General features: G+C 36.6%; 210 protein-coding genes, 2 pseudogenes and 2 riboswitches (1 of these 214 cut by a window edge). Of the genes and pseudogenes, 63 read left to right on the forward strand and 149 right to left on the reverse strand.

The features are described from left to right. Positions 1-340: 340 nt before the first annotated feature. Positions 341-1207 (reverse strand): nucleotidyltransferase-like protein, encoded by an 867-nt coding sequence (locus tag JR050_RS01895; RefSeq protein WP_204201826.1) that lies wholly within the window; start codon positions 1205-1207, stop codon positions 341-343. Positions 1208-1344: 137 nt separating this feature from the next. Here JR050_RS01895 and JR050_RS01900 point away from each other — a divergent pair, with 137 nt between their 5' ends. Then, positions 1345-1692 carry a YgzB family protein gene (locus JR050_RS01900; protein ID WP_204201827.1) on the forward strand — a complete coding sequence of 116 codons (348 nt, stop codon included), beginning with the start codon at positions 1345-1347 and terminating at the stop codon, positions 1690-1692. Between the two features lie 35 nt (positions 1693-1727). Here JR050_RS01900 and perR read toward each other — a convergent pair whose 3' ends face one another. The 7 genes from perR to JR050_RS01935 form a co-directional block, all read right to left on the reverse strand. Continuing rightward, on the reverse strand, positions 1728-2156 hold the full coding sequence (gene perR / locus JR050_RS01905) for a peroxide-responsive transcriptional repressor PerR (protein ID WP_283244042.1): 429 nt from the start codon (positions 2154-2156) through the stop codon (positions 1728-1730). A gap of 132 nt (positions 2157-2288) precedes the next feature. Further along, positions 2289-2837, reverse strand: a complete 549-nt coding sequence (locus JR050_RS01910) for a cob(I)yrinic acid a,c-diamide adenosyltransferase (protein ID WP_204201829.1) — start codon at positions 2835-2837, stop codon at positions 2289-2291. Between the two features lies 1 nt (position 2838). Then, the gene (locus JR050_RS01915; protein WP_204201830.1) at positions 2839-3786 is read right to left on the reverse strand and encodes a D-2-hydroxyacid dehydrogenase; all 948 of its coding nucleotides are present in this window, start codon (positions 3784-3786) and stop codon (positions 2839-2841) included. A 332-nt stretch (positions 3787-4118) separates the two neighbouring features. Further along, complete coding sequence (gene bcp / locus JR050_RS01920; RefSeq protein ID WP_204201831.1) at positions 4119-4574, reverse strand: thioredoxin-dependent thiol peroxidase; 456 nt, start codon at positions 4572-4574, stop codon at positions 4119-4121. Positions 4575-4635: 61 nt separating this feature from the next. Further along, on the reverse strand, positions 4636-5082 hold the full coding sequence (locus tag JR050_RS20650; protein WP_204201832.1) for a two pore domain potassium channel family protein: 447 nt from the start codon (positions 5080-5082) through the stop codon (positions 4636-4638). 51 nt (positions 5083-5133) lie between these two features. Then, positions 5134-5901 (reverse strand): ABC transporter permease, encoded by a 768-nt coding sequence (locus tag JR050_RS01930; RefSeq protein ID WP_204201833.1) that lies wholly within the window; start codon positions 5899-5901, stop codon positions 5134-5136. Then, positions 5898-6824 (reverse strand): ABC transporter ATP-binding protein, encoded by a 927-nt coding sequence (locus tag JR050_RS01935; protein ID WP_204201834.1) that lies wholly within the window; start codon positions 6822-6824, stop codon positions 5898-5900. The genes JR050_RS01930 and JR050_RS01935 overlap by 4 nt, the downstream gene beginning before the upstream one ends. A 153-nt stretch (positions 6825-6977) precedes the next feature. Here JR050_RS01935 and JR050_RS01940 point away from each other — a divergent pair, with 153 nt between their 5' ends. From JR050_RS01940 to JR050_RS01950, 3 genes are all read left to right on the forward strand, one after another. Next, positions 6978-8264 carry a glutamate-1-semialdehyde 2,1-aminomutase gene (locus JR050_RS01940; RefSeq protein WP_204201835.1) on the forward strand — a complete coding sequence of 429 codons (1287 nt, stop codon included), beginning with the start codon at positions 6978-6980 and terminating at the stop codon, positions 8262-8264. A gap of 306 nt (positions 8265-8570) precedes the next feature. Next, positions 8571-13040, forward strand: coding sequence for a glutamate synthase-related protein (locus JR050_RS01945; RefSeq protein WP_204201836.1), 4470 nt, complete (start codon positions 8571-8573; stop codon positions 13038-13040). Positions 13041-13499: 459 nt separating this feature from the next. Further along, positions 13500-14585 (forward strand): FUSC family protein, encoded by a 1086-nt coding sequence (locus JR050_RS01950; RefSeq protein ID WP_204201837.1) that lies wholly within the window; start codon positions 13500-13502, stop codon positions 14583-14585. 37 nt (positions 14586-14622) lie between these two features. Here JR050_RS01950 and JR050_RS01955 read toward each other — a convergent pair whose 3' ends face one another. The 3 genes from JR050_RS01955 to JR050_RS01965 form a co-directional block, all read right to left on the reverse strand. Then, a complete protein-coding gene (locus tag JR050_RS01955) occupies positions 14623-15447 on the reverse strand; it encodes an undecaprenyl-diphosphate phosphatase (protein WP_204201838.1) in 825 nt (274 codons plus the stop codon). A gap of 79 nt (positions 15448-15526) precedes the next feature. Continuing rightward, positions 15527-15700: a twin-arginine translocase TatA/TatE family subunit gene (locus JR050_RS01960; protein WP_204201839.1), complete on the reverse strand. Its 174-nt coding sequence runs from the start codon at positions 15698-15700 to the stop codon at positions 15527-15529. An 84-nt stretch (positions 15701-15784) separates the two neighbouring features. Continuing rightward, positions 15785-16585, reverse strand: a complete 801-nt coding sequence (locus JR050_RS01965; RefSeq protein WP_204201840.1) for a hypothetical protein — start codon at positions 16583-16585, stop codon at positions 15785-15787. Between the two features lie 176 nt (positions 16586-16761). On the opposite strand from JR050_RS01965, the gene JR050_RS20450 reads away from it, so the two are divergent. Beyond that, positions 16762-16887 (forward strand): hypothetical protein, encoded by a 126-nt coding sequence (locus JR050_RS20450; protein ID WP_283244039.1) that lies wholly within the window; start codon positions 16762-16764, stop codon positions 16885-16887. 177 nt (positions 16888-17064) lie between these two features. On the opposite strand, the gene nikC is transcribed toward JR050_RS20450, so the two are convergent. The 9 genes from nikC to JR050_RS02010 form a co-directional block, all read right to left on the reverse strand. Beyond that, complete coding sequence (gene nikC / locus JR050_RS01970) at positions 17065-17961, reverse strand: nickel transporter permease (protein ID WP_204201841.1); 897 nt, start codon at positions 17959-17961, stop codon at positions 17065-17067. Between the two features lie 14 nt (positions 17962-17975). After that, positions 17976-18980: an ABC transporter permease gene (locus JR050_RS01975; protein WP_204201842.1), complete on the reverse strand. Its 1005-nt coding sequence runs from the start codon at positions 18978-18980 to the stop codon at positions 17976-17978. Positions 18981-19072: 92 nt separating this feature from the next. Beyond that, positions 19073-20716, reverse strand: a complete 1644-nt coding sequence (locus JR050_RS01980; RefSeq protein WP_204201843.1) for an ABC transporter substrate-binding protein — start codon at positions 20714-20716, stop codon at positions 19073-19075. A gap of 78 nt (positions 20717-20794) precedes the next feature. Next, entirely contained in the window at positions 20795-21763 is a 969-nt protein-coding gene (locus JR050_RS01985) for an ABC transporter ATP-binding protein (protein ID WP_204201844.1), read from the reverse strand. Further along, on the reverse strand, positions 21735-22754 hold the full coding sequence (locus JR050_RS01990) for an ABC transporter ATP-binding protein (RefSeq protein WP_204201845.1): 1020 nt from the start codon (positions 22752-22754) through the stop codon (positions 21735-21737). The genes JR050_RS01985 and JR050_RS01990 overlap by 29 nt, the downstream gene beginning before the upstream one ends. A gap of 257 nt (positions 22755-23011) precedes the next feature. Then, entirely contained in the window at positions 23012-24760 is a 1749-nt protein-coding gene (locus JR050_RS01995) for an ABC transporter ATP-binding protein (RefSeq protein WP_204201846.1), read from the reverse strand. A gap of 339 nt (positions 24761-25099) precedes the next feature. Further along, the gene (gene ntdP, locus JR050_RS02000; RefSeq protein ID WP_204201847.1) at positions 25100-25630 is read right to left on the reverse strand and encodes a nucleoside tri-diphosphate phosphatase; all 531 of its coding nucleotides are present in this window, start codon (positions 25628-25630) and stop codon (positions 25100-25102) included. Positions 25631-25920: 290 nt separating this feature from the next. Further along, entirely contained in the window at positions 25921-26187 is a 267-nt protein-coding gene (locus tag JR050_RS02005) for a YgaB family protein (RefSeq protein ID WP_204201848.1), read from the reverse strand. Positions 26188-26435: 248 nt separating this feature from the next. Next, the gene (locus JR050_RS02010) at positions 26436-26615 is read right to left on the reverse strand and encodes a gamma-type small acid-soluble spore protein (RefSeq protein WP_204201849.1); all 180 of its coding nucleotides are present in this window, start codon (positions 26613-26615) and stop codon (positions 26436-26438) included. 164 nt (positions 26616-26779) lie between these two features. Between JR050_RS02010 and JR050_RS02015 the strand changes: the two genes are divergently transcribed. Continuing rightward, positions 26780-29905: a DEAD/DEAH box helicase gene (locus JR050_RS02015; RefSeq protein ID WP_204201850.1), complete on the forward strand. Its 3126-nt coding sequence runs from the start codon at positions 26780-26782 to the stop codon at positions 29903-29905. A 297-nt stretch (positions 29906-30202) separates the two neighbouring features. Here JR050_RS02015 and fabL read toward each other — a convergent pair whose 3' ends face one another. Further along, positions 30203-30952, reverse strand: coding sequence for an enoyl-[acyl-carrier-protein] reductase FabL (gene fabL / locus JR050_RS02020; RefSeq protein WP_204201851.1), 750 nt, complete (start codon positions 30950-30952; stop codon positions 30203-30205). 127 nt (positions 30953-31079) lie between these two features. On the opposite strand from fabL, the gene JR050_RS02025 reads away from it, so the two are divergent. Next, positions 31080-31304, forward strand: a complete 225-nt coding sequence (locus tag JR050_RS02025) for a hypothetical protein (RefSeq protein ID WP_204201852.1) — start codon at positions 31080-31082, stop codon at positions 31302-31304. Between the two features lie 18 nt (positions 31305-31322). Here the strand turns inward: JR050_RS02025 and mutY are convergent, their stop codons facing one another. Together mutY and JR050_RS02035 are read right to left on the reverse strand one after the other, a co-directional pair. Next, positions 31323-32429 carry an A/G-specific adenine glycosylase gene (gene mutY / locus JR050_RS02030; RefSeq protein ID WP_346726691.1) on the reverse strand — a complete coding sequence of 369 codons (1107 nt, stop codon included), beginning with the start codon at positions 32427-32429 and terminating at the stop codon, positions 31323-31325. A 46-nt stretch (positions 32430-32475) separates the two neighbouring features. Next, positions 32476-32769: a hypothetical protein gene (locus JR050_RS02035; protein ID WP_204201853.1), complete on the reverse strand. Its 294-nt coding sequence runs from the start codon at positions 32767-32769 to the stop codon at positions 32476-32478. A 103-nt stretch (positions 32770-32872) separates the two neighbouring features. Between JR050_RS02035 and JR050_RS02040 the strand changes: the two genes are divergently transcribed. Continuing rightward, positions 32873-33856 (forward strand): metal-dependent hydrolase, encoded by a 984-nt coding sequence (locus tag JR050_RS02040; protein ID WP_204201854.1) that lies wholly within the window; start codon positions 32873-32875, stop codon positions 33854-33856. 31 nt (positions 33857-33887) lie between these two features. Here the strand turns inward: JR050_RS02040 and JR050_RS02045 are convergent, their stop codons facing one another. Beyond that, positions 33888-34157: a YfhJ family protein gene (locus tag JR050_RS02045; protein WP_204201855.1), complete on the reverse strand. Its 270-nt coding sequence runs from the start codon at positions 34155-34157 to the stop codon at positions 33888-33890. A gap of 114 nt (positions 34158-34271) precedes the next feature. On the opposite strand from JR050_RS02045, the gene JR050_RS02050 reads away from it, so the two are divergent. Then, entirely contained in the window at positions 34272-34430 is a 159-nt protein-coding gene (locus JR050_RS02050; protein WP_204201856.1) for a small, acid-soluble spore protein K, read from the forward strand. 31 nt (positions 34431-34461) lie between these two features. Here the strand turns inward: JR050_RS02050 and JR050_RS02055 are convergent, their stop codons facing one another. After that, positions 34462-34776, reverse strand: coding sequence for a YfhH family protein (locus tag JR050_RS02055; protein ID WP_204201857.1), 315 nt, complete (start codon positions 34774-34776; stop codon positions 34462-34464). Positions 34777-34857: 81 nt separating this feature from the next. Between JR050_RS02055 and JR050_RS02060 the strand changes: the two genes are divergently transcribed. Further along, positions 34858-35535, forward strand: a complete 678-nt coding sequence (locus JR050_RS02060; protein WP_346726692.1) for an SDR family NAD(P)-dependent oxidoreductase — start codon at positions 34858-34860, stop codon at positions 35533-35535. On the opposite strand, the gene recX is transcribed toward JR050_RS02060, so the two are convergent. Next, positions 35515-36348 carry a recombination regulator RecX gene (gene recX / locus JR050_RS02065; RefSeq protein ID WP_204201859.1) on the reverse strand — a complete coding sequence of 278 codons (834 nt, stop codon included), beginning with the start codon at positions 36346-36348 and terminating at the stop codon, positions 35515-35517. The genes JR050_RS02060 and recX overlap by 21 nt on opposite strands. A 110-nt stretch (positions 36349-36458) precedes the next feature. Between recX and JR050_RS02070 the strand changes: the two genes are divergently transcribed. From JR050_RS02070 to JR050_RS02090, 5 genes are all read left to right on the forward strand, one after another. After that, complete coding sequence (locus tag JR050_RS02070; protein WP_204201860.1) at positions 36459-37364, forward strand: TIGR01777 family oxidoreductase; 906 nt, start codon at positions 36459-36461, stop codon at positions 37362-37364. Between the two features lie 158 nt (positions 37365-37522). After that, positions 37523-38647: an amidohydrolase gene (locus JR050_RS02075; protein ID WP_204201861.1), complete on the forward strand. Its 1125-nt coding sequence runs from the start codon at positions 37523-37525 to the stop codon at positions 38645-38647. Positions 38648-38893: 246 nt separating this feature from the next. Next, a complete protein-coding gene (locus JR050_RS02080) occupies positions 38894-39451 on the forward strand; it encodes a GNAT family N-acetyltransferase (protein ID WP_204201862.1) in 558 nt (185 codons plus the stop codon). A gap of 199 nt (positions 39452-39650) precedes the next feature. Continuing rightward, on the forward strand, positions 39651-39770 hold the full coding sequence (locus JR050_RS02085; protein ID WP_149221120.1) for a YfhE family protein: 120 nt from the start codon (positions 39651-39653) through the stop codon (positions 39768-39770). A gap of 87 nt (positions 39771-39857) precedes the next feature. Then, on the forward strand, positions 39858-40043 hold the full coding sequence (locus JR050_RS02090) for a YfhD family protein (protein ID WP_204201863.1): 186 nt from the start codon (positions 39858-39860) through the stop codon (positions 40041-40043). A gap of 680 nt (positions 40044-40723) precedes the next feature. Here the strand turns inward: JR050_RS02090 and JR050_RS02095 are convergent. After that, complete coding sequence (locus JR050_RS02095; protein WP_346726693.1) at positions 40724-41113, reverse strand: YbaN family protein; 390 nt, start codon at positions 41111-41113, stop codon at positions 40724-40726. 113 nt (positions 41114-41226) lie between these two features. Between JR050_RS02095 and JR050_RS02100 the strand changes: the two genes are divergently transcribed. Continuing rightward, complete coding sequence (locus JR050_RS02100; protein WP_204201864.1) at positions 41227-41577, forward strand: ASCH domain-containing protein; 351 nt, start codon at positions 41227-41229, stop codon at positions 41575-41577. A gap of 11 nt (positions 41578-41588) precedes the next feature. Beyond that, positions 41589-42026 (forward strand): hypothetical protein, encoded by a 438-nt coding sequence (locus JR050_RS02105; RefSeq protein ID WP_204201865.1) that lies wholly within the window; start codon positions 41589-41591, stop codon positions 42024-42026. A 277-nt stretch (positions 42027-42303) separates the two neighbouring features. Here the strand turns inward: JR050_RS02105 and JR050_RS02110 are convergent, their stop codons facing one another. The 5 genes and pseudogenes from JR050_RS02110 to JR050_RS02130 form a co-directional block, all read right to left on the reverse strand. Further along, on the reverse strand, positions 42304-43500 hold the full coding sequence (locus JR050_RS02110; RefSeq protein ID WP_204201866.1) for a sensor domain-containing diguanylate cyclase: 1197 nt from the start codon (positions 43498-43500) through the stop codon (positions 42304-42306). A 357-nt stretch (positions 43501-43857) separates the two neighbouring features. Continuing rightward, positions 43858-43941, reverse strand: a riboswitch (cyclic di-GMP riboswitch). 256 nt (positions 43942-44197) lie between these two features. Next, positions 44198-44353, reverse strand: a pseudogene (locus JR050_RS20750) (Na-translocating system protein MpsC family protein); the annotation flags it as partial. 77 nt (positions 44354-44430) lie between these two features. Then, positions 44431-45123 (reverse strand): Na-translocating system protein MpsC family protein, encoded by a 693-nt coding sequence (locus tag JR050_RS02120; protein ID WP_204201867.1) that lies wholly within the window; start codon positions 45121-45123, stop codon positions 44431-44433. A 181-nt stretch (positions 45124-45304) separates the two neighbouring features. Then, a complete protein-coding gene (locus JR050_RS02125) occupies positions 45305-46000 on the reverse strand; it encodes a Na-translocating system protein MpsC family protein (protein WP_204201868.1) in 696 nt (231 codons plus the stop codon). Positions 46001-46224: 224 nt separating this feature from the next. Then, a complete protein-coding gene (locus tag JR050_RS02130) occupies positions 46225-47346 on the reverse strand; it encodes an ATP-binding protein (protein WP_204201869.1) in 1122 nt (373 codons plus the stop codon). Between the two features lie 399 nt (positions 47347-47745). Here JR050_RS02130 and JR050_RS02135 point away from each other — a divergent pair, with 399 nt between their 5' ends. Both JR050_RS02135 and JR050_RS02140 read left to right on the forward strand, forming a co-directional pair. Further along, entirely contained in the window at positions 47746-48360 is a 615-nt protein-coding gene (locus tag JR050_RS02135; RefSeq protein WP_204201870.1) for a PH domain-containing protein, read from the forward strand. Positions 48361-48538: 178 nt separating this feature from the next. Then, positions 48539-49030, forward strand: a complete 492-nt coding sequence (locus JR050_RS02140) for a hypothetical protein (RefSeq protein ID WP_204201871.1) — start codon at positions 48539-48541, stop codon at positions 49028-49030. Between the two features lie 93 nt (positions 49031-49123). Here JR050_RS02140 and rlmD (JR050_RS02145) read toward each other — a convergent pair whose 3' ends face one another. The 4 genes from rlmD (JR050_RS02145) to JR050_RS02160 form a co-directional block, all read right to left on the reverse strand. Beyond that, on the reverse strand, positions 49124-50509 hold the full coding sequence (gene rlmD / locus JR050_RS02145) for a 23S rRNA (uracil(1939)-C(5))-methyltransferase RlmD (RefSeq protein ID WP_204201872.1): 1386 nt from the start codon (positions 50507-50509) through the stop codon (positions 49124-49126). Between the two features lie 116 nt (positions 50510-50625). Further along, a complete protein-coding gene (gene pdaA / locus JR050_RS02150) occupies positions 50626-51453 on the reverse strand; it encodes a delta-lactam-biosynthetic de-N-acetylase (RefSeq protein WP_204201873.1) in 828 nt (275 codons plus the stop codon). 147 nt (positions 51454-51600) lie between these two features. Continuing rightward, a complete protein-coding gene (locus JR050_RS02155) occupies positions 51601-53133 on the reverse strand; it encodes a fumarate hydratase (RefSeq protein WP_204201874.1) in 1533 nt (510 codons plus the stop codon). 183 nt (positions 53134-53316) lie between these two features. Beyond that, on the reverse strand, positions 53317-53535 hold the full coding sequence (locus JR050_RS02160; protein WP_204201875.1) for an SE1561 family protein: 219 nt from the start codon (positions 53533-53535) through the stop codon (positions 53317-53319). Between the two features lie 173 nt (positions 53536-53708). On the opposite strand from JR050_RS02160, the gene yfkAB reads away from it, so the two are divergent. Continuing rightward, the gene (yfkAB, locus tag JR050_RS02165) at positions 53709-54827 is read left to right on the forward strand and encodes a radical SAM/CxCxxxxC motif protein YfkAB (protein ID WP_204201876.1); all 1119 of its coding nucleotides are present in this window, start codon (positions 53709-53711) and stop codon (positions 54825-54827) included. 36 nt (positions 54828-54863) lie between these two features. On the opposite strand, the gene JR050_RS02170 is transcribed toward yfkAB, so the two are convergent. From JR050_RS02170 to JR050_RS02180, 3 genes are all read right to left on the reverse strand, one after another. Beyond that, positions 54864-55682, reverse strand: a complete 819-nt coding sequence (locus JR050_RS02170; protein ID WP_204201877.1) for a YfkD famly protein — start codon at positions 55680-55682, stop codon at positions 54864-54866. 87 nt (positions 55683-55769) lie between these two features. Next, positions 55770-56372, reverse strand: coding sequence for a YczE/YyaS/YitT family protein (locus JR050_RS02175; RefSeq protein WP_204201878.1), 603 nt, complete (start codon positions 56370-56372; stop codon positions 55770-55772). Between the two features lie 227 nt (positions 56373-56599). Further along, positions 56600-56980: an OsmC family protein gene (locus JR050_RS02180; protein ID WP_204201879.1), complete on the reverse strand. Its 381-nt coding sequence runs from the start codon at positions 56978-56980 to the stop codon at positions 56600-56602. A 143-nt stretch (positions 56981-57123) separates the two neighbouring features. On the opposite strand from JR050_RS02180, the gene JR050_RS02185 reads away from it, so the two are divergent. Together JR050_RS02185 and JR050_RS02190 are read left to right on the forward strand one after the other, a co-directional pair. Next, on the forward strand, positions 57124-58293 hold the full coding sequence (locus JR050_RS02185; RefSeq protein WP_204201880.1) for an MFS transporter: 1170 nt from the start codon (positions 57124-57126) through the stop codon (positions 58291-58293). Positions 58294-58466: 173 nt separating this feature from the next. Then, positions 58467-58613: a BH0509 family protein gene (locus JR050_RS02190; RefSeq protein WP_204201881.1), complete on the forward strand. Its 147-nt coding sequence runs from the start codon at positions 58467-58469 to the stop codon at positions 58611-58613. A 396-nt stretch (positions 58614-59009) separates the two neighbouring features. Here JR050_RS02190 and JR050_RS02195 read toward each other — a convergent pair whose 3' ends face one another. Next, complete coding sequence (locus JR050_RS02195; RefSeq protein ID WP_204201882.1) at positions 59010-59837, reverse strand: YihY/virulence factor BrkB family protein; 828 nt, start codon at positions 59835-59837, stop codon at positions 59010-59012. A gap of 226 nt (positions 59838-60063) precedes the next feature. Here JR050_RS02195 and JR050_RS02200 point away from each other — a divergent pair, with 226 nt between their 5' ends. Continuing rightward, positions 60064-60285, forward strand: a complete 222-nt coding sequence (locus JR050_RS02200; RefSeq protein WP_204201883.1) for a DUF1128 domain-containing protein — start codon at positions 60064-60066, stop codon at positions 60283-60285. Positions 60286-60292: 7 nt separating this feature from the next. Here the strand turns inward: JR050_RS02200 and JR050_RS02205 are convergent, their stop codons facing one another. Together JR050_RS02205 and JR050_RS02210 are read right to left on the reverse strand one after the other, a co-directional pair. Continuing rightward, positions 60293-61294 (reverse strand): HD-GYP domain-containing protein, encoded by a 1002-nt coding sequence (locus JR050_RS02205; protein WP_204201884.1) that lies wholly within the window; start codon positions 61292-61294, stop codon positions 60293-60295. A gap of 410 nt (positions 61295-61704) precedes the next feature. Continuing rightward, positions 61705-62304 (reverse strand): DUF2087 domain-containing protein, encoded by a 600-nt coding sequence (locus JR050_RS02210; RefSeq protein WP_204201885.1) that lies wholly within the window; start codon positions 62302-62304, stop codon positions 61705-61707. A gap of 128 nt (positions 62305-62432) precedes the next feature. Between JR050_RS02210 and JR050_RS02215 the strand changes: the two genes are divergently transcribed. Next, positions 62433-62573 (forward strand): hypothetical protein, encoded by a 141-nt coding sequence (locus tag JR050_RS02215; RefSeq protein ID WP_204201886.1) that lies wholly within the window; start codon positions 62433-62435, stop codon positions 62571-62573. 102 nt (positions 62574-62675) lie between these two features. Here the strand turns inward: JR050_RS02215 and JR050_RS02220 are convergent, their stop codons facing one another. The 4 genes from JR050_RS02220 to JR050_RS02235 form a co-directional block, all read right to left on the reverse strand. Next, positions 62676-63047 (reverse strand): DnaJ family domain-containing protein, encoded by a 372-nt coding sequence (locus tag JR050_RS02220; RefSeq protein WP_204201887.1) that lies wholly within the window; start codon positions 63045-63047, stop codon positions 62676-62678. Between the two features lie 144 nt (positions 63048-63191). Then, positions 63192-63926 carry a UMP kinase gene (gene pyrH / locus JR050_RS02225; RefSeq protein ID WP_204201888.1) on the reverse strand — a complete coding sequence of 245 codons (735 nt, stop codon included), beginning with the start codon at positions 63924-63926 and terminating at the stop codon, positions 63192-63194. A gap of 193 nt (positions 63927-64119) precedes the next feature. Next, entirely contained in the window at positions 64120-64461 is a 342-nt protein-coding gene (locus tag JR050_RS02230) for a redoxin domain-containing protein (protein WP_204201889.1), read from the reverse strand. Between the two features lie 3 nt (positions 64462-64464). After that, positions 64465-64632, reverse strand: a complete 168-nt coding sequence (locus JR050_RS02235; protein WP_204201890.1) for a hypothetical protein — start codon at positions 64630-64632, stop codon at positions 64465-64467. 156 nt (positions 64633-64788) lie between these two features. Between JR050_RS02235 and JR050_RS02240 the strand changes: the two genes are divergently transcribed. Then, positions 64789-65616 carry an aldo/keto reductase gene (locus JR050_RS02240; RefSeq protein WP_204201891.1) on the forward strand — a complete coding sequence of 276 codons (828 nt, stop codon included), beginning with the start codon at positions 64789-64791 and terminating at the stop codon, positions 65614-65616. 324 nt (positions 65617-65940) lie between these two features. Here JR050_RS02240 and JR050_RS02245 read toward each other — a convergent pair whose 3' ends face one another. The 6 genes from JR050_RS02245 to JR050_RS02270 form a co-directional block, all read right to left on the reverse strand. Continuing rightward, entirely contained in the window at positions 65941-67275 is a 1335-nt protein-coding gene (locus JR050_RS02245) for a polysaccharide biosynthesis protein (RefSeq protein ID WP_204201892.1), read from the reverse strand. A 206-nt stretch (positions 67276-67481) separates the two neighbouring features. Further along, positions 67482-68303, reverse strand: a complete 822-nt coding sequence (locus tag JR050_RS02250; protein WP_204201893.1) for a nucleotidyltransferase domain-containing protein — start codon at positions 68301-68303, stop codon at positions 67482-67484. A gap of 20 nt (positions 68304-68323) precedes the next feature. Continuing rightward, positions 68324-68605, reverse strand: coding sequence for a YkvA family protein (locus JR050_RS02255; RefSeq protein ID WP_204201894.1), 282 nt, complete (start codon positions 68603-68605; stop codon positions 68324-68326). Positions 68606-68615: 10 nt separating this feature from the next. Beyond that, on the reverse strand, positions 68616-69014 hold the full coding sequence (locus JR050_RS02260; RefSeq protein ID WP_239454041.1) for a sporulation protein: 399 nt from the start codon (positions 69012-69014) through the stop codon (positions 68616-68618). A 292-nt stretch (positions 69015-69306) separates the two neighbouring features. Further along, on the reverse strand, positions 69307-70101 hold the full coding sequence (locus tag JR050_RS02265) for a TIGR00266 family protein (RefSeq protein WP_204201895.1): 795 nt from the start codon (positions 70099-70101) through the stop codon (positions 69307-69309). Positions 70102-70363: 262 nt separating this feature from the next. Next, positions 70364-70876 carry a DUF3231 family protein gene (locus JR050_RS02270; protein ID WP_204201896.1) on the reverse strand — a complete coding sequence of 171 codons (513 nt, stop codon included), beginning with the start codon at positions 70874-70876 and terminating at the stop codon, positions 70364-70366. A gap of 182 nt (positions 70877-71058) precedes the next feature. Between JR050_RS02270 and JR050_RS02275 the strand changes: the two genes are divergently transcribed. After that, positions 71059-71295: a helix-turn-helix domain-containing protein gene (locus JR050_RS02275; protein WP_204201897.1), complete on the forward strand. Its 237-nt coding sequence runs from the start codon at positions 71059-71061 to the stop codon at positions 71293-71295. Positions 71296-71496: 201 nt separating this feature from the next. On the opposite strand, the gene JR050_RS20455 is transcribed toward JR050_RS02275, so the two are convergent. The 7 genes from JR050_RS20455 to JR050_RS02300 form a co-directional block, all read right to left on the reverse strand. Then, positions 71497-71628 carry a hypothetical protein gene (locus JR050_RS20455; RefSeq protein WP_283244040.1) on the reverse strand — a complete coding sequence of 44 codons (132 nt, stop codon included), beginning with the start codon at positions 71626-71628 and terminating at the stop codon, positions 71497-71499. 116 nt (positions 71629-71744) lie between these two features. Next, positions 71745-73886: a PAS domain S-box protein gene (locus JR050_RS02280; RefSeq protein WP_204201898.1), complete on the reverse strand. Its 2142-nt coding sequence runs from the start codon at positions 73884-73886 to the stop codon at positions 71745-71747. Between the two features lie 393 nt (positions 73887-74279). Then, positions 74280-74939, reverse strand: a complete 660-nt coding sequence (pgmB, locus tag JR050_RS20170) for a beta-phosphoglucomutase (RefSeq protein WP_239454050.1) — start codon at positions 74937-74939, stop codon at positions 74280-74282. Next, positions 74940-77231 (reverse strand): glycoside hydrolase family 65 protein, encoded by a 2292-nt coding sequence (locus JR050_RS02285; protein ID WP_239454056.1) that lies wholly within the window; start codon positions 77229-77231, stop codon positions 74940-74942. Between the two features lie 71 nt (positions 77232-77302). Further along, positions 77303-78136 carry a carbohydrate ABC transporter permease gene (locus tag JR050_RS02290; protein WP_204201899.1) on the reverse strand — a complete coding sequence of 278 codons (834 nt, stop codon included), beginning with the start codon at positions 78134-78136 and terminating at the stop codon, positions 77303-77305. Between the two features lie 16 nt (positions 78137-78152). After that, on the reverse strand, positions 78153-79370 hold the full coding sequence (locus JR050_RS02295; protein WP_204201900.1) for a carbohydrate ABC transporter permease: 1218 nt from the start codon (positions 79368-79370) through the stop codon (positions 78153-78155). Positions 79371-79859: 489 nt separating this feature from the next. Continuing rightward, on the reverse strand, positions 79860-81125 hold the full coding sequence (locus JR050_RS02300; RefSeq protein ID WP_204201901.1) for an extracellular solute-binding protein: 1266 nt from the start codon (positions 81123-81125) through the stop codon (positions 79860-79862). 115 nt (positions 81126-81240) lie between these two features. Here JR050_RS02300 and JR050_RS02305 point away from each other — a divergent pair, with 115 nt between their 5' ends. Beyond that, positions 81241-82014, forward strand: coding sequence for an AraC family transcriptional regulator (locus tag JR050_RS02305; RefSeq protein ID WP_204201902.1), 774 nt, complete (start codon positions 81241-81243; stop codon positions 82012-82014). A gap of 501 nt (positions 82015-82515) precedes the next feature. On the opposite strand, the gene JR050_RS02310 is transcribed toward JR050_RS02305, so the two are convergent. Genes JR050_RS02310 through JR050_RS02320 form a run of 3 tightly spaced genes read right to left on the reverse strand, consistent with a single transcriptional unit; the run spans position 82516 to position 85824 of the window. Next, a complete protein-coding gene (locus JR050_RS02310; RefSeq protein WP_204201903.1) occupies positions 82516-84147 on the reverse strand; it encodes a collagenase in 1632 nt (543 codons plus the stop codon). A 13-nt stretch (positions 84148-84160) separates the two neighbouring features. Then, complete coding sequence (locus JR050_RS02315) at positions 84161-84619, reverse strand: SRPBCC family protein (protein ID WP_204201904.1); 459 nt, start codon at positions 84617-84619, stop codon at positions 84161-84163. Further along, positions 84619-85824 carry an alanyl-tRNA editing protein gene (locus JR050_RS02320; RefSeq protein WP_204201905.1) on the reverse strand — a complete coding sequence of 402 codons (1206 nt, stop codon included), beginning with the start codon at positions 85822-85824 and terminating at the stop codon, positions 84619-84621. The genes JR050_RS02315 and JR050_RS02320 overlap by 1 nt, the downstream gene beginning before the upstream one ends. Positions 85825-86005: 181 nt before the next feature. Between JR050_RS02320 and JR050_RS02325 the strand changes: the two genes are divergently transcribed. Further along, the gene (locus JR050_RS02325; RefSeq protein WP_204201906.1) at positions 86006-86533 is read left to right on the forward strand and encodes a hypothetical protein; all 528 of its coding nucleotides are present in this window, start codon (positions 86006-86008) and stop codon (positions 86531-86533) included. A gap of 238 nt (positions 86534-86771) precedes the next feature. Here JR050_RS02325 and JR050_RS02330 read toward each other — a convergent pair whose 3' ends face one another. Next, positions 86772-88004: an EAL and HDOD domain-containing protein gene (locus JR050_RS02330; RefSeq protein WP_204201907.1), complete on the reverse strand. Its 1233-nt coding sequence runs from the start codon at positions 88002-88004 to the stop codon at positions 86772-86774. A gap of 178 nt (positions 88005-88182) precedes the next feature. Between JR050_RS02330 and JR050_RS02335 the strand changes: the two genes are divergently transcribed. Further along, positions 88183-89136, forward strand: coding sequence for a magnesium transporter CorA family protein (locus JR050_RS02335; RefSeq protein WP_204201908.1), 954 nt, complete (start codon positions 88183-88185; stop codon positions 89134-89136). Positions 89137-89173: 37 nt separating this feature from the next. Here JR050_RS02335 and JR050_RS02340 read toward each other — a convergent pair whose 3' ends face one another. From JR050_RS02340 to JR050_RS02355, 4 genes are all read right to left on the reverse strand, one after another. Beyond that, positions 89174-90103 (reverse strand): manganese-dependent inorganic pyrophosphatase, encoded by a 930-nt coding sequence (locus tag JR050_RS02340; RefSeq protein ID WP_204201909.1) that lies wholly within the window; start codon positions 90101-90103, stop codon positions 89174-89176. 151 nt (positions 90104-90254) lie between these two features. Continuing rightward, a complete protein-coding gene (locus JR050_RS02345; RefSeq protein ID WP_204201910.1) occupies positions 90255-90419 on the reverse strand; it encodes a YvrJ family protein in 165 nt (54 codons plus the stop codon). A 159-nt stretch (positions 90420-90578) separates the two neighbouring features. After that, positions 90579-90776, reverse strand: coding sequence for a hypothetical protein (locus JR050_RS02350; protein ID WP_204201911.1), 198 nt, complete (start codon positions 90774-90776; stop codon positions 90579-90581). 73 nt (positions 90777-90849) lie between these two features. Then, positions 90850-91308, reverse strand: a complete 459-nt coding sequence (locus JR050_RS02355; RefSeq protein WP_204201912.1) for a GNAT family N-acetyltransferase — start codon at positions 91306-91308, stop codon at positions 90850-90852. 303 nt (positions 91309-91611) lie between these two features. On the opposite strand from JR050_RS02355, the gene JR050_RS02360 reads away from it, so the two are divergent. Continuing rightward, entirely contained in the window at positions 91612-92334 is a 723-nt protein-coding gene (locus JR050_RS02360; RefSeq protein ID WP_204201913.1) for a tryptophan-rich sensory protein, read from the forward strand. Here JR050_RS02360 and JR050_RS02365 read toward each other — a convergent pair. From JR050_RS02365 to JR050_RS02395, 7 genes are all read right to left on the reverse strand, one after another. Then, positions 92331-93254, reverse strand: a complete 924-nt coding sequence (locus JR050_RS02365; protein WP_204201914.1) for a phosphotransferase — start codon at positions 93252-93254, stop codon at positions 92331-92333. The two genes, JR050_RS02360 and JR050_RS02365, sit on opposite strands and share 4 nt — an antisense overlap. Next, the gene (locus JR050_RS02370) at positions 93226-94143 is read right to left on the reverse strand and encodes an EamA family transporter (RefSeq protein WP_204201915.1); all 918 of its coding nucleotides are present in this window, start codon (positions 94141-94143) and stop codon (positions 93226-93228) included. Before JR050_RS02370 ends, JR050_RS02365 begins: the two co-directional genes overlap by 29 nt. A gap of 106 nt (positions 94144-94249) precedes the next feature. Then, positions 94250-95968 (reverse strand): WG repeat-containing protein, encoded by a 1719-nt coding sequence (locus JR050_RS02375; protein ID WP_204201916.1) that lies wholly within the window; start codon positions 95966-95968, stop codon positions 94250-94252. Between the two features lie 359 nt (positions 95969-96327). Beyond that, positions 96328-97008 (reverse strand): SurA N-terminal domain-containing protein, encoded by a 681-nt coding sequence (locus JR050_RS02380; RefSeq protein ID WP_204201917.1) that lies wholly within the window; start codon positions 97006-97008, stop codon positions 96328-96330. Between the two features lie 70 nt (positions 97009-97078). Then, on the reverse strand, positions 97079-97465 hold the full coding sequence (locus JR050_RS02385; RefSeq protein ID WP_204201918.1) for a VOC family protein: 387 nt from the start codon (positions 97463-97465) through the stop codon (positions 97079-97081). After that, positions 97462-98499, reverse strand: coding sequence for an S-adenosylmethionine:tRNA ribosyltransferase-isomerase (locus JR050_RS02390; RefSeq protein WP_204201919.1), 1038 nt, complete (start codon positions 98497-98499; stop codon positions 97462-97464). Before JR050_RS02390 ends, JR050_RS02385 begins: the two co-directional genes overlap by 4 nt. Further along, a complete protein-coding gene (locus tag JR050_RS02395) occupies positions 98499-99224 on the reverse strand; it encodes an SDR family NAD(P)-dependent oxidoreductase (RefSeq protein WP_204201920.1) in 726 nt (241 codons plus the stop codon). The genes JR050_RS02390 and JR050_RS02395 overlap by 1 nt, the downstream gene beginning before the upstream one ends. Positions 99225-99502: 278 nt before the next feature. Between JR050_RS02395 and JR050_RS02400 the strand changes: the two genes are divergently transcribed. Together JR050_RS02400 and clpP are read left to right on the forward strand one after the other, a co-directional pair. Continuing rightward, entirely contained in the window at positions 99503-100213 is a 711-nt protein-coding gene (locus tag JR050_RS02400; protein WP_204201921.1) for a sigma-70 family RNA polymerase sigma factor, read from the forward strand. Further along, positions 100194-100817: an ATP-dependent Clp endopeptidase proteolytic subunit ClpP gene (gene clpP, locus JR050_RS02405; RefSeq protein ID WP_283244041.1), complete on the forward strand. Its 624-nt coding sequence runs from the start codon at positions 100194-100196 to the stop codon at positions 100815-100817. The genes JR050_RS02400 and clpP overlap by 20 nt, the downstream gene beginning before the upstream one ends. Before the next feature lie 32 nt (positions 100818-100849). Here the strand turns inward: clpP and JR050_RS02410 are convergent, their stop codons facing one another. The 3 genes from JR050_RS02410 to JR050_RS02420 form a co-directional block, all read right to left on the reverse strand. Then, positions 100850-101410, reverse strand: a complete 561-nt coding sequence (locus JR050_RS02410; protein WP_204201923.1) for an AAA family ATPase — start codon at positions 101408-101410, stop codon at positions 100850-100852. Between the two features lie 20 nt (positions 101411-101430). After that, positions 101431-101844: a hypothetical protein gene (locus JR050_RS02415; protein WP_204201924.1), complete on the reverse strand. Its 414-nt coding sequence runs from the start codon at positions 101842-101844 to the stop codon at positions 101431-101433. A gap of 66 nt (positions 101845-101910) precedes the next feature. Beyond that, positions 101911-102789: a LysR family transcriptional regulator gene (locus JR050_RS02420; protein ID WP_204201925.1), complete on the reverse strand. Its 879-nt coding sequence runs from the start codon at positions 102787-102789 to the stop codon at positions 101911-101913. Between the two features lie 107 nt (positions 102790-102896). Here JR050_RS02420 and JR050_RS02425 point away from each other — a divergent pair, with 107 nt between their 5' ends. Beyond that, positions 102897-103997, forward strand: a complete 1101-nt coding sequence (locus JR050_RS02425) for a citrate synthase/methylcitrate synthase (protein WP_204202034.1) — start codon at positions 102897-102899, stop codon at positions 103995-103997. A gap of 388 nt (positions 103998-104385) precedes the next feature. On the opposite strand, the gene JR050_RS02430 is transcribed toward JR050_RS02425, so the two are convergent. Continuing rightward, the gene (locus JR050_RS02430) at positions 104386-104706 is read right to left on the reverse strand and encodes a DMT family transporter (RefSeq protein WP_204201926.1); all 321 of its coding nucleotides are present in this window, start codon (positions 104704-104706) and stop codon (positions 104386-104388) included. Positions 104707-104769: 63 nt separating this feature from the next. On the opposite strand from JR050_RS02430, the gene JR050_RS02435 reads away from it, so the two are divergent. From JR050_RS02435 to JR050_RS02450, 4 genes are all read left to right on the forward strand, one after another. Then, positions 104770-105417, forward strand: coding sequence for a phosphatase PAP2 family protein (locus JR050_RS02435; RefSeq protein WP_204201927.1), 648 nt, complete (start codon positions 104770-104772; stop codon positions 105415-105417). 242 nt (positions 105418-105659) lie between these two features. Further along, positions 105660-106730 carry an AimR family lysis-lysogeny pheromone receptor gene (locus JR050_RS02440; protein ID WP_204201928.1) on the forward strand — a complete coding sequence of 357 codons (1071 nt, stop codon included), beginning with the start codon at positions 105660-105662 and terminating at the stop codon, positions 106728-106730. Positions 106731-106792: 62 nt separating this feature from the next. Beyond that, positions 106793-106996 carry a hypothetical protein gene (locus JR050_RS02445; protein ID WP_204201929.1) on the forward strand — a complete coding sequence of 68 codons (204 nt, stop codon included), beginning with the start codon at positions 106793-106795 and terminating at the stop codon, positions 106994-106996. 173 nt (positions 106997-107169) lie between these two features. Beyond that, complete coding sequence (locus JR050_RS02450; RefSeq protein ID WP_204201930.1) at positions 107170-107703, forward strand: methyltransferase; 534 nt, start codon at positions 107170-107172, stop codon at positions 107701-107703. Positions 107704-107728: 25 nt separating this feature from the next. Here the strand turns inward: JR050_RS02450 and JR050_RS02455 are convergent, their stop codons facing one another. The 9 genes from JR050_RS02455 to JR050_RS02495 all read right to left on the reverse strand — a co-directional run bounded on the left by JR050_RS02455 (position 107729) and on the right by JR050_RS02495 (position 120503). Next, positions 107729-108523, reverse strand: coding sequence for a GNAT family N-acetyltransferase (locus JR050_RS02455; RefSeq protein WP_204201931.1), 795 nt, complete (start codon positions 108521-108523; stop codon positions 107729-107731). Between the two features lie 80 nt (positions 108524-108603). Continuing rightward, a complete protein-coding gene (locus tag JR050_RS02460; protein ID WP_204201932.1) occupies positions 108604-109332 on the reverse strand; it encodes a ZIP family metal transporter in 729 nt (242 codons plus the stop codon). A 298-nt stretch (positions 109333-109630) separates the two neighbouring features. Beyond that, on the reverse strand, positions 109631-110428 hold the full coding sequence (locus JR050_RS02465) for a GNAT family N-acetyltransferase (RefSeq protein WP_204201933.1): 798 nt from the start codon (positions 110426-110428) through the stop codon (positions 109631-109633). Positions 110429-110664: 236 nt separating this feature from the next. Further along, the gene (locus JR050_RS02470) at positions 110665-111771 is read right to left on the reverse strand and encodes a D-TA family PLP-dependent enzyme (protein WP_204201934.1); all 1107 of its coding nucleotides are present in this window, start codon (positions 111769-111771) and stop codon (positions 110665-110667) included. A gap of 69 nt (positions 111772-111840) precedes the next feature. Beyond that, positions 111841-113322: an alanine/glycine:cation symporter family protein gene (locus tag JR050_RS02475; protein ID WP_204201935.1), complete on the reverse strand. Its 1482-nt coding sequence runs from the start codon at positions 113320-113322 to the stop codon at positions 111841-111843. 177 nt (positions 113323-113499) lie between these two features. Continuing rightward, entirely contained in the window at positions 113500-115335 is a 1836-nt protein-coding gene (locus JR050_RS02480) for an ABC transporter ATP-binding protein (RefSeq protein ID WP_204201936.1), read from the reverse strand. Next, a complete protein-coding gene (locus JR050_RS02485; RefSeq protein ID WP_204201937.1) occupies positions 115316-117061 on the reverse strand; it encodes an ABC transporter ATP-binding protein in 1746 nt (581 codons plus the stop codon). The genes JR050_RS02480 and JR050_RS02485 overlap by 20 nt, the downstream gene beginning before the upstream one ends. A gap of 175 nt (positions 117062-117236) precedes the next feature. Next, on the reverse strand, positions 117237-119072 hold the full coding sequence (locus JR050_RS02490; RefSeq protein ID WP_204201938.1) for a M6 family metalloprotease domain-containing protein: 1836 nt from the start codon (positions 119070-119072) through the stop codon (positions 117237-117239). 279 nt (positions 119073-119351) lie between these two features. Further along, positions 119352-120503 carry an MFS transporter gene (locus tag JR050_RS02495; RefSeq protein WP_204202035.1) on the reverse strand — a complete coding sequence of 384 codons (1152 nt, stop codon included), beginning with the start codon at positions 120501-120503 and terminating at the stop codon, positions 119352-119354. Between the two features lie 254 nt (positions 120504-120757). Between JR050_RS02495 and JR050_RS02500 the strand changes: the two genes are divergently transcribed. After that, entirely contained in the window at positions 120758-120991 is a 234-nt protein-coding gene (locus JR050_RS02500) for a hypothetical protein (RefSeq protein WP_204201939.1), read from the forward strand. A 53-nt stretch (positions 120992-121044) separates the two neighbouring features. On the opposite strand, the gene qoxD is transcribed toward JR050_RS02500, so the two are convergent. The 7 genes from qoxD to JR050_RS02535 form a co-directional block, all read right to left on the reverse strand. Further along, positions 121045-121347: a cytochrome aa3 quinol oxidase subunit IV gene (gene qoxD, locus JR050_RS02505; RefSeq protein ID WP_204201940.1), complete on the reverse strand. Its 303-nt coding sequence runs from the start codon at positions 121345-121347 to the stop codon at positions 121045-121047. Continuing rightward, positions 121348-121953, reverse strand: a complete 606-nt coding sequence (gene qoxC, locus JR050_RS02510; protein WP_204201941.1) for a cytochrome aa3 quinol oxidase subunit III — start codon at positions 121951-121953, stop codon at positions 121348-121350. Further along, entirely contained in the window at positions 121943-123919 is a 1977-nt protein-coding gene (qoxB, locus tag JR050_RS02515) for a cytochrome aa3 quinol oxidase subunit I (protein ID WP_204201942.1), read from the reverse strand. The genes qoxC and qoxB overlap by 11 nt, the downstream gene beginning before the upstream one ends. Then, positions 123909-124901, reverse strand: a complete 993-nt coding sequence (gene qoxA, locus JR050_RS02520; RefSeq protein WP_204201943.1) for a cytochrome aa3 quinol oxidase subunit II — start codon at positions 124899-124901, stop codon at positions 123909-123911. The genes qoxB and qoxA overlap by 11 nt, the downstream gene beginning before the upstream one ends. Positions 124902-125365: 464 nt before the next feature. Next, the gene (locus JR050_RS02525; RefSeq protein WP_204201944.1) at positions 125366-125794 is read right to left on the reverse strand and encodes a hypothetical protein; all 429 of its coding nucleotides are present in this window, start codon (positions 125792-125794) and stop codon (positions 125366-125368) included. A gap of 42 nt (positions 125795-125836) precedes the next feature. Next, a complete protein-coding gene (locus tag JR050_RS02530; protein WP_204201945.1) occupies positions 125837-126145 on the reverse strand; it encodes an MGMT family protein in 309 nt (102 codons plus the stop codon). 126 nt (positions 126146-126271) lie between these two features. Continuing rightward, on the reverse strand, positions 126272-126502 hold the full coding sequence (locus tag JR050_RS02535; RefSeq protein ID WP_204201946.1) for an excisionase family DNA-binding protein: 231 nt from the start codon (positions 126500-126502) through the stop codon (positions 126272-126274). Positions 126503-126990: 488 nt separating this feature from the next. On the opposite strand from JR050_RS02535, the gene JR050_RS02540 reads away from it, so the two are divergent. The 3 genes from JR050_RS02540 (at position 126991) to JR050_RS02550 (ending at position 130756) form a co-directional block, all read left to right on the forward strand. Continuing rightward, positions 126991-128259: an ammonium transporter gene (locus tag JR050_RS02540; RefSeq protein ID WP_204201947.1), complete on the forward strand. Its 1269-nt coding sequence runs from the start codon at positions 126991-126993 to the stop codon at positions 128257-128259. Between the two features lie 113 nt (positions 128260-128372). Continuing rightward, on the forward strand, positions 128373-128846 hold the full coding sequence (locus tag JR050_RS02545) for a hypothetical protein (RefSeq protein ID WP_204201948.1): 474 nt from the start codon (positions 128373-128375) through the stop codon (positions 128844-128846). Between the two features lie 260 nt (positions 128847-129106). Beyond that, complete coding sequence (locus JR050_RS02550) at positions 129107-130756, forward strand: M20/M25/M40 family metallo-hydrolase (protein ID WP_204201949.1); 1650 nt, start codon at positions 129107-129109, stop codon at positions 130754-130756. Between the two features lie 462 nt (positions 130757-131218). On the opposite strand, the gene JR050_RS02555 is transcribed toward JR050_RS02550, so the two are convergent. Beyond that, the gene (locus tag JR050_RS02555; protein WP_204201950.1) at positions 131219-132202 is read right to left on the reverse strand and encodes a Gfo/Idh/MocA family protein; all 984 of its coding nucleotides are present in this window, start codon (positions 132200-132202) and stop codon (positions 131219-131221) included. 138 nt (positions 132203-132340) lie between these two features. On the opposite strand from JR050_RS02555, the gene JR050_RS02560 reads away from it, so the two are divergent. Further along, complete coding sequence (locus JR050_RS02560; RefSeq protein WP_204201951.1) at positions 132341-132829, forward strand: hypothetical protein; 489 nt, start codon at positions 132341-132343, stop codon at positions 132827-132829. A gap of 41 nt (positions 132830-132870) precedes the next feature. Here the strand turns inward: JR050_RS02560 and JR050_RS02565 are convergent, their stop codons facing one another. Next, entirely contained in the window at positions 132871-135300 is a 2430-nt protein-coding gene (locus tag JR050_RS02565; protein WP_204201952.1) for a S8 family serine peptidase, read from the reverse strand. Between the two features lie 419 nt (positions 135301-135719). Here JR050_RS02565 and JR050_RS02570 point away from each other — a divergent pair, with 419 nt between their 5' ends. Further along, on the forward strand, positions 135720-138113 hold the full coding sequence (locus tag JR050_RS02570) for an immune inhibitor A domain-containing protein (protein WP_204201953.1): 2394 nt from the start codon (positions 135720-135722) through the stop codon (positions 138111-138113). 51 nt (positions 138114-138164) lie between these two features. Here JR050_RS02570 and JR050_RS02575 read toward each other — a convergent pair whose 3' ends face one another. From JR050_RS02575 to JR050_RS02590, 4 genes are all read right to left on the reverse strand, one after another. Next, positions 138165-138770 carry a response regulator transcription factor gene (locus JR050_RS02575; protein ID WP_204201954.1) on the reverse strand — a complete coding sequence of 202 codons (606 nt, stop codon included), beginning with the start codon at positions 138768-138770 and terminating at the stop codon, positions 138165-138167. After that, a complete protein-coding gene (locus tag JR050_RS02580) occupies positions 138767-139900 on the reverse strand; it encodes a sensor histidine kinase (RefSeq protein WP_346726694.1) in 1134 nt (377 codons plus the stop codon). The genes JR050_RS02575 and JR050_RS02580 overlap by 4 nt, the downstream gene beginning before the upstream one ends. Positions 139901-139920: 20 nt before the next feature. Next, the gene (gene desA / locus JR050_RS02585; RefSeq protein ID WP_204201955.1) at positions 139921-140988 is read right to left on the reverse strand and encodes a Delta(5) desaturase DesA; all 1068 of its coding nucleotides are present in this window, start codon (positions 140986-140988) and stop codon (positions 139921-139923) included. Positions 140989-141304: 316 nt separating this feature from the next. Further along, positions 141305-142111, reverse strand: a complete 807-nt coding sequence (locus JR050_RS02590; RefSeq protein ID WP_204201956.1) for a DODA-type extradiol aromatic ring-opening family dioxygenase — start codon at positions 142109-142111, stop codon at positions 141305-141307. Between the two features lie 131 nt (positions 142112-142242). Between JR050_RS02590 and JR050_RS02595 the strand changes: the two genes are divergently transcribed. After that, a complete protein-coding gene (locus JR050_RS02595; protein WP_204201957.1) occupies positions 142243-143421 on the forward strand; it encodes a trans-sulfuration enzyme family protein in 1179 nt (392 codons plus the stop codon). A 301-nt stretch (positions 143422-143722) separates the two neighbouring features. Here the strand turns inward: JR050_RS02595 and JR050_RS02600 are convergent, their stop codons facing one another. From JR050_RS02600 to JR050_RS02625, 6 genes are all read right to left on the reverse strand, one after another. Next, positions 143723-145003, reverse strand: a complete 1281-nt coding sequence (locus JR050_RS02600; protein WP_204201958.1) for an MFS transporter — start codon at positions 145001-145003, stop codon at positions 143723-143725. Positions 145004-145062: 59 nt separating this feature from the next. Continuing rightward, the gene (locus JR050_RS02605; RefSeq protein WP_204201959.1) at positions 145063-145293 is read right to left on the reverse strand and encodes a hypothetical protein; all 231 of its coding nucleotides are present in this window, start codon (positions 145291-145293) and stop codon (positions 145063-145065) included. Between the two features lie 30 nt (positions 145294-145323). Next, positions 145324-145689, reverse strand: a complete 366-nt coding sequence (locus tag JR050_RS02610; RefSeq protein WP_204201960.1) for an SHOCT-like domain-containing protein — start codon at positions 145687-145689, stop codon at positions 145324-145326. A 112-nt stretch (positions 145690-145801) separates the two neighbouring features. Further along, entirely contained in the window at positions 145802-146173 is a 372-nt protein-coding gene (locus tag JR050_RS02615) for a DUF2089 domain-containing protein (protein ID WP_204201961.1), read from the reverse strand. A gap of 163 nt (positions 146174-146336) precedes the next feature. Beyond that, positions 146337-147875: an MDR family MFS transporter gene (locus JR050_RS02620; RefSeq protein ID WP_204201962.1), complete on the reverse strand. Its 1539-nt coding sequence runs from the start codon at positions 147873-147875 to the stop codon at positions 146337-146339. 146 nt (positions 147876-148021) lie between these two features. After that, positions 148022-149560 (reverse strand): DHA2 family efflux MFS transporter permease subunit, encoded by a 1539-nt coding sequence (locus JR050_RS02625; protein WP_204201963.1) that lies wholly within the window; start codon positions 149558-149560, stop codon positions 148022-148024. Positions 149561-149754: 194 nt separating this feature from the next. Between JR050_RS02625 and JR050_RS02630 the strand changes: the two genes are divergently transcribed. After that, complete coding sequence (locus JR050_RS02630) at positions 149755-150645, forward strand: TetR/AcrR family transcriptional regulator (protein ID WP_204201964.1); 891 nt, start codon at positions 149755-149757, stop codon at positions 150643-150645. A gap of 68 nt (positions 150646-150713) precedes the next feature. Here JR050_RS02630 and JR050_RS02635 read toward each other — a convergent pair whose 3' ends face one another. The 8 genes from JR050_RS02635 to JR050_RS02670 all read right to left on the reverse strand — a co-directional run bounded on the left by JR050_RS02635 (position 150714) and on the right by JR050_RS02670 (position 162212). Then, entirely contained in the window at positions 150714-152294 is a 1581-nt protein-coding gene (locus JR050_RS02635; RefSeq protein WP_204201965.1) for an ATP-binding protein, read from the reverse strand. Between the two features lie 254 nt (positions 152295-152548). Then, positions 152549-153163 (reverse strand): methyltransferase, encoded by a 615-nt coding sequence (locus tag JR050_RS02640; RefSeq protein ID WP_239454057.1) that lies wholly within the window; start codon positions 153161-153163, stop codon positions 152549-152551. A gap of 412 nt (positions 153164-153575) precedes the next feature. Beyond that, positions 153576-154040, reverse strand: a complete 465-nt coding sequence (locus JR050_RS02645; protein ID WP_204201966.1) for a flavodoxin domain-containing protein — start codon at positions 154038-154040, stop codon at positions 153576-153578. Beyond that, positions 154021-155064, reverse strand: a complete 1044-nt coding sequence (locus JR050_RS02650) for a ribonucleotide-diphosphate reductase subunit beta (RefSeq protein ID WP_204201967.1) — start codon at positions 155062-155064, stop codon at positions 154021-154023. The genes JR050_RS02645 and JR050_RS02650 overlap by 20 nt, the downstream gene beginning before the upstream one ends. Positions 155065-155077: 13 nt before the next feature. Continuing rightward, positions 155078-157345 carry a ribonucleoside-diphosphate reductase subunit alpha gene (locus JR050_RS02655; RefSeq protein WP_204201968.1) on the reverse strand — a complete coding sequence of 756 codons (2268 nt, stop codon included), beginning with the start codon at positions 157343-157345 and terminating at the stop codon, positions 155078-155080. Then, positions 157342-157830: an acyl-CoA thioesterase gene (locus JR050_RS02660; RefSeq protein ID WP_204201969.1), complete on the reverse strand. Its 489-nt coding sequence runs from the start codon at positions 157828-157830 to the stop codon at positions 157342-157344. Before JR050_RS02660 ends, JR050_RS02655 begins: the two co-directional genes overlap by 4 nt. A gap of 172 nt (positions 157831-158002) precedes the next feature. Continuing rightward, positions 158003-158177, reverse strand: a riboswitch (cobalamin riboswitch). A gap of 503 nt (positions 158178-158680) precedes the next feature. Continuing rightward, positions 158681-161311, reverse strand: a complete 2631-nt coding sequence (locus JR050_RS02665) for a putative bifunctional diguanylate cyclase/phosphodiesterase (RefSeq protein WP_204201970.1) — start codon at positions 161309-161311, stop codon at positions 158681-158683. A 316-nt stretch (positions 161312-161627) separates the two neighbouring features. Then, positions 161628-162212: a vWA domain-containing protein gene (locus JR050_RS02670; protein WP_204201971.1), complete on the reverse strand. Its 585-nt coding sequence runs from the start codon at positions 162210-162212 to the stop codon at positions 161628-161630. Between the two features lie 97 nt (positions 162213-162309). On the opposite strand from JR050_RS02670, the gene JR050_RS02675 reads away from it, so the two are divergent. Continuing rightward, positions 162310-162795: a hypothetical protein gene (locus JR050_RS02675; RefSeq protein ID WP_204201972.1), complete on the forward strand. Its 486-nt coding sequence runs from the start codon at positions 162310-162312 to the stop codon at positions 162793-162795. Positions 162796-162877: 82 nt separating this feature from the next. Further along, positions 162878-163264, forward strand: coding sequence for an SET domain-containing protein (locus JR050_RS02680; RefSeq protein WP_204201973.1), 387 nt, complete (start codon positions 162878-162880; stop codon positions 163262-163264). A gap of 50 nt (positions 163265-163314) precedes the next feature. On the opposite strand, the gene JR050_RS02685 is transcribed toward JR050_RS02680, so the two are convergent. Further along, the gene (locus JR050_RS02685) at positions 163315-164070 is read right to left on the reverse strand and encodes a GNAT family N-acetyltransferase (protein WP_204201974.1); all 756 of its coding nucleotides are present in this window, start codon (positions 164068-164070) and stop codon (positions 163315-163317) included. Positions 164071-164219: 149 nt separating this feature from the next. Here JR050_RS02685 and JR050_RS02690 point away from each other — a divergent pair, with 149 nt between their 5' ends. Both JR050_RS02690 and JR050_RS02695 read left to right on the forward strand, forming a co-directional pair. Next, complete coding sequence (locus JR050_RS02690) at positions 164220-166019, forward strand: HD domain-containing phosphohydrolase (protein ID WP_204201975.1); 1800 nt, start codon at positions 164220-164222, stop codon at positions 166017-166019. Between the two features lie 224 nt (positions 166020-166243). Next, positions 166244-166513, forward strand: coding sequence for a hypothetical protein (locus JR050_RS02695; protein ID WP_204201976.1), 270 nt, complete (start codon positions 166244-166246; stop codon positions 166511-166513). On the opposite strand, the gene JR050_RS02700 is transcribed toward JR050_RS02695, so the two are convergent. From JR050_RS02700 to JR050_RS02735, 8 genes are all read right to left on the reverse strand, one after another. Next, entirely contained in the window at positions 166500-168161 is a 1662-nt protein-coding gene (locus JR050_RS02700; RefSeq protein ID WP_239454058.1) for a ribonuclease J, read from the reverse strand. The two genes, JR050_RS02695 and JR050_RS02700, sit on opposite strands and share 14 nt — an antisense overlap. Before the next feature lie 106 nt (positions 168162-168267). Beyond that, positions 168268-169704: a DEAD/DEAH box helicase gene (locus tag JR050_RS02705; RefSeq protein WP_204201977.1), complete on the reverse strand. Its 1437-nt coding sequence runs from the start codon at positions 169702-169704 to the stop codon at positions 168268-168270. A gap of 176 nt (positions 169705-169880) precedes the next feature. Continuing rightward, complete coding sequence (locus JR050_RS02710) at positions 169881-170432, reverse strand: VanZ family protein (protein ID WP_204201978.1); 552 nt, start codon at positions 170430-170432, stop codon at positions 169881-169883. A 287-nt stretch (positions 170433-170719) separates the two neighbouring features. Further along, complete coding sequence (locus JR050_RS02715; protein ID WP_204201979.1) at positions 170720-171754, reverse strand: Gfo/Idh/MocA family protein; 1035 nt, start codon at positions 171752-171754, stop codon at positions 170720-170722. A gap of 11 nt (positions 171755-171765) precedes the next feature. After that, positions 171766-172740 (reverse strand): ABC transporter permease, encoded by a 975-nt coding sequence (locus JR050_RS02720; RefSeq protein ID WP_346726695.1) that lies wholly within the window; start codon positions 172738-172740, stop codon positions 171766-171768. A 3-nt stretch (positions 172741-172743) separates the two neighbouring features. Continuing rightward, positions 172744-174246 carry a sugar ABC transporter ATP-binding protein gene (locus JR050_RS02725; protein ID WP_204201980.1) on the reverse strand — a complete coding sequence of 501 codons (1503 nt, stop codon included), beginning with the start codon at positions 174244-174246 and terminating at the stop codon, positions 172744-172746. A gap of 79 nt (positions 174247-174325) precedes the next feature. Next, positions 174326-175285, reverse strand: coding sequence for a substrate-binding domain-containing protein (locus tag JR050_RS02730; protein WP_239454060.1), 960 nt, complete (start codon positions 175283-175285; stop codon positions 174326-174328). Positions 175286-175408: 123 nt separating this feature from the next. Further along, entirely contained in the window at positions 175409-176398 is a 990-nt protein-coding gene (locus tag JR050_RS02735; RefSeq protein ID WP_204201981.1) for a LacI family DNA-binding transcriptional regulator, read from the reverse strand. 212 nt (positions 176399-176610) lie between these two features. On the opposite strand from JR050_RS02735, the gene JR050_RS02740 reads away from it, so the two are divergent. The 3 genes from JR050_RS02740 (at position 176611) to JR050_RS02750 (ending at position 181720) form a co-directional block, all read left to right on the forward strand. Further along, positions 176611-177579, forward strand: a complete 969-nt coding sequence (locus tag JR050_RS02740) for a sugar phosphate isomerase/epimerase family protein (RefSeq protein ID WP_204201982.1) — start codon at positions 176611-176613, stop codon at positions 177577-177579. Positions 177580-177917: 338 nt separating this feature from the next. Then, positions 177918-179891, forward strand: coding sequence for a lipoteichoic acid synthase (gene ltaS, locus JR050_RS02745; protein ID WP_204201983.1), 1974 nt, complete (start codon positions 177918-177920; stop codon positions 179889-179891). A gap of 338 nt (positions 179892-180229) precedes the next feature. Next, positions 180230-181720 (forward strand): peptide MFS transporter, encoded by a 1491-nt coding sequence (locus tag JR050_RS02750; protein WP_204201984.1) that lies wholly within the window; start codon positions 180230-180232, stop codon positions 181718-181720. Between the two features lie 39 nt (positions 181721-181759). Here the strand turns inward: JR050_RS02750 and JR050_RS02755 are convergent, their stop codons facing one another. From JR050_RS02755 to JR050_RS02770, 4 genes and pseudogenes are all read right to left on the reverse strand, one after another. Further along, a complete protein-coding gene (locus tag JR050_RS02755) occupies positions 181760-182431 on the reverse strand; it encodes a DUF1266 domain-containing protein (protein ID WP_204201985.1) in 672 nt (223 codons plus the stop codon). 25 nt (positions 182432-182456) lie between these two features. Then, entirely contained in the window at positions 182457-184268 is a 1812-nt protein-coding gene (locus JR050_RS02760; protein WP_204201986.1) for a J domain-containing protein, read from the reverse strand. Then, positions 184268-185968, reverse strand: coding sequence for a molecular chaperone HscC (locus JR050_RS02765; RefSeq protein ID WP_204201987.1), 1701 nt, complete (start codon positions 185966-185968; stop codon positions 184268-184270). The genes JR050_RS02760 and JR050_RS02765 overlap by 1 nt, the downstream gene beginning before the upstream one ends. A gap of 137 nt (positions 185969-186105) precedes the next feature. Then, positions 186106-186564, reverse strand: a pseudogene (locus JR050_RS02770) (staygreen family protein). 133 nt (positions 186565-186697) lie between these two features. Here JR050_RS02770 and JR050_RS02775 point away from each other — a divergent pair. The 3 genes from JR050_RS02775 (at position 186698) to JR050_RS02785 (ending at position 187876) form a co-directional block, all read left to right on the forward strand. Further along, positions 186698-187024, forward strand: a complete 327-nt coding sequence (locus tag JR050_RS02775) for a hypothetical protein (RefSeq protein WP_204201988.1) — start codon at positions 186698-186700, stop codon at positions 187022-187024. A 1-nt stretch (position 187025) separates the two neighbouring features. Beyond that, complete coding sequence (locus JR050_RS02780) at positions 187026-187229, forward strand: hypothetical protein (protein WP_204201989.1); 204 nt, start codon at positions 187026-187028, stop codon at positions 187227-187229. A gap of 74 nt (positions 187230-187303) precedes the next feature. After that, positions 187304-187876: a GNAT family N-acetyltransferase gene (locus tag JR050_RS02785; protein ID WP_204201990.1), complete on the forward strand. Its 573-nt coding sequence runs from the start codon at positions 187304-187306 to the stop codon at positions 187874-187876. Here the strand turns inward: JR050_RS02785 and JR050_RS02790 are convergent. The 14 genes from JR050_RS02790 to JR050_RS02860 form a co-directional block, all read right to left on the reverse strand. Beyond that, complete coding sequence (locus JR050_RS02790) at positions 187873-188322, reverse strand: universal stress protein (protein ID WP_204201991.1); 450 nt, start codon at positions 188320-188322, stop codon at positions 187873-187875. The two genes, JR050_RS02785 and JR050_RS02790, sit on opposite strands and share 4 nt — an antisense overlap. Positions 188323-188460: 138 nt before the next feature. Beyond that, complete coding sequence (locus tag JR050_RS02795) at positions 188461-189516, reverse strand: PQQ-dependent sugar dehydrogenase (RefSeq protein ID WP_346726697.1); 1056 nt, start codon at positions 189514-189516, stop codon at positions 188461-188463. 106 nt (positions 189517-189622) lie between these two features. Next, complete coding sequence (locus JR050_RS02800; protein ID WP_204201993.1) at positions 189623-189925, reverse strand: hypothetical protein; 303 nt, start codon at positions 189923-189925, stop codon at positions 189623-189625. A 66-nt stretch (positions 189926-189991) separates the two neighbouring features. After that, complete coding sequence (locus JR050_RS02805; RefSeq protein WP_204201994.1) at positions 189992-191620, reverse strand: ATP-binding protein; 1629 nt, start codon at positions 191618-191620, stop codon at positions 189992-189994. Between the two features lie 157 nt (positions 191621-191777). Then, entirely contained in the window at positions 191778-193268 is a 1491-nt protein-coding gene (locus tag JR050_RS02810) for a protein adenylyltransferase SelO (protein ID WP_204201995.1), read from the reverse strand. Between the two features lie 187 nt (positions 193269-193455). Next, positions 193456-194667, reverse strand: coding sequence for a NupC/NupG family nucleoside CNT transporter (locus JR050_RS02815; RefSeq protein ID WP_204201996.1), 1212 nt, complete (start codon positions 194665-194667; stop codon positions 193456-193458). A gap of 628 nt (positions 194668-195295) precedes the next feature. After that, positions 195296-197494 carry a DEAD/DEAH box helicase gene (locus tag JR050_RS02820; RefSeq protein ID WP_346726696.1) on the reverse strand — a complete coding sequence of 733 codons (2199 nt, stop codon included), beginning with the start codon at positions 197492-197494 and terminating at the stop codon, positions 195296-195298. A 247-nt stretch (positions 197495-197741) separates the two neighbouring features. Beyond that, the gene (rlmD, locus tag JR050_RS02830; RefSeq protein ID WP_204201999.1) at positions 197742-199133 is read right to left on the reverse strand and encodes a 23S rRNA (uracil(1939)-C(5))-methyltransferase RlmD; all 1392 of its coding nucleotides are present in this window, start codon (positions 199131-199133) and stop codon (positions 197742-197744) included. A 347-nt stretch (positions 199134-199480) separates the two neighbouring features. After that, on the reverse strand, positions 199481-199702 hold the full coding sequence (locus JR050_RS02835; protein WP_204202000.1) for a hypothetical protein: 222 nt from the start codon (positions 199700-199702) through the stop codon (positions 199481-199483). A 64-nt stretch (positions 199703-199766) separates the two neighbouring features. After that, positions 199767-201563, reverse strand: coding sequence for an ABC transporter ATP-binding protein (locus tag JR050_RS02840; RefSeq protein ID WP_204202001.1), 1797 nt, complete (start codon positions 201561-201563; stop codon positions 199767-199769). Continuing rightward, positions 201560-203299, reverse strand: a complete 1740-nt coding sequence (locus JR050_RS02845; protein WP_204202002.1) for an ABC transporter ATP-binding protein — start codon at positions 203297-203299, stop codon at positions 201560-201562. Before JR050_RS02845 ends, JR050_RS02840 begins: the two co-directional genes overlap by 4 nt. Positions 203300-203608: 309 nt before the next feature. Then, entirely contained in the window at positions 203609-203851 is a 243-nt protein-coding gene (locus tag JR050_RS02850) for a hypothetical protein (RefSeq protein ID WP_204202003.1), read from the reverse strand. 48 nt (positions 203852-203899) lie between these two features. Further along, entirely contained in the window at positions 203900-204532 is a 633-nt protein-coding gene (locus JR050_RS02855) for an HNH endonuclease family protein (protein WP_204202004.1), read from the reverse strand. A gap of 573 nt (positions 204533-205105) precedes the next feature. Next, positions 205106-205453, reverse strand: coding sequence for a hypothetical protein (locus tag JR050_RS02860; RefSeq protein WP_204202005.1), 348 nt, complete (start codon positions 205451-205453; stop codon positions 205106-205108). Between the two features lie 244 nt (positions 205454-205697). On the opposite strand from JR050_RS02860, the gene JR050_RS02865 reads away from it, so the two are divergent. Beyond that, positions 205698-207446, forward strand: coding sequence for an ABC transporter ATP-binding protein (locus JR050_RS02865; protein ID WP_204202006.1), 1749 nt, complete (start codon positions 205698-205700; stop codon positions 207444-207446). Positions 207447-207538: 92 nt separating this feature from the next. On the opposite strand, the gene JR050_RS02870 is transcribed toward JR050_RS02865, so the two are convergent. After that, positions 207539-209239, reverse strand: coding sequence for a TRAP transporter substrate-binding protein (locus JR050_RS02870; protein WP_204202007.1), 1701 nt, complete (start codon positions 209237-209239; stop codon positions 207539-207541). A 249-nt stretch (positions 209240-209488) separates the two neighbouring features. On the opposite strand from JR050_RS02870, the gene JR050_RS02875 reads away from it, so the two are divergent. After that, positions 209489-210838 (forward strand): S8 family peptidase, encoded by a 1350-nt coding sequence (locus JR050_RS02875; RefSeq protein ID WP_239454062.1) that lies wholly within the window; start codon positions 209489-209491, stop codon positions 210836-210838. Between the two features lie 149 nt (positions 210839-210987). Next, positions 210988-212178 carry a CynX/NimT family MFS transporter gene (locus JR050_RS02880; protein ID WP_204202041.1) on the forward strand — a complete coding sequence of 397 codons (1191 nt, stop codon included), beginning with the start codon at positions 210988-210990 and terminating at the stop codon, positions 212176-212178. Positions 212179-212268: 90 nt separating this feature from the next. Here the strand turns inward: JR050_RS02880 and JR050_RS02885 are convergent, their stop codons facing one another. After that, on the reverse strand, positions 212269-213306 hold the full coding sequence (locus tag JR050_RS02885; RefSeq protein WP_204202009.1) for an NAD(P)/FAD-dependent oxidoreductase: 1038 nt from the start codon (positions 213304-213306) through the stop codon (positions 212269-212271). 297 nt (positions 213307-213603) lie between these two features. Between JR050_RS02885 and JR050_RS02890 the strand changes: the two genes are divergently transcribed. From JR050_RS02890 to JR050_RS02905, 4 genes are read left to right on the forward strand one after another with little or no spacing between them, the layout of a single operon-like run. Continuing rightward, positions 213604-214659 (forward strand): iron-siderophore ABC transporter substrate-binding protein, encoded by a 1056-nt coding sequence (locus JR050_RS02890; RefSeq protein WP_204202010.1) that lies wholly within the window; start codon positions 213604-213606, stop codon positions 214657-214659. A gap of 1 nt (position 214660) precedes the next feature. Continuing rightward, positions 214661-215695: a FecCD family ABC transporter permease gene (locus tag JR050_RS02895; RefSeq protein WP_204202011.1), complete on the forward strand. Its 1035-nt coding sequence runs from the start codon at positions 214661-214663 to the stop codon at positions 215693-215695. Further along, entirely contained in the window at positions 215692-216723 is a 1032-nt protein-coding gene (locus JR050_RS02900; protein ID WP_204202012.1) for a FecCD family ABC transporter permease, read from the forward strand. The genes JR050_RS02895 and JR050_RS02900 overlap by 4 nt, the downstream gene beginning before the upstream one ends. Beyond that, complete coding sequence (locus tag JR050_RS02905; RefSeq protein WP_204202013.1) at positions 216723-217538, forward strand: ABC transporter ATP-binding protein; 816 nt, start codon at positions 216723-216725, stop codon at positions 217536-217538. Before JR050_RS02900 ends, JR050_RS02905 begins: the two co-directional genes overlap by 1 nt. A 189-nt stretch (positions 217539-217727) precedes the next feature. Here JR050_RS02905 and JR050_RS02910 read toward each other — a convergent pair whose 3' ends face one another. After that, positions 217728-218354, reverse strand: coding sequence for an NUDIX hydrolase (locus JR050_RS02910; protein WP_204202014.1), 627 nt, complete (start codon positions 218352-218354; stop codon positions 217728-217730). Between the two features lie 191 nt (positions 218355-218545). Here JR050_RS02910 and JR050_RS02915 point away from each other — a divergent pair, with 191 nt between their 5' ends. Further along, positions 218546-219448, forward strand: coding sequence for a DMT family transporter (locus tag JR050_RS02915; RefSeq protein ID WP_204202015.1), 903 nt, complete (start codon positions 218546-218548; stop codon positions 219446-219448). Between the two features lie 428 nt (positions 219449-219876). On the opposite strand, the gene JR050_RS02920 is transcribed toward JR050_RS02915, so the two are convergent. From JR050_RS02920 to JR050_RS02940, 5 genes are all read right to left on the reverse strand, one after another. Further along, positions 219877-221079 (reverse strand): AimR family lysis-lysogeny pheromone receptor, encoded by a 1203-nt coding sequence (locus JR050_RS02920; protein ID WP_204202016.1) that lies wholly within the window; start codon positions 221077-221079, stop codon positions 219877-219879. Positions 221080-221298: 219 nt separating this feature from the next. Further along, a complete protein-coding gene (locus tag JR050_RS02925) occupies positions 221299-222966 on the reverse strand; it encodes a M4 family metallopeptidase (protein WP_204202017.1) in 1668 nt (555 codons plus the stop codon). Positions 222967-223175: 209 nt separating this feature from the next. Then, positions 223176-224444 carry a mechanosensitive ion channel family protein gene (locus tag JR050_RS02930; RefSeq protein ID WP_204202018.1) on the reverse strand — a complete coding sequence of 423 codons (1269 nt, stop codon included), beginning with the start codon at positions 224442-224444 and terminating at the stop codon, positions 223176-223178. Positions 224445-224618: 174 nt separating this feature from the next. Continuing rightward, complete coding sequence (locus JR050_RS02935) at positions 224619-225563, reverse strand: DnaD domain protein (RefSeq protein ID WP_239454063.1); 945 nt, start codon at positions 225561-225563, stop codon at positions 224619-224621. 701 nt (positions 225564-226264) lie between these two features. Continuing rightward, a protein-coding gene (locus tag JR050_RS02940; RefSeq protein ID WP_204202019.1) for an NACHT domain-containing protein crosses the window boundary here: on the reverse strand, positions 226265-230686 show its 3' portion. It continues 111 nt past the right edge of the window; 4422 of the gene's 4533 nt are visible here — the last part of the coding sequence; its start codon lies off the right edge, out of view; it ends in the stop codon at positions 226265-226267.

The raw sequence follows: 230686 nt of genomic DNA on the forward strand, positions 1-230686 counted from the left end.
GCATGTATTAGGCACGCCGCCAGCGTTCGTCCTGAGCCAGGATCAAACTCTCCAATAAAGTGTTTGATTGCTCATTTACTTGCTGGCTATCTATTCAAATAGATAGTTTTAAAAATTTTTGCGTTGGTTAGAAACCAACACGCTTGACGTTTTGTTTAGTTTTCAAAGAACTCTTCATCGCTCAGAGGCGACTTTATTAATATAACATCTGAGGCTATTCAAGTCAACATCTTTTTCAACTTTTGTTTCAGTTGGCTTAGATGTTCTCAGCAGCGACGAAGAATAATATATCACGGATTGCAATAATGAGTCAACCCACTTTCACAAATAAGTTTAGTACTTAATGAACCGTATACTTTCTATGGTAGATCCCCTGTCCTTTTGTTTCTTCTAATGATGTGTGGATTAGTTTCTTTTCAATTAGATATTCTAAAAAAGCCTCAAAATCAATTCCATAATCCTCAAGTTCTGGGTGTGTCGTTAATTCTTGTATAGACCAAATTTCTTTTTCCTCCATTGTTTCTTTTAAGTGTATGGATCCAATTTTTATATTCTTATTAACTAAGAACTCACTTGCTAAGAATAATAATTCAAGTTTCTTATTTAATGATTCTTCACTTTCAACTAATTCATGATATAGAGTGAATACCTCTGGCTCAATTCTACGAACTTGGTTCCATACTGTAATCTCTGGGTGAAGTCCGTTATCAATAATTGATAGTCTTGCTAAATGATGTAACGCATGAACAATATGGTTATATGCATCTAAGTAATTTCCTAGTTCAAATAACTCCTTACCGTCTACATATCTTCTAATTAGTTTAGCAAACTCTAGACCAATCTTCTTTTTTCTGTGATTTAATGGAAAATCAGTTAACGTTTGTTTTAAATTCGTTAAGTATTCATTTCGTTCAAACATGATTTTACCGTTAATGATCCAATCAAAGATCCTTCTATTACTTCCTATCTCTAACCATTCATTCAGTTGTTTTGTATCAACAGTTTTCAAGGCTGCTTTTTTTCCTGATTGCAATTGATAATGCTTTAAACTGTGTGAGGATTCGTGTTCTTTGACAACAACAAATAAGATGACATCAAAATTATCGGTCGCTGGACTTTCGGGTTTGCGCTTCTCTAAAAGAATGATACCTAATGTGTTAGGGTGACTTGCTCTCTCTTGGTATATAGGGCGCAATATATGTTCCATTTTCCTCTCCTCCAATAAATGCTTGTGAGTTATTTTTCGACGTTAGAGAAGAAAAACCTTCTAAGTGATGATTATTATTTGTTTAAAATAGAGGCTCTGCCTGTATTATGATATAGTATTATCCAGGAGGGACAACCATGGCAAAAAAATATTCAAGTAAAATTAATAAAATCCGCACATTTGCATTGAGCCTTATTTTTATTGGCTTTGCAGTTATGTATATCGGGATCTTCTTTCGAACTAACGTCTGGTTAATCAGTATCTTTATGGTATTAGGTTTACTTTGTATTGTAGCTAGTACTGCTGTTTATTTTTGGATTGGGATGTTGTCGACAAGGACAGTCCAAGTTGTATGCCCAACATGTAATAAATCGACTAAGATACTTGGTCGAGTAGATATGTGCATGCATTGCAACGAACCTTTAACACTCGACCCCAACTTAGAAGGGAAAGAGTTTGACGAAAGTTATAATAAGAAAAAATAAAAAAGCTGACTCCTATAGTCAGCTTTTTCTATTAATTAATGACTTTGTTTTTTGTTGCATTCTGGACAAGTTCCGTAAAGTTCCATACGGTGATGTGATACTTTAAAACCAGTAACGTGTGAAGCTAATGCTTCAACCTCATCTAAGCCAGGATATAGGAAGTCAACGATTTTCCCACAATCTTCACAGATAACGTGGTAGTGGTCAGTTGTTACAAAATCAAATCTGCTTGATGCATCTCCATATGTTAGTTCTTTTACTAATCCCGCTTCACGGAAAACTCTTAAATTGTTATAAACTGTTGCAACACTCATGTTCGGGAACTTACCTTCGAGTGATTTGTATATATCATCAGCAGTCGGGTGCGTCATTGATTGGATTAAAAATTCTAAAATCGCATGACGTTGCGGAGTTATACGTACTCCAGATTCTTTTAACATTTCAAGAGCATCTTTCAATTGCATAGACACAGTCATGCACCTCACTTTTAACAAACATTATCACTTTATAATTGTTATAATTAGTGTACATGGAAAAACCGCTTTTTGTCAATCTTCTACCATTACTATATGCTTTATTGGACGAATTTAATACTTCTAAGCGTCTTGATGAAGTGTAGGTTCTGACATATTTAATTTATGATTTACATATCTTCCCGCAACAAATAAGAAATCTGATAAGCGATTTAAGTAAGATAGAACTAAAGGATTTACACTGTCCACTACAACCGCTTTTCGTTCTGCTCTTCTTACTACAGTTCTAGCTAGATGTAATGTGGCACCAGCTTTTGATCCACCAGGTAAAATAAAGTTTGTTAACTGCGGTAACGTTTGATCCCACTCGTCAATTAAATTTTCTAGCCAGTGAATATCCTCTTCTTCTAGTTTCCACTTCACTTCTTTTCCTATTGGAGTTGCAAGCTCTGCTCCTACATGGAATAACGTCGTCTGAATTTTATGAAATGCCGTTTCAATATCCTGTGCACCTGACACATCTTCCTTTATATAACTTAGCGCAAGTCCTAGGAGTGAGTTTGCCTCATCACATGTTCCGTACGCTTCGACTCTTGTGTCATTTTTTGATACACGATCTCCGTATACAAGAGATGTCGTACCTTTGTCTCCTGATTTCGTATATATCTTCATCTTAATACCCCCTATCAACATTCACTTGATTTATTAGTGTTTTTCCGCCCGACTTAAAGGTTCGTAAATTTTCTTCAAAAATTGCAAACGCTCGTGGTAAATAACGAGAGGTTATGCTAGAGATATGGGGAGTTACGGTCACATTATCCATTCCCCAAAAAGGATGATCTTTGGCAAGTGGTTCATTCTCAAATACATCTAAAATTGCATGACCAATTAACTTTTCGTTCAGCACTTCAAGCAGGACAGATTCTTGTATCACATCTCCTCTTCCGATATTGATAAAGATTGATGTTTCCTGCATTAATTGGAAGTGTCTTTTCGTTAGCAAATATTTTGTATCTTGTGTACTCGGTAAAATTGATACAACAAAATCAGCATGAGCTAAAAACTCTTCAAGTCTGTCCATTGTTCCTACTTCATCTACAAACTCTACTTCCTTGCCACTCGTATTTATTCCATATGTATTCATTCCAAACGCCTTACATAACTTCGCAATTTGTCCACCAATCGCCCCAACACCAATTATACAAACATTCTTCTGATAAAGCTCATTCATTGAAAGTCGCTTCCACTCATGACTTTTTTCTTGTTCAGTTACTTGCTGTAAATGTTTACTCACTTGGAGCATCATGCCCATTGTGTACTCTGCCATTGGAATTTTGTGAATACCCCTAACATTTGTCACCAGTATGTTTCGCTTCTTTATTTCTTGAAAAGGAAGTTTATCGACACCAGCTGACATCACCATGATCCATTTTAGCTTTTCGGCTATTTTGATCATCTCTGGTGTAATGTCGTCTCCATATGTCACAACAACATCCGCTTCCTTCAGCTCCCCTGTAGGCTCTACTGCGTTTGAGAAGAAGTGAAATGCCTCATTCTTAAATAAACTCATTAGATCATTTTGTTTCTTTTCATTCACACTTAAGGTTGTAACAATGTTCATTATACTCCCCCTTTCTTCTATATAAATCATCTTATAGAAATGAAGTTTTGAAAAGTCATAAATAGTACCTTTTCTAAAACATTGTTGCTATTCATCATATTCCGGGCATCTCTAATAAATCATTACAGGTGAAACTACCAACCACGACTTTGTCGAATAGATGATACCTTCATAGCTACATGTTCCAAGACTTGCTCCAAAAACAACCTAAATAAAAAAGGCGAGAGAAATCCTCTCGCACTCTACCGCTCTATTTTTTGATGATTGAGGGGGGTTCCCTATACTCTACATTATTCGCCTTCCCCTGTATTGGTATAGACATTGACCTATTTTTATAAGTTTTCTTTTATGAATTTCAATGCGTCTTCCACGTGGCCTTTTACCCTCACTTTAAGCCATTCCTTTGCAATGTGTCCTTCTTTATCAATAACAAAGGTAGAACGCTCGATTCCCATATATTCTTTACCGAAGTTTTTCTTTAGCTTCCAAACTCCGTAAGCTTCTGAGACTTGATGATCTTCATCTACTAACAGCTCGAATGGCAGGTCATATTTTTCAATAAATTTAATATGCTTATCCATCGGATCTGGACTGACTCCTAAAATGACAGTATCCAGCTCTTGAAACGATTGATGATTTTCTTTAAAATCACACGCTTCTGTCGTACAGCCTGGAGTCATATCTTTCGGGTAAAAATATAACACTACATTATATTTCCCTTTAAAGTCACTTAGTCTAATTGTTTTGCCACTCGTACCTTTTAGTTCAAAATCAGGCGCTATTGTCATCACTTATCCTCCCAATTCTTTTCTTATATTTTAGGATAAGGAAGTCCCGTCCATTGTGCAACTATGTTGATTGGTCGTAGTCTACATTTGGTTTATAATCAGCTCGGCGGTCGTAATCAATCATCGTTCTTACAACAAACGCTGCCGGAATAATATATCCAAGAAGTGCTTCAATAATAGCAAACAATCTCCCAATTCCAATTGGCGTAATATCACCATACCCAACCGATAGTAGCGTGAGCCCACTAAAGTATAGAGAAGTACCGAATATTTCTAGAAACCCATTCAACTCTGGCAAATCACCATTTATCATAATAACATTTCCTGACAATTCAAAAATTGTATATACAAGCGCAAAGCCAACTAAAACATTCACATATATCAATAACAAAAATAAAAGCTTATCTAACGATACATAGTTATTTCGATGTTCATTACGTTTAAAAAGCTGACTAAAGCTTTTATACAAAACAAATATGACCACAAGTAGTAATAATAGTTTGACCACAGAAACCACCTCATCCTAACATATGAAAAAGAAGGACGAGTCATGCAAGGTTTATACGTGGATATCCCGCTTCTTGAAAACGGTAAACGAGATCATAAGAAACACAGAAACATGCAATAGAATAATAAGGATTGAAAATGGTAAAGTCATACTATCGAACGCCTGGTTTCCATAGTAGTATTGCTGTAAATTTGTATTTGCAAAAAGAATATACTTTGCCAGTTCGATATCGTAATGCTCTAATAACGCAATCAATAAAGTAGATATATAGTACAAAAAGATTGTAATGGTAATTGAAAAAATTCCACTTTTCGTAAGAACTGAGAGCATGAATGCTATTAAACTCACAATACAAATCTCAATAAAAATGAATATATAATACCCAATCACTTCTTCAATTGTTGAAAATGAAGTTGTGATTCCATCAAGGAAAAATACTGCACTTGATATAAAAGAAAATAGGAACTGACAGGTTGCAAACAATCCAGTAAGGAAAATAATCGTTAGTAATTTAGATAATAAGATTTTCGAACGACTAAACGGACGTAATAGTAAAAACTTGATTGTTCCCTTTGTATATTCATTTGATAAAATATCTCCTGCATACACAATGCTAACTAATTGTACGAAGATGAGTAAACGCGAGCTTATGTTCATATATTCCCAAAACGTCATCTTGCCAGATATGCCGAAAACCTGTTTCACAAAAATGGCAAGCAGTATGTTAATTACAAGCATCGTTCCTAAAAATGCCCACACTCCAGGTCGTTTGAAAATTTTCATGAATTCATTGGATAACAAGTAGTAAAATGATTTCATTTCGATCTTCCTTTCAGCGTTTTCAGAAATCGATCTTCTAATGTATTCTCTGTTCTCTTGATTCCTACTACATCTATTTCATGTTTAATCAAACGTTTGTTTAGTTCTGAAACTCCCATTTCTGTTAGGTCAACTTGAAATCCTTCCTCATTTAAAACTAAATTGGGAAGCGCAAAACCTTCAATGATAGAAGTAACAGTTTTTATGTTCAATATTTTAAAAGTGTACGAACCGACATTAGACTCACTGTCACCTTCTTCTCGAAGATTGCTTTTTTCTATAATACTTCCATCTTGAATTACTACAATGCTGTCACAAATCAATTCAATTTCTGCTAACTGATGACTAGATATAATAACAGCTACTCCTTGTTCCTTTGCTAATTTTACAAGTAATTGCCTAAGTTCCATCATCCCTTCTGGATCTAATCCATTTGTTGGTTCATCTAGAAGTAAAATTGACGGATGATGAAGCATAGCCTGTGCTAGTCCTAATCGTTGCTTCATTCCAAGTGAGTATGTGCGAACTTTTGACTGCAAGTAATCTTCCATTCTTAAAAGCTTTGTTACTTCTTCAATTCGTTCATAGTTAATACTCTCAGACATTTGCAAGAAATGAACTAAGTTATCATAGCCTGATAAATAATCGTACAACTCCGGGTTTTCAATGATAGCTCCAATATGACGGATTGCTTTTTCAAATGATAGTTGAATGTCCTTACCTTCTACTTTAATTGTTCCAGCAGATGGCTTAAGTAACCCAACTAACATTTTCAATATCGTTGTTTTTCCTGAACCGTTGGGACCTAATAGCCCAAGAATTTCTCCTCTTTTTAAGTCAAACGAAACATTATGTATAATTGGTGTTTTCCCGATACTTTTTGAAACTTCCTGTACGTTGAGTACGATAGATTCCGTATACATGGCCATCCTCCCTTTTATTACATTTTTACATTAACTAGACGATTGTTCTACATCATTCGTTACATTTTCCACTAGTTTGTATCAGTTTGTTTTATAAATTGTGCATGATAAGATATTCATGTATGAAAGTGGTTGACTTAGGAGGTAAAGGAAATGAATCATACAAAATCAGAGCAATTACATAAAGAGGCAATAGAGCATATCGTTGGGGGCGTGAATAGTCCATCTCGTTCATACAAAGCGGTTGGCGGCGGTGCACCTGTCGTTATGGAACGTGCAAACGGCGCTTATTTTTGGGACGTTGACGGAAATAAATATATCGATTACTTAGCAGCATACGGTCCAATTATTACAGGTCATGCTCACCCCCATATTACAAATGCGATTAAGGAAGCTGCAGAGAACGGCGTTTTATATGGTACTCCTACTCCGCATGAAGTAAAGTTTGCAAAAATGTTGAAGGAAGCAATGCCCTATCTGGAGAAAGTTCGTTTTGTAAACTCTGGTACAGAGGCAGTAATGACAACAATTCGTGTAGCAAGAGCTTATACCGGGCGAGATAAGATCATTAAGTTTGCTGGCTGCTATCATGGTCATTCCGATCTTGTATTAGTAGCTGCTGGTTCTGGTCCTTCTACATTAGGCACTCCTGATTCTGCTGGTGTACCAAAAAGTATCGCTCAAGAAGTAATTACTGTTCCTTTTAATGATATCGAGCCATTTAAGGAAGCATTAGAAAAATGGGGCGACCAAATTGCTGCAGTATTAGTTGAACCGATTGTTGGTAACTTCGGAATTGTAGAGCCAAAGGAAGGGTTCCTTGAGCAAGTGAATGAATATGCTCATGCTGCTGGAGCACTTGTCATTTATGATGAAGTTATTACGGCGTTTCGCTTTATGTATGGAGGTGCCCAGGATTTACTAGATGTGCAGCCTGATTTAACTGCTCTCGGAAAAATTATCGGTGGTGGTTTACCGATTGGTGCATACGGCGGAAAAAAAGAAATTATGGAGCAGGTTGCACCGTTAGGACCGGCATACCAAGCAGGAACAATGGCAGGAAACCCAGCTTCTATTCTTTCTGGAATTGCCTGTTTAGAAGTGTTGAAGCAGGAAGGAGTTTATGAGCATTTAGATGAGCTTGGTGCAATACTTGAAGAAGGAATTTTAAAACATGCCAAAACTCACAATGTTCCAATTACGATTAACCGTCTAAAAGGTGCATTAACCATTTACTTCACAACCGAAAAGATTGAAAACTACGCTCAAGCAGAGGATACTGATGGTGAAATGTTCGCGAGATTTTTCAAACTAATGCTAGAGCAAGGAATCAATTTAGCCCCTTCTAAATATGAGGCCTGGTTCTTGACGACTGCCCATACAAAAGAAGATATCGAAGTTACACTACAAGCAGTTGAAAATGCGTTCAAACAATTATAACTGAATATTTATGCATCATTATACATTTTGACTAGTCTCACTTTTGGGACTAGTTTTTTTACACCCTTTTGAAAACGTTTACATTACTACCCTTTTCATCTTCCCCCCTCCTTTTCAGTAGTAATACATACACTAGTTTCATCCACAAAAATGAATAATAATTGAATTTTTCTAATAAGTTTGTTAATATGGATATATTCAGAATTTTTCGATTATCCCCTAGCATTTCCCTTATATATGTAAATCTCTTTCCTATAGATTTGCTTTCCACTAAACCAAGGAGGTGACGGCCGTCTGGCCAGCAAAATGAAAACAAAATGGAATCCTAGCTCCTTTAAGAATTATCACCTACATGAACATGATGCATGTGGAATTGTGTCTGTTATTGAGAAACAGAAAGTTCCTACAAAAGAAAATATTGAGTTATGTATTTCTGCATTAGTCAAAATGAATCACCGTGCCGGTTTCACAAATGGAGAAGGTGATGGCGTCGGTATTCATATTGATATACCAAAAGAGCTTTGGAAAGATAAGCTTTCTAAAAACGGTATAGATGCCGCAGTTGTGCATGACGAGCAATTTATTGTTGGTCATTTTTTTATGGATAAAAAAACTGACCAGCTTAAGGCAAAGGAAACAATACAGAAGTTGTTCAAAGATGCGAACCTATCATTATTGTTCCAAGCAGACAATGTTACAAACTCATATGCTCTAGGTCCAATTGCTTCAGCTCAAGAACCGTCTTTTTGGCAAGTGGCACTACTTCCAAATGAAAAAGTTGATAACTTAGAAAGACTATTATTTGAATTAACAATTAAAATTGAGGAAAACAATTTTCTTCATGTATCATCGTTAAGCAATCACCATGCTGTTTATAAAGTCATGGGTGCTGGTGATATTTTGCCAAAGTATTATCAAGACTTATCTAGTCCTCTTGTAGCATCCACTATGACGCTTGGACATAATCGTTATTCCACTAATACGTTATCAAACTTTTTCCGTGTTCAGCCTTTTAGTGTGCTTGGACATAATGGAGAAATTAATACGATAGCAAAGTTCCGTGATGAAGCAGAAATGATTGGAGTCCCTTTAACGAAGGATGGCAGTGACTCTCAAGATATTAATAGAATGATTGAAACGTTGCTTGCAAGACATGGGTTCACTCTATTTGAAGCACTAGATATTATCTTCCCTCCTATCATTAATGAGATCAAAGCGTATCCAGAGCATTTACAAGATTTATATACGTATGTTAGGGAGTCTTGGGGGCACTTTTCACAAGGACCTGCTGGAATTATTTCACGTTATAAAGATGAAGCTGTATTTAGCTTAGATTCGCTAGGGTTACGTCCATTATGGCAGCTTGAAACAACAGATTCTTACTTGTTCAGCTCTGAGCCTGGTATCGTGCCATCTTCTGAGTATACAAACGATCCAAAGCCATTAGCTCCTGGAGAAAAGGTCGGATTAAAATATATTGATGATGTGATCAAGCTGTACTCTTATGAGTCTTATCAAGAGGAAGTATATACACGAATTCGAGAAAAACTTGATTTCAAGAATTATAGAACTCGTTTAGAAACGCCTAATCTTGAAAAAAATATATCTGTGTCTACTATTTCAACAGTTCACAACACTCAATACTCCGCATTCGGCTGGGATCGCGAACATATTCAACTTATCGAACAAATGGCAGACAAAGGTGCAGAGCCAATTCGTTCACTTGGACACGATGCACCACTTGCAGCCATTGACACAGGTAGACGTAACTTAGCTGATTTCATTAAAGAGAGTGTCGCAGTTGTGACAAACCCAGCGATTGACCGTGACCGTGAAACAGAACACTTTTCTACAAGAACGATGTTAGGTAAGCGTCCTTCTCTCTTCAGTAAAGAAAGGCAGCAGTTGTTTGTGGAGCTGTCATCTCCTATTTTAGTAGAAGGTAATCACGGTTTTGCACTTAGTGAAAAGGTGCTACAACCTTCTTATGATCAAGTTGTTCATACTTTTCATAAAGAAGGCTTAACCTATTATCTTGATGTTACGTTTAAAAAAGATGAAACGGTGAAGGATGCTCTAACTAGACTTTCTATCGAGGCTCTTGAAGCTGTTCAGAGTGGAAAGACACTATTAGTGTTGGAGGATAGCAGCTCTCATCAGCATGAGAAGCTATGGCTCGACCCTCTTCTCGTTGTGTCTACAATTGATCAACATTTAATCGACAATCAAGTAAGACGAGATACCTCTATCTTGTTACGATCAGGGGCTATCCGTTCCTTGCATGATCTAATTTTATCGTTCGGATTAGGTGCAGATGCAATTAGCCCATATCTACTTTTTGCAACAGTTAGTGCAGAAGAGTTAGCACCAATACAGAATTTATTTGAATCATTAAATAAGGGACTTGAAAAGGTGATTTCTACTCTAGGTATTCATGAATTGCGTGGTTATGGTAGACTGTTCTCTTCTATCGGCTTAAACGAAGAAGTTGCAACAGCCTTAAGAATAGTGAACTTCCTGGGATCAGAATCCCTGAGCTTTAATTTTGACTATTTAAAACAGGATGCACTTGAGCGTTTAGAGGATTTTGCTAATGATAGTATACGACCTGGCAAGACGTTTCACATTTTCCCACGTGTGTGGAAAGCCATTGGAGATGTTGCAAAGACAGGATCTTATGATGAATATCGTAAGAAAATGAATGAACAAGAGGATGCGACTCCAATAACAATTAGGCATTTAACAAATTTTAAACAATCAGCTAAAACAATCAATCCAGATAAAGTTGATTTATCAGTCGGGGCTCATAGCCTCCCCTTCGTTATAAGTTCAATGTCATTTGGATCGCAAAACGAGATTGCATTCCGCGCTTATGCTGAAGCTGCTGAACGTTTGAACATGATCAGTTTGAATGGTGAAGGTGGAGAAATTAAGGATATGCTCGGGAAGTATCCGAATACACGTGGTCAACAAGTCGCCTCTGGTAGATTTGGTGTAAATGCAGAGCTTCTAAATTCTTCAAATTTATTAGAAATTAAAATTGGGCAAGGAGCGAAGCCTGGTGAAGGTGGTCACTTACCTGGATCGAAGGTGACGAAGAAAATCGCCGAAGCAAGAAACGCAACAATCGGGTCAGACTTAATTTCACCATCTAACAACCATGACATATACTCGATTGAAGATTTAGCACAAATGATTACTGAGCTAAAAACAGCAAACGATCAAGCAAAGGTTTCGGTTAAAGTTCCAGTTGTACCTAATATCGGGACAATTGCAGTCGGTATTGCAAAAGCTGGTGCAGATATTATTACGATAAGTGGTTTTGACGGTGGTACAGGTGCAGCTCGTATTCATGCCTTGCAGCATGTTGGTCTACCTGTCGAGATTGGGGTTAAAGCCGCTCATAATGCGTTACTTGAAGCAGGTATTCGAAATAACGTTGAAATTTGGGCAGACGGTGGGATTAAAAGTGCATCCGATGTTGTGAAGATTATGCTGTTAGGTGCAAACCGTATTGGCTTCGGAACACTTTCGATGATCGCGATTGGCTGTACGACTTGTCGTGGTTGTCACTTGGATACGTGTCATGTTGGAATCGCGACACAAATCGAATCTGAATCACAAGCAAAGGAACACGGTTTACGTCGTTTCGTTCCGAGACAATTAGATTTAGCAGTTCAAGGGTTAACAAATCTGTTTACAGCATTCGGAGCTGAGTTAAAAGAAATTTCCGCTTCCCTTGGATTCACTAATTTACAGGATATCGTCGGTCGATCTGATTTATTAGAACAGACTAAAGGACAAAATCAACTAAACTTAAATGAGCTATTAAAGGTACTTGAGGTTGATCAATTTACTCAGAAGGAAGTTACATTAAGTGCAAGAGAGTCACACCTTGCAGTCGCAGTTGGCGCAGAGTATCTAGACCATAATGTTAGTGAGTTAACACAATCACGGGAGTTCTCCTCTGTAACGTCCGAGCAGCGTGTGCTTGGTAGTCGTGTATCTTGTCACAGAGTTCGAGGACGTTTAGACGGGTCATATAAAAAGTTACCTAAAATCTCTCTCCATTATAAGGACGGCTCCATCCCCGGTAATGGACTCGGTGCTTATAATAGCGAAGGAATTGATATTCGTGTAGAAGGTGGATCTCAAGATGGCATTGGGAAGACATCATTCGGAGGAAATATCTATATCGTTAAAGCAAAAGGGAAAGACGGTAAATACTACAATGGTTCAGTGGGTAAAGGCTTCGGATATGGCGCTCAAAAGGGGCAATTATTCGTACAAGGAAGTGCGGATGCTCGTGCGGGAATCAGGCTATCTGGAGCAGATATGATAATTGGTGGCCGAGTTACAACTCCAGTGCGTGAGAAGGAATACGGGAATGTGGGAGTTCAGGCTAACATTAAAGGGTTTGCCTTTGAGTATATGACAAATGGTCGTGGACTTGTCCTCGGTGACCCAGGTCCTTGGATTTGCGCTGGGATGACAGGCGGTGCTGTTTACTTACGCCATGATCCAACTGTTGGCTTAACGAAAGAGAAGCTAACAAGTCGCTTAGCAAAAGGAGCAAAAGTAACAATTACCTCTTTATCTAAAAAAGGATTGGAAGATGTAGTTGATCTATTGACTTCTTATGTTCAAGTGCTTAAGGACCACGAGCAATGGGAAGAAGTGAGCTATATTGAAGGACTTCTGCAACATCCTGAGGAGCACTTCTTACAAGTAGTACCAGTGAAAGAACAGGCTGATCCTGCTGTTTCGACAGAGTGATTTTTTAAAGTGAATCTAGTCTTTGGGCTAGGTTCTCTTTTTTATTTAGTCACGCTCATAGGTAAGTTCTCATAGTGGATTTGGATTTTAGTTCGTTGATATATTAAAGAATACGTTGAAACCTATCTTCATTGGCCGGATTGGTTTGCTCTTCGCCGAATATTATATTAAACTCGTCGAAATATTTTTATTTTTCGCCGAATAACATTACGTTTTCGTCGAAATTGGATCTCCTGCGCCGAAAAGATTGGACAATCGTTGAATAATATCCTCCATCTAGCCTAGAACTTATTAATTTTTCAAGATTTCTCCATCTTAGTATTCTTAATACGCCCTTTTTCAGGTTTTGAATGCAATTGAGTCTTGCACTTTTTTCGATTGTTGTTAAGATATGGTTTATGAATAAGTCATTATTGATATGATGATAGTAGGGATTTGTAGGAAGGATGTAAAGACAACATGAAAATTGGTGCACGTATTTTAAAGACGGGAATAGCAATTGCTCTCTCTTTATATATTGCCACTTTATTAGAACTACCCTCCCCTGCCTTTGCAGGGATTGCAGCAGCCTTTGCTGTGCAACCATCAATTTATCGTTCTTACCAGACGTTAATTGAACAAATTCAAGCAAACATGATTGGGGCGGTTTTTGCCTTAGCGTTTGTGTTTTTATTTTCAAGTAATCCGCTAATCATTGGGTTTACGGTTATGCTTGTTATCGGAATTACTATTAAATTAAAATTCGAGAGCGCGATTCCCCTTGCTCTTGTTACGGTAATCGCGATTATGGAGACACCTAGTGATGAGTCGATTGAGTTTTCTCTTATTAGATTTGGATCGATCGTACTTGGAGTTTTATCTGCCTTTCTTGTAAACTTAATCTTCCTTCCACCAAAGTATGAAACGAAGCTTTATTATAAGATTGTGGATACGACGGAAGAAATCATTAAATGGATTCGTATAAACACGAGAAATGCAGCAGGACACATTGAATTAAAAGAAGAAATTGAAAAAATGAAAGACAATTTAACGAAGCTTGAGGATCTTTTCTCTTTTTACAAAGAAGAACATAATCGCTTCAGCAAAAAGAGTCAGCAGTTTGGAAAAACACGAAAGACTGTACTGTTTAGGCAAATGATTCTAACTACAAATCAGGCACATGATACATTAAGACGACTTCATCGTGTGGATAATGAAATTGGTTTAATGCCAGAAGACTTTCAAAATCTACTGCGTATGGAGCTAGATACCCTTTCTTCTGCACATGAACAACTTCTATTGCAATTTGTAGGAAAAATTAAGTCTCATATTCCCATTATGGAAGAGAAAGAGCATATGCAACAGTCGGTGCTTTTACATGAGTACTTGAAACTATACGAGATTCAAGACGAGCAATTGCAAATACATGTTGCTGAACTATTTCCTCTTGTGTCAATGGTACTCGAATATTACAGTCAGTTGGCTCATTTAGAAAAGCTGTTAGATAGCTTTCAAACTTATCATTCCGATAATGAAGTTAAAGTGGAAGAAAAAAGTGAAATATAGAGAAGGCCACAGTTCAAATGAACTGTGGCCTTATTTTTTAAACAATAAATACGAAGAATAAAATAGCCGCTAACACGATACGATAGATTGCGAAGGGTGTTAGTTTAATTTTTTCAATCAAATCTAGGAAGAACCTAATAGAAATTAACGATACAACGAATGCACTGACGAAACCAACTGCAAGGAATGGAATGGTTTCTAGTGAGAAGTGCTCCCAGTTATTGAGAAGTGATATTAAGCTTGCCCCTGCCATGATAGGTACTGCCATGATAAACGTGAAATCAGCAGCTGCACGGTGGCTTAGTCCTAATAATACGCCTCCAGACATCGTAGAACCAGAACGAGAAAACCCTGGCCATAATGCGATACATTGGAATAGACCAATGATAATGGCTTGCTTGTACGTAATTTGGTCAACTGTTTCAGCTTTATATTTTTTTGGTCCAAACTTATCAGCCGCAATCATTAACAATGCTCCTACGAATAAACCAAGGATAACTGTATTTGCCGTAAACAGATGTTCATCAATAAAATCATCAAACAACAATCCTAGTACCATCGCAGGCAATAAACCTACAATTACTTTCATTAAGCTAAGTTTTTCCTTATGTACGTTTCCCTCTGTTTTAGTAAACGGAATGAGGCTTAATAATCGTTTCCAAAATACGATTACAACAGCTAATATTGAACCTAGCTGAATGACAACTTTAAATGTATTGGCTACTTCCTTACCAACTAACTCTTTAGATTGAAGCCATAAATCATCCACAATAATCATATGTCCCGTTGATGATACAGGCGCGAACTCCGTTAATCCTTCAACGAGCCCTAATACAAATGCTACAAATAAAGTCCACAACATGTTTCATAACCTCTTACTTTCTTAAGTTTAAAAATAAAAGGGTGCATCATAACACTACACCCTTGCTACTTATATACAATTATTTGTTAGACTTTTTTACGTCTTCCTCGTCTTCAAGGATTCCTTTAGTTGCCTTTTTGAATTCCCTCAGCGTGTTACCCGCTGCTTTTCCTAGTTCCGGAAGCTTTTTCGGTCCGAATAGTAAAAGTGCCACGAATACGATTAACGCGATTTCACCAAATCCTAAGTTCATTTTATTCACCCTATACATTTTGGAATATGGTTCTTCATACTACTCTCCATTATAACAAGCTAGTCAAAAAATTCCACTCTAAATTTACCTTTTCCTGATGAGATGGTCAAAATCGTGAATCGCTACTCCATTATATGATGAGTTGTCACGATAATAGTCTTGTAGCTCGGAGATTGATTTCTCTAGTTCTTCATTATTTGTATCATAAAAAGTTGTATATCCAATATCACTCGGTAGTAAGTCAATGGCAATTCCAATTCGTCCTCCAACCTGTTTCGCATAAGTCATCTCGGTATTCGAAATATCAGTGATGCTATTTTCACCTTCAACCGTATTTCGATAGGACATGAGATTCACTCCATCGAAAGCGTCGATAAATAGCTCATACAGTGGCTTTTTGAAGGATTTCGGTTGTGCCTTTATTACTTCCTCGCTGTCTAGCCAAAAAGGAAGATCACAATTGATTGTAAGACCATTCTGTTTTGAGAGATTTATGTATGTTAAGGAGTTATTGTACCAATTCTCAAGCACCTTCGTTTTATTTACTTCCCACTGTTCTAGTAAATAGGGTTCAATGTCTAGATGCACTGCGTCAAACTTTTCTTCTTGCCTTACTTTTTCGTTATAGTCAATGACACTTTGAACAAAGTTTACACCTTCTTGTTCATGCTCCTCTAGCCCCCAAACTCTTTCGCCACCTAAAGCCTCTACTTTTATTTTTTCAGTGTGTGCTAGAGTAATGAACTGTTTGTACATGTTTTGATCTAGATCTTTTGTGTAGAATATGTATACTGTATCCATTTGATTTTCTTTCAGTTGGTTTACGATCGCCTCTTGCCGATTCTCTAAGACACGTACATCCCATATCCATGTGCTTCTCGCCATATTTCCCCCTAGTAAGTTGCATCCTGTAGTTAGAAACAAAGCAAAGATGATTAGAAATTGTTTTTTCATTGTATTTTTTCCTTTTTCACCTAGTATTTGTTGTTGTTTCGCTTAGTATTCGGCATATTTTCAGAATATTACGCTACTATGGAATAAACTGGATATGAAGGTAAACAATGAGCGAACAATATTTACAAATTAGAGGTTCTCCTCAGGCTTTTGATGAATTGCTAATGAAGTACATCCCTCATGCGACATTAGAGGTTTTACACAATTGCGGACATTGGACAGTCGTGGAATAGCCGGAAGAAGTGAGCGCAGCAATTCGAAATTTTGTCTAGAATAATAGAAAGACTTGGCTAGCATCATCTCCTTGGACGGAGGTGATAGCTTAGTCTTTTTTATGCGTTCGGAACTTTGGATATAATTCTGATTCGCTAAGAAAAGACCTATTCGTGTAGAATGGGTCTTTGTTTCTTCTATTCTTTCATTTTTGGGTCGAGCGCATCCCTTAAGCCATCTCCCATTAGGTTAAAGCCTAATACGGTAAGCATGATTGCAAGTCCTGGGAAGATCATGGTCCACGGAGCCTGTGTAATATATTTTCTTGAATCCGATAACATTTTACCCCACTCTGGTAGAGGAGCTTCAGCACCTAACCCAAGGAAACCTAATGCCGCACATTCAATTATTGCTGCTGCAATGGCTAACGTTCCTTGAACAATGATTGGCGACATACTATTTGGAAGAATATGCTGAAATAAAATTCTTGCATCCTTCATTCCAATTGCCTTAGCTGCAGTCACATACTCCTCTTGTTTGACACTTAACACTTTGGATCTAATTAAACGTCCGAAGTTTGGAATATTGATAATTGCAATGGCAATAAGAGCATTTCGTAATGATGGACCTAGAACTGCTACTACTGCAATAGCAAGTAAAATGCTTGGAAAGGCGAGCATGATATCAAAGATTCTGGATATAATTACGTCAACCCATCTTCCATAATAACCTGCTACAACACCAAGTAGGCAGCCAACAACGACAGATCCTAGTACTGCAAAAAAGCCAACTGTAAGTGAGATTCGTGCGCCATAAATAATACGACTCAGTATATCTCTTCCGAAGTCATCCGTACCTAACCAATGTTCACTAGAAGGAGCTTGTAGTCTTTCTCCGAGTTTTTGTTCATTAATACCCTCAGGAGCAATAATGGGTGCAGCAAGAGCCATAGCGATAAACAATAGAATGATAACCATCCCAACGACAGCTAGCTTATTTTTAAGAAAGCTTCTCCATGCTTCTTTCCACGGGGAGACTACTTCATCTTTTTGTTCAATTTGTACATTGACATCATTTCTTACTAATTCAGCCACTTGTTGTCCCTCCTTTACGAGTATTTAATACGTGGATCGACTAGTGCGTATAGTAAATCTACTACTAAATTTATTAAGACGAAGATTGTTGCAATTATTAAAATGCCAGATTGGATTACCGGGTAATCACGGAAGCCGATTGCTTCATATATGTAACGTCCAATCCCCGGCCAACTAAATATCGTTTCTGTCAAGATTGCACCACCAAGCAATAAGCCTGTTTGAAGTCCAATTACAGTAAGTACAGGGATAATCGCATTTTTTAGTGAGTGCTTATAAACTACCCAAAACATTTTCATTCCTTTTGCTCTTGCTGTACGAATGTAATCAGAACGCATAACCTCAAGCATACTTGATCTCGTAATACGTGCAATAATCGCCATTGGAATTGTCGCTAACGCTAAACTCGGCATAACTAGATGTTTTAATACTGTTACTAAATTTTCCATATCCCCATGAATAATCGTATCTATGATAAATAAATGGGTAACTGGATCTACTGGGTTCATGACGGATTCTCGTCCAGAAGTTGGAAGCCACCCTAAATTAAGAGCAAATATCCATTGTTCCATTAATCCAAGCCAGAAGATTGGCACAGAGACACCTACTAGCGCAAGTACCATAGCAGCGTAGTCAAACCATGAGTTTTGGAACCATGCACTTACAATTCCTGCATTTACACCAATTACAATGGCTATTATCATCGCGGCTAAAGATAGCTCTATCGTTGCAGCTAAATATGGCCAAATTTCTTCAGTAATAGGTACTTTTGTACGTAGTGATTCACCTAAATCTCCTCTTAGCAAATCTGTTAGGTAATTAAAATATTGGATATGCCACGGTTTGTCTAAGCCAAGTTCTTTCGTTAAACTCTCAATTGCATCAGCTGTTGCAAGTTGCCCTAGAATTACTTGTGCAGGATTTCCTGGAATCGCTCGAATCATAAAAAAAATGATTAGCGTCATGCCTAGTAATACAGGAACTAATTGTACTAATCTTCTTATTGTATAAGAGAACATATGAGAGTCACCTCTTTCTAGATTATTTAATGGATAGTTTGTTATAAGTAGAGAAAGGGGAGTTTAGTAACTCCCCTTTCCGAGACTGAGGCTTATTTAAATTCAACAGAATCTAACTTATCAGAACCTGTTGGATGCGCATAGAATCCAGTTATTTCAGCAACTCCTCCAAGTAAAGGAGTGGAGTGTACTAGAGGTATCCATGGAGCATCCTCTTTAATTAATTCTTGTGCCTGCTTATATAAATCATTACGTGCTGCTTCATCTGTAGTCGATTGTGCTTCTGCTAATATTTTATTAACTTCAGCATTATCGTAACGAGCGTAGTTATTGCTATCAATATTAGATCCGCCTAACAACACATTTAGGAAGTTATCAGCATCACCATTGTCACCAGTCCAACCTAGTAAAAATGCATCCGCTTCTCCTAAACGAGCCTTATCTAAGTAAGTAGCCCACTCATATGTTACGATTTTAGCTTTTACACCAATTTGTTCAAAGCTTGCTTGAATTACTTCAGCAACCTTTTGTCCATCTGGCATATATGGACGAGGAACAGGCATAGCCCATAGTTCCATTTCAAATCCATCTGCATAACCCGCTTCAGCAAGTAATGCTTTAGCCTTCTCTAGATCATAAGGGTAATCTTCGATAGCATCGTTGTAGCCACCTATTGAATCTGGCATTGGGTTAATTGCAGGAACTGCTTGACCTGCATAAAACGCATCAATAATACCTTGCTTATCTACTGCATGGTTAAGTGCTTGACGTACTTTCTTATCCTTTAATGGACCTCTTGTATTTGTTAATCCTAAGTATCCTACGTTCATTGACGGACGATTGAATGCCTGTAGGTTACCACTAGACTCAAGCTGACCTACATCAGAATTGTTTAAACCATCAGCTAAATGAATTTCACCACTAAGTAACGCATTTAAACGAGCCGTATTATCCGGAATTGAAACGAAGATAACTTTATTTAATTTCGGATAACCTTCTTTCCAATAGTTAGGATTCTTTTCAATAACTACACGTTCATTTCTCTTCCACTCAACAAATACGAATGGACCTGTTCCAACAGGATTTTCAGTGAATTTATCACCATGCTTCTCCACAGCTGTTGGACTCGCGATACCAAATGGAGACATCGCTAAGTTCTTTAAGAAAGGAGCAACAGGCTTTGTTAATGTAATTTCAACTGTTGTAGGATCCACTGCCTTTACTTCTTTGATTACATGCGCCTCATCACCAGCGAATCCACCGAACATAGATCCATAGTAATAAAATGCTTCCTTATCACCATTAGCCCAACGGTCAAAGTTGAATTTAACCGCTTCTGCGTTAAAATCTGTTCCATCATGGAACTTTACACCTTCACGAAGCTTGAATGTGTATACTAACCCATCTGGAGAAACCGTCCACTCTGTTGCTAGAGCCGGTTCAATCTCAGTGTCTTGTTGACCATAATCTACTAATGTATCAAAAACGTTTTTAGTAACTTTAAAGCTCTCTCCGTCTGTTACAGTAATTGGATCTAGACCTACAGAATCTCCTCCACGACCAAATACTAGTGTGTCGCTTTTAGTTCCTGTATCTCCATCTGTCTTGCCGTCATCTGTATTTTCTGTTTTATCCGGTTCTTTTTCTCCCGTTGATTCCTCTCCACCGCCGCATGCTGCTAGACCAAGCACTAGCATGAATGCCATTAGCAATGTTAACCAAAGTTTTTTGCTCATTGTTATAGTTCCCCCCATCTTTGTTCAACTGGCAATTGAACGAATAGTTTAATCTTATACAAATGTCACATATCATTTTTAGTTAAATAAATGACATGCAACAAAGTGCCCTTCTTCAACTTCCTTTAACTCAGGTCTTGTTTGTTTACAAATGTCCATACATGCATGACACCTTGTGTGGAAAGCACACCCCTTTGGAGGGTTTGATGGACTTGGAATTTCTCCTTCTAGCAGCGCTGCTTCCTTCCTCATTTCCGGATCAGGAACTGGTACTGCCGATAAGAGAACCTCTGTATATGGATGTAAAGGCTTGGCGTACAACTTTTCACTAGTCGTAAGTTCTACGATTCTACCTAAATACATAACACCAACGCGATCACTTATATGTCTTACCACCCCTAAATCATGGGCGATAAAAATATAAGTTAAGCCAAATTCATTTTGCAGGTCTTCTAATAGATTTAGAACTTGGGATTGTATTGAAACATCCAGCGCTGATACTGGTTCGTCTGCAATGATAAGCTTCGGCTTTGTCATTAACGCTCTTGCGATTCCAATACGTTGTCTCTGACCACCACTAAATTGATGCGGGTATCTTTTTGCATGATAACTACTAAGTCCAACAACCTCTAAAATTTCTTGTACTCTCTTTTTTCGTTCAGTCTTGTTTCCAATGCCGTGGACAATTAATGGCTCTTCTAGTATTTTCTCTACTGTATGTCTCGGGTTTAAAGACGCATAAGGGTCTTGGAACACCATCTGCATTTCACGGCGCAGGCGTCTTAGTTCTTCTTTTGAAAGACTTGTAATCTCTTTGTTTTCAAAAAGAACGGACCCTTCTGAAGGATCTAGTAATCTTAAAAGTAGTCTTCCAGTAGTAGATTTACCGCAGCCACTCTCACCTACTAATCCAAGCGTTTCGCCCTTTTTCACATCGAAGGTTAGTCCATCTACGGCTTTTACATCGCCAACCTTCTTACCTAAAACTCCACCGGTTATCGGAAAGTGTTTTTTCAGATCACGAACTTGTAACAATGTTTCTGTCATCTACAGACCCCTCCTTTTCATCATGAAGGAAGCATCTAACTGAATGTCCCTTCTCTTTTAGCGTATAAAGTTCAGGGTCTTCTATTCGGCACCTATCAAATGCATGCTCACATCTTGCAGCAAAACGACATCCATGCTTGATTGATCCTGGTCTAGGTACATTCCCTGGGATTGAGTACAGACGCTGCTTCTTTTCACGAATATCTGGAACAGATTTAATGAGTCCCATTGTGTATGGATGCTTCGGATTTTTAAATATTGTTTTAATGTCTGCTTCTTCAACAATTTTCCCGGAATACATAACAATGACACGATCACAAACTTCCGCCACAACACCTAAATCATGGGTAATTAGCATAATCGACGTTCCTGTTTTATTATTTAAGTCTTTCATTAAATGTAAAATTTGGGCTTGTATCGTTACATCTAACGCAGTTGTTGGTTCATCAGCTATTAATAGCTGTGGATTACATGCCATTGCCATCGCGATCATTACACGCTGCCTCATCCCCCCCGACAGTTGATGTGGATAGTTAACCATTAGCTCTTCAGCCCTAGGTAACCCAACAAGCTTTAACATCTCAACAGCACGTTCTTTTAAAGCTCTTTTATTCATTTTTTGATGAAGCTTAATTGCTTCTGTTAGCTGATCACCAATTGTGAAAAGTGGATTTAGAGACGTCATTGGCTCTTGGAAAATCATCGCAATATCGTTTCCCCTAATCTGACACATTCGCTTCTCAGACGCAGTTCGCAAATTTTCACCTTTAAATAAAATCTCACCATCTACCACTTTTCCTGGTGGCTTTGGCACAAGTCCCATGATGGATAATGAAGTAACTGATTTTCCACAACCAGATTCTCCAACTATTCCAACAATCTCTCCTTTTTCTATGTAAAGATCGATTCCGTCTACGGCAGGAATTTCTCCTGCATCTGTTATAAAGGAGGTTCGCAATCCTGTTATCTCTAAGACTGGTTCATGCTTCATTACATCACCCCTACCCATCTGTTACCATATTATATTGATGATTTCTTGATGCTAGTACTTGTTCATTTAGATAGATAAAAAACTTAAATATTCCATCTATTACCTTTATATTTTGGATGTTTCTTATTATTACAATAGGATGACAAAAATGCTGTCGAAATTTGCTGTTATTTTTATAAATATTTCGACAATTTAGAATATAAAAAAAGATAGGAGCCTAAGCCCCTACCTTACATTTTTTCGTATGAATATCACAATTAATGATTCAATTGTTGTATCGAAAACAACTCATAATAAGCACCTTGCCTATTCATCAGTTCCTCATGTGTACCAATTTCTTTTATTTCTCCATGATCTAATACGACAATTTTGTCGGCATGTGTAATGGTTGATAATCGATGAGCAACGATGCAGGTTGTTCTGTTTTCTGCTAAGCGAGTTAATGATTCCTGAATCAAGTGCTCGCTTTCTAAGTCTAGTGCAGATGTAGCTTCATCAAAAATTAAGATTGGTGGATTTTTCAAAAATACTCGAGCAATCGAGATTCTTTGTTTTTGTCCTCCCGATAGCTTTACTCCGCGCTCCCCTACCTTTGTATCATATCCGTCAGGTAGCTCCATAATGAAATCATGAGCATTTGCCGCTTTCGCAGCTTCAATTATTTCATCTTCTGTTGCATCAGGTTTCCCCATTGAAATGTTAAATTTCACGGAGTCGCTAAAAAGGATAGAGTCTTGCATGACAATTCCAAGTTGATTACGCCATGATCTTACTTTGTATTTTCGAATATCTTCACCATCAATTAATATTCTCCCCTCTGTTACGTCATAAAAACGAGGAATTAAACTAACAAGTGTAGACTTTCCTCCACCACTCATTCCTACGAAGGCAACCGTTTCTCCTTTATTCACAGTTAAACTGACATCCTTCAAAACAGGCGTTTCGTCATCTGAATAATGAAAGGTTACGTGATCGAATTTAAGGCTTCCTTCTATGTTTTTCACATCTTTTGACGAAGAAGTATCCTCTATGTCATATTTCTCATCAATAAATTCAAACATTCGGTCCATTGACGCAATCGCCTGAGTCAGTGTTGTTGAAGAGTTAATTAGACGACGCAATGGACTGTACAAGCGATCCATATATGCGATAAAGGCAACCATTGTTCCCACCTTAATATCACCCGTGATAACTTGATAACCTGCATATCCAATGACAAGCAGTGGAGCTACATCAGTAATTGTATTAACAACTGCAAAAGTTTTCGCATTCCATTTCGTATGTTCAAGCGCTTTTGTTAAGAACGTCTCGTTTTCTCTGTTAAATTCTTTTTGCTCATGCTCTTCTAGTGCAAAGCCTTGGATGATTGGCATACCTTGTACACGTTCATGCAAATGTCCTTGTACGTTAGCGAGCGCTTGTGAACGCACTCGTGTTAAATGCCTGAGGCGGCCATAGAAGTACTTGATTGAAAAACCATAGAACGGGAAAAGCAAGATTGAGACGATTGTTAACGAAATATCCATCGAAAACATAATGCTAACTGCAATAATAATCGTGATAGCATCTAACCATACATTCATCAGACCTGTAATAACAAAGTTTTTTGTTTGCTCAACATCATTGATGACACGTGAAATAACTTCACCTACACGTGTGTTAGCATAATAGCGAAAGCTTAGCCTTTGTAGATGATCAAACAATTGATCACGAATATCGTATAATATTTTACTTCCTACCCATTGTGCATAATATTGTCGGTAATATTCAATGGGTGGTCTAACAACAAGGAACAAAAAGAAGATACCCGCTAATATATAGAATAATTGTGATTTCTTTTCTTCAACCGAAAGAGTTTCTCCGTTAATAATGTCATCAATTACATATTGTAGTAAAAGTGGAATTAATAACGGAATTGTAAATTTAACAATTCCAACGAGAATGGTTATAATGATAAGCCACCTGTAGGGCCTAACAAACTTAAGATAACGCTTAATACTATCCATTTCACACCTACATTTCTAAGCTGAGTGAAGCTATCTTTTAGAATATTTAATTTATGTTTCATTAACGGCTGTTTTTCGCATACTTTGTTGCTATTTTTACAAAAAAAGAATTTATATTAGGTCAGTTGATTTCCGCTCCAGGCACTCGCTTTCCGCGGGGAGGGACTTGAGCCTCCTCGGCTTCGCCTGCGGGGTCTCACGATTCCCTCTATCTCCCGCAGGAGTCGAGTGCCTTCCGCTCCAATCAACTCAATGTTTTAACAAAGTTATCCAAATAGCTACAATCTTTACGAAAAGAGCCTTAGTAAAAAAAACCTGTTGAGCCTCTGTTCAACAGGTTTACGTACGATACAACAAATATTGTTCATACCAATTATCAATAAACTCAGGTGAAAACGGTCCTTTACGGCTATGTATCCAAAAAATAAGTTGATCTAGGTTGCGTCTTAATATTTGATCAATCACATCTGGATAATTCATCATTTGCTTATGACGTTCGTACTCATCTTCATCTAATAAAATATACGTCATATCAGGAAATACTTTTACGTCTAAATCGTAGTCGATGTATTTCAATGCTTCATTATCCCATATAAAAGGAGAGCTAATGTTACAATAATAGTAAATACCGTCTTCTCTTAGCATCCCAATAATATTAAACCAGTTATGGGCATCAAAGTAACAGATCGCTGGTTCTCTCGTGATCCACGTTCTCCCGTCTGATTCTGTTACGGTTGTGCGATCATTTCCGATAATAACCACACTTTGTGTTCCTTTTAATACAATTGATTCCTCCCACACTCTATGTATGTTTCCGTTGTGTTTGTAGCTATGAATTTGAATCCTTTCTCCAGCCATGGGAAAGCCCATCCTTACTCCCTTCTTTCATTTCCGCTCAGGTAAAGAAATAGTTACCTATTATCTCGATCTGTATATATGCTTTTTTCTTTTAACTTGTCCATTTATTTTTACTTCTTACTATTATAACGGTTATTACTAGAATTTAAAACAAAAGAGCCACTAAATTTAGTGACTCTATCATTTCTTATATATTTTCACAGCTAAAATTGTAAAATTTGGAGAATGTACTTGTATTTACAAATGTGCTCGCCACGTTGCTATTGGTTGATTATGTATCTTAGCTTTCTTCTAGTCCTTATTTATATTACAGTTGTTAAGGACTTTTCTTGTTTATGTTTGTAGGATGAGATTACTTCTTCTGTTTGAATCTCAAACATTGTATGTATTTCTTTGAGCTCAGCTTTCATTTTTTGAATTTCTTCTTTAACTGATTGAAGCTCTGTATTATTTTGTATTTCTATTAGTTCCATTTCTACTTGCTGACAACGTTCAATCTCTGATTGCAAGAATAAAAGCTTATCCATTGTTTTTAGCTGTTCCCGAACTAGTTCGTCAAAGCGAGACATTACTCTTCAGCTCCTTGTTATGTTCTATATATAAACTTTCTATCTGCATTTCAAATTTCCTTTAGCTAACTATGTAGACTCATGAGAAGTTTTGTCGTCTTTCTTCATCGTAAAAAAATACACATAGTTCTTAGACACACGTGGCTATCTTAGTCTTCTCTAATGCATTCAAAATTATGGATATAATTTTTTTAATTCAAAAAAAGACACTCCCTATCGCAATGATAAGGAGTGCCTTTGGTTAAGTATTATTGATTACCTTGACCTTTGTTCGCTTGAGATTGCGAATTTTGTTGACGCACCTCTTGAGCATTAGTCTCAGAAGCGAATTCAGTTCCGAAAGAACCTTGACCTTGAGAAGAAGCGTTTTGTTGACGTACTTCTTGAGCATTAGTCTTAGAAGCTTGGTTTTGGTTTCTGTTTGCCATGATTATCACCTCCAACAAAGATTAATTTCTCCAATCCCATAAATCTTATTCAAAAAAATTTAGTTTTTTATTGAGATAAAGTATTCCCAATATTTAAAATCAAATAAGTAAATTACTTTATGATACAATCGGAAAATACAAGCTTTTTTTGAAAGGAGACAAGCATGAAGAAAATTACGTTAAAGCAAATAAAAGATATGTGTGGAACTGTCTCCTACAAAAAGGGAGACGCCTTTTACCGAACAAATAAAATCACATTTATAGAATCTACTCCTGAAAAATATAAAGCAGTTGTCAGTGCAAAGGACGATTTTCACGTCTTAATTGAATTTAATGAACTTAATAAGCTAACTACAACTTGTACTTGTCCTAAACTCTCTTCGTTTCAAAAGGAATGTCAGCATGTTGCTGCAGTATTAATTGCAGTGCACGATGAACAAAATAAATCTCCCATTGTACAAGAGATTTCCCATGGATCAAACGATCAACTACAGTCCCTTTTTAGTCATAATTCATCTAGACCCGCTCGTTACAGAAGCAGATTCGAAAACAGGCAAACTGTTGAATTACAGTTGTTATGTGATTTACATATTGGTGAACAAACATTAATCAGAATAGAAATAGAGCTTGATGGTGTTAAAGTAAACAATATAAGAGAATTCCTTCTTGACCTTGAAAATGGAATACCGCACACACTATCTTCAAACTTTACATTTAATACCTTCTTCCATTGTTTTACCCGAGAAGATGAGGCTGTGCTGCAACAATTCATTCAAATTGGTAAAGATGAAAAGTTCATCTCAGAAAGTTATATTATTATTCCTCCTTCCCATTGGGAGCAGATGAAGGTCTTATTACAAGAGGCACCACTTGTTAAAGTAATCGAGAAACCCTTTTCTTTAACAAGTGACATACTTCCACTTCGGTTTCATCTTACAGAAGCTAAAAATCATAGCTATGTACTTCAAGTCGAAGGGTTAGAAAAGATCATGATATTAGATCCTTATTCGACTGTTTTATATAATGGAGAACTTATTGATTTTGAGCGTTCAGACTTCAATCTATTATTGGACTTAAGAAAGCTTCTTAAAGACTCATCCGTTATTCAAGTACCAAAGAAGCAGTTATCTTCGTTTATAGAAAAAGTTGTTCCTGGCTTACGAAAACTAGGTGTAGTCCAACTTTCAAGCACGATTGTCAATGAAGTAAATGAAGCTCCATTGGTTGCAAAGCTCTTTTTAGATCGCATCAAAAACCGACTATTAATTGGGCTCGAATTTCAGTATGAAAATATCATCCTTAATCCACTTGACGATACGGATGACGCTAGTTCTTATGTTTTAGTAAGAGATATCGAAAAGGAACAAACAATTCTTCGATTATTAGATGAAAGTGAATGTACGAAAACAGATGGTGGCTTTTATTTACACAATGAGGCACTAGAATATGAATTTTTATATTACATCGTGCCAAAGTTACAAAAGCTCACGCAAATTTATGCGACGACAGCTGTTCGAAACCGAATTTTCAGACCAAATGCAAAACCAAGAATACGAGTTAAGGTTAATAAAGAACGTACCAATTGGCTTGATTTTAAATTTAAAATGGATGGAATTGCAGAAGATGAAATTCGTGGGCTTTTATCTGCGATTGAGGAAAAAAGAAAATATTATCGTTTAAAAAGCGGTTCACTATTTTCGTTAGAAACAAAGGAAATTAAAGAAATTCAACGATTTCTAACGACAATTCCAGAAGAAACGGATATACATGAAGGCATTAGCCTACCTATTACGAAAAGTGCAAAGTACCTCTCAATATTCGGAGAACATGATGCATACGAGGCAGAGACTACTTTCAAAGAATTTCTCTCAGCACTGCACTCACCGTCCAAGCTTGATTTTGATGTTCCAACAGTACTTCAAGATACGTTGAGAGATTATCAAAAACTAGGCTTTAATTGGATGAAAACATTATCATCGTATGGTTTTGGAGGCGTGCTAGCTGATGATATGGGGCTAGGCAAAACACTTCAGAGTATTGCTTTTATTAGTTCAGAACTCCCTAGCATACGTACTAAGAAGCTGCCGGTTCTCATTGTTTGTCCTTCTTCCTTAACCTATAACTGGCTAGCTGAGTTTGGGAAATTCACTCCGGATATCCAAGTTATCGTAATTGATGGAGAAAAGAAGGCTCGAGCGGAAATCCAGAGCGATGTAACGGAATACGATGTGTTGATTACTTCGTATCCTTTGTTACGAGCGGATATTGATTGGTATGAGAAAAGAGCGTTTCACACGATATTCTTCGATGAAGCACAGGCATTTAAAAACGCAACAACGCAAACAGCAAAAGCTGCGAAGAAATTACAAGCAGAAAATCGTTTTGCCTTAACTGGAACCCCTGTTGAAAACAGTCCCGAAGAGCTTTGGTCCATTTATCATATTGTGTTTCCTGAACTTTTCCAAGGCCTCTTTGAATTTAGTTATTTGACGAGCAAAGATATCGCAAAACGTATTCGTCCATTTTTACTTCGTAGATTAAAAGAAGATGTTTTACATGAGCTTCCAGATAAAAATGAAACTACCGAGTCAATTGACCTTTCGAAAGATCAAAAAGAATTGTATGCAGGCTACTTAGCAAAGCTGCGTCATGATACGTTAAAGCACCTCGATAAGGAAACACTTCGTAAAAATCGGATTAAGATTTTGGCCGGGTTAACCCGCTTACGACAAATCTGCTGTCATCCTGGCTTGTTTGTGGATGGATATAAAGGAAAGTCGTCTAAACTAGAACAGTTGCTAGAGATTATAGAGGAATGTAAACATTCTGGTCGAAAGGTTTTGATTTTCTCTCAGTTTACAAAAATGCTTCAGATTATTGGCCAATCTTTAACGAAGCAAGGTTTACCTTATTTCTATTTAGATGGACAAACCCCTTCTGAGGAACGTCTTGAGCTTTGTAATCGATTTAACGATGGAGAGCGTTCATTTTTTCTCATTTCATTGAAAGCTGGTGGTACTGGCTTGAACTTGACAGGTGCAGATACCGTAATTCTTTATGATAGCTGGTGGAACCCGGCTGTAGAAGAGCAAGCAATGGACCGAGCCCATAGAATCGGTCAATCAAACGTTGTTCATGTGATCAAACTTGTGACAAAAGGTACGATTGAAGAGAAGATTAATGAACTTCAAGAAAAGAAGAGACAAATGATTGAGGAAATTATGGATACAGAAGGAAAGCAAGGATATAAACTTTCTGACGAGGATATTAGAGAGATTTTGAATATATAATTGAAAATGATGCTGGGACATAACTAAATAAATCATCCTTAAAGGCGAATAATAGCTAAATTATTCTTCCTATTAAATAGTATACTTTGTTATTTATTAATTAGTTAAGTTGGATGAACAAGTTCGTTCCATTGCGCTGCAGACACTAGTTCTTATAAATAGTATGCAAAATCAAACAAATCTAGAGCAACAAATAAAGACCCGAACTATTAGGTGAAAGATTCATTAAAATATCGCCTAATAGTTCGGGTATAATTGGCTGAAATACTCTTGTCCCAGCCTCTTTTTTATGTAGACCTAGACTAATAATGAGCGTCCACCATCTACGATAATCGTTTGTCCTCTTACCATTTGAGCATCATCTGATAATAAGAACATCACGGCATTTACTAAATCTTCTGGCTCTACCATGCGACCCGCAGGTGTATTTTTTCTTGCATCCTCTAGAAGATCTTCACGATTCGGGAAGTGTTTAAGTGCATCTGTATCCACTGCTCCACCCGATACAGCGTTCACAACGATATTTTTTGGAGCTAATTCTACCGCAAGATATCTTGTTAAAGATTCTACAGCCGCCTTTGAAACCCCTACAGTTGTGTAGTTTTCTAAATAACGAATCGAACCTAGGGAACTAAGGCTGACGATTTTACCTCCGCCTGAAGTCTCCATTCTTTTCGCTGCTTCTTGTGCGCAAAATAGTAAAGCTTTACTATTAATATCCATCGTCCAGTCCCAATGCGACTCTTCCAGCTCCATTAATGGTCGTAATACACCTGAAGCTGCGTTGCTTACAAAGACATCAAGACGATTGAAGTGTTCATCAATTTCTTTAAACATTTCTTTAATTTTTTCTGGTTTGCCAACATTTGCTTTAATAACTACTGCTTTTCTTCCTAATGCTTCGATTTCTTTTGCAGTTTCTTCTGCAGCAGATTTGCTACGAGCATAATTAACAATAATATCATAGCCTTGCTTTGCTAAACGCATTGCAATGGCTTTTCCAATTCCTCTACTACTTCCTGTAACTAATGCCACTTTTTGTGTCATTCGATCACTCCTATAACCAATCTGTTTACTTTTTTATCATAGCCTTCTTAATTCATACTTTCAAATGCATATGTACCATCTATTAAACAAAAAGTAAAAAGAAGATAATTTAAAGGGGGCTTACACGATGTTTGTTGGTAGAGATATGACTGAGTTATCAATGATGCCAAAAACTGAATGGAAAGATAGCGAACTTGCGTTTTATCACCATTCATTTCAACAAATCGTTCCATATTTAAATGTAGAAGGCCAAACAATTCACCGTGAGATTATTCAAGAAATCGAGTCTCGTGGTGGCTTATATCATCAAGAAGCAGATTGGACGCACGGGACTCGTGTTCAATATGATTAAAGGTAATAGCCAGCTATTTCAAACTAGCTGGCTACTTTTATCTTCTAAATACTGCTTCCAAATTTTCTGATGTGACACAGGAAATGCGTATTGCTTTAATTCTTCCAAAGTAACTAATTTTACTGTATCTGATTGAACCGGTTCGTTTGATAATCTACCTTTGTAAACCGTAATGTTCCAAGTTAAATGAGAAAAAACGTGTTGTAATGTGCCGATTACATCGTCAACTTGTAAGCTAACGTTAAACGTCTCCTCAGCAAAGCTCATAAGTTGTTCCTTTGGTGAAGTTAATTCCTTAACTACTTCTACATTTGGAAATTCCCATAATTTCGCTAACAGCCCTGTTTCTGGTCTTTTACTGATAAGTACCTTATCATCATCCGTTACGAATACGCAGGCAGCCATGGGTAGTTCTTTAACTATATTCTTTTTCGTTTTAACAGGCAGCTCTTTTTGTGTCCCATCTTTAAATGACTGACAATGATCTTGTACAGGACATAACAAACAAGATGGTGAACTTGGTGTACAAACTATTGCTCCAAGCTCCATTAATCCTTGGTTAAAAAATGAAGGATTTTCTTTACTAATAATATCACGGATAATGGCTTCAAATATTTTTCTCGTTTTCGGCTTTGCAATGTCGTCCCAAATCGATAGTATTCTTGATAATACTCTCATTACATTGCCGTCAACTGCTGGCTCTGGAACACCATACGCAATGCTTAGGATAGAGCCTGTAGTATAGGGACCAATTCCCTTTAGCTTCGAAATTTCTTCAGGAGTGTTCGGTACAATTCCACCATAATTCTCATGTACTTCACGGACTGCAGATTGCAGGTTTCTTACTCTAGAGTAATATCCAAGTCCTTCCCATGCCTTTAAGACATGTTCTTCATCTGCATTCGCAAGGCTCTCTATGTTTGGAAATTGCTTAATGAAGTTTAGAAAATAAGGAATGACTGTGTCTACTCTCGTTTGTTGAAGCATAATTTCAGAAACCCACACTTTGTATGGATCTTGGTCTTCTCTCCACGGCAAAATGCGTTGTTCATGTTCGAACCAAGTAATTAGGTCTTGTTGAAATTGATTTATTTTAAAGTCTTTTATATATTCGTATGAATTCACTTAATTTCCCCCAAAATGCAATGCTCCAGAGCAAATGCTCTATCTTCTATTTTACCTTAACAGCATGCATCTGGATATTATCAATCCCACCTTCCATAAATTGGTCAAGACAGCCGTATATTTGGTTTAGCTTCTCTCCTCTCATCTTGCGGAATGCTACAAAATGAGAAATGGTTGGTAAGGAGAATGTTTCTATATAATGTTGCTTTCCATTTTGAAACCACTCAATTTGGCGTGCACCAAATGATGGTAAACTATCCAGTACCTTTTCCATTTGTTCCTCATATTGTTGAATAAACGATTCTTTTACTTTATATTCAATAAAAATTTTGATTGACAATGCTTGACACTCCTCTATAAATTCCTGTTCTTTAATTTCGGTGTTAATTGCACATATTAGACAGTAAGAAATCCGTTTTTTTATCGTTAGGAGGTAATATGTAATGGATACTGGCACCCATTTTGTGATGGGAATCGCACTTGGCGGAATTGCCACTTTAGATCCAGTTATTGCACAAGATCCAGTTACTGCGCATGCAGTTTTGTTTGGAACGATAGCTGGATCACAGGCACCTGATTTGGATACGATTTTAAAGCTACGAAATAATGCGTACTATATACGAAATCATAGAGGCATTACTCATTCCATACCGGCTGTTATGCTTTGGCCACTTCTTATTACAGGTTTAATTCTTCTGTTTGCACCTGAAGCAAATATATTCCATCTATGGATTTGGACATTTATTGCCGTAATCCTTCATGTTTTTGTCGACATTTTCAACGCTTACGGGACACAAGCTCTTCGCCCTTTTTCGCGGAAATGGGTTGCACTTGGAGTAATTAATACGTTTGATCCGTTTATCTTTTTCATGCACATTGTTGGTATTATTGTATGGCAGTTAGGTTTAGACCCCGCTACTACCTTTATCGGTGTCTTTATGATCATCGCATTGTACTATGTCGTACGATATCGAATGAAGCTAAATGTGGCGAATGCTGTCAAAAAATTAATACCAGATGCAAACGAAATTATCATCTCACCAACGTATTATTTCAATCAATGGCATGTGGCTGTGAAGTCAGAGGAACATTTTTACGTGATTCGAGCTGTTAGAGGAGAAATAAAGATTCTAGATACATTTGATCGTCAGCCCATACCTGATATTCCTGTTATAAATGCTGCATGTAAAGATGAAAACGTTGCAGCCTTTCTGTCTTTTTCTCCGGTTTACCGGTGGGAAGCATTTGAGCATAATGATCATTATGAAGTACGATTTATTGATTTACGGTACAGAAGCAAAGGGTATTATCCATTTGTAGCTGTTGTAAAGCTTGATTTTCATTTAAATATCTTAAATTCGTATACTGGTTGGATATTCAGTGAAAAGAAATTACGTAAAAAGCTTGAATTTCTTCCTCTTAAGTAAGGAAAAAGGGGCTAGCCGAGTGGCTAGTCCCTTAATGTTTTGTATAATCATCACGATTCAAAAGATGTTCATATTTCGGATTTGATGCAACAAATTCATGCAATTGTGCGCCATATCGATTAATCCAAGAAGTTACAATTCTTTCCGCCATTTCTGGTCCCATGTATTGATGTCCGGCTTTAGCTGATGTTGTTTCGAAATCATCCCATAATAGCTCAATCCACGTTCTTGCCTGTTCATACGCAAGCGATTCGTTTTGCTCTAGTAATAGGTTTGTGAGTTGTTCGATTCTTTCATTCATTGGTTTTCACTCCTTACCAAATATTCTATCTTATATCCTCATCGGTAAACGTCATACTATAAGTAGTGCTCAATTGAGCACTAACCATAAAGTTCTTTGAGGAGGTTCTCTCGAATGCGTAATAAAGAAACTGGCTTCCCGAACCAAGGAAACAACAAGTTTGAAGGAGAACCACGAGCAAAAGCTGAGTATGCATCCAAACGTGCTGACGGATCCATCAACACACATCCTCAAGAGAGAATGCGTGCTTCGGGTATGCGCGAAGGACAATAAACTGCTTTCAAATAGCCAGAGACACCTCTGGCTATTTGTTTTTCAATAATGAAATCGGCAGTGCTTCCTCTTTATCTAACCCATTTAATCGTGAACCCCAGGCAAAAACTCCATCTAAATAATTAATTTTAAAAAAACTGCCTGGATCTTGTTCAATTTCGTAAACCTCACCCGATTTATAATCATCAGGATTTAGCAAATATGCTTTTGCCATATAAATTTTACGCTCTAGAACAGCGTACTCATTTACCATGCCAAGCTGTTCGGCTTTTCTTGCTTTTTCATGTAAAGTACGGATTTCTTGATTCAATTCAAACTCTGACATCTGGCTATAACGTTTTTCCATAGATGAACACTCCCATGTTTCATTCGCTTAGTTTATTATAGGATGAGACCATTTTGAAATCAAAATATATACATACAGGAGATGATACCCTTGAATTCAATCGTCATTACTGGTGGTGGAACGGGATTAGGAAGAGAACTTTCTTTACAATATAGCTCCTCTATTGATCACATTATACTACTTGGTAGAACAGAAGCTCCCTTAATGGAGACAAAAGAGCTAATTGAAAATAGAGGAAATAAAGCAACTTATTTTATTTGTGACCTCCAAAACCTTGAGTCAATCAAAACAACAGTAGAAAAAATTATAGCTAACTATTCTGTTTACACTCTAATAAATAACACTGGTATTGGAACTTTTGGTCCATATGAAGAAATGGATGATGAATCCATCTACCAAATGATTAATACAAATGTGCTTGGTACAATTTTCATCACAAAATATTTACTGCCTCATTTGAAACAGAAACCGAATGCAAAAATAATAAATATTATTTCGACAGCTGGACTTCGTGGGAAAGTGAACGAAGTCGTGTATTGTTCTAGTAAGTTTGCTGTTAGAGGATTTACCGAAAGTCTCCAAAAGGAAGTAGAAGCAAACAAGGTAACTGTCACAGGTGTTTATATGGGCGGAATGAATACTCCTTTTTGGGATCACTCTACCCATATAGAAGATAAATCACGTCTCAAAGCACCTGCTGAAGTTGCAAAGCAGATTAAAGAACAAGATGATGGGAAATTAGAAATCATTATCAGTTAATAATTCATTCCATTCTTCTGATTGTAGATAACCTTCTATCAAGTCTAATCCGAAGCCTTTTTGATACAGAGTTTGCTTAACCTTAAATTCAAGTTCTCGACCTGAAAGCTTTTTTAGACGGCGATGTGCTTTTGCTCCTGCTAAGCAAATCGCCTCCAATTCTTCACTTTCTTCTTTTTGTGTATCCATTTGCTGTAAAACAACACGAATCGTATCTTGAGAAAACCCTTTTCTTGATAAAGCTTCATTTATCTTTTGCTGCTGAATTCGACTAGATACGTTTTTCGTCTTTTTCAAGGTCTTATTTACAATTACTTCTGCATACTCTATTTGCTCTTCCATTGAATATTCAGCCAACGCGATTTCAATTAACGATTGTGTCATTCCCTTTTGGATAAGCTCCTGCTTTAACACACTTGGTCCTTTCAAACCAACTCTTGCATTTGTCCTTACATAAGCACGTGCAAATTCTTCATCGTTTAAGTATTTTAAATCTGTTAACTTATGGACCACTTCAGAAATGACTGCATCTGCATATTCTTTTTCTCGTAAATGTTGAATAACTTCTAATGTCGATCTCATACGATAAGAGAGGAAAACCATTGCATGTTGCATTGCTTTTGTAATATCATCCGCAAAAGCTATTTCCTCAATATCTAGTTCATCTATTTCTTTTCCTTTTTTTAAATCATTCGCTATTAATACATCTTGATGAACGCTAAAGGCATATCGCTCTCCTTTTCCATCATCGAGAAAGATGTTGTAACGCTCTTTATTTTTTTGTTGTGTCGTGATTTTTGTAATAATGGCCATACATTCACCTCTTAAAAAGAAAATCATCCTAAAACCTAACTATAGCACATTGTGAAAAAGGATTCGCTTGTTATGTACAGAATATATTGTAGATATATGGAGGTGTACGAATGAAGATAGCAATTGCAGGTGGGACAGGCTTTGTCGGTAAAGCTTTAACAAAGTCACTTGTTCAAAGAGGCGATGAAGTGTTGATTTTAACTCGGAACATCCCCTCTATAAAAGAAGAGGGAGTTCGCTACGTTAAATGGTTAGGTGAAAGCTCTACACCTGAGTATGATCTTAATGGAGTCGACGCAATTATTAATTTAGCAGGGGAATCACTTAATAGTGGTAGATGGACAGAAGCTAGAAAAGAAAGAATTTACAATAGTCGTATTCATGCAACGAGAGAGATTGTTCGTATTATAGGGATTATGAAAAATAAGCCTTCTACTCTTATAAATGCAAGTGCTGTGGGATATTACGGAATATCGCGAACAGACACCTTTACAGAAGAAATTGCGCAACATAGCCAAGACTTTTTAGGAGAAGTTGTTTGGTCATGGGAGGAGGAAGCACGTACCGTTGAACAATTCGGTGTACGTGTAGTTTTCTCTCGCTTTGGTGTCATTCTTGGTAAGGATGAAGGTGCCCTGCCGAGAATTGTTCTGCCGTATAAATTATTTGCTGGTGGTACGGTTGGTAGTGGAAAGCAGTGGCTATCTTGGATTCATGTTGATGATGTGGTTGGTATGATTCTTTTTGCCATCACTCACGATCAAATAACCGGTCCACTTAATGTTGTTTCTCCATCTCCTGTTACAATGAAGGAATTTGGAAAGTCTGTTGGAAAAGTGTTACGAAAACCACATTGGCTTCCTGTTCCAGGCTTTGCACTAAAATTATTGTTAGGTGAAATGAGTATATTAGTGTTAGAAGGGCAAAAGGTATTACCAAAGGTAGCCGAGCAGCACGGATATAAATTTATTTATTCTACTATTGATGAAGCATTAGAAAACATATTAAAATCATAGATAATGTATTTACTTTTTGCTCATGACACTTATCAACATTTTGTTGTTTCAAAAAAGTTTATGCAATAAAAAGGTTTCAGGGAATTTTTTCACCATTCTAGAAAAAGCAGCACTTGTATGAAAAAGGCCCTGCTTAAAAGTTAGGAGTTTCTAAAAAAATGAAAACATTATTTAAAAATGCAACGATTTATCCAATCACTTCACCACCAATGAGAAATGCTGATTTATATGTTGAAGATGGGAAGATAAAAGAAATTGGATATAATATAGAGCCGACAGAAGATACTTTTGTTATGGATTGTAACGAGCAATATTTATTACCGGGTTTTGTTGATGTTCATACCCATCTCGGTTTATATGATGAAGGAACTGGCTGGGCAGGAAATGATGCGAATGAAACAATTGAGCCGTTGACACCACATATTCGTGCTTTTGATAGCTTGCATCCACTTGACATTGCATTCAGCGATGCCATTCAACATGGAGTTACAACAGCGCATATTATGCCTGGTAGTGCAAACGTTATTGGCGGAACGACGTCTGTGATTAAAACGTACGGAAGAAATGTGAATAAGATGCTTATCCAAGAGACAGCTGGATTAAAGGTCGCACTTGGTGAAAATCCAAAGCGTATTCATAGTCATGGAAGCAACGATTCTATCACTCGAATGGGAATTATGGGAATGTTACGTGAAGCTTTTTATAAAGCAAAATACTGTGACCGTCCTGAAGACTTTCGTGTTCGCCCTATTGTTAAAGCTCTAAAACGTGAAATACCTGTGCGTATACATGCTCACCGCGCTGATGACATTATGTCAGCGATGCGTTTTGCGGAGGAATTTGATTTAGATTATAGAATTGAGCATTGTACGGAAGGTCATTTGATTGCTGATGAGTTTGAGGGAAAAAATATTAAAGTTAGTGTTGGGCCAACATTGACCCGTCGTTCGAAAATTGAATTGAAAAACAAATCGTGGAAAACGTATCAAGCATTATCTGATGCTGGCGTTGAAGTGTCGATCACTACGGATCACCCGTATACGCCAATTCAGTACTTGAATATTTGTGCGGCAATTGCCGTTCGAGAAGGATTAGACGAGCAAAAAGCTCTAGAAGGAATTACCATTACTGCTGCACGTAATTTACGCGTGGATGACCGCTTAGGTAGTCTAGAAACCGGCAAAGATGCAGACATTGTTTTATGGGATCATCATCCGTTTCACTATTTAGCAAAGACACGATTAACTATGATAAATGGAGAAATAATTTACAAAAAAAATTAACAAAAAAGTAGTATCTTTTTTTCACATTTTATCGTATTATACTTAAAGATATTTCATATTTTCAACTGACAATTATATACCTTTTATGTTTAAGGGGAAGGCAAATGGTGCGCCACCAGCATGAACTGGTCCTAGTGGGTTCGATTCCCACCCCGAAATTTTTTTGGTTAGTATTATGAAAAAATTTCAGGGGGTGGGGTTCTATTCTCTATGGAGTAGACTGCCCTCAGTTTGGAGGGACAAATCATGCTAAAAAGACGTGATCTACAAGAGTCGCAGATTCTTTTTGATCTCATGGTGCATCCAGAAGTCTTCCCTTTTGTGCGCCATAAAGCTTCAACTTACGAAGAATTTTTATTCCTAACAAAACAAACAATCGAAGCAGAAGAACATGGTGAGCTCATTTCACGGACTATTTTAGATGAATGGGGCTCTCCAATTGGAACGATTAACTTGTTCGACCTTCAAGATAATGCCGGCTTCCTTGGTACGTGGTTAGGCAAGCCATATCATGGTCTTGGCTATAACAAACTGGCCAAAGAGGCATTCTTTAACGAAGTATTTTTCGAACTTGGCATCGATAAAATTTTCATGCGAATTCGCAAAGTTAACATCCGTTCACAAAAGGCTGCCGAAAAGCTACCTTACGTTCTTCTTGCGAACGAAACAAGGAAAAGTCTATATGACCAAATTAACGTAAATGGCAACATCTATAACTTGTATGAAATTCCAAAAGACCTATATCACCTACATGCGATGAGAGAACCAGTTGCATTCCAGGAAGAACAACTAAAAGAAGCATAATATATAGGATAATCTGCTAACCTGCTCAATTCACTTGAGCAGGTTTTACTACACTGTAAGTCTTTAACACTTTAAAGGAGTGGGGGCCTGTCCCCCACTCCTTTAAAGTGTTAAAACATATTAATTTTTAGTTTTTGAATAATGAAGATGAATTTAGGTAACGATGATAATAACTTTGTGTAAAGTGAGGGATGGACTAATGGACAAGAAGAAAAAGGATAAAATGAAGAAGAGTACGTTAAGCAGTATGCAAGAGGTTACATATTCACGTGAATTTAAAATGGCTGATCGCGCTGGCGGGTACATTAGCAATAAGTAATTCCTAATTTTTCCCGTTAATAACTTTTCCCTTTGGTGTAAAAATAAACAAGAACTTCTTGTTCAATTTGCAGATGGAGGGATAACCATGCCAACAAATCATGGACATGCGAATCGTGATAAAAACACACAATCTTTACCACAAACTCCTGGCTATGCTAAATTGCCACCGGATGGTCGCGATATTGAGTTTTCTCAAGAGTTAGCAGATGCTGATGATTTACAAGCACAAGAGCGCGCAAAAGCTGCTGATGCTCGTGCAAAATCTAAATAACGATAATAAAGGAGGTAGTCAAATCGGCTACCTCCCTTTCAATTTTCTAAATATATAATTATATACACAGGTTTATCCACAGTTCTGTGTATAATGTGGATATCTATCCAAACACTGCATGCCTATTGACTCTATTACTCTTAGTTACTTTAGCCTAATATGTGGATTATTTTATAAAAATTTGTGGATATTGTGAATAAACCTGTGTAAATCCTTATACATTAATCCCTAACCGTATATTGCGCTTGTGGATAAGGTCCTCCACAAATCTCATAAACAATATTTTAATATATTAAATCTCCCCTTCTTTTAAACAAACGTTTGATTATTTTTTTACGAAGCGCATTTATATCAACCCTTATTCTCACATCGCAAAATTTATCTTTTTCCCTTATAAATAAATTATTATATTTAAATACAACATTAATGCTTACAACAAAAAAACCACCCCTCGAACAGAAGAAGTGATCATAATTCTACTTACTTCGTTAGCTCATCCCAATCAGCATTTTGCGGTGGCAGCTCCATCCCTTGATGTTTTATGTTAATATTCACACCGTCCTCAGCAAACAGTCAACTTCTTGTACTAGCCTAAAGTAGTCAAGTGCAATGTCTCTTCTTGGTGAAAGTGACATTACAGCTCCGTAATTCCCCATTTCTCCTCATACTTTAGAGATAGTTTATCCTAACTTTTTTATAGTCTTGATTTTCGTTATAAAGTAATAGTACTTATACACAACTATTAATAATAGGAAAACTTTCACAAGGTTGCTGTCAGTTAGGAAAAATGGTATCGCAATCATAAAATCAGCAAATAACAAAATCGTAAGCTTTTGCTTCCTAGTCATCGCTCGATTTTTCACAAATTCTTCTAAGTGGTTTTTATAAACATTTGTTCCTTTAAACCATTTTTCAAATTTACTAGATCCCTTCACAAAAAAGAAAGACGCTAATAATAATAATGGTGTTGTTGGCAGTAACGGTAAAACAATTCCAATCATTCCTAATCCCATAAAAATAAATCCAAGTAAAATATATATAACCTTTTTTACATTACGAATGACATCCACGCTCCAACATTCTGTACTATTATAATTTAGTATAACAAACGGTTCAATATTTCTTCAGTGAAACGTTATGTGATATAGTGTAAAAAGACTTTTATAAAAAGGAGCAAATGTATATGACGAACCAACACGATCAAAAGGAACTACCAGAAAAAACTTGTACGATTGAGAGACTAATTACAATGCCTGATGACATTAAAAAGGTTATTGAAGGTAATAAGACTGCCACTAGACGTAACGGTCGTTATGCAGATATTGGCGAAGAATTTGTGTTAGATGGTAAAAATTTTGTTGTAAACAACGTATATTCACAAGCCTTAGGTGAATTAACAGACGAGCATGCAAAGCATGAAGGCTTTGAGACAGTTGATGAATATAAGGAATCAATTTTATCGTACCATCCTGGTATGCCTTGGTTGCCACATATGAGAGTCTGGGTACACGAGTTCAGTCCCGTTAATGAATAGAGGGTAATTTCGTGGATTTACTTTATAAATTACTAATTTATATCCATGTTGTGAGTGCCGTTGCATCAATAGGTCCATTTTTCATATTGATACCAATAGTAAACCGTCTTGTCACTCCAATAGAAGCAGAATTACAATCATTCTTACATACATTTAGATTTGTAGTGCGATTTACAAAACATGCAGGTCACGTTCTAATAGGATCTGGCGTTTTACTTGTCATTCTTGGTCCATGGACGTGGAAAACCCCTTGGATTGTTGCTACATTAGTATTGCTATTTAGTTCTTTGTTCTTTCTAGCGCGTGCTTTTTCGCCAACACTGAGAAAATTTCAAGAAGCTAACCATCATCGAGAACTATTAGTAAAAAAACTTAAAAAAGCTGTGTGGACATATTTACTATTATTACTTACCATGCTTTGGTTTATGGTTGTGAAACCAAATATGTAAAAAAAGGGCTAGCATTCGAAAAGGATGTTAGCCTATTCCCTTTATGTGATGGTTATGAGAGCTTCACTTCTTAACTAAAGGCTGTAGTCACATTGATTTTTGTGTTTCGAACAATTCCTAAAACACATAATTACGGTTTCTCTTTGGCCATTTTTCGTCAAAGCAGTGAATAACACAAACGATAGAAGATATAAATGTAACTAGTTTACGTAAATAGCAATATTATTTACGAAAAGAGACTAAATAAAAGAGCCTAGCATTACGCTAGGCTCTTTTATTAGGAAAATACTAATCTGCTTTTCCCTCGTTTCTTTGCTTCGTATAACGCTTCGTCTGCTGATTTTTTTAATGTATCTACAGATTGTCCGTGTTCAGGGAAGATTGCTACTCCACAGCTAATTGATATATTAAGTTGTATATTTGATAGTTGAATAGAGTTTTCCGAATAATAGGTTATAAGACGTTCGTATAGCATTTCAATTTGAGCAGTAGAGCTATTTTTTACGATAATCATAAACTCATCGCCCGCATATCGATACCCTTCGATTTCATCGTTCTGGATAGTACTAATACCATCAGCAAGCACCTTTAAATATTTATCTCCCATGTCATGACCATATAGGTCATTCACCTTCTTAAGATTATCTGAATCAAGCATAACAAGCGTAATGTCATCATCACTTTCTGCCATCAGTTTCGATAAATCTTCATGGAAAGCTCTGTGATTTTTCAAGCCTGTTAATTCATCAGTTTGGGACATATAATAGATTTTCCCATACAATCTAGCAGTTTCAATTGAGTTAAACACCTGTGTACCAATTAACTGCAGCAGCTCTTCATGCTCTTTACGGTAAGCAAAGTCTTCAAAGCACTGTGCAGAGATAACTCCTTTTACTTGATCGTCAATGATAATCGGTACAAACAAATGAGAACGTGTTTCTTTAACTCCAATAATAACATCGAACTCTTGTGGTTCACTTGAGTCTTTCACATGGATAATCTCTCTAGTCTTAATTACTTTAGTTGTATAATTATCACCAAGCTCTATTTTTGCGCGCGGGTAATACTCTCCGTTGTCTATCATAAATAGAAATTCTGCAAAATTATCTCCCTCTTTATAGGAAGCGATATAAAATGAATCAGTCGGCATTACTTCCGAAACAAGTTCGAATGCTTTTTCTAGTAATACATCTTCATTTAACGTTTTACTACACGTTTGAGAAAAATCATGAATGATTTTATAATGTTTATTCAACCAATTCATATTTTCAATTTGTTCGTTGATGTGTTGAAGTTGCGTGAGAACTGATTCCACTACTTCTTTATCTTGGTGTTCATTTTCATATAACGTATCAAGCATTTTCTCTGTATCATTCGTCACGATTTCCCCATCAGAACCAATCTTCTTTAGTAAACGGTCAATGATCGAGAGGATCATTTGGTATTTATTTTTTACCAGGTTAACATTTCCCATATTAAACACATCCATGAAACATTTTCTTTTCACTTTTTTACGAATACGTCTATTACCAATGGCAAGTTTTTTGTGAATTCTCTGTTGCAACATGAACCACACAGGTTCTAAATAATAAAGCCCTTTTTGTAAACATTGTTGCTATTAATCAACTCTTGGTTACTTTAATAGAGTTATATCGGTGAAATATTATTAGCTTTGACGAGAGGATGTCAGAGTGTAGTCCATATGTTTCTAAACTTGTTGAAATACAACAATCTACGGAAATCAGTCAAAATAAAAAAGATTAATCGCAACCGATTAATCTGCTGTAGAGGAATTAATCAGAATATAATTAATTCTCTAACTGTAGAATATTTCGGCAACTGGCTGGCATTATCAAAGACATTAGCCCCTCTAGTTTTGCGTCCCCACTTTTCAATGGATTTGCCCCTACTAAATATTATTATTTTACTATATAAATCCCATAAATTTTACATCTATAACTATATTATAGTTCTTTTATACCTTCGTCAATTAATTAATAGAAAGAAAAATTTAATAATTTAGATTGTTATAAACAACTCTATATCTATTATACCTTAATTTATCTCAATCATAGCAGTTATATTAATAATTCCCATCAATTTACTATACTTAATAGTAAGATTTCTGTGAGAACCGTAAGGCACTTCATCTACACTATTTTATATTAACCTTATGAATATCCTCTTTTCATTTGATAGACAAGGATTTCCTGGTCTTGATCTAGCAATACCCTTTCTGGAGGGGATAAAAAGTTTCTTATGTAAATTGTAATAAAGGTTCCATTAAATGAGACATATACACCATCTGGCTCATTACCAAAACTTTCATGAAGTAATGTTGAATATAGCTACTAATTTTCTTGTGTTTTTCTTCCTCTTTTTCCGTTAGCCCCCGTCCTTCCTCTCACTTTAATACAAAGGCAATAATACTGTTATCTCTCTTAAAGTCCCAATCAACAAAAATATCTGAAACTGGATTTTGAAAAATTTCTTCAAACCTTCCATCACGATGAAGATATGACTTTTCTAATTCGTCTTTTGTTACAAGTAATGTATGTTCATACCCTTTTTCAATTAATGCTTTTTCGATTTGAATTAAAATACCTTCCCTTTTAACTAAATAAAGTTTAGGTGTAATAGGATAGACCTTCGTTAATTCAGGCTTCTTTTGGACTAGAATAGTAATTCGGTCAACTTCTTGTACTAACGAGTTAGAAAGTGAATCAGATAAAGTATGACAACTTCCTTCGATTATGCTATGTTCAAATTGTACCGTTATCATTCCTCTATTTTGGTGATAATTCCAGTCATGATAAAAGTATTTCACATCTTGTTCAAACTCTATTTCAAGAACACCTTTTAACTCGGTCAGAACATTGGTCATGACAATATTACGCGAGATTTCGATGTTATCTGAGTTACCATTTTCAAGTAATATAACTTCCATAGGAGATAGAAAGCCTCTTATGTAAAAAACCAAAAACTGCATATTCGCATATGCATAACACGATTCTGGTCCGCGTCCAAAGTTTTTTCTCAGCATCTTACTGGTTAAACTACTAATATCCATTAGCTTTTGATTGATTGGTCCTGACATAATCCTACAACCCTCCCATGTGCAATTGCCTTCAAAATATTATGTCCAAATTTAACATCTTCTATTGAAAATAAAAGCTCTTTTCATAAACATTATTGTATTTCTTCAATCGTATTAGAAACAACATTCACAATGGATACAGCAAAAATAAAAAGAGAGAATTTCTTCTCTCTAAATTTCTTTATGCATATATTCGTTCAAATCCAAAGATAAAATAGCTTTTATTATGATTAAAATCCCAAGTGATAAACAGCTCTTCAATTGAGCGATTAAATGCTTCTTCAAACAATTGCTTCTGTTTCATATATTCATTCTTAATATATAGAGAATGACTAATTAATAAATCAATATTACCATTATCGTATAACAAGAAAGCTAATGGAAACATCACACTACTTACTTCAATTGCACAAATATTATGAGTGAACTTAACGATTTTTAGATCATGTGGCATTTTATGCATTTGTGAGCCGACACTTTGAAACAATTGTAAAACATTCTCTTTAAGACGATTATTTGTAGAGTCTTCATAATCAAGACTATCTTTTAATTCCATCACCATAATGCCTGAATTTGTATGATAGTTCCAATCATTTGATAAGGAATCAAAATTCATACTTAATCCTTTCGAAGCTTCTTCCAGTAATAATTCGGATAAAGAATCGATTACTGCAGAACGGAATCTAGCTACCAATACTATTTCGTTATTTTTGACTAAGACTTCCTCAGCAGGTGTCATAAAGCTTCGTACATATACAAATAATCTGTTCCCTCTTAAGACTGTATAACACGTCTCTGGTCCCTTTCCAAAGCCTCGCTTCAACATCTTACTGAAAGAACTGCTCAGAGAAACTAAATCTTCTTGAGTTCCAAGCATTAAAATCCTCCTTCTGAAATAAAAAATGGCCTAACTTCAGATGCGAAGTTAGGCCATGGTCAGACGGCTACTGTAATAGCTTCTACCATTTACCAATCTATTATTTAATATATTATATAAGTGCTGTAACAAAAAAAATATATGAACCTAAGTATAACTAATGACTTCAATTCATTAGACAAATAGTATAATACCATTTTTTAATTAGGATAACAACCTTTACATTACTCAATTTCAAACAAAGCTAATGGCATTTGCACATAAATACTTGTTCCGTTATCACTGCTTTTAATTGTGATCGTACCTTTATGTTCTTCTATAATTTGATGACTAACAAGCATCCCTAAACCTGTTCCATGCTCCTTTGTTGTAAAAAAAGGCTCGCCAATTCGTTTTAAGATGTCTTTGGGGATACCATCACCATGATCAATAATAGCTATTTGAACTGAATGTTCATTTATAATTGCGCCGTCTAACTTAAGATTACCACCGTTAGGCATGGCTTCTATCGCATTTTTAATATAATTGATCAGTACTTGTTTAAGCTGATTTTCATCACCCATTATCCAAAGATTATTAAAACTATATCCTTTCTCAATTTGAATATTATTCAATAGAGCCTGTGGTTCCATTAAAATCACTACTTGATCGAGTAATTGTTTAAGATTCACTTTTTCAAAGGATTGTTTAGTAGGTTTAGCTAAAACCATCAACTCTTTTAATATAATCTCAATGCGTTTAATTTCTGAATTAATAATTTCAAAATAAGCCTTGCTCCCCATATTTTCACTATTTAACAATTGTATAAATCCTTTAATAGCTGTGATTGGATTGCGAATTTCATGTGCAATCCCCGCAGCTAATTGCCCTGCTGCTGCATGCTTCTCCGATAAGCGAGTTAACGTATTAATCATTCTTTTATATTGCTCATCTTTGAGTTGTAATGAATTTGTATTTTCATTCTCTTTAAAGATTAGATAAGAACCAATACATTCATCATTATGTTTAAAAAATATTGGAACTGAAATGACATGTACATCTGCTATTTTCCCATTCCCTAATTTAATTTTCGAGTCAAAATAGTTTAGTTGCTCACATACTCTATCTTTTAAAAATGATTGATTTTCATTTAGTGCTTTGTCAAAAAGATTAAATAGATTCATATCGTGAAGGAGGAGTTTTCTTGAATATCCTAAAAATACTTCACATTTCTCACTCGCGTTTACAATTTTACCTTCCGCATCAATAATTAGGAATACATCTGTACTATTGGATAGTATTGAGTATTTACTTTCATCAATATATTGAAGTAACTGTTTACGTTTATGATCATTTCTAATCTTCATAGTAAAATAGACTCCTCCTTTCTCCCGAAAACGTTTCGCTCTCGAAGTTTCAAACTTGAAACTCAAAAATAAACAAAAAAAGCCCCAATAAGCGCAGGTATTATCCTGCAACTTATAGCGGCTTTAAATTCTAGCGTATAATTCTAGATTTCTTTTACCAATTTTAGTTTCCATTTCTACAAATGGTTCTGTTTAGATTTGAGCTTTAAACACAATATCCACTTAAGATACTATAGTATCTTTCTATAAATTACAATAAATTCTTTATATCTAACATTTAATTATCCTACTTAGGGATCACATGTATACATTATTTTCATACAAATTTAGGCAAATTTTCAGTTAACTCTTAATATAATTATCAAGAAACATTACAGTAAATGGGAAGGGGTACTACATATGTTAAAGAAGTTTGCTTCTGACGCACTGGGTTTATCGGACATTGGAAAAATTATTGGGCCAGAGAATTATGATAAGACTGATGCAGATGATTACATTAGACATGAGGATAACGAAAAGATTTATTTCCTAATTAAGACCAAGGCAGATGAGTATTGCTTTACCAACATTGCTTTCATTCATGTTGATGGTGAAAATGCTGTCTCATCCAAGAGAATGTTAAAGCGCTATCCTTATTCACAACATAAAGTCTCAAACGTATTACTTGAAACTGCTGGGAGATTGGACTTAGATATCGAAATTAAATTTTCACTTGGAAACCAAGCGTTTAGTATTGATGTTGATAAAAATCAAATTGCAAAGTTAAATGATTTATATAAAGCTTTAGTTTATATTTCGGAAGTTAATCACGAGAATAGCATTAAGTATGAAACGGCTGTCCAAAGCTTAGAGAAGGCTGTTTCAGTATTACAAAACTCTAGAGCGACAGAAACGTCTCTTTCGGATCAATATAAACAATTAACTGAGTTTGGGTTCTCTTGGCTATCTTCTGCCCGTGAGCAATATCATGAGAAAGATTTTGGCGCGGTTTTTGAGAAATATATAAATAATTAATATAAAGCCCCATCCACTACCATATGGTTGGGCTTCTTTACTAGATAAAACTAACCTCATTCACTATCAAATGCGCAAATCAAAATAGTACAACAAATTAAAAGGTAGTTGTGTAATAACTTTTCGGTCTCATCATACATTTTTTAGTATATGAAAATCTGATGAGTGGGGGGAGATCATGAAACAATTCAGCTCATTTTATGGCATGATTAGAAGTATTCAAGATTTTAGTACAGGTGGAAATGAGGAAATGACAGGTTGTTATAAAATAATTTCTGTCATAAATAGTGAAGGAACTCAAGTAAATTTCGTAGTAAGTCCAACCACTTATTTTCTAGACCATGTAATGGTTCAAATTGGAGATATGGTTACTGGGTTTTATGATGTAAATGCACCAGTTCCATTTATATATCCACCACAATATCAAGCCATCGCAATGGCAAAAGATACTCCTAATCAAAATGTAAAAGTAGACTTCTTTGACAGTCAACTTGTGAGTAGAGATGGTCAATTAAAATTAAACATTTCTATTTACACACCAATCTTATTGCCAAACAATCAAGCATTTACATTAAACCCTTCTAATAGAAACCTACTTGTTGTGTATGGTCCTAGTACGTTTAGTATCCCTGCCCAAACTCCCCCGTATAAAATAGTCGTTATGTGCTAGTGGACGATCTGGATTAGAAAAACACTAATAATATGACAGTAGGGGCATCCCATTTAAGAGATTGCCCCGTTTGTCAGTTGGTTGTAATATTGTTTATTTCTTAATTAGCAAGGCTACACATTCTATATGTGACGTATGAGGAAACATGTCAACTGGCTGTAAGTATTCCACTTTGTATAATTGCTCTAAAGTAGCAATATCTTTCGCTAACGTTGAGGGGTTGCAAGATACGTACACTACTTTTTTCGGTTTTACTTTTTTGATTGTTTCTAACAGCCCGTTATCTAGTCCCACTCTTGGTGGGTCTACGACGATTACGTCTGGTTTCCAGCCTTCTTTTAACCATTTTGGTAGTACATTTTCTGCTTTTCCGACTTCATAGTGAGCTGAGTGGAAACCATGAGATGCTGCATTTTTACGTGCATCTTCAACCGAGTCAGGAATAACGTCCATTCCACGAATTTCACCCGCTTCTTTTGCAAGCCATAATCCAATGGTCCCTACTCCACAATACGCATCGACAACTTTTTCCTTGCCAGTTAAGGATGCGGCTCTTTTTACTTCATCATAGAGCTTTACTGTTTGTATTGGGTTAAGCTGAAAAAACGCCCTAGCACTTAGTTCGAAGGATAGATCACCTAACACCTCTTGAATTGTTTCTTTCCCTCCTAAATGCAATGTTCTTTCTCCGAAAATTAACGATGTTTTTTCACCATTAATATTTTGCATGATCGATTTTACTTCAGGTAATCGTTGCCTAATTTTTTTAATGAGAATTTCCCGTTTTGGAATGTCTTGTTTTGTTGTAATTAGAACGACTTGCAGTTCTCCTGTTTCAATACCAACTCGTGTGACGATTGTACGAATAAGTCCTTTTCTAGTGCGTTCATTATAAATTGGAATTTGCAACTCTTGCAAGATTTGTTTTACTACTTGTGATACTTTATTTGTTCCCTCGTGCTGTACTTTACATTCTGTAATATCGATCAGTTCGTGTGAATTCATGCCATATAAACCTGCAATAACTTTCTGCTTTTGCAGACCTACTTGTAATTGACTTTTGTTTCGATAATTCCACGGGTTTTCCATTCCGATCGTTGAACGTATATCAAGGTCTGATATATTTAACTTTGTGTATTTTTCAAATGCTTGAATGATAATATCGCGCTTTTCCCGTAGCTGTGCATTATAATTCAAGTGTTGCAGTTGACATCCTCCACATGTATTAAAAATAGGACAAGGAGGTGCAACTCGGTCTGGAGATGATTTTCGTATTTTTTTCACTTTGCCTTCAATAAATGAATTTTGAACGTTCGTTGCTTCTGCCACAATTTCTTCACCCGGCAGTGCACCTGGGACGAACACTACTTTACGCTTAAAATAACCTACACCTTCACCGTTAATTCCTAATCTTTTTATCGTTAAGGGAAATGCTTGTCCTTTTTCTAAGACAGCTCCAACTTGTTGTTTGTTTTTCAAACGAATCCGCTCCACTTTAGTTTTTATGTATTAGTTCGTATTATATCATGTAAATTGGCAATGCTAAATGATGGCTATCGTGAGGGTATATGGAAAACCCTAAAGAAATTGTTCCTTTAGGGTGTGGTTGTAGAATAACTGAATAGCCAAGGATGTGGGAGCGATTTCTCCATCATTAAATCATCCAGGCTTTTAAATGTGTATCCCTGTTTTTCGAGGTCAGTAATAATTTTTTCTAGCGCTTCGGCATTGTCTTTTGAAACAGTGTGAAGTAAAAGAATTGCTCCTGGGTGAATCTGCTTCATTACTTGGTCGTAAGAGTATTGCCATCCTTGTTGCTTATCTGTGTACCAATCAACAAATGCTAACGACCAAAACACATTTGTGTAGCCTAATTGTTCAGCAAGGGCTAACGTTCTTTCACTGAAGATTCCACGAGGAGGACGTAGGTAAATCATACCTTTTTTTCCGGTAATTTTTTCGTATTCCTTCTGAACTAATTCAAGTTCCTTTTTCAATCTAATGTCACTTACTTCTGTTAAGTCCGGATGATGCCATGAGTGGTTTCCGATGATATGTCCCTCATCTACCATTCGTTTTACAAGCGCCGATTCTTTTTTCAAATAATGACCTGTAACAAAAAACGTGGCTGGTACGTGTTTCTTTTTCAACACATCAAGTACTAGTGGTGTATACCCATTTTCATATCCATTATCAAACGTAAGATAGATCTCTTTTTTAGATGTGTCACCTAAATAAAATCCATTATATTGAGCTAAAAGCTCGTCTAACTGCTTTCCAGCAGATGGCACTTCATGATTCACGCTCTTTTTAAATCCCCAATGCGTCTTAGCATTTGAGTAGTTTGTTGCCTCCGTCTGTTGTACAAACGGAATAAAGAGCATACAAATTAACGCTACAATAAATGAAACTTTCCACTTCATATTCTTCCACTCCTTTCATAAGATTTTCTCTATGTGAACGATTTTTTTTATTATCAAGATTAGTGTTTGTTATCATTAATCTTTCATGCTCTGAAAGGTTTTCCAAAAAGAAAAACGACAGGTACATGGCACCTGCCGCAAGTTCTATTATTTGAATACTGGTTGTTTAAATTGAGCAAGCTTTTCAAGAGAAGATTTTTCTACGTCTTGATGTAAGCTGTTTCCGTGAGAATCCATTGTTACTACGGCTTTAAAGCCTTCAACCTTTAAATGCCACATTGCTTCTGGAATACCGAATTGCATTAAGTCTACACCTTCTACTGATTTAATACAGTCAGCGTAATATTGTGCAGCTCCACCTATTGCATTTAAGTAGACACCGCCGTGTTCTTCAAGAGCAGCAAGTGTTTTTGCACCCATTCCACCTTTACCGATTACAGCACGAATTCCAAACCTCTTCATAATGTCACCTTGGTAAGGTTCCTCCCGAATACTTGTTGTTGGTCCGGCAGCTTTTACATGCCAATTTTCTTCTTCATCTTTTAGCATAACTGGACCACAGTGGTAAATGATTTGACCGTTTAAATCTACTGGCGAATCATTTGTAGACAGGTATTTATGGATCGCATCACGGCCTGTATACATCATTCCATTAATTGTTACAACATCTCCAACTTTTAAGTCACGAATTTGTTCTTCTGTGATCGGGGCTTGAAGAACGACTTCACGAGATTCTGTTGCAACCTCTACTTCTTCTACTTCTTTAGAGAAATCAATCTTTTCTCCTTCTTGGTACATCCAATCTTGAATTTCACCAGTAGAAGGATTAAGCTTTACACCTAAACGGCGATAAGCCCAGCAATTGTAAGCTACTGAAACGAAAAAGCTGGCAGGAATACGGTGCATAACACCAACTTTACAACCAAGTAAAGTTGTTTCACCACCAAAGCCCATAGTACCAATTCCAAGGCTGTTCGCATTTTCCATGACATACTCTTCTAGTTTTCGCAAATCTTCATTTGGATTTACGTCATCTACTGAGCGGAATAATTGTTCTTTTGCTAAATCATAGCCACTTGAACGGTCTCCACCAATACCTACACCGATAAATCCTGCACTACACCCTTGACCTTGTGCCTGGTATACAGAATGCATGATACATTTTCTAATCCCATCAAGGTCACGACCAGCACGTCCTAATCCCTCTAGTTCACATGGAAGGCTGTATTGGATGTTCTTATTTTCACAACCTCCACCTTTTAAAATTAGGCGTACATCAATGTAATCCTTTTCCCATTGTTCAAACTTAATAACTGGAACACCGTCACCTAAGTTGTTTCCGCTATTTTCGCCAGTTAGAGAATCAACGGAGTTTGGACGAAGCTTGCCGTCTTTTGTTGCTTCCTCAATCGCATTTTTAATGGCTTTCTTAATCTCTAATTGATTAACCCCTACTGGAGTTTTAATTTTAAATGTTGGTAATCCTGTATCCTGACAAATTGGAGATACATTTTCATCAGCCATTGATATATTATTTGTAATGGTCGATAGAGACATAGCAGCACGAGTACCAGCGCTTTCCTTCGCCTTTGCCACTTTAATCGCTCTACGCACATCCTTCGGGAGATTTGTAGAAGTTTCTACGATAAGCTTATACATACTTTCTTGAAGCTTTTGCATGTTTATAAGGACCCCTTCCCTTTTCCGCATTCCACGGACATTTATCTCTGTTTCTAACTACTTTATCATTATACGACTATTATTTTAATTTCTAAAGAATTTTGTAAGCACTAACAAAATTTAACGGGTGGTGCCAGGCACCACCCGAATTTTGTCGAATATTCTTTTTCTTTATTTCTAATGTTATTCTTGTTCTGTGTCCTCAGTGTCTTTTTCTGAGCCTTGGTCTTTTTTGAAGCGCTCTACTTTGCTTTCTAGGTCGTCTAACATTGCAAGTAGGCGGTCGATGTCTTCTACTTCGGCTTCTTCTGGATCAAGATGATCGATTACTTCTAGAAACATTTCTAGACGATTTTTTAAATAAGATAGTTGTGAGTCTGGATTTGTTGTGGCTTTACCCATTTGTATTCTCCTTAAAGTTGTTGTCAATTTCCTAGTAAAAAGATATCATAAGTACGTTATTTAAGTAAAACTCGGCTAAAGCAATTCATATGAAGAAGGTCATGGCCATCGTTTTTTCTTAAAGTGCTAAAAAGGTTCATCCAATCTTTTAGCTAAGAAAGGAAGTTATTTGTATGACAATAAAAGTTCAAAAAAAGATTACCCCCTCTTATGATCCTTGGGAGGCTTATTTAGATGTTCAAGAGCATCAAAAATTAACTTTATCAAATATTGAGTTTACGACAACAACACTTTGTAATATGAGGTGCGAGCATTGTGCCGTTGGCTATATGCTTGGGCCAAAGGACCCACAGGCACTTCCACTCTCTCTACTATTTCAACGATTAGATGAGATCCCTCATTTACGTGCTCTAAGTATTACAGGTGGCGAACCAATGTTATCATTAAAATCAGTTGAAAACTATGTCGTTCCTTTACTTCAGTATGCCCATAATCGCGGCGTTCGTACACAAATCAACTCGAATTTAACATTAGATATGGATCGATACGAGAAAATTATTCCTTATTTAGATGTTCTACATATTTCCCATAACTGGGGTACAATCGATGATTTCGTCCAAGGCGGATTTAGTATGATGGAGCGAAAACCGTCTTATGAACAGCGTAAAGCTTATTTTGATCAAATGATAAAAAACGCAAAAGAACTCACTTCAAGAGGTGTTATCGTTTCTGCTGAAACGATGCTTAACAAAAGAACTCTTCCACACATGAAGGAAATACACAAACAGATTGTGGAGGAAATGGGTTGTCAACGCCATGAAATTCACCCAATGTATCCAAGTGATTTTGCTAGTAATCTTGAGATTTTAACGAAAGAAGAAATACGTGATTCTATACATCACCTACTTGATATTCGAAATGAAGAAACGTGGATGTTATTTGGGACATTACCTTTCTATGCATGCAGCGATGATGAAGAAGATCTTGCACTACTTCAAAGACTACGCGAAAGCAAAAATGTAACGGTTCGCAATGATCCCGATGGTCGTTCCCGCTTAAACGTTAACATTTTTAACGGAGATATAATCGTAACAGACTTTGGAGATACACCTTCGCTTGGTAACATTCAATCACACACGCTTCAAGAAGCCTATGATACTTGGAATTCTTCCACATTCGCAACACAACTAAATTGCCATTGCCCGTCCGTTCAATGCCTTGGGCCAAATATATTAGTGAAGAATAGTTATTATCCAACTACAGACTTTCAATCACGTAATTCAAAGCTATAAACAAAAACCCTGCTAACTTTAGCAGGGTTTTAAACTTTATCTAGGTTGATCCGATACAACAAATCCAAAGGATACATGATCTTGAACTGGAATCCATGCTCCAATACCTTGTGATGTTACATTTTTAATATCAATTGTTCTTTTGTTCCCTTTTAAAACTAGATAAACCTCACCAAAGGTAACCTTTCCTTTTTCATTCACTGCAGGCGCATAGGCATATAAGTATCCCAATTTTCGTGGTGAGATATTATAGACTTGTTCCTTTTTTGTTCCATATCCAACAACTGTATGAAACGATAAAGGTAAATTCGTCTTTTCCATCGCTTTTAAAAGCATCATCTTCTTAACGTCTTCTGCCTTGGAAATTTTCGAAGTCAATCCACCTTTTACGTGTTTTTCAGACTCTTGTTTGTAATACATACGCTGAACAGCATTACCGCCTCGGTTATCTGTTAGATTTGTGTTAATTTTTTGATACTCCCAGTTTGTGTTTGTTTCCCCTGATTCATAACGAAGTGGCCATTGCCCCATGTAAATCGTCGCTCGATAACCAAATGCCAGAGGTGCATCCGAAATTGTCGTCTCATTTAGCATTCGAATAAGATCAGGATTTTCAATTGGAATTTCAGAGGTTTCTAATAGTTGCTGTGTTAAATCACTTGGTTGAAGGTACGGTAAATCCTGAGTAGGGTTCGGATACGTATTTTCCTTCGTAATGTTCATAACAGAACTTGGAATTTGTACCTTAGTCTCTTGCTTCACCTCGGTTTTTTCTTTCTTTTCTGCAAGAGTGATTGTTTGAGTTAGTCCAAAAAATAAAATAGTTATGACAAAAGCTGATATAACTTTTTTCATTTATACATACTCCTTTTCAAATAGGATAAAGCCTTTTCCTATAGTTTTTTCATTTAGAAATAGGATTATCCACAAAAGGATTATTTTTTATTGCATTCTTTCCTTTATACGCTCTAATCTCGGTGCAAAAACTTGAATAAACGGTCCAACTGTTAATGCAATAATAATTGTTCCAATCCCAATTGGCCCTTTGAATATAAGTGCTAACACTAGTGCAGTAAGCTCTCCTAATGTTTTGGCTACCATTAAATTCACCTTTAGTCTGAATTGAATCGATAACATAAAACGATCAATAGGTATTAATGGATATTTTGACTGAAGGTAAGTTGCAATTCCAAAGGAAAGAAACAGTAATCCAAGGAATAAAATGATTAATTTACTTACAATTGTTGCTGGTTCTAAGTTTTCGAACACATAGATAAGCCAGAAATCGATAAAGAAGCCAACGATGACAATTGTAAAGATTGCTAAAAAATCAGGTCGTTCTTTTAATAAAAATCCATTTAATATGATTAATATAAGACCTACAATAATAACCCAACTACCTACTGTTAAGCCAAATGTGTTTGAAAGTCCAACATTAAGGGCATCCCATGGACCTGCTCCCATATCTGATTTTATCGTTAAGCTAACCCCCATTGAAAGAATAGTCAGCCCTATTAAATAAAACAAAATTCTAATTTTATGCATATCTCTTCTCCTTTACTTACTATTGATAGCATACCATTGAAATTGAAGAACAAAATAAAACGTACAATTTTAATTTATTTGAATATTTACAACATTTAAAATACGTGTTATACTCTATTTAACCCTAAAGCTTTTCATTCCTTAATTCCTACATTTCATTTATTTTGCACTCATTAGTATGTCCGGCAAAGGCCCCTATCATAATTGATAGGGGCCTTTGCTATTGTTTAAATTAACTTAAATGTCTCTTCAATTTCAATGCTTCCTGCAACTGATTGTGCCATTGGGCAATTTTTGTTCGCAAGATGAATCGATTTCTGAACCTGATCTTCCTTCAAATTTTCACCTTTTATCGTATAATGAATGTTTATTTTTTCAATTCGATTAGCATACTCAGGATTACGCTTCACCTCTGTATCAATCGTGATATCTTCTATATTTAATTTCTTTTTTTCAAGAATTGTACGGAGAACTCCTCCGCTACACACCGCGATAGACGCCACCATTAGTTGGTAAGGTCTAAAACCGTAATCCTCATTACCTGAAACATGAAGCTCACCGTACTCAACATTTGTTTTAAAACCAACTTCCTTCATTTCAAACCTCATACATACACTTCCTCTTCTTATCTATTTCCTACATTATAATTTTTCTTCCTTCACCTTTAAAGTAATCTGTACTTTTCTATTGGCATATTTCGGAAAGGGTGATACGATTTGTTAGTGAATTTTTTTAGAAGTGAGGCTTAGAGATGAACAATAAACTACGCTTTTGGATACTTGTCAGCATTGTTGCGATCTCTGGTTTTTCGCAAGGTATGTTACTGCCATTAATTGCTGTTATATTTGAAAATCAAGGATTGGAATCTTCTTTAAATGGATTGAATGCTACAGCATTATATATTGGAATTTTACTCGTCTCACCTTTCATGGAAAATCCACTGCGGAAATACGGCTATAAACCCGTCATTATTTTTGGTGGATTACTTGTTATCGTGTCGCTCGCACTATTTCCATTATGGCACTCGTTTTGGTTTTGGTTTTTACTAAGACTACTGATCGGTATTGGGGACCATGCCTTACATTTTGGGACACAAACGTGGATTACTTCTTTTTCTACAAAAGGGAACCTAGGGCGAAACGTTTCTTTATATGGGTTATTTTTCGGCATCGGTTTTGCTGCTGGTCCATTAATGACACCACTGGTTACAATTAATGAAGCGCTTCCCTTTATCGTTTCTTCAGTACTCTGTCTAATCGGGTGGGTCTTCCTTTTCTTATTGAAAAATGAATTCCCCGATGAAGAATTCAAAGTCAGTACATTTGTAGATACGATGAAACGATTTTCAAAGGCTTGGAAATATGGGTGGGTTGCGTTTCTCCCACCGCTAGGTTACGGATTTTTAGAGGCATCTTTAAATGGAATTTTTCCTGTTTACGGCCTGCGAATTGGTCATTCTGTCACAAACATCTCGATTCTTTTAACCGTCTTCGCTGCTGGAAGCATTATTACACAGCTTCCACTTGGTATATTAAGTGATAAACTAGGTCGTAAAAATATATTAATGATTGTACTATCAACAGGGACCTTGGCTTTTTTAATTGCAAGTCTTTTTGAACATTCTTCAATTGGATTAACACTTTGTTTCTTACTTGCTGGAATGCTTGTTGGCTCTACGTTCTCACTTGGTATTAGTTATATGGCTGATTTATTGCCAAGATCCCTCTTACCAACAGGGAATTTACTTTGTGGAATTTCGTTTAGTATTGGGAGTCTATTAGGTCCATTTCTTGGAGGATTGTTCATTCAATGGTTTAAAACGATTAGCTATTTCCACATCATTAGTCTTGTTTTATTTATCATATTCATTGCCATTGTATCTTCAGGCAAGAAACAACAAATCGTTGAACAAGTGGGCTAGCATCAGTAAGGTCTGGACTAAAGTTTTCTAGGGAGGCGTAACACGTGATGAACACGTAGTTACGCCTTTTTTTCTTAATTTACACATAATAGTTGCACAGTTCTAATAGACTGTTATATAATAATACAAAGAATATAACAAACTGTATTAAAACAGTAAGGGAGCGGAAACGAATGAGTCGACAAGAGCGGAGAAACATGATTGAATTTATTCAACGAACAAAGGGGTTAGCAGAAGATCAGCTTGTATATATGACTGATGCAGAAATAGAGCATATTTACACAACTGCTTATTTTCATTTTGAAGAGATAGTGGAATAAGAAAAAGAGGCTGGGACATAAGTATTTCAGCCAATGATAAACCCGAACTATTAGGCAATATCTTGCACCTAATAGTTCGGGTCTTTATTTGTTGATTTCAATAGATTTGTTTGATTTCGTTACTATTTTTAAGAACTAGTGGAATGGAGCGGAAGACACTCGACTCCTGCGGGAAGCAGAGGAAAGGCTGAGACCCCGCAGGCGTAGCTGAGGAGGCTCAGATTCCTCCCCGCGGAAAGCGAGTGTCTGCAGCGCAATGGAACGAACTAGTGCTTCCGCTTAACTGATTAATAAATTACAAATGGTACGAAAAAAGTATAATATTTAATAGGTAGAATAATTTAGATATTACTCGCCTTTGAGGATGATTTATTTAGTTATGTCCCAGCCTCTTACTTATTCCGTATTTTTTTCTCTAAAACAATTTAATGAAGCATTGAGCTCCCCACCAAGTAAAATAATCATCCCTGATAAATAAAACCAAATCATTAAAACGATAATTCCCCCCAAGCTACCGTATGTGGCAGAATAGTTACCAAATGTTCCTACGTAATAAGAAAAGCCTGTTGATACTAATATCCACCCAAGTGTCGCGAAAAACGCCCCCGTAAATACCTCTTTCCAATGTAGATGTTTATTTGGGGCAAAGTAATATAAACAACTAAACACAATAAATAAAATGACAAAGCTACCAATCCATCTTGCTGCATTCCAAATCGCTAAAAACGTTTCAGATAAACCAAACGCAGAGAAAACAAACACACCAATTTTTTGCCCAAATACCGGTAGTAATAATGCAATCACAATTACGATAATCATTGCAATCGTAAGCAATACAGACATTAAACGAGCCACAAGAAAATGACGAGTTTCCTTTACATCGTACGCTCGATTAAAGGCTCGAATAACGGCATTCAAGCCATTGGAAGCTGACCAGATGGTGAATATAATCCCAAAGGATAAGAGGCCTCCATTTTGCTTTTGAACAATTCCTTCTAGTGTCGTTTGAATAATCTTCATAGATTCACCAGGTGCATACTGATTAATCATACCTAATAGATCGTCCTGCGATAATGGCAAATAGCCTATTAGCGTAATTAAGAAAATGAGAAACGGAAAGAGTGACAGTAAAAAGAAGTAGGCCAATTCTGCCGAAAGTCCCGCTACCTCGTCATTTTTAAATCTTTTCCAAAGTTCGATTAGTAAGGGTTTGTCTTTAAACATACATTCTCCTTTTGGAATATCCTTTTGTTTTTGATTTTATAATTCTACAAGCCATTCCCAATTACCTTAAGATTTCGTTTATTTTCCCACGTTTTGTCCGTACTAAACTATATGTGGACAAACTGCTAACATTCACCAAAATCGTTTGTTTTTTCTTTACTATAGAGTCTACAGATTCATTTCATGGTACAATACTAATACATGTTTTACATAAGGAGATGATAAAATGGATTTATCTCAAAAAACTACTGAAAATATTGAGTTTATGGTCAATGAAATCTCACAAAAATTAAAGTTATTAAATGCTGGAATCATTAAAGCAGCTCATTTTAATGAATCAGCCTATGATGATTTAAAAGACCTATATCAACTTGTAAAGAGTAAAGACAACTTCTCGATTAGTGAAATGCAAGCTATTGCTGAAGAATTAGGGAACTTAAAAAAATAGTGCCGCTCTATTGAGCAGCACTATTTTTTTCTTCTTCTACAATTCCCGTTATGAGTAATGTATAATCTTCATCTAAGTATACTTCTTGATTGTTAGAGAGGTTGCGGACAACTGGCCGTTGCATATGTGACCTTATTCTTGTTACTATTGCGTTCTCTCCATTATTCAATCTCACTTTCGTACCTGGTGTATAGCTTGGTATGCTTTGTATGAAAGCTTGTACAATTTCTTCACTAAACCCAATTCCACTCTTAGTCATGATAAGCTCCATCGCCATATGTGGAGGAATATTTTCACGAGATATCATATTCTCATATAAATTACATACCCCACAAATTTGTGCAAATTCGTGAAATGCATTACCTGAAATTTTGCGAGGGAATCCTTCTCCATTTAGCTGTTCATGATGTTGAAACGCAACGTGTGCTGATAGCAAACTTAAATCACGGACTTTACGTAAGTAATCAAACCCTTCTTGTGGGTGACGTTCATCATCTTTTGTAATAGCTTTACCAACATCGTGTAATAACGCACCAATCGCTAAGTCACGTAGCTGAATGTTATTCACATTTAACTTTTTCGCTACTTGAAGAGAAAGTAATGCAACGTTTACACTATGGGCATACCTTCGTAAATCCTCAGCAATCGATGTTGTTGGGATTAATACTATTGCTTTTCGTTTCGCAACCTCGTCAATTAATTTTTTTGTGATAATTTGAATCTCCCTAAGTTCAAATACCTTTTTGGCAGAAGCATTTTCATACACCTTTTGAACGGCTTCGATGGCATCCATCCATGTTGGCATATCCACCATTTCTTCCATCGTAATTCCTTCTGAGATTGCATCTTCAACGAATAAATAACGAATATCCATGTCTTCTAAACGCACTAAATATTTGGGATGGATTGAGCGACCCGCTGCAAGTAATATCCTCTTTTGACGATCATAAATTGGCCTGGCCAACTGCATGGTCTTTTCGTTATAGTCCGAGATACTAATTAGTCTCATGGCCAAACTCCTTCATTTCATTATACAAATTCTATCCATTAGTATAATCGTTTTATCTTCGCAATGCTATTATGACATCCTTATTCTTCACAAATGACAAGAGAATATAACGGAATAATTAATAGAATATTGCACTTTAGCTCAAAAAACTAGGAGCTGGAGTCCTAGTTTATTGGTTTTATTTTTGATTATAAAGTGTAGCTATTGGACCATTTGGGAGGTGAGTCTCTATGTTTTACAACAATTAGGTGAACGATTTTATGTCAATTTGGGTAACACTTTTTTAGATTCATTTTGAATGAAGTGTTCTGATCAATTTTAGCTAAAACTACTAAATTTCCGCCGATTTCAGCACTACTCTGTATTCCTCGTTCATAGTTAAAGCTAAAGTGAAAACATTCCCGGTGTTTTTATGATAGTTTATCCCATTTTGTCCAAAGTTCCTTAGGATTTAGTTCATACACGCTATCTTCTCTGTACATGAACTGATGAATGATGAACTCTCTACGTAAAGTTGCATAGTCGTCATGAAACTGCTTGATAAATTCATTCAACTCTTTTTCTTGATACTTCTTCCCTTGCTCTAGTTCCTCTACTATATGTTCTAATACAATGAGTTTCTTTTTCATTTGAGCAGGTATTTGTTTTAAGCGACCATCCTTTGAGAAAAAGTTCGTAATCACGGAATTCTTCAATTGAACTTCTGTATTGATTGACATACCATCTTCCCCTTCCTTTGCCTGTTCTACTAATTTTAGTAAGGCTAAACTACTTTGTTTCAATGTTTTCTCATCTAATGAGAAGTAGATTGTGTTTTTCTCTCTTCTTTGATATAGCAATCCTGCATCTCGAAGTTTATTAGCATGATGCGTCACAGTGGGAGCAGAAATTCCTAGTCTTTCTGCAATTTCTATCCCGCTCTGAGAACTATTTGCTAATAACATGATAATTCGAATGCGAGTTGGATCTGTTACTGCTTTATGAAAATTAATAATCTTTGAAAGTTGCATAAGTATCTCCCTTTCGTTCAATTAGATAATTATCTAATTAGATGTTATTCTAATCGCTATTCATTGTCAATAAATCATTATCAAGTTTTCGCCCCTTTGTGCATATATGTCATTAAGGGGGGAGGCCCATGTTAGAATTATGGTTAACGCTAGGTGGCATATGTCTCATTTTTTTCCTTGGACTTGGAGTGTTTTTCTATAGTATAAAATCAAGTTTAGAACCGAATGATTCAGAGTCAATTGACCCATTACCTGAAGAAGTAGAATAATTTGCATGGCTGGCACTTTGTCTAAAGAGTAAGTTGCTAGCCATGCTTGCTTTCACCTACAAAATAAAAACCAATTCCATCGCAGGAATTGGTTTCTTCTCATTATTTCAATTTATCATAAACCTTGTTTCCATAATCCTTGAAAGCAGAAGAATTAGAGATTTTTCTCTTTTTAATTAAACTGTTTAATCGTATTGTTTTTTCGCTAATCTGGTTTTTAAAGATGGCAATTTGGTGTTCATCTTGACTTGCTGCCATCAAATCCTCAATCGTCTTAATTTCACTTTTTAACGTATGTTCTTCAGGATTAAACCCAGCATTTTTCATCATTTTGTATGCCATTCTGAGCTCTTGAGGTATTGCTGATAAATCTTCAAGCTCTAGCGGCTTCCCTAATCCCGGCAAGTTCTTAAACTCACCGTCATTATAAGCTTTACGGATTTTATCCTCTGAGGCTACATAAGAAAAATCCACCTTTTCCACCTCTCTCAAAGAAATTTCTATCTACCTCTATAATATCCCTTTTCCAGTTTTATTCCACTTCCAATTGTTACAAAATTCCAACAACGAAAATTCGAGTGGTGCCAGGCACCACCCGAATTTTGTCGAATAATATTGTTATAGTATGACAGACTGCTGGTGGCTTACGAGTGTGCCGACATGGCCGCCTTCGCAAACTCGTTTCATTACACCGGGTTCATCAAAGTTGAATACATGGACTGGTAGGTTGTAATCACGTGCTAGTAGGAGGGCAGATTGGTCCATGACTTGTATGTTATTAGCCACTACATCTTGATAGTTGAGGTTTCTGTACATTTTCGCATGTATGTCTTGTTTAGGGTCACTTGTGTATACACCGTCGACTCCTTGTTTGGCGACTAGGATTGCTTCACAATCTGTTTCAAGTGCTCTTTGTACACTTGGATAGTCGGTCGTGACAAATGGTTGACCATTTCCTCCAGCAAATATTACGACGTAACCCTTTTCAAGATGGTGAACAGCACGAAGTCTAATGTATGGTTCGGCAACGGAATGGAATGGTACAGATGTCATAACTCGAATTTCTTTTTCGGTCTTGCTTTTTAGAACACCACGAAGCATGAGACTGTTAATGATTGTACCAAGTGTTCCAATATTATCTGCCTCAACCCTGTCGATTCCCCACATTTCTGCAAGCTTTCCTCTGAATATATTTCCACCGCCAACTACGATTGCTACCTCTACCCCCATATTCACAATGGATAAAACCTCGTCTGCTACATGTGATAGTCTTATTGGATCAAAGTTATCTCCATTTTGATTAGCAAGTGCTCCCCCACTTAACTTTAATAAAACTCGTTTGTATCTCACCAACACTGTTCTCCCCCTTATTTGGACAAAATAAAAGAGCAAAGGCTAAAAGCCAATGCTCTGAAAAGGAAAAGTAGGAATCGAATGAATAACATGAAATACATTCTTCATCCGCTTGCACTCCCCTTTCCTAAAAAATGTTTTATTATCTCTTTACTATATGTATCAACTCTAACAGAGTTTCCTTACAAAGTCATTACTTCTTTAACTTGTTTAATTCTTTCTGAACTTCTCCTAACGTTTTATCTAACTCTTCTCCCCAATGGTCATTAATAGTAGAGAATACCACCTTGCCGTTTCCATCTAATAATCCATATCCACGATAAGCAATGTCATTATTTTCCATATCCATTTTTTCTATTAATGTTAAATCAGGGTCTGATAGAAACGGAAGACTAAAACCATATCGCTCATGAATCGCTGTATATAATTCCTTTTGCTGAGCCGGTCCGTCCGCACTTACTATATACATTTCAACACCTAACTCGTTAAACTGGTCAATATTTTCATGCAACTGAACTAGTTGCTGTTGACACAATGTTCAGGTGTAGGTTGTCATGAAGAAGAATAATACTGGCTTACCTGTTGGAAGTGTAACCTCTTCTCCTTCTTGATTTTTTAAGGTCATTGGCTCCTCTGCTGTTTCATTACCGCATCCGGCCAAAAATAACAGAAAAAGTCCCATCATTAAGTAAATGGCTCTTTTCAAACATCGTCACCCTTTCTATTAAACATCAGTTCATTATACTAGATTCAAGATATATTTACTAATTTTCAATCTTTCCCTTTAAGCATATTACTCATAAATTCCCTAAGTATGTGAGATAATGACTTGGTAAAAATTTGCTAAAGTTGGAGGAATCATATGAAAAGTTTAACAGACACAACCACTTTACATAACGGTGTAAAAATGCCTTGGTTTGGACTAGGTGTATTCAAAGTGCAAGAAGGTGAAGAAGTCGTTTCTTCAGTTAAAGCAGCCATTAAAAATGGGTATCGTAGTATTGATACAGCTGCAGTTTATCAAAACGAAGAAGGTGTTGGTCAGGCTATTAAAGAAGCTGACGTACCACGCGAGGAACTATTTATTACTACGAAGGTATGGAATGCTGATCAGGGCTATGAAACTACACTACAAGCATTTGAAACAAGTCTTTCTAAGCTTGGGTTAGATTATCTAGACTTATATTTAATTCACTGGCCTGTAAAAGGGAAATATAATGACACATGGAAAGCGCTAGAAAAGCTTTATAAAGATGGAAAGGTCCGTGCAATTGGGGTGAGCAACTTCCAAGTTCATCATTTAGAAGACTTGCTAAGTCATGCTGAAATTAAGCCTATGGTGAATCAAGTAGAATATCATCCACATTTAACGCAAGAAGAGTTGCAGGCTTTTTGTAAAAAGGAAGGAATTCAACTTGAAGCATGGTCTCCATTAAAGCAGGGTGAACTTTTAAACGAGCCTACAATTGTAAAAATTGCAAAGCAACATAAAAAATCACCTGCCCAAATTATTTTACGCTGGGACTTACAAAATGAAGTAGTGACTATCCCTAAGTCTATAAAAGAAAATCGAATCATTGAAAATGCCAGCATTTTTGATTTTGAGCTATCAGCTATGGAAATGAACGAGATTTCGAGCTTAAATAAAAATGAGCGTATTGGACCAGACCCGGACAATTTTAATTTCTAGGCTCTGTTAAATTACATCGTTGATTGTAGTGGAAGGTGCGAGACTCCTGCGGGAGAAGCGGGACAGGTGAGACTCATGCAGGAGCATAGCGACGGAGGCTCCCGTAGCACCAAGGAAAGCGAGTGCCTTCTACGGAAATCAACATTATTGTTTTATAGAGCCAATTTCTAAAATAGAAAACTAACTGCTCAGAGCAGGGTACCCCACTTAGCCTCAGGCGGTGTGGGTACCCTGGCTGGTTTGAGAATACATAAATACATAAGATAAACTCAAAATCTTCTACATTCTTAAACTGCAATTAAAAACCTGATGAGCTCTTGCTAATCAGGTTTTTGTTTTTAATCTTTTAACTGGTTCTTTTAACCAGAATGATATTCCAATCTTTTGACAAATCGTCAAATAATGCATCAATGTAATTAGTATTGCACCGAAATTCATCCCAATGATTACTCCTTGCATCTGCAGGTGTGTTGAACCTAGTAAAAACATTAGTGAGTAGGAAGTAATTGTTGACCAAACAGAATGGTAAAACGCATCCTTCACTAACCCTAATCCTATTAAATATGCCTGCATAGGAATGGTGAAGAAATGTAGCAAGAAGTACGGCCACAATATTTGTAAATACAAAGTCGCCGATGATGACTTAAAGAAAATGTGAGTTAATGGTTCTGCAAAAAAATAAAACAATGTAACAGCTGGAATTCCGTACAGTGCTGTAATGAAAATAACTTGCTGCAAGATTTTTTGAAGTCGTTCAAACTGCTTCTTTTCATAGGCTTCTGATACTGTTGGAATTAACGCAATAAGTAATGAATGTGCAATGAAAGCCGGAAAAAAACCAATACTCATTGCAACCCCCGCCATTAATCCAAACTGTTCTGTCGCCATGCCTTCTGGAACACCTGAACGGAGTAAAGCTTCCTTAATTAAAAAAGGTTGAACCGCATGAGTAATTGCATGGAATAATCTCATTCCTGTAGTCGGAATGGAGACGGCTAATAAATTCTTCCTTACCTCTTTACCAGTTAAGACTGTATATCTTCCTTGCTTCACTACTTGCCACTGAATGAAAAAGGCATGCATTAGATAAATAAATACGACAAGTTCACTACCAATTAACGTACCTATAGCAATCAGGATCGCCAAATCCAACTCGAATGAGAATAATTGATAAAGAATGACAAGTAAGATGAGCTGTGCTACTTTTCTTAAAAAGTTAGCAAACGCAATTTTACTCATATCTTGTTTACCCATAAAATAGCCACGGGCAAGTGAGGATATCGAGATAATCGGAATGAGTAAAAGGGCCAACCATTTCACCAACGGATGATAATGATCGAATACCGGCATATTTGGCAAAATAAAAACTGCCACTAAAGTGAAAATAAACATCATTTTAAGCGAAAATTTTATCGTGTGCTTCATCATACTACGATGATAGCGTTCTTCTTTTTCTGCTATAAACTTCGAGATTGAGATAGGCAGTTCTAAACTGGCAATAATGACAACTAAAAAAATAGAAGGTAAAATTGTCATATACAAGCCCATGCCATGTTCTCCTAATTGTTTAGCTAATACGAGATTCACCAAAAACTCAACACATTCCCCTATAAAGGCAGCAACTATTAAAAAGATTAACCCTTTCAAAAATCTACTCATGAAGTATCTCCTTGTCCTTCAAAAAATTTATAATATATACATATGAGACAAGTGCACAGATTATCTATATAACTTTTTTAAAAGGGATTGAAGACAAAAAAAATAGCCCACCATAAATGGTGAGCAACAAAAATATATAATAAGGGGGAATACCTTACTTCATTATTTATGTCCAGGTATGAGATCCTTCATACATAAAAAACAATTTATTTATTTCCACATGTCGCCGTTAAGACATCCTCTATAAAACGGATGGCAGCATGAAATCTTTCTTGTTCTGATTCATAATACGATTTCTCTTCACTTTTAGAACGTATACGGATAGCTTCATTCAAAATAGTCGCATGCTTTGGGAAGTGTTGTGTCATGTAGTACCCCGAAGCGACCTTTGAAATAATACCACCCTCACGTAGAGTATAAAATTGTCTTGAAATTCCTAATAAGAACCATTCAATTTCTTCATCAATTTCACGTGTATTCGTCTGTTCCAATGGAATAGCTTTTACATATTCAAAACGCGGTTTCCAATAGTTTTTCATATTTACATTTACATAATGAACTAACTGATCTGTCGTTACATTGATTCTTCCTATCAATACATCTGACCCAATCACTATAATCCCATGGTTTTGGAGAATCCAACCTGTTACTGGATTTAATATAGATCCTTGTAAAAGTTCTATTCCATTAATCATTGGATGAATGCTCTCAACCTCTCCAATTCTCAATAACTCCTCTGTTCCAACATAACCACCATCCATCGTTAATGATGGATACATTTTGTGGAGGCTTCGATGAATCTCATTTATTACCGTTTCTTCTATATCTGTCATAGGTGACGAAATAACCGTTACAAAATCAATATCACTGTTAGAGTCGAAAGCATCAAGTGCAATGGAACCAAATAAATATACTCCGATAAGCTTCTCACCAAAGATTTGTTTAATATGATGTATATATTCCGTTAATAGTGGTTGTACTTCCGTTGGCAAGCTGTTTAATCCATTTCTTCTAATTACGTTTTTCATTATTGTCTAAGCCTCATTTCTTAATCCTTATCTAATCCATGCTTCTCCTTTAGGCTGGAAGGAGCCTTTCTGACAATTCTTTGAAGAACAAATGATGCAACCATAATATCGTCAAGAACACCAAAGAATGATAAAAAATCCGGAATAATGTCTAGTGGCATGATGAAATAACCAGCAATAAGTGCAATAGATAGTAACTTTTCTTTTAAATTAACTTCTTTTGATATGAAGTAATCCAAGAGAAACGGAAGGAACCGCCAAAACTTTAAAATAAAGCGAAGTCGTTTGAACAGTTTCAACATTGTAATCCTCCTAGTCAGCCTTAGGTAATAACTTAATTAAATCTTGATCCAAACTCGTCACGCCTTCTTGGAAAACCAGTCTTGTTTTAAAGCGATAGCTAATTCCTTGACCTGTTGGAGTAAGTGATGGAGAAATATAAAATGAAAACGGAATGTATTTGCAATCCTCCGATTCAATACATGATTCTGATAAAATCGTGCTCGAATCCACAACTTCCTCTGTCTCATTCGTTACATCTATTTTAATTAAATCACATTCAATTCTTTTTATTTGTTGTTCTACAGTACCACCATTAATCGAGAAATGACCTCTAATGGAGTCACCAAGTCGAACATCCTCTCTTTCAAGGACTAAGTCTACTTTTGCAGACCCTATGCCTAGTAACGACATGTATTTTCTTAATAACATCTATGCGCCCCCTATTGATTCATTTATCTATTTACTATTGTTACGTTCTTTAAGCTGAAAGGTTTCATATCAAATTTAAAATAAATAGACCTTTACCAATAGGTAAAGGCCACATATATCATACCTCTACCTATGCTGGTAAAGGTCTCGCTAACAACTTATTCGTTGCCAAGCATAGCCGAGGGTTTAAACCCTGTGTTGACGACTTTGCTGTTAAAGCTACTCCCCTTTAGGAATATTTAATTTACTTGTAGATATTGTAAAATGACTTAATTATTCTGTCAATTCATTTTTAATCACCGTTTAAAATGTTACCAATGCCACCTAATATACTACCTTCACCTGTTGATCCACCATTTTTCGGTGCACTAGCAAAAATACGGTCAGCCAATCGACTGAAGGGTAAAGATTGAATCCATACTGTCCCTGGACCTTGAACAGTCGCGAAGAATAACCCTTCGCCACCGAAGAATGCTGTTTTTACTTTGCCTACAAATTCAATATTATAATCAACATCTCTTGTCATCGCTACTAAGCAGCCAGTATCGATACGAAGCTTTTCCCCTGGCTGCAAGTCTCGACGTTGAATCGTGCCACCAGCATGTAAAAATGCAAGACCGTCACCTTCAAGCTTTTGCATAATAAAACCTTCTCCACCAAAGAAACCTGTACCTAATTTACGTTGAAACTCCACTCCAACAGAAACACCCTTCGCTGCACAAAGAAAAGCATCCTTTTGACAGATCACTTTTCCATTCAACTCACTCAAATCTACAGGAATGATTTTACCTGGATATGGAGCTGCAAAGGATACGTGTTTTTTTCCTACACCATTATTTGTAAAAACGGTCATGAATAAACTTTCTCCTGTGACTAAACGCTTTCCAGCACCTACTAGCTTTCCTAGTAAGCCCTTACTTTGAGAAGAAGATCCATCTCCAAACACCGTTTCCATCTCAATTCCATCTTCCATCACCATCATGCCACCAGCTTCAGCAACCGCACTCTCACCTGGATCTAACTCTATTTCTACAAATTGCATATCATCTCCATGAAGCTTAAATTCAATCTCATGCGCGTTTTTCATATCCTTTTCCTACCTTCTTAATTAAGTTGATAGTAACTATACGCTTTGCTTTAAAAATGGTTTCAGATTTATGTAAAAAAATTTGTCTTCTGTTAAAGTACATTGTTGATTTTTAGCTGTATGACGATTTGTAGTGGACGGTGCAAGACTCATGAAGGAGTATAGCTACGAAGGCACCCGTAGCAAAAAGGAAAGGAGTACCTTACGCGAAAATCAACAGAGACAAATGAAAAAAAGAACGAGGAGATCCTCGTTCAATCCGTTACACTAGCTCTGGTACTTTTACATGCAATGGCGGTGGCACTAACCAGCCTTTTTCTTTATTTAATCGTAATACCTTTAATCCATATTGTGCTTTCACTGTATGGAATTGACCGAACATCGTCGCTATATCTTCACGAACTGATTGTGCCATTTGTTGACTACACATAATTAAACCTGCTGCAATATCTGCTGAAATCGCAGCACTAACTTCAGGATCATTAATTCTTGCACCCGGAGGGATTTCTTCTAAGTTTGCTTCTGAGCGTTCAGGAGGTGCTGGTGGTAAAGCAATCCCGTTTGCCTTTAATATCACTTCTAATTGCTCTGTTTCATCCTTCATAGTATCAATCATATCTTCAATGATTTTTCTTAAGTCTTTATCACCTGAATGATTAAGATAAACTTGATAACCTGCAGTCATCGCTTTTGTTCCAGCTAGGTAGCTCCAAACACCATGAACTTCACCAAAATGCATAGGTTCATTTTGAGGATTTCCGCTTAATATGCCCATGACTACACCCCTTTTTAATGATCTGAAATAGCATTTATGAGCCATTTCTCCTTTAGTATGTACTATGTTTAACTTCTGTTACGTTCATTTTTTTGACAAAAATTTTTCCTTATTATTGTTTCAATTACTATAAATTTCCTTTATTCTAATAGTAACTATTTTATTCGGGGTGGTATATTAAAATGGAGAAAGAAAAACTTAAATCAATACGTACTCACTTTAATATGACACAACGTGAATTTGCAAAGGCCATTAATTGCAGCTATTCTTTAATCGCTCTAGTGGAGTTAGGCAAAAGGAGAATTACAGAAGATCTTGAACAGAAAGTCAAATCAAAATTTAAGCTGGATGATGATCAAATTAACTACATAACTTTTATTGTTGAAGAATTTGGAAAAGGAATGAAACCGTTTATATAACGGGTGCTGAACAAAAAGCGTAAGCGCCCCGTTTATCTTCAGGCACAGCAAATGTTCCGGAGAGAAGAAAAGGGTTAATTGACCTCAGGCGGGCTGGGTGCTGGAGCTAGATTAAAAATACACAAATACATAAGGATACACTCAAAATTTTATTCTTTCTTAAACTGTAAAAAGAAAAAAGCTAGACGCTTTGCCCTAGCTTTACCAATTCTCTGTATTTGCAAGTAATAAATCTATATCAATATCTTCTAGTAAAAATTCGTATTCAAACTCTTCTTCTAAATCAATAGTGGCTTCTAGTAATAAATCAATATCCTTTGCAAGTAGGCCCATTAAATCCCTCCTCAAGAGAATCACTGAGGTTTTCTACCCCAAGAAACAACATGTTAATACATATTTCGCTTCTCTTATTCTCTCTGTGGGGGTCATCTTACGTTTTTTTAGGATTACTAATGCAAAGTAGCGACTTCTTCTTTTATATTCATCGATCCATGACCAAACAATGGTAGCTTGACAAATATGGTTGTCCCCTTGTTCACTGTGCTTTCAAAGAAAATTTCTCCTTTGTGGTTTTCAATAATGCTGTAGCTCACTGCAAGTCCCAAGCCGGTTCCTTTTTCCTTTGTTGTATAAAATGGCTGTCCGATAAGCTTTAATTTGTCTTCAGGGATACCGCATCCTTCATCCTTGAACATAATTGTCACATAATCATTGTCCCGCTTCGCTTCAATGTAAACATTTCCTCCATGCGGCATTGCTTCAATTGCATTTTTCACAAAATTAATAAACACTTGTTTTAGTTGGTTTTCATCACAGTTGATATATACTTCTTCTAGTAAATTTGTTCTTACTTCTACATTTTTTAAGATTGCCTCTGTTTCAAGTAACGTTGCGACTTGGGATAAAATCGATGTAACTTCTCTACGTTCAAATTTTAATACGGTCGGCTTAGCTAATAGAAGTAACTCATTCAGAATAAACTCGATTCTCGTAAGTTCTGAACCGACAATGTTAAAGTATTCTCTTCGAAGAGTATGACCTTGTTCCATTAACTGTAGGAAGCCTTTTATAGCAGTTAATGGATTTCTAATTTCATGTGCTATTCCAGCTGCCAATTGACCTGCCAGGTTTAGCTTCTCAGATTTCACCATTAATTCCTTTGCAGTGATGCGCTCCGTTATATCACGTCCGATTGCTAATATCTTATCAATCGTTCCATTCGTATTGCGTATTACCTTTATAGACGTTTCTATCCATACGTAATGTCCCTCTCTATGGAGAAAACGTCCTGTAAAAACATCCGTCAATACGAGATTTAAATTAAGTACCTCTTCTAGCTCCTCAGGATGAATCAATTCCTTGATTGAAAAACCATTTAGACTTTCAGGTTTGTATCCTAGAATTTTCTCCACTGCTGGAGACACATAGCGAATGTTTCCGCCAAGCGTGATGTACATAATGATATCTTGAGAATTCGTTGTAATTAATTCATATAGTTCTTCGCTTCTTCTCAAGCTTTCTTGCTCTATCGTACGTTCCGTAATATCCTGAGACGTACCAATAATTTTTATTGGATATCCATCTTCATCAAACAATGCTTCCCCATTTGATTCTACAAACCGAATTTGACCGTCTGGCTTCATAATTCGAAAGTGAAGATTAAATTGTTGATTCGTTATCGCAACCTCAAGGTTTTTGTTAATCTTTTCCCGATCTAAAGGGTGAACAATTCGTAAAAATTGCTGATAGGTTAATGTTTGGGGATCTACATCCCATCCTACAAGCTTTACCATCTCATCAGACCATATTAGCTTGTCGCTTTCCAAATGCCACTCCCAGCTCCCTAATTTTGCGACTCGAAGTGCTGAACGCAAACTTGCTTCCGTTACTTTCAGATCAATTTCAGCTTGCTTCCTTTTAGAAATATCCTTGGCAATTCCGTATACTCCTACAATTTGACCATCAACAACAATCGGTACATTCGTTACATTTACATGAACGAGACTTCCATCTTTACGTAGACAAGTCACTTCATATGTTTGTGGTACTCCTTTAGCAGCCTTTTCAAAATGAATTTGTGTTTTCTCTGAATGCTCAGGAATGACAAGAGGAGTAAAATCCATTTGTAAATACTCATCCCTCGAATAGCCAAGTAATCGTTCAAAACTATTATTAAGTGATAGATAGTTTCCCTCTAAATCAAATGAAAACACTGCGTCTGGATTTTGATCAAACAATGATCTATAATGCTCCCTACTTTCCGCAAGAAGCTTTTTCGACTCGTTTACATCACGAAAGTGAACCGCAAGTCCTTCCTCAACCGGATAGGCCCTTACATCAAACCAAGTTTTTAATGGTGAATAATACTCCTGAAACTCAACTGTAATTCTTTCGTGTAATGCTTTGTGATAGTTGGCAAAGAAAGAAGAGTTTACCGCTTCCTCAAACTCACTCCAAACCAATGTACCTAGTAGTTCTTTTTTATTTTTTTGCAACAAATTTTCTGCTTCATTGTTTAAATAGGCAAAGCACCAATTTTTGTCTAAGACAAAAAAGGCATCTCTTAAATGGTCGACGTATTTCGATTGCATGGTCTTCCCCTCTCTTTTACCTTTATAAGAGAATAGTGGATGTTGTTTGATAGATTATGTCTGCGCCATTACTTCCTAATAAGGGGTAACATTAACCTTTTCTAAAGCACCTTAAATGTTACAAAAACCACCAACATAAAGCAGGGCAAATTGACCTACTATTATTTTGGCATTTTACCCGTCCTTGTGTCTTAGGAATATATAAATATTAGAAAGACGTATAATACTATTATTTTACTCATTTTTACCTTTTTCTGCAATTTTTTTAAGTATATTAATAGTTTTACCTATTTCCTAATGTTTGTCTTATAAAAACTTCTTAAAAAAAGAAATCTTTATTAAACCTACATAGTAAAAAGGGTTGAATTCACTCTCTGAATTCAACCCTTTTTCTTAGCTCTTCCTAGCATTCAATATGTTTTCAAGTGAAAGCTCTGTTGTGTTAGATACATAATAGTCTGCACTTTTTAGGCTTTCTTCATCTCCTACACCTACAGCAAACATGCCTGCACTGTGAATAGCTTCTATGCCACTTTCCGCATCTTCAATACCAATACATTGAGATGGCTCGACCTTTAACATACTTGCTGCTAATAAAAAGATATCTGGTGCCGGTTTACTTTTTTCTACTGCCGCTGCATCAGCAATGCAATCAAACTGCTCATACAAACCTAAAGAACGAAGAACTTCAGGGGCGTTTTTACTAGCAGAAGCTAAGCCAAGTAAATATCCGTTTTTCTTGATTTCTTTTAAAAGTTCTTCAATTCCCGGTAATATATCCTCATGTGTAATGTTGGTGATCAGTTGTTTGTAATGATCATTTTTCTTCGTTGCAAGTTGTTCTTTTTCTCCTAAGGTGAAATCATGTTGTGTTTTCCCTAGTTCTAATATTCTCTCTAGTGAATCCATTCTTCCGACACCTTTAAGCTTCTCGTTAAATTCACGATCAAATGTGATACCGATTTCTTCAGCAAGAGCCTTCCATGCCAAATAATGATATTCAGCAGTGTCTGTAATGACTCCATCTAGATCAAAAATGAATGCCTTTATCATTTAGACACCTCTTTTCAACGGAACTTTTATAGGTTTTTCATGTGTAATCGCAACTTCCTGATTCCAAACCTTCACCATAAGTTCTTGACCAGAAATTAATGAAAACTGAATATGTTCGTTGTTCACTTCAATATGAATGAGATTGTTATGATATTGGACACGGAAGGAATAGCCTTTCCACTGCTTAGGTATTTGTGGACGGAATACTAGTCCATCTTCCTTCACTCGCATTCCGGCAAAGCCTGCGGTAATTGCCATCCACGTTCCACCCATATTTGCCATATGGAGTCCATCCTTCGTATTACCATGAGTATTGTCTAAGTCTAACCTGGCCGTTTCAATAAAGTAGTCATATGCTTTATCGAGATAACCTACACGTGCTCCCATCATACTGAACACACATGATGACAATGACGAATCATGTGTCGTAATTTTCTCATAGTAATCATAGGAATTTTTCATGATCTCATCAGATTGCTCGTCCTCTAGTAAGAAATGAGCAAGAACAGTATCTGCCTGTTTACAAACTTGGTAACGATACAATGTAAGAGGATGGTAATGCAGAAGAAGCGGATAATGCTCCTCTGGAGTACCTTCGAAATCCCACACTGCCTTTTGTAAAAACGTATCATCCTGTGGATTAATCCCGAAACTTTCATCAACTAGCAGAAGCATATTCTCCGCAGCACGATTGAATTCGTTTAGCTCTTCATCTTCAAATTGTATTCGGTCCTTCAATGAACCCCATTTTTCAGGAGCTTTTTCCTTAATTAACTTAGCTGCTTTTACCGCCCATAGTAAATTTTGCTTAGCCATCGCATTTGTATAATAGTTGTTATTCACAATACATGTATATTCATCAGGTCCTGTTACCGTATCAATCCTAAATTGACCATTTTGATAATGACCTGTTTCTAGCCATAATCGAGCTGTTTCAATTAACACCTCTGCCCCCGCTTCTTTTATAAATTCAACGTCACCGGTCGCTAGGTAATATTGAATATAGCTATGTGCAATATCAGCGCTAATATGATACTGAGCAGTTCCTGCTGGAAAGTAAGCTGAGCTTTCGGATCCCGCAATGGTTCTCCAAGGATATAACGCACCTTTTTTATGCCCCATTTCCTTTGCTCGATCACGAGCTCCATCTAATATCGAATAGCGGTATAACAGTAGCTTTTTGGCAAGCTCTGGATTTGTCATGGTGAACATTGGAAGCAAATAAATTTCTGTATCCCAGAAATAATGACCTTCATATCCTTCCCCGGATAGTCCTTTGGCCGCGATATTGGACACACCATCTTGTCCTGCTGACTGCAATAAGTGGTACAAGTTAAATCTAATTCCTTCTTGCAAGCTTGTTTCTCCATGTATCGTAACATCTGTATTTTCCCAGAAGCGGTCTAAATAATTTTTCTGATTATGACAAAGGTGTTCAAACGGAATTTTCGATAGCTTATCGTTACTATTCACTAATGTAGAATGAATGTTTTCATATCGAAGTGTATCAGCGAAAAACGTTCTCTTTTCAACAGAAGTTTCTCCATTCAAAATGAATGAAATGGTTGTTGTAACTCCGTTTTTCTCCACTTCATTTGAAATAGAAGAATCATTATTATGAACTGTTACGGTGGAAAGTGCCGCAGCCTTTAAACCTGATGTATAGGTTTCAACTTCAACATAAGCAGCCTCGTCTATTAGCCTAACATCCGTGACACTAAGTCGTTTTGCATGTCCACTCGCTACACGTGGATCAGTAGGATCGGTAAAGTTTTCAACATCTCCATTTAAAGATGTCATTATTTTTACCGGCAATGCTGGTGTCACTGGAATTAAACTTATGTATTGTATGAAAACCTCTCGTTCTGTAAATGAAACAAGTCTCTTGAATACTAGTTTTACTTCCTTACCCTTTGGAGATTTCCAATGAATGTGACGTTCTGTAACACCTTTATCTAGATGAAGGTATCTGTCATAGGAGATTACTTCACCTTCCCATAAAGAAAACTTCTCTTCCTCTTCTCCAATATAAATTTGAATGGTTTGAGTATCTATTACATTTAATAATTTTTGCTGAGTTTCTGGAAAGGCATATAACTTCTCACCATAATGAATATCGACTATGTCATGAAAAGCATTTAAATATGTCCCACGAATGGTTCGTGTACCATTCTGAAGTCCTTCTTCAAAGTTCCCTCTTATACCGATATAGCCATTACCGTTAAAAAACAAGCTCTCTTCCAATAGTAACGTGTCTAGTTCCGTTGATTTTGAATGAATTGTCCATGTCATGATGCGCTCACTCCTTCGTAATAACTCAGCACGCTTTCTGGGGTTAACCTAAAAAGCGTGCCGGGATGATGTTATTCTTTTACTCCACCAGAAGTTAATCCCGATACAATTTGCTTTTGGAAAACAAGAACAACGATTAATGTTGGAATTGTTACGATAGCTGTTGCTGCTGCTACCTCACCCCATAGAATCGTAAACTGTGTACGCAAGAATGAGATTGCTACTGGTACAGTATGATACGACGCATTCGAATTTAAAGTAACGGTTAATAAAAATTCATTCCATGCAGCGATAAACGTAATGATTGCAGTCGTAAATACTCCTGGAGCTGCTAAAGGAAAAACAATCTTATACAGCGTTTGAAAACGAGTTGCACCATCGATTTTCGCTGATTCTTCTAAAGCAAGTGGAATTTGATTAAAGTGAGTCACTAATATCCACACTGCCATTGGCAATGTAATCGTAGAGTAGGGCAGGACGATTGCATAGCTATTTAATAACCCTAAATCATAAAATAGATTATAAACAGGTCCTGTAATAATCATTTGTGGAAACATTGATACAGCTAAAATTAATCCAAGCAGTACACTCTTCCCTCTGAACGTAAAACGAGAAATGGCATATGCACAAAATGTGGCGACAATGATGACATATATAGTTGTCGTAGTAGCTACAATTAAACTATTCATAATAGATCGCAATATATTTTTCTCAAATAAGATTGTTATATAATTTTGTAGTGTTGGGTTTTCTGGAATGACTTTAAAGGCACCAGCACCAAAAATTTCACCACTTGTTTTAAAGGATGTAATAAATACCCAAAAGAACGGAAACACCATTATAAATAAATACAGCACAACAATAATTCCAAAGGATATCCATAATTTATTTTTTGATGATTTCATCGTAAATCTCCCCCCTTTAGCTACGATCTAGTAGGTTCGTTCCTAATAATCTGACGAATACAATCGCGATGAACGCCACACAAACGAACATTAACATCACGACGACTGAACCATATCCAAAGTTTGTTTGCCCGAACATTGTCTTGTAGGCGTAAATAGACATCGTCTCCGTTGATCCACCCGGGCCTCCACCTGTTAATACATAAATTAAATCAAACACACGGAATGCATCTAGAGTACGGAACAATAATGCTACTAATATCGACGTTTTTAGCAAAGGTAATGTCACTCTAAAAAAGCTTTGTACCTTTGTGGCTCCGTCAATTGAAGCTGCTTCATATAAGGAACTTGGAATATTTTGCAGACCAGCTAAAAGTAATAAGGCCATATAAGGAGTAGTTTTCCAAACATCTGCTAAAATGGTTGCCATCATTGCACCACTTGCACTCAATAATAAGTCTTGTGATTGATCGACAATTCCTATTATCTCAAAGAAGTGAGCCACTATTCCGCTGCTTCCGTCATATAAATAACTCCACATTAAGGCAGCAACTGCAGTTGGTATTGCCCACGGCACTAATGAAGTTGTTCTGACTAATCCTTGACCGAAGATTGCTTTGTTTAAAACCATCGCGAGGCCTAAACCAAGTACTAGTTCCAATGCAACTGAAAATACAGTGAATATTACTGTGTTTACTAATGCAATTCTTATCCTCTCATCACCAAGTACAGTTTTGTATGCCTTAAGTCCAATCCAGTTCGATGAAATAACAGAGTTGTTAAAATCATCGATGAGTAAAGGTAGATTTTCTTCATGTGTAAGTGTATAGGTACTTGCTAATTTTTCATAAAGAGCTTTTGAATCTTTGTATAGCTTATTAATATCTTCTTTCTCTTCCTCAGAGATGGTAATAACACCGTTTTGTTCTTTATAATTTGCTGCAACATTATTTACTTGTTCTATCATCTTTTGAACGTTAGCTTGGTCATCACTATCTGTTATATTTACAAGCTCTTCATCTAAGAATAGACCAACGTATAATGCTGTCTCATTAAATAAATCTGTATTAAATCGTTCATTTAAATAGAGACCAGCCTTTTGTTGGTCATTTAATCGATAATCGAAGAATGAATACGTGATAGATTGAACTACCGGCCATAATGAAAAAATTCCTATTAATAATAGTGTTGGCAGGATATATAACCAGCCTGAGAAACCCATTTTTTGTTGCATAGTTTCACCCTCTCCTTTTAAAAATTACTGAAGTATTCATAGATATTCGATTATTATTCAAGGCTGTTTTCGCATACTTGCTATTTTTACAAAAAAAGAATTTATTTTAGGTCCGTTGATTTCCGCTTCAGGCACACGCTTTCCGCGGGGAGGGACGTGAGCCTCCTCGGCTTCGCCTGCGGGGTCTCACGATTCCCTCTATCTCCCACAGGAGTCGAGTGCCTTCAGCTCCAATCAACTCAATGTTTTAACAGATCTATCCAAATAGCAACAATCTTTACAAAAAGAGCCTTATTCAAAGAAGTAGTTTCGTAAGCGGCTCTGTTAAACAAAAATGGTGATTTTCGTAGAAACTTTCAATTTCTGCACGTTCTACTACAGCCAACATAACTAAAAATCAACACTGTACTTTAACAGAGCCTAATAAAAAGAAACTCCTTATGAACAGAAGTCATAAGGAGTTTCAAAGGGCTCATCCCTTATGGTTTTCTACTCCGTCTTACCTGCATCTGTAATGGCAGTTGCAGCTTCTTCTAAACCACTACCTGAGCTTAAATACTTGTGTGCTTGAACTTGGATTGTGTCAGACACTTTGTTGTACTCAGGAGAAACTGGACGTGCAATTGTTGTTGATAATGCTTTTTGGAATCCAGGGTAAGAAAGCATTTCATTTGTAGCTTTTACCTCTTCATCTTCTAATAAAGCATTGAATCCAGGTAAGTATCCACCTTGTGTAGACATGATTTTTTGTCCTTTTTCACCTGCAGCATACTGAATGAATTCCCATGCGCCATCTAGGTTTTCAGAGTTTTTGTTAACTCCTAGTAACCATCCACCAACAGAACCACCGTTTGGAAGTGGAGCAATACCCACTTGATCAACTTTTACTGTTACGCCTTCTTCTTGAGACTTAATCATACCAAATTGATATGGCCAGTTACGAGCAAACACAGCGTTTCCTTGAGTAAAGTTCGTAGCTGTTTCACCTTCCATAAAGTTTAAGATATCTTTAGGTGAGAATGGTGCGTTCGTAAACTTATACATTGTTTCTAAGCCTGATTTTACATCTGAATATGACTTAGAAAATTCTGTTACGTTAACTGTTAGACCTTCATATTGCTTAGACTGATATAAGAATCCGAATTTTGTATTAGCTTGACCTGTATACTTTTCAGCCATTGTATATAAATCATCATACGTGTATTCTCCGCTATCTAACTTAGCAGCATCTTCAGAGCTTACAATATCTTTACGATAGTATAGTAAACCTAAATCTGGGAAGAAAGGAAGTGTGTATTGCTTTCCTTTGAAATTACCAGATGCCATAGATCCAGCATTGAATTGATCTTTCTTTAATCCAGCTTCTGCAAGTCGAGTATCAATTGGCTCTAAGAAACCAGCCCCAGCAAATTCACCAGCCCATACAACGTCCATTGAGATTACATCATAATCACTAGAACCACTGGATAGTGAGTTAAGTAATTGATCGTGCATTTGAGCAGAGTCATTTGTTAACGCTTCCCACTCTACCTTATACTTATCTTGACTTTCGTTAAATCCATCAATTAGAGCTTGTGTTGCAGGTGTACTGTCATTTTGTGCACCAAACTTAATAACTACTTGTTCTGTAGCTGCTTTGTCAGTACCTTTATCTTCATTTTCTTTCGCATTATCTTCATTCCCACCAGCACAACCTGCCAGTAATAAAGAAGACATTAGTGTTAATGATAAAAACTTAGACTTCAAACTTTTCATCGTATTACCCCCTTAGGTTTCTTAATTGAATTGTAAGTGCTTACAGGTTATAATTATATTAATAATATATGATTTTTATTAAAAATATACTATTTCGTTATAGGGAGAATTTCACATGCAACGACTATCGTCGATTCAACAAGAATTAATTAAACAATTTACCCAAGCCAAGCTCGAAAAAGAAGAATCCTTTTTCGTACACCCTTCCTACCAACTTGAACAGGAATTATTACATTGGGTTCGAAGCGCAGATCTAAATATGGCGAAGCAAATTCTCGATGAAATCAATAAATTAGATCGTGCTAGACTCGCATATGAACCCTTACGTTCATTAAGAAATTCGCTTATTTGTTTATGTACCCTACTTACACGTGAAACAATAAAAGCAGGTGTAGCACCTGAAACTGCCTATGATTTAAGTGATGTATTAATTCGGCATATTGAAAAGGTGCAAGATTCACAAACTCTACATCAAGTAGAATATGAAATGGTTCAATCTTTTATACAGGCAATTATCGATTATGGCCAAAAACCTTTTCAAAATGAGATCATAGATCGTGCTATAGCATATATCCATCAAAACATTTTTCAACCATTGACTTTAGAAGGCATAGCAGAAGAAATAAAAGTAAGTCCCAGCTACCTTTCCACTTTATTTCGCGAGAGAGTTGGAGTATCCATTAAAGAATATATAAACAGAAAGAAAATAGAAGAATCGAAGTATTTCTTGCTCCATACGGGGGCCACTCTCCTAGATATTTCTCTGTTGCTTGGCTATTGTAATCAAAGCTATTACACTACACTATTTAAGAAATATATAGGGATTACACCGAAGCAATTTAAAAGAGATAGTAGTGTTAAGAATTCGGCACTAGAAAGACTTGGCTAGCGCCAAGTTCTTGGACGTAGGTGATAGCTTAGTCTTTCTTATGCGATCAGAATTTTGGATATAAATTCTGATAAGCTATACAAAAAAGCGTGAATCAGATTGTTGTCTGAAGTCACGTTTTTTTTACATTCAGGTTGTTTTCGCATAGATTGTTGTTTTTTCGAACAAGCATTGAGATATGTCAAATATGTCAAACCATTGTATCTCACATACTATCTTAAAATTAGGCTGTTTTCGCATACTTTGTTGCTATTCTTACAAAAAAAGAATTTATTTTAGGTCCGTTGATTTCCGCTTCAGGCACACGCTTTCCGCGGGGAGGGACGTGAGCCTCCTCGGCTCGCCTGCGGGGTCTCACGATTCCCTCTATCTCCCGCAGGAGTCGAGTGCCTTCCGCTCCAATCAACTCAATGTTTTAACAGAGCTATCCAAATAGCAACAATCTTTACGAAAAGAGCCTAAAATTAAAAGGTAATTAGATTAAGTGAATTTCAACTATCTTTATTCATTAAGTAAATCCACTAGTTGATCTCGTTCCTTTGTTTGAATGTTTGGGTATTCATCTAATACTTTCTTGATTAAATCTGTTTTATTGAGTTCATTAAACATCCAACTATTACCCTCTTTTAATAGTGACACATAGCCTCTGAAAGGATTTCCATTTTCAATATTTTCATGAATATATTCTAGGTTCTTTACTCTATCTTCATTATAACTTAGGTTACTATAAGGATCCTTTTCGGCATACTCATAGCCTGTAATCTCTGCTTCAAGCGCCTTATTGATATCAATGAAAAGAAGAGTTTCGGCTAAATAAGAATAGGAAGGAGAATGCTCAGGGTCAAGTATTACTACTTTCTCTCTATATTCAAGTGCTTTTTCATATTCACCAAGTTCTTGGTAAATATTTGCGATATTATGATTGGCTAGATGATGATTTGGTGCTATTCGTATGACTTCAGTTAACGATTCTAATGCTTTCTCTGGCTTATTTTCTTGGTAAATTAGTTTTGGGAAAGAATCTATAATTGACTCTACTTTTCTTAGTTCCTCTAAAAATTGACTTTCATACACCTCAATTGGTGACCCTAGCGTATCTTCAAGCGCCTCATCAAAAGAGATGTTATCTGATTTTAATAGGATGGTAGAAACTACATCAGAACCATGGTTTTCAATTATATAATTGATCAATAAATAACTTTGTAAGTATGGTGAGAATTCAACTTGTAAGTGTTCATCCCATTCTCTGACTGCATCTAATTTTGTAAAACTAACGAATTCTACGCCCATAAATTCTTCTGAATATGTCATGGTATACTTCTTTTCAACATATGCTGCAATTCCTTCAATAAACCATATCGGCTCAACACCTCGGAGCCCGTTCTCTTTTTTATAAGATTGATACATATGATGTACGTATTCATGGATGACTGTACCCTTAATTTCGTTCAAATCAAATTCTGGATCGTGTGGGACTTCGAAATGAATGGTCTGATTACTAGGATCATAAAATCCACCTACCTTCCCATCCCTCAACTCATCATAGTTTGAAGCGAACTTATTATAATCATTGTATAGGATAAACTTTACTGGCATTGCTTTATTTTCTGGAAAGAGAGCATCTAGGTCATTCTCATACTCTTGGATTGTCTCTAATGTTAGCTTAATAACTTCATCGGGGTTAAAGTTCTTCTCATAATAGAATGTTATGTGATCAACATTTCTCGCTTCTAGATGTTCCAAGTCATATTGTTGATTTGTTACTTTATTATAAATACTTTTGTACCATTCTACTTTTTCACTTTTACTTAGTTGAACTGAATCTGTCCCACTTCTCACTCGTTCTGCTCCATAAATAACAAAATTAGAAAATAGAATGATAGATGCAACCATTATCAATATAATAGATGTCGTGATTGCTAATGTATTCCTCAACTTTGTTGAAAGAACATACGTAAAGGATTTACCCGAACCAATAATACCTAACACTAATAACACTAAATTTAGTAGGATAAAAGCAGAATAAATCAAGGTAAATGTTTCTTCATTTGTATGTATACTTAATATAAAAATCATAACTGACACAAAGGGTACAACCAACAAAATGAAAACTAATGATTTAATAAAGGCCATGTCATTCCCCCTATCATTTAAGTTGACCTTCAGCAATTTTCTTGAGTTCTCTTGCTCTTGTCGCAATAAATCTTTCCATATATCTCTCTAAAAACAAGTTATTGGCGATGATTCCAAGTACACCTAGGGGTGACTCAAAAACTAGTTTGTCAATCATTAACGTTCCTTCTCTTACCTCCTTGAATTCGTGTGTATGAAAGAGTGATTTAAAGGCACCCTTTAACATTTCATCAGTAAAGGAATATGGCCTCTCCATTTGTGTCACTTTTGCTGTAAGTCTTTGTCTCACACCAAAGTGAACGGCTTCAAAGGTTACAATGTCTCCTTTTTCTAATAATGGTGAAGAATGCCTGCTCACGATTCTTTCTTTTGTATGAGCAACTGTTTGTGAGTGGACATTAATGTCTCGACATAAATCAAAGCATGTCGTAACCTTAGCCTTTATCAAAATTTCATGATAAATAGTTGGCATTAGCTTATACCTACCACTAGAGATTTCGCCTTTTGAACTGCAAATTCAAGTAATTGTTCGTTTGAAGTGTTTCCTACTTCCCCGCCGCCTTGTGCCATCAAATCATTTCCTCCACCTTTTCCATTAATCGATGGTAAAATGTCGTTGATAAGAGTTTTCATACTCCCTGAAGTAGATTTTCCACGTGCAACAACAATTTGTTGTTTATCACTGTTTTCAGTTACGAAAATCGTTACAATACGTTCATCAAGGCCCGTCACAATTCGCGCTAACTTTTGCAGCTCCTGCATCGTTCGATTTTGTAGCACTTCCGAAACGTAACCGTCCTTTGCATTGTTTATAAGGGTCTGTGCTTCAAATTGTAGAAGTTGATCACGCAGGTCATCTATTGTTTTTTCCATTGCTTTTCCTTGATCTAATAGTCGCTTAACAGTTGCTGTCACTTCTAGCTCTGGAGCACTTAAAAGCCTCCCTACTTCAGTTACTACTTTATTTTTGTTTTTCAGCTGTTTTAATACTCGGTATCCACAAACAAACTCTACTCTTGTATTTTTCTTTTGCTTTTCCCATCCTACTATCTTAATAGCACTAACTTGTCCAGTTGCGTTTGGATGAGTACCCCCACAGCCGTTATAATCAAAATTAGGAATAATGACTAGACGGACGTCATCGGTTACAGCCAGCTTTTTTCGCAGTGGATACTGCAATGCCTCTTCCTCTGTTACCCACTTTGTTTCGATCAGGCGATTTTCAAGTATTATTTGATTTGCCAAATCTTCGACTATGGAGGCTTGCTCCTCAGTTAGCTGCTCTGTTTGAATATCAATTGTCAATGTTTCTTGACCTAAGTGAAAGCTTACCGTTTCAAATCCGTATTGCTCGACGAAGGCTGCCGATAATATATGCTGACCTGCATGCTGCTGCATATGATCAAATCGGCGCTCCCAATCGATGACACCATCCACTTTGTTACCTTCTAATACTCTATCTACATAATGACGAATTTCCCCATCCACTTCTTCAACACCCAGAACTGTCACTCCATTTAATGTCCCTTTGTCATAAGGTTGTCCCCCACCAGTTGGATAAAAGGCTGTTTCTTCTAACGTAATATACAAATTACCGTTGTTGTCTTGTTCTTGTTTTACGATGTTACTTGAGAATGATCGTTGATATGCATCTTCATAATACAATTTAGTAGTCATGAATCTTATTCTCCTAACGTATATTCTTTTTTGTATGTCGTTCAACTTCATAAGTCAGTACATATTTTACTTGATTTTCCCTTTTTTTTGAACCGGGCTCAAGTTTCTTATCAAATTTTAAAGGATATTCCCAGTAAATACCTAATAAAAATACAAGTGAGAGAAATATGGGAGTGATACGATGAAGAAATGGATGGTATATGCACTTCTTGGGTTAATTCTTTTAGTAATCACTAGTGGCTTCATTATTATTCAAAATGATGATGTTTTACCTGTTTTTAATCAAGAAGATAAAAGACCAATTCAGAAACCGAAAAGTAATGTTAAGACAGAACCAACTATTAGCTCAGCAGAAAAGGAGTTTATATCCAATCAACACGATTTTTTTAATGAGACAACTGGCTGGGGAGAAATCGAGTCTTTACAGTGGAAGAAGCAAAAGGAAAATGCATCTGGAATTATTGACTTTTTATCAAACACAGAACTAAGCCCGAAACTTCAGTCTGATTTCACAGCTATACAAGAACTTTCTAAACTTGTTGCTGATGGAGAAACAGATAAGAAGATAGTTTTATATTTACATAGACTTTTTCATGATTTAGACATTGAAGTAAACGGCTATCGTTCTAAGGATTATTTTGAAGTAACGGAAGTTGGAAATGGTGAGAAGAAAGAGGTTGTAACAGAGCTTATTGAAAAAAAAGAATAATAGTGTGAAAATGACGAATTTTTGCACCTGAGATGCTTATTCAAAAGTTTGTGCTGCATTTTGTGCGACGTTTGTATTGATAAATCTACTGTGAAGACTGTTAGAAGTATCAAAATAATATCTTTATTGAATTTTGTTAGAGAACTATCACTACGAGTGTATAATTTGTACGGAAAACCCGTCAAACTATTCTTCATACAAAAAGCCTTTGGGGCATCCCCCCAAAGGCTTTTCCATTTTAGGAAGCTGTCACTTCTACAATATAATTAGACCGTTCCATTGCTTTGGAATAGCAATGCAGTGAAGTTTCTTCGTTTATGTTTAATTTTTCACTATAAATTGTAAACTGCTCCCAATTACACGTTTCAAGAGATTTCATTAATGAAAGTATATCTGTATATACATTTTCTTCTCCTAAAAGAGCTTCCTTTACTTCTAGCGAAAACGGTAAACCTTCAATTGCAATTTCCATCGGACGATGTAATAAAACATCAATAATCGAAAACATTCCAAGCATGAATAACTCTGAACTATCTATCCCTAGATAGTCTGATAAATTTTCCCCCATCTTTGCTCGAGTTAGTGATAAGTGAATAGCTTGATCAGGAATGTCCTTTGTTAAGCCAGATAACGAAATGACGGTTACCCATTTTCTCACTTCTGTTAATCCTAATAACACGATTGCTTGTTTAATAGAGGTCACCTTTCGTTTCATTTCATAAGATGCTGTATTAATCACTTTTAAAAGCTTATACGATAGTGCAACATCTCTTTCTACCAAGCTCGTAACGATACCTATATCCGGATCTGGCTTATTAATCTCTTGAATAATATCAAAGTGGAAATGTGAATAAACAGGTACATCATCCGCTTTAATTAATACCGGTTTACTAAAGAAATAGCCTTGAAAAAGGTGATAACCCAACTTAACAGCTAAATCAAATTCTTGTCTAGTTTCAACCTTTTCAGCCAATAGTTTAATTTCATACTCCTTTGATAGTAGTAAAAACTTTTTATGTTGTTCAAAGGTAGCTTTAGGGAACTCAACCTTAATAATGTCTGCTAGTTTCACGAGTTCAAAATATTTATCTTCATAAATAAAATCATCTAATGCAATAATGTAGCCTAGCTTTTTTAACTCTTTGATAGACCGGATGATTTCTTCAGTCGGTTCAATGTCCTCTAGAATTTCTACAACTACATACTCTGCAGGAAAATACGTTGGGAATCCATTTAACAAGAGGCTTTCTGTGAAGTTTATAAAGCACTTTTTTTGCTCTGAAACTTTATCTACTCCAATGGTTATAAAGCTGTTCACCAATACATCAATCGTGGCATTGTCTCCGTCAAAGTGATTGTAAAAATCAACTTGTCCATTTCGATATAACAATTCATAACCGTATAAGTTTTCATTTTTATCAAGTATTGGTTGCCTTGCTACAAAACCTCCATGAAAATCCCCCTGATGCATTACTTTTTCACATTATACTAAAACAGGAAAGGTATTGATAGCATTTTTTGCCAAGTTTTAGACATAAAGAACTATGTTCTAATGGTTATTTTGTACTAATTATCGATTTTTGAAACTCTAACATAAGATTCTAGGAAATGATATAAACTAGATTTATCCAACAATAGGAGACCTTTAGATGCTAACATACTCATCAAGTAATAAAACTGTGACATGCAAGAACGAATTCTCTCTTCCTTCGTCAACAAACGATATTGCCTGGATTCATTTCCATCCAACTAATTCGGAGCAATTTGAACCGTTTATCGAGCAGTTGGACATCCATCCACTTGCAAGGAAAGGGCTACAGGAATTTAGTGACATCCCGAAGATTGACGTTTTTAAAAATGAGGCAATTATATCGATTATTGCTATTCAAGAGGACTACACACGGGCAAAAATCACCATTTTAGTCGGTCACAATTATGTCATCTCAAAAGTTGAGAAGGACCTTCAGCTTGCTAAACATCTAGAAAAACCGTTTATTGACAATCCAGAAAGCATGTCTGATGTTGGAATGATCTTGTTTCACATCTTCGATCAAATAATATCACAGGATTTGGAGGTTATTGATCATATTTCTGATGAAATTCAAAACCTGGAGAAAAAAGTGTTTAAAGACCCCTTCGAAAACAAAATCGCAAGAAGTGTATACCGGTGGAAAGCAACATTACACGAATTAAGACAGACGATTGAGGCGCAGGAAGATGTAATGGAAACGATTAGTTCTGATACATTTCCCTTTGCAAGTGAAGAGTCGAGTTATTTTATTAAAAGTCTTAATAACAACTACTCTCGAGTCGTTAGTGCGCTGGACACATTTAAAGAAAGCTTAAACAGTATATTTAATTTACAATTGACGCTTAAGGCAGATCATTCAAATACGATCATGAAAACTTTGACCCTTGTGAGTGTTATTTTTATTCCAATGACATTTTTAGCAGGTTTATATGGGATGAACTTCGAGGTTATTCCTGAGTTAAAGTGGGATTATGGCTATCTCTATGCCCTTGTGTTAATGGTCATAACTGGACTTTCCATCGCATTTTATTTCCGTAAAAAGGGATGGTGGGGAAAGGGTGAAAATAAATAGGTGGACCTCTAGGAATTACGAGGCCCACCTACTTTTATTATTTTGTTAATGTATTTGTTAATACTGGAACCACTTGTTTTTTTCTTGAAACAACACCTTTTAGTGTTGCTGTGTTGTTTTCTAACGACACTCCAAATGCTTCTTCTACTGCCTTTGCTTTATTACCTAGTGCAAGTGCAACAGAATCGTTAGTTAAGATGTCTGTTACAACTAATAAGAATAAGTCTAAGTTTTTCTCATTAATAACAGTCTTTAACGCACCTTCTAGTTCAGCTTGACGAGACATAACATCATTTGTATCAACCGCATTCACTTGTGCAATTTCAACTTTTGATGCACCCATTTCAAATTCTTTAGAATCTAAAGAAATGAGCTCAGCAATTGTTTTATCTGATAAGTTTGCTCCTGCTTTTAGCATCTCTAGACCGTAAGCATCTGCATCCACTTCAGCAAGACTAGCAAGCTCGCGTGCAGCAGCTATGTCTTCTTGTGTACAAGTTGGTGATTTAAATAGTAACGAGTCAGAGATGATAGCAGAAAGCATTAAACCTGCAACTTCCTTTGAAATTGCAATACCATTTTCTTTGTACATTTTGTTAAGAATTGTCGCTGTACAACCAACTGGCTCTGCACGGAAGTATAATGGATCACTTGTTTCAAAGTTTGCGATACGGTGGTGATCAATTACTTCTTTAATTTGTACCTTTTCAATGTCAGAAACACTTTGTTGACGCTCATTGTGGTCAACTAAAATAACTGCGTTTACTTCATTGGAAACTGTTTCAACTAAGCGTGGTTCAGTTGCTTTGAAGTAATCTAATGCATAGCGTGTTTCTGCATTTATGTTACCTAAACGTACTGCTTCAACATCTTGTCCAAGTTTTGTTTTTAAATCAGCATATGCAAGAGCTGAACAAATTGAATCTGTATCTGGGTTTTTGTGTCCAAAAATAAGTACCTTTTCCATTGTGACGACTCCTTTTACTTAAGTATCATTCCTTTAAAGAGGAACGGTCATTTTTCACTTTACCAATTGTCAGTATATCAGTAAGAGATTTATTTTTCTATATCGTTGCTGTGAGTTCGAAAAAAAAGTGTCAAAAGGGCCTGTGTGTCAGTTACACAGGCCTTTTTACGATTGCCAATTCTTCACGCAACTCCAGCGGTAGACGTTGAATGGACTCATTTAACATGAGTAGTTTCGCCTCAATCCGATGTAGCAAGTATAGGGTTACAATAATCGGAAACCCCACTTCACTAATATACGGTAATAGCTGCTCCATATTTTTCGACTCCTTTCGACAAAACTCGGGTAGTGACAGGCACCACTCCTATTTTATATATATCTTTTTTGCCCCAATTTGGGGTTGGGGATTTGGGATTATAAAAAACCTCTAAAAGACAAATGTCTTTCAGAGGTTGTAGGTTTTTTGGTATATATTTTAGTGGGAGTTGAGTAGAAGTGGGCTGATGAAGCCTACTACTATCATTAATACTCCACCGATTGAGAGTAGACCTGGAAAGAATGGTAAATAGGCACCTGCTTCTGGATTTCGGTCGTTAAGCTGTGCCCAAATTAATCCCATAAATCCAAATGCCATACATATTGCACCAATCGTTACGATTGCTTCGTAGTTCATTATATTCCCTCCTTACTTACTATATATATCTTATCAGAATACAGGAGGATTGATTGCGAACTTTATGTGACATTTATCCTAATAAATTTTTTCCAAATAAACTTATGTACAGCCCTGGAGCTACTTCGATATCCTGCAACAAAGTGAAGTTATGTTTTATGTATAAGTTTTTAGCTGGTGTATTGTCTTTACCCGTTGACACTTTAATACTTTTATTCGATATAGCTTTTTCTTCAACTGCAAGAAGAAGTGTACCTGCTATTCCTTTTCGAAAATGATGAGGGTGGACAATCATGCGACAGATTGTTAATTCCTGATTTTCAACTGTGTAGGAAATTGCACCTAAGAGCTTTTCGTCCTCAAGGTAAGCCATAAATTTCTCACCGCATTTTACAAGCTGTTCAAACGTTTCAACGAGCGGTGGTATTTCATAATAATTAATCAACTTTGCTTCAATTAGATAGGAAGCTTTCTGCATTTCATATAGCTCTTTTGTTTGTTGATCATAGCCTAGTGTTATATCTTTTATCATAGATCTTCCTCTTTTCACTAGCTGTTTTCATAAGGAATGTTACTTTGCATAAATAATAAATCTCTATAGAGTAATGGAGCGGAAGACACTTGACTCCTGCGGGAAGATGAGAAAAGGTCTCTGGCCCCACAGGCGAAGCCGGGGAGGCTCGACTTTCTCCCCGCGGAAAGCAAGTGCTGCAAGTGGAGTGGAGCGAAAAATAACCAACTAAAAAACAAAATATGCGAAAACAGCCATTAATAATCATTCTTATACTACTATGTGAGTAAACTAAGGATAAGCCTAACCCCTAGGAGGAAAATGATGAAACATTTATATTTAAATGTGCTTGCTTATCTTATCATGATAGCTGTAAATATCGCAGCAGAAACAATCCCTATTAATGAGCAAACTACTGGAGAAATATCTAATCGACTTCCTGTGTTTATTCAGCCTGCTAATTATGCGTTTTCAATCTGGGGATTCATTTATGTATTGCTTGCTATTTGGCTATTATATTCGTTCTTTCCTTCTCGGAGAAGTTTACCTATTTACAGTGAAACAAGTTTGCTATTCATTGTTAGTTGTCTTTTAAATAGCTTGTGGATCATTGTTTGGCATTATGAATTATTTCTTCTTTCTGTTGTGGTCATGCTAAGCTTACTCGTCACGCTTCTCCTTCTTTATCGTAAACTTACCGTGCTGATGACACAGGAATTTGAACGAGTTCCTTTTTCCGTTTACTTAGGTTGGATTATCATCGCCTCACTTGTAAACATAAGCTATTACCTTGTTTATATTAACTGGGATGTATTTGTTTCAGCTCAAGTAATATGGACAATTGTTTTCTTGTTTTTTGGTTTTGCGATAGCCTTGAGTTTTAGAGTGACGTATTTAGATCGTTGGATTCCCCTCGTCATCAGTTGGGCATATGTAGGAATCGGGATTAAACAATTTAACAGTAACCCTTTCTTATCATATGTGGCCTTTGGTTTAGCAGGTGTTCTCCTGATTAGTTCTATATTTATAAAGAAGAAAAGCTTTTAAAAAATTGGATACGTTACTTCATTTTCTATATTAAATAATAGTTCATCAAGCTTCTCTTTTTGCCAATCTAGTAATTGGTCGTGATTCCATTTTTCTTGAAAAAGTTGATATAAAAATATATCTCGGATTTTTAAGAAGGTTGGAATGTGCTTGATCATTTCATCTGATAAAGTGTTTTGATGTTTGTACCCATCTAAAAAGGAATGTAAAAAATCCTCTCCAAATGTTTTCCATTCTGGATGCCATGACGTTGACTGCCAGTACGCATGATAATAAGAAACAGCAATATCGTGTGCAAACCAATAATAGGAGCAATCATCAAAATCAAATAGCGTTATATCATTGTCATGAACAAAGAAGTTCCCTTGATGTAAATCAAAGTGAACGAGACCAAAGGTGTCCTTTGTTACTTCAAACGAATCTAATTCCTTTAACAGTTTTTCATATTTCCCCTTGATTGTTCCTTCTAGTTGAAATTGATATAAGTCACGATTTTGCTTACTCCAAGTTGGTCGATTTTTTGAAATTGGGTAACTTTTTGAAGCGTTATGTAATTTCCCAACCGTTTGCCCCCACTTTTCAAAAAAGCTTTTGTTCCATTGTGCAAGGTCATCGACGTGCACGTGGCTTCCGTTTGCTTTATGGAATGCTGTTACATAAAAATCATCCATCATTTCAATTAGATTACCATTTATAGAAGGGATTGCACCTGCAACAGATATGCCTTTTTCAGACAAATAGTGAATCCATTGCAATTCCTCTTCAATCATTGCATAACTTCTTTTAGTCATGGATGTAACTCTTAAGATTCGTTCTTCCCCTGTAGATTCATAGGAATAAACAAGATTTTGAAATCCGTCAGTCATTTGTTTTAGTGAATCTTTATTTATGTTATATAACCGAATTAATTCCTTTTTCACTTTTAACATTTCTCCTACCTTTTACATCTTGAACCATAATGACAGCCACAATAACTAGAAAAATTCCAACATACTGAACCCACGTTAACATTTCGTTAAATAGTAGAAAACTTAATATCGAAGCAACCACTGGCTCTATTGTTGCCATGATGGATGCACGGCTTGATTCAACTGCTGTTAAGCCTTTCGTATAGAAAATAAACGATAAGGTTGTGGACAATAACCCAATTCCGATGCCATACATCCATGCTTCTTTAGAAGAAAATAATAAAATAAAGTTACTTACATCGCTGAATGGTATTACAGCAATCGCAGCGAAGATAAATGTATATACAGTTACCGTTAATGAATCATATTTTGCTAATGCTTGTTTTCCAAAAATCGTATATAGCGCATAAAAGAAACCTGACCCTAGCCCTAGTATCATTCCGTACAATGTAATAGCTGATTGATTTGTAGGAAAAATACCAACTACAAATGAACAACCTAGTAGTGTTAACACCAAAGCCAATACTTTCATTACTGTGAGTGATTCCTTAAACAGCAATCTAGAAAAGAGGGTAACAAATGCAGGTGCTGTGTAAAGTAAAATTGTTGCAATGGAAATGGACGTTTCTTGGATCGCGTGGAACAAACACCAATTAAAGAAAACAAAACTAATAATACCCGTACCGACAAAGTACTTGGAGTCGGTCATATTTATTTTTAATAGGTTACGATTTTTTATTACTATGTAAATAAGCAAAAATAACGAGGCAGAAACAGCACGTATCGTGACAACTTGCGTTGGAGTAAAACCAAGCTCATAAAGCTTTGTAACAAAAATACCGATGATCCCCCAAAATACAGCTGCTATGATGATGAATACATAAGCTAATTTTTGATTCACACACAATTCCTCCTTATCGTTCAAATCATAGCAAATATTTAGACAATTGAATACAATGAACGAAAAAATAGAGCTAGCGTGATGATGAAACGCTAGCCTTTGTCTATTAATGAAACGATTTCCAAAACAAGCCTTCTTTATATAGGATTGTTTCAAGTTGAGTGTAGGGTATTTTAAAGGTTGGGAATCCCGCTGCATAAGGCACTATTTCATATGGTAAAAAGTAAATGTACAACGCTTCTTCTGAAACATAAAATGGTTGATCAGGTGAAATACCTTTATATGCATCTGGAAAAACGTACGAATATTGTTCATCTGTTTTTATTTGTTCCTGGATGATTGCACTTAGTATTGTTACGTAATCGCTGTTTTCTTTAAATAGATCCTTTAATTGATAAAAAACGCCTGTTTGCAAATCAATGTGAGGAAAGACTTTTGACGGCATTCCGTGTGCTGCACCAAAAGGGTATATATAAGAGTGTAGCTCTAAAACAAGTAATTGCTTTTTGAAAAACTCAATATCAAAGTCAGCCGTATACTCAGAGTTTGCTAAATTCTCTTCAGACTCCTTTGACATTGATAGATTTCGAAGTTGTTGATTTACTTGCTTTTCAAGAACATCAGATTGCATACCTTCTACTTGAGGATAGTAAACGAGATAGTTTTGATTTGGTCTGAACTTTCCCTCTAATACTTTGTATTTTCGAGACAGAGGAATGACGGTGTTTTGTTTCCAAATTTGTTGTCCAGTTAGTGTGTAGTACGAAATTCTAAGATCCACATTGGCCTTTATTATGTCACCTTCAAAACTTAGTGTTCCACTTCCCTTTAAAATCGGCAAGCTTTGTACGACTTTGCCACTTCGGTTTATAAAAAAGGTAGATTCGTTATTACTAGCTGAAGCAAAGCCTTTTTCGTATGGAAGTACTTGTGTAAATTCAAAGTCGGTTAATAGCGCACCTCTAGATGTTGCAACTGCAAACATTGATCCACGAAATGGCTCATCTTCCTGAATTGCTTTACCGACTGCTATTCTATTTTCTCCTAATAAATTCACATCATTATAGATTGGTTGTATGACGTATTTTCCTTCTATATTAATTACACCAAATTTATTCGTATAGTCCTCTGCTACATTTACGACAGCTAAGCCATTTTGAAATGGTTGAAAGCCAGAATAAGTTGGTGGAATCATCACGTTTCCCGCTAAGGTCATTACACCAAACTTTGCATCATAGCTATCTACTTCCTTAAACGCAAGAAATCCTTCACCTTGCATGCCGACAAATGGATAGTTGTACGTTTGTTTGACAGCACCTTTTTGATCAATCAGCTTGAAATTTCTTTCCACTGATTGAACAATCGCCGTCATATTTTGAAAATTATTAGCCGTTTGGTATTGAGCAGGGATAATTTCCTTCCCACTGAGATCTAAGTACCCATACAAAGATGTATTATTTTTCATAATGGAAAAGACTGCTCTTGATTCTTGATATGTCCTGATATACGTATACGGTTTGGAGGTGAGTAATTTTCCTTGTTCATTCATAACGAAAGAACCTTTGTCATTTACGACAATCGCACGACCCTCTTCAAAATCAGATATAGACCAGTAACTTGGCTTAACAACAAACTTGCCGAACTCGTTTATAATTCCATATTGACCATTGACCTCTACAACTGCAAGTCCGTTAACTTGAAAATCCATTGCATATTGAAAAATAGGTTGAACAGCAAACTCACCTTTTTTATCTATATATCCCCAAAATGTGCCTTTCGCTGTTCTTACTGGTGCTGGAAATAACATCATTCTTCTTTTCTCCATTTACAGTCTCCTTTAGCCTATCTAGTCTAATTATCTTATGGAGAAAGAATAATGATTGTGCCGAGGTTTTTTGGATGGATTAAGTGAGTTTTTGCAGATCATTCGTGTTGTGTTTTGGATACATTCGAACGATAGGGATCTAAAATAACTCTTAGAGAAAATTTTCCGATGTGTATCTGTCCGATTTTTCAATGATATCGTCGAATTTGAATAGTAAGATACTTTGGGCTTTACTTGGCTAGCGCCAAGTATTTAGACGAAGGCAATTGCCTTAGTTTTACTTATGCTTATCAGAATTATGGAGATAAATTCTGATAAGCCGAAAAAAAATCCCCTGCATTACGCAGGAGACCTAATTATTAAAATGTTTTGATTTCACTCTCACCACGTAAGCCTTGAAGAATAAGAACAACTTTATTTTGTTCTTTCTCAGCAATTGTTTGTTGCTTGAGTTGTTCCTTCACGTCTTCTAGAGCTGGCGCTTCTTGATCAGAATTTTTCATCGATTCTTTGTATTTTTCATATGAAGCTTGAATTTCAGCATCTGTTACGTTAACTTCTCCAATATTCTTATCTAAATATTGAGTAATCAGTAGATCCTTTTCAATTCTTTCTTTTAAGGACTCTTCCGTTAACTTATTTTCTTCTAGAGCATCTTTAAACTTCTTTTCATCATCGAAGTTTGCTTTCATTTCCTCTAGCCTCTTATCAATGTCTTCTTTTGAAATTGTAATCTTATCTTCTTTTGCTTGTTGGAATAGAAGTTCAGTATTAATTAACTGATCTATCACTTGCGTTTCCATTTGCTTTTTAGTCGCTTCATCCATATTTTCTTCAGTCATACCTTGCATTGCGTACATTGCCTTCGTTTCCTCTAGCAAAATATCATATTCAGAACGAGGGATGTCGACCCCATTAACAGAAGCAACAGCTTCCTTCTTGTCGCCGTCCTTCGCTTTCTCTTCCTTATCACTATTACATGCACCTAGTAGCATAATGCTAGTAGCGACTGCTACTGCAGCAAAAAAATTCTTCTTCATTTTGCTAGTCCCCCTTCATCGGTCAGTTGCCTTCATTCATTTTAACATATGAAGAGTGGACATGCATCTCTTAAGAAAATTCGACAATATTCGGGTAGTGACAGGCACCGCAGAGTATTTCAATCACCTCTTCATTCGGACCTTGGTAGAATGCTGTTTTCCATCCGTTGTGCAAGGAGAGTGGTCCTTCGATTGGATGAAGCCCGTTTAATGAAAGGTTTTCTAAAGCTTTTTCGAAGTCGTTTACTTCCCACGCAAGGTGAATGGTTCCTTCTATCGGTGTAACATCTTTTGCTTTTATTAGCTCAATCTTAATTTTCCCCTCCGCGCTACTCATAAAGCTTATTTCTTCTTCATTTAATGTGAAGCGATATTCAACATCGTAGCCAAACAGTGTGTAAAATTGTTCTGATTGCTCTAAATCATTTACAAAAATTCCGATATGATGGGCTCTCATTGATTGTTCTCCATCGGAATAATTAAGTTCATATCACCGAATTCATGCCATAAATATTCTTTTTGAATTGCTTCTCGATACGCTGACATCAGCTTTTCTTTTTCGATTAGTGTGCTCAACAGATCCAAGTGACTTGCTTCTGGTTCATGCATACCTGTAACAAGTCCATCTACACATTTTAATGGAGTTCCTTTTTTAATATAAAGTGTTGTGATTCCTTCACCAGATTGAACAAATCCACATTGGTCGGCAACAGTTTCAATTGTACGAACGACAGTTGTTCCGACTGCGATAATTCTATTACCTTTTTTCTTTGCGTCATTAATAATTCTCGCTGTCTCTTCTGGGATATTATAGCTTTCAGGATGATGACTTGGCACCGGCCAATGGTCATTTCCATAGTAACTTAACCCAGCGTGTAGCTGTAAAAACACTACTGATACACCTTTTCGCTTTAACTGATTGATTAGTTTCCACGTAAAGGCACGACCTGCAGAGGGCATTTCAACTGAACCAGGTACTGATGCATACACCGTTTGATAAGCATCCAGTGGCCAAGGCGTTTCAATATACTCATAGCGTATAGGTTCACCATACTGATAGAACATCTCATAAAGTCTTTGACCAGATACACTAAATCGAATCATCAGAAGTGGAAGCTCGCTACCTTCCCCCTCAATACATGCAGTAATCCCATTTGAAAAATCAATTTGTTTATCACTTGCATACAGTCCACCAACAATTAAAACTTCCCAACTGTCATTCGTCACTCTTCTCGATAAGCGCACTTCAATATCACGTTTCCCTTGCTTACCTTTTAGTACAGACGGAATTGTACGACTGTTGTTAAGGACTAAAACATCACCCGCTTTTATAAACGATACTAAGTCATGAAACTTCTGATGAATTGTTCGGCCAGTCAGACTGTCTAACACCATTAATTTCACATCATCACGAGCTCTGCCTGACACTTCTATCGGATGATTCGCATTTAAATTATTTGGGACGTTGAATAAGTTTTTTGTTAGTGCCATCACACTTCACCTCTGACAAATTGTTGTGCTTGTAAACGACTCCCATTAACCCCTAGTGCATCACTGGAAGCTAAATATAAGAACACATCAACTACATTTTCTGGTTTTGCTAGCTCGTAATCGCAATTTGGAACCGCGATTTCATGCATCTCTGTGTCCATTTCCCCCGGGTCGACCATATTCATTCGTACATTAGTGTCTTGTAATTCCTCTACCCACGTTTGTGTTAAGCCTTCCACCGCGAACTTTGATATTCCGTAAACTCCCCATTCAGCAAACCCTGTCCTTCCTGCTTCAGACGTTACATTAATGATTGAACCGTGGTCTCTCGTGATCATTCCTGGCAACACTCGCTTCGTCACTAGAAACGGATTCAGAACATTAACACGTAATACTTCTGCAAAATCAGCATTCGGAAAGTCTAACAGCAGTGTCGGGCCAGGTCCAAAGATTGAAGCATTGTTAATTAACACATCAATTCTTCCAAAAACACTTTCTACAACCGATACAAAACGATCAACATCTTGTTCATTTGAAGTATCCGCCTTCACTGCAACCACCTCTGCTCCAATCTCCTCGAGCTCGTTCTTCACTTCAACTAATTGATCTTCACTTCTTGCACAAATGGCCAATCGATATCCTTTCTGTGCGAATGCAAATGCTAAAGCTTTCCCTAGTCCTTTTGTAGCACCAGTAATCATGACAACTTGGTTTTCTATTCTCATATCCAAATCTCTCCTTTATTTCCACTTATTACTTTAAGTATAAGAAAGCAGAGAGGTTATGAAATCGTAGAAGAGCATGAACTTTCCTTCCTTTCATGGACTGATATTCTCTACACCTTTAGTCTGAGAGGGTTATTAAAGAAAAATCGACAAATTCCGGGTGGTGACTGGCACCATTCTGTTATTTATTGGATAATATAAAAAAACGTTATTGACCCGTATCTTTTTGGTGGAGGTATTCGTTTAAAGGGTAGAGACGTGCTGAAGGAGTGAATTTTGTGGAGAGTAATGTGAGATCGCCCAAGAGTGTGGAGCAACAGCCACAGGTTTTGGATGAGCGTATGATGGATTTGTATCCGAAGCTTCAAAAGTATTGTCAGTTTCTCACTCAGAGTAAGTGGGATGGAGAGGACTTGGTGCAGGAGTCTTTGTTAAAGGCTTGGTCTCATTACCGCAATGCTCCTGAATTGAGTCATTCTTTAGTGAACAAGATGGCTTATAACCATTGGATTGACATAGTGAGGAAGCGGCAAAAAGAAATGCTATTGTCTGAGGTTGATTCTGAGCAAACAACAGATGATACAAATCAGGCAGAGATTCGCTTTGATATCCTCACAAAACTACTATCAAATCTAACACCAAAGCAAGTTATGGTTTTAACGTTGAAGGAAGCATTTCTCTTTCAGAACAATGAAATTGCTGAAATTCTACACACAACGGAGACCTCTGTTAAAAGCATTTTACACCGTGCAAAGCAACGGCTGAAAAATGAAGAGTCTACTCACCTCATGCCGTATTGGGATGATGAGGAATTAAAACAGATAAAATTCATTTTAAATGAATCGTTGTTAACTCAAGACCCAACAATTCTCATTCAATCAATCCCATTTATTCGCTCGTTACAAAAGGAAACAAAAGCACCTACATGCTCTATGCAAAAAACACGACGTTCTCTATCTCCTTCAAGCATTGTCTACATGGCGGCGTAAAGCCAAGGAGGCATTTTCAATGAATACAATTCCTTATGTTATTGAACAATCAAGTCGTGGCGAACGATCTTATGATATTTATTCAAGACTATTGAAAGATCGCATCATCATGATTAGTGATGAAATTAACGATGCTGTCGCAAACAGTGTTGTTGCTCAATTATTATTTTTAGCAGCTGATGATCCGGATAAAGACATCTCTCTTTATATCAACAGCCCCGGAGGCTCCACGACAGCTGGTTTTGCTATTTTTGATACGATGCAATACATTAAGCCAGATGTCAGAACGATTTGTACAGGAATGGCAGCATCATTCGGAGCAATGCTTCTCCTAGCTGGGACAAAAGGTAAACGCTATGCTCTGCCTAACAGTGAAATTATGATTCATCAGCCTCTAGGAGGAGCTCGAGGTCAAGCAACGGAAATTGAAATTTCCGCAAGACGCATCCTTAAACTTCGTGAGCATATAAATGAGATTATCGCAGAACGTACCGGCCAATCAGTTGAAAAAGTAGCAACCGACACAGATCGTGATTATTTCATGAGTGCGGTAGAAGCGAAGGAATATGGAATTATTGATGAAGTAATTAAGTCCAATAAATAGGAACAAAGCTCGTCCACTAGGGCGAGCTCTCCTTATAGCTGAAACTTTTCTTTAATTATCTGGGCAACTTCTTCAGCACTCATGTTTTTATTGTTTATTCGGATATAATTCTCTTTCTTAATCTCACCTTCAAGTGAGTTTAAACGATATTTGTCCATTGATTTAAGTAAATCTTGTTCAGACCACTCTAGATTTCGTTTAGACGGTTTATGCTCTAACCGATGAGCCGTTTTATTTCGTTCTAGTCGTTCATCCACATCTGCCTCTAACTCTACAAAAAATACAGTAGCCCCGTTTGTTTCAAAGAGATTACATACTTTCTCTACATAATCCCAATCTCCTTGCTGATTAAAGGCCCAAACAAATGTAAAAATCATCCCATACATATCACTTTTCGCAGCAGCTTCAAATATCTCCTGACGAAATAAATTAACCAGTCTTTTGCCCTCTTTTGTCCCATAATCAAAAAATGGTGTAACTAAATCAATTGTCATATGATTATGAAACAGTTTCAAATCTGTAATCTTCTCTAACTCATGTCCAACCGTCATTTTCCCAACTGCCTGTGGACCAAATACTAATATAAATTTCATATATGTATCCCCCGTGTTTTCTATATCTCTTCTTGATATATCTTTAATTGCAACGGTGTATAGTTCAAAGTAGCTTTAAACTCTTCGAGGCTTTCAATATTATCAAAATACTCCTCGATTCCTTCTTCAGTTTCAAAGTACCATTCTGTTGCTTGTAAGTCTTGTAGCTCTTCCATTGGTTCGAATGTAAACTCACAGTGTAATTGCTCCATATGTGAATATTCGTCTCCTTCATATACCGTAAACTGCCTTACAAACTCAAGACAAAAGAATGTGTCTTCCTTCAATCCACACTGAAAAAGAACTTCAACATCATCTTCATCTTCAATCGGCATTTGAGCAAACCTTTTAAACTCTACCCAAACTTGTTTTACATCTTTCGTATTTTTCATTTGGTGTTTTAAGTAATTTTCTGCATTTCTTACTGTTAGCAATATGCATTCATCCCTTCTATCTTTATGCTATATCTATATATTCTCTTAAATTAACATGAAAAATCACTATATCCTAAAATTAGATAAATACCTCAGAAACTCCTGCTGGTTTGTATGCTCGTACTTCATAATCGCGTATGTACATGCTTCCGGCAATGAAATTTGATGACAAGGAACTTCTACTAATCTCCCTTCTAGCAATTCTCTTCGAACCGTTGAAATCGGTAAAAACGATACACCTAATCCTTCTGCGATAAATCTTTTCGTAATATGGACTTGTGACACTTTCATCATTCTAACGCTCGGGTACTTTGTTTTGATTACACGACTCAATGAGTCCCAGTAAGCAGGATGGTTATGTGTGAGTAAGTAAGAGGATGTTAAAATTTCTTCTTCATCATAAGGTGGTGCGGTCTCTTCATCTCTTCCATCATGAGGTGCAACTAAAATGACACGGTCTTTAAATAAAAGCTCAGAGATGAGTTGCTCATGATTACCCGGCAAGCAAGATAATCCTATATCAACCTCTTCCTTCAACACTGCTGCTTCAATATCAACTGACTCAATAATTTTGACTGAGATTTCCACTTCTGGATGTTGATTTAAGTACGTTTTTAAAACGAAAGGTAAAATGGTGTCTGCTATAAGTGGAGAAATTGCAATCGTAAATTTAGTTGAGTAGCCTTGAGTATATGCACTTAAATCTTCAAGACCCTCCTCATACGCTTTCATCACTCGTTTCGAATGAATTAGGAACTTCCTTCCTTCTTCAGTTAGCTTTACCCTTTTTCCTTCCCTAAGAAAAAGGTCTACTCCTAACTCTTTTTCTAGCAATTTTATATGAACGGTAACAGAAGGCTGTGATATAAACAGTAATTCTGCCGTTTTTCGAAAATTTCCAGATTCAGCTGCCGTAATAAATGTCGTTAACCAACTAAATTCCATACCCTCACCCTAATTAAAGTTATTAAACGTTTCATTTAAGATAATTTAATTTTGTTAATTACAAATAGTGTATATGATAAAGACAAATGATGGAAGGGGAGAAAATGATGATACAGCCTGGTTTAAAAGGAGTCATCGCAACCGAAACGAGTATTAGTCATATTGATGGTGAGAAGGGTTTACTCATTTATCGAGGTTATGAAGTGAATGAACTAACAGAACATTTCTCATTTGAAGAGGTAGCCTATTTATTATGGTATGGGGAATTACCTTCAGAAACTGAATTAACTTCTTTTAAAGAGGAGTTAAAGAAACAACGCAATCTATCATCATATTTAAAAAAGATAGTAGATTATCTTCCAAAGGATATAGATATGATGAGTGTACTTCGAACTGTCATTTCCGCTGAAGGTACTTTGCAATACGGTTGGAAGCCAACTATTACACAGTCAATTAAGCTCACCTCGATGATTCCGACAGTTATCGCATATCGAAAACACTCAGTCGATCAAACAGCATTTATCGAGCCACGTCTTGATTTAGGTCATGTGGAAAACTATTTATATATGTTAAACGGAGAACTGCCAACAACTGCACAAACAAATGCCCTTGAAACTTATATGATTCTTACTATGGAGCACGGCATGAACGCTTCAACTTTTTCTGCAAGAGTAACAGCTTCTACAGAATCAGATATGATTTCTGCGGTTACCTCTGCGATTGGCACGATGAAAGGACCTCTTCATGGTGGTGCACCTTCTGAAGTAATTCACTTTCTAGACGAAGTATCTTGTACTTCAAATGTTGAAAAGATAATTAGAAAAAAACTAAGCAACGGAGAAAAACTAATGGGCTTTGGTCATCGAGTATATAAAACGCACGATCCCCGTGCTGTTTCACTAAAGAATACTCTCCTTAAGCAAGTGGGTGAAGATGAGTGGCTTGACTTAGCTTTACACGTGGAAATAACGGCTATTAAACTACTAGAAGAATTTAAACCTGGTCGTGCATTATATACAAACGTAGAGTTTTATTCCGCAGCCATTATGAAAGCTATTAATATGGACCCTTGTCTTTTTACTCCGACATTCACAGCAAGCCGACTGGTCGGCTGGACAGCACATGTTCTAGAGCAAGCGCAAAACAATACCATTTACAGACCTCAGTCCAAATATGTTGGAAAACTAGTAAAATTAAATAAGAGGTAGGGACATAACTAAATAAATCATCCTCAAAGGCGAATAATATCTAAATTATTCTACCTATTAAATATTATATTTTTTTCGTATCCTTTGTTATTTATTAATCAGTTAAGCTGGAAGAACATGTTCGTTCCATTGTGCTGCAGACACTCGCTTTCCGCGGGGAGGAAGCTGAGCCTCCTCAGCTACGCCTGCGGGGTCTCAGCCTTTCCTCTACTTCCCGCAGGAGTCGAGTGTCTTCCGCTCCATTCCACTAGTTTTTATAAATTGAATGCAAAATTAAACAAATCTAAAGCAACAAAAAAAGACCAGAACTATTAGGTGAAAGATTCATTAAAATATCGCCTAATAGTTCCGGTTTATCAATGGCTGAAATACTTATGTCCCAGCCTCTTTACGATGATGCAGACCATTTCAACCCAATAACCCCCATGATAATTAGAACAATACTTACTACCTTAATGATAGACACCTGTTCTTGAAAAAGGAAGATTCCAATTATAAATACTAGCAACGTTCCTAAGCCAGACCATATTCCGTACGCTACACTCAAGTCAATTGATTTTACAGCAACTGCAAATAATGCAAAACAACCACCGTAAAAAACAAATAATAAGACACTAGGTACCGGGTTTGTTAATCCATTTGATAGCTTCATGGAAATGGTCCCTGCTACTTCAAGTACTATCGTTATTGCTAAAAGTATCCATGCCATTCTTTTATCCCCTCCTCACTTTGGAAATACTAGTACTATCACATAATCGAAGGATGTCGGAAAATGATTTCAACTAGGTTTTCACTTTTATATGTATTACTCTCTATCATGACATTTATCATTTTGTCCATGCAATATGATTCTTCATCACTTCACACTTTTGATAGCGAAATTGCTTCGTTCATTACAACGAACTTTCCAAAAGAATTACTCCCATTTTTCACTTTCATTACGGATATGGGTTCTTACGATATTACATTCCCCTTGTTAATTGTTGTTTCATTGGGACTATTGCTATATCGTAAATTTATATTGTTTTTCTTATTTATCATTAATTTCTACGGTGTTCGACATTTGAACTCAATCCTAAAGGAGTTTTTCCAGCGAGATCGTCCGCCAAGTAGCTACCATCTTGTAGACGCACATAACTTTAGCTTTCCGAGTGGACATTCTATGAACTCTATCGCCTTTTATGGGTTACTTTGTTGGCTACTATTACATATTCCGTTATTTAGACGACGTATTCCCCAATTCGTAATACTAGTTAGCTTTTCATTATTCATTTTATGTATAGGGATTAGCCGTATTTATTTAAGAGTGCATTTCCCAACTGATGTTATCGCTGGATTTCTAGCTGGTAGCGCATGGTTTATCTCACTTATTCTTATCTTCCATTCACACTCAAAATACGTAGCGCATAAATCGGAATAGTAAAATACTACTATTCCCCTTTTTTCGACTATTTTCATCGAAATATGTAGAAAAACGTAAAATCAATCCTACTTTTTGACTATTTCAATTATTCTATCAGCTATGGTTTACTCATATAAGAGAGTTCTACAAGAATCTATTAATTTATACAGTATTTTACATCAACATGATATAATGAGATAAAGTCTCAAGCACCTTTAGACAACAACCCTAATAAACATTAGGTTGAGAGGGGCCATTTGATGTCACGCGAAAATCATACAAAGCTTCCTAAGAATGGAAGCACTAACCTACTAATTGACGAGACAGATTCTACCAATGAACCCGATTTTTGTAAGAGCATTTCACTTGTTGAGGAAATCTATGAAAATGACTTTACAACACAAAAGTCTAAGTTAATAGAACTTATTACTAATTCTACTTCTTTTCAAACAAGAAGACTGGGAATGGAATATTATATCACCCAAGGTGAAGCTGAATTACTAGAATCGTTAATTGAGTCTGAAAAAGAATCGACAGACCCACTAAACCGTGAGTGGGCATATACATACGAAATTTTGTTAAAGAAAAATAAAGGCCTATTATACGGAGATCGTCTTAATGAAACTGTTCTCTCAATGAAAAGCACTTCTAAAGAAACTCACTTACTTTTATGTATTTTACATATGTTCGGTGTGTACCAAGCAGGGCAGTATGAATCCTTCTTTAAAGTAAGTGAGGCCATTTTACCAGAAGTTCAGCAAATCGAAGACACATTCATTCGGAACTCTTATGAATTACATTTGCTAGAACTTTACTGCTTTAGCCACCTTTTAATGAATCAAATTGATGCTTGTCGTAATAAAGCAATGTTTATGATTGAGAAAGCAAAGGCTAACCGATTTCCTATATCAGCCATAAACGCCTATCACAATTTAGCACACTCTTATATGTTTGAATCATTTGACAAGGCGGTTCAATATCTAGATCAAGGGCAACTACTTATTTCATTATTACCCGAGGATAAAGCCGCGAATAGACAAAGAGAACTAAATAAAACGAGAGATTTTTTACGCAGCTTGTGGAAAAAAGAACTAGAAACGACACCTGAAGATATCGTCGAGCGGGCACATCGCTATATTGTACGAGGTGAGAAAGAAAAAGGACTTCGTATACTAGATGAAATCAAAATCAAGCAAGGAAATAACTTATCTGCTTTTCAGTGGTATTACTACGCACTGGGAACTGGAAAAGAGGAGCATTTCCTGCGTGCAAAACAAATTTTCTCTGCTAAAAAGGATAAGTTTTTTATTCAAGTTTTAAAGAATACGTAATCTAAATGATTACACATCTATAGATTCACTACCTATTTTAAGCATACTAAAGGAGGATTTATATGAAGAAATTTCTAGTTAGTATGACAACTGCTTGCTTCTTATTCAGTTTTGGGAACATAACGGTGTTAAGTGACCCAGGTGAACCGATTGGAACAATTATCAGTGAAGATGAAACTGTAGTGGAAAAAGAAAAGAAAGAAAAACTGAAGAAACCTAAAAATGGTGAACCAAGGTTAGATCCAGGTGAACCGATCGGTACATAATTATACAGAAACGACAGCAACTAACTTGCTGTCGTTTTCGTTTCTTGTCACATCACGAATACAAGAAACACTTACAGTTGCCTTAAATTTAAATGTACTATCTAACACTTTTGATTAACGATTAATACGGTTAGACTATTAGAATAGTTCAAATACATGAAGGAGAATGACTAATGACTATGCTTACTATCATTATTCTCGTATTGGCACTTTCCGGTACATCCTCTATTCTCTTTATGAGTTTTCGTAATGGAATCGCTCCTACCCCGTCTTCTCCAAAGGTAGTAAAGGAACTGCTATTACATTTACCTTCTCAAAGTCCAAAATTAATTGCAGAATTAGGAGCAGGTTTTGGAACTCTGGTTTTTTCGATAGCTAAAAAGTACCCCAAGACACCTATTATTGCCTATGAAAACTCGTTCCTGCCATGGTTGTATATGAAGCTTAGACTCTTTTTGTTCCCAATACGAAATGTCACCGTGTTGTACAAAGATTTCTTTAAAGAAGATTTAACAAAGTTTGATTGTATCATCTGTTATTTACACCGAGATGGTATGATCAAACTACAGCATAAATTCTCTGAAGAACTAAGAAAGGGTACTTCCATATACACGCATACATTTTCCATTCCAAGCTGGACTGAAAAGGAAAAGTGGCAAGCTCCTGATTTGTATCGAGCGACCATATATCATTATGTAAAAGAATAAAAAAAGCTACCCATTAGGCAACTTTTTATCTATACATAATCCACTTACCAATATCAACAAATCCTAGACGCTTATATATACTTCCTGCCTCGGGATTATCATAAAACAAGCACAATGTTTTTCCTTCATCTAGTACTTCACGGAATAACACTTCCATTACATTACTAGCTAATCCCCTGCGGCGATATTCTTTTCTTGTACAAACACCCACTATCATCGCTGCCTTTGAATACTCCGCAGTTGTAGATGCACTAGCAGTGATGATGCTATTATCTTCTGTATAATATGTTCTTCCAACGTTTGACTTCATCGATTGAATAAGTATTTCTCTTGCTGAAGGTAGCAGATTAAATTCAGCGATCGACGATCTTATATCAATTATTCGATCTACATCCTCTATTGTTGCTTTCTTAACTAGTTTCTTATCATCATAAGAGCTTAGATTTTCCGTTGTTTTGCATTCCGCAAAGTATGTAACCTGCTTTCTCCCTAAATTCAGCACATTCCTCTCTTCTAATGCACGTACAATTTCTTCCTTACCTGATAGCATTATTTGGTCATCACCAGTATGTTCTTTAATAATGCTAATAAATCCATCTACATCAAAAACTCCATTTGCATACGGAATCCACGATTGATGAAAGCGAAGCAATACTGCTTTAAGTTGATTCAACTCGTCAAATTCTCCCCATAGCTCTTGGAAATCTTTGTCGTACCCAAATGCTTCAATATCCCCAAGAATGAAGAGATTCATAGAGGATTCATTTGATAAAAATGACCATATCAATTCATGATCTTTTTCTGTGAGCTTCCTTATCATGTTAGTTCCCCCTCTTACCTTTTCCATATCTTACTAAAAAGGTGTGAGAAGAACAATGATTATTTTTGTCCGATTTTTCATTATCCATAGTAAGTTAAGATTAATGAACTGAGCAAACCAAGTGCAGAAAGAAACCCTACAATCGGCCCACCTTCTTCAAACGCTTCTGGCATCATCGTTGAAGACACCATAGCAATGATTCCACCTGCTGCAAATGCTCCGATGGATGTAATTAACCATTCAGTAGAAATATCTATTAATACGTATCCGAGGAGACTGCTCATCGAGGACAAGAACATGACAACTAGCCACAAGAATAAAATTCGTTTACTTGAGTATCCATCCTTTTTCATTCCAATAGAGCTTGATAATCCTTCCGGGAAATTACTTATGAAAATAGCAATCACGATTAGCCAACTAACTGATTGATTTTCTAACAAACTAACCCCAATAATTACAGATTCTGGTATAGCATCAATGATCGTACCAATAAAAATGGCTAATCCAGAATGTCCCTCAGGGCTTGTCTTTGAGCGCTTTCTCTCATGACCACCTTTTCTTATTATGATCATCTCTGCGATAATAAAAATTGTTGCACCTAGTAAAAATCCAATGGAAGGATAAACGATTCCTCCCTCTTTTACCGCATCTGTTAATAATTCAAATGTTGCTGCTCCTAATAATACACCTGTTCCAAAAGCCATCACAAAAGCTGACACTTTATTTGATACAAATTTATATATACCCAGCAAGGCTCCAATTAAAAGTGATGACCCTGCAATTCCTCCCCAAAACGCTGCTTGTAGCATATCCTGTTCTCCTAGCTATTTTTTATATAGTATTAACCTTTTCTGCATTTTTCATGAAATATGTTAGTAAAACATGGTTACAGAACAAAAAGCTTACGGCACACCGTCTATTCAGGTAAGCAAATAGCTCGGTGAGAAGAAAAGGGTGCACTTCTCTTTTCTTCTCTCCGATTTATTTGACCTCTTGTGGGCTGGGGGCTGGAGCTGGATTAAGATCACACAACTAAGTAAGATACACTCAAGATTTTTCACTTTATTAAACTGTAAAAAAAGCAGTCCATTAGCGGACTGCTCTCACTTAACCCTTATACCACTCAATGGAAGACTCAGTAAATTCATGTTCATAGCCAAACTTTTCATAAAGATGTTTGGCCATTTCACTGGATTGTAACGTTGCAATTTTGTACCCTTCTTCTAGCGCATGCTGATGCACGACCTCTAATAATTGGGGTGCATATCCTTTTCCTCTTGCACTTTCAACAGTTGCAACCCAGTAGATTCCTACAACACCGTATGCAAATAGCGCAGAAATTGCTGCAACCGGAACACCTTTTTCATAGCCTACATAATGATGAAATAAGTCCATTGTTGAAAGATTCGCATCTGTAAATGGCTTTTCATAGGATTGAATATGAAATGTTTCACAAACAACCTTTACCCAATCGTTAAGATCGGGTTCATTATTCACTTTCTTTACTACAAAATGTTCAGGTGTTTCTTGAACAACAATATTTCGCTTTTCTAATTCGAGTGACATTCCGTACAAATTATCAGCTAGAACAAATCCGTTTAAAAGTAGATTTTCTTTTAAATCTGAAGGCTGAGATTGGTCATTCACTAAGCAGCAAAGCGCTCCAATTTTCCCGTCTAATCTCTTCTTTACTTGTTCAATTGTCTCTAGAACGATCTTTGAATTTTTTGCATTAAAATTTTGCATGAGTACGTTTTGGAAGCAAGAAAATACCCATTGAACCCCATTTTCCTCTTTGAGCAAATCCATTTTCGTATCACGTAAACTGTTAATATACAAAATCCGATTGGATATATTCGCGTCAATTACTTGTTGTTTATTTTTTTTATCTACTATTACTGTCATATAATCCTCCTATAATATTTCTCTTAATTAGAAATAGTCATCCACATTCTAAACACCCCCTTGTTACACATTTTTATAATAAATTTATTAAATGAGTCTCACTTATGGGAAACCTGGTGAGCTCCAAAGTTTCACTTATCAATCCTTGAAGAGATACAACCCCTAAATTCTACTACTCTCGTATTCACTTATACCACATCTATGTATAAAAGGAAATTATTAGGTTAACATTTTAGTTATTTCACCTTTCCCCTTGCATCTACTTTCCAGGTTTCAAGCACACAATTTTGTTGATGAACCACATACTCTTCATTTTGATTGACAACCACACAAGCATGGTTTGGAATTATTCGGACTTTGTCATTTAGTTTTAGTGAATGATCTCCTGTGAAGGATACAATTCCATGTTCTTCAGACAATCGCTCAATTAGTAGATTGGGATGTCCTACAATATGGCCAAATCCGTTTACCGTTGTATTTCCATGTGCTCCTTTATCTAAGCAAAGTATTTTACTGCCGGTGTCTACTACAATGCGGTTGTTATACACACCTACTACTGAAGCAAGTACAGATAAAGCGCAGTTTTCCAAAGTCGTAACTCCTAGTCCCACTTGAATCATGTCAAAAAATATTGCATTTCCAGGTCTGATTTCTGTTATTCCATTCACTTTTCCTGCAATCTTATAGGTTGGTGTTGAACCGACACTGCGAACCGGAATTGGAATACCATTTACTTCACACAGCTTTGCACTTTCACTAACTGCAAGTCCCTCATTCTTTCCGATTTTCTCAATTTCTTTTACCGAGACTGCTGCATAGGAGTGACCAGCATGCGTAAAAATCCCCCCTAGCTTTAGATTCGGTAATAATTGAATTTGTTCTGCTAGACTCAAAACCTCTTTTCCAGGATTAACCCCACATCGGTTTAATCCCGAATTCACTTTTATCCATACTTCAAGTATTTCGCCACAATGTTCCAACCCTTTTTGAAGAAAATGAAGTTGTTCTTTTTGATCAACTGCAATTTTAAGCCTCGTTCCATTTCTCAATAAGTGGATAAGCCTTTCAATTTTGATGCTACTGGAAACCGGATATGCGATTAAAATGTCTCGTATCCCGGCATGTGCCATCACTTCTGCTTCCCCAATTTTGGCTGTTGTAATGCCAACTGCACCTGCCTCTTGTTGTAACTCCGCAATATATCCGCTTTTATGTGTTTTACTATGAGGCCTCACAGAAAGGCCATTTTGCCTTGCAAATTTAAAAATATCTTCTAAATTACGTTGCATTTTATGTTTATCAAGTAACAATGTTGGAGTATCCAATTCAAAGATTGAAGACATTTTATTCACCCCTTTTTTCGATAAAAAAATGGCAAACCATTATGATTTGCCATTCCTTTTTATGAAAGATTACACATCTAATGTTTTATCTTTTTTTGATGATGGTGTATCTGGGATATATTTATAATCATTTACCCAGTAATCCGCATTTTTAATTCCTAATTTCACAGGGTTAAACACTGGATCAAGACCTTGTTTTTTCTGTGTTTCGTAATCTTTAAATACTTTCAAGGCTGGTTTAGCTAATATCAATATGGCGATCATATTCAGCCAAACCATTAGACCTAAACCTACATCTCCTAATGCCCACGCAAGTGCAGCTTCATTTGTTGCACCATAGTAGGTTGCACCTAGAAGAACAATTTTCAAAATCAACATTGGTATTTTACTGTTTTTTCCACGTGTTAAGTACGCAATGTTCGTCTCAGCCATGTAATAGTAAGCCATGATTGTAGTGAACGCGAAGAAGAATAATGCTACAGCAACAAATCCTGGTCCGAAACCTGGTAGTGCTGTATCGACAGCTGCCTGAGTAAATGCTGGCCCTTCTTTGACACCTGGAAGACCCTCTTTAAGCATTGTATCATTTGGTCCGTACGTATTGTACATGCCTGTGAATAAAATCATAAACGCAGTCGCAGAACAAACTAGTAATGTATCAATGTATACAGATGCTGCTTGAACTAATCCTTGCTTCGCAGGATGTGAAACCTCCGCCGCTGCTGCAGCATGTGGTCCTGTACCTTGACCTGCTTCGTTTGAATAAATACCACGCTTAACTCCCCATGCAATTGCCATACCAATTATTCCACCAAATGCAGAATCTAAAGCGAACGCACTCTTAAAGATCAATGCCATCACTTCTGGGAACATACCAATATTGCTAATAATAATATATAACGCAATTAAGACATAGCCTATAGCCATAAACGGTACAATGTATGATGCTGCTCGAGAGATACGCTTAACTCCACCAAATATAATTACAGCAAGAAGAGCAATAATAATTACAGCTACCAACTTGTCATTGGTACCAAATGCTTCTCCCATTGCAACTGTAATTGAATTTGATTGAATACCTGGCATTAATAACGCCATTGCAAGTAAAGCTGAAATCGCAAATAGGATTCCATACCATTTCCAGCCAATACCTTTTTCAATGTAATATGCTGGTCCCCCGCGGTATTCCCCATCCTGCTTTTCTTTATAAACTTGAGCCAACGTTGATTCAATGAATGCACTTGAAGCACCGATAAAGGCAATTGCCCACATCCAAAATACTGCACCGGGTCCCCCCATTGCAATTGCAGTAGCGGTACCTGCGATATTACCTGTACCAACACGCCCTGAAAGCGCTAACGATAATGCTTGAAATGAAGAAACCCCAGCTTCTGAGCTCTTCCCTTTAAACATTAAACCAAACATATCTTTAATATGTCTTACTTGTAAAAATCTTGTTAAAACAGAAAATAAAAGTCCGATTGCTAAACAACCATAAATCATGACCGGGCTCCACAGTATTCCTACGAGCCAATTGACTAGTTCTGTCATAGTACCCCTCCTTATTATCTGAATCTTATGTATCTTACAAAAATTATATGTCATTTATGTCCAACTCCACAAGGTAAAAATTCACAGTTTATTCACAACTATTCGACAAGTGACAGTCACCACCCGAATTTTGTCGAATAATCACAACAAAAAAAGCCTAGGTTTCCCCTGGCCATGTTATATAGCATCATCTTCCAAATGACTATGATACAACTCATAATAAAATCCTTTTTTAGCTAACAATGATGCATGCGAACCACTCTCAATAATTTGACCATCTTTCAATACTAGAATTAAATCCGCATTTTGAATCGTATTAAGACGGTGGGCAATAACAAAACTTGTTCTCCCCTCCATTAATCGTCCAAGGGCATCTTGTATTTTCATTTCTGTAATGGTATCAATACTGCTGGTTGCCTCATCTAAAACGAGAATGGAAGGATTTGCAAGGATTGCCCGCGCAATCGATAATAGCTGTCTTTGCCCTTGGCTAATTCCACTGCCATCCTGACGTAAAAGCATATCGTATTCATCTGGTAATTTTTTTATAAAAGAGTGTGCATTCGCTAATTTTGCAGCTTCTACCACTTCTTCATCAGTTGCATCAAGTCTTCCATAGCGAATATTTTCCATTATTGTTCCTTCAAATAAGAAGGAATCCTGCAAGACAAAGCCCATAAAATTTCGTAAGCATTCTCGTTTAACATTCGAAATTTCATGTCCATCAATTAAGATACTACCTGAATTCAATTCATAAAATCTTGAAAGAAGGTTAATAACCGTCGTTTTCCCCGCTCCTGTTGGACCAACTAACGCTACAGTTTGACCCGGAGATACATGGAAGGTTAAATCCCTAACTGTATCCCCACCCTTTTCATAAGAGAAGGTTGCATTTTTAAACTCTACTTCACCTTTCACATTATTCAAGACAATTGCATTTTTTTCATCGTTTTCTTCTTCCTGCTCATCAATGATCTCAAAGACACGCTCTGCACCCGCAACCGCAGACAATAGCATATTAAATTGGTTAGCTAATTCATTGACAGGTCTTGTGAATTGCCTGGAATACTCTGCAAAAATGACAATTTCCCCAATTGAAATCCAACCCTTTAACGCAAAAATACCCCCAACTCCTGCTATAATGGCAAAGCTTAAGTTGTTTAACATATTCATCAATTTTGGGATAAATCCTGTAATCGTTTGAGCCCAGAAAGCCGATGCTTTTAACTTATCGCTTTTCTCCATAAATTCTTCTATCACTTTATCTTCTTGAGAAAAAGCTTTTACAATTCTTTGACCCGAAATTGTTTCTTCAATAAAACCGTTTAAATTACCTAAGTTCTTTTGCGTCTCTTTAAATAACAAACTAGTTCTGCTCGTTATCCATCGTATGCCTACAAACATTGCTGGAATAATCAGCATGGTAATGAACGTAAGTAAAGGACTGATCCATAACATGACTGTCACAGTTCCAATGAGTGTTAATACACTTGAAAAAACTTGAATGACAGAGCTATTTAACGTTGCACTTACATTTTCGATATCATTCGTAACACGGCTCATCAACTCGCCATGTTGTCTTTTATCAAAAAAGGGAATAGGCAACATATGAAGATGCCTAAATAATTGATTTCTCATTTTTGTTACTGTATTTTGGGCGATTCCAATCATCCATATTGCCTGAAGCCACATTGATATCGAATAAAAAATATAAATGCCCACTAGACTAACTAGCATGGTTAATAGACCATCAGCTTTTCGTTCAACAATATACTCGTCGATGACAACGCCTATTAAATACGGCCCTAACAACCCTAACGCAGAGCTGATGACAACCATTAATAAAACTAATGATAGTAAGATTTTTTTCTCCGCTAAATACTTCCATAAACGATGAACGGTTCCCCAAAAGTTTTTCGCTTTTGGTTTCTTTTTCTTTGGAGCCCCCTGTTCTTCAGTTGGTTGTAATGATAGTTTTTTATACCGAAAAGGTTTAGTCAGCTGCTCGAACATGATGGACTCCCTCCTCTCTTGCTTGCGATTGAAAAATCTTTCTATACAGCTCACTGCTTTCTAGCAATTCATGATGGTTGCCTTGAGCTAGTAATTTACCTTCATTTAATAATAAAATTTTATCAGCCTCTACTGCAGTACTGACCTTTTGTGTAATAATCAACGTCGTGCACGTGTAATTTTTCATTGCTTTTAATAGTTTTGCTTCCGTCTTTAAGTCTAGGGCACTTGTACTATCATCTAATAACAATATTTTCGGCTTTCTGATTAGTGCTCTCGCAATAGAAATCCGCTGCTTTTGGCCACCAGATAGATTCACACCTTTTTGACCAAGTAATGTATTGTATCCATTCGGAAGCTTCTCGATCGTATCGTGTATTTGTGCATCTTTAGCCGCTTCAATTACTTCCTGTAATGAAGCATTCTCTTTCCCCCATGATATGTTGTCTCTTATAGAACCAGTAAACAGCATCGATTCTTGCGGAACATATCCTATTTGTTTTCGTATGTTTTCCATTTTCATTGTGATAATGTCTTTGTCATCAATAAGGACTTTTCCTTTTGAAACATCATAAAGCCTTGGTATTAGTTGAAATAACGAGGTTTTCCCAGAACCTGTTGCACCTAGTATCGCGACCATTTCACCTGGTTCAATAACAAATGATAAATCACGAAGCACGACATCTAAAGTTCCTGGGTATTGAAAAGATACTTCCTCAAATCCAATTTTCCCTTCCTTTACCGTTTCTTCTTTTGAAATTGTTTTTGATGCATCCATTACAGCTATTTCAGTTTCTAACACTTCCGCTATACGGCCCGCTGACGCTCTCGCTCTTGAAAAGGCCATCACAATCCAAGAAAAGATTGATAAAGCAGATGTAATTCTCATCCCGTAATGAACAATCGCAACAACATCCCCAACCTTTGCTCCACCTGTATTAATCTCAAAGTTTCCAAACCAAAGAATGGCAATAATACTTACATTCATTAATAACAAAAGAATCGGCATCGACGTTTCCATTAAGCGTAACGCGGAGACAGTTTTCTCCATTAATTTATCGTTCGCTTCGGAAAATCGTTTTATTTCATGATTCCTTCTCATAAATGCACGAATCAATCTCATACCCGTTAAATTTTCACGCATAACATTGTTTACTGCATCTAATCGCTCTTGAACAGAATGGAATAGTCCCCAGCCTTTATTCATTACCCATAATAGGAAAAAGAAAAGGACCGGGACTGTTACTAGCAATAAAAGAGCTAGCTTTACATTTACAATAAGAGCCATAATCACTCCACCAATAATTAAAAGTGGTGCTCTTAACATGATTCTCAGCGCCATAAAGACCGTGTTCTGTATTTGTGTCACATCATTCGTCAATCTTGTAATAAGTGATGACGTTGGAAACTTATTAAAGTTCGCAAAGGAAAAAGCTTGAATTTTCTCAAACAACCCTTTTCTTACGTCATATCCATAGCTTTGACTAACATGGGAAGCATAGAAGGAGTTGGTAATACCTGCAATAAATGCAAGAAGTGACATTCCAACCATGATCAATCCCCAGTGAAGAACGACTGAAAAATCACCTTTTAATATTCCATCATCAATGATTTTCGCCATTAGCAGTGGATGAATCAGCTCAACAACTAGCTCTGTTAACATAAAGAGAAGAGCTACTGCAACCGGTATTCGATATGGTTTTAGAAATGATAGTGCCTTAATCATATGTAAGCCCCCAAACATGTGTAACTCTATTGAAAGAAAAACTTAGTAAACCTAATATCTCGAATTATATCTATTTTATTATGATACCTCTTTTTCAAGAATAGTTAAATAATATTCTCCTTCAAAATTGAACAAAAAAACCCAAGCTATCGGCTTGGGTTTTTAAGGCGAATTATTATTTTTTCTTACCTTCATTTGCACTGTAGTAGAACTTAGCAGTGATTGAACCGTCTTCATTCTCTACAATGTCAGTTACATGGATTCCAGAATCAGCCGGAGTTGCGCTGTTGCCTTTCCAGAAGTAATAAGAACCCGTATGAACATTTCCTGAAACTGGAGTTAGCTTATCACCAGTCTTGAAGAAGTCTCCCGCATCTCCACGGTTTACATATTTCTCTAAATCGTAGTTACCGTCAGCTTGAACAACAGATAGACCATAGTGTGTAACTTCTGTTCCGTCACTAGCAGTTTGAGATTGGTTGAACTGGAAGCGCTTGTTCATCCAGTTTTCAACGTTGTTCGGACGGAAGCCAGCAGATTGATATAACTCGATGATATTTTCATCAACATGCCATGCCAGTAATCCGTTAGCATCTTCACCTTGGCGAATAAACCCTTTGTTGAACCCATCTTGTTGAACGTTTTCAAATAAGAAGTATTCAGTTCCGTTTGAACCTGGAACTTCCATTTTTACGATACCGTTATCAGCAGTTGCTTTATTGATAGCAGGTATAGTAATTTCTTGTACTCCATCTTCAGGAGTAACTTCGATTGGATTTACCCAGCCTAAGAAAATCTTTGAGAATGGATCAAAGTGAGCAGGGGAATTGCCTGCATATTGTGGTTGATTTGGGTAACGTAACCAAGAACCACCAGCCATCATTGAGTAGTTACCTACCCCTTCAGATGTATACACAGTGTCATAGAAATCAGGTAAGCCAAGAGCATGACCAAATTCGTGTGCATATACCCCTGTTTGCGCTGGGTATGGTCCTTGTTTTAATTCTTCTTTATACGTGCCAGTAGCATTATCAAATCCTGCAACGTTACCACCAATACCTGGCTGAATGTTGTAGTTATTTACAACCACTCCGTCATAGGTCATATCTTCAGCAACTGTTTTGTTAATCCATGCTGATTGACTCATACCTGCATGAACATCTGCCGGTTTACCAGTTTCATAGTACTTACCATAATAAAGGGCACTTAATAGGCTCCACTTATGTGACCACCATTGGGCAGGGTCTCTACTAAACTCTGCTCCTGTACCTTCATGTACAACAAATATGTTTGGTACTTCACCGTTTTCAGCATATTTAGAGAAATCTACTTGATCATCTGCAGCTTTTAATAGATCACGTATGAATTCTCCTGTATGTGCATCACCGTTTACGTTACCGTTAACATATGTGCCATTTTCAGCATACTCACCTTCTTGGTCTAAATAGTAAGATGCTCCATGAGGAAGCTCAACCCATGCAAATTCTGTATTTTCATTTCTTACTAGATTTGTTTTTCCATAACTAGATTCTTTATATGCATTTTGCATCGTTCTATTTTTCGGAACATCCGGCCCATCATATTTCTTAAACTGTTCTAGTTCATAAGGATTGTACTCTGTTCCGAAGATGAGGTCCTCATAATATTTCGCAGGTACTTGACCTGGCATATCACCTACCGGCTCATCACCATCTTTGTACTTCGCTAGCAATACAAGAACTGGAATGTCACCTGTTGCTTCTCTGTAAGCAACATGATTATCGCCGGGTTCTTGGAATTTTGTACCTTGTCCTGCGATCTTTTCTGCAGGATCAACCTTCGATAAATCAATACCCAACTCCTTCGCTTTTTGAGAAAGTTCAGGTGAAGCTCCCACAAAATGAGCTAAGTGTAAATCATATGTACCTTTTGCTTTTGCTTCTTCTGTACCTCCACTACTCACAACGCTACCAGCTACTAAACTACCAGCTAATGCTAGTGACAAAGCAGATTTTGATAATACTTTTAGCACGCTAAAACCTCCTAATAGAATCAGAATATAGTGCCCTTTAAATGTATCAGAAAATTCACCATTATTAAATAATTATAAATACCTAGTATTTCTACAAGAAAATAAGTATATGACATTATTTCGACATTCGAACTATATCTTTCTTCCTATTAATATGTGGTGATACGTTTGCACTCACTATACTCTTCTCCCAATTTCCTTAAAAAGTAAAACTATCACGATAAAAAACCTTACTTTCTTCCTAATAAATAGAAAAAAAGAACACCTAAGTGTTCTTTTCTACGAAATTGCTTTTTGCTCTGTAATAGATTTTCTCTTGCCTTCCACCAGCGTGAAGACAATCACAAAAATGAGAAATAAACTAGAAATCCTAAATAATATACCTAGCTCAATATAAATGGCTAAAAAGCCAAATATAAATCCACTTAAACCAATACCTAGGTCAATTGCTGAGTAGAACATTCCATTCGCAACTCCACGTCTGTTTGGAGCAGTTTTGGAAAGTGTCCAAGATTGAAGGGTTGGAAGCAGTGAACCAAATCCGATACCAAATAACATACCAGCAATAATGATAAACGCATTTGAAGTAGCAAATGATAACACCCACATTCCAATAAACGTTACTGTTGTACAGAAAAGCACAAGTGTTTTCGGACCTTTTTCATCAAACCACTTACCAGCTATTGGTCTTGAGACAGATGCCATAATGGCATTAAATAAATAGAATAGGAATATTTGATTAATCCCTCGCTCTTCACCAAAGATAACGATAAACGTTGCAATCGCCCCGTATCCAAATGTTGCAATGATTGTGATGAAGGCAGGATACCAGCTTGTTTTCTCAACAAGTGAACCAAAGTAGGAAAACTTTAAATCTTCCTTTTTAGCCTTCTTTACATCGTCCGGTGTGATGTACTTAACAATCGATAGCAATATGACGGATACTAAGCCTAACGATCCAGATATATAAATTAGGTTTGTAAATGTTGTAACTTGATATAAATAGATACCAAGGCTTGGCGCAATGATCATTCCTAGTGTTACGGATAAACCAAAGTACCCCATCCCTTCACCAAGTCTTGAATTCGGCACAACATCTACTGCTGCTGTACCATTTACAGTTGTTGACCAGCCCCAGGCTAAGCCATGTAAAAACCTGAAGAAAAGAAATATCACAATCACCGTTGAAAAAGAATAAAAAATCGTGATTGTCAGTAAAGCTAGTGCCCCAATTAATACTAGTGGTTTTCTCGTTTTATATTCAAGCATATAGCCAATAAATGGCCTACTCAATACAGCCCCTATTGAAAACAATGACGTTACTAATCCTATTTCAATTCCTGAAGCTCCGATTGATTTTATGTACGGCGGTAATGTCGGAATTAACATTTGAAATGACATAAATGTAAATAAATTTCCGAACATTAACATGATAAAAGATTTTGTCCATAGAGGATCCTTTTTGATTTTCTCCAAGATTTCATCCCCCTAAAACTCATAAAAACTTGGCAATCACCAAGTTTCTTGATCTCATTTTTAATACCTTATATTTATTTCGTATACCTAAATATTATCACATTTTTCACATCTCCTGTTACGTACCGAAAGAAAATTTGTATTTTCCGTGAAAATAGTTTGACAAATTTGTGAACGAACATAGAATAATAAGTAAGGAGATGAGGGAAATGAACGAAAAGCAATTAAAAACTTTTTCATTTGGAAGAAGAATGACGAGTTTAGGGTTGTTTGTTGGCTTACTTGTATTTTTATCTAGCTTCTTTGTAAGCGGCATCAGTCAAGAGTATGTTTTCTCCATTGGATTGAGCATTATGATGGCTTCGATGATGCTGTTTGGATTCGGATTATTTTTTATGCTTATGCAAGGCGTTAGCGATTCTAGGCAAAAGGCTGAGCAATAGAACTTATATAATATGCAAAAAGGTGAGACCCCTAGTGGCCTCACCTTTTCTAATTAGTGCATATGGTTTCCAAATCCCATAACCCAGATTGTTCCAATTACAATAACGAGTGCACAAAATACACCGTAAAAAATGTTAATAAGTTGTGTTTTCTTATCTTCACCTTCCGTTACATGCATAAACATAAACAACTGAAGTCCTGCTTGTATAATTGCCAATGTCCCTATTACCCACATTACAATCGTTGGTGAGATATTTGTCTTCAATGCGATCCATGCAGCAACAAATGTTAAAACAAGGGATAATATAAAACCAAAGACGTGACTAATTGGAAATCCTTTTTCTCGTTTTTCCATTTACATCACCACCCCTTTTAAATATACAAACGTGAAGATGAAAATCCATACTACATCAAGGAAATGCCAGTATAGCCCAATGATAAATACTTTACGTGCTGTTACTGGTGTTAACCCTCTTTTCACCAGTTGGATAATAAGCATTGTTGCCCATACAATTCCGAATGTGACGTGCAGACCATGCGTACCTAATAGTGTGAAGAAGCTGGATAAAAAGGCACTTGTCTGCATCGTGGCACCAAGATGTACATAATGGATAAACTCACTAATCTCCATATATAGGAACCCTGCACCAAGTAAAAGGGTAATGATTAACCAAGTTACAAGACCTTTTACGTTGTTACGTCTCATTTCATATATGGCTATTCCACAAGTAAAGCTACTGATTAATAATAAAACAGTTTGGATCATTACACCTTCGACCATGATGATATCCTGTAGACCCGGACCGCCTGCAGTACGACCACTGAGTACAGAATAGACACCGAATAGAGATGCGAATAAAACAATTTCAGCTCCAAGGAAAATCCAAAATCCGAGGATATTCATACGACTTTGTTCTGATTGGTATTCTAACGGCAATGACGTATTCAATTTAGCTGCCAATTTTATTCACCTCTCCATCCTTGTTTCTCCATGAATGCTCTGTCTTACTAATTTCTTTAACACCTACATAATAGCCATCGTTATAATCAAACGAACGATAAATTAAGCCAACTACAATTCCTATTGACGCAATTGCTGCAAGTAAATGCCATTCAAATACTAGGAAGAAACCTGCTATTCCAAATAAAATTGCAAAGATGAATGGTAAGCCTGAATTACTTGGCATATGAATCTTTTCTAGCTCACTTTCTTTTATATCCAGTCCTTCGTTATTCTTTTTCATGTGCCAGAATGCATCGACAGATTTTACTTCTGGTAATTTTGCAAAGTTATAGAACTGTACAGGTGAGGCAGTTGCCCACTCCAGCGTTCTCGCATCCCATGGATCTCCTGGAATGTTGCGATCTGCGTGTCTTACACTCCAGTAAATGTTGTAGCAGAATACTGCAAATCCAGCAGCTAAAATAATTGAACCTAATGCAGAAAGTAAGAACAGATTAGAGAATCCAGATTCAACTGAGAACGTATATGAACGTCTTACAGCACCATTTAATCCTAAGAAGAACATCGGCATGAATGTTACGTTAAATCCGATAACAAATAACCAGAAATGCCACTTACCTAATCGTTCATTTAACATATGACCAAACATTTTTGGCCACCAGTAGTAAAGACCAGCAAATACAGCGAATACAACACCAGGAATTAATACATAGTGGAAGTGAGCAACTAAGAATAACGTATTATGATATTGATAGTCTGCTGCACCCATCGCCAGCATAACTCCTGTTACCCCACCGATTACAAAGTTTGGTACGAAAGCAAGTGCCCATAGCATTGCTGTTGTAAATTTAATACGGCCTTTCCTCATTGTAAACAGCCAGTTAAAGATTTTGACTCCTGTCGGAACGGCAATCGCCATTGTCGTGATGGAGAAGAATGAATTTACTGCTGCTCCTGCGCCCATTGTATAGAAGTGGTGAACCCAAACAACCATACTTAATAGCGCGATACCAACAATCGCATACACCATTGATTTATAACCATATAGCGATTTTCTAGAGAACGTAGCAAATACTTCAGAGAAAATACCGAATGCCGGTAATGCTACAATGTACACTTCAGGGTGACCCCATAGCCAGAACAGGTTTGCCCAAAGCATATCCATTCCTCCACCAGATAAAGTGAAGAAATGCGTTCCGTATAGACGATCAAACGTCATAAGTGCAAGTGCTACTGTAAAGATAGGGAACGCTGCAACAATAATAGCTGACGTTACTAGGGAAGTCCAAGTGAACATCGGCATTTTCATTAAAGTCATGCCTTTTGTTCTCATTTTTAGAATTGTTACAATAAAGTTTATACCTGTCATTAGCGTACCAATACCTGCTATTTGCAAAGCAACTGCATAATAGTTATTACCGATACCTGGACTAAACTCTTTACCCGCAAGTGGGAAGTATGATGTCCAGCCTGCATCTGGTGATCCACCGATAATGAAGGAAATGTTAAATAACATCGCCCCACTGAAGAACAACCAGAAGCTTAGTGCATTCAACCAAGGAAATGCTACATCACGAGCACCAATTTGAAGTGGAATCACAACGTTCATTAACCCTATCAAAAATGGCATAGCCATAAATAAAATCATGATCACACCGTGAGTTGTAAACACTTCGTTATAGTGCTGTGCATTTAATATCTCCATACCAGGTCTAGACGTTTGGGCTTTCATAAGTAACCCGTCTACACCACCACGGAAAAACATTAATACAGCAGCGATAATATACATAATCCCAATTCGCTTATGATCTACGGTTGTAATCCATTCTGTCCAAAGCCATTTCCACTTTTTCAAGTATGTGATTCCACCAACCATTCCAAGCATTGTAACTAAGATCGCAATTTGAGAACCTAAAATTAACGGGTCACCTGTAATAAAGATTTCATTCCATCTAATGTCCACTATGGTCACCTCCGTGTCCCTCTACTTGCTCTTTATCTTCCTTATCTTTTTTATCTTTATCGTCTTCGTTATGATCGTTTTTGTAGTTATCTTCTTCTTCAAATGTTTTACCTTGATATCCGTGATAGCGGTATAATTCAGGATTTGTGTAAGTTTTAGAATCCATTTCCGCGTGATTCACCCATTCTAAATGAGTATTTGAGAACGTTAATCTACCAAGATGAGTCGGTTTTAATAATTCTTCGTACTCTTCTTCTGTAAGCTTTGGAGCAGTCTCTTGAACTTCTTTCACCCATTCATTAAAATCTTCATGTGTTTGTGCTAATACTTCAAACTCCATATCGGCATATCCACGACCATTGAAGTTTGTGTTTCTTCCAAAGTAAGATCCTGGATGATCAGCAACTAAATACATTTGGGTTTCCATTTTACCCATTGTATACTTTTGACCTCCAAGTGCCGGAATCCACATTGATTGCATAGTACTTGCTGACGTTAACTTAAAGTTGACCGGAGTATCTTCAGGGATATTCATGTAGTTCACAGTCTCAATACCATATTCCGGATAGCTAAAAATCCATTTCCAGTCTGCTGATGTCACGTGAATCGTAATAGGTTCTTTATCTTCATATCCTTTTGGAACCTCTTCCAGCTCATACAATGTCGTAACAGTTGGAATCGTTAAAGCAATAACAATTAAGATCGGAATTCCTGTCCAAATTACCTCTAACAGTGTGCTTCCGTGCTCTTCAGGCGGCTCGTAATCCATGTTTTCTGGTTTTTCACGATATTTCCAGACAATATAAGCAAATAAGCCAAATACTACTACAACCACTATCAGCATCCATATGAGCGACCAATTAATGAGCTCCATAATACTTCTAGCGACTGGACCTTGTGGTTCAAAAACAACCATATTCGTTTCACAACCACTTAGAAGGAATGTAGTAAGTAAAGCAAGTATTCCAATTTTATATTTCATAATCTCATCTCCCCATAGATGAAAAATAATGTAACAAATGCGTAAAGTTTGTGTAATACTTCACAAGGTTAGTACCAAAGGCTTGTTCAATCATTCACAAACTGACTAAAAAAATATAAGGGTGTTTTTATCCAACACACTTAATTCAATTTGTAAATAAATCTTATCACACAGAGTCTCAATTTACTGTGACAGAAATAAGAAAAGAGTGTGTCTAAAATATGAAGGAAATATTTTAGACTAGCACACTCCGAAAACATATATTTAACAGCTATTACTAGCCTATATTGATAATGGAAAATGTTATATAAAATGTATGTAATCCACTTATAAAATGTGTTTTTCAATGTGTTTTTGGATGCACTTACTATTTTTTATTAACAAAAAAAGCCTACTCCTTAGGGAGCAAGCCAATAGGATATTACAACTTAATGCAAGGTTTTTTCGTTCATTTTATTCGTTTACTACAGTTCCATTTCTCCTTCCTTCTTATTACCGATCTTGAAAATAAATCTAACAATCCTTAATACAATAAATAAAATAAGAATAATCGCCACAAAGGACCCGATAGAAAATAGCACTTCACCTAAACGATAGATATTCATGCTACTTGGAATAGAAAGAAATATAGTGAATAACCCAATTGCTTTAATAGGTTCTAAACCCAACTCCGAAAATTTCGTTTCGTAAAAGCTAAAGAGTTTATAATCTACCTCGGTTGTCCGATAGTCTATAACATCTTGATCCATCCAGCTTACTAGCTTTTCAGGAATGAAACCTTCTTTATTCTCTTGTAATTGTTTACTTTGCCACCTTGTATATTCTGTTTTACTCGGATTTGTAAAGTACAATAGAACACATATTAATAGAATAAAAACAATAAACTTCTTCATTTTTGTCTCCTAAAACATTGGTAACCTCTATTTAGAATACTTCTAGATAGGGTGGTAACGATATTTGACCAAATCAATTCTCCCATTATGGTTGAATGTAATTCCTTCTCTTTCTAACAAAAGCTTTTGTGTATATACGCCTTCTTCATCCCGCAAAGCTACCTCACCTTTTGCATTCACAACTCTGTGCCACGGCAATTTATATTTTCCACTCATTGAATGTAGAATTCGCACCACTTGTCTCGCACCTCTAGGACTACCTGCTAGTTTTGAAATCTGACCGTATGTCATAACCCTTCCTGGCGGGATTTGTAGAATAATTTCTATAGTATTTCTAGTAAAGTCCTGCAACACATTCCCTCCAACTTCAACAATTGTTTATATCCCTTTTTGTACCAACCAATTATTGATTTCACTAGTATTGATGGTCATCAATTTTCATAGAGTGTTTAATCATAGCAATCTCCTTATCCTCTATTAATCTTCATCCTTCACATCAATATCATCTGGTATAGGTTCATCTAATATTTCTTCTACAAATTTCTTATACTTCTCCATTTGTTGAAGGTGTGTATGAAACTGGTCTTTAAAAAGGAGATATTGCGCCCCATCAAATAACGCTCGCACTTTTTTCTCTTTTATTAATTGTTCAATATATTCTTCAGACACCGATAAATATTCTGCTGTTTCTTTAACTGTTAAGTACATAGTCCAGGGACCCCTTTTGCATTATTACTTTCAATTTTAACTTACCATTTTTTCATATTGGCTGTTTTCGCATACTTTGTTGCTATTTTTACAAAAAAAGAATTTATTTTAGGTCCGTTGATTTCCGCTTCAGGCACACGCTTTCCGCGGGGAGGGACGTGAGCCTCCTCGGCTTGCCTGCGGGGTCTCACGATTCCCTCTATCTCCCGCAGGAGTCGAGTGCCTTCCGCTCCAATCAACTCAATGTTTTAACAGAGCTATCCAAATAGCAACAATCTTTACGAAAAGAGCCTTCATATTAAATTATACACCAGCAAGCATTCATTTTTTAACAATTAACTAATTCACCACTTTTTATGTAAGGTTTTCTAACATCAATATCAGAAAATTACATATTTTCTGTTGACATTTTGAATGAAGGAGCATAAATTATAACTAACCAATTTTTAATGTTAGGTTTTCTAACATCAATTAAAGGAGGAGAAAAAATGGATATTACTTTTTTAATGAATAGCCTATGGGTTATGTTTAGTGCCATTTTAGTTATTTTCATGTTAGGTGGGTTCATTCTCTTGGAAGCAGGATCAACTCGAATGAAAAATGCCGGACATATTGCTGGGAAAACAATCTTCACATTTGGTTTATCATCTCTTGTTTTTTGGGCGGTCGGATATGCGTTTATCTTTGGTAGCAACGGTAACCTCTTCATTGGATTGTCTGACTTTTTCTATTCTGGTTACGATATCGAGGGACTTAGTTTATCAGGGTCAGTTTTCTTCTTATTTCAATTAGCCTTTGCCGGAATCTCTATTACGATTGCTCTTGGTGGATTCGCAGAAAGAGCAAAACTCTCGGTATATGTTTTATTCACCCTTTTATTTGCAGCACTCGTTTATCCCGTAGTTGCACACTGGATTTGGGGAGGAGGCTGGTTGGCAGAGCACGGAAAACAGGACTTCGCTGGGTCTACAGTAGTACATTTAACCGGCGCAATGGCTGCATTAGCTGCTACAATCTTGCTAAAACCACGTATAGGAAAATACAACAAGGATGGCTCCACCAACAACATTTATGGACACAACCAAGTTTACACTGCACTCGGGGTGTTAATTCTTTGGATCGGTTGGTTTGGCTTTAATGCAGGTAGTACTCTCTCAGTCGATGGTGGTTTCTTTGGATTTGTGGCACTTAACACAAACCTGGCAGCTGGTAGCGGTGCTGTTGCAGCTCTCATTATTTCTTGGCTAGTACTTGGTAAATCAGATGTGCCAACAATTTTAAATGGAGCTTTAGCAGGACTCGTTGCAATCACAGCTTCCTGTGCATTTGTGGACACATGGGCCGCAGTTGTAATTGGTTTTATCGCTGGAATACTCGTTTTTTACAGTGCTCGTTTTTTTGAAAAGCGTAAAATCGATGATCCAATTTTCGCCCTTTCTGTTCACGGCACAGCCGGAGTCTGGGGCACACTTTCTACTGGTTTTTTTGCTACTCCACAACTAGCGACTGTTGGGTTACCCGGATTATTTTACGGTGGAGGTTTCGAGCAACTAGGTGTTCAAGCATTAGGTGTTGCAACATCAGGAGCATATGCATTTGGGGTTTCCTTCATTTTGTTACTAGTTTGTAAGTATATATTAAAAGGACTTCGTGTCACGGAAGAAGAAGAAATTTTGGGATTAGATGTGAGCGAACATGGTAGTTTTGGATATCCGGAACTGATCTTTTCTCAAAAAGATAACAAAATGAGTTCGTAAGAAAAACAAATTAATACTCATTTTATCCAAACCGCTACTATTAGCGGTTTATTTTTATCGTTTTTGGCTACATTGGGAAAGTGAAGAAAAATTCGTTTGAGGTGAAACGGGTCATGACATCTAAAAAGCATAAACTATTTAATATGGCGATCATACTAATTCCATGGTTCACATTGTTATTTATAGGAAAACGGAGCTTTAGACGCTATTCCTTTGCAGGTATGTTTATCATTGTGTTTGAAATTATTAATCATTTGTATGGACACAAGAAAAAGTGGTGGAAATTTTATGATAGACCTAAATCTTTTTTAAGAGATGAACTCCCTTTTAGTATTGGCCCTTATATGCCTCTTTCCATGTGGTTATTAAAATTCTCATATGGAAATTTTAAAAAATACATATTATTAAATGTCATTGCAGATGGGCTTTTTGCTTTTGTTGGTATGGATATTCTTAAAAAACTTAAAATCATTCGCCTTAACAAATTAACACGTTTTCAATTCTTCCTTTATATCCATTATAAAGCGTATCTTTTATATGCTGTTCAGTATATGTTTGAGAAAACACGAAGATTTAGTTTGTATTAACAAGGTCATGTTACAGGGAAATAAGTAAATTCAAATTCCACAATAGACCAGAACACGATTGTAGCATTTCTGATGAGGGATTTTTTCACAGCGAGTGCAGAACAATCGACATTCACAGAAAATGAACCTCAATGTTTAACATAACCATTAAAAAGAAATTCTCGGACTTAGCTTAATTCGAGTGTTTCTTTTTTTGTTGTTGTAATCATCAAAATTTTGCGATACGTTTTATGTAATGAATACTTAAGGAGGCTACATAGATGTTGCGTTGCAAGGAAGAAGTCTCATCATTAACAAAAGAGTTAGTAAACATTGAAAGTATCGTGAACACCGATGGAGAGAAAGAAATCGGAATTGAGTTATATAATTTGATTTCAAACTTTCCCTACTTCATAAAAAATCCAAGTCAAGTCATTCTCTCTCAAACTAGAAACGAGACAATTGAACGATATAACGTCCTTGCATTTGTAAAAGGGACAAAAGGAACTTCGAATAATACGGTTATATTAATTGGTCATATGGACACAGTTGGAATAGATGATTTTAACCATTTATCAGAAATTGCTACTCGTCCAGATGAACTTGTGGAAGAGTTTAAAAAGGAAGTTCTCTCTCCACTTGTTCGTGAACACGCGGAATCTGGTGAGTGGATGTTCGGTCGAGGTTCCCTAGATATGAAAAGCGGTTTAGCAAGTAATATTTATCTACTAAAGTACTATTCTGAACATCCTGAGGAGCTGGATGGTAATCTAGTACTAGTTTCTGAGTGTGATGAAGAAGATAGTTCAAATGGTATTCTTTCTTCTTTAAAAGATTTAAAGGCATGGAAAGAGGAGCACAACTTTAACTATATTGGAGCTATCAATTCAGACTTTGTTTCACCGCGCTACGAAGGGGATGAAAACCGATACATATATAAGGGGACAGTTGGTAAGCTTCTGCCGTCTTTTTTTATAACTGGCGCAGAAACTCATGTAGGCTCATGCTTTGAAGGTCTCGATCCGAACTTCCTGGCAGCGGAGCTAACTAGACATATCGATTACAATCCTGATTTATGTGATGAGGCACTTGGAGAAATACCAGCACCACCCGTTTCGTTAAAGCAAATGGATTTAAAACCGTCCTATACTGTCCAAACAGCATTATCGGCATATGTGTACTACAATTTCTTTGTACATTCTTGGTCTCCAAAAGATGTGCTTGAACGTTTAAAAGTCGAAGCAACGATTGCTTTTCAAAATGCATTGGAACTTTACACCGAGAGATATAAGAAATATTGTGAAATGAGTGGCGAGCCTTATCGAGAGACGATTTGGACTCCACGTGTATTTACTTATGAAGAAATGAATGACTTATTAGTAGATGAGCACGGTGAAGCGTATCTTTCTCATATGGAGAGTTTCAAAAAGGAACTGTTACAAGATGATAGCTTGGATATACGTATGTACGCTGCTAGAGTTGTTGAAGAAGCATGGAAGTGGATGCCAGATAAGAGACCTGCAATGATTGTATTTTATTCTTCTGTTTACTCTCCTCGTATTGCTCTTTCAGGAGAAACAGAAAATGAACGAAATTTAATTTCTGCACTAGATGAGGCAGTACTCGCAGTTCAACCTGAGTATGAGCATCCGATTGTGATTCGCAACTTCTTCCCTTATATTTCTGATATGAGCTTTGTTGCGTTAAATGATGATGAAGAAGGAATTTCAGCAATCATTGAAAATAATCCGAGCTGGGGAACAAAGCATTACGTGAATTTCCAAGACATTCGGGATATTAATGTACCGATTATTAATATCGGACCTTACGGGTATGATGCACATAAAAAATATGAACGACTAGAGAAAAAGTTCTCTTTAGAAATTGTACCGAATCTAACAAATGAAGTGATTCGTAGATTGATTGGATAGTAGGGGGCATAGTTTTGTAGGATTTCGCTATTTTCTTGTGATTCTCGCTATTATAACGTGAACATCGCAATATATTAATTATTCTCGCGCCTTTTTTAAAATTTCATGATTTCATACAGAAGAGGCAGGGCCAAAAGTATTTTCGGCGAAGAAAAATCCGAACAATCATCTCAAATTCGTTTAATAGGATTTGAATGAGTTCGGATTTTTTTGTTTTTTTGTTAGAGACTACGTTTTGTTTTAAGGTATTTTCTAGCTGTTAATTGGAGTACAAGACGAAGACTCCTGCGGGAGAAGCGAGTTAGGTAGACCCCGCAGGGAGGAACGACTGAGGAGGCTCACCAACACCCCGCGGAAAGCGAAGTCTTGCACGGAAATTAACAGCTGTATTAAAAGCCTATCTAATTTGAAATTGTTCGTCTTTTGAGTATCGTGTTTTATTTTTGTCACAACCTCTTCACTTTATTTGTCCGCTGGAAAAATAAGTCCAATTTGCTTTCTAGTTTCTTCTAAAATTTCTGCTGTAATCTTTGCACGTTCGTATGTATTCACTTTAGATTCTAGTTGTCCAATTCTAATTAAGTCTACAAATTCTTTGACTTCGTAATACATCGGTGGATATTCTTGGTTAAATTTAATATATTCAACACTCCCATTTTTATAGCGAATTTCTATTTTCCCCGGTTCTGAAATCTCATCAATTAAGATACTACCATTCTCTCCTTGTATTTCAGAAGGAATGTACGAATCTGAAATTTTGGAATGTAGGATGGTACCTTCCATTCCATCATACAAGGCAAGCACACTCCCTGCTCCATCTACGCCTGAATCTAGCATTGTCGCTGTTGCTTTTACATCCATTGGTTTTCCAAACAACAAGACCATTGGATAAATTCCGTATACCCCTAAGTCCATTAAAGACCCATTTGAATAAATTGGATTAAAGGCATTCAGTATCGTGCCTTGCTTATAAGAATCATATCTAGAAGAATACTTGCAATAGCTAGCAAAATATTTACGTACTTTCCCGATTTTATGTAGATTCTCCTGCACAGCCGTAATGCTCGGAAGTAATGTTGTTTTCATCGCTTCCATTAATACGACATTATTGTTTTGTGCGCATTCAATCAATTCCTTTACTTCACGGAAGTTTGAGGCGAATGGTTTCTCGCACAACACATGCTTACCTGCACTCATTAACGTAATTGCTTGATCATGATGAAACGAATTAGGGCTTGCTATGTAAATTGCATCAATATGTTCACTTTTTGCCATTTCATTTATATCAGTATACACATACGTTGCACCATGTTTCTCCGCAAATTCTTGGCCAGTTTGTTCAGACCTAGAATATACTGCTGTTAACCGAAAACCATCAACGAACTTTGCCGCATCAAGTAATTTATCTGTTATCCAGTTCGTGCCGATAGTACCAAATCTAACCATTTCCCACTTCTCCTTTTACATTTTCTTTCTTAACCTTACTAAATAGATTTTTATAAAACAACTCCATTCTATAAGTTTAAAATTCCATCGTTCAGAAAGAATGAAGGATAACAAAACTTATTCAAGAAGGAGTTAGGAATGCTAAAAATGTACTCTCCCTCAACTGAAGGCACAATTAAGCTAATGTTCACCATTTTTATACTAGTTCTAACAATCGGCAGCGTCATTCACCTATTAAACCAAGCCAGTTATGAAAATTGGATGATTTTTTTCAAGATGAGCAGTCTCTACGTCGGTGTTTGTTTACTTATATTTCTATCAATAAAAAGCCAACGTATAATTCTACGGTCAAATAAGCTTATTTTTATTCAACTTGGTTTCACTAGATACTCTATACCACTAGAAATGATTAAAGAAGTGCGCAAAGGAAAACTAAACGGTTCTCCCATCATGGAAGTAGAAACACATATTAGCGGTCATCTCTGCATTGCCCGCCTACCCTACTTCCCCTTTGAAAAGGACTGGGATGAAATACTAGGCGTTATAAAAGAGACTTGTGGACATGAAGTGATTGGAGAGATGACGTTGGTGAGGAATAAGGGGGAAATTAGGACTTGGATGGAATGAGAATAATAAAAGGTCACGACCTAAGCCGTGACCTTAAAATATTATTTAATCTGGAAGTTAACTCCTGACTGAGTAGTTACTCCTACATACGTTGCATTTGCATATAGGTTATAGTAACCTGCAGGAAGCTTTTGTCCATTTACAGTTCCGTCCCATTCAAACGTTTGGAAACCCGAACCAACATTTGTATGTTCTGACACTACACCTACAAATTGCAGTGGTCCACCAGTTGATGTCGCTGTATAGATAAAGAATACAACTTCTTCTGCTCCACCAGGGAAGTAACCGGAAATACCATTAGGTCCATCATTACCTTGCGCCACTGATAAACTTGAAACACGAGGATAATCTGGCTCTTTAATAAATAATATTGTTGGTACATTCATCGATCCGGATCCATCACTGATTGTAATAGAGCCCTCATAGTAACCTGGTGCAAGTTTTCCTGCGTCAACTTGAACATTGAAGTTCACTTGCTGTGATTTCCCTGCATTAACTTTAAGGTTTGAGCTAGTCATCACTTTTATAGCTTTTGAGTTTTCTCCAAAGTTCACATCAAAGCTATAAGTTTTACGTTCCTTTGACGTATTCTTAATTGTGAAATGTTGTTTCTCCACTTGCTTCCCTTTATCCTTATAGAACGTTCCAAAAGAATGACTACCAGGTGTTACTAGTGTTTCAGTATTCAACGCATCCATAATACGAATGCTTCCTGCACCTTGAGTGTTGTGTGGATACAACTGTCCTGTTGCAGGATTAATTAAATCCTCAGCAGTATTCATTAATGCAGCCTTTACATCTTCAACACTCCACTCAGGGTGTGCTTGTAATAATACAGCAGCAGCACCAGCTACGTGTGGAGATGCCATACTTGTTCCTTGCATAGCTGCATATCCGTAAGGGTTTGCAGGGTTATGGGTAGGAACCGTACTCGTAATATTCACACCAGGAGCTGAAACATCCGGCTTGATCATCCACGTTCCAGTAACAGGACCACGTGATGAGAAACTAGCCATCGTTTCACCAACGCGACTGTTATACTCGATATTAAATGATACTTTGTTATTTCCTTTTTCTAATTCTGCAAGAAGTTTTTGACCATCCTCTAACGTTGTTTTAATTGTCGGCACTGCCATCCCTGGAACATCAGCATGTTCACCAGCGATGTTATTGTAAATGATCGCTCCTACTGCTCCGGCATTTTTTGCATTTGTTGCTTTGTCAACAAAAGCAAAATTCCCTCTGCTGATCAATGCAATCTTCCCAGTTAAATCTTTTCCTTCAAAATCGTTTGCAGCACCTAATCCAACATGAACATATTCGTATTCTTTTCCATTTAACGCAAGTAATTCCTCATCACTAGGGAATCCCATTACTTTTGCAGATGGATAAGAAACACCTTCCGACGTGAATAACGTAGAAGTGTATACATTGTAAGGAAGTTGTGTCGCACCAACTGAAATTGCTTCACGAGAAGTACCTGGAGAACCTACTGTCCAATTGTTTGGTCCACTGTTACCATTTGAAGTTATAGCTACGACGCCTTCAGCCATTGCCCAATCAAGCGCAATACTTGTTGCCCAGTCTGGATTGTTTAATGAATTACCTAAAGATAGGTTCATTACATCAGCACCGTCTTGTACAGCCTTTTCAACACCAGCTACAACATTCTCAGTTGTACCGCTTCCTCCAGGACCTAATACACGATATGCAAGTAACGTTGCTTCAGGAGCAACACCTTTAATTAATCCATTAGCTGCTACTGTTCCAGAAACGTGTGAACCATGTTGAGTTGCAGCTCCTCTTGGATCACCTACGGGAGTTTCTTGCGGATCATTGTCGTTATCAACGAAGTCCCATCCTTTATAAGTTCCAAAGGCATGCTTTAAATCAGGGTGGTTATAGTCAGCTCCAGTATCGATTACCGCAACTGTAATACCTTCACCTGTAAAACCAGTTTCCCATGCTTGATCTGCTCCAATGTGCGGTGCACTATCAAACATATTTGGGCTCACTGCATCAGAAGAAATTAATTCCGCGTTCCCCACACTTGTTACTTTGTATTCTACATTCGGGTACACAGCCTTTACCCCCGGAACTCCTAATAGAGCTGGGATTTCATTAGCTGGAAGTTCAACAGAAAAACCAGAGAATACATGTTCATACTCTCGATTCACCTTAGAACCCTTAACCTTTTTACTAAGCTCTAATTTTACTTGATTACGAGCTTTAGAAAGATTAGATTTTGTTTGTTTTTTACCTGTATGCTTCGCTTCTACCATAGATGGTTCTGTAAGTTCAACGATTACTGAAGTGTTTTCGGCAGATTGAAAGTTAAAATCTCCATGAATTTGAGCAATTTGTTGAGCTTCACCACTGTTCGTTGCTGCAACCGCCCCTGCTCCAAATGATGAAAAAGCGAGTAAAAAAGCAAAACTGATAATTAAAGATTTAAAAGACCTTTTTGACATGAATCTATTCATCCCCTTTATTCATAGTAGTTGCGCTTATATTCTCCCCCCTTATATTTAGCGCCGAAAAAAAGATTTCGAACACATTTAATGTTCTGTAAATTAAATCAATAATCCTTGAATCATAAGTCCTATTATTTCGAGTGATTTAGTGTACTTTTGACAAAATACCACACTATCCACTATGCGTATACAAACCCTCAATCACCCCAATACTACTATCCCCATGTGAATAAGACACTTATAAACTAGTAATATACGACCAGCCCCATGTAATGTAAATGTAATATAATAGTTCTTTAAATCTATTTTAATATTAATAATTTTCTGATATATTAGAACTATTAGTGTCACACATAACCCAACTAGATATTTTTACATACGTTTCCGTGACATAGTAAAAACATTGGAGGGAAATTATGAAGAAATCAAAAGTTCTTTCGACTGCAGCTGCAATTGCACTGAGTGTTGGAATGCTAAGTACAGCATTACCTACATACTCACCAAGCGCAAAAGCAACTGACTCACATTCTCATCATTCCGATCATTCTCATCCCTACGGCGGATCTCCATTCGACCTAGGTGTAGCTAATGATGAGCGTCTTATTAAGATGCTAAAAGATCAGGGGACAATTGCAAAGAATGCAACTCCTGCTGATGCACAAAAAGCATTAAACAAGTTTTTACAAGGGAAGTCCGAAGCAGCTGAAAAAGAAGTAGGCGACCTTCATAAAAATGAACAGGAAGTCCGTGCAGAACTTCAAAAGCAAATGAAGAATAATAACAGCCTAACTAGTGGAAATGGAAATAAACTGGGTCAGGCAAAGAAAAACTCTGTTGATTCTGTAAAAGAAGAAGCTTGGGATGGCGGAACTCGTACAGATGATGTACTTGTTGTTTTAATTGATTACCCTGATGTGCCTCACAATACATTAACTGCTGAAGAGACAGATATGTATTACGAAGGAGAAGAAGCGTACTCACGTGAACATTACCAAGATATGCTATTTGGTACAGGTGGCTGGAAAGGTCCAGATGGAAAAACTTATGTATCTATGAAGCAATATTATGAACAACAATCTGGTGGTAGTTATTCTGTGAAAGGTACAGTTGCTGGATGGTATACAGCAAGTAAGCCTGCTGCTTACTATGGTGGAAATGTTCCAGATCCAGATGGAAGCGATGCAAGACCTCGAAGCCTTGTTGCAGAAGCATTACGCTTAGCTGCTGCTGATCCTACAGTAAATCTAGCAGACTATGATAAATGGGACCGTTACGATTTAGACGGTGACGGCGATTACCTTGAGCCGGACGGACTTGTTGACCACTTAATGGTTATTCACTCTGGTGTAGGTGAAGAAGCAGGTGGAGGAAATCTTGGTGGAGATGCAATTTGGTCTCACCGTTGGAATTTAGGTGGAATCTACGCGATTCCAGGATCTCCAGCACCAGCTGTTGATTACTGGGGAGCAGGAACAATGTATGCATATGACTACACAATTGAGCCAGAAGATGGAGCAGTTGGGGTTATGGCGCATGAATTTGGTCATGATTTAGGTTTACCTGATGAGTATGACACTCAGTATACAGGTGCTGGAGAAGCAGTAGCATATTGGTCTATCATGTCTGCCGGAAGTTGGGCAGGTGGTTTACCTGGAGCACAGCCTACTGGATTTAGCCCTTATATGAAAGAAATGCTACAAGCATCTGCTGGTGGTAACTGGCTAACAGGTACTGAAATCAGTCTTGATGACGTATCGAGTAACGGTACAGAAGTATTACTAGATGAAGCAAGTACAAAAGGAACAAACAATGACGTAGTTAAGGTAACTCTTCCAGATAAGGAGACAACTATCAACACTCCTTTCAGTGGGCAATTTGAATACTTCTCAGGCAGCGATAATAATCTAGATAACTCTTTAGTAACAACTTTAGATTTAACTAATGCTACATCAGCTGAGTTAACGTTCAAAGCTTGGTATGATATTGAGGTTGATTGGGATTATGCCTCTGTACAGGTTAACGGAGAAACAGTTAAAGGGAACTTAACGACTGAAACTGATCCACACGATCAAAACCCTGGTCATGGTATTACAGGTTCTTCAAATGGTCAGTGGGTTGACGCAAGCTTCGATTTATCAGCATATGCTGGTCAAGAAGTAGAACTATCTATTAACTACTGGACTGACGTTGCTGCAATTAACCCAGGTTTATATGTTGATGATGTGACTGTAACAGTTGATGGAAACCAAGTATTATTCGATGATGCTGAAGGTACATCGGCATTTGTTCTTGAAGGATTTGAAAAATCTACTGGTATTGTTACAAGTGAACACTATTACCTGTTAGAATGGCGCAGTCATAACGGAGTTGATGAGGGATTAGCCAACATCCGCCGTGGTGCAAGCCTAATGCAATATAACAAAGGTTTAGTTGTATGGTATGTAGACAAAAAGTACAGCGACAACTGGACTGGTAATCACCCTGGTGAAGGTTTTGTTGGGGTTGTAGATGCTGATCAAAAAGGTAACTTCTGGAGTGACAGATCTGTTGGTTCTTCTCGTTACCAAGTTCATGATGCAGCATTTAGCCTACAAAAATCTGAAAAGATGTTCTTAGATTATACAGACCTATTGGGTATAACAATGAAGGATAACTCTACAGCACAAAATACTTTGTTTGATGATAGTGCGAACTATTTAAACCCAAGCTTACCAGATGCTGGACGTAATGTTCCTAACTACGGACTAAAATTCCGTGTTACTGGTGAAAGTGCTGACGGTACTGTTGGTAAAGTGTTAATCTTCAAGTAATTAACGCAAAAGGAAAGACGATGGCTAAGCCATCGTCTTTTTTGTACCCTTTCATTTAAACCAACCTTTTTCCTTGAACCTCGTAATCGCTTCAATTCGATTACTAACTTCCAATTTATCTAAAATCGCTGATATATAATTTCGTACAGTTCCAGTTGTAAGAAACAATTGTCCTGCAATTTCTTTCGTGCTTTTTCCGTCTGCCATCAAGACAAGCACTTCACTTTCTCTATCGGTTAGTGGGTTTTCACTACTTGTATTATAGGCTTCATCTACGAGTTCTGAAGCATAAATACGTCTTCCTGATACAACACTTCGAATAGAGCTTGATAGTTCTTCGCTCGGACTGTCTTTCAGTAAATATCCATCCACCCCTGCTTTCACAGCACGGTCAAAGTAACCTGCTCTTGCGAAGGTTGTTAATATAATAACCTTGCAATCTAGTCCTTTTAACTGTTCAGCTGCCTCTAGCCCACTGGAGCCTGGCATTTCAATATCCATAATGCACACATCAGGGTTATGCAGCTTTACAAGATTGACAGCTTCTTCCCCATTTCCCGCTCTTCCCACTACTTCCATATCTTCCTCTAAATCGATGAGAGCAGCAAGTGCACCTAATAGCATTTTTTGATCCTCTGCAATAATTATTCGAATCATACTCCCACCTCCTGATCGATCTGTTTAAATATATTCGGTACCTTGATGATAATCGTTGTTCCATCTTCTGACTGAATGTCCAAACTTCCATTCACAAACTCTAGTCTTTCCTTCATTCCTTGTAAACCATTCCCTCGAATAGTCCCAAGGTCCTTAATTCCAATTCCGTTGTCTGCGACTTTTACAAAAAGTTCAGTTTCCAACTGCTCAATCGTAATCGTACAAGTTGTTGCATTACTATGTTTTACTACATTATTAACTGCCTCTTTTATACACATACTCACGACATTTTCAGCGATTAAAGATGTGTTGAACAAATGAGAATCACCAATTAGCTTAAAGTTTATTTGAGCAACTTGTAAGATTTGTTCAATTCTGAAGATCTCGTCCTCCAGTTTCGTACCTCTCATCTCAGTCACTAATTCCCGAACTTCCTTTAAAGCGATTCTAGCAGTTTGTTGAACATCTCGTAATTCTAATTGAGCCTGACTTGGATCTTTAGCAATTAATCTTCGCGCTAAGTCGCTCTTCAATCCAATTAGGGATAGCTTTTGACCTAGTGTATCGTGTAGGTCTCTTGCAATTCTCTGTCTTTCCTCTAGCTTCGCAAGTTCCTCAATTCGCTTATTTGCATCCTCTAATTGTCCTTGAAGCTTATCTTCTTTGTTTTTATTATACGTGCTTACAGGAAGGAGAATGACCGCTATAAGACTCAAAAATACAAATGGCAGCTGGGTAATAAACACAGGGTTTTTCGTAATAAAGCCATAGTTTATCGTAAAAAGAGTACTAATTAAATGAATCGTATATAACGTAATGAAGGCAACCTTATTTTTCAAATTTCCTATGAAAAAAGCTAGAAAAAGAGAGAAGTATATATACCCATATAACAAACTCATCCCAAGAGAAATAGCAATTTGAATAGTCGTCCAGAAATAAACAAGCCACCCTCTAGAAATAAAAGAAAGAACATAACACACAAAAAAGACGACAATCATCGAAATCCCGATTGCCGTTTGATAAGGAGACTGCGATTTAAAAATAAAGTAAAAAGGAAGAATGTAGAAGACAACCCAAACATACGGACTTAATCCCGTATTTTTAAGAAACATTTGATAAACCTTTTTCACGGTTGTCTCCCCTTTATGTTTTATTTCCCCTCTAAACTTGGCTTTGGATTTGATCTTTTCGCTTTTAATTGTTTAGATAGAGAATGTTCATTTTCCTTTGTCCGTTTCATTTCTTTAAAGCTGATAAACGACTTTTTCTCTTCATCCCATAGACGGAAGCGTAATGATTTAAAACTCTTAGAAAGAGTAATCGTAGTCGCCTTTTGAAGAGGTGGAGTTGCGTTATGAGCCTTTTCTAAATTATAGTTTGGTACTCTCGGACTCAAATGGTGAACATGGTGAAAGCCGATATTCCCTGTAATCCATTGTAGCACTTTCGGCAATTTGTAATAAGAACTTCCTTCAACAGCCGCTTGTACATAGCTCCACTCATCTTCATGTTCAAAGTAAGAATCCTCGAACTGATGTTGAACATAAAATAACCAAATTCCAAGTAAACCTGAAACAAAGAAAATCGGTGTCTGAATTAATAAGAACGCCTGCCAACCAACTGCCCAGCATAATAAGCTATATAATACAACGATCGATACATTTGTAATATACGTATTGATTCGCTCTTTTTTTCTCGCATTTTTTGTATTAAAACGATATTGCAATAGAAACACGGCAATCGGACCAACACCAAACATGACTACTGGATTTCGATAGATTCGATAATAAATTTTTGTCCAAATGGAGGAAGCCTCATACTCCTCAACTGTAAGAATCCACATATCGCCGATTCCACGTTTATCAAGGTTACTACTCGTAGCATGATGAATGGAATGACTTTTCTTCCATTGCTCGTAAGGAACAATCGTTAAAACTCCTGTTATTGTACCTACTATATCGTTTGCAAGTTTACTTTTAAAGAAAGATCCATGACAACAATCATGAAAAATGATGAACGTACGAACCATAAAACCGGATGCAACAATGGCAATCAGTAACGTTAGCCAATAGGAAACGGATAGGCTTAAATACGCACCATACCATAGAAGTAATAGTGGCCCAATTGTATTAATAATCTGCATGATACTAGCCTTCGTATCTGTTTTTTCATATGGTGCGACATCTTTTTTTAGCTTCGAGATACTTGCATTACTCATATGATTAATCCTCCTTCATTAAACTCCCAAGATACACCTTGTGTCTACTACTTAGTATAGAAAAAATCTCAAAAAGTATAAGTAATAAACGTCATATATTACAGCATGACAAATGTCATATAGGTCAATAGAAGTACAAGCTGCTGTAAGGATTATGAAGGATGAAATTAATTCAAAATGAGCAAATTTTTTAGTTGTTTTCCAAATATGCTTATCAATTCGAAATGATATTTTTTCGAGGCTTCTTCTCGTCAAGGATGAAAGTATACCTCTTCAATTATTTAGAAATTGTCTATATAAACAAAAATGTTCACCTTTAGTAAATACTCGCACACAATAAACCAAAATAAGTTGGAGCTTCGTATGATCGAAGTTTAATATGTCTCTCTTCTTCCGGGATGGCACCTGCTAAAATTAGTGCTTGCCATATTCCATCAGGTTTTGCAGCTTCTACAAATTCTTCATCAAAACCTTGTAATTTCTCTAGTTGATTTTGCTTTACAATTTGTAATACCTGTTCGTCTAACGTTTGTGCTGCAGGGTGATAGCCATAAGGTCCATTTTCGTTATGTGTATGAGACCAGTCACAACTAGCAACTAAACCTATCTTTTTATTTGAAGTTAATACCGCATTACGCACAGCTTTTCCAAATTCCAGGTGCTTCTCATAGGACAATTCCCTAGTTGGGTTAATCACGACAATCGGAACATTTGGCATGAACCGTAGCGGAACCATCACACCCCAGTCCATTGATAGGCTAGAATAAGGTCCTGATGCAGTAGCATAATTTATTAATCCTACCGGAAGTTCTAATTCATTTGCATGTTCCGCAATTTTTCTTGCTAACTCACGATCAACTCTGCGTTTCAATGTAAAAACGATATCGTTTTCTTCTATCGTCCCTTCCATATTTTCTGAATCTGTAATCGAAAACTGGCCAGCTATTCGAGTTCCATGTGGTGTTAAAACAATAATTGCATCTGGTTTTGCCTTTTCCATTTCAAGACCTATTTCCGTCATATTCCTTCTCGTTAATGACATCCTTTCAGGAGACTGTCCTTGAAGTTCTGGAATAATCTCTGTACCATGCGAAGTAATGCATGAAAAAACAAATGGATTCATTCGATTCCCTCCTATCCTCAATTTTTTTACTTAATATATTCGTGCTTTTCATTAAATCTCCTATTTCCGTATAACAAGAAATGTTTTCCACATACTTAATGATAGATCATTTTTAGAACGGAGGAACTACTATGCACTCTTCCAATTTATTTTCAGAAGATGAAGCCATTTGTACACAATACGAAAGTGACCCTGATCACTTTTTTGGAGCTATATTTCCACCAACCTTCGAGAATTCTGTATTTGTCCATTCCTCTCATGAAGATCATGTAAAAGCAATCAAGGATGAGCGATTTCATTACTCATATTGGCGGGGGACAAACCCTACTTTAGATGTGGTCGAGAAGAAATTAGCGAGGTTAGAACGTGGTGAACAGTGTAAATGCTTCGCTTCCGGTATGGCTGCTATTCATGCTGCAATACTAAATAGTATTCAAGCTGGAGATCATGTTCTGTGCATTAGTAACATCTATAAATCAACGACAAACCTTCTAACATATATGAAGAAATTCAACGTTGATCATTCAGTTGTTTATTCAACGAAAACTTCAGATATTGAACAAGCGATTTTACCAAACACAAAATTATTCTTTATTGAGAATCCTACAGACTTGAATTTCCAGCTTGTTGATTTAAGTGAACTTGCTAACCTTGCAAAATCGAAAGGAATACGAACAATTGTTGATAATACTTGGGCAACCCCATTATTTCAAAAACCTTTACTTCACGGGATAGATATCGTTGTCCATTCCGCCTCAAAATATTTAGGGGGGCATATGGACTTAGTAGGTGGGGCCATTATTACAAGTAAGGAAATTATGAAAGATTTATTTCAGTATGAGTATTTATTATTTGGAGGATCACTCGGACCTAGAGAGGCTACTCTACTGCTTCGTGGGTTAAAAACCTTACCATTAAGAATGAAAGCTCACCAGGAGAATGCAATGAAGGTTGCTACATTCTTAGAAACACATCCTGCTGTCGAAAAGGTTAATTATCCTGGACTTCCGCCTGTGCGTGATTCTGAGCTTAGGACAAAACAATTAAGTGGTTTTTCTGGTCTGATGACTTTTGAATTAAGAGATGCTAATTACGAAGCAATAAAAAGGGTTATAAATAAGGTCAAAGTGTTTAAAATCGGAGTATCATGGGGTACATTTGACAGTCTCATCTTATCACCCAATGTAGGTGATAACGAGGATGCTTTACTTAAGGAAAAAATAAGTCCTGGACTCATCCGAATATCTGTTGGACTAGAACCAGTTCAAATGCTAATAAATGACCTTAACCAAGCACTATTTGAATGTTAAACTAGTGATACTTTTCTAGCAGTAAGTAGTTGGACGTTAAGAAATTTTTATTTTTTATAAACTATGTAGGAAGCGAGAACTCCTTAAATAGGGTTTCTCGCCTTCTTTCATTAAGGCTCTTTTCTAAAACTTTGTTGCTGTTTAACACATTGGCTTTATGCTCAATTCGTTGATTTGTCTTTATAAGTATCAAGTTGAAAAGAGCGACTCTCTTAATGTATAGCTGACTCTTGCTACTAGGGTAAAAATCCGGCTTTTGGGATTTTTACAAAAACAACAATTTATACGAAAACAGCCTTCATTAAAGTTGAACTCCAGGTTTGATTGAGTTCTTTACCTCTCCCACTTCTTCCTCTCTACTATATCTCGGTAATGTAAATAAGTAGTACACACCAACAACAAGCATTAATATCGCTATTCCAAAGTAGATAAAATCAACTGAGCTAATCACGTTTGGGAAAACTAAAGCAATAAGCCCTAAAGAAATTGATTGAGCTAACATCATAAGTGGATCCACCCACCCGTTCACTCTACCCATAAAGCTGGGATCAACAAGAGTAGGAATCCATCCAGCCAGAGCGACGTTAATCGGTGCAATCATAAAACCTGTCATTAATACGAAGCATAGGTAGAGCCATATTCCATCCGCAAACCCCATCCCCGCTGTAGACACAACGGTCATAAGCACTCCGAAAATGATTAACGTATGCGGTTTAAACTTCTTCCCCCACGTAGCACAAAGCGAGCTCCCAATAAATACACCAATTCCGAAGAAAATTGCAAATAACGAAGCATACCATTCATAGTTATCCGGTGCTAATTTAAACTTCATTGTAAATAACGGTAAAATTGCAAATCCACCATTAATAAAGCCAAAAATAAAGAATCCAGAGACAATTGTAAGCAAAAGTTTTCTATCTAAAATATATCTTCCCCCAAGCTTAAAGTCTGTGATTGTTTGTTTAAAGCTCATATCTTTTATGCTATTTTTCCCGTTTGGCATTCTCGCTTCGACTGCAATGGAACATGCGCGAATTAGAAATGCCGAGACAATGAAACTCACACTATCAATAACCAGTGCACCATAAATCCCAATCGTTTTATACGTTAAGGCTCCTAACCCAACTCCAAATAGCATAAATATACTAAATACCATTTGATTCAAACCTGCTGCTGTTTGATATTGTTCTTTTGTTAATATCCCTTGAATTAGCCCCGCTTCTGCAGGGAAAAAGAATTTAGAGATAGCACTTCTTAAAAACAAAATGGCAAAGATGAGCGGAACACTATTCACGATAACAGCAATAAATAAAAATAGTGTTAATAACGCTCGAATCCAATCTGAGTACTCAGCAATCTTTTGGCGGTCTAATCGATCAGCCAGTACACCAACGAACAGAAATACTAATAGAGTCGGTAGAGAGTACATTAACTCAGCTAATGTCGCCAAATAAGGTTGGTCACTAAAATGATCTAATAAATAAAATGCAAATGCCATATTACCAATCGTGGAACCAAGTTGAGAAGTAATAGCACCTAAAAACAACTTTACAAAAGTGCGATTTTTAAATATCTCTTTCATATTAATACCTCCACAAAAAAGGTGATTACACGTATACTTACTGCAATCACCTCTAGCATTTATAACGTAATCCTTACTATTGTCCCGTCTTTGTCTTTAACATTAACAAGCTCTGTGCCTTTAAACTCTTTTAGACTATGAATTAGTTGCTTTAACGTCTTATGATCTAGTTGTTGGATCATCTCTGCATACTCACTGCCAATCTTTTTTTTCAACAAGTTTACTACAACATTAGATGTTCCCATTGACAGAAGTGTATATGGAATCCAAATACGTATTGGAAATTTCAAATCAGGTGTCACCACTTTTATCTTCATAATCTATTCAATCACGATGAGGACCTTTTCTCCGTCCGCACTTTCCACATCCACAATCGGTCCTTCAACATTATTTACGATCGCTTCTAAAATTAAATTGATATCTACACCATTAAGGTGCTGTTGTACTGCTGGTATATGTCCAATCGCCCCGTGTAAAGATTTCACTAATTTCAATGGTAAATTGACCTTTACCTTATCGCCATCAACAGAATCCACAAGAATTTTCAAGCTCTTTTCCATATATTTGTTTGTGTCAATAGTCGGAGCTGTTTCTTCCTTTAATGCAGATAAAATCTCAGCAGCCTCTTCATTATTTAACTTTCCGTCCTGTAACAATTCAAGTACCTTTGAAATATCAGATTTCATTTATTCTCCTCCTCAAATTTTACTATCTCGACGAATGCCCTTTAATCTTGTAAAATGATGGTACACACATTTTTTTGGATAGCACTTCTACTCTTTTAGTGAAGTGCTTTTTTTATTTTTTCTTCAGCATTTTCACTGCTTCTTCAGGACTAATGTCCCCACTGCCAAGTCGATCCAGAATATTTTTCTTTTCCTCTGCCTTCTCTTGGTTTACTTGATATGGATCACCAAGCTCTGAAATAATTTCTTCTAGTTTGTTTCTAACTGTTGGATAGGATATTCCTAAAACCTTTTCCACTTCTTTAATACTTCCCCTACAGAGTATAAAAGTCTGGATGAATTGAAGTTGTTCCTTATTCAATGAAAACAATGCTGGAAAGTCAAATTTGTTTTCGATCGTTGTGTGACAATGTCCACAGGTTAACTTTGTGACATTTAATCTTTCCTCACATATCGGACAGGTTGTAATTACTTCTATACCCATTTTTTTCCACCTCCATAAACTGATTATATGATTTATCATTAATTAAATCAATCAAATAATTAATTATTTTAAACTTAAAATTAATTATTTTAATAATCCTATTAAAATATACATAAAAAGGGTTACCCTTTCATTCGGGTAACCCTTTTTCTACATGATACGATTACTTGTTTGTTATTGATTGACTTTGTTTGTACTCAATAGACTCACTTAATTGATCTTTCGTCATGATGAGCGCTCCAATAAATGCAAGTACAGATGGGATAATAGCCCACATAAACGTAAAGGTAATAGAGGAAGATAGGACATCTGTGATCTTATCCAACACTGGCTCTGGAATTTGCGCGCGTGCCTCTGGCTGTAAAATGGCTCTTGGATCATTCAGCATCGAGCCATTCATTCCGTTTCCGTTCATTCCTGCGAATATCTCCTGTAAACTAGAAGTAAAATCATTACGTTGAATAATCCCAAATATCGTTATACCTAGTGTCATTCCTAATGAGCGTATAAATGAGACAGTTGAGTTTACCGATCCTCTCATGGATGGCTCAAAATGATGAATCGCCGCATTCGGTAGAACAGAAAAAGTTGCACCAATTCCTAGCCCTGTCACAATCATATATAGCGTAACCAATAGCCTGCTGGAATCTGGACTTAGCGTACTTAATAACGCTATTCCAGCAATAAGAATAATTGTAAAGATGATTAATATCCTTCTATAACTGATTCTGTTCATTAAAAATCCACCACCAGTTGCCGAAACAACCGATCCTACCATCATTGGCAATAGAACTAGACCAGAATTTGTGGCCGTTCCCCCTAGTACTCCCTGTATATAGATAGGAATATAGATAGATGCTGTAATAAATGCCATACCACTGAATAAACCAATTACGTTACTTGCTGTGAACAAGCGGTTCTTGAACATTGGAAATGAGATAATCGGTTCTTCTGCTTTTCTCTCAATTAAAACAAAAATGACAGATAAGATTGTAAATGAAACAAACAAACTGACAATGACCGAAGAATCCCACTCATATTCATTTCCACCAAGTTCAAGAGCAAACATCACGGAAACAATCGCACCAACTAATGTGATCGCTCCCCACCAATCGATTTTTTGTTTCTTATGAACTGCTGATTCTTTGTAAAAAACCGCAATAAAAATAAATGCGATAATACCTAGTGGAACATTAACGTAAAATATCCATTCCCAGCTAATATAGTCCGTAATATATGCGCCTAGTAATGGACCAAATATACTTGATAATCCGAACACGGCTCCAAATAACCCACCTAGTTTGCCTCTTTGCTCTACTGGTACTGTATCAAACATGATGGTGAACGCAATGGGAATCAGGGCCCCTGCACCTATACCTTGTATAGCACGATAAATACTAAGCTCTGTAATGGTGTTTGCGGTCCCACATAAAATGGAACCAAATAAGAAAACGATTAATCCAAATATAAAAAATCGCTTCCGACCAAACATGTCAGATAATTTTCCGAAGATCGGCATACCCGCCATTTCAGCCACCATATAAGCCGAGGTTACCCAAACGAATTTATCAAAGCCTCCAAGCTCACCTACAATGGTACCCATGGCGGTTGCAACAATTGTGTTATCCATTGATGCCATTAGAATGCTAAGCAGGAGACCTGCTATAACAAATCCCAAATGACTTTGTTTTGTTTTTGTCATTGTATGTATTTCCCTTCAACTGGATTTTCTCTTGACATCTAATCTATCATAATTTTGTTTGTATTATATAGGCACTTTTTGTAAATTTTATTTACATATTTCGACTACTAAAAGGAGAGGATTTCAAAAAATCCTCTCCCACTTCATTAATTATTTCCAGCCAACTTTGGCATCACTGCGCCACCATCAGTCTTTTTACCAATAATGTCTTCTTCTTGTTTTGCACGTTTAATAAAGAATGCCATAACAAGCGCAAGTGCCGCTATGAATACAGAAACGAAGAAGGCAAAATTTATTCCATCTAATGTTGCTTGCATTGTAATTTGTTCCTTCAGTTGAGCCACTTGCTCAGCAGTAGGTTGAGCACCGCTAGAAGCTGCATTTTTCATAGCTACATTACCAAGTTCAATACCTCGTGATTCTGCACGGTTAGACATGATTGTAACAAGCAGAGCTGTTCCAATTGCACCTGATACTTGTTGTAAGGTGTTGTTCATCGCTGTTCCGTGCGGGTAGTACACCGCAGGAAGTTGGTTTAGCCCATTTGTTGATACTGGCATCATAACCATTGACATTCCAAACATACGAACTGTATATAAGATGATTAGTTCTGTGTAGGAGGTATCCATTGTTAACTTACTAAAAAGATAACTTGTAACAACCGTAATAGCTAAACCTACAATGGCTAATATGCGTCCGCCATACTTATCAAATAATTTCCCAGTAATTGGAGACATAACTGCCATAAGTATGGCACCAGGCAACAGCATAAGTCCAGCATCTAAAGGTGAGATACCTCTGATTGTTTGAACATAAATCGGTAGTAATAACATACCTGAGAACATTGCCATTGTAAGGACCATTGAGATCGAAATAGATAATGCATACATTGGATATTTGAAGATTTTAAAGTTAAGCATAGGTGTATCTTGGTACACCTGACGTAAAATAAACCACGTTAACGCAATTACACCTGCTGCAATCGTTCCATATACATATGGACTATCCCAACCTTTGTTTCCAGCGGAACTAAATCCATATAACAATCCACCAAATCCGATACTTGAAAGCAATACCGAAAAGTAATCTAACTTTATGTTTAGACGTTCCTTCTTATCTTTAATCAAGAAGATCCCTAAAAGTAATACAATAACAGCAATTGGAGTTACAAAATGGAATAACATTCTCCAACCATAATGTTCGACTAAATATCCTGATAATGTAGGTCCAATAGCAGGAGCTCCCATTAACACTAGACCAAACACACCCATTGCCGCGCCTCTTTTTTCAACAGGGAAGCTTACTAACATGACATTCATTAATAAAGGCATTAATATCGCTGATCCAGATGCTTGCGTCATTCTTCCTGCTAATAATAATGGAAATTCATGCGCAAATCCTGCAAGGACAGTACCTAATAGGAATAAGCCCATTGCTGCAATATATAGCTTTCGAACAGAATATTTTTGTATCAAAAAGGCTGTTGTAGGAATTAACACTCCATTTACTAACATGAATCCAGTTGTTAACCATTGTACTGTAGATGGTCCTACCTCTAAATCATCCATAATTGACGGTAAAGCAATATTCAATAAAGTATTATTTAAAAATGCAATAAATGCAGCAACCATTAATACGGCTAATAGTCCATATGGTGGACGTTCATGATTAATTGATGAATCCATTTCCATTCCTCCTTATACACACGGTACAATTATTTATACCCTTTGTTCACATTCACATAAAATCTATAATATAACATCAGTACAAATTGTGCAATTGAAAAATACTGTCATTTATAGTGTTTGTGAAACTGGTATAAATACGTTACGATGACTAGTATACTACTCGTACAAATTCATGTTAAAAAGGTGATTCAATGAACGATCGGAAGCAGCATGTATTGAAAAAGGCTCATCAATTATTTACTGAAAAAGGATTTCAAGCAACATCTATTCAAGATATTTTAGAGTATAGCGGCATTTCCAAAGGCACATTTTATAATTATTTTTCATCTAAAAATGAATTGTTAATCGCTATTTTCACATCAATATATAAAAAACTTGAGGAAGATCGTAATGCCCTGCTAGTCGGGCAAGATCCATCAGATATTACAATCTTTGTTAAACAAGTTAATCTTCAAATGCAAACAAATCGAAAAAACAATCTCATAACACTTTTTGAAGAAGTAAGCTTTTTAAATGACGTCGAATTAAAACAAGCGATTAAAAAAGCTCAACTTAAATACCTATTATGGATTTACAATCGATTCATCGAACTTTTTGGAGCTGATAAGAAACCATATCTATTAGATTGCGCTGTTATGTTCACTGGCATCTTGCATCATAATATAAGATATTTTTCACTCGCTTATGAGTCTCATTCAAACATTGAACAAGTAGTTCAATATAGTGTGAATCGAATAAAAAACATAGTGTCCGAAGTTTCTCACTCAAAGGAGCAATTACTTAGTCCTGATTTGATTGAAAGTTGGATGCCGATGAAGAAGGGGCAAAGGCACGCATTCAAACAACAAGTTCACAAAACTGTCTTCACATTAAAAGAGGAATTACAACAACACGAAAAATATATACAATTAATTGAGTTTATCCAAGAAGAATTAATTGAATCAAAACACCCAAGAAAGTTTTTACTTGAGAGTACGTTAGCAACTTTAAAGCAGGAAACCTCTCTTCCAGACAATAACAATTTACTTGAGCTAGAACAGCATATTGTCCATTACTTTAAGCATAAAGAAGACCGTCATTAATGGCAGAAGTTAAACATGTGTGACCGCGCAAAAAAGTCTACTCCAATGGAATAGACTTTTTTTCATTTTTATAACGGTACATTCTCTAATTCTTCTTTAAATAACACATCATTTAATGCAATTTGGAGCGTACCTTTGAATTCTGCTCGACCATAGAAGCCGTCTCCGTTTGAAATCATGCTATTTACAATTTCAGCACGTAATCCGGTTAAGATCGTTTTACATCCCATCATGGCAATGCCATCAATAATGGCTAAAAGTCGTTGCATAATATTGCGATCCATTGGTGGAACACCTGATAAATCCATGATTAACGTTTGAATTCGCTGATTTTCAATCTCAGAAAGGACTTTCTCTTGGATTGTGCCAATTCGCAAATAATCAATAAATCCGATTAACGGTAATATACAAATAGAACGGTTAATTGGAATGATTGGAACAGATAAATTTTCTACAAGCTTACGCTGGGTATCTAACAATTCATCCTTGTATTTAGTGTAGCTAATAAAGAATGCTGTTAAAAATTTATCGACGAGCTCATTTACCTTTTTCTCCGTATTATAAAATTCTTCTATAACAGTTTCGCTGTTACGATCCACATCATAATTATACAAAAACAACCAAACTGTCCTTCTAATTGCCTGTACCCACTCTAATTTAAATGCGAGTGTTAACGAATGTTTTGCCCATGCAATTCCTTCATGCTTTGCAAAGCTTGTTAATTCATGCTCTCTCTCTTCAACAAGAAACATAACAAGCTTATTTGCATTGGTTAATAAATTGATGTTACCAATTTTATGTATTTCTTCAATTTTATCTCGTACATTTATCGCTTCATCTAACAATTTCGCTTCAAAGTCTTTTTGATTCTCAATAAAATAATCCTTTAACGTAGCATGATCGCTATACGTAAGACTCAACTTCTTCACTCCTCTATTGTTTACTAGATTCACTAATCTAGGTATACGTATCGTAAATTTTGTCCCCTTACCTACGATACTATCAACTGTAATCTTTCCACCATGTTGGTAAATAACCGAAAAAACTTGAGTTAGGCCCATTCCCGTTCCATGGTCTTTCGTTGAGAAGAAAGGAGTACCGAGTAGTGTTAGTTTTTCCTTTGGAATTCCGATGCCAGTGTCTTCAATCGTAACAATAACATCATTGTTTTCCAATGAATGAGTTAGTGAGAGTTCACCCACTCCTTCAATTGATTCGATTGCATTTTTGATCAGGTTAAAAAATGCCTTTTTAAATTGATTTTTCTTCCCTGTTACCAACATGTCAGTATTCTTGAAATCTGTCTTAACCGTTATGTCGTATAACTTGTCTTGAAACAAGTTCAATATCGATTCTAATTCTACCGTTAGATTAAAACTTTGAAACTCTTCATCTTCTAAATCAGGCTTTGAAACTTGCAATAAGTTGTTCAAAGTAACTAAGGCATTATCTAATTCAGATTGGGCAATCGCAATATATTCATTACTCCCATTTTCCTCTAGTAACTGTAGGAAGCCTTTCACAGCCGTTAAGGGATTTCTCACTTCATGAGCAATTCCAGCTGCCATTTGACCTACAGATGCTAATTGACTTAAATGATGAGTATCTTTTTCTGCTGTTTCAACTTGTACTTTCTCATCTACTTTCATGTAGTATCTCCCTTCCGCCACCGACACTTCATTGGTGAATAGGTTTTAATTATTTTAAGAAAGACTTGGCTATCGCCAAGTCCTTGGATGCAGGTGATGGCTTAGTATTTTTATGCGTGCTAATGATAGATATAATTTATGATAAGCCAAAAAATTAAATACACTCTTATTATTCTACTAAAAATACAACGAGATACAATATAAGTCTAGCATTAACATAAAAAAGTTGTAGTATACATTCATTTTTCTGAACATCAAGATGACACTTCTAGCCTGTAAATTAGAAATCTCTCATTTTCATTGTCCGAAAAAATACTTTGCACGGAAACTTCTTTAACTAGTTCAAAACCTGTTTCATTCTCAAGGTAAAAAATGTAGTCTGTTGATGGATAGTAAAGTACGGTATCCACTGTCCGTTCTGCCTCATAAGCTGACTGCATAATTAGATTTATAACTTTAATAAAAATTTGGATCGTAAAAGGATTAAAAAAATAAAATATCGTATCTCGTGGATCAATCATGTATTCTTCTGCGAGACAACAGTGAAAATGGATATTCCCTACGTTTCTTTTTGTTGACGCCTTATACCGCTTTACATTGTTAAGAGCTTCATTGTAAAGGAGCTCATTCATCTCAATCCCCGATACCGTTGCATCACATAAATAATGAAGAAGAAAGTTTAACCTACCTTTTCCACAACCAAAATCGACAACACCATCACCACTTTTAATTTCATAGTGTCTTAATAACTCTTCAATCGCTTCATATGGTGTTGGTTCATAACGATGATAGTGGATGGATTTAAGAAAGCCCTTTTGTTCTCCAATCGTATGAATACCTAATTTCTTTTCATAATCATTCACCAGCAATGCGCTCTCTCCTTAAAAGAAGCTATTCTTTATATTATGTCCTATATTTAGACCAAAAATAAATAAAGAGGTTGGGACAAAACCAAAACACGATACTCTAAAGACGAACAATTTCAAATTAGATAGCCTTTTAATACAGCTGTTAATTTCCGTGCAAGACTCAGCTTTCCGCGGGTGGTTGGTGAGCCTTCTCAGTCGTCCCTCCCTGCGGGGTCTCACCTAACTCGCTTTTCCCGCAGGAGTCTTCGTCTTGCACTTCAATTAACAGCTAGAACATACTTAAAACAAAACGTAGTCTCTAACAAAACAAATAAAAAAATCCGAACTCATTCAAATCCTATTAAACGAATTTGAGATGATTGTTCGGATTTTCCTTCGCCGAAAATACTTTTGGAACAGCCTCTATTAATGATTATTTATTATTTAGTTTATATAATATAGCCTCTACAAACTTAGAACATCTTTGGATATCACTAGCTTGAGGTAACAACTCAACTTTTAACGTAGCTGCTAACCTCGTATGCTGAAAAAGCATGTCTCTAAAGAAGTCTACAGCTCCACAAAAATTAGGATAAAAACGATCTCCTGTTCCAAACACTCCAGTTACCATGTCCGACTGATTCAAGATTTCAATCTTGGAGTATAACGCATTCATTTCTTTGGGTATAGCTCCATTTCCCCACGTGTATGTTCCAATTATGACCACATCCCTCTGCCTTAATGACTCTATGTTAAATTGGTCAATTGAATTCAAGGAAGCATCTAGTCCCTTTTCAATAAAAATCGAATAAATACTCGTTGCTAATTTTTCAGTATTACCTGTTATAGACGTGTATACAATTGATATCTTTGGTTCATTAAAGTTCATCAAAACCATTTACTTGGGACACCTTTGTATAGGTCCTTGACTTCTGCTCAAAGAAATCCGACTTTGTTTCATTCATCATTTCATCACTATAAACTTGTATCCAGGGCATAGGATTATTTCTTTCATTGTAAAGGTTACTCAGTCCTAGTTGCCTTAGACGTTTATTAGCCAAATATTCTAAGTATAGTTCAAACTCTTCTAGGTCCAAGCCTTTAACATCAGATAAGATGTATTGTGCCCATTCCATTTCTAAACGTATAGCATTTCTGATTGAATGATAGATATAATCAATATTCTCCTCAGTGTGAAGGTCTTCATTTTCAGTCAATAAGATCCGAATAAACTGGGACATAAAATACGCATGTTGCATTTCGTCCCTTTGAATATAGCTAATCATCGTACTAGTTTTGAGCATTTTTTGTTGTCTTGCTAAATGATAGAAAAAGGCGAATCCCGCATAAAAATAAATGCCTTCTAAGTTAATAGAATTCACCGCCAGCTTGAATATCGTTTGTGGAGATGGGTTTTCCCTAAATTGCTCATACGCATCTAAAATATTGGTATTTCTTCTTTGAATAATTGGGTCCTTAAGTGCATGATTAAAGACATCATTTTGCTCCTGTAAGGGAACAAGAGAACTTAAAATATAAGAATAAGACTCGTTATGCACCGCTTCTTGTTGAGAGATTACTGCAAAAATCGCCTTAAAACTGGGATCCGTTACATAATCCATTACCATACTCATTGTCGGTGTTTGTAAACTATCTAGTGATGCAAGTTGTGCATTAATTTTCAAGAATGTTTGTTGTTCCTTTTGATCGAGTTCAGCCCATTGTTTAATATCATCCTGCATATTGATTTCTTGTGCTTTCCAAAAGTTCGATAGCAAAGTTTGATACAACTCATACATTTGAGGATAAGCCACATCATTCCAGTTTAATAGTCCTGAAGATTGTCCATTTATTATTCCTGTCGATTTATTCGGATATTCTGGGTTCAATAGTTTAATTTTTCGTAGTTTCTTCTGTACCATTATTTAATCCTCCTTAACTATGACAAGCCTCACATTCATTTAGCTCTCCCTGTGATGTACTACGAACATAATAGGTTGTTTTCAGCCCATTACGCCAAGCTTCCAAGTGTAGGTTTAATAACTCTTTAGCCTTAATATTATGGCGTACATATAAGTTGAAGCTTATTCCCTGATCAATATGTCGTCCTCTGGCAGCGTTTTGTTTTATACTCCAGTTTTGATCCAGCACATTTCTTGTTCTTCGATAAAAATTATAGGTGCGATGATTTAAATCTGGTGCCGTCACTTTAAATTTAAAATTCTTCTTCTCTTCCGCATATTCCACAGCATATATAGGATCAATTCCATCTGTTGATCCCCCAATTTTTGCTGTAGATGAATTTGGTGCTACTGCCATCATCCAGCCATTGCGAACACCATATCTCTTTACCTTCTCTTTTAATTCAATCCATTTATCTGTTTCGTATCGCCTAGTAGTAAAATACTCTCCTGTATGCCAATCGGACCCTTCAAAACGAGAATAGGGACCCTTTTCTCTTGCTAGTTCCATAGAAGCTTGTATCGTATAATAGGCAATTTCCTCATAAAGTTTATCTGCATATTCTACAGCCCCCTCTGTCTCCCACTGTATTTCTTTTAAAGCAAGGAGATGATGCCAGCCAAATGTTCCTAGACCTACTGCCCTATACTTTTTATTTGTCTTTTCAGCTTGTCCCACTGAGATCGTATTTAAGTCAATGACATTATCTAGCATTCTCATTTGAATACGAATCAATCTTTGCAAGTGACCCGTATTCATTATTTTTGGCAGATTAATAGAGGATAAGTTACAAACGACAAAATCACCCGGCTTACGAACAATGACGATATTTCCATCTTCGTTTTGACATTCTCCTACTACAGTCGTTACCGACATGTTTTGAGTTATTTCAGTACATAGATTACTGCAATATATACTAGTACGCCCTCTCCCCTTTACATGTTTATTAGGATTTTTTCGATTTACTTCATCACGGTAAAAAAGGTATGGGGTACCTGTCTCTAACTGAGAGATCATGATTCTCGACATTATGTCCATTGCACGGTAAGTTTTCCTAGGGAGCATTGGATGGTTAAGAGCCTCTATATATTTGTTAGAAAAGAATTTCTCATCCTTTTCATCATAAAAATCCTCTAATCCTAAAGGACTCCCGTTTTCATCCTTCCAGCCCATAACTTGTTTCACCTCATGAGGACAAAACACATGCCACTCACCAATACTCTTTCCGCTCTCATCTACTTCCTCCAGTTTTTCCATAAACAAATCAGGAATGCAAACACCTGTAAAGAGGTCATGTGCTTTTCGTCTCTCATCTCCGTTGTTTGTTTTTAAATCAAGAAATCCGTTCATAATGTCTTTATGAAATATGTCTAAGTACACAGCAATCGCACCTTGTCTTTGCCCCAGTTGGTCCACACTCACAGCGGTGTTATTTAACTGTCTAATCCAAGGTATGACCCCAGAAGAATTTCCTTTAAAGTTTTTGATATCAGAACCTAATGCCCTGACTTTTCCGTAATATACCCCTAATCCTCCTCCATCCTTACTAAGCTTTGCTACATCCCAGTTGTTTAAGTAAATACCATTAAGTGAATCATCCACCATATCAATAAAGCAAGACGATAACTGGCCAAAATTCTTACCAGCATTAGACAAAGTTGGTGTGGCTACTGTCATATACAAGTTACTTAATGCCCAATAAGCCTCTTTCACTAGCGTGGGGCGTTTCTCTTTATCCTCGTTTTTCATTAATGTCATTGCAATGATCATAAATCGCTCTTGTGGCAATTCGAAAATATTTCCTTCATAATCCTTTGCCAAGTAACGATCGGCTAGAAGGAAAAGCCCAATGTAGGTGAACAACTCATCTTTAGATGCATCTATAAATCTTCCAATCTCATCAATTTCTTCCTTTGTATAACTAGTTAATAGGCTATTATTGTATATTCCAATTTCTTCAAATCTCTTAATCAGATCATAGAAATCTCCATATCGTTCATTATGGTTATAGCCTCTTATAACTGATACCCTTTTGTATAACTCATTTAAGTAAATTCTTGAAGCAACAAAAGTCCAGTTTGGTTGATCAATCGAAATGAGATTTAACGCATTTTCTATGAGTTGGTTTACTTGTAAAAGTTTGATATCTTGATTCTTTGATAGTAAAGTAGCATCCAAATTGTAAGCTTCTGCTATCTCTACAATGTAATCGGCTATAGTTGGTTGTAACAAGCTATTCATCGCCTTTCTCTCCCTGTAAATTTAGTCATTTGAATACGTCGTTCTCTTCTTTCTTCCGCGTAGGTCAGCATCTCATGCTCCTCTTCTGTTTCTGGAATTACCCCTGGGATAGGTGTAGGCTTACCCTCTTCCCCTATCGCTACCATTGTAAGGATAGAGGTTGTCGTTAACTGTTTTTGCCCGGTCTCAATTTGCTCACTTTGCACTTTTACAAAGACCTCCATAGAAGTCCTTCCAGTTGAAATCACCACTCCTTCTAATAAGAGGATATCTCCCACTTTTGCTGTAGATAGAAAATTAACGATATCAATTGATGCTGTCACAACTGCCTTTTTGCTGTGCTTCATAGCAGCAATTGCAGCAATCTCATCAATATACGCTAAAACCTTTCCTCCAAAGATCGATCCCAAATGGTTTGTATCTGGTGGTAAGACTAGCTTAGTTTGAATGGTGCGTGATACATTTGATGATAAATTCTCTGTCATAACTTCCCTACTTTCATTTTTTTCGGGGAGAAATATTGAAATAAAAAAATCCATCTTAAGGGAAGATGGATTTTGTAGAATGTATAGAAACATAAATAAATAATACTGACTAAAATTCAGTTATTATCATTTGTATACCTTTATATCCTACCTTCTCAACTCCCGAAGAAGATCATACAAAATAAAATTGGCAGGTCTCCTGACTTGTGCTTCATCCTACTCTAAGCCTTCCCATCCTAAGACAGTGGTTCTCTTATTTCATCAGCACTTACAGTTGCGGGTACAGTTCTGGATTTTAACCAGATTCCCTATTAAGTCTATTTGACACCAGTTTTATGGTATAAACCTATATTTAGTTATCAAAACGAAAAATTACACAATATATTGTGTTGTAATAAGTTTAGTATAGTTTTCCATTTCTCGCAACTATCTTTGACAAAAAATATTTTGAAATCTAGTAATAGATTACTTGTCGGACAAATGAACGTAATCACCACAAGATACATATTTCATTAGATAAAACAAAAAAGTAGACTCAAAAGGTCGCTATTCAACGAACTTTTGAGTCTGCTTCTTTTTTTAATAAGGCTGTTTTCGCATACTTTGTTGCTATTTTTACAAAAAAAGAATTTATTTTAGGTCCGTTGATTTCCGCTTCAGGCACACGCTTTCCGCGGGGAGGAAGCTGATGGTTATTTTCACTATCGTGAAAAAACCTACCTCCTCGGCTTCGCCTGCGGGGTCTCACGATTCCCTCTATCTCCCGCAGGAGTCGAGTGCCTTCCGCTCCAATCAACTCAATGTTTTAACAGAGCTATCCAAATAGCAACAATCTTTACGAAAAGAGCCTTTAATAATGTACCTCTATCTTACCTAAAAACTTCTCCATATCCTCACGATTCACAGGAGGACTAAACAGATAACCTTGAATTTCATCACAACCCATTTGCGCCAACAGATTGCGTTCAAATTCTGTTTCTACTCCTTCTGCGACCACGTTAAGCTTCAAATTATGTGCAATTTCAAAAATTGATTTTACTAATAGTTGCTGTTTTTCATGTTGATCAATATCTTTTATGAACTGACGATCGATCTTAATTTCGTCCATCGGTAATTTCAAAAGCTGATACAGTGATGAAAAACCTTTTCCGAAATCATCGATGGAAATGTGCACGCCTAGTTCCTTGAGCTTTCGAATCACATCGGCTACATGCTGAGGATTTTTAATAAAAACGCTCTCCGTAATTTCAAGTTTCAGATAGTTTGGGTCGAGTCCTGTATCGTCTAATGCTTTTTTCACCATCGTCACTAAATAGTCCTGCTGAAAGTGCTTCGCAGAAATATTTACTGAAATCGGAACATGTTGTAACCCTTGGTTTTGCCAATCTTTATTTTGTTTGCAAGCTTGAATTAGAGACCATTCATCTATTTGTAAGATCAAGCCGATTTCTTCAGCGATTGGAATGAACTCTCCTGGTGATACAAATCCAAGAATCGGATCGTTCCAACGTAGTAAAGCCTCCATACTTGTAATCTTTCCAGTCATCGTTTTCGGTTGGTAATATTGCTCAAATCCTCCTAAATCAACAACTGAACGTAAAGCATTTTCAATCACTAAACGTTTCTGAAACTTATCCCTCATCGTATCATTATAAAATTGCGCAACATTCCCGCCCTTTTCCTTCGAGATATACATCGCAATGTCTGCAAATTTCACTAATGTATCTAAGTCCGTCCCATCATCTGGATACATACTTACACCAACACTCGCCGTGATATAGAGCATTTGACCGTTGATTTCAAAGAACGTGGAGAATTCTTTTAACACTAAATCCACTGTCTCTCTGACCTCATCAACGTGATCAACTCTATGAACGATAACAAATTCATCACCACCAAGACGGAAAACTTCTCTCTTTTCATGTTGCAGGCGGCTTAAATTATTTGCAGTTAATTGAAGGAGTGCATCTCCTGCGTCATGGCCGAGCGTATCATTAATCTGCTTGAACTGATTTAAATCTAAGAAAATTATCGCCAGCTTTTTATTTTCATCTAATTGAATAAGATCCTTTACATAGTTTTGGAAGTAATGACGATTCGGTAAAGACGTTAAACTATCATAAAAGGCTAATTGGTGGAGCTTGTCCTCAGATTTTTGTAATTTTTCTTTTTGATTACTAAGTCTACTATTCATTTCAATACTTTCTGTAAAAAGCTCTTTAAGCTTATCTGCCATCTCTCGTAAGTTACTACTAATTAATCGTAATTCAGCAATCGTGCTTTGCGGCCACTCAATTTTTTCAAAGGTGCGAAGTTTTTCCGGCAATCCTGTCGTTACTTTTGTTAAACTACTTAAGTTCTTCGTTAAAACCCTTGTCACACTCATGACTAGTAATATGGTAATGACCGAAAATAGACCTAAATATTTCAACTGTTCAATCGTCACTCTAAAGATTTGTTCTTGATATTTAGAGGTTGGAAATTGGATGACCACTTGAATCGGAATTCCATCAAGCTGCTTTGAATAAATATATTGACCCTGACTCCATTGAATAATTGGTTGATGTGTTGATTCTTTTGGCAAAGCTTCATAATAATCAGTTGATACTTTTTTGAAAGTGTAGTTTTGTTGCCATTCATACGTTGATCGAACACGAACGTCAGACAAAGTGGAGGCAATGACAGAATTGTAATTCGTTAGAATGATAATGTTCGATTCTTGAATTTTATGTCGTTGAATTAATTCTCCCACTTCATTTGATTGTAATACATCATTTAATGCTAGACGTTGTATATCGTCCTTTTTCCAAAAGATTAACTCTCGCTCAATTCGATTCACCATCATTTGAGCACTTATTATTTGTTCTTGAGAAGTAGTATCATGAGTATTCCAAGTGTTTGAAAGTACACTGATGAAAAAAGGTACGAGTATCGCAAAAATTGTAATTTGAGATAAAAACTGATGCACTGAAACGTTATTTTTATTTAATCTATTATTCTTAGTGAACTTATAAAACGGAAAATAAGCTAATAGCATATCCGCTATCAATACATTAAATAATCCGTTAATAATGGATTTACTTACTTCAAAATATAAAGCATCTCCTGATAAAGATACAGAATTAAGAACATATAACAAGATTGCTCCCAGCGTTAGCCAAAAAAGAACATCTACGAAGAACATCTTCGCCTTTCTTCCTCTTAAGAAGAAAGCTCCTACAAAGATTATCTCTATGACATTTATAATACTAGAAGCTACACATAAAAATTCCCTCGGTACAAATAAAACAGAAATAAGACCTACGATAACTGCTGCTCGCAAGCCAAAAATCCGAAGTACAACAAATAAAAAGATACTAGAAAACGTAAGGGATATACCATAAACAAATGTTAAATTAAAATTCGTCGTTATAAATACTAGACTAATAAGTATAAGAAATAGAATGATTTCACTGTTTAATTTATTCTTTAACTTGAGCATTTTTTTGTCTCCAATTCACACACTTTTAATGAAGATTTCCCATAATATGTCGATATTTATCATAACATACGGATAATGTTTTGGATATATTTGCAAAAAATGAGGTCTTAAGTTGTGTGTAATATTGTCGATATGTTGAACGTTGAACATAAAGCGCAAGCGCCCCGTTTTAGCCTCTGGCACATTTGATCTATGGCCGCGCTGGGTGCTGGAGCTAGATTAAGAATACTAATACATAAGATACACTCAAAATCTTATACTTTCTTAATCGATAAAAAATCCGAGATTCATAAAATCTTGAATCTCGGAACTTTTATTACCTTATTATTCTCTTTTCCATTACCGCGTCACAGACGACATTATACATTTCTTCAACGCCCTTGCTTGACGCTTCAAAATGGTATGCATGCTCTGAGTTAATTCCCAGATGATTAGCTTCTTTAGCAGCATCTAAATTAGCCCCCATGAAAATAAATTCCCAATTGTATTTTTCCTGTTGATGGTGAATTAACTCTTTTACCTTAGAATACGTAAACTCTCGGCTCGCATTTTCCATTCCATCTGTTGTGATGACAAATATGACTTTTTCTGGACGTTCTTCTTCACTTGTCTTCGCAAGTCGATAGCCTACATCAAGAATAGTCTTCCCTACTGCATCAAGTAATGCGGTACACCCTCTAACGTAATAATGATCATTCGTTAACTTCACAGCACTTGCATCTAAGCCGTTCCATAAGATTTCATACTCATCATCAAATAAAACTGCCGTTAGCTTTGTTTCCCCTTCTAACTGACATTGCCTCTTAATAAATCCATTGAATCCACCAATCGTATCACTCTCTAGTCCACCCATTGATCCACTTCTGTCTAACAAAAATATAATCTCTGTATTCTTTTGCATTGCAAACACTCTCCTTTTCGTTATCATGTTATAATCATATTGAAAATTAACCAATATTTGGTCGCCTTTAAAGCGACATTTATAGGAGGTTGACCGAATGCTAGATCAAAAGCTTTTACAAGAACTCGAAAGCTACATAGACTTACATATCAACTTGATGGAATTTCCTTTACAGAAATCAGCAGATTTCAATTTATATGAAGAATTACATTCAACAGAGCTTGAAACTTTTATTCAACAGAAGCGTCAGCCTTCATTTAAAGAGGTATTACTTCGCTACATAGATGACAAAAATGTAAGTGATGCGGAGATTTATACTCGTGCTGGAATAGATCGAAGACACTTTTCTAAAATTAGATCTACCCCGAACTACAAACCGAAAAAAAGCACAGTAGCTGCACTTTGCTTAGCTCTTGAACTAAATGCAGATGATACAGATACTCTACTGAATGCAGCTGGCTATTCATTATCAGATAGTGATACATCCGATTTAATACTTCAATTTTTCATCGATAAAGAAATGTACAATTTACATGATGTAAATCTTGCATTAGACCACTTTAGTTTGAAGACAATACCGTGAGAAGGTACTGATTATAAAATTAGTGGTAAAATAAATATGGGAATACTAATCACAAATTTACAGACTGCGTAGGTGACGAAACATGTTAGAAATCAAAACATCAGATGTGAGCGATGGAGAATTTAATAGAGGGGTATTCGCAACACAGGATTTAAAAAAGGGACAACTGATTCACATAGCTCCAGTAATTCCATACCCAAACGAGCAGCATCAACACATAGAAAAAACGCTACTTGAAGATTATGTATTTGAATACGGCATTAACCACTGCGCTCTCCTCTTAGGCTATGGAATGTTGTTTAATCATTCTTATGAACCTAATGCCTATTATGAAATCAAATTTGAAAATCACTCATTTGAATTCTTTGCGTACAGAGATATAAAAGCAGGGGAAGAAGTATTCATTAATTATAACGGCGATGTTGACGATAACGAACCGCTTTGGTTTAACAAAGACAAAGAAGAATAAGAGAAGGCGTATTCCTGGAAGAAAGGGATACGCCTTTTACGTTATTTAACTTACTCATATACTTTCTGCACATTATATTTATATCCAATATATTGATAGTTTTGCTTTTGATACATCTCACGAGGTGTATCTTCCCCGTCTGCAACTAAAATTATGGTTTTATCCTTAAACATATCCATCACAAGCTTTTGTAACCTGCTTCCGATTCCTTTACGCTGGAACTCGTCGTCTACAACTAAGTCATCGATTTCTGCAAATTCGTCAGAAATGATGACTTGCACTGTACCAGCAGGAGTTCCTTGATAGAAGGCTAGAAGTTGGACGATGTTTGGATTCGCAAAGTTTCGTTTATGAAGTCCTATCTTTTGGGTTGCAAATTCTTCACCGAACAGTAAATCTTGTTCGTACTGTAGCTTTAAAAAAACGTCAAAACTACCTTCTGTTACAACTTTTATTTCGATATCAGGATGATTGCTTACTTGTGGGAAGTTTTCTGGTTGAATTGCATATAATTCGTAAAACCCAATATCATAGTCCTCATTTGTTAAATAAATTGTAAGCTCATCAGAAAGCTTTTCATTCTCTGGAAAAGCAAACTTCACATGCTTCTGTCCTCTTTCAACATGGAATACTCTCAAGAAATTTGCCGTCTCTTTGAATGAATCAACTGTTGGCATCTTCTTAAAATCTATGAAATTACTATCATAGCGTTTAAGCATTTCTGGATAATGATAGTGTCGATATAACTCATTTTCAGCAAATATAGTAGCCGGATTATCTATATTTTCAAATGTAACGTGTTTCATTAGGTTTTTTCTCCTTTATTTTCATTTAGTTTTATTATAATATTTTTCCAATTTATAGTGGCTATCTATTTTTTTAAGCACAGCATGGTAAATTAACAATAATAATCTATCCTATATTGGTAAAACTGACATATAAAGGAGTGCATGAAATGGAAAAATATTTTAAATTACTTACATATATAACGGTGTTTCTACTTGTAGTTTATTTTTGTATAGAAACTATAAAAGCAGACAAAGTGGAACTTTCTCAAAAGGTGACAGGAGATAAGATAGATTTAAATACAAAGTGGACTTTCTTCCCGAATAGATTTGTTCCACCTAATATGATTGATAATAAATTCGATTCTACAGTAACGGAAGTGCCTGGTTATTGGAAATCTGATATTAAATATGGAACATATGCTAAGAAAGTAAAAGTTCCAAAGTCATGGATTAACAATATAAAAACAATCTATGTTCCGAAGATTTATACTTCATATTCCATTTGGATTGATGGGGATTTAAAAGGAACCGTTGGTAAACCAGGTAAGGGCCATGATTCAAGTAAACCATTTGTTATCCCTCAAAAGTACAATTTTGTTCCAAAAAGTGATTCCGTTTCTATTGTAATTCAGGTTGCTAACAATCATTATCGTAAAAGTGGAATTTCCGGAACCATTTCAGTTGGCGAATATAATGAGGTATCAAAAAAACATAAGCAAAAAGTATATATAGATTGGTTCAGTATAGGTTCCTTAATTACTATTGGTCTCTTTTTATTAAATCTATTTATATTAAATAGAGAGGATAAGTCTACTTTATTTTTTGGTTTATTTTGTATGTTGTATGGGTTAAGGGTATTTTTAAAGGGAGAATTATACATATATCAATTTATACCTAATTTTGACTGGAATATTGCGATTAAGTACGATTATATTATATTATTTTTAACCTTTCCTGTTTTTATGAAGTATTTAGAATTAACATTTAAGAAAGAAGCTAATCCATTTGTATTTAGAATAGCAATCATTTTTTCATCAATATTTATAACATTAATTATATTAACAGAACCCAAAATTTTTTCCTATTCAATGATTGCTTTACAATTTGCTTCACTTTTAGTATTGATTTATTTCTATTCTGTATTGTGGAAAGCAATAAGGAATAGGAACAATTGTGCAAATATACTTATATTTGTAAGTATCATTTTTGCTCTTACAGTAATTAATGACATTCTGTATACAGAACAATATATCAATACAACAGAATTGATACCTATTGGACTTGTAGTTTTTTGCGCGGGGCAATTATATATGATTTGTAATAATATTGCTGAAGCATATAGGAAAATAGAATCTTTAAATCAGGAATTAGATATTAATCAAAAGGAAATTATTTATACTCTGGGTGAAATTACTGAAACTCGTTCAAAAGAAACAGGAAACCATGTAAGAAGGGTTGCAATGTACACCCATAAACTAGCGCACTTATTGGGCCTAGGGGAAGAAGCTGTTGAAAAAATTAAGTTAGCTTCACCTTTACATGACATAGGCAAGGTAGCAGTTCCTGATACGATTTTAAACAAACCAGGAAAATTAACAGAAGAAGAATATGAAATAATAAAAACTCATACAACTGTTGGTTATCAAATGCTCATGCATTCTACAAGAGAAATTATGCAGATTGGTGCTCAAATCGCACTTACACACCATGAAAAATTTGATGGAAGTGGATATCCAAACCAAATTAAAGGAACTGAGATACCACTTGTAGGTAGAATTACTGCTGTAGCAGATGTCTTTGATGCATTAAGTAATGATAGAATTTACAAGAAGGCTTGGAAAATGGAAGACGTAATTAACTATTTTAGAGAACAGCGTGGTAAACATTTTGATCCAGAAATTGTTGACTGTCTATTATCGAATTTAGATGAATTTATCAGAATAAATAACTTATACAAAGATGTTTAAAACAAAAATTTCAGACAATAGGCAGAAAGTAGGCAGAGCATTAGGTTCTAAACAGATTATTATGGTAATAAGGAAATATTTCAAAGGAGTGGTTGCACGATTGCAGCTGCTCTTTTTATTTTGTGCAGAGGGAGACCAAGATTGTTAGAAAAGCATTATGTTAACTATTGGAGAATTAAAGTGAAGGACAATACTTTTCAGTCAAGATATTTGGAGGGGTTAAGATGCTAGGTTTAAGAAAAAGGTTTTTAGAGGAAGCGTTTAGTCCGAACGGAACACCAGTAAAGGTCTTCGATGTTTTTGTTACTGCAGTAAGATTGCCTAATGGACCAATTGAAACAATTACTAACTATCAAGGTATTATTTGGACGAGTTTTGCTTTATTTTGGACGACTTTTTGGTTTTTTTGGACGAGTTCACCACTTTTTTGGAGACTTTTACAAATCCTTACAAAAAAACACCCAACGAAAGTCGGGTGCATCACACTTCAATAATTATAGGAAGAATCATCGGCTTACGTTTTGTTTTCTCATATAAGAACTGTCCGACTGTTTTCTTCACATCTTGCTTAATAACGCCCCATTGACTACGTTCGGATGTTTTTATGTCATTGACAGTTTGTTTAATCAAACGGTTCACATCTCTAAGTAGCTGCTCCGAATCCTTTACAAACACGAACCCGCGTGTGATAGTGTCCGGATTTGAGATAAGTTTGCGCTCTGATTTACTCATTGTTAACACTACTACCAGCATACCGTCCTCTGAAAGCTGTTTACGATCACGTAATACAATTTCTCCAACGTCACCTACTCCAACACCGTCTACATACGTGTTACCTGCAGGTATTTTTCGTGTTTGACGTGCTTCCCCATTTTTGATATCAACAACATCCCCATTTTCTAATATGAAGGAATGCCCTTCCTCGACACCAACAGATTCAGCTAAAAGTCGGTGGTGATGCAGCATCCGCAGTTCTCCATGAATCGGAACAAAATATTGTGGCTGTATTAATGTGAGCATTAATTTTAAATCTTCTTGGTAACCATGTCCCGAAACGTGCATACCAGTTGTACTACCTGTTCCATAAATCACTTTCGCTCCAATTGAATATAAATTATCAATGATTCGCGTTACATTTCGTTCATTTCCTGGTATAGGGCCGGCGGCAAATATCACCGTATCGCCACGATGAATGTCTACTCCGCGGAAGTTCCCTGTTGAAAGACGAGCGAGTGCTGCCATCGGTTCACCTTGACTTCCGGTACAAAGGATCGTTACTTTTTCTGGAGGATAATCATTAATTTCATTTTGCTCGATAATCATTCCTTCTGGAACATCTAAATATCCTCGCTCAATCGCTACGTCCACAACATTTACCATACTACGTCCTAACAAAACTAACTTTCGATTTGTTCGAATGGTCGCCTCTACTACCTGCTGAAGTCGGTTAACATTTGAAGCAAACGTTGTAACAATAATTTTCCCTTCCGCCTTTAGAAATGCTTCTATCACATGTTCTCCAACAATCCTTTCAGACGGAGATAACCCAGGACGCTCAGCATTTGTACTTTCAGATAATAAAAGTAACACACCTTGTCTACCAATTTCGGCCAGCTTGTGTATATCTGCGTACTGATTATTCACTGGAGTAAAATCGAATTTGAAGTCACCTGTATGTACGACATTTCCTTCGGGGGTGTTGAATAAAATCCCGATACAATCTGGGATACTGTGATTCACTCTGAAAAAGCTGATATTCACTTTTCCAATTGTTAACATAGTCTCAGAGTTAATTTCATTTAGTTCAGTTTCACGTAAAAGTTTATGTTCCCTTAGCTTCAACTCAATTAATCCTAATGTAAAACGGGTTGCATAGACGGGTACGTTCAGTTTTTTCAAAAAGTAAGGAATACCTCCGATATGATCTTCATGACCATGTGTGACGAGAAGTGCTTTCACTTTTTCCTTATTTTCTTCTAAGTAACTTAAGTCTGGAATAATTAAATCAATTCCAAGTAAGCTTTCATCAGGAAATTTATTTCCGCAATCAATGATGATAATGTCATCACCGTATTGGATAGCGTACATATTTTTCCCGACTTCATGTAAGCCACCTAATGCAAAAACAGACAATGTGCTCAAGGCAAGTACCTCCTACGTTTTATATTACTGTTAGTATGTCTCTTTCACTTCCACTTATTAGTGTTAGATATAAAAAAGACGATCGATATTTTCGATCGTCTTCACCTTATTTCATCGCTTTACTTACTTTTAGCTTCTTACCTTTAATTGTTGTGTTTTCCATTGCTTGTAAAACTAATGAGCCCTTTCCATTGAGTATATCTACATACGTCAAATTGTCTTGAATGCTTATTATCCCAATGTCCTCTGAGGTCACTCCAGGGATATTCGAAAGGGTTCCAACAAAGTCTACAGCTCTAAATTTCTTCTTTTTTCCACCACTAAAATGGAGCTTCATGATATCTTGATTGATTCTTGCTGTTTTGTTATTTCTGACTACCCGGCGACCACCGATTTTTTCTTCGAAAGCCGCCATTCCTTTTGACACTTCCTGCTTCGACGGCGCATCCATTAACGGAAGGGTGAATCCAATGTAGCGTTCAATAGCTCTCACATACTTGGCTTCGCTTTCGATCGCAAGGGTAATAGCCTTACCTTTGTTACCAGCTCGTCCCGTTCTACCAGTACGATGAACATAGCTTTCCTTTTCGAGTGGAACATCAAAATTAATAATAAGTGTTACATTATCAATATCGATTCCTCTAGCAGCTACATCGGTCGCAATAAGATAACGGAAGTTCCCCGTTTTAAAGCCGTCCATAACAGCAAAACGGTCTTCCTGTAATAATCCACCATGAAGTCGTTCACAAGAATAATTTGCTTCCTCTAGTTCTTTGTAAACCGTATCAACATGTTCTTTTGTTCTACAAAAGATGATACAACTTTCTGGATTTTCTACCACTGTTACGTCTTTTAAAAGTGAAATTTTCTCTTCCTCTTTCACTTCAATTAATCGGTGATCGATTGCTTTTGTTGTAACCTCTGAAGGAGCGATTTCGATGTGGACCGGTTCTTTCATATATTTATGGCAAAGATTTTCAACATCCTTCGGCAAGGTTGCAGAGAAGACCATCGTGACTCGTTCTAAAGGAAGTTGTTTAATAATTTCTTCAACCTTATCTATAAAGCCCATATTTAGCATTTCATCTGCTTCATCAATAATTAAATAGTTTACTTTGTCTAAAGCTAACGTACCACGATCAATATGATCAATCATACGTCCAGGGGTCCCGACGACAACATGCGTTTTTTGTTTCAATTCTTCCTTTTGCCTCGCAAACGGTTCTTTCCCATAAACAGCCATAGCCTTAATACGCTTAAATCTTCCAATGTTCGTAATATCCTCACGAACTTGGACAGCAAGTTCTCTAGTTGGTGTAAGAATGATCGCTTGTGGCAATTTTTCTTCCCATTGAATAAGTTCACATAACGGAATACCAAAGGACGCAGTTTTCCCACTTCCTGTTTGTGATTTCACAACTAAATCACGCTTTCCCATCACTTGTGGTATCACTTCACGTTGAACCTCAGTAGGAGTTTCATATTTTAATACATCTAGTGCTCGCGTGATTTCATCACTTAATTGATAATCATTAAAATTCATTTCATAACCTCATTATTTTTTATTATCCGACTCATTTATAGGATTCTCATAGAAAACGATCATATACAAATTTCGAATATGTTCATTATACTTGATAGAATGAACGATATGACTTTATTCTTCGTAATCAGCAAAAAAAGAAAGACTCCGTTTACTGACTGAGTCTTATTGAGTGATCACCCATGTAATTTATAAGTATCGAATTGTTCTCTTAGTATTTTAATTTTCATAACTTTATTAACAAGATAATAACCAATCACTGCACCCAATGTATTGGTAAGCAGGTCGTTTATATCTGTACTTCTTCCACTTCCTAAAGTAATTTTTATGATGCATTGTAGGAGTTCTATACTTAAGCAAGAATAAAACCCAATCGTTGTAATCCTTTTTACAGAACTATTTTCCTGATTTAAAAATGGTAAAAACATCCCGAGTGGAATAAACATGATGATATTTAATAGAAAGGTCTGAACATCAATCGTGAGGATCGGAATATAATTAATTGTCTTATACCATGGCGTCTGATTTGCATACATTCCGATATTCACATCTATTGGGAAGAAAGTAAAATGAATGACCCCCGCAACATAAATAGCAAATGTTACGAGAAGTGTGCACTGCTTAACTGAGAACTTCCTTGCTTTAAAAACCATTGCGAATAAAAATACTACTAATGCTGGGACAAGCACATACCATGAGTTGATGGTGATCATGATTGAATCTTTCATAATGAATTCCTCCTAATTTTAACTGTGTCTTATCAATATAGCCAAAACTTCTGAAGAATTGGTAAACGAATTTCTTAAGGTTTTCTTAAATTTGAGCATTTGTTAAATAGATGTTCATGTCAAAAAACACATTTTTAGTAAGGCTTCGGGGCAACTTTTCGTCGAAGCTATTAAAATTTCGCTTAGGTTGCAAGAGTATAGGTACTAGCATCAATTTTCCGAAAAGAGCCTTCAATAAAAAAACTGAGCAGGAATTGCTCCTACTCAGCTTTCATATTTATAAATTTTCAAATAGAAACTACTTTGCCTGTTTCTGCTGACTCCATCATACCTACAATTACTTTTAAAGATGATAAACCATCTTCACCGGTGACAGGTGGAGTTTGATCTAGTCGTATGCAATCAATAAAGGCATCTATGATACCACTATTCGTTTGATTGTCATTCGTTTGGATATCTTCAAGTTTATAATGGACTATTTCGCCATCATTTTTAAGCACTTCTAGTTGATATTCATCACGATGATACATCTTCAAAATACCCTTTTCACAGTAGATAACGGTACTATTGTCCTCTTCACCATAATACGTCCAAGAGAACGAAGCTGTACCTAGATACCCCTTACTCGTCTTTAAGGTAGCTACCACATTATCACACACTTCAATAGGGTCTCCATTCTCATCCACTTTATCAAGAGCACCTTGGAACGCACTAACTTGCGAAACTTGGTCATCTAATAGAAAATGGATCAAATCTATTTTATGAATCCCTAAATCTCCTGCAACTCCGAGACCTGATCGTTCCTTCTTAAAGAACCAAGTTGAATTCGACTTATTCACTCCCCATGTTTCCGGACCAGCATGGCCAAAGGTTGTACGGAAGCTTAATACTTCACCGAGTTCTTTATTTTGAATAATTTCTTTTGCTTTTTGGTGTGCACGTGTGAAACGTTGATTATGACCAATCATTAATTTCATTCCTGATTTTTTCTGGGCAGCAAGTATTTCATTTGTGTGCTCAATGGTTAATGAAATAGGCTTTTCGCATAACACATGCTTTCCACTTTCTAGCGCTTTTGTCGAGAAAATATGATGAGACTCATTTGATGAACAATCGCTAATCGCTTGTATCGTTGAATCTTCTAACAATTCTTCTACCGATTTTGCTACACGACCGCCGAACATACCTGCAAGTTGCTCTGCTCTTTCAACATTTCGATCATAAAAGACGATTTCATCTACGTATGGATTTGCTTTATACTCTGGTGCATGACGAAATTTCGTGATGGAGCCGCACCCGATTATTCCTACCTTCATTCCCAATCGAATCCCTCCTATTCTCTCTTTTGGAATACAACCGCTACGATTATGATTAAACCTTTAACAAAACCTTGAAGATGTGGTGAAACATTCATTAAGTTCATCATGTTATTTAAAATTCCTAATATAAGAACTCCAAAAAATGTACCAATGATTTTCCCTCGACCACCAGTCATTCTTGTTCCACCAATAATAACGGCTGCAATTGCATCTAACTCATATTGAACACCTGAACTAGATGATGAAATTGAGTTTAAACGTGAAGTTTCAATAACAGCTGCCACACTCACTAACAGTCCGGCCAAGCTGTATACACCAATCTTTATACGATCCACACGGATAGCCGAAAGAAGTGCCGCTTTCTCATTACTTCCAAGTGCATACACGTAGCGTCCAAAACGCGTTTTATGCATAAGGATATATACAAGGGCAGTCATAATAAGAAAGATGATGATTGGATAATCAATAATCCATAGTTCACTGTTTGCAATAGCAGTAAAGCTTGATACTTCTCCCGAAATACTTCCACCTTCAGCAATATATAACGCAATAGACCTTGCTCCGGCCATCATCCCTAACGTAGCAATAAACGAAGCTATTCTTCCCTTTGCTACCATTAATCCATTCAAGAATCCTACAAAAGCACCTGTTATTAACGCCGTTAACAGGGCAACAAAAATGCTACCTGTCGCATTAAGTGTTAACACCGTAATGACTCCAACGAGTACCAATACCGATCCAACTGATAAATCAATTCCGCCAGATAGCATTACAACCGTCATTCCTAACGCAACAATACCGATAATCGATACTTGCATTAAAATATTTAATTGGTTGTTGATATCTAAAAATCTAGGACTCAGGATAGATGCAGCGATAAAAATAACTAGAAATGCAATAATGACGCTATACTCTGACCAAAGCCAAGAGAGGCGACTTTTTGTCGTATTACTTTGTAGTTGTATTGGATTTAAATTTGAATTAGCCACTATTTAGGCCCCCCTTTTTGATCCCGTTGCATAACTCATGATCTCATCTTCTGTTGCTTCTGCTCCCTTAAAGCGAGCAGTAATTTCCCCTTGATACATCACATTGATGTTGTGACAGACTTTTAGTACTTCAGGGGCTTCAGATGAAAGAATAATAATGGCTTTTCCTTGCTCAGCCAAAGAAATGATATGTTGATAGATTTCTTGTTTTGCTCCAACGTCTATTCCTTGTGTTGGATTATCAAAAATCATAATATCTGTATCTACTTCAAGCCATTTTGCAATTATGACCTTTTGTTGATTTCCACCACTTAGCTTATCAATTGTTATCGTTGGATTGTGAACCTTGATATTCAGCTTTTCTTTGTAGTATTGGAATTTTTCTTTTTCAACCTTATCTTGGATAAAGCCGTTTTTTTCAAAGCTACCAATCGATGATAAACTCATATTGTGAATCACACTTAAATCTTTAATAATGGCATTTTCTTTTCGATCCTTTGGTACTAATCCCACACCTGCTTTAACTGCTTGGCGTGGATGATCTATTTTTACCAGCTGGTTATTTATTTTGATTTCACCAGTGTATTTTTTTCGATATCCAAATAAACTTTCAAAAAGCTCGGTTCTTCCGTCTCCAGCTAAACCTGTAAACCCTAGTATTTCACCTTTTCTAACTGAAAAGTTAATATCCTTATATAAACCTTGGCTAGATAAATTGTTTACTTCTAGAAGAACATTACCAAACTTATTACTCTTTACCAGTCGATCTTCCGAGATAGACTTCCCTACCATAAGCTTCGTAATCGAATCTAAGTTTTCATTTTTAATACTTCCGGTACCGACAACTTCTCCGTCACGTAAAACCGTGTATACATCACATATTTCCTTAATCTCTTTTAATTTGTGAGAAATATAGATAATAGATACTCCGGAGTTTTTTAGGTTTTTCATTAATTCAAATAAACGCGATACTTCATGTTCGGCTAAAGAAGCAGTTGGTTCATCCATGATAATTAGTTTTGAGTTATGTAAAAGTGACTTTGCGATTTCAATTAGCTGCTTATAGGAGGTATCAAGGTTTCGAACATATTCCTTCGGGTTAATTTCCACTCCTAGCTTCGCTAAAATCTCAGAAGTCTTCTTGCACATTTCTTCCACTTTTAAAAAACCAATCTTACTACGTAGCTCTGATCCTAAAAACATATTTTCATAAACTTTAAGGTCCGCCACAACATTTAGTTCTTGATGAATAAAGCTAATCCCTTGCTCCATTGATATTCTTGGATTTGCCATCTTCACTACATTCCCATGAATGTGAATGGACCCATTATCGGGTTGATGTACACCACCTAAAATGTTCATTAAGGTAGATTTCCCTGCCCCGTTCTCTCCTAGCAACGCATGTATCTCGCCTTCTTGTACTTGCAAGGTTACATTTTTTAAAACCTGTACTCCATTAAATGATTTTTCAATATTGTTCATCATCATGAAAGGATTGATAGACATTTGATTATCCCCCCTATATAGGAAAAGAGGAAATACAATTCTAGCATTAAGCATGAAATTGTATCTCCTTATCACTTATTTAAAATTTTGAATCCGCATCATAATGATCATCAACATTCTCTTTTGTTACTTGTGTTGCTTCTTTAACAACCATTGTTTCAGCCGGATCATTTCCTTTTGCAAGATCTGCCGCAATTTTCACAGCATCTTCAACCATTGTTGGTGAATATAGGAATGTAGCTGAAATTAAACCATCTTCTTTAATGTTTTCAAATACAGCCTTACCACCACCAGCACCCGTTACGAATTTAATATCCGTTCGTCCTGCTTCTTTAATTGCTTGTAATACCCCTAATGCCATTCCATCATCTTGCGTAAAAACTGCATCAATTTGAGGGTTTGCTTGTAAAATGTTTTGCATAACTTCTAGAGACTTTTCTGTTGAGAAATCACCGCTTTGTGAAGCAACTACTTCGATTCCATCTGCTGCTTCCATAGCCTCTTTAAAGCCTGCTCCACGTTGTTCAGTTACCGAGCTAGGTGGTCCAGTAATTTCAACTACTTTTCCTTTTCCATTTAGCTTTTCCACAAAATACTTACCTGCATTTACACCAATACCTTCATTGTCGCCTTTCACAACTACAGTAGCAGCATCATTTTCAAGTTCACGGTCAACAATTACTAAAGGAATACCCGCATCTTTTACTTTTTGTCCAACTGGAGAAAGAGCTGCTGATTCGATTGGAAGCATAACAATAACATCTACGCCTTGTGCAATCAGATCATCCACATCATTAGCTTGCTTGTTTGGATCCGCTGCATTTGTCATAACATAATCAATGCCTTCACTCTCTTTAAGAGCTTTCGCTTGCTTTTCAGCACTATCAATTAAAGCTCCCATCCAACCATGTGTTGCAGAAGGTAATGAGATACCAATCGTTAATTGGTCATCATCTTTCCCGCCTGCGTCCGTATTACAACCTACCAATCCAAAAACAGTTAATAGAGACAAACATAAGACTAAAAACTTCTTCAACATAATTTCCCCCTTCATTACTTGTTCTAAGCTCCCCCAAAATGTAATCGATTACATTTCACATCTAAGGTCAGCGCTCTATTATTAATACTCTTAATAACAGAGCGCTGATCTTAGGTGATACGGTTAACCTAGTGTAGATTCACGAATAACCAGTTCATGGTCTAGGATAATACTATCCACGTGTTCTCCTTTTATTTGGTTAATGAGCATTTTGGCTGCGATTGTTCCCATCTTATACATTGGTTGAGCGATTGTAGTAAGAGTTGGATTTGTCATATTTGAAAAATCGATTTTATCGAAACCAACTACCGCCATGTCATTTGGAACATGCAATCCATTTGCATTTATTTCTTTTAAGGCACCAATTGCAAGAAGATCTGATACTGCAAATACCGCGGTTGGTCGGTCCGCTAATTGCATGATTTTTTTCATTGCTTGTTGACCTTGTTCAAATCCTAATTCTTCTGTATGGATGATGTATTGCTCATTCATTGATAATCCATGTTCCTTTAATGCCCTTACATATCCTAACTTACGTTGTCTTGCATATAAGTACTTTTCATCAGAATTGACTAAGGCGATTTTTTCATGGCCCAGCTTAATTAAATGTTTTACTGCCAGGTATGACGCTTCCTCATTATCAATTGTAATATACGGTATCCCACTGTCCTCGGCGTACTCACTGCACTGGATAATCGCATGATTCTCTGCCAACTTCTTTAATGTTTCTACATTAACAGCTGGATCCATTGAGATAATACCGTCAGCCATCTTTTTCCGAACGAGATCAAAATAAATATTTTCCCTTTCAGGATTGGAATCAGTTTCACATAACAAAATATTGTAATTTTGACTGATCGCGATATTTTCAATTCCTTTAATGACTTCTAAATAGAATGGATTTTTAATTGAAGGAATTAATATTAACAGAATTCTACTCTCAGAATTTCTTAAGTTTCTTCCTAGCATACTTGGTTCGTAATTTAATTTTTTGATTGCATCTTCTACTTTAATTCTAGTTTTAGCTGACACCGTATCCTGTCCATTTAAAACTCTAGAAACTGTAGCTACTGAAACTCCCGCCTGCCTCGCAACGTGTTGAATGTTTGCCATTTCTCATTGTCCTACCTTCTATTTCAAAACGTTTTGTTTGAAGATATGTAATCGATTACATTTTCATAGTAATATTTTCTAAAATAACTGTCAATTAAAAAAACTAAATTTTATAAAGATATTGATTTAGTAGAAATAATTATTTATTGTTATAAATGTAACGGATTACATTTTTGTGTATTCAGATAACTTCGTCGAGGGAGGGCTCTTCATTGAAATTAGGTGTCTTTACAGTTTTATTTTCTGATAAAAGTTTTGATGACATGTTAAATTATGTGGCTCAAAAAGGTATAGAAGCAATTGAATTAGGTACAGGTGGATATCCTGGTGATGCACACTGTAAATTGGATGAATTATTAAATAATGAAGGTCATTTACAAAGCTTTAAGCAAAAGATAAGCGACCACGGTTTAATGATTAGTGCTTTAAGCTGTCACGCAAATCCACTTCACCCACAAAAGAAAATCGCTGAACAAGCTGATGAAGTGCTAACTAAAACGATACAACTTGCCTCTAAGCTTGGCGTACCAGTCGTAAATACTTTTTCCGGATGTCCTGGTGATCATGAAAATGCTCTATATCCCAACTGGCCAGTATCAGCTTGGCCACATGATTTTCAAGAAGTTTTAAAATGGCAATGGGAAGAGAAGCTCATTCCTTATTGGAGAGAAAAGAACGATTTTGCTACAAAGCACAATGTGAAAATTGGTCTAGAACTTCATGGTGGTTTCTCAGTACATACTCCTGCAACGATGCTTCGACTCAGGGAAGCTTGTGGTCCGGCAATAGGAGCAAATCTTGATCCTAGTCATTTATGGTGGCAAGGCATTGATCCAATAGAAGCCATCAAAATATTAGGACGTGAAAATGCAATTCACCATTTTCATGCGAAGGATACGATTATGGATCAACCAAATATGAATAGAAATGGTCTTACTGATATGACAGATTACGCTCAAATGCGTGATCGCTCCTGGTATTTTAGATCAGTTGGATTCGGTCATGATCAAAAAACTTGGGCAGATATTATTAGTACTCTTCGCCTTTATGGTTATGATTATGTTGTAAGTATTGAACATGAGGATGGACTTATGTCCATTGAGGAAGGTTTCACAAAAGCTGTTGAAACATTACAACCAGTAATGGTAAAAGAATCAATTGGTCAAATGTGGTGGACGTAAAGTTCACACTATATCCGAACTGAGTAATGAGATATTCTCTTACTCAGTTTTTTTTACTTTCTTCCTATATATCTACTCTCCATTTTTATTCCCCAAAATTTATTTAGCATATTGCTTATACATATTGAATACTGTATTTGAGTAGACATGCTTTACCAATACTTCACTTGACTCTTACCCTAAAAAGGTGTATAAATACTCTTTGGTGTTAATTTAATATTTGTTTGTTCATAGTTTGTTCATATATTTCCAGTATGCTTGTATTTGTAACTATTTCCCTGTCCAAAATTGAATTCATTTATGTAATAATTGTTAAAGTAAAGGTAGGTGTATTAAAAATGAATAAATTACTTCAAAAAGGTCCGGGTATTTTTAATAAATATGTAGGCTTTTTCTTTTTAGCAGTCATCCTACTTTGGATGAAAACATATGTTGTTCAACTTACACAATTTGACTTAGGTATTGATAATACATTACAACAGTTCTTATTATTTATAAATCCATTAGGTTCATCTCTATTATTTTTAGGACTAGCCTTTTTCTTTAAAGGCCGCAGAAAATATATTGCGTTACTAACAATTGATTTCCTTTTAACGTTCCTATTATATGCAAATATGTTGTATTATCGCTTCTTTAACGACTTTATCACGTTGCCAACGTTAATGCAGACATCAAACTTTGGAGATGTAAGTGGTAGTATCACATCCCTATTAAAACCGTATGATATGCTAATTTTTATTGATATTGTTCTTTTAATTGCAATACTCGCATTCCGTGTTGTAAAGGTAGAAAACACGAATATGAGAGGTCTAAAGCTTTCTGCACTTTATGTGTTTGCTTTAATTATCTCTGGAATTAACCTAGGATTAGCAGAAGTAGATCGTCCTCAATTATTAACACGTGGTTTTGACCGTAACTATATCGTGAAATACCTTGGAATGTACAACTATACAATTTATGACTCTGTACAAAGCACAAAAGCTTCTGCACAGCGTGTAATGGCAGATAGTGATGAAGTGACAGAGGTAATGAACTATACTAACTCTAATTATGCAGAACCCAACCCAAAATACTTTGGTGCTGCCGGGGGCAAGAACGTTATTTATTTACATCTTGAATCGATTCAAAGCTTCTTAATTGATTACAAGCTGCACGACCAAGAAGTTACACCATTTTTAAATTCATTAGCAAAAGACTCTAACACGCTTTACTTTGATAACTTTTTCCATCAAACAGCTCAAGGTAAAACAGCTGATGCGGAATTTATGATTGATAACTCTTTATATGGTTTACCACAAGGTTCAGCATTTACAACGAAAGGGTTAAATACGTACCATTCAGCACCAGCAATTCTAGCTGATAAAGGTTATACATCAGCAGTGTTTCATGGTAACAAAGGAAGCTTCTGGAACCGTGATGAAATTTATAAATCATTTGGTTATGATCACTTTTTCGATGAAAGCTACTATAACCTTATTCCTGAAGATTTAGCCGAATACGGATTAATGGATAAACCATTCTTTAAGCAATCGATGCCATTATTAGAATCATTGCCACAGCCATTTTATACAAAGTTCATTACGGTAACAAATCACTACCCGTATAAGATGAATCAAGAGTTAACAACGATTGAAGCACATACAACTGGTGATAAATCTGTTGATAACTACTTCCAAACTGCACGTTACGCTGATGAAGCTTTAGCAGAATTCTTCACGTACCTGAAGGAAGCTGGACTATATGAGAACTCAGTTATTGTGATGTATGGAGATCACTACGGTATTTCTGAAAATCATAACCGTGCAATGTCAGAAGTGCTAGGCAAAGAAATTACAACGTTTGAAAATGCAGGATTACAACGTGTTCCACTATTCATACATGCACCTGGTGTTGAAGGTGGAGTCAATCACACGTATGGCGGGCAAGTTGATGTAATGCCTACGTTATTACACTTATTAGGTGTAGACACAAAGGATCACATTCAAATTGGTACAGACTTACTATCAGAACAGCATGATCCACTAGTACCATTCCGTAATGGTGACTTTGTAAGCCCTCTTTACACGTATACAAACGGAAAGTATTATGACTCTTCAACTGGTGAATTAATTGAAGATGAGAAAAAACTCGAAGATGCACAAAAGTATCTTGCTAGTGCTGAAATGAAGCTTTCTTATTCAGACAAAGTGGTCAACGGAGACTTGTTCCGTTTCTATACACCAGAAACTTTCACTCCTGTTGACCGATCAAAATATAACTATACAAAGCCTCAAGTTGTTAAAGATGTAATTGAAGGTGAACTTGAGCAATAATAAAGAAACTGCCTAAGAATTTTTCTTAGGCAGTTTTTTTCATAGATAAGTAGATATTGAGGTTAATATTCTATTTGGAGGCTTTAGACCTATTTACCTTTTCAGTAGCCTTTTAAATCGAAGAGTAACCTTTTTATTTGAGTTTAAAAGTTTGTGGACAGTGGTAACATAATACAACAAATGTTTTGATTGTTCAGTTTTGACTGTAAATTTAGAACTAAATTACTATTCAAAACTCACTATTTCTACATAAAAATCTAGATAAATTAGTAAAAATTACTTTTTGACAATAATATTTTATAGGTATAACATGGAATAGGTTAAAGGGAGGTCATCTTATGTCAAACATCAATAAACAGAAAATTGTGGATAGTGTACCTCAAAAGGGATTTTTCGGACATCCTAAAGGTCTATTCACTTTGTTCTTCACAGAGTTTTGGGAGCGCTTCTCATATTATGGAATGAGAGCAATCCTCGTTTATTACATGTACACTGAGGTTTCTAAAGGTGGACTTGGAATCGATGAAAACCAAGCACTTGCGATTATGTCCATTTATGGTGCACTTGTCTATATGTCTGGTGTAATCGGAGGATGGTTTGCCGATCGTATATTTGGTACATCGAAAGCAGTGTTTTACGGTGGTATATTAATCATGCTTGGGCACATTGTTCTGGCACTTCCTGGTGGAATTGCTATGTTATTCGCATCGATGGTATTAATCGTACTTGGTACAGGTCTTTTAAAGCCAAATGTATCAAGCATCGTTGGTGAAATATATGCAGAAAATGACAATCGCCGTGATGCTGGTTTTAGTATTTTCTATATGGGTATCAACCTTGGTGCTTTCCTATCACCATTAATTACAGGAGAATTAGCCAAAACAGATTATCATTTAGGATTTGGAGTTGCTGCAGTTGGAATGCTGATTGGTTTGGTCCTCTTCGTCCTGACGAAAAAGAAAAATCTTGGTCTTGCCGGAACTGGGGTAGCAAACCCGCTTACATCACTCGAGAAAAAACGCTACTCATTAATTGTTGGTGTAGTAGTTATTGTAGTTGGTGCTTTATTAGCGTACTTAATTCCACGCGGATTATTTACAATTGATACGTTTATTAATTTAATTGGAATTTTAGGAATCGGGATACCAACTGCTTACTTCTTAGTTATGTACAATAGTAAGAAAACGACAGATGTAGAACGTTCACGTGTAATTGCCTATATTCCATTATTTATTGCAGCTGCAATGTTCTGGGCTATTCAAGAACAAGGATCTACCATTCTTGCTTTATATGCAGATAAGCGTACACAATTGGAATTCTTAGGGTTCACCATATCACCTGCATGGTTCCAATCATTGAACCCACTATTCATTATTTTACTTGCACCAGTGTTTGCATGGATTTGGGTAAAGCTCGGTAATAGACAGCCATCTATTCCTAAGAAGTTCTCATTAGGATTATTATTTGCTGGATTATCATTCCTTGTTATTTTAATCCCTGGTTATATAAGTGGTGAAGATGCATTAGTAAGCCCATTATGGCTTGTACTGAGCTACTTTATCGTCGTACTTGGTGAATTATTACTATCTCCGGTAGGTCTTTCAGCTACAACGAAATTAGCGCCTGCTGCGTTCTCTGCTCAAACGATGAGTGTATGGTTCTTAGCAAGTGCGGCAGCACAAGCCATTAACGCTCAATTAGTTCGATTCTACTCACCAGCTAACGAAACAATGTACTTCGGTACAATTGGTGGAGCAGCTATACTATTAGCACTCATCCTATTCTTGATCTCACCAAAGATCCAGAAATTGATGAAGGGTATCAATTAACAGAAAACCTGGTCCAATTACGGACCAGGTTTATTTGTTCTACTTTTGTAGTAAATCTAAATTCCAATCAATTTGCACCATGGGACTTGTGGAACTAGCAAATAATTTATTTATAAGGTTCGCATTTTTCTTTACAAATGAAAATGATGTATCGGCTTCTCTAAACTGACTTCCACAAACAAATGCCGTTACGAATTCGTTCCAGCTAGAATAGACCGTTTGAAGTCGGTGGGCTGCATCAAGCATTAATTTCCATGCTTCCTCATTTGAAAGGTATCCTAACACCCATCCGGCACGACATAAATAGATATGCCAAGCATAATCAAATGCAATAATCCCTTCCACCGGTACCTTATTCATATAATAATGAACAATGAATAGTCTTGGATAATCTTCATGCTCTTTAGAAAAGGATTCAATATATTTCTTTCGATCCGTTTCCGACAGAGTAGCTAAGAAGCTGCTCATCTTTTGATAATCACTTCGCCACCCATCATCTTTTAGCCAATTTAATCGATACTTAAAGGAAGTATAATCTACAATCCCTAGTTTACTTAGTTCTTTCCTCAATCTTTTTTTACCTAAAAATCCTTCTTGTAGCTTACCAAAGTTATACAAAGTAAAGTAGTATGCTAGAGAGTCATTCCTACAAAGAGATGAAAGAGAACGTATATAAGCCTGAATTTCTGTTGATACTTTTTGCTTTGCCATGCTAATTACAATCCTCCATATCCCATTAAAATTTCACCGCTCTATATACTCTTCTTGCTTCAAGCATAATAAAGGCAAATAAGGTGATGATGATAATTGATAGGAATAGAATGAAGCTCATATCCCCACTTTCCGTTTCTCTTTTTGGACCTATATATTTATCCTTAATGAACGTGTTATCATATTCATAATACATACGGTATTTCTTCAATGATCTAATCGTATAGTTAAACAATTCTTCATTGAATTCATAGATACTTCCTTCAAGCTTTAAAGATTTATTTTGATATACCTTTTGCGCAGTCTCATAGTCTACCAAAACTATAAGCGTTTGGTCTTCAATGGTAGCGACACAAATATATCGTTGATCATACTCAAGATAGCTAATACCGGGAATATCAGTATCATCTTCAATCATATCTATGAATTCGGCTTTGAGGTGGTATAAGTCAACAACATCGTCTTCAGATTGTACACGTTCGAAATCCTCTAGCTTATTAATGATAATCGGTTCTTTCAACTCTAAATCCTTTGAAATCAAACTTAAAGCTACCTCCTTTAATGCATCTTTCGGAGGTAATCCGGTTGCACTTTCTAAACCAATCATCAAAAACAATATAAGACCAGCAAACGTCACTAAATACTTCCATGATCTTCTGAACCACAGGTCCCAAAATTCCTCAAAGGTGTCTATCTTACCAAGTTCGTTCTGAACAGTAATTAAGTTCTGCTTATTTGGACTCTGTTTTAAGTTCTGGACAAGTAGTCCATTAATCTGAGCAATATAAGTTTTCACTTCGATATTGTAAGGATCATTCTCTAAAACTTGTATAAATAATTTCTTTGCCTTTTCTTTTTCACCTAACTCAAAATAACTCTTACCCATAAGTGTGATCGCATCCTGATTATCAAATGAATACTCTAGGATAAATTCACAAGTCTTAATGACATCCTCTTGTTCACGTAATTTAAAAAGAACTCGAGCCTTATATAGGTGGCTATCAATATCAGTTGGATCAGCTTGAATCGCACTATTAATTGCTTCAAGCGAGGCTTCCAATCTTCCAACTCTTAAATAATACTCAGCCTTCATACGAAGGAGATCTGGATCGCATGAAAACATTTCGTATGCTTCTGTAATTAACTTCTCTGCATTTTCTATATCGTTATCAATAAGGGCAAATAATGCTCGTTCTCTAGTTCCTAAATATGTGTCATAATCTAGCTCTTGTTCCTTTAAAAACTGATAGCGAAGTCCCCATCTATGATTCACTTGTCTAAAAATATATGTAATAAAATTCTCTGGAAAACGATATTCAAGCTCGTCTGCTTTTCCTCGCCAACCGAAAATGTTGTCTAGTAGTTGCCATACGTTTTGTGGTAGATAATGAAACTCCATTAAAAACTCTAGAACACGGTTAGTTAGCTTTTCATTATATTTAAAGTCCCAAACTATTTCTGAACTCAATAATTCCTGCCATTTTTCAATGTCGATGCGCGATGAAAAGTCATGATAAATGGAATATAACTGTTCCATAAAATCCTTTAATGGATCTACTCTTTCTATATCTTCATGATGATGAAAGAGATCCACTTTTGGTAATGACTCAGTCCCGGCTATTTCATCCTCTTCAATCTCTTCATCATCAATAAAAAAGGTAGGTTGTTCAGGTGGATTCTTCGCATATCTAACAGCATTGTCATATGCTTCTCTTAATCTTTGGAAACCTTCTGGATCATCCTCAGGGTGATAGACTTTTAGTTTCTTGGCATATGCCTTTTTAATTGAGGAATGATCTTGAGTAGGTTCAATCCCTAATATCTCCCAGAAACTCATTAAAATTCTAGCCACCTCTCTAGCTTTTCTAGCTCTTTGCTCAGCTTTTCGGCAGCCTTTTTAATTTCCCATTCATTTTGACGGGCTAATACGCTTTCGAATTCAAATATATGATGCTCGATTACAGTACGTTTTACATTAAGAGATTCTTCATATAAACGTTCGGCCCTTGCTAATAACAACCTGTTCTCCGTGCGTTCTCTCGGATGAATTTTAATATTCTTGAGTGCCTCTAGTCTTTCTTCGATTTCTTCCTTTGATACACGTCCTGAATTCTTTTCGACTACTATTCTTTCCTTCTTTCCTGATTCTACATTGACAACCTCAACCTCAAGTATACCGTTAATGTCATATGTATAACGGACATCAATTGCTTGTTCACCAGCAGGAGCAGGTTTTACCTTCACGTTTAATTCTCCGAGCTTTAAGTTTGCTTCTGTTCGTCTGCTTTCACCTTGGTAAATTTCAACACGTAGCTCTGATTGATTGTCAACGACTGTAAATAGACGTTCAACCTTGCTAACTGGAATAGGAGTATTCCGTTCAATTATTGGCAAATAATATCCATCTTCAAATTTCCCATTAGCCATACGCTTTACGATATCTGTTCCAAGTGTATATGGACATACATCTGTTAAAATGATTTCATCTAATGCGGCATTTCGCTCTTTTAGCGCTACTTGAATGGCTGCACCTAACCCTACTGCCTCATCAGGATTTATGTTTACATAAGGCATACGTCCGAAGATTTTTCCAACAACGGTTCTAATAATCGGCATTTTGGTCGTACCACCAATTAATATAACAGCATCCAATTCGTCTGGAGATAAGGAAGCATCACGCAAAGCTCGCTCAATCGGATGTCGTAACCGTAATAATAAAGGATTTACAATCTTCTCGAAATCAGTACGACCTATTTTTGTCTCATATGTTTGACCTTCGTATGTAAAAGTCATAGTCCCTGTATTTTCTCTCCCTAGTGCACGTTTACATAGTTCGGCCTGCTTATAAATAGCTGAATGAGCCTTATTATCAACCGAATGAATATCTATATTATGCTGATCAACAAAGTAAGAGACTAGTAGATTTGTAAAATCTTCTCCACCAAGGAAGTTGTCTCCCGCTATGGATTTCACTTCCATAATACCTTCAAATAATTCTAATATTGAAACGTCAAACGTTCCTCCCCCAAGATCAAAAATAAGAAATTTCGTTTCTGATTCTTGTTGGTGTAGTCCATAAGCAATTGCCGCAGCAGTTGGCTCACTTATTAGGCGTTCTACCTTTAATCCAGCAATTTCTGCAGCACGCTTCGTCGCTTTTCGTTGAGCATCATTAAAATAAGCTGGAACACTAATTACCGCTTCAGTTATTTCTTTTTCCAAGTATGCTTCCGCATCTTCTTTTAAGGTTTTAATAACAAAAGACGAGAGTTCTTCAGGGGTAAAAGAATATTTCCCTAAATGATACATTTTCTCTGTCCCCATATAACGTTTAAAGGTAGAAACCGTTACTAGTGGATGCGTGATAAGTCGTTCTTTAGCAATTTGACCAACCAATATGTCACCATTCTCATCTATACTTACAACTGATGGTGTAAGGTTCTCTCCAAGTACATTTGGTATAATTTCCGGTCCATTATCCGTCCAGTGGGCCACAAGGCTATTCGTTGTTCCTAAATCGATACCTATGGTCGACATGCAGTATGCCCCCTCAAATTAATCTTTATATGTAGAAAAGGTTATCATAGAATTTTCTAAATATAAACATTTTTCCCTATAAATCGACATTAGTTTTAAAAAAGCGACTATATAGCAAATATAGCCGCATTCTTTAACTATTGATAATCCTTTGGGGTTCCCCAGAATTCAATCTTGTTATAGTAAGGAGAAACAGAATCAAAATGTATCCAGATAGGGGCATGTTATAATACCGGGTATGCTTGATACAGACTTCGATCACCATAAACAATCGCTTCTAATGCTAGTGGTAATTCGCGTCTAAAGATTGCGTTTCGGAATGCCGCCATATATTGCCCAGTTTGTCCATCAACTGACACATAAACATATAAATAGGGTTTTCCTTTATTTACTCTCCACTCAGCGAGCACTTCATCTCTCACACTCGTAATTTTGTCAAAGGCAAATGATAGCCCGATGGTTAACAACAGCTCAGCAGTTACATCCGAATGAGTTAATGTATATTTCCTTCCCACTGCCGGCTCAGTGAGCGTTACTCCATCTCTATACTCAACATAAAGTTTATCTGGGTTTAGTCTTGTCACGTCCCACCTCATTTTCAAGAATTCACATTAGTGTATGGGGCATTTATCTTCTTTGTTACGAAGAAAGTCTCACCAATTTTACTTTAACTACATATAGTAAAATTGGGCCTTTTACTTATATAGTTCCTATCGTGAGGTGAAAGAGATGAGTGAATTTGATTATCGGCAACTCCCCGGACTGTATTGGACAAAAAATACTAAGGTAGGAAAGATACGTATTACAACAGAACCAACGCCTTTACGAGTTGGTTCAGAAAATTTACCGAGAAGGAGACAATTATGGGTCGTGAATGATGCTGCCACTTACATTTACCTTTCAACCGATCCAGACTTTTCCTTTGATAAGGGTAATTACATCTTTAATGTACCAGCTGAAGTAATCGTATATGATCTAGATCCAAATGAGGATTTAATTATTTATGCGAAGACAAAGGAATACCCAGTGACAATAAGAGTATTTGAGGTGGTATAGAATGGCATTAACAAGTTACCAGTTTAGAAACCAACCATATGGGCTAGGCTTTGTGTTTGCTGGTCAGGCATTTACACTTATTGAGTCCACCTCCTATGAAAGAGTTCTTCAATACCAAAACAACTATATTTTAAGTATTCAAAATGAAGGATTTTATCCAACTAATGTTGCAGTGAATTTGGCTTTTTATGAGTCAGGGAATTAAGAGACTAAAAATCACTATACTTACGTAACAATAGGTATAGTGATTTTAGTATAATAGCGAAAAGGAGGTATATCATGCAACGAATACTAATCCGGCCCTATACACTTGAAGATGCTGAAGAGTTATTATCTCTCCAACTCGCAAACAAAGAACACATTTTGCGATGGTCTCCTGTTATGGGTACGAATGAATTTTACACATTGGAGGGGCAACAGAAAAGAATCAATGAATCCAAAACCGACCATAACGAAGATAAGAGATATGTTTTCGGTATCTTTTTAACAGAGGAGGATTCTGAAACACTAATTGGGGATATTCAGTTTAATTTTGTTGTAAGAGGACCAAGACAAACTAGTATGATAGGTTACTATATTGGACAACAATATAACGGAAAAGGATATATGACAGAAGCCTTAAAACTTGCATTACGTTTTGGTTTCGAAAATTTAAAGCTACATAGAATAACAGCAGGGGTAAACCCCGAGAACTCTGCCTCTCTTCGAGTACTTGAGAAAGTAGGATTTAGAAGAGAAGGGTATGAACGAAAAAGTTTATTAGTTCATAATGAGTGGACCGATGTTGTTTTGTTTGCGATGTTAGCAGAGGATTATTATAACAATAAACATGATCAAGACCAGAGAAACTAGGCGCCTCTGGTCTTAACAATGAATACTGGACACTTCGCCATTTGAACAACGTTATGGCTGACACTACCTAGGAAAAACTCTCTTATCTTCCCAAGTCCTCTGCTTCCCATTACAATGACATCAAACTCAAGTTCCTCTGCATATTTAATAATTTGTACGGCAGGGTCTCCTTCTAGAACCTTTGTACCGGTTGGATTAGGAAGGGTTTTTAGTACTTCACGCGCTTCATTTATTCTCGCTTTTGCAGCTGCTTCAGCAACTGTTCTCATTTCCATAAGAGAATACGCTTCATAACTACCAACAATTGCGCTGTAAGCCATCACTGTTACAACTTCTAATTCGGCATTTTTATCATGTTCAACAAGCTTTATTGCATATTGTAATGCTTTATTACTTAATTCTAAACCGTCATACGCGACTAAAATTTTTGAAGGGTTATTTAACATACATCACACATCCTCTTTCTATCTCTGTTAAGGAAGGAGAAAATAACTTCCTTTCACTTATTATGATAAGAAAGAATGACTAAACATAATGTGATGTTTCTCACTCATTATTCTTAAAATTTTGAAGAACTTGTTAAATTATCTTCCTAACAAAAGACGAAGTAATTGATCATCATCTTCACGAGGATTTCCTCTTCCATCACGGTTATTCGTTATTGTATATAAAGCCTCATCCACAAGTAAAACATCTCTAAGTCTTCCTGCATTCTCTAGAGCCATGTCTACACTCTTATTCTCTATATTTAGAACTTTAATACTCTCTCCACGTAAAGTCGCAACGTATAACAGGTTATCCTTAATCTCAATTCCAGACGGAGCCCATGTCACATTTCCTGTATGATAAAATGGTGTTTTCATATTTGGTGCTTGTTGATCTCCTTCAATAATCGGCCATCCATAGTTCATACCAGGTTCAATCACATTAATTTCATCATGGGCAGCCTGTCCATGCTCTGAGCTAAATAACCTGCCATCCTCATCCCACGCAAGTCCTTGTGGATTGCGATGACCATACGAGTAAACATATGAACCTTGAAACGGGTTATCCGTAGGAATAGATCCATTTAAATTCATTCGTAAAATCTTCCCGGCTAAGCTGTTTACATTCTGTGCATGATCTGGATTCCCAGCATCGCCTGCTGTCGCATACAGCTTACCGTCTTGTCCTACTTTTATTCTTCCGCCGTTATGTATGCGCCCCCCAGGGATTTTATCAAGAATGACTCTCTGTTCTGTCCACGTGTTTTGGTTAAGCTTCAACAAGATAATTCGGTTAAAAATTTGTCCGTTATCCTGATAGGTATGATACGCAAAAGCTTCCCTTGATTCTCGAAAATTAGGAGCTAACAGAAAGCCCAAAAGACCTCCTTCACCGTCGTGATGGATATCCTTTGTTACCTCGAGCTGCTGAGTGGTTTTCTCTCCTGTTGCTTCATCAACTTTTACAATATATCCAGGTCGTTGACTTAAATAAAATGCTTCTTCATATTTCGTAATATTCCATGGAATCTCTAAGTCTGTCGCAATGACTTCAGCCTGTCTAGCAAATACTTCATTAACCTCAATTTCACCGTCTTGATTCCAAAATGAGCAACCTGTTAGAAAGATAGTACCAATCAACGCTACGATAAACACCTTCAACTATATCACCTCGTATTTTCTTCTATTATTAGTCTTGCCATGTTTTGACTAGGTTAAAAGAACAACCATAGTTAAGTAACCTATGGTTGTAAGAAGTAATTTAAATAGTTGTAAACGGATAATAGTCTTTGGACCCAATTCCACGTTCATGCATTCTCTTCACATATCTCACTTCGTCTTCAAGTTGTTCGATAGGGTTTGTTTTTACACCTAAATTTTTTACTTCTTCCCTATCATAATGGAAAACATACTTCTGTGAACCTATGAAATATTCCACCTTAAAATCATGTAACTCTCCATTCCAGTTAAACGTTTCAATTCGTGTTACATCAGATGAGTACTCGTATTTAATTTCAATGCTATCAAATATCTGTTGTATTTTTTCTTGTATCGTTGAAGCCATTTGTGTCACTCCATTCTTATATAAAAAGTGCACTCCAATACAGAGTACACTTTTCTCGAGTCAGCATTATTCCTCAGAAAGAGGCAATGTTATTTCAATTAATGTTCCTTCACCAAGCTTACTGTTAAACGTAATCGTACCGTGATGAAGTTTAATAATTTTTTGGCAAATCATTAAACCAAGACCTGTTCCTTTTTCTTTAAGACTATAGAAAGGTTCTCCTAGACGTGGAAGGATTTCTTCTGGAATTCCACTTCCATAGTCTTGGAAGGATATTACACAATTGTGCTCAGTCCCATTTGTTAGGGTAATGTCAATATTTCCACCCTTTGGCATTGCTTCAATGGCATTTTTAATAATGTTAAGAAACACTTGCTTTATCTGATTTTTTTCACAGGTAATGAACAGTTCTGAATCCTCAAATATCATGTTGAACTGTATATTGTTCATATGGGCTTGAGGCATTAGTAATTCAACTGTATTTTCAATGACTTGCGCAACATTAGTATCTTCTAGTTTTAAGGCTTGTGGCTTTCCTAGTGTAAGAAGCTCACTCGTAATTGCTTCAATTCGTTCTAATTCACTTAGTAGTAGATCATTGAACTCAAATGAATCGTCTCTTACTTTATTTAACTGAATGAAACCTTTGATCGTTGTCAACGGATTCCGGATTTCATGTGCAACTCCGGCTGCCAATTCGCCTACAATAGATAGTTTTTCAGATTGCAAAAGTAGTTCTTCTGACTTTAATCGTTCAGATATATCTCTGCTGATGATAACGATATGATCGACTGTTTGACTTTCGCCTAAAACTGGCATACAACGTGATTCAAATTGAACCCAATGACCATCCTTATGTTTTAAGCGAACATCGATTGTGTTAGGAGTTACCTCCTCGAACATTATTTGTACTTTATGTGTAAATATTTCTACATCATCTGGATGTACGATACTTTTCAACTTGTCTCTACTGAATTCTGATTCCTTGTATCCTAGTACTTTTTGATGGGACGGTGAATAATATTTTATTTTAGCAGACTTATCTAACACTAAAATCAAGTCAGAAGTATTTTCTGCTATTAGTCGATAATTTGCTTCACTTTCCTCTAATATATTTTGCATTTGCTTGTTTTCTCTAATGATTCGAAATAGTTTCATATAGGATTCGATAAGCAGAATTCCTATAACAACTCCAAACATGATAAAAAGCAAATACTGAAGGTGGAACAAAGGATTATCTCGGATGACATTAAATAACAATGGAACTGTAATCACATAAATGATGACATAGACGCCAAATATGATTACCGTTTTCTTTACTCTACTAAGGCGTTTAATATAAAAATGAATGAACGTAAAGGAAAGCATAATAATAAGCCAACCTGTAATCGCCGGAAACCAGTTTCCAGCTGAATATAACCTAGCACAAAGTGCAAATAAACCCGTTACAATTCCAGCAAGTGGCCCAAAATATGAGTAGACTAAAATAACAGGAACATAACGAATATCATAAGAATATCCTTCGTGATGAATTGTTAATATCACCAAAATGACCGACACGAGGCCACCATAAATACTACCCCATAAACGAAAGTTCTTAAGTGGTCTGTAATTGATTAAAGAACGGATAACTAATGGAGTACTAACCATTAACGAAAATATTGCAAGATTAATCACATAATCTAGTAAAATCAACTTACCCCCACCAGTGCAAAAGATATTATCTTATCTTACTTCTATTCTAATCTGACCATAGTTTTTTTTCCATATTTAAAAAATATAAATGATGAAAATAATACCAGTTGTTTAAATTAAAAAGAAAACAAGCCATTTGACTTGTCTTCAAGTTATATTATGTTCCACAAAACGTTCGGTAAGGTTGGTTTGAAGGTGTGGGAAGCTTGCAATATTCAGTGTGTTCTACTGAATATTCATAAGGCTTTGATAGTATGTTAAGTAACTTTTCCATTACAGAATTATCCCCGGATTCCGCAGCTTCTAAGGCTTCTTCCACTAGATGATTACGAGGAATAACGACTGGATTAGATTTCATCATTAGTTGCTGAGAATCTTTCTTCGATTCTGCCTGTCTTCCAAGTCGTTTTTGCCACTTCTCAGACCACTCAACAAACTCTTTTTTTCCAGCAAGAGCTGTTTCTTCATGCTTTTCTATTGTTAGTAAACGGAATGTATTCGTAAAGTCAGCTTCAAATTCCTTCATCAAATCAAGTAGATTTTGAATCAGTGCTTCATCTTCTTTTTCTTCATTAAATAAACCTAGCTTTTCTCTCATACCCTTTTGCCAATTATTCATAAAGGAGTCTGCATAGCTTGAAAGTGCCTCTTGAGCAAGTTCAATTGCTTTATCTTCCTTTTCATCGAGTAAAGGCAATAAGGTTTCTGCAAAACGAGCTATGTTCCATCCGCCATAATGTGGTTGATTTCCATATGCGTATCTTCCTTGCCTATCAATCGAACTAAACACAGTTTCCGGATCATATTGATCCATAAAGGCACATGGCCCATAGTCAATCGTCTCACCACTAATTGTCATATTATCAGTATTCATGACTCCATGTATAAAGCCAACAAGCTGCCATTTGGCAATGAGTGATGCCTGACGATTGATTACACCTTGAAGAAGGGATAGATACTTATTTTCTTCCTGCTCTAATTCAGGGTAGTGACGATTTATTGTATAATCAGCCAACTGTCTAAGCTCTTCGATGGGTCTCCAGTTTGCTACATATTGAAAGGTACCAACACGAATGTGACTTGCTGCCACACGTGTTAAAATCGCACCAGGTAATTCTGTCTCACGTATAACGGCTTCTCCTGTTTCAACTACAGCTAGGCTCCTCGTTGTTGGTATACCTAGTGAATGCATCGCTTCGCTGATTATGTATTCGCGAAGCATCGGCTTTATTGCTGCTCGGCCATCTCCACCACGAGAAAATGGCGTTCTTCCTGGTCCTTTAAGTTGGATATCAAGACGCTCGCCTTCTGGAGTAATGTGCTCACCTAGTAAGACTGCACGACCATCTCCTAACATATTAAAATGTCCAAATTGATGCCCTGCATAAGCTTGTGCGAGTGGTTCTGCTCCTTCTGGAATCGTGTTTCCAGCAAACTGTGAAACACCCATTTCACTACTTAATTCCTCCACATTTAATCCTAGTTCTTCGGCAAGTCGTTCATTAAAGATTGTAAGCTTTGGTGCACGTACAGGTTTTGGAGCATGTAATACAAAAAATGCCTCTGGAAGACGGGCGTAACTATTATCAAAGTTCCATCCAATTTTGCTCAAGCTATCGTTCTCCTTTGTTATAGATGTTTCATTCATTATGTACTTTATTAGGAATCAGTTCAATTTTAGCGTTTGCTTCTCGTCATAAATTATTCCTGTGTACCAAGTTATTATGTCTTGGAGCTACGCTTAATCGGACTACCAGACATGTTATATTCTGATTCTACTCAATTCTTTTCAACAAATGAAAAACGGGCCTCTCTGAGAGACCCGATGCAAATTATTATATAAACATACCTGCAATCGCAGCACTTAATAATGATGCCAACATCCCGGCTGCTACCGAGCGTAAGCCTAATCTGGCGATATCACCACGACGATTAGGAGCAAGACTCCCTAAACCACCAAGAAGAATAGCCATAGAGCTAAGATTTGCAAAACCGCATAATGCGAAACTAACGACCATTACCGTCTTATCCGACAATGAAGGAATATCCGGAGCAAATGCTGAGTAGGCAACGAACTCATTTAATACAAGCTTTTGTCCAATATAGCTTCCAGCTGTTACAGCTTCTGACCAAGGTACACCAACAGCAAATGCTAGTGGAGAAAAGAGTATACCTAAAATACTTTGAAGTGTTAGAGCTTCAAAACCGAATAGTCCACCAAGTCCACCAAGTAAACCATTAATAAGAGCAATTAATGCAATAAATGCTAATAACATAGCCCCAACATTTAATGCTAGATGTAAGCCGTCTGATGCCCCACGTGCTGCTGCGTCAATCACGTTAACTGATTCATCATCTTTTGATATTTCAAATGTATCTACTTCTGATTTTTCGGTTTCTGGTATGATCAGCTTTGCCATGATAAGTCCAGCTGGTGCAGCCATAAAGCTTGCAGCCAGTAAATATTCTAACGGAACTCCTAAAAGGGCGTATCCTACTAACACTGAACCTGCAACAGATGCTAGTCCCCCAGTCATTACTGCAAACAATTCCGAATTTGTCATTTTCGCTAGATAAGGTCGAATAACAAGAGGAGCTTCTGTTTGTCCTACAAATATATTAGCCGCTGCAGACATCGATTCTGTCTGACTTGTTCCGAGTAGCTTCGATAATCCGCCGCCAATAATTTTAATAAACCATTGCATAATTCCAAGATAATATAAAACTGAAATTAAAGATGAAAAGAAAATAATAATCGTTAATACTTGGACAGCAAATACAAACCCAAATTCAGATGCATTACCAATTGGTCCGAAAAGGAAACTAATCCCTTCATTCGCATAGTTTATAACATCTTGAATTCTCATCGTAAACCATTTCAGTGCTGCTCTTCCTGCCTCCCACTTTAACACGATAAACGCGAAGGCTAATTGAATAGCTAGTCCACCAAATATTGTTCTAAAGTTAATCGCTTTCTTTTTTGTAGATAAAAGAAAACCAATACCCAAAACAACAAATATACCGAATAATCCCCATAATAAATTCACTGTTGTTCACCTCATAGTTGTTATCATTTAATGAGAAACCGCTTTCGAAACTAGATAACTTATATTTATGTCAGTCGTCTGACAACATTATGATTTTACAAAAATAAATGCGAAATGTAAATGTAGAAATTGTGAAGGATATAGTTGCCAATCTTATGTATGATGCAAGCTCGGTTACTTTTTTTCACAATAATAGTTTATGCATAGGAAACAACTTTATGTACTCTTTCCACTAATAACAAATGAGGTTGGGACATAGATAAATAAAATCTCCTCAAAGGCGAATAATATCTAAGTTATTCTATCTATTAAAGATTCTACTTTTTTCGTATCTTTCGTTATATATTAATCAGTTAAGCTGGAAGAATGAGTTCGTTCCACTGCGCTGCAAACACTCGCCGGATACCGCGGGGAGGAAGCTGAGCCTCCTCGCTACGCCTGCGGGGTCTCAGCCTTTCCTCTACTTCCCGCAGGTGCCCGAGTGTCTTCCGCTCCATTCCACTATTTTTTATGAATAGTATACCCAACCTATTGAAGCAACAAATAAAGACCCGAACTACTAGGTAAAAGGTATCACCTAATAGTTCGGGTATATCATTTGCTGAAATACTTATGTCCCAGCCTCTCGTTAATCACGTATTTGATTAAATAAATACTGTCCAATTTCTTCTGACTCCAACCTCACCGCAACATAAGGCGGTTTTAATACCTTAGTAGGAATAACCGGCACCCCTAGCCATAAAAATCTCCCGTCAATTAAGACAAACGGAAAAGGTAATACCTCATTGAATTGTTCTACCTTCACCTTATTTGGTACTTGCTTAAGCTTTTCAGTCCATGTCTCAGGGAGACTTGTCGTTTTCGGCATACAAAGTAAGATGGATTCTTTGGCATTGTCAATATCATGAAAAAGTCGATCATGCTTCAATGCATGCATCCATTGAAGATGAGGATGTTGATTTTTAATCCATGTGCCGATTTCACGTGGGAGTATTTGTTGCTTCTTTGATAGCTGATATTCCACCAGTGATCTGATTGTTTTCCCTCTGTACACATGCTTTTGTATAAATGCCGTGTCACCGACATGAATGAACTTCCCTTTTGTTCTAGTGATGGCTACATTTAAAAGCCTTTCACTTTCTTTTCCCGTTAGTAGCATGCTCGCTCTAGTTTGCGAAAAGCTATCCACACTATCAAACACCATTACATCCCGCTCACTGCCTTGAAACTTATGAACAGTTGCGGCAATAATATCAGAAGTTGTTAACTCTTTTGCATATATGTCTTGTAGGAGTAGTTGCATTAATTCTGCCTGCGCGCGATAAGGAGTCGCGTATCCAATGGAACGCGCACCTCCGACATAGGCTTCATGAATAAGCTGAAATGATAGCAATAACTGCCAAAAATTGATTCGGGAGTTCGATGACTTCTCAGAAAAGCAATGCTCACCTGTGTAGCTCGTATCGACCAGCACAGACGCCCTGGCTTGAAACGGAGCACGCTCTACAATCTTCTGTCTATTAATTCTCACACTTTCATGATCGGTAACAAGTGAACCGTATATATATTGATTCGTAAATGCCGAAATGTCAGGGTGCATTCTTCTTTGTTCGTTTAGTAAAAACAATTGCGGATGAAGTTTCCCTGTATTTACAGACTCTGTTAAACCGGTACTATAAAAAATATCTTGCTTTAGCCATTTCTCTACAAGGTTGTGATTGCTTGCCGCAATCGGTGGCAGTTGTTTAAAGTCACCACAAACAATAATTCGTTTCCCGAGCGTTGCAGCAAAAGCTACTTGTGGAACGTAGGCCATACTTGCTTCGTCAACAATGACAATATCATAGTTTTTTGAATAAATTGTTTCATCAGAGGCTGCTTTCGCCAGAGTAGTCCCAATAATCATCGCATCTTTTACAAGCTTGATCTCTCGTTGTCTTATTTTCTCTAAAATCCTTGCTAACTTAGTTTCGATCTGTAGCAATTGATCTGTATCCCGCTTCGTAAAGGACTTTGATAAATCAGCCTTTAGCCCTTGTCTATCTATTGTTAACCCTTTCCTTTCCTGTGAAAGCATCGGATCATTTTGCTCTATGAGCTGTGCCGTCGTAATTCCTTCAAAGCTAGATAGAATTTCTCCGGATTGTGATCCATAACGAAGGACATCCCCTTCACGAAGCTTACCTTTCTTTTTCAACACACCCGCTATTTCTGCAATTAACACATCGATCGCTTGGTTACTATGAGATAACAGTAAGATACTTTTCCCTTTAAAATAGTGTTGAATGGCAACACGAGCTAGTGTATACGTTTTTCCGGTTCCAGGTGGTCCCCATACGAACGTCACGGAATTGTACTTGGAACGAAGAAACACCTCATGCGCATTGTTTTTAATTTTGTCAGTAGGGTGCTTCGTTTCGAGAGAGGGATTCATTAAACTTTTAATTCGAGAACGCTTCATTTTACTTTTCTTTATATCATCAAATCTCTGAAACAGTTCATCTAGCAGCTCCCATGGATCATGTGATACATACGCTTCCGGAATGAGGTCTCCAATGGATATAGCTACAGATAAAAGTAGACTTCTACCCTCAGAAGATAACGTTCTAGCCTCTTGCGTAACATGTCCCCACTCTAGCTTTACTTTTGACCCTACTGGAATTCTTAAGTTAGTCGATGTTTCAAAATAATACGTAAATCCATTGTCATTTGAAATCAGGTGGCCGTTCGTCACTCGGTGTTTTGAGCTTCCGTATTTTTTCAAATGATGAATTTCAGCTTGCAACGTTTTTTGCCATTCTTTCATATATCCGAGTGTTGACTTCACGTATTCACCTACTTCATTTTTCATAGTGCCTTAAATATAAATAATACTAGCATGTCCTCATATAGTAATAGAAAGAGAGAGGAGTGATCGTATGAATGAGACTTTAAAAGAGCTGTGTGTACATTGCAATGAACCAGTAGAAAGCAATTCTTCCTTTTGTTCTGAGAAATGTGAATTCGACTACAGATCCAACGATTAAAAAGCAAAAAGGCTTCCTAATAGGTTGCCTTTTACTTTTAGTAAATTACTATTTGTTTAATTCTAATAGTGCCACACACTCAACATGTACAGTGTGTGGAAATAAATCAACTGGTTGTACGGTTCTTAACGTATAACCGAATGGTTCTAGTTCTTTAATGTCTGTTGCGAATGTTTCCGGGTTACAAGATACATAGACAATTCTTTCCGGTTGTGAACGACCGATACGTCTCATTACTTTTCCACCTGCACCTGAACGCGGGGGATCAAGTAATAGCAATTCAGGTTTTCCGAAGCTTTCTAGTACTTCATCGATTCCTTTTCTAGCATCTTTTGCTAGGAAGTATGTGTTCGTAATGCCATTATCCTGTGCGTTACGTTTTGCCGATTCAATCGAAGTCTCAACTATTTCAATACCAGCAAGCTTTCCGACTCTACTTGCGAATGGAAGTGAGAATGTACCTACACCACAGAAAAGGTCGATCATTTTTTCTGTTTTGTTCGGTTGTCCCATTTCAACAGCTAAGTCTACTAGTTTTTGAGCTTGTGTAGGGTTCGTTTGGAAGAACGTATCAAACCAAAGGCGGAAGCGATAGCCGTCCATCTCGTCATAAATGAAATCACGTCCAGCTAGCAGATGTGTTTTTTCAGATTGAGTACGATCTGCCCAGTTTGTGTTTTCTAGCCACATTAAGCTTTTTACCTCAGGGAACTTTCCTTCTATACGTTTCACTAAATCATCAGCAGCTTCTTGAAGATGATGAGCAGGACCTTCTGTTGCAAACAATGCAAGCATGATCTCACCTGTTACAAAAGACTGTCTTACCATTAAATGACGGAGTAAGCCTTTGTGCTCGTCTTTGTCATAACCTGATAGTTCATGGTCCTTTGCCCACTGTGCCACTTCCATTGACGCTTCAACCATTTTCTTCCCGGCAATTAAGCATTGCTCAAGTGAAATGATTTTACGGAAGTTCCCTTGCTCATGTAAACCAAGTGAACCATCCTTACTAAACGTAAATTCCATCTTATTGCGGTAGTGCCAAGGGTTATCCATGCCAATCGTGTCTTTCACCAATTCCGAATTGAAACCTTGTGCTTCCACAACTTCTTTTACAAATGACGTTTTTTGCTTTAGCTGACCATTGTAGTCCCAGTGTTGCCATACACATCCTCCACATTTTTCAAAGTGAGGACATGGTGCTGCTGTACGTTCTTCGTGACTTTCTAGAATTTCGTCAGGCATAGCCTTTCTCGTTTTACGGTCAGGTTGATCCACCGTTACACGAACCTTTTCTCCAGGCAACGTTTGAGGAATAATTAATTTCAATTTCTTCTTGTTTCCTAATTCGTTTTCACGCCATGCAGCAGCACGACCTGAACCTCTATCATCTAAATGATCAATTTCAACAATCATTACTTCTTCTTTAGTCGTCGTCAAAGTATGTACCTCCTGTTACGTTTTTCCTACTTTATATATGAACCTACTTAAATAGTTAAGTTTTACATGTCAACTAAACTAGTATATACGACAATGAGGTATTTTTGGAATTTTTTCAGGTTAGTAAGTATTAACAAAAAGCAATGGTAGCCACCTCATTAAGCTGGATTGGGCATTCTTTCATTTTCCTGTTTATGGGTAAATGCTCATAAATTTGTAAATTGACGCATAAATGTTGAAAACGGCGCATAAATGTTTCGTTTTGGCGCATAAATTCCAGAATTGGCTCATAAAAGGATGAATTCGAATTCTAATAAAAAAAGGACAGACCATCAGCCTATCCTGCATTAATTTTCTTCTTTAGTAAATACGTCCGTTACCGCAGGTTTAATAAATAAACCGGTCATGAACATTAAGAACAAATCGATAAATCCATATAAGGCTTCCCCATCAAAGAAAAACGAAAAAGATGATAAAAGGAAAACGATGAATCCCCCAATGAGTAATAGAGCAAAAAACAAGTCTTTCACTTCTTCGAAAAAGGCAAATACCTTCTCTAAAAATCTCACTTTTACAACGTTCCTTTCTCATCAGTTTCTATATTCCTTGATAAGTATTTACTCTCTCTGATAATTAATTGGTATTCACCGCAACTTTATTAATCGTCTCTTCCCCAATTTCAGCCTCACGACCAAACAAGCGACTATACACTCCGCTACCGTTTTCAAGCAACTCAGCATGTGATCCTTCTTCCACAATTTTACCATGCTCAAGTACGATAATTTTATCTGCTGATAGAACAGTAGATAGACGGTGTGAGATAATTAAGATGGTTTGATTCTTTCCTGTTTTCAGTACAGCCTCATTGATCTTAGTTTCGGTAATCGGATCAAGCGCTGAGCTTGCTTCGTCTAGAACAAGAATGGGTGCATCTTTTAGGATTGCTCTAGCAAGAGATAGACGTTGCTTTTGTCCACCAGATAGTAGACTTCCTCGTTCTCCTACCTTCGTGTTCAATCCTTCTGGCAGCGTTTCGATGAGTTCTCCGAGTCCGCTATCCTGCACAGCTTTCAGTAGTTCTTCATCTGTTGCGTCCGGCTTACCAATTCGCAGGTTTTCAGCTAACGTCCCGCTTCGTAAAATAACATCTTGAGTAACAATCGCCATTTGTGATCGTACCCATTTCGTATCCCACTCTGTAATACTTCTACCATCCACTTCTATAAAACCATTCTTTGTTTCATATAGTCTAAACAACAAGTCAACAATTGTAGATTTACCGGAACCACTTGGACCAACTAGTGCTACCTTTTCACCAGCTAGAATGTCAAAAGAAACCCCTGATAACACATTTTCTTCTTTTCCAGGGTATGCAAATGTAACATCCTTTAGACTGATGCGACCTTCTGCTCGCCCGCCACTAACACCCGTTGTTGTTTCAGCTTCAGCTGTTTCTTCAGCTAACAGTATTTCGGAGCGATCTAGTGCCGGGCCCGTTCTTCTTACCGATAACCAGTTACGAAGTAATCGTTGCATTTCGTTTGCGGCAATCGTTACTAAACCACCTGCTGTTAGCATTTGACCAGTTGAGAGATTGTTATCCCAAATGAGTAGAGTACTAATAAGATAGACTGTACCAAGTGCAAAACCGTTATAGCTCGCAATCACAATAACTGATTGCATTCTTGCCTTTAATTCTTTGATGGAGTGCTGCACGAACGTATCACGGATCGCGACGACACTTTCTACTTCACTGTCTGACACACCCATTACACGGGATAAATGAATACCTGTTACAGATTCTCTTAATCTTTCTAAATATCTAGAAGCTTCCTTTCTCGCATCTGCAGAAGCCGCTCTCGTTCTCGCTCCGACATAGTTGGACGTCCAGTAAAAGATAACTCCCAGTACAACACTCGTAATCATTAAATAGGGATGAATCCATAACAATACTAAACTATAAATGATCACCCCTTGCACACTTGCCATAAACGTTGATCCTTCCCACGCAAGGAAGTTGTGCAGTGTATCAGGGTCATCCGATACTCTTGCTAATAATTCCCCAGAAGGATTGTTATGATAAAAGGAATACGGCAGTATTTGCAGATGACGGAATAGTCGTAGTTTCTGCCAGTTCGTTACCGTTTTTGCAGTCTGATGGCAAAAATATTCATCAATTACCATCATCACTAAATCTAATACGGCTGATAAGATTAACAACCACATCAAGCCCCAAAGCCAGTTGTAGCTTTCATTTGGGAGAATGGTATCGACTAACCAACTTAGTGCTAAAGTTGGGATTAAAGCAGAGAACACCTGACTAATTGCGATAACAACTGAGTCAGCAATAACCCACTTTTTATAAGGCTTTAAAAACGCTAAGACTCTTCTACCATCACGGTTTTTCGTTTGAGAGACAGTCGTACTCATCCTACCATCTCCTTTTCCAGCTCACTGTATTGAGCTTTATATAATTCATAGTACTGTCCTTTTAATGCCAGCAGCTCCTCATGAGTTCCTTTTTCCGCTACCATTCCTTGATCTAACAGAATAATCGTATCCGCATTACGAACAGTAATAAGTCTGTGCGCAATCGTAATCGTTGTTCTTCCAGGAATTAATTGTTCCAGTGCCGCTTGAACTTTTTCTTCTGTTTCTCCGTCTAGTGACGACGTTGCTTCATCAAAGATTAAAACTGGCGGCTGTCGTAAAATAGCTCTTGCCATAGCCACGCGTTGACGTTGACCTCCAGAGAGCTTTAAACCCCGCTCACCAACAATTGTTTCATATTTATCTTCTAGAGATTCAATTAAATCTTTTAGTCCTGCTGCCTCAACTGCTTGCTCCAATTCTTCTTGTGTTGCATTAGGCTTTCCATATAAAAGGTTTTGACGAATTGTACTATTTAATAGGAACGTTTCCTGTGACACAATTCCCACCTGCTGACGGAAGCTATTGCGGTTGAATTCAAATAAATTCTGACCATCAATCTTTACAGAACCAGAGCTAGGTTCATAAAGTCCTAGTAAAATTTGTACAAGCGTACTTTTTCCACCACCACTCGTACCGACAATTCCGATATGCTGACCTGGCTCAAGGGATACCGATACTCCTTTTAAAACTTCCTTATCACTGTTCGGATACGTAAAGCGAATATCCCCCAGCTCAATTTTTCCTTTTATCGGTCCAAATGCAGGTAAGTTTTCTTCATGCTCTTCTGGTAGATCGAAATATTCGTAGATTCGATCTAATGCCGGAATGGCTTGTTGAATGATTAATGCATTTTCAGCTAGAGAACGCACTGGTTGGAACATGATTGGAATAAAACTTAAACAGGATACAAGTACCCCAACTGTAATATCCTTTTGCCAGACGGAATATCCTCCAATCAGCATCACAACACCAGGTGTCGCAATGTTAAACAAGTTCCCCAGACGATAGTTAACCTTGTTAATCAACGCCGCACGAATCGAATAGTTTTTCCAATCTGTTAGCTTTCTTTCCTGCGTCCCTACTTCCTGCTCTCCAGTCTGATAGGTTCTCACTAATCGAATACTTTCAATACTTTCCTGCAGGTGCGAATACATATCTGCACGCATCTCACGTTGAACCGCACTCATTTTTCGAACGGTTTTTCCTAGTTTAAATGATGGGTATATGTAAATCGCAAACACAACAAACATGACAATAGCTGCTGGCCAGTATAAGACAAATACTGTGGCAAATGCAGCAACCGCTCCTACAACTTGCTGTAAAATCCTTGGGACAACCGTATTATTTAAGTTTTGAATAGACTCCACATCGTGAGTTAGCCGGTATAACATATCGCCTCTTGGTGTTGTCGTAAAAAAAGACATCGGTGTACGATGCAATCGTTTAAACGCTCGTATTTGCATGTCGGTAATCACATCAAGTCCGATCTTAACCTGTACGAACTCCTGCATCGTTTCGAATAGTGACTTTCCTAAATAAGCAATGAGGACGCCACCAACAATCCAAATGAGAAGGTTTAATTCCTTGCCTTCAATGACCACGTCCACAAGCTTACCAACTAATATAGATGGCATGACCGTGAAGGCTCCCCCAATTAATGAAAATACTAAAGCTAATAGCAATCTCTTCCAATACGGCTTAAAATGCCGCAACGTTGTTTTTACTAAATTCATGTTGTTCACCTCTCCTCGCAAGATTTTATTTTATTACAAAATATTGAAATAATCACTAATAATCGGAAAAAAATTATTATTACTACTATTGTGACTTGTATTTTGTTTTAGGTCATTGGATTTTGGAATGAATTTGACTAAGACTTTAGAATGAGGGGGAAAGATAATCAACAACGTACGCTATAAATAGAAAAAACGCTTGGTATTGATCCAAGCGCTTTTTAAGGACTTTGTATTATAAAACTATATATATTCTTGAAAAACTGCTGGACTTCCAAGTCTATTGGATTCCGTCAAAATCATTGTGTATCAAGTGCGCTCTAGCACGTTGGTAAGCATACGGTGGACAACCTCGTGGTCACGGGGATCGTGCAGGCGGTAGTCTTCACCTGGCAGCGTGTACCACTCCTCGGCACCGACATACGTTATTGCGAGCGTAAGGATACCGGCGTCATTGCAGGTGGTGCGTAGTTCGAGCTCCCCGCTGATAACGCCGACTTCAGTGGTCATTACACCGTGGGTTGCGGTGAAGATTGATGACTTTTTCTGCATACGAGTAGCTCCCTTCTTGGTTTTGATGGTTAGACAGCATTAACGTACTTAATAGGAGCAGCTGTTCAGCATACTCTGCAGTGCAGACTTTTCAGATGACTGAAGACTTAGGTCATAGCGATACTTTGTATTAATCCACATCTTTGCATATGCGCAGCGAGCACCGTAACGAGTAGGTTGCCACGTTGACGGATCCTGATCACCCTTAGAACGGTTTGAGCTGGCAGTCACTGCAATTAACTGTGGACCATTGAGGTCGTTGGCGAAGTTTTGGCGCTTTGTCGTCGTCCAACTGCTAGCTCCTGAACGCCACGCTTCTGCCAATGGAACAACGTGATCAATATCGAGTTCAGACGGTGAGTACACGGTAACACCGTCGTAGTAGCTGTACCACTTACCAGACGTCACCGGGCAATTGCCACTGTAGTAATCAGCGTCACGCTTAAGAACTACTTGTCGGGTATCACAGCCACTTCCTTGGCTGATCCAATGTGGAAACTTATCGCGAGAATAACCTGTCATGGTGCTTTCAGACTTTACGGTCAGCGCGTTCAACTGAGACTGAGCGGTAGATTTGGATGGTATTCCCGTTGGTAATGCCGACGCCGTCCGCATGTCAAATTGAAACACAGTAAACGATAGAACTAATGCAAAAACAGAAAACATTGCTTTCTTTAGCATATAAATGCCTCCTATATATAATTTTTTTATACTAACAATCTCTGTTCACTTTTAGTGAATGAGATGTTAATAGACACATAGATATCGTTACCAAAGGGAAATGGGGAACAGCAACAAATGTCTCATTGCGAAAAACAACATAGTATTAGAAATCTGAACAAAAAGCCATACAAGAACACGCTTCCACTTGAAATGATAGTGCATGAATTAATTTCTATAAAGTTAAAAATTTGTAAATTATCAATCTATTGTAAAGGATAGATGGCTGCTACAATTCCTACAATACGGCAAAAAACCTATTTTGGGTGTTCATGTTGATAGTACTTTCTATCTATCCTTTATAAAGAAAAACCGTACATAATCGTATTGTTGTACTGCTAGTAATAATCTTCACAATCCTTTTCATTCAATTAATATAAAATTACAAATGAGTTAGCGAGAATGTAATAACAGTCATTTTCCGCATTCCCCACTCTCATAAAAAAATGCATACCAATCTCTATTTGAGTTGATATGCAAACAAGTGTTTTGCCTAATCCCGCAGCTATAAAGTTTTCTTCGTGATTTTATGTCTTAACCTAAATCCATCCATATCTCCAAATTGGCATCAAGTTCTTTCGTTAACTCTTGTTTTCTACTGAAAAGTTTATGAATTTCTTCGTACTCCAAATTGCTGGACGACAGAATTGAATCTAGTTCTTTTATTTCATTTTCAAGTTTTTCAATCTTGTTTAGTGCTTTTTCTGCTTCTTTCTTTGAACCATCTTTTCCTTTCTTCACTACCTCTGCTTTCCTAGCTGTCTCAATTTTCGGTTCAGGACTTATTTGCTTTTTCGCCTTACGGAACTCATCATAATTACCTTCATAACTATTTAACACATAATCCTCTAGGGCAATCATTCTCTCTCCAATTTTGTTCATAAAATATCTGTCATGAGAGATAAAGAAAATTGTACCCTTGAAATTCTCTAGCGCTTCCTCTAGTGTTTCAATCGAGTTAATATCAAGATGGTTCGTTGGCTCATCGAGTATTAATAAGTTGATATCTTGTAAATACTGCTTTCATTAACTACAATCTCATAAAAACTAACCCCAAGTGATTAAGAGTTAAACAGCCAAGGATATGGTAAAATATGTTTTATTCAGTGAAAAGGAGCCATAAAACATGGATACCACTCAAAAGAACTCTCAAAAATCATTCCTTTCATTAATTTTATCTACACGAATCCCTAAGTTTATTTTAACAATTGGATTAATCGGAAGTTTACTTACAACCCTCGCCGGTCTTGCCATTCCATTGTTAACAAGAGAAATGGTAGACGGGTTTTCGATTGAATCATTAAATACCCTGTTAATCGTTGCGATTGTAGCCGTGTTTATTTTACAAGCTGTCATTGATGGACTTTCTTTATATGCTTTAACCTATGTAGGTCAACGAATTGTAGCCCAGCTTCGAGAAAAGATATATTTCAAGCTATTACGCTTACCCGTCACCTACTTTGACAAGCATACAAGTGGTGAGACCGTGAGCCGAGTTGTAAATGATACGGGAGTATTAAAAGACTTAATTTCTCAACAATTTCCTCAATTTATTAGTGGGATTATCTCTATCATCGGTTCCATCATCATCCTATTTATTATGGATTGGAAAATGACGTTATTAATGTTCATTTCCGTTCCTCTTTCGATATTATTTATCGCTCCACTGGGGAGAAGCATGTCTAAAATATCGCGGAACCTTCAGGACGAAACCGCAAAATTCACAGCAAATGTTCAACAAACACTAAGTGAAATACGATTAATGAAAGCCTCAAACGCAGAAAAAACAGAAGAGCAGCGAGGATCTGCCGGAATTGAGAATTTATTTACGTTCGGATTAAAAGAAGGACGTATTTTTGCTTTAATTGGGCCACTTATGTACTTAGTTGTGATGGTCGTTATTGTAATCATCATCGGCTATGGGGGAATTCGTGTTTCAGAAGGTACAATGACAACTGGTTCACTAGTTGCTTTCTTACTGTACCTATTTCAAATTATTTACCCGATTACATCGTTTACCATGTTTTTCACTCAGCTTCAAAAGGCAAAGGGAGCAACGGAACGCATTATTGATATATTAGATGAAGATGTAGAGCCAGGACAAACAGGAAGGGACCTCGACATCTCCAATCAAGAAATTCGTGTACAGAATGTGTCGTTCTCCTTTAGTGAAGATGAACCAATTGTAAAAAATGTATCCTTTGATGTTCCCGCCGGTTCCGTCGTAGCGTTTGCAGGACCAAGTGGTGGAGGAAAAACGACAATGTTTGGATTACTAGAACGCTATTACGAACCAACATCCGGACAAATTCTAATCGGAGATACACCAATCAGTGAATTGTCTATCTACTCATGGAGAAGACAAATTGGTTATGTTTCACAAGATAGTCCAATGATGGTTGGGACTATCCGTGAAAATTTATGCTACGGACTTGATAATGTAGGTGAAATTAAGGATGACCGTCTTTGGGAAGTAGCCAAAATGGCGTATGCCGATCAGTTTATTCAGGAGTTTCCAAAAGGACTAGACACTGAGGTTGGCGAACGTGGTGTAAAGCTTTCCGGAGGACAAAGGCAGAGAATCGCAATTGCCAGGGCGTTTCTAAGAGATCCGAAAATATTAATGATGGATGAAGCAACAGCAAGCCTTGACAGTCAATCAGAAGCCATTGTACAGCAAGCACTCTCACGACTGATGGAAGGCCGCACTACCTTTATTATTGCCCACCGCCTTTCTACAATTGTCCATGCTGATAAAATCATCTTTATTGAAAAAGGAGAAATTACAGGTACAGGTACTCACCAAGAGCTCGTTCAATCTCACGAGTTGTATCGAGAATTCGCAGAACAACAGCTAACAAAAGAACAAGTATAGGTAACATAAAAAAATGGCCATCTATCGAGACTTGGCCATTTTTCATCTTGGACTATCGCTATAGTAACCTTTCCCTCACGAATGTGAAGTTCTTAGCCTACCTGCTTTAATGCCTTAATCGTTTTTAATAAAGTCTCTGTTTCAATTTCCTTTGCCAACGTTTGCTGAATAGGCTCCACAATATGCTTGAATAGATGTGGATCCGTGTGGAATATTTCTGCCCCTTCTTGTACAGCAATTTCTTTATAAACGGCTTCCTGTTCATATACTGCTCGTCTTTCCTCTTCAACTGCTGACCTTGCTGCTTCCATTATCAGTTTCTTTTGATGTCTCGATAACGCATTGTACGTTTTTCCGTTCATTAATAGAAAGCGCGTTGTATAATCATGGCCCGTCTCCGTAATATATTTACCATTATCTGTTTTATGGTGTTTTTGTTGAACAAAGTAAGGATACGCATTCTCTGCAAAGTCTATTGTTTTTTGTTGAAGTCCTTGATAGATTTCCCCCCAAACTAAAGAGGTCGTAATCGCACCGATTTTTGTTAAATATTCAGCCGCAACACCTGTCGTTTGAGTTCGTACAGTCATTCCTTTTAAATCTTCTAATCCAGCAATCGGTTTCTTGCCATAATAGTGCCTTACACCAGCGGACATGTAACCTAATACGTGTAGGCTGTTATTCGATTTTCTCTTAATGAGAGAAGACATGTATTGTCCAACCTTACCATCAACAGCTCTCTCCCAGTGATCGTAATTATCGAATAAATAAGGTATTGTCAAAAGGTCAAGTTCTTCAATCCCTATCCTAGATACCACATCCGGTGAAACGACCACTACATCAATCGTTCCCTTTTGAAGCTTTGTTAATAGTTCGATTTCACTTGTCCCTAACGTTCCTGCATGTATTTCAACTTGAAGTGTATCATTTGAAATTCTTTCAATTTCTTCTTTAAACTTCTGCATCCCAATATGATAAGGATTTTCAAGTGATGTTTGATTATGCGCAACCGTAATCTTAAGTTTCTCACTTGTAGCTTGTCCCACCCTCTGAAAGAGCTTTTCAACAAGCTTCCTTTTTCTCTGTTGTTGATTGAGCATTGGGTTAGCCTTCCAAAGATTCTTATCTTTTGTAATCTCCGTAAAGTAATCTCCAATTGACTTTTGATAATCACTAAAAAACTCGATAGAACGACTTATTTTAAGACATGCATGCGCATACTTCACTTTGAATTCTTCCTTATACATTTCAAGACTATGACTTTGGATATATCGATCTTTATCCAGAATAAAGCTATTGTAATGATCGATTTCCTCTAAATAATGAATGACCTCAACATAGACATGACCGTCTAATTTTGCTGCCACTGGCAGGAGTTTGTTACTGTATGTATTCTTTAACTCTTTTAGAGTTTCATATTTTATCCCTACTAATTCCGGGTGTTCAGTAACCTTAGTAATCATAGATTTAAATTCTGCAAGAAACTTTTCACTCTCAATTTTCACACTATTGATCGCTTCTATTTTCTGAGGAAAGGATTGAATAAATTCATTCTCTAAGTCCTTCGCATATGCCTTTTTATAGGAATTATCAGAATGTCTAATCGTTAAAGAAACCCCAACAATCGTTAAAAGTCCTCCTAAAATGGATCCAAAATAAGCTAACGTATCCGGTTCAGCAAACTTTAGACCTAATGCCCTAATAAACGTCATCGGAATGATTGGAAAAACTATTAAGGTAACAATAATTAGTAGGTTGGTAGGTTTTAAAATAGCTGTCCACTTCTTTTTCATGATAATCCTCAACTTTCAGTAAATTTCATCATGAATCTATTATAGTACTTTGGCACTGGACTAAGGAACTACTTTTGACTTTTTGTTTACTTATTTACGGCGTCATTCGTACTATCACCAGTATTACTATAGTCGCATTATTCAAAAAGAACAAAGTCGAAATTATAATCCGTTAGTCTGATTCTTCTTGTCCTTCCAAAGTTATACAATTAAGTTGTTTGAAAATTCTATACATAATGGAGGGTTATGATGAAGAAGAAACTGATTTCAGGTGCTTTAACCGCTACATTGAGTGCTGCTGCTTTTCTTGGAAGTTTCGGGGTAAGTACACAAGCACAATCAGTAGAAAAGGATTACTTAGTTGTATTTAAGAACGAGGCAAGTCTTCCTTCAAATTACTTAGATGTTATTAAGAAGCATGGTGGTGAAGTGGAGAAAACTTTACCGAAATTAGGAGCAGTAAAAGTCAGCTCAGATAACCCGGAATTTTTAGCAGATATTAAAAAGAATAGTGCAGTTTTAGATGCTGGATCTGAGAACACTGTGTATCCAGAAGCTCCAGTTGCAGTAGAGACAGTTGATCGCGACTTTGTCTCCTCTGAAGCGAACGATTTATATAACACGTACCAATGGGATATTAAACAAGTTACAAACGACGGTGCTTCATGGAAGCTAGACGGAGGAACTGGAGAATCTGCTAATGGCAAGGATATTGTAGTAGCTGTTGTTGATACAGGAATTGATTATACACACCCGGATCTTAAAGCTAATTATGCATATGGAAAATCCTTTGTTCCTGGTTACCCTGATGCAATGGATCAAAACGGCCATGGAACTCACGTAGCTGGCTCTATTGCTGCAAATGGCCGTGTACTTGGAATTGGACCTGAGCTAAAAGTAGCTGCATACCGTGTATTCGGTCCAACTGGTGGGGCATCCACTTCAGATATTGCTAACGCTTTAATGACAGCAGCTGATGACAATGTTGATGTTGTAAACATGTCACTTGGAGGCTATGATTGGTTCCAAAATCCTGACTATGCAACGAAGGACACTGTAGCAGATGTTCGTCTATTCAATCGTGCCATCCAATACGCAATTAATAAGGGCGTAACAGTTGTTGGTTCTGCAGGAAATAATGCTGTTGATCTAACTAGTCCTGGTAAGCTATCAGGAGATGACAATGGAGCAACACACAGAAGCCCAAGTAGCCAAACGCTAATTCGTGTAGCTGCAGGTGGAGAAGCGAAGAACCTTACATTCTATTCAAACTATGGTGTTGGGAAAATTGACGTAATCGCACCAGGTGGAGACTACGGTTTAAAATATGCAGAAACACGTAACCCACTAGATGCTGACCGTAATAAGTTAGCACTATCCACTGTTCCAGGTGGTTATGCATTCTATGCAGGAACATCAATGGCAGCTCCTAAAACAGCTGGTCTAGCAGGTGTTATCATTGCGAAGCATGGTAAAGATGTATTATCACCAGCACAGGTAAAACACATTATCCAAAGCTCAGCTGACGACTTGTTCAAGCCAGGTTATGACGGAGAGTCTGGATTTGGATTAATTAATGCGGTGAATGCGTTAGATTAATTAAAATAAGGGACAGTTACTTAACACGTATAAGTAACTGTCCCTTTTCTAGTTTAACTTCGGAGTTCTTCCCCAACTAAAAATTCCATAATAACAATGAGTCAATGCTATACTTGAGAAATATTGATGTTAAAGGAGTTCTTTTGTTGATGCAGAAATCTAAAGCTATTACTCAACCTTACATATACTTATTAATTGCAGGAATTGTATTAATCGCCTTTAATTTACGTCCAGCTATCACTTCTCTTGGTCCGCTAGTAGGAATGATTCAGAAGGATATTGGATTAGCTCATTGGAGTGCAGGTCTTTTAATGAGCTTACCGTTAATAGTATTTGCGGTGATGTCTCCCCTAGTTCCAAAGATTGCTTCCAGACTGACGAATGAGAAGACATTAATTTTAGGATTAGCTTTTTTATTAGTTGGAATTTCGATACGATATATCCCAACTACCTTCTTTCTTTTTTCGGGTACTCTCTTAGCCGGCACCGGGATTGCTGTAGGAAATGTGTTGTTACCTGCTGTTGTAAAGGAGCGGTTTCCTGAAAAGTTTGGTCTGATGACAAGTGTGTATTCAACATCGATGGGATTAATTGCGTCTTTAGCATCTGGAGTAAGTGTTCCATTAGCTGTTAATTACAACCTTGGATGGAAGGGTGCTCAGGTTATTTGGGCAATACCAGTTGCCGTTGCGATTGTAGTGTGGTTATTTCTATTGAAAAGAAATAAAAATAGAAGTATTCATCAGGAAAGGAAGAGTTCCCAATTCAATCAGATTTGGAGATCGCCACTTGCTTGGCAGTTAGCCATTTTTATGGGAGTGCAATCATTTCTATTTTATGTAACCGTATCATGGTTACCTGAAATTCTACATAGTCATGGAATCAGTTTAGCAACAGCAGGCTGGTTACTTTCTTTCACCCAACTGATAGGGCTTCCTGCAAGCTTTATTATTCCTGTACTAGCAGGACGTTTCGCCACACAAGTATGGATTGCATTTAGTCTCGGCATTTTATCCATATTAGGATATAGTGGATTACTGATAGGCTCCTCTTATCCAGTTATCATCGTAAGTATCATTTTAATCGGAGTTGCACTAGGAGGAAGTTTTCCGTTAGCTCTTACCTATATCGGACTACGATCACGAACTGGACAGCAGGCTTCGGAGTTATCCGGCATGGCCCAATCAACAGGTTATATACTTGCAGCTGTTGGGCCTTTGTTTATCGGATATTTGTTTGATTTAACACACGTATGGACAACTCCACTTCTGACGTTAGTTGCTGTGTCATTCATTGTTATGGTGTTTTCTATGCTGGCTGGTCGAAATAAATATGTATGAGAAACTAACCAGGATGCCACGTAATGTGAAAAAAGAAATAGGATAGTCGAACAGGAAGAAACCTGTTTGACTATCCTATTTTGCATTCATTCAGCTTTGCAAGATACTTCTTTTTAAAAACTCTCTATTTTTCTCTTTGAATTTGTCATTATGCGAAGAAACCATTGCATATTTGTCGGCTTGTGGATCAATATACAATTTAGCATTATTGACCGCCAGCACTGCATCTTGAAACGTACCAACTAACAGTCCTACTTTGTCGTCATAAGAAATAATATCACCAGCACCAAATATTCCTGGCACAGATGTACTACACTGTCCTCGACCTTCTAAATAATAATCATCTTTTCTCTGTGGTTGAATATCATCAGCAAACGATAATGACACTTCACGATTATAGCCATGACTAATTAGAACATCATCAACCTCCAGCTGATACGTCTCTCCATCTTGTGAAACGATAACTTCTTGTATAGCCGTTTTTTGATCATTTGATAGTAAAGATTGTATTTCAGCATTCAGCATTATTTGTACACCATGTTCTTTTAACTTTTCTACTTGAGACTCATGTGCAGTTAACTGCTCTTTGCGATAAATCACAACCACTTCTTTTGCTACGAGCAAAAGTTCCACCGCCCAGTCAATCGCTCCATTTCCTCCACCTGATACTAGAACTCTTTTATTACGAAAGCGCTCCAAACCTAAGATCGTATAATGTAAATTTGTCATTTCATACTTTTCTGCGCCTTCAACTTCAAGTTTAATAGGATTTAGGATTCCTCCACCCACAGCTACAATGATGGTTTTGGAATAATGAACTTCTCCTGTATTCGTTGAGATCACAAACATATCATCATGTTTACTTATAAGTTCCACTTTAGAATTTAAGCATATTGTTGGTGAAAACGTGTTTGCTTGCTGTATTAAATTTTGAACAAACTGTTGTGCTTGTTGCGGCGGAAGCCCTCCAACATCCCATAAGACCTTCTCAGGATAAGTATTCACCTTGCCACCTAAAACAGGTTGTACCTCGATAATCTTCGTCTTCATATTACGCAAACCACTATAAAAAGCACTATATAAGCCAGATGGACCGCCACCAATAATTGTTACGTCAAAGAGCTCCATGTTATCCCCCTAAATTACTAACTATATTAAATTCTGATAATCATTCTCAATACATATATACTAATGATAATGAAAATTAATTTCAATAATATTTTTACAAATCACATAAATCATTATTTAAATGTAAATAAACTGCGAATTTACTTGTATGTAGTATTACTATTGACCCCATTTTCTCCTGTAGTAGAGTTCTAATTTAATTGATAAATATTTTCATTGACAGCCCAATTAGAGTAGGTATATAGTAATGATAATGATAACTATTATCAATTACATAAGATAAGGAAGTGCATACAAATGAATGCCAAAAGAAAGATTTCATTATTTACAACATTATTAGTTGCTCTCATGATCGCACTTGTTGGTTGTACAAGTTCACAATCTGAGCCAGCTTCAAAAGAAGACTCTCAAGCGAAAACATCTGATTCAAAGGAATCAAATACTGAATATCCAATAGTGATTAAACATGCATTAGGTGAAACGACTATTGAAGAAAAGCCAGAACGTGTTGTCTCGATTTCATGGGCAAACCATGATGTTGTTCTTGCACTAGGCGTAGTGCCAGTAGGTTTCTCAGCTGCAAACTACGGTGTTCAAGATGACAGCGGAATGTTACCTTGGACTGCTGAGAAATTAAAAGAACTTGGCGAAGAAAAGCCAAATATTTTCCAAGATACTGACGGTTTAGATTTTGAAGCGATTGCAGATGCAAATCCAGATGTAATTCTTGCAGCATACTCAGGTATTACTCAAGAAGAATATGATACTTTAAGCGAAATTGCTCCAGTAGTTGCATACCAAACTAGCCCTTGGGTAGCTTCATGGCGTGAACAAGTAACATACAACTCAATCGGTATGGGAATGGAAGAAGAAGGTAAGCAACTTATTGCTGATACAGAGAAACTAATTCAAGAGAAAGCAAATGAACACGCTGATCTTAAAGGAAAAAAAGCTGCATTCGTAAGTCTTAACGCTGCTGATTTATCTAAGTTTTACATTTATTCACCAACAGATCCACGTGGTGCATTCCTTTCTGAGTTAGGAATGGAATATCCTGAAAGTATTACAAGTCAAATCACGGACGATAGTTTCTTCATTGAAGTAAGTGCTGAAAATGCAGATATGCTTAATGATGTTGATATTTTTGTTTCATATGGTAATGAAGATACACTTGCAGCCTTGCAAGCTGATCCTATCTTAGGGAAAATTCCAGCTGTAGAGAGAGGTTCTGTTGTTATTATTGGAGATAACACTCCACTTGCAGCAGCAGGAAATCCAAACCCACTTGCTATTAAATACTCTATTGATGAGTACTTAACATTACTATCAGAAGCTGTAAGCAAAGTGAAATAAAATGAATACGCACTCCGTTACAGAAAATAAGCAGTTACTTATACCAAAAAACTTTATAAAAGTATTGATACTTTCAATTGTTCTACTAAGTATAAGTGTATTGGCTTCTCTTGCTTTTGGCTCTCGTACAGTTGGATGGAATGAACTCATGGAGGGTTTATTTCATCCGGAGGTACAGTCCCATGGAGCAAATGTTGTCCGCCAAAGAATTGCCAGAACGGTATTTAGTCTTATGTGTGGAGCTGCATTAGGAGTATCTGGTGCTCTCATGCAGTCTGTCACACGTAATCCTATTGCAGATCCTAGCATATTAGGAGTAAACACAGGGGCAGCATTGTTTGTCGTTTGTGGAATATCCTTTTTCAATATTGGTACGGCTGGTCAATACATTGGGTTTGCATTAGCAGGAGCAATTTTAACTGCCATTTTTGTATTCGGAATTGGTTCAATGGGGAGTGGCGGTGCCACGCCCCTTAAACTCGTTTTAGCGGGTGCTGCTACAAGTGCTGCCTTATCTTCTCTTGTAATGGCAATCATGATTCCCCGCTCAAATGTTATGGATCAATTTAGATTTTGGCAGGTTGGTAGTGTTGGTGCTGGGAATTGGGATTCTATCTCTATATTTGTACCTTTCCTTATGGTTGGCATACTAATAGCCCTACTCTCCGCTCCAGCACTGAATGCCATTGCATTAGGTGATGAAGCAGCTACAGGATTAGGTGTACGTACTGGAACACTTAGACTCGTTGCTGCATTTGCAGGCGTGTTGTTGTGCGGTGTAGCAACAGCACTCGCAGGGCCTATTGGGTTTATAGGTTTATTAGCAACACATTTGATTCGCCTTCTTATCGGTCCCGATTTGCGATACATTATCCCAATGGCAGCACTATCGGGTGCTATTATACTAACGATATCAGATGTATGCGGTCGGCTTTTAGGAAGTCCTGGTGAGCTTGAAGTTGGAGTCGTTACGGCATTTATCGGGGCTCCTATCTTAATCTTAATAACTATGAAAGCGAAAATGCGTGCCTTATGATGAATGAAACTGTAAATATAATAATGGTAGGTATAGCAAAAAGGCGTCGTCGTTTTATCATTGTGACTTCCCTTTTTGCAATCATTGCGTTTGCACTCTGCTGCACAATGCTTATGCTAGGGAATACAATTTATCCTGTATTGGATGTCATCCGTGTACTACTAGGTGAACAAGTAAAAGGTGCGTCATTTGCAGTGGGCACAATTCGTTTTCCAAGAATGATAGCAGGTGTATTTGCTGGATTTGCTTTTGGAGTTGTTGGTCATGTTTTTCAGACAATTTTACGCAATCCTTTAGCCAATCCAAATGTTATCGGAATAACGGCTGGTTCAAGTGCAGCTGCTGTATTTTGTATTATTGTACTTCAGGCAAGTAACATGATTGTTTCCATTGCTTCAATTATTGGCGGACTTGCTACAGTAGTTGTTATTTTTCTATTATCTAAAGGAACATCTTTTTCTATTGGTAGATTAATATTAATAGGAATTGGAATTCAAGCAATGCTTAATGCAATCATTTCTTATTTATTACTAATTGGTCGGCAACACGATATTCCTACCGCAATGAGATGGTTAACTGGGAGTCTAAATGGTGCGAAGATGGAGAATCTTTATCCGCTGATTATCACTGTTCTCATCCTTGCGCCACTTGTAATCGCACTCGGAAAACGATTAGATATGTTAGAGCTTGGAGAGCAAGCCGCAACTTCGCTAGGCGTTAACACGAATAAGACAAGACTGATACTTATTATTAGTTCTGTACTGATTATTGCGTTAGCTACGGCTACAACTGGACCAATCGCGTTTGTTGCTTTTCTTTCCGGACCAATCGCCAAAAGACTAGTGGGGGTTGGGTTTTCGAGTATTATTCCAGCAGGTCTAGTTGGAATCATTTTAGTGTTAGGAGCAGATCTTATTGGACAATTTGCATTCGTTGCTAGATACCCTGTAGGTGTTATTACAGGAATTCTTGGTGCACCTTACTTGATCTACTTGCTAATCCGAATGAATCGAAAGGGAGATTTATAATGAAACCGACACATACTTTTCAATCTGAAGGAATTACAGCTGGGTACGAAAATCGAACCATTCTACATGATGTTAGTATCTCAATTCCAAGTAACAAAATCAGCATTATTATTGGGGCAAACGGGTGTGGAAAATCGACACTCCTTAAAACAATGGCCCGATTGATAAAACCTACGTCAGGACAGATAACCTTGGATGGAAAACCAATTCAGAAGATTCCACCTAAGCAGCTGGCTCGTGTGTTAGGGCTTTTGCCTCAATCTCCTATCGTTCCTGAGGGAATAACGGTTGCAGATTTAGTTGGACGAGGCAGGTATCCACATCAAACATTTCTAAAGGGTTGGTCAAGAAAGGATTATGAAGCAGTTGCGGAGGCAATGGAGATGATGAATATCACTGAATTTGCCGATCGAAACATCGATGAACTTTCAGGCGGCCAAAGACAGCGAGTATGGATCGCGATGGCTCTTGCACAACAAACAGACATACTTTTTCTTGATGAACCAACAACCTATTTAGACATCACCTATCAAGTCGAAATTCTTGATTTACTGACAGACCTTAATCGAAAATACGGAACTACCATTGTCATGGTTCTTCATGACATCAACTTGTCCGCACGGTATGCAGATTATATTTTTGCTCTTCATCAAGGAAAACTTGTTGAAGAAGGCAAGCCATCAAAGGTTATTACAAGTACATTGATTGAAAAGATTTTTGGTCTTCATTGCACAATAATGACAGATCCTGTGTCAGGGTCGCCTTCTGTGGTGCCAATTGGACGACATCATAATAAAATGAGAATGTACTCATAATAAAAACTCGCGTATGGTTATCTAAGACTTGACTTATGATTAGGTATAAAGTGACGATGAAACTATATGAATACTAATAAAAGGAAGCAACGCTTTACTTAGCGTTGCTTCCTTTGCTTATTTATTATAAGTATTGAGTTTTGTTGTATTTTCCAGACTCGAAGCCAATTTTACCTATAAATCATTCGGTCATCTGCTATAGTTTATAACTTCTATAAAATGCTTTAAAATTCTAGCTGTTAATCCCCATATCGTATACTTATCATAATCATAAAACCACTCTTCTACAGATCTGGTTCCCCACTGATATTTCGTACCGTTCACAATTTTATCAAAAGGAAAATCCGATGAAGGTTTTAGCTCAACTGTCACTAGATGCATATAAGGCTGATAGTCCAATAGCCATTTAACTGGTATAGTAAATACCTCTTCTACTTCTTGTTTGTTGTAAGAGTGAATAATTTCTTTGTAATCCACCGTTGCGACAAATGGATAGACAACAAATGACGGAGAAGCAACGTACGGATTTAAGTTTCCAACTATATTCACTTTATTCGGCTCAACACCTAATTCCTCATGCGTTTCACGTAATGCAGCTGCCAATGGAGTTGCATCAGTTGGATCAATTCGACCACCTGGAAAACTAATATCACCCGGCTGTCTTCTCATCGTAAATGAACGCACCTCAAAAAGGATATGCCATTCCTCATCCACTTGAACTAAAGGAATCAAAATAGCCGATCGAAAAGCTGTTTCTTCTCCAATAAACAGGGATTGATTTTGATTTAACTGGTTCTTTAGTTTATCTAGGAACATGAATCCTTCTCCACCTCAGTGTTATTATTCTTTTTATCGTATCACTAATGGATGGGTGAATAAAGAAACAACTGTCTTATAATTTTATCCAAGATTTCTTAATTGAAATAATTTACAAACGGGCGTATTATAGGAAAGTTGGTTTTTGATAGAGATGGTTCTGAATCATCTATAGTAAGGGAGAAAGATTTATGAATATTAAATGGTTTTTAATGATGGCAGGATTAATCATGATTTGGAGTGTGTCCTGGCCGATCTATAAACTTGCATTGGAATTTACCCCTCCATTGCTTTTTGCAGGAATGCGGTGTTTACTTGGGGGAATCCTTCTAAGTGCTTTCATTTGGAAAACACGTTCTCGTATCCAATGGCGAAAGAATTGGAAGATTTATCTCATGACAGGGACTTTAAATATAGCTTTGTTCTTCGGTTTGCAAACTGTGGGACTTAAATTGGTGCCTTCGGGTTTATTCTCTGTTATTGTTTATTTTCAACCTATTCTAGTCGGGCTTTTTGCTTGGCTTTGGTTAGGTGAGTTAATGACCATAACAAAAGTAACAGGACTTATTCTAGGGTTTCTTGGCGTCATTTCTGTCAGTGCCGAAGGATTCTCCGGCCACGTTTCAATTTTAGGGATTACTTTCGGTTTATTATCTGCACTTTCCTGGGCATTGGGTACCATTTATACGAAGAAAAATGCTCAATCCGTAGATTCACTTTGGATGGTAGCTCTCCAGTGTCTAGTTGGGGGAGTTGCACTTATGACTGCCGGACTTTCGACTGAAAAGTGGACTAGCATTGTTTGGAATGACACATTTCTATGGGGTCTAGCATTCGGTACAATTTTAGGGGTGGCTACATCGTGGATTCTCTACATCAACCTTGTAAAAATGGGGGATGCGAGTGTCGTTGCAACATTTACCTTCTTAGTTCCATTGCTTGCAGTTATCATAGGAACAATTTTGTTGAACGAACCCTTTTCTTTGCTCTTATTTTTAGGAATTATATTGATTGTAGCTAGTATTTATCTCGTTAATAAGAAGCAAAAGCAGACTACAAAACAGCTCGTTGTGCAAGAGAAGATTGGGGCATAAACCTTCATGTAAGAAGACCAAAGAATTGATTTCTCTGGTCTTTCTGTTTAATCATCTTTAATCTCTATTTCCCAGTTCTACTTGTGATTCATGATAAACAATAAATTCATCTATATCCCTTTTCCAATAAAATGAATTACTGGAGAATGGGTGTGTATCATGTATTGTCTTAAGATAAAAATAAATTCTTGCATACATCTTTGTTGTTACCAAAGGTTTTTCATTGGGCTTAATGTTAAAATGCTGTCCTAAAATTAGATTTTTGTATACTGGTATGAATTCCTGCACAATTCCTATCCTCTCTAAATCCCAAAAATACATGGGGAACGTATAGAATTGTGACTATCATACACGTGATAACGTGGTTTTGTCAGTAGATTATGTCGACAAGTTGCGTAATTTGTCGAAGGAACTCAAACACGCAACAACTAATAAAGAGCTGGGGCATTACCGGATAGTAATTTCTTCTCTCTTTCGGTCTTAAGTAAATGATGTACCATATCTTCAGACAACCCACTTTTTTTAAGTTCTTCAATAGGAAACATTGCAAATAGTAAATCCCCCTCAGCAAAGAATTGGTACATAGAAAGCCAGAAATAATTGGAGTTTTGTGTAATAAGTCCCTCAAGGTAAAATTGGTAAGGTAAGGTTAACAAATCATTTTCATCCTGTATCCTATTCTTACAACTTTCCAGAAGTTCCTTGCTTTTAGAAAGATTCCCCTTCCGATAAAAATAATAGGCTTGGATATAATCTGGAGCTTTATTTATTTCTTCTAATGGCAATTCAAGACCATAGTAAATCATGATAAGATATAGACATTCATATTTAACGAAGTCCCCATATCGGTTAGCCCCTATCGCATAATAAAATTGAATACATTCATTAAATTTTTGAATCGTTTTCTCACAGTCATCCCACTGATAATATAAAGCTCTCCAATGAGTAACTAACCCTTGATTGTAGTGATTGGTATAATGACCTTCCAGCAAGGTAAGCAGATTATTTATTTCTTCTCGATCATAGTTATGTCCATAGTAAGAAAGATAGTTTTCTAAAAATTGATTTCGTAAACTTGTTTTAAAGTAACCGTCCTCCAGCTCATCAAGAGCATGAAATACCATTTCCTTTGTGAGGATTATTTTCCTAAACTGTTTATACTCGATGTTCCAAAACATTAAAAAGAGACTATGAAGTAGCTTACTTTCCGCAGTTGAAGGATGAAATTCAATTAACTTTCTATATGCCCGATCCCTTGTTATGATCCTTCTTCTATACTTTGAAATAAATTCATAAAGATAGAAAAGTTCGTGCATATCCTTGAATTTATTCTTATTCTGTTCAATCAGTGCAGACAATGACTCTGTGTCTCTATTAGCAGAGAAGAATTCTAATGCACATTTTACATTACGTTTGTTGGTAACATGAAGGAAGGTATTTCTAAAAGCTTCTGGTTGTTCATTTAGGGGAAACATTGAGGAGATTAAACGAAACAATGCTTCAAATTTCAACTCATGATCACCTTTAAGGAATTTAGAAACCGTAGATTTATTTACATGGATGATGTCAGCAACTTCTTGTAAGGTTGCTCCTGTTTGTGCAACTTTCTCTTTAATTTTGTAATGAATCATTAGGTATTGCTCCTTTATTAGCATTGAATACTTTAAAGCAGTGATACTATACCATAATTCGATGAAGTAATGGTAGTTTTCTATAGTCATCAAGAATTATCTGATTTTTGACTTTTGATTCACGAACCAGCTCTTAGGCCATAAAAAATGTTCCCTCAGACTATAATTCTGAGGGAACATAATGCTTTTCTATAAAACTTCTAGTGTAATTTGAATTACTTAATAAATTCCTACCGAATCAAATCCAGCGTTAGCTGCTTTCTCTTCTGCGCTTCCTTCACCATAAAGATCAATAGCAGACTGAACAACTGCCTGACGTGCATCGCTGAAATCGGAATTTGATGTTAAATAAACCGTTAACGCACGGTAATAGATTTTACCAAGCTTTTCTCTACCAATCTCTTGACCTATCAAGTATGCAGCATGGTTGGTAATGGAAGAGTTAACATGTACCCCACCACCATCTACTGATGTTGGCATATAATAGAATTCATCCATATGGTCTGGATAAACTCCGCCATTTGTGCTGTATGCTCTTCGTTGCGCGTTGCTGACTATCACACTGTTAGGATCACTTAAGCTTCGAAGCCTTGTTACTCCGTCAGCTTTAGCAGCCGGCGCCATAATATCTTCACCCATTTCCCAATCACTATCGTCAACAAGTGCACCAAAGACATCAGCAAACGACTCGTTTAGTGCACCCGATTGATTACGGTAAACTAAATTTGCTGAATGCGAGATCACACCATGAGTCATTTCGTGTGCAGCAACGTCAAGACCCGCTGATAGTGAAGTCATGAATATACCGTCACCATCACCATATGTCATCCAACGTCCATTCCAAGAAGCATTGTTGTAATTGTTACCATAGTGTACTCTTGAAATGATGGCCATTCCGTTTCCATCTAAGGAATTACGATTATGCTCGTTTAAGAAATATTCATAAACCTTTTCGGAATTATAGTGTGCATCGACAAGTGCCCGGTCATAGTCACCGATAAATGCAGCAGAGTTCCCTACATAAACAGTATCATCGCTGGATGTGTTATTATTTTTTGCATCATACGTGATAATTCCTTCAAGGTTCTCATGAGAGTAGTCTGCTAATGCAAACTTCGTACCGGATTTCGGCTCCTTCACTTGGGTAATATGTAATTCTCTGTGATCGCCATGCACACCTTTTCCAACACCTTTTTGTGTTTTCATTTCATCGGCATGCATTAAGCCGTTATATTGATCAATTACTTTTCCTGTTTTTGCATCTACAAAAACAAACCAGTTGCCAGGTTCATCCCCCATAAAGTTCACATTTACTTTATAAGCTGTATGATTATTCCCCTCAAAAGGATAGATGACTAGCTCAGAAGTTGGTTCATATGTCAGTTCTTCTGGTGCATTGACAGAAGATAACGCTGTTTTTAGTGCATCATCATTGCTTAATGAAGTTGATGTGTCCACTTCTCCAATCGTCTGATTCACTCTTCCGTTTACAGATACGACCTCATGATCCTCATTGAAATGTACGATAACCTCTGCCCCTTCAACATTCACCCCGTTTACCGCTTGATTATAGCGGACATGAGTCATTCCCAGTTCATCTTTTTGAACGTCTTTCAATTTCAGGTTTTTCTCTGAAGCTTGAATTCCGGTTTTACCCTCGTTTTTCTTCAAATAATTTAATGCATCGGATGGCGTACTAGAAGAGAATTTCTCTGCATGTCTCTCCTTCACGAATAAAGGAACGTTTGCTTTCTCATTCCATTCCTTAACAGCCTGAGTACTCATGACATTTGCATGTACCGGCTTCGTAAATAAACTACTGGCTGGAATCGAACCCAACAACATTGCTGACGACAAAACTACAGGTACAATGATTTTTTTCTTCACTATCCATCCTCCTTAATTTTCCAACTACAACTCCATTATAGGACGGGTATGGATGAATTGCATGAATAATTAGAATTGTTTTATAATTAAAGGGAAATGAACCAATGGTGCCAGGCACCACCCGAATTTTGTCGAACAAAAGAAAAGAAGATATGCCATTAGAAGGGGTATCTTCTTTTCACTACATTTATTTGTCGAGTAGTCCCTGACTATCCAACTACTTTATAACGTACTGGCTTTTTACTTGTATCCTCCAATAGGGTTTTCAGATCATTCCCAGATGGATTCTGAAATACTTTTAGCTCAAACTCACCCGCTACAGCTAATAGATGATCAAAGATATCCGATTGAATAGATTCGTATACATTCCATCTTGTATCTTTTGTAAATGCATAGATTTCAATTGGTAAACCATGTTCACTAGGAGACAGTTGTCTAACCAATACTGTCATGTTCTGATTAATATCGGGATGATTCTTTAGATAGTTTTCGATATATGCCCTAAATACTCCTATATTCGTAAGTGCTCTTCCATTTACGCGATTTTCCTCATACATTTCATATCTCGTATTGTACTCAGAGATTTCTCTCTCTTTATACGTGACATACTCTGATAGAAAGTGAATTTGTTTACACTTCTCCACCATCATTCCGGAACAGAAAGAAATACTGGTAGTGTCTATTAATATGGATCGCTTGATTCGCCTTCCACCTGAGCTTTCCATCCCTCTCCAGTTGATAAAGGAGTCAGATATGAGAGCATAACTTGGTACACTCGTAATGGTTTTATCAAAGTTTTGAACCATTACTGTATTTAAAGAAATATCAATGATATTCCCATCTGCACCATACTTAGGCATTTCAATCCAGTCACCGACCCGAACCATATCATTTGCTGCTAACTGAATGCCTGCCACAAGTCCTAATAATGAATCTTTAAAAACTAACATTAGAACAGCGGATAGAGCACCAATACCACTTAATAGAATAAGAGGACTCTCACCCATCAGGTTTGAGATGACGAGAATACCTCCTAACGTCAAAACAATAATGTTAACAACCTGAACATAACCCTTTATCGGCTTAGTTTTAGAAATTTCATAGGTTTGATAAATGGCATTTACTGTTCTTAATAATGCGTGGAATACCATTAACCCAACGATAATGATATAGGTTACGGCCCCTTTCTCAATCATCAGTTGATAGTCTGGCAAGGTAGAAGAAAAATAGTAAATGATAATCGCAGGTACAATATGAGAAAGTTTTTGAAACACCTTCCCCTCTAGCACCATAGCAGCTCGTGGAAATTTACTTTTAGTCAGGTAGTGTGTGATGAGCCTGATCACGACCTTTTTTGAAACGAAATTTGAGATGATACAGATGAGCCCTATAAGAATAACCATAATGGTAATAGACAGATATTTTGCTACTGTTGGAGCAAATTCCCACTCTATTAATTGGCTTTGAATATATTCCATCCCTTTTCCCCCTTCTTCTGTATCAACACCTACGCTAATCAGAAAAATAAACACAAAGAAACTAATTCCTTGTCCCATTAGTTATTCTAGAGTTTATGGGGAAAGTTGTGGAAATATGACTTTGTAAAAGCAAGATAGGACAACAGACAGGGTTTTCAGTCATCAACTGATGCATTACCAATCTTCTCCAGCCGTTAGGTCCAATACACATTCTTTTGGAAAATATGTTTCTATCAGATCTTGTATGGCAACTTTCTTATACTCCTTATTCTCGTCATAGCAAGTAGCATCATCTAACGTCAAACTGGATCCCATTTCCCAATTCCTCAAAATACCAATCACATAGTTAAGTTGCCTTTTATTACGGGAGCAAGCAATCTCCAGGGCTTTTAGGACCATGTCCTTTGGATTCTCAAAGCTAGAATCATATAACCACGACAACAACTGCTTCTTTGCACTCAGATTCGAATAACCAAAACCATTCTGATCCCAAAATTCAATTATTTCTTTTGCTTCTTCATTTTGAAGACTTTCATTCTCTATATTAAACTCTAAACTTGGTTCTAGAGTTTCTTGTTGTTGTTTTTTATTTTCTTTTTCTTTTTGTTCTTTATTTTCTTTTTCTTTTTGTTTTTCTTTTTCTTTTTGTCCACGTATCGTCAACGTATCGTTAAATGACTCGTCTTCTTCATTGGGAACATCGCAAAAAGATTCATAGACAGCTAGTAGGTCTTCCTTAACAATACTTTCAGCTACATAACCAATCAACAAAAGATCCTGGACTTCCTTTAGCTCAGATAAAATACAATCCAACACCGGTTTTCCAGCTTTATGCAAGTTATCCTTCCCCCAGTTCTTGATAGCCAGCTCTCTCGTTACAGGATTGTACTGTATCAGCTCATGATGCTCGATGAAACGAGTCATTAATGAATTAACAGCCTCTATGGAGTACCCCATATCAAAGGCAATCTGTTTTTTCGTAATTTTGTAGATACCACATTGAGTCGTATGATGGTTTGTTAGAAGATATAAGTAAAAATACCGGTCCTCCGGTGTCATCTCTTCTGAAACAATTGGATTTAACCAAAAATCAGTTCGAACGATTCTGTATTTTGCCATTTAAAACACAACCCTTTCTTAGTAAAAGTAGAAATCTTCACTCATATATATAGTGTTCTACTAGATTAAAGGGGTTGGATTTTAGAAAACAAAAAAAATCACCATACAAGTGAATTTGTAGGTGATTTAAATAATACAAATATAAAAGATTTAATTAGACATAATGAAAATTATGTCATGTTAGTTTTAGTTTTATCTAGATGCTCGTGTCTCATTTGTACGAAGTGTATGTGTCAATATATGGGGTGCTGGATAACATACAAAGCAAAAGTTCTTTGACCAAAACTCTTTTTTATACCTATCATTGATGTTATGTAAATACATATCTACTCCATCATATTCTCTTGATTTCCGTTAAACATACTTCGATAAATTATTTGATACTCTTAAATAACCCCTAAAGAATAACAACCCACCTTATGATGGGTTGTTACTGTAGTTTATAAGTTAAGCCTAATTAGGAATAGTTAAAGTTAGTATCATTATAATAATCAAACGATTATTTGCTTTTTTATCATAAAAGAAGGATTACACGAATTACACCAGAGATATGGAAAGAATAATCCTTTACACTTTTTTTAATTAAATAATTAATTAACGGATGAAATTATTAAAGAATTGCAAAATAAACAGCTCATTTCGTACTCCCCATTCAACCTTATCAATAGTAGAAAAAAAGTGATATGTATTTATTTCTTCCCTTAATCTTCTGAATCACCTTGTTCCTTCATAAACCACATCTTACCATCGATACCTTTATCAGTAAGTGTATAAATACCACTATAAACTAGTCGACCAAAGAAACTGCTAGCCATACTTGTAAAAAGTTGTTTTTCACCACCAATGAGCCAAATCAATTGAAAATTATTGGTATCTAACCAATCTTTCAATAACTCAGATCTTATCAGTGCATATGATGGACCTATTATCTTAGTACTAGGGTCTAGAAAAGCTAAATCTCCATTTTTGTCAAGCCATTCCCCGTACTCATTCCTTTTTAAACTAAGACCCAATTCACTTATGAGATGTTTATTTGGTAGATATATTGATATTGATTTATTTAATGATTTGTCGGTGCTGCCAGACTCCCAATCATAAGTATTTATAGGGACGAGATATTTAACATTTATTAATTCTTGCCAGTTAGCATCGGTTATTGGGTCAATCCAATCTGTCATTTCTTTATAACATGGATGCCATGGATATTCTCTAATAAACCCCTGATGTCCTGTTGAACTTGGACTTGAAATATCTGGGTCACATAAGTTTTTTCCAGTTAGTTCCTTTATAAGATTATCCGAGTCATTTTTGTGTACAATACAAGTATTGATTCTAAACCAACCATCCTGACTAGGTATTTTATCCTCGTCTTTTTCAGGTTTCTTACTCCATTTAGAGAATCCTCTTAATACCATCCAGTTTTTATTATCAAATGGATCTGTCAACTCTATTAAATCCTTAAATGGAGGAACAATTGTAGTATCCCATAACCAAGCCTTCTGATTTTGTAAGTCATCATCTACAAAAGGAAAAGTAAAGGGTTGCCACCAAGAATTTTCAAATTCATCCCATCCTGAATCTCCAGTTTCACGTAGCCATAGAGTTGGATCCAAATCTCTTAAATGGTCTTGCCAAGGTCCCCAAAACATAGAATCATCAACATCACTAAAACCACGGTCGATCCAGTACAAATTATCCGACATCATGGATAAAAGTTCATGAAAAGCAATCCATTGATATTTCTTTCCAATCCGTTCAATCCTAGATGGAGACCTATCATAATTTTTTGAATACATTCTCTCAAAATCTGCGAATAAAGATGGGTCCCACCCTAACTCATATGCTCTTTTGCAAACCCATCTCTGAGCCCATTTTCGACTAAACTTTGCTGGTCTATCATTGATGACTAAACCACTAACCCATCTAAAATATTCTTTTTGATCATCGTCCAAAATTGCTTTTATTTCCTCTTTTAGTACTTCCCACTCATCAACAGTATCTTCCTCATTATTCTCTAACTTTTCATTCCAAATTGATGCTAAAAATTCTTCAAGATTAAATTTTTCATTATTAGTTGCATCTAATTTTCTATTAATATGTGCGATGTATCTATCTTTCATTTCATCAGGTAACGTTTTAGCAAATTTAAGATGTATATCGTAAGAACTTTCAGGTTTCGCTTCAGATAATGCTGTTGGAGACCAATTATGAATACTACCCATAGTATATTTTCCAAAGTCCCCCAAGAAACCAGTAACTGAACTTTTTATTGCGGACGAAAATTCATCTCCAATTAATTGGTTTATTTCCTCTTTGGATGGATCATTAATTGGCCACTTACTATTATATGGAGGTCTAAATAACTCCGGGCTAATCTCACTTGGAAGTAGCCCTTTATTATACGCTATTTCCAATACACCCCTTGCATAGTCACGCATTAAAATATGAGGATAAGGTTGTCCATGTTCAAATACATTCTCAAAGACACTCTGTGCAAGTTCTTTAATTACCCTTCCACTATCAATATTACAAACTGCCCCATAAATAGCTGCATACAACCTTTCTACTAAATAGGGATCATCAGTATTATTATATGTTTTTATAAGATTTGGTATTAATTGTGGCGAAAATGATAATATCCTTGCTAATGATTTCGTTGATTGATCACGTACTTTTCTATTTGATGTTGTTGTCATCCATAATAATGTTATAGCTGTAAGTCGTAATCTTTCAATCTCTACCTCATTTAAATTCACCAGAAGTGACCAATCAATTATTGTTCTAACCACTGACTCAGCTTGATTTTCATCCTCTTCCCAGTCACTAACAGCAATATGCGTAGACCAAAATGCATCACGTTCAGCTAATTTCATATTTTTAAGATTTCTATCCAAAAAATCTGCGTTCCAAGGATGTTCTGGTTCTGTTGACAAGGATAATAGTTTATCGATCGATTCATTATGAAATCCATAGCTGTGTATCATGTTTAGAAGCTCAATTGTTCTTTCTGTAAATGACTCTTTTGCCCTCCATTGCAGAACATCGCTAAAAGAGGTAGAAAATAACCATTCATAATTAATTGAGTCTTCTGACACGAAATCAATAAATTCCCTATTAATTTTTTCTGGGAATCCTATTCCAAGTGCTTCTATTATACCTGACTTGCTTGGACCATTTTTTATCAACTTTCCAATTGATCCTTCTTCTTTAAAATGACTTATTATATCCTCTTGGTTAATTTGATTAATAATAAATTGAGCAATAAAATGATCGCTAAATCTTTCATAAGTAAACCGTACTACTTCTTTTCCTCGTTTGTTATTTTGATCTGGAATTATATCTAATGATAATAACCCTTCATCAATTAGCAAGGTTACCAGATTATCTCCATGGTGAGGATTGGTATCATATCCATTTATTTTCTTAAATACCTCTGAAACTGTTATACCATACAAGTTATCAGGATAAAGTAATTCAACGAATTCATTTAAGGCATTTTGCACTATTCTTTGACCAGGAATATATTTCTTTTTCCTAATAATGATTTTTTCAACACTCTCTAAATAGAAATCAAATAATTTGCTTTGTCCATATAATCCTTTTGGAAATGATGTATATCCATTTAATTTTAATGCTTTACAACAAGTTTTTAAAAACAATGGATTACTAAATTCCGGTGAAGTAATTGGAACACTTGGCTTTGATATACCTTGGTTAGCTAAATATTTCATTGCTGCACGATGTTCAAATCCCCTGAATCCTGTATGAAAGATACGGGTAAGTTTTTCTTCAGATAGTTCAGGGAGAATGTAATTTACATAAGTATTCCGACAACTCAGTATTAATGATATATGAGGATAATTCGAAATTTCCGTTAGAAACGAAGAAATATGATCTATCCATTCATCTTTGTATCTACCTTCATTAATTGCATCTATAATTATTAGTGTTCTAGTTTTCTTAGCTTCACCTGCGGCATCTAGTGCTCCAAGAACTTGTTTATAAGATCCCCCTCGAATATCTAGTTGTTCTAATATAAAATTTAGAGGATTACCTCCATTGTATTGTTGACCGAGTAAAAACAGTGTTGGTAAGGAAGCTTCTGTGCGTTTGAGAGCAATTTCACACAACAAATGAGACTTTCCGATACCAGCTTCCCCTAAAATGACTGCAGCCTTACTCATCATAGCTTGTACAGCCTTTCCAAAAAAGAAAGATTTCATTTCAAATAAATCTTCCTGTATACGACGAAAACTATTGTTAAAGTTCCGCCACTCTTTTTTTAGTTCATTTTCAGTTTCTTTATACAATATGTCATAGATATCAGAATTACATGTTTCTAGTAGCATTTCTATGGTACTATATATAACTTGAAGTCTTTTAAACTGAGAAATAGAAATTTCGTTTTCAATAAAAATATTGAACTCATTGCTTAAAATTTCAAGTTCCTTATATAAGTCGGTCCAACAGTTCCTATCTTTTGGGAAATTAATAACTGCAAAATACTCTGTATCTAGTTTTTTTATTTGTTTAACAATTAAAGCTCTTTTATCGATTAACCGTTTTTTCCACTCTGGACTTAGACCCAAACCATCAAATTGTTGAGCTATGGGTAAATCTAAATGATTTTCTGGTGTATATCTCTCTCCTAAGGCTTCTCTAGACTTCAAGGCAATGTTTTTGAACAACTGTGGATGAATAACCGGTTCATTAAACCAATATAAAGCTCTCCCCGCAAAACGAGGATCATCAGTTTGAAGCATGAGACTAATATCATGCTTACACCAATATAAAAATTCAACCTTCATACCTTTTGAATCAGCTAACAGTTTCCATTTCTCTACATGTTCTTCCCATTTCACCCAGGCTGAATGGACAGGTTTTCCAGACTTAGTTACTTTCCTACTGTCTGTCCAATCTCTAGGAAGACAAACATAATATTTTGTTAAATGTGGATGTTTTTCTAAAGCTGTTTTAACAGATTTAGAAATCTGATTCCATTGGTCTTCTTCCATTCTATCTGGAAAATATTTCGCTTGCCACGCATGTTCAGTTCCATCGTGGAGCTTCCAATAACATTCAACACCAGCATCTCCTCCAGCTCCTTCTTTTCTCACAAAATA

Source organism: Bacillus suaedaesalsae (assembly GCF_016890225.1).
In the GTDB taxonomy this organism is placed as follows: Bacteria; Bacillota; Bacilli; order Bacillales; family SA4; genus Bacillus_BS; species Bacillus_BS suaedaesalsae.

Bases quoted from the DNA above. Each gene is read 5' to 3' on its own strand.
- JR050_RS01895 (WP_204201826.1), bottom strand. From the start codon at position 1,207: ATGGAACATATATTGCGCCCTATATACCAAGAGAGAGCAAGTCACCCT.
- JR050_RS01900 (WP_204201827.1), top strand. From the start codon at position 1,345: ATGGCAAAAAAATATTCAAGTAAAATTAATAAAATCCGCACATTTGCA.
- perR (WP_283244042.1), bottom strand. From the start codon at position 2,156: ATGCAATTGAAAGATGCTCTTGAAATGTTAAAAGAATCTGGAGTACGT.
- JR050_RS01910 (WP_204201829.1), bottom strand. From the start codon at position 2,837: ATGAAGATATATACGAAATCAGGAGACAAAGGTACGACATCTCTTGTA.
- JR050_RS01915 (WP_204201830.1), bottom strand. From the start codon at position 3,786: ATGAACATTGTTACAACCTTAAGTGTGAATGAAAAGAAACAAAATGAT.
- bcp (WP_204201831.1), bottom strand. From the start codon at position 4,574: ATGACAATAGCGCCTGATTTTGAACTAAAAGGTACGAGTGGCAAAACA.
- JR050_RS01930 (WP_204201833.1), bottom strand. From the start codon at position 5,901: ATGAAATCATTTTACTACTTGTTATCCAATGAATTCATGAAAATTTTC.
- JR050_RS01935 (WP_204201834.1), bottom strand. From the start codon at position 6,824: ATGTATACGGAATCTATCGTACTCAACGTACAGGAAGTTTCAAAAAGT.
- JR050_RS01940 (WP_204201835.1), top strand. From the start codon at position 6,978: ATGAATCATACAAAATCAGAGCAATTACATAAAGAGGCAATAGAGCAT.
- JR050_RS01945 (WP_204201836.1), top strand. From the start codon at position 8,571: ATGAAAACAAAATGGAATCCTAGCTCCTTTAAGAATTATCACCTACAT.
- JR050_RS01950 (WP_204201837.1), top strand. From the start codon at position 13,500: ATGAAAATTGGTGCACGTATTTTAAAGACGGGAATAGCAATTGCTCTC.
- JR050_RS01955 (WP_204201838.1), bottom strand. From the start codon at position 15,447: ATGTTGTGGACTTTATTTGTAGCATTTGTATTAGGGCTCGTTGAAGGA.
- JR050_RS01960 (WP_204201839.1), bottom strand. From the start codon at position 15,700: ATGAACTTAGGATTTGGTGAAATCGCGTTAATCGTATTCGTGGCACTT.
- JR050_RS01965 (WP_204201840.1), bottom strand. From the start codon at position 16,585: ATGGCGAGAAGCACATGGATATGGGATGTACGTGTCTTAGAGAATCGG.
- JR050_RS20450 (WP_283244039.1), top strand. From the start codon at position 16,762: ATGAGCGAACAATATTTACAAATTAGAGGTTCTCCTCAGGCTTTTGAT.
- JR050_RS01975 (WP_204201842.1), bottom strand. From the start codon at position 18,980: ATGTTCTCTTATACAATAAGAAGATTAGTACAATTAGTTCCTGTATTA.
- JR050_RS01980 (WP_204201843.1), bottom strand. From the start codon at position 20,716: ATGAGCAAAAAACTTTGGTTAACATTGCTAATGGCATTCATGCTAGTG.
- JR050_RS01985 (WP_204201844.1), bottom strand. From the start codon at position 21,763: ATGACAGAAACATTGTTACAAGTTCGTGATCTGAAAAAACACTTTCCG.
- JR050_RS01990 (WP_204201845.1), bottom strand. From the start codon at position 22,754: ATGAAGCATGAACCAGTCTTAGAGATAACAGGATTGCGAACCTCCTTT.
- JR050_RS01995 (WP_204201846.1), bottom strand. From the start codon at position 24,760: ATGGATAGTATTAAGCGTTATCTTAAGTTTGTTAGGCCCTACAGGTGG.
- ntdP (WP_204201847.1), bottom strand. From the start codon at position 25,630: ATGGGCTTTCCCATGGCTGGAGAAAGGATTCAAATTCATAGCTACAAA.
- JR050_RS02005 (WP_204201848.1), bottom strand. From the start codon at position 26,187: ATGTCTCGCTTTGACGAACTAGTTCGGGAACAGCTAAAAACAATGGAT.
- JR050_RS02010 (WP_204201849.1), bottom strand. From the start codon at position 26,615: ATGGCAAACAGAAACCAAAACCAAGCTTCTAAGACTAATGCTCAAGAA.
- JR050_RS02015 (WP_204201850.1), top strand. From the start codon at position 26,780: ATGAAGAAAATTACGTTAAAGCAAATAAAAGATATGTGTGGAACTGTC.
- fabL (WP_204201851.1), bottom strand. From the start codon at position 30,952: ATGACACAAAAAGTGGCATTAGTTACAGGAAGTAGTAGAGGAATTGGA.
- JR050_RS02025 (WP_204201852.1), top strand. From the start codon at position 31,080: ATGTTTGTTGGTAGAGATATGACTGAGTTATCAATGATGCCAAAAACT.
- JR050_RS02040 (WP_204201854.1), top strand. From the start codon at position 32,873: ATGGATACTGGCACCCATTTTGTGATGGGAATCGCACTTGGCGGAATT.
- JR050_RS02045 (WP_204201855.1), bottom strand. From the start codon at position 34,157: ATGAATGAAAGAATCGAACAACTCACAAACCTATTACTAGAGCAAAAC.
- JR050_RS02050 (WP_204201856.1), top strand. From the start codon at position 34,272: ATGCGTAATAAAGAAACTGGCTTCCCGAACCAAGGAAACAACAAGTTT.
- JR050_RS02055 (WP_204201857.1), bottom strand. From the start codon at position 34,776: ATGGAAAAACGTTATAGCCAGATGTCAGAGTTTGAATTGAATCAAGAA.
- JR050_RS02060 (WP_346726692.1), top strand. From the start codon at position 34,858: ATGATACCCTTGAATTCAATCGTCATTACTGGTGGTGGAACGGGATTA.
- recX (WP_204201859.1), bottom strand. From the start codon at position 36,348: ATGGCCATTATTACAAAAATCACGACACAACAAAAAAATAAAGAGCGT.
- JR050_RS02070 (WP_204201860.1), top strand. From the start codon at position 36,459: ATGAAGATAGCAATTGCAGGTGGGACAGGCTTTGTCGGTAAAGCTTTA.
- JR050_RS02075 (WP_204201861.1), top strand. From the start codon at position 37,523: ATGAAAACATTATTTAAAAATGCAACGATTTATCCAATCACTTCACCA.
- JR050_RS02080 (WP_204201862.1), top strand. From the start codon at position 38,894: ATGCTAAAAAGACGTGATCTACAAGAGTCGCAGATTCTTTTTGATCTC.
- JR050_RS02085 (WP_149221120.1), top strand. From the start codon at position 39,651: ATGGACAAGAAGAAAAAGGATAAAATGAAGAAGAGTACGTTAAGCAGT.
- JR050_RS02090 (WP_204201863.1), top strand. From the start codon at position 39,858: ATGCCAACAAATCATGGACATGCGAATCGTGATAAAAACACACAATCT.
- JR050_RS02100 (WP_204201864.1), top strand. From the start codon at position 41,227: ATGACGAACCAACACGATCAAAAGGAACTACCAGAAAAAACTTGTACG.
- JR050_RS02110 (WP_204201866.1), bottom strand. From the start codon at position 43,500: ATGGGAAATGTTAACCTGGTAAAAAATAAATACCAAATGATCCTCTCG.
- JR050_RS02120 (WP_204201867.1), bottom strand. From the start codon at position 45,123: ATGTCAGGACCAATCAATCAAAAGCTAATGGATATTAGTAGTTTAACC.
- JR050_RS02125 (WP_204201868.1), bottom strand. From the start codon at position 46,000: ATGCTTGGAACTCAAGAAGATTTAGTTTCTCTGAGCAGTTCTTTCAGT.
- JR050_RS02130 (WP_204201869.1), bottom strand. From the start codon at position 47,346: ATGAAGATTAGAAATGATCATAAACGTAAACAGTTACTTCAATATATT.
- JR050_RS02135 (WP_204201870.1), top strand. From the start codon at position 47,746: ATGTTAAAGAAGTTTGCTTCTGACGCACTGGGTTTATCGGACATTGGA.
- JR050_RS02140 (WP_204201871.1), top strand. From the start codon at position 48,539: ATGAAACAATTCAGCTCATTTTATGGCATGATTAGAAGTATTCAAGAT.
- pdaA (WP_204201873.1), bottom strand. From the start codon at position 51,453: ATGAAGTGGAAAGTTTCATTTATTGTAGCGTTAATTTGTATGCTCTTT.
- JR050_RS02155 (WP_204201874.1), bottom strand. From the start codon at position 53,133: ATGCAAAAGCTTCAAGAAAGTATGTATAAGCTTATCGTAGAAACTTCT.
- JR050_RS02160 (WP_204201875.1), bottom strand. From the start codon at position 53,535: ATGGGTAAAGCCACAACAAATCCAGACTCACAACTATCTTATTTAAAA.
- yfkAB (WP_204201876.1), top strand. From the start codon at position 53,709: ATGACAATAAAAGTTCAAAAAAAGATTACCCCCTCTTATGATCCTTGG.
- JR050_RS02170 (WP_204201877.1), bottom strand. From the start codon at position 55,682: ATGAAAAAAGTTATATCAGCTTTTGTCATAACTATTTTATTTTTTGGA.
- JR050_RS02175 (WP_204201878.1), bottom strand. From the start codon at position 56,372: ATGCATAAAATTAGAATTTTGTTTTATTTAATAGGGCTGACTATTCTT.
- JR050_RS02180 (WP_204201879.1), bottom strand. From the start codon at position 56,980: ATGAGGTTTGAAATGAAGGAAGTTGGTTTTAAAACAAATGTTGAGTAC.
- JR050_RS02185 (WP_204201880.1), top strand. From the start codon at position 57,124: ATGAACAATAAACTACGCTTTTGGATACTTGTCAGCATTGTTGCGATC.
- JR050_RS02190 (WP_204201881.1), top strand. From the start codon at position 58,467: ATGAGTCGACAAGAGCGGAGAAACATGATTGAATTTATTCAACGAACA.
- JR050_RS02195 (WP_204201882.1), bottom strand. From the start codon at position 59,837: ATGTTTAAAGACAAACCCTTACTAATCGAACTTTGGAAAAGATTTAAA.
- JR050_RS02200 (WP_204201883.1), top strand. From the start codon at position 60,064: ATGGATTTATCTCAAAAAACTACTGAAAATATTGAGTTTATGGTCAAT.
- JR050_RS02205 (WP_204201884.1), bottom strand. From the start codon at position 61,294: ATGAGACTAATTAGTATCTCGGACTATAACGAAAAGACCATGCAGTTG.
- JR050_RS02210 (WP_204201885.1), bottom strand. From the start codon at position 62,304: ATGCAACTTTCAAAGATTATTAATTTTCATAAAGCAGTAACAGATCCA.
- JR050_RS02215 (WP_204201886.1), top strand. From the start codon at position 62,433: ATGTTAGAATTATGGTTAACGCTAGGTGGCATATGTCTCATTTTTTTC.
- JR050_RS02240 (WP_204201891.1), top strand. From the start codon at position 64,789: ATGAAAAGTTTAACAGACACAACCACTTTACATAACGGTGTAAAAATG.
- JR050_RS02245 (WP_204201892.1), bottom strand. From the start codon at position 67,275: ATGAGTAGATTTTTGAAAGGGTTAATCTTTTTAATAGTTGCTGCCTTT.
- JR050_RS02250 (WP_204201893.1), bottom strand. From the start codon at position 68,303: ATGAAAAACGTAATTAGAAGAAATGGATTAAACAGCTTGCCAACGGAA.
- JR050_RS02255 (WP_204201894.1), bottom strand. From the start codon at position 68,605: ATGTTGAAACTGTTCAAACGACTTCGCTTTATTTTAAAGTTTTGGCGG.
- JR050_RS02260 (WP_239454041.1), bottom strand. From the start codon at position 69,014: ATGTTATTAAGAAAATACATGTCGTTACTAGGCATAGGGTCTGCAAAA.
- JR050_RS02265 (WP_204201895.1), bottom strand. From the start codon at position 70,101: ATGAAAAACGCGCATGAGATTGAATTTAAGCTTCATGGAGATGATATG.
- JR050_RS02270 (WP_204201896.1), bottom strand. From the start codon at position 70,876: ATGGGCATATTAAGCGGAAATCCTCAAAATGAACCTATGCATTTTGGT.
- JR050_RS02275 (WP_204201897.1), top strand. From the start codon at position 71,059: ATGGAGAAAGAAAAACTTAAATCAATACGTACTCACTTTAATATGACA.
- JR050_RS20455 (WP_283244040.1), bottom strand. From the start codon at position 71,628: ATGGGCCTACTTGCAAAGGATATTGATTTATTACTAGAAGCCACTATT.
- JR050_RS02280 (WP_204201898.1), bottom strand. From the start codon at position 73,886: ATGCAATCGAAATACGTCGACCATTTAAGAGATGCCTTTTTTGTCTTA.
- pgmB (WP_239454050.1), bottom strand. From the start codon at position 74,939: ATGATAAAGGCATTCATTTTTGATCTAGATGGAGTCATTACAGACACT.
- JR050_RS02285 (WP_239454056.1), bottom strand. From the start codon at position 77,231: ATGACATGGACAATTCATTCAAAATCAACGGAACTAGACACGTTACTA.
- JR050_RS02290 (WP_204201899.1), bottom strand. From the start codon at position 78,136: ATGAAATCATCAAAAAATAAATTATGGATATCCTTTGGAATTATTGTT.
- JR050_RS02295 (WP_204201900.1), bottom strand. From the start codon at position 79,370: ATGCAACAAAAAATGGGTTTCTCAGGCTGGTTATATATCCTGCCAACA.
- JR050_RS02300 (WP_204201901.1), bottom strand. From the start codon at position 81,125: ATGAAAAGTTTGAAGTCTAAGTTTTTATCATTAACACTAATGTCTTCT.
- JR050_RS02305 (WP_204201902.1), top strand. From the start codon at position 81,241: ATGCAACGACTATCGTCGATTCAACAAGAATTAATTAAACAATTTACC.
- JR050_RS02310 (WP_204201903.1), bottom strand. From the start codon at position 84,147: ATGGCCTTTATTAAATCATTAGTTTTCATTTTGTTGGTTGTACCCTTT.
- JR050_RS02315 (WP_204201904.1), bottom strand. From the start codon at position 84,619: ATGCCAACTATTTATCATGAAATTTTGATAAAGGCTAAGGTTACGACA.
- JR050_RS02320 (WP_204201905.1), bottom strand. From the start codon at position 85,824: ATGACTACTAAATTGTATTATGAAGATGCATATCAACGATCATTCTCA.
- JR050_RS02325 (WP_204201906.1), top strand. From the start codon at position 86,006: ATGAAGAAATGGATGGTATATGCACTTCTTGGGTTAATTCTTTTAGTA.
- JR050_RS02330 (WP_204201907.1), bottom strand. From the start codon at position 88,004: ATGCATCAGGGGGATTTTCATGGAGGTTTTGTAGCAAGGCAACCAATA.
- JR050_RS02335 (WP_204201908.1), top strand. From the start codon at position 88,183: ATGCTAACATACTCATCAAGTAATAAAACTGTGACATGCAAGAACGAA.
- JR050_RS02340 (WP_204201909.1), bottom strand. From the start codon at position 90,103: ATGGAAAAGGTACTTATTTTTGGACACAAAAACCCAGATACAGATTCA.
- JR050_RS02345 (WP_204201910.1), bottom strand. From the start codon at position 90,419: ATGGAGCAGCTATTACCGTATATTAGTGAAGTGGGGTTTCCGATTATT.
- JR050_RS02350 (WP_204201911.1), bottom strand. From the start codon at position 90,776: ATGAACTACGAAGCAATCGTAACGATTGGTGCAATATGTATGGCATTT.
- JR050_RS02355 (WP_204201912.1), bottom strand. From the start codon at position 91,308: ATGATAAAAGATATAACACTAGGCTATGATCAACAAACAAAAGAGCTA.
- JR050_RS02360 (WP_204201913.1), top strand. From the start codon at position 91,612: ATGAAACATTTATATTTAAATGTGCTTGCTTATCTTATCATGATAGCT.
- JR050_RS02375 (WP_204201916.1), bottom strand. From the start codon at position 95,968: ATGGAGAAAAGAAGAATGATGTTATTTCCAGCACCAGTAAGAACAGCG.
- JR050_RS02380 (WP_204201917.1), bottom strand. From the start codon at position 97,008: ATGAAGAAGAATTTTTTTGCTGCAGTAGCAGTCGCTACTAGCATTATG.
- JR050_RS02385 (WP_204201918.1), bottom strand. From the start codon at position 97,465: ATGAGAGCCCATCATATCGGAATTTTTGTAAATGATTTAGAGCAATCA.
- JR050_RS02390 (WP_204201919.1), bottom strand. From the start codon at position 98,499: ATGGCACTAACAAAAAACTTATTCAACGTCCCAAATAATTTAAATGCG.
- JR050_RS02395 (WP_204201920.1), bottom strand. From the start codon at position 99,224: ATGAGAATAGAAAACCAAGTTGTCATGATTACTGGTGCTACAAAAGGA.
- JR050_RS02410 (WP_204201923.1), bottom strand. From the start codon at position 101,410: ATGAAATTTATATTAGTATTTGGTCCACAGGCAGTTGGGAAAATGACG.
- JR050_RS02420 (WP_204201925.1), bottom strand. From the start codon at position 102,789: ATGGAATTTAGTTGGTTAACGACATTTATTACGGCAGCTGAATCTGGA.
- JR050_RS02425 (WP_204202034.1), top strand. From the start codon at position 102,897: ATGATACAGCCTGGTTTAAAAGGAGTCATCGCAACCGAAACGAGTATT.
- JR050_RS02430 (WP_204201926.1), bottom strand. From the start codon at position 104,706: ATGGCATGGATACTTTTAGCAATAACGATAGTACTTGAAGTAGCAGGG.
- JR050_RS02435 (WP_204201927.1), top strand. From the start codon at position 104,770: ATGATTTCAACTAGGTTTTCACTTTTATATGTATTACTCTCTATCATG.
- JR050_RS02440 (WP_204201928.1), top strand. From the start codon at position 105,660: ATGTCACGCGAAAATCATACAAAGCTTCCTAAGAATGGAAGCACTAAC.
- JR050_RS02445 (WP_204201929.1), top strand. From the start codon at position 106,793: ATGAAGAAATTTCTAGTTAGTATGACAACTGCTTGCTTCTTATTCAGT.
- JR050_RS02450 (WP_204201930.1), top strand. From the start codon at position 107,170: ATGACTATGCTTACTATCATTATTCTCGTATTGGCACTTTCCGGTACA.
- JR050_RS02455 (WP_204201931.1), bottom strand. From the start codon at position 108,523: ATGATAAGGAAGCTCACAGAAAAAGATCATGAATTGATATGGTCATTT.
- JR050_RS02460 (WP_204201932.1), bottom strand. From the start codon at position 109,332: ATGCTACAAGCAGCGTTTTGGGGAGGAATTGCAGGGTCATCACTTTTA.
- JR050_RS02465 (WP_204201933.1), bottom strand. From the start codon at position 110,428: ATGACAGTAATAGTAGATAAAAAAAATAAACAACAAGTAATTGACGCG.
- JR050_RS02470 (WP_204201934.1), bottom strand. From the start codon at position 111,771: ATGTCTTCAATCTTTGAATTGGATACTCCAACATTGTTACTTGATAAA.
- JR050_RS02475 (WP_204201935.1), bottom strand. From the start codon at position 113,322: ATGACAGAACTAGTCAATTGGCTCGTAGGAATACTGTGGAGCCCGGTC.
- JR050_RS02480 (WP_204201936.1), bottom strand. From the start codon at position 115,335: ATGTTCGAGCAGCTGACTAAACCTTTTCGGTATAAAAAACTATCATTA.
- JR050_RS02485 (WP_204201937.1), bottom strand. From the start codon at position 117,061: ATGATTAAGGCACTATCATTTCTAAAACCATATCGAATACCGGTTGCA.
- JR050_RS02495 (WP_204202035.1), bottom strand. From the start codon at position 120,503: ATGTTAATGTTCGGAAATTTATTTACATTTATGTCATTTCAAATGTTA.
- JR050_RS02500 (WP_204201939.1), top strand. From the start codon at position 120,758: ATGAACGAAAAGCAATTAAAAACTTTTTCATTTGGAAGAAGAATGACG.
- qoxD (WP_204201940.1), bottom strand. From the start codon at position 121,347: ATGGAAAAACGAGAAAAAGGATTTCCAATTAGTCACGTCTTTGGTTTT.
- qoxA (WP_204201943.1), bottom strand. From the start codon at position 124,901: ATGAAATATAAAATTGGAATACTTGCTTTACTTACTACATTCCTTCTA.
- JR050_RS02525 (WP_204201944.1), bottom strand. From the start codon at position 125,794: ATGAAGAAGTTTATTGTTTTTATTCTATTAATATGTGTTCTATTGTAC.
- JR050_RS02535 (WP_204201946.1), bottom strand. From the start codon at position 126,502: ATGTACTTAACAGTTAAAGAAACAGCAGAATATTTATCGGTGTCTGAA.
- JR050_RS02540 (WP_204201947.1), top strand. From the start codon at position 126,991: ATGGATATTACTTTTTTAATGAATAGCCTATGGGTTATGTTTAGTGCC.
- JR050_RS02545 (WP_204201948.1), top strand. From the start codon at position 128,373: ATGACATCTAAAAAGCATAAACTATTTAATATGGCGATCATACTAATT.
- JR050_RS02550 (WP_204201949.1), top strand. From the start codon at position 129,107: ATGTTGCGTTGCAAGGAAGAAGTCTCATCATTAACAAAAGAGTTAGTA.
- JR050_RS02555 (WP_204201950.1), bottom strand. From the start codon at position 132,202: ATGGTTAGATTTGGTACTATCGGCACGAACTGGATAACAGATAAATTA.
- JR050_RS02560 (WP_204201951.1), top strand. From the start codon at position 132,341: ATGCTAAAAATGTACTCTCCCTCAACTGAAGGCACAATTAAGCTAATG.
- JR050_RS02565 (WP_204201952.1), bottom strand. From the start codon at position 135,300: ATGTCAAAAAGGTCTTTTAAATCTTTAATTATCAGTTTTGCTTTTTTA.
- JR050_RS02570 (WP_204201953.1), top strand. From the start codon at position 135,720: ATGAAGAAATCAAAAGTTCTTTCGACTGCAGCTGCAATTGCACTGAGT.
- JR050_RS02575 (WP_204201954.1), bottom strand. From the start codon at position 138,770: ATGATTCGAATAATTATTGCAGAGGATCAAAAAATGCTATTAGGTGCA.
- desA (WP_204201955.1), bottom strand. From the start codon at position 140,988: ATGAGTAATGCAAGTATCTCGAAGCTAAAAAAAGATGTCGCACCATAT.
- JR050_RS02590 (WP_204201956.1), bottom strand. From the start codon at position 142,111: ATGAATCCATTTGTTTTTTCATGCATTACTTCGCATGGTACAGAGATT.
- JR050_RS02595 (WP_204201957.1), top strand. From the start codon at position 142,243: ATGCACTCTTCCAATTTATTTTCAGAAGATGAAGCCATTTGTACACAA.
- JR050_RS02600 (WP_204201958.1), bottom strand. From the start codon at position 145,003: ATGAAAGAGATATTTAAAAATCGCACTTTTGTAAAGTTGTTTTTAGGT.
- JR050_RS02610 (WP_204201960.1), bottom strand. From the start codon at position 145,689: ATGAAATCTGATATTTCAAAGGTACTTGAATTGTTACAGGACGGAAAG.
- JR050_RS02615 (WP_204201961.1), bottom strand. From the start codon at position 146,173: ATGGGTATAGAAGTAATTACAACCTGTCCGATATGTGAGGAAAGATTA.
- JR050_RS02620 (WP_204201962.1), bottom strand. From the start codon at position 147,875: ATGACAAAAACAAAACAAAGTCATTTGGGATTTGTTATAGCAGGTCTC.
- JR050_RS02625 (WP_204201963.1), bottom strand. From the start codon at position 149,560: ATGGATTCATCAATTAATCATGAACGTCCACCATATGGACTATTAGCC.
- JR050_RS02630 (WP_204201964.1), top strand. From the start codon at position 149,755: ATGAACGATCGGAAGCAGCATGTATTGAAAAAGGCTCATCAATTATTT.
- JR050_RS02635 (WP_204201965.1), bottom strand. From the start codon at position 152,294: ATGAAAGTAGATGAGAAAGTACAAGTTGAAACAGCAGAAAAAGATACT.
- JR050_RS02645 (WP_204201966.1), bottom strand. From the start codon at position 154,040: ATGGTTTTGATGAACTTTAATGAACCAAAGATATCAATTGTATACACG.
- JR050_RS02650 (WP_204201967.1), bottom strand. From the start codon at position 155,064: ATGGTACAGAAGAAACTACGAAAAATTAAACTATTGAACCCAGAATAT.
- JR050_RS02655 (WP_204201968.1), bottom strand. From the start codon at position 157,345: ATGAATAGCTTGTTACAACCAACTATAGCCGATTACATTGTAGAGATA.
- JR050_RS02660 (WP_204201969.1), bottom strand. From the start codon at position 157,830: ATGACAGAGAATTTATCATCAAATGTATCACGCACCATTCAAACTAAG.
- JR050_RS02665 (WP_204201970.1), bottom strand. From the start codon at position 161,311: ATGCTCAAGTTAAAGAATAAATTAAACAGTGAAATCATTCTATTTCTT.
- JR050_RS02670 (WP_204201971.1), bottom strand. From the start codon at position 162,212: ATGCAAAAGAATACAGAGATTATATTTTTGTTAGACAGAAGTGGATCA.
- JR050_RS02675 (WP_204201972.1), top strand. From the start codon at position 162,310: ATGCTAGATCAAAAGCTTTTACAAGAACTCGAAAGCTACATAGACTTA.
- JR050_RS02680 (WP_204201973.1), top strand. From the start codon at position 162,878: ATGTTAGAAATCAAAACATCAGATGTGAGCGATGGAGAATTTAATAGA.
- JR050_RS02685 (WP_204201974.1), bottom strand. From the start codon at position 164,070: ATGAAACACGTTACATTTGAAAATATAGATAATCCGGCTACTATATTT.
- JR050_RS02690 (WP_204201975.1), top strand. From the start codon at position 164,220: ATGGAAAAATATTTTAAATTACTTACATATATAACGGTGTTTCTACTT.
- JR050_RS02695 (WP_204201976.1), top strand. From the start codon at position 166,244: ATGCTAGGTTTAAGAAAAAGGTTTTTAGAGGAAGCGTTTAGTCCGAAC.
- JR050_RS02705 (WP_204201977.1), bottom strand. From the start codon at position 169,704: ATGAATTTTAATGATTATCAATTAAGTGATGAAATCACGCGAGCACTA.
- JR050_RS02710 (WP_204201978.1), bottom strand. From the start codon at position 170,432: ATGAAAGATTCAATCATGATCACCATCAACTCATGGTATGTGCTTGTC.
- JR050_RS02725 (WP_204201980.1), bottom strand. From the start codon at position 174,246: ATGTCTATCAATCCTTTCATGATGATGAACAATATTGAAAAATCATTT.
- JR050_RS02730 (WP_239454060.1), bottom strand. From the start codon at position 175,285: ATGTTGAAGAAGTTTTTAGTCTTATGTTTGTCTCTATTAACTGTTTTT.
- JR050_RS02735 (WP_204201981.1), bottom strand. From the start codon at position 176,398: ATGGCAAACATTCAACACGTTGCGAGGCAGGCGGGAGTTTCAGTAGCT.
- ltaS (WP_204201983.1), top strand. From the start codon at position 177,918: ATGAATAAATTACTTCAAAAAGGTCCGGGTATTTTTAATAAATATGTA.
- JR050_RS02750 (WP_204201984.1), top strand. From the start codon at position 180,230: ATGTCAAACATCAATAAACAGAAAATTGTGGATAGTGTACCTCAAAAG.
- JR050_RS02755 (WP_204201985.1), bottom strand. From the start codon at position 182,431: ATGGCAAAGCAAAAAGTATCAACAGAAATTCAGGCTTATATACGTTCT.
- JR050_RS02760 (WP_204201986.1), bottom strand. From the start codon at position 184,268: ATGAGTTTCTGGGAGATATTAGGGATTGAACCTACTCAAGATCATTCC.
- JR050_RS02765 (WP_204201987.1), bottom strand. From the start codon at position 185,968: ATGTCGACCATAGGTATCGATTTAGGAACAACGAATAGCCTTGTGGCC.
- JR050_RS02775 (WP_204201988.1), top strand. From the start codon at position 186,698: ATGAGTGAATTTGATTATCGGCAACTCCCCGGACTGTATTGGACAAAA.
- JR050_RS02780 (WP_204201989.1), top strand. From the start codon at position 187,026: ATGGCATTAACAAGTTACCAGTTTAGAAACCAACCATATGGGCTAGGC.
- JR050_RS02785 (WP_204201990.1), top strand. From the start codon at position 187,304: ATGCAACGAATACTAATCCGGCCCTATACACTTGAAGATGCTGAAGAG.
- JR050_RS02790 (WP_204201991.1), bottom strand. From the start codon at position 188,322: ATGTTAAATAACCCTTCAAAAATTTTAGTCGCGTATGACGGTTTAGAA.
- JR050_RS02800 (WP_204201993.1), bottom strand. From the start codon at position 189,925: ATGGCTTCAACGATACAAGAAAAAATACAACAGATATTTGATAGCATT.
- JR050_RS02810 (WP_204201995.1), bottom strand. From the start codon at position 193,268: ATGAATGAAACATCTATAACAAAGGAGAACGATAGCTTGAGCAAAATT.
- JR050_RS02840 (WP_204202001.1), bottom strand. From the start codon at position 201,563: ATGAGTACGACTGTCTCTCAAACGAAAAACCGTGATGGTAGAAGAGTC.
- JR050_RS02845 (WP_204202002.1), bottom strand. From the start codon at position 203,299: ATGAATTTAGTAAAAACAACGTTGCGGCATTTTAAGCCGTATTGGAAG.
- JR050_RS02850 (WP_204202003.1), bottom strand. From the start codon at position 203,851: ATGCAGAAAAAGTCATCAATCTTCACCGCAACCCACGGTGTAATGACC.
- JR050_RS02855 (WP_204202004.1), bottom strand. From the start codon at position 204,532: ATGCTAAAGAAAGCAATGTTTTCTGTTTTTGCATTAGTTCTATCGTTT.
- JR050_RS02860 (WP_204202005.1), bottom strand. From the start codon at position 205,453: ATGAACAAAATTGGAGAGAGAATGATTGCCCTAGAGGATTATGTGTTA.
- JR050_RS02865 (WP_204202006.1), top strand. From the start codon at position 205,698: ATGGATACCACTCAAAAGAACTCTCAAAAATCATTCCTTTCATTAATT.
- JR050_RS02870 (WP_204202007.1), bottom strand. From the start codon at position 209,239: ATGAAAAAGAAGTGGACAGCTATTTTAAAACCTACCAACCTACTAATT.
- JR050_RS02875 (WP_239454062.1), top strand. From the start codon at position 209,489: ATGAAGAAGAAACTGATTTCAGGTGCTTTAACCGCTACATTGAGTGCT.
- JR050_RS02880 (WP_204202041.1), top strand. From the start codon at position 210,988: ATGCAGAAATCTAAAGCTATTACTCAACCTTACATATACTTATTAATT.
- JR050_RS02885 (WP_204202009.1), bottom strand. From the start codon at position 213,306: ATGGAGCTCTTTGACGTAACAATTATTGGTGGCGGTCCATCTGGCTTA.
- JR050_RS02890 (WP_204202010.1), top strand. From the start codon at position 213,604: ATGAATGCCAAAAGAAAGATTTCATTATTTACAACATTATTAGTTGCT.
- JR050_RS02895 (WP_204202011.1), top strand. From the start codon at position 214,661: ATGAATACGCACTCCGTTACAGAAAATAAGCAGTTACTTATACCAAAA.
- JR050_RS02900 (WP_204202012.1), top strand. From the start codon at position 215,692: ATGATGAATGAAACTGTAAATATAATAATGGTAGGTATAGCAAAAAGG.
- JR050_RS02905 (WP_204202013.1), top strand. From the start codon at position 216,723: ATGAAACCGACACATACTTTTCAATCTGAAGGAATTACAGCTGGGTAC.
- JR050_RS02910 (WP_204202014.1), bottom strand. From the start codon at position 218,354: ATGTTCCTAGATAAACTAAAGAACCAGTTAAATCAAAATCAATCCCTG.
- JR050_RS02915 (WP_204202015.1), top strand. From the start codon at position 218,546: ATGAATATTAAATGGTTTTTAATGATGGCAGGATTAATCATGATTTGG.
- JR050_RS02920 (WP_204202016.1), bottom strand. From the start codon at position 221,079: ATGATTCATTACAAAATTAAAGAGAAAGTTGCACAAACAGGAGCAACC.
- JR050_RS02930 (WP_204202018.1), bottom strand. From the start codon at position 224,444: ATGGAATATATTCAAAGCCAATTAATAGAGTGGGAATTTGCTCCAACA.
- JR050_RS02935 (WP_239454063.1), bottom strand. From the start codon at position 225,563: ATGGCAAAATACAGAATCGTTCGAACTGATTTTTGGTTAAATCCAATT.